The organism is Pseudomonas sp. FP2254, assembly GCF_030687695.1.
In the GTDB taxonomy this organism is placed as follows: Bacteria; Pseudomonadota; Gammaproteobacteria; order Pseudomonadales; family Pseudomonadaceae; genus Aquipseudomonas; species Aquipseudomonas quebecensis.
The window spans coordinates 2153722-2384407 of sequence record NZ_CP117444.1; the positions used below are offsets into that span (position 1 = coordinate 2153722).

General features: G+C 62.3%; 193 protein-coding genes, 1 tRNA gene and 3 pseudogenes (1 of these 197 cut by a window edge). 106 read left to right on the top strand and 91 right to left on the bottom strand.

The features are described from left to right. Window positions 1–27: 27 nt before the first annotated feature. From PSH94_RS10010 to PSH94_RS10020, 3 genes are all read left to right on the top strand, one after another. The gene (locus tag PSH94_RS10010; protein ID WP_181080758.1) at window positions 28–657 is read left to right on the top strand and encodes a response regulator transcription factor; all 630 of its coding nucleotides are present in this window, start codon (window positions 28–30) and stop codon (window positions 655–657) included. 1 nt (window position 658) lies between these two features. Continuing rightward, window positions 659–4273 (top strand): transporter substrate-binding domain-containing protein, encoded by a 3615-nt coding sequence (locus PSH94_RS10015; protein WP_305437308.1) that lies wholly within the window; start codon window positions 659–661, stop codon window positions 4271–4273. 135 nt (window positions 4274–4408) lie between these two features. Then, window positions 4409–4831 carry a chemotaxis protein CheY gene (locus PSH94_RS10020; RefSeq protein WP_253511816.1) on the top strand — a complete coding sequence of 141 codons (423 nt, stop codon included), beginning with the start codon at window positions 4409–4411 and terminating at the stop codon, window positions 4829–4831. An 87-nt stretch (window positions 4832–4918) separates the two neighbouring features. On the opposite strand, the gene PSH94_RS10025 is transcribed toward PSH94_RS10020, so the two are convergent. Further along, window positions 4919–5989, bottom strand: coding sequence for a 3-deoxy-7-phosphoheptulonate synthase (locus tag PSH94_RS10025; RefSeq protein ID WP_305437310.1), 1071 nt, complete (start codon window positions 5987–5989; stop codon window positions 4919–4921). A 46-nt stretch (window positions 5990–6035) separates the two neighbouring features. Continuing rightward, complete coding sequence (locus tag PSH94_RS10030; RefSeq protein ID WP_253506521.1) at window positions 6036–6188, bottom strand: hypothetical protein; 153 nt, start codon at window positions 6186–6188, stop codon at window positions 6036–6038. A 419-nt stretch (window positions 6189–6607) separates the two neighbouring features. On the opposite strand from PSH94_RS10030, the gene PSH94_RS10035 reads away from it, so the two are divergent. The 7 genes from PSH94_RS10035 (at window position 6608) to PSH94_RS10065 (ending at window position 11570) form a co-directional block, all read left to right on the top strand. Then, complete coding sequence (locus tag PSH94_RS10035; protein WP_305437312.1) at window positions 6608–7357, top strand: carbon-nitrogen hydrolase family protein; 750 nt, start codon at window positions 6608–6610, stop codon at window positions 7355–7357. Continuing rightward, window positions 7357–7788 (top strand): GNAT family N-acetyltransferase, encoded by a 432-nt coding sequence (locus PSH94_RS10040; protein WP_253506529.1) that lies wholly within the window; start codon window positions 7357–7359, stop codon window positions 7786–7788. Before PSH94_RS10035 ends, PSH94_RS10040 begins: the two co-directional genes overlap by 1 nt. Window positions 7789–7854: 66 nt before the next feature. After that, the gene (locus PSH94_RS10045) at window positions 7855–8220 is read left to right on the top strand and encodes a helix-turn-helix domain-containing protein (RefSeq protein WP_305437314.1); all 366 of its coding nucleotides are present in this window, start codon (window positions 7855–7857) and stop codon (window positions 8218–8220) included. A gap of 151 nt (window positions 8221–8371) precedes the next feature. Further along, window positions 8372–9013 (top strand): UvrY/SirA/GacA family response regulator transcription factor, encoded by a 642-nt coding sequence (uvrY, locus tag PSH94_RS10050; protein WP_010566015.1) that lies wholly within the window; start codon window positions 8372–8374, stop codon window positions 9011–9013. A 1-nt stretch (window position 9014) separates the two neighbouring features. Further along, window positions 9015–10838: an excinuclease ABC subunit UvrC gene (gene uvrC, locus PSH94_RS10055; RefSeq protein WP_181080765.1), complete on the top strand. Its 1824-nt coding sequence runs from the start codon at window positions 9015–9017 to the stop codon at window positions 10836–10838. Window positions 10839–10870: 32 nt separating this feature from the next. Beyond that, window positions 10871–11431: a CDP-diacylglycerol--glycerol-3-phosphate 3-phosphatidyltransferase gene (gene pgsA, locus PSH94_RS10060; protein ID WP_181080766.1), complete on the top strand. Its 561-nt coding sequence runs from the start codon at window positions 10871–10873 to the stop codon at window positions 11429–11431. Window positions 11432–11494: 63 nt separating this feature from the next. After that, window positions 11495–11570: transfer RNA gene (locus tag PSH94_RS10065), tRNA-Gly, on the top strand. A 161-nt stretch (window positions 11571–11731) separates the two neighbouring features. Here the strand turns inward: PSH94_RS10065 and PSH94_RS10070 are convergent. Together PSH94_RS10070 and PSH94_RS10075 are read right to left on the bottom strand one after the other, a co-directional pair. Further along, complete coding sequence (locus tag PSH94_RS10070; RefSeq protein ID WP_305437316.1) at window positions 11732–12208, bottom strand: thiol-disulfide oxidoreductase DCC family protein; 477 nt, start codon at window positions 12206–12208, stop codon at window positions 11732–11734. Window positions 12209–12285: 77 nt separating this feature from the next. Continuing rightward, window positions 12286–12426, bottom strand: a complete 141-nt coding sequence (locus PSH94_RS10075; protein WP_305437728.1) for a DUF2256 domain-containing protein — start codon at window positions 12424–12426, stop codon at window positions 12286–12288. 309 nt (window positions 12427–12735) lie between these two features. On the opposite strand from PSH94_RS10075, the gene PSH94_RS10080 reads away from it, so the two are divergent. Both PSH94_RS10080 and PSH94_RS10085 read left to right on the top strand, forming a co-directional pair. Continuing rightward, entirely contained in the window at window positions 12736–13245 is a 510-nt protein-coding gene (locus tag PSH94_RS10080) for a ferritin-like domain-containing protein (protein ID WP_253506544.1), read from the top strand. Window positions 13246–13374: 129 nt separating this feature from the next. Next, window positions 13375–14706, top strand: a complete 1332-nt coding sequence (locus tag PSH94_RS10085; protein WP_305437319.1) for an APC family permease — start codon at window positions 13375–13377, stop codon at window positions 14704–14706. 28 nt (window positions 14707–14734) lie between these two features. Here the strand turns inward: PSH94_RS10085 and PSH94_RS10090 are convergent, their stop codons facing one another. The 3 genes from PSH94_RS10090 to PSH94_RS10100 are packed head-to-tail and all read right to left on the bottom strand — an operon-like array spanning window position 14735 to window position 16673. Continuing rightward, complete coding sequence (locus PSH94_RS10090; RefSeq protein ID WP_305437321.1) at window positions 14735–15094, bottom strand: hypothetical protein; 360 nt, start codon at window positions 15092–15094, stop codon at window positions 14735–14737. After that, window positions 15087–15884: an exodeoxyribonuclease III gene (gene xth, locus PSH94_RS10095; RefSeq protein ID WP_285428926.1), complete on the bottom strand. Its 798-nt coding sequence runs from the start codon at window positions 15882–15884 to the stop codon at window positions 15087–15089. The genes PSH94_RS10090 and xth overlap by 8 nt, the downstream gene beginning before the upstream one ends. Window positions 15885–15908: 24 nt before the next feature. Continuing rightward, window positions 15909–16673: an OBAP family protein gene (locus tag PSH94_RS10100; RefSeq protein WP_305437322.1), complete on the bottom strand. Its 765-nt coding sequence runs from the start codon at window positions 16671–16673 to the stop codon at window positions 15909–15911. Window positions 16674–16888: 215 nt separating this feature from the next. Here PSH94_RS10100 and PSH94_RS10105 point away from each other — a divergent pair, with 215 nt between their 5' ends. After that, the gene (locus PSH94_RS10105) at window positions 16889–17821 is read left to right on the top strand and encodes a ZIP family metal transporter (protein WP_285428927.1); all 933 of its coding nucleotides are present in this window, start codon (window positions 16889–16891) and stop codon (window positions 17819–17821) included. Between the two features lie 46 nt (window positions 17822–17867). Further along, window positions 17868–18113: a hypothetical protein gene (locus tag PSH94_RS10110; protein ID WP_253506557.1), complete on the top strand. Its 246-nt coding sequence runs from the start codon at window positions 17868–17870 to the stop codon at window positions 18111–18113. A gap of 10 nt (window positions 18114–18123) precedes the next feature. Here PSH94_RS10110 and PSH94_RS10115 read toward each other — a convergent pair whose 3' ends face one another. Both PSH94_RS10115 and PSH94_RS10120 read right to left on the bottom strand, forming a co-directional pair. Then, on the bottom strand, window positions 18124–18360 hold the full coding sequence (locus PSH94_RS10115) for a hypothetical protein (RefSeq protein ID WP_181080775.1): 237 nt from the start codon (window positions 18358–18360) through the stop codon (window positions 18124–18126). Window positions 18361–18417: 57 nt separating this feature from the next. Next, window positions 18418–18573, bottom strand: a complete 156-nt coding sequence (locus PSH94_RS10120; RefSeq protein WP_253506560.1) for a hypothetical protein — start codon at window positions 18571–18573, stop codon at window positions 18418–18420. On the opposite strand from PSH94_RS10120, the gene PSH94_RS10125 reads away from it, so the two are divergent. Beyond that, window positions 18572–18721 carry a hypothetical protein gene (locus tag PSH94_RS10125; protein WP_181080777.1) on the top strand — a complete coding sequence of 50 codons (150 nt, stop codon included), beginning with the start codon at window positions 18572–18574 and terminating at the stop codon, window positions 18719–18721. The two genes, PSH94_RS10120 and PSH94_RS10125, sit on opposite strands and share 2 nt — an antisense overlap. A 44-nt stretch (window positions 18722–18765) precedes the next feature. Continuing rightward, on the top strand, window positions 18766–19047 hold the full coding sequence (locus PSH94_RS10130) for a hypothetical protein (RefSeq protein WP_181080778.1): 282 nt from the start codon (window positions 18766–18768) through the stop codon (window positions 19045–19047). Window positions 19048–19068: 21 nt separating this feature from the next. Here PSH94_RS10130 and PSH94_RS10135 read toward each other — a convergent pair whose 3' ends face one another. Further along, the gene (locus PSH94_RS10135; protein ID WP_285428928.1) at window positions 19069–19857 is read right to left on the bottom strand and encodes an SDR family oxidoreductase; all 789 of its coding nucleotides are present in this window, start codon (window positions 19855–19857) and stop codon (window positions 19069–19071) included. A 136-nt stretch (window positions 19858–19993) separates the two neighbouring features. Between PSH94_RS10135 and PSH94_RS10140 the strand changes: the two genes are divergently transcribed. Continuing rightward, on the top strand, window positions 19994–20569 hold the full coding sequence (locus PSH94_RS10140) for a TetR family transcriptional regulator (protein ID WP_285428929.1): 576 nt from the start codon (window positions 19994–19996) through the stop codon (window positions 20567–20569). Window positions 20570–20590: 21 nt separating this feature from the next. Here PSH94_RS10140 and PSH94_RS10145 read toward each other — a convergent pair whose 3' ends face one another. From PSH94_RS10145 to PSH94_RS10155, 3 genes and pseudogenes are all read right to left on the bottom strand, one after another. Continuing rightward, window positions 20591–21463: a manganese catalase family protein gene (locus PSH94_RS10145; protein WP_305437325.1), complete on the bottom strand. Its 873-nt coding sequence runs from the start codon at window positions 21461–21463 to the stop codon at window positions 20591–20593. Between the two features lie 133 nt (window positions 21464–21596). After that, on the bottom strand, window positions 21597–21947 hold the full coding sequence (locus PSH94_RS10150) for a general stress protein (protein WP_305437326.1): 351 nt from the start codon (window positions 21945–21947) through the stop codon (window positions 21597–21599). Between the two features lie 165 nt (window positions 21948–22112). Further along, window positions 22113–22265 (bottom strand): annotated as a pseudogene (locus PSH94_RS10155) (general stress protein); the annotation flags it as partial. Between the two features lie 342 nt (window positions 22266–22607). On the opposite strand from PSH94_RS10155, the gene PSH94_RS10160 reads away from it, so the two are divergent. Next, a complete protein-coding gene (locus tag PSH94_RS10160; protein ID WP_305437328.1) occupies window positions 22608–22829 on the top strand; it encodes a PLDc N-terminal domain-containing protein in 222 nt (73 codons plus the stop codon). 91 nt (window positions 22830–22920) lie between these two features. Beyond that, a complete protein-coding gene (locus tag PSH94_RS10165) occupies window positions 22921–23412 on the top strand; it encodes a CinA family protein (protein ID WP_253506585.1) in 492 nt (163 codons plus the stop codon). A 77-nt stretch (window positions 23413–23489) separates the two neighbouring features. On the opposite strand, the gene PSH94_RS10170 is transcribed toward PSH94_RS10165, so the two are convergent. From PSH94_RS10170 to PSH94_RS10185, 4 genes are all read right to left on the bottom strand, one after another. After that, a complete protein-coding gene (locus PSH94_RS10170) occupies window positions 23490–24833 on the bottom strand; it encodes a cytochrome c (RefSeq protein ID WP_305437329.1) in 1344 nt (447 codons plus the stop codon). 16 nt (window positions 24834–24849) lie between these two features. Beyond that, a complete protein-coding gene (locus PSH94_RS10175; protein WP_305437331.1) occupies window positions 24850–27087 on the bottom strand; it encodes a molybdopterin cofactor-binding domain-containing protein in 2238 nt (745 codons plus the stop codon). Then, complete coding sequence (locus PSH94_RS10180; protein WP_181080788.1) at window positions 27087–27545, bottom strand: (2Fe-2S)-binding protein; 459 nt, start codon at window positions 27543–27545, stop codon at window positions 27087–27089. Before PSH94_RS10180 ends, PSH94_RS10175 begins: the two co-directional genes overlap by 1 nt. A gap of 197 nt (window positions 27546–27742) precedes the next feature. Continuing rightward, on the bottom strand, window positions 27743–28642 hold the full coding sequence (locus tag PSH94_RS10185) for a LysR family transcriptional regulator (RefSeq protein WP_305437333.1): 900 nt from the start codon (window positions 28640–28642) through the stop codon (window positions 27743–27745). Between the two features lie 106 nt (window positions 28643–28748). On the opposite strand from PSH94_RS10185, the gene PSH94_RS10190 reads away from it, so the two are divergent. After that, a complete protein-coding gene (locus PSH94_RS10190; protein WP_305437335.1) occupies window positions 28749–30140 on the top strand; it encodes an MFS transporter in 1392 nt (463 codons plus the stop codon). Continuing rightward, on the top strand, window positions 30137–31411 hold the full coding sequence (locus PSH94_RS10195) for a glucarate dehydratase family protein (protein WP_305437336.1): 1275 nt from the start codon (window positions 30137–30139) through the stop codon (window positions 31409–31411). Before PSH94_RS10190 ends, PSH94_RS10195 begins: the two co-directional genes overlap by 4 nt. 31 nt (window positions 31412–31442) lie before the next feature. Here the strand turns inward: PSH94_RS10195 and PSH94_RS10200 are convergent, their stop codons facing one another. Next, window positions 31443–31733, bottom strand: coding sequence for a hypothetical protein (locus PSH94_RS10200; RefSeq protein ID WP_305437337.1), 291 nt, complete (start codon window positions 31731–31733; stop codon window positions 31443–31445). A gap of 199 nt (window positions 31734–31932) precedes the next feature. Here PSH94_RS10200 and PSH94_RS10205 point away from each other — a divergent pair, with 199 nt between their 5' ends. Further along, complete coding sequence (locus PSH94_RS10205; protein ID WP_305437338.1) at window positions 31933–32709, top strand: ABC transporter substrate-binding protein; 777 nt, start codon at window positions 31933–31935, stop codon at window positions 32707–32709. Between the two features lie 145 nt (window positions 32710–32854). Here the strand turns inward: PSH94_RS10205 and PSH94_RS10210 are convergent, their stop codons facing one another. From PSH94_RS10210 to PSH94_RS10225, 4 genes are all read right to left on the bottom strand, one after another. Next, on the bottom strand, window positions 32855–33481 hold the full coding sequence (locus PSH94_RS10210) for a transcriptional regulator (RefSeq protein WP_181080794.1): 627 nt from the start codon (window positions 33479–33481) through the stop codon (window positions 32855–32857). Beyond that, window positions 33481–34614 carry an FAD-binding oxidoreductase gene (locus tag PSH94_RS10215; protein WP_305437340.1) on the bottom strand — a complete coding sequence of 378 codons (1134 nt, stop codon included), beginning with the start codon at window positions 34612–34614 and terminating at the stop codon, window positions 33481–33483. The genes PSH94_RS10210 and PSH94_RS10215 overlap by 1 nt, the downstream gene beginning before the upstream one ends. Beyond that, a complete protein-coding gene (locus tag PSH94_RS10220) occupies window positions 34611–35546 on the bottom strand; it encodes an ornithine cyclodeaminase family protein (RefSeq protein WP_181080796.1) in 936 nt (311 codons plus the stop codon). The genes PSH94_RS10215 and PSH94_RS10220 overlap by 4 nt, the downstream gene beginning before the upstream one ends. Before the next feature lie 67 nt (window positions 35547–35613). Further along, on the bottom strand, window positions 35614–36552 hold the full coding sequence (locus tag PSH94_RS10225; protein ID WP_305437341.1) for a LysR family transcriptional regulator: 939 nt from the start codon (window positions 36550–36552) through the stop codon (window positions 35614–35616). Between the two features lie 108 nt (window positions 36553–36660). Between PSH94_RS10225 and PSH94_RS10230 the strand changes: the two genes are divergently transcribed. Then, the gene (locus tag PSH94_RS10230; RefSeq protein ID WP_305437342.1) at window positions 36661–38160 is read left to right on the top strand and encodes a CoA-acylating methylmalonate-semialdehyde dehydrogenase; all 1500 of its coding nucleotides are present in this window, start codon (window positions 36661–36663) and stop codon (window positions 38158–38160) included. Between the two features lie 388 nt (window positions 38161–38548). Here PSH94_RS10230 and PSH94_RS10235 read toward each other — a convergent pair whose 3' ends face one another. Genes PSH94_RS10235 through PSH94_RS10250 form a run of 4 tightly spaced genes read right to left on the bottom strand, consistent with a single transcriptional unit; the run spans window position 38549 to window position 41795 of the window. Beyond that, on the bottom strand, window positions 38549–39343 hold the full coding sequence (locus PSH94_RS10235) for an HEXXH motif-containing putative peptide modification protein (protein WP_305437344.1): 795 nt from the start codon (window positions 39341–39343) through the stop codon (window positions 38549–38551). A 17-nt stretch (window positions 39344–39360) separates the two neighbouring features. After that, window positions 39361–40269 carry an acetamidase/formamidase family protein gene (locus PSH94_RS10240; RefSeq protein WP_305437346.1) on the bottom strand — a complete coding sequence of 303 codons (909 nt, stop codon included), beginning with the start codon at window positions 40267–40269 and terminating at the stop codon, window positions 39361–39363. Continuing rightward, entirely contained in the window at window positions 40256–40864 is a 609-nt protein-coding gene (locus tag PSH94_RS10245; RefSeq protein ID WP_181080800.1) for an ATP-dependent Clp protease proteolytic subunit, read from the bottom strand. The genes PSH94_RS10240 and PSH94_RS10245 overlap by 14 nt, the downstream gene beginning before the upstream one ends. A gap of 22 nt (window positions 40865–40886) precedes the next feature. Next, window positions 40887–41795, bottom strand: a complete 909-nt coding sequence (locus PSH94_RS10250) for an FkbM family methyltransferase (RefSeq protein ID WP_253506628.1) — start codon at window positions 41793–41795, stop codon at window positions 40887–40889. A gap of 802 nt (window positions 41796–42597) precedes the next feature. Here PSH94_RS10250 and PSH94_RS10255 point away from each other — a divergent pair. Then, window positions 42598–43848 carry a glycoside hydrolase family 68 protein gene (locus tag PSH94_RS10255; RefSeq protein ID WP_253506631.1) on the top strand — a complete coding sequence of 417 codons (1251 nt, stop codon included), beginning with the start codon at window positions 42598–42600 and terminating at the stop codon, window positions 43846–43848. Between the two features lie 141 nt (window positions 43849–43989). Here the strand turns inward: PSH94_RS10255 and PSH94_RS10260 are convergent, their stop codons facing one another. From PSH94_RS10260 to xylA, 5 genes are all read right to left on the bottom strand, one after another. Continuing rightward, a complete protein-coding gene (locus PSH94_RS10260) occupies window positions 43990–44286 on the bottom strand; it encodes a hypothetical protein (RefSeq protein WP_034137793.1) in 297 nt (98 codons plus the stop codon). Window positions 44287–44655: 369 nt separating this feature from the next. Continuing rightward, the gene (locus tag PSH94_RS10265; protein WP_181080804.1) at window positions 44656–45792 is read right to left on the bottom strand and encodes a sugar ABC transporter permease; all 1137 of its coding nucleotides are present in this window, start codon (window positions 45790–45792) and stop codon (window positions 44656–44658) included. After that, on the bottom strand, window positions 45793–47349 hold the full coding sequence (xylG, locus tag PSH94_RS10270) for a D-xylose ABC transporter ATP-binding protein (protein ID WP_305437347.1): 1557 nt from the start codon (window positions 47347–47349) through the stop codon (window positions 45793–45795). Then, the gene (gene xylF / locus PSH94_RS10275; protein ID WP_181080808.1) at window positions 47346–48347 is read right to left on the bottom strand and encodes a D-xylose ABC transporter substrate-binding protein; all 1002 of its coding nucleotides are present in this window, start codon (window positions 48345–48347) and stop codon (window positions 47346–47348) included. The genes xylG and xylF overlap by 4 nt, the downstream gene beginning before the upstream one ends. Window positions 48348–48448: 101 nt before the next feature. Next, on the bottom strand, window positions 48449–49765 hold the full coding sequence (gene xylA / locus PSH94_RS10280; RefSeq protein ID WP_305437349.1) for a xylose isomerase: 1317 nt from the start codon (window positions 49763–49765) through the stop codon (window positions 48449–48451). A 139-nt stretch (window positions 49766–49904) separates the two neighbouring features. On the opposite strand from xylA, the gene PSH94_RS10285 reads away from it, so the two are divergent. Then, entirely contained in the window at window positions 49905–51101 is a 1197-nt protein-coding gene (locus tag PSH94_RS10285) for a DNA-binding transcriptional regulator (protein ID WP_305437351.1), read from the top strand. Between the two features lie 77 nt (window positions 51102–51178). On the opposite strand, the gene PSH94_RS10290 is transcribed toward PSH94_RS10285, so the two are convergent. From PSH94_RS10290 to PSH94_RS10300, 4 genes and pseudogenes are all read right to left on the bottom strand, one after another. Next, on the bottom strand, window positions 51179–53587 hold the full coding sequence (locus PSH94_RS10290; protein ID WP_305437352.1) for a glucose/quinate/shikimate family membrane-bound PQQ-dependent dehydrogenase: 2409 nt from the start codon (window positions 53585–53587) through the stop codon (window positions 51179–51181). A 175-nt stretch (window positions 53588–53762) separates the two neighbouring features. Next, window positions 53763–54617 carry a methyl-accepting chemotaxis protein gene (locus PSH94_RS26070; protein WP_370694769.1) on the bottom strand — a complete coding sequence of 285 codons (855 nt, stop codon included), beginning with the start codon at window positions 54615–54617 and terminating at the stop codon, window positions 53763–53765. 54 nt (window positions 54618–54671) lie between these two features. Continuing rightward, window positions 54672–55706 (bottom strand): annotated as a pseudogene (locus PSH94_RS26075) (cache domain-containing protein); the annotation flags it as partial. 145 nt (window positions 55707–55851) lie between these two features. Beyond that, the gene (locus PSH94_RS10300; RefSeq protein WP_181080813.1) at window positions 55852–56742 is read right to left on the bottom strand and encodes a bestrophin family protein; all 891 of its coding nucleotides are present in this window, start codon (window positions 56740–56742) and stop codon (window positions 55852–55854) included. Between the two features lie 240 nt (window positions 56743–56982). On the opposite strand from PSH94_RS10300, the gene PSH94_RS10305 reads away from it, so the two are divergent. Then, window positions 56983–57441 carry a metallophosphoesterase family protein gene (locus PSH94_RS10305; RefSeq protein ID WP_305437357.1) on the top strand — a complete coding sequence of 153 codons (459 nt, stop codon included), beginning with the start codon at window positions 56983–56985 and terminating at the stop codon, window positions 57439–57441. 6 nt (window positions 57442–57447) lie between these two features. On the opposite strand, the gene PSH94_RS10310 is transcribed toward PSH94_RS10305, so the two are convergent. Continuing rightward, window positions 57448–57747, bottom strand: a complete 300-nt coding sequence (locus PSH94_RS10310) for a helix-turn-helix transcriptional regulator (protein WP_181080816.1) — start codon at window positions 57745–57747, stop codon at window positions 57448–57450. 90 nt (window positions 57748–57837) lie between these two features. On the opposite strand from PSH94_RS10310, the gene PSH94_RS10315 reads away from it, so the two are divergent. The 3 genes from PSH94_RS10315 to PSH94_RS10325 all read left to right on the top strand — a co-directional run bounded on the left by PSH94_RS10315 (window position 57838) and on the right by PSH94_RS10325 (window position 62825). Further along, window positions 57838–58929, top strand: coding sequence for an NADH:flavin oxidoreductase/NADH oxidase (locus PSH94_RS10315; RefSeq protein WP_305437358.1), 1092 nt, complete (start codon window positions 57838–57840; stop codon window positions 58927–58929). 194 nt (window positions 58930–59123) lie between these two features. Next, on the top strand, window positions 59124–61259 hold the full coding sequence (locus PSH94_RS10320) for a TonB-dependent siderophore receptor (RefSeq protein WP_305437360.1): 2136 nt from the start codon (window positions 59124–59126) through the stop codon (window positions 61257–61259). 147 nt (window positions 61260–61406) lie between these two features. Further along, entirely contained in the window at window positions 61407–62825 is a 1419-nt protein-coding gene (locus PSH94_RS10325) for a hypothetical protein (protein WP_305437361.1), read from the top strand. Between the two features lie 47 nt (window positions 62826–62872). On the opposite strand, the gene PSH94_RS10330 is transcribed toward PSH94_RS10325, so the two are convergent. Both PSH94_RS10330 and PSH94_RS10335 read right to left on the bottom strand, forming a co-directional pair. Continuing rightward, on the bottom strand, window positions 62873–63595 hold the full coding sequence (locus PSH94_RS10330; RefSeq protein WP_181080821.1) for a FadR/GntR family transcriptional regulator: 723 nt from the start codon (window positions 63593–63595) through the stop codon (window positions 62873–62875). A gap of 48 nt (window positions 63596–63643) precedes the next feature. Then, a complete protein-coding gene (locus tag PSH94_RS10335) occupies window positions 63644–65380 on the bottom strand; it encodes an IlvD/Edd family dehydratase (protein WP_181080822.1) in 1737 nt (578 codons plus the stop codon). 191 nt (window positions 65381–65571) lie between these two features. Between PSH94_RS10335 and PSH94_RS10340 the strand changes: the two genes are divergently transcribed. From PSH94_RS10340 to araH, 7 genes are all read left to right on the top strand, one after another. Beyond that, complete coding sequence (locus PSH94_RS10340) at window positions 65572–66894, top strand: MFS transporter (RefSeq protein WP_253506662.1); 1323 nt, start codon at window positions 65572–65574, stop codon at window positions 66892–66894. Window positions 66895–66910: 16 nt separating this feature from the next. Beyond that, complete coding sequence (gene araD1, locus PSH94_RS10345) at window positions 66911–67903, top strand: AraD1 family protein (protein ID WP_305437364.1); 993 nt, start codon at window positions 66911–66913, stop codon at window positions 67901–67903. A gap of 10 nt (window positions 67904–67913) precedes the next feature. Next, the gene (locus PSH94_RS10350; RefSeq protein ID WP_285428949.1) at window positions 67914–69494 is read left to right on the top strand and encodes an aldehyde dehydrogenase (NADP(+)); all 1581 of its coding nucleotides are present in this window, start codon (window positions 67914–67916) and stop codon (window positions 69492–69494) included. Between the two features lie 27 nt (window positions 69495–69521). After that, window positions 69522–70385 (top strand): SMP-30/gluconolactonase/LRE family protein, encoded by an 864-nt coding sequence (locus tag PSH94_RS10355; protein ID WP_285428950.1) that lies wholly within the window; start codon window positions 69522–69524, stop codon window positions 70383–70385. 36 nt (window positions 70386–70421) lie between these two features. After that, window positions 70422–71426, top strand: a complete 1005-nt coding sequence (locus PSH94_RS10360; protein ID WP_253506674.1) for a substrate-binding domain-containing protein — start codon at window positions 70422–70424, stop codon at window positions 71424–71426. Between the two features lie 63 nt (window positions 71427–71489). Beyond that, window positions 71490–73019 (top strand): L-arabinose ABC transporter ATP-binding protein AraG, encoded by a 1530-nt coding sequence (araG, locus tag PSH94_RS10365; RefSeq protein WP_305437366.1) that lies wholly within the window; start codon window positions 71490–71492, stop codon window positions 73017–73019. 9 nt (window positions 73020–73028) lie between these two features. Beyond that, window positions 73029–73997, top strand: a complete 969-nt coding sequence (gene araH / locus PSH94_RS10370) for an L-arabinose ABC transporter permease AraH (protein WP_305437368.1) — start codon at window positions 73029–73031, stop codon at window positions 73995–73997. Between the two features lie 195 nt (window positions 73998–74192). Here araH and PSH94_RS10375 read toward each other — a convergent pair whose 3' ends face one another. After that, complete coding sequence (locus tag PSH94_RS10375; RefSeq protein ID WP_253506685.1) at window positions 74193–75341, bottom strand: aldose epimerase family protein; 1149 nt, start codon at window positions 75339–75341, stop codon at window positions 74193–74195. A 136-nt stretch (window positions 75342–75477) separates the two neighbouring features. On the opposite strand from PSH94_RS10375, the gene PSH94_RS10380 reads away from it, so the two are divergent. Next, window positions 75478–76245 carry an SDR family NAD(P)-dependent oxidoreductase gene (locus PSH94_RS10380; RefSeq protein WP_181076972.1) on the top strand — a complete coding sequence of 256 codons (768 nt, stop codon included), beginning with the start codon at window positions 75478–75480 and terminating at the stop codon, window positions 76243–76245. A gap of 77 nt (window positions 76246–76322) precedes the next feature. On the opposite strand, the gene PSH94_RS10385 is transcribed toward PSH94_RS10380, so the two are convergent. Together PSH94_RS10385 and PSH94_RS10390 are read right to left on the bottom strand one after the other, a co-directional pair. After that, the gene (locus tag PSH94_RS10385; RefSeq protein WP_253506688.1) at window positions 76323–76919 is read right to left on the bottom strand and encodes a glutathione S-transferase family protein; all 597 of its coding nucleotides are present in this window, start codon (window positions 76917–76919) and stop codon (window positions 76323–76325) included. Window positions 76920–77032: 113 nt separating this feature from the next. Further along, window positions 77033–77995, bottom strand: coding sequence for an AraC family transcriptional regulator (locus PSH94_RS10390; protein WP_305437371.1), 963 nt, complete (start codon window positions 77993–77995; stop codon window positions 77033–77035). A gap of 100 nt (window positions 77996–78095) precedes the next feature. Between PSH94_RS10390 and PSH94_RS10395 the strand changes: the two genes are divergently transcribed. From PSH94_RS10395 to PSH94_RS10405, 3 genes are all read left to right on the top strand, one after another. Beyond that, window positions 78096–79331 carry an MFS transporter gene (locus PSH94_RS10395; protein ID WP_305437372.1) on the top strand — a complete coding sequence of 412 codons (1236 nt, stop codon included), beginning with the start codon at window positions 78096–78098 and terminating at the stop codon, window positions 79329–79331. 44 nt (window positions 79332–79375) lie between these two features. After that, window positions 79376–80209 carry a glutathione-dependent disulfide-bond oxidoreductase gene (gene yghU, locus PSH94_RS10400; protein WP_305437374.1) on the top strand — a complete coding sequence of 278 codons (834 nt, stop codon included), beginning with the start codon at window positions 79376–79378 and terminating at the stop codon, window positions 80207–80209. 324 nt (window positions 80210–80533) lie between these two features. Further along, window positions 80534–81906 (top strand): IS3 family transposase gene (locus PSH94_RS10405; protein WP_305437376.1). Its coding sequence is split into 2 segments (ribosomal slippage): window positions 80534–81005 and window positions 81005–81906, totalling 1374 coding nucleotides; the frame shifts between segments, so codons are not numbered across the junction. A gap of 261 nt (window positions 81907–82167) precedes the next feature. Here PSH94_RS10405 and PSH94_RS10410 read toward each other — a convergent pair. Further along, window positions 82168–83040, bottom strand: coding sequence for an undecaprenyl-diphosphate phosphatase (locus PSH94_RS10410; protein WP_305437378.1), 873 nt, complete (start codon window positions 83038–83040; stop codon window positions 82168–82170). A 177-nt stretch (window positions 83041–83217) separates the two neighbouring features. Between PSH94_RS10410 and PSH94_RS10415 the strand changes: the two are divergent. After that, window positions 83218–83723 (top strand): annotated as a pseudogene (locus PSH94_RS10415) (GNAT family N-acetyltransferase). Here PSH94_RS10415 and PSH94_RS10420 read toward each other — a convergent pair. Next, complete coding sequence (locus PSH94_RS10420) at window positions 83701–84645, bottom strand: GlxA family transcriptional regulator (protein WP_253506701.1); 945 nt, start codon at window positions 84643–84645, stop codon at window positions 83701–83703. The pseudogene PSH94_RS10415 and the gene PSH94_RS10420 sit on opposite strands and share 23 nt — an antisense overlap. 173 nt (window positions 84646–84818) lie before the next feature. On the opposite strand from PSH94_RS10420, the gene PSH94_RS10425 reads away from it, so the two are divergent. The 3 genes from PSH94_RS10425 (at window position 84819) to PSH94_RS10435 (ending at window position 87330) form a co-directional block, all read left to right on the top strand. Next, window positions 84819–85448, top strand: coding sequence for a TetR/AcrR family transcriptional regulator (locus PSH94_RS10425; protein WP_181076986.1), 630 nt, complete (start codon window positions 84819–84821; stop codon window positions 85446–85448). After that, a complete protein-coding gene (locus PSH94_RS10430) occupies window positions 85445–86122 on the top strand; it encodes a type 1 glutamine amidotransferase domain-containing protein (protein ID WP_181076988.1) in 678 nt (225 codons plus the stop codon). Before PSH94_RS10425 ends, PSH94_RS10430 begins: the two co-directional genes overlap by 4 nt. 83 nt (window positions 86123–86205) lie before the next feature. After that, entirely contained in the window at window positions 86206–87330 is a 1125-nt protein-coding gene (locus tag PSH94_RS10435) for an alkene reductase (RefSeq protein WP_305437380.1), read from the top strand. Window positions 87331–87391: 61 nt separating this feature from the next. Here PSH94_RS10435 and PSH94_RS10440 read toward each other — a convergent pair whose 3' ends face one another. Both PSH94_RS10440 and PSH94_RS10445 read right to left on the bottom strand, forming a co-directional pair. Further along, entirely contained in the window at window positions 87392–88390 is a 999-nt protein-coding gene (locus PSH94_RS10440) for an NAD(P)H-quinone oxidoreductase (RefSeq protein ID WP_305437382.1), read from the bottom strand. Beyond that, on the bottom strand, window positions 88387–89619 hold the full coding sequence (locus PSH94_RS10445) for a YbfB/YjiJ family MFS transporter (protein WP_305437384.1): 1233 nt from the start codon (window positions 89617–89619) through the stop codon (window positions 88387–88389). The genes PSH94_RS10440 and PSH94_RS10445 overlap by 4 nt, the downstream gene beginning before the upstream one ends. Window positions 89620–89729: 110 nt before the next feature. Between PSH94_RS10445 and PSH94_RS10450 the strand changes: the two genes are divergently transcribed. Both PSH94_RS10450 and PSH94_RS10455 read left to right on the top strand, forming a co-directional pair. After that, on the top strand, window positions 89730–90605 hold the full coding sequence (locus tag PSH94_RS10450; protein WP_253506713.1) for a LysR family transcriptional regulator: 876 nt from the start codon (window positions 89730–89732) through the stop codon (window positions 90603–90605). Between the two features lie 79 nt (window positions 90606–90684). Further along, complete coding sequence (locus PSH94_RS10455) at window positions 90685–91071, top strand: DoxX family protein (RefSeq protein ID WP_305437385.1); 387 nt, start codon at window positions 90685–90687, stop codon at window positions 91069–91071. Between the two features lie 105 nt (window positions 91072–91176). On the opposite strand, the gene PSH94_RS10460 is transcribed toward PSH94_RS10455, so the two are convergent. The 3 genes from PSH94_RS10460 to PSH94_RS10470 all read right to left on the bottom strand — a co-directional run bounded on the left by PSH94_RS10460 (window position 91177) and on the right by PSH94_RS10470 (window position 94369). Further along, entirely contained in the window at window positions 91177–91995 is an 819-nt protein-coding gene (locus PSH94_RS10460) for an alpha/beta fold hydrolase (protein ID WP_181076998.1), read from the bottom strand. 89 nt (window positions 91996–92084) lie between these two features. Next, window positions 92085–93476, bottom strand: coding sequence for an alginate export family protein (locus PSH94_RS10465; RefSeq protein WP_305437387.1), 1392 nt, complete (start codon window positions 93474–93476; stop codon window positions 92085–92087). Then, on the bottom strand, window positions 93473–94369 hold the full coding sequence (locus PSH94_RS10470) for a glyoxalase (RefSeq protein WP_305437389.1): 897 nt from the start codon (window positions 94367–94369) through the stop codon (window positions 93473–93475). Before PSH94_RS10470 ends, PSH94_RS10465 begins: the two co-directional genes overlap by 4 nt. Before the next feature lie 144 nt (window positions 94370–94513). On the opposite strand from PSH94_RS10470, the gene PSH94_RS10475 reads away from it, so the two are divergent. The 4 genes from PSH94_RS10475 (at window position 94514) to PSH94_RS10490 (ending at window position 97765) form a co-directional block, all read left to right on the top strand. Next, a complete protein-coding gene (locus tag PSH94_RS10475; RefSeq protein ID WP_181077004.1) occupies window positions 94514–95581 on the top strand; it encodes an NAD(P)-dependent alcohol dehydrogenase in 1068 nt (355 codons plus the stop codon). 97 nt (window positions 95582–95678) lie between these two features. Further along, complete coding sequence (locus PSH94_RS10480) at window positions 95679–96233, top strand: histidine phosphatase family protein (RefSeq protein ID WP_305437390.1); 555 nt, start codon at window positions 95679–95681, stop codon at window positions 96231–96233. 45 nt (window positions 96234–96278) lie between these two features. Further along, on the top strand, window positions 96279–97034 hold the full coding sequence (gene cobF, locus PSH94_RS10485; protein ID WP_253506724.1) for a precorrin-6A synthase (deacetylating): 756 nt from the start codon (window positions 96279–96281) through the stop codon (window positions 97032–97034). Window positions 97035–97045: 11 nt separating this feature from the next. Continuing rightward, window positions 97046–97765, top strand: a complete 720-nt coding sequence (locus PSH94_RS10490) for an alpha/beta hydrolase (protein ID WP_181077010.1) — start codon at window positions 97046–97048, stop codon at window positions 97763–97765. Window positions 97766–97900: 135 nt separating this feature from the next. Here PSH94_RS10490 and PSH94_RS10495 read toward each other — a convergent pair whose 3' ends face one another. Together PSH94_RS10495 and PSH94_RS10500 are read right to left on the bottom strand one after the other, a co-directional pair. Beyond that, window positions 97901–98455 (bottom strand): hypothetical protein, encoded by a 555-nt coding sequence (locus tag PSH94_RS10495; protein ID WP_305437391.1) that lies wholly within the window; start codon window positions 98453–98455, stop codon window positions 97901–97903. 72 nt (window positions 98456–98527) lie between these two features. After that, window positions 98528–100336 carry a monovalent cation:proton antiporter-2 (CPA2) family protein gene (locus PSH94_RS10500; protein WP_305437392.1) on the bottom strand — a complete coding sequence of 603 codons (1809 nt, stop codon included), beginning with the start codon at window positions 100334–100336 and terminating at the stop codon, window positions 98528–98530. A gap of 291 nt (window positions 100337–100627) precedes the next feature. On the opposite strand from PSH94_RS10500, the gene PSH94_RS10505 reads away from it, so the two are divergent. Together PSH94_RS10505 and PSH94_RS10510 are read left to right on the top strand one after the other, a co-directional pair. Next, on the top strand, window positions 100628–102181 hold the full coding sequence (locus PSH94_RS10505) for a DUF726 domain-containing protein (RefSeq protein ID WP_305437394.1): 1554 nt from the start codon (window positions 100628–100630) through the stop codon (window positions 102179–102181). Between the two features lie 41 nt (window positions 102182–102222). Next, the gene (locus PSH94_RS10510) at window positions 102223–103542 is read left to right on the top strand and encodes an Nramp family divalent metal transporter (protein ID WP_181077018.1); all 1320 of its coding nucleotides are present in this window, start codon (window positions 102223–102225) and stop codon (window positions 103540–103542) included. 1 nt (window position 103543) lies between these two features. On the opposite strand, the gene PSH94_RS10515 is transcribed toward PSH94_RS10510, so the two are convergent. Beyond that, the gene (locus PSH94_RS10515; RefSeq protein WP_253506739.1) at window positions 103544–104476 is read right to left on the bottom strand and encodes a LysR family transcriptional regulator; all 933 of its coding nucleotides are present in this window, start codon (window positions 104474–104476) and stop codon (window positions 103544–103546) included. A 117-nt stretch (window positions 104477–104593) separates the two neighbouring features. Between PSH94_RS10515 and PSH94_RS10520 the strand changes: the two genes are divergently transcribed. The 3 genes from PSH94_RS10520 (at window position 104594) to PSH94_RS10530 (ending at window position 105799) form a co-directional block, all read left to right on the top strand. Next, window positions 104594–105082 (top strand): DMT family transporter, encoded by a 489-nt coding sequence (locus PSH94_RS10520; protein ID WP_181077022.1) that lies wholly within the window; start codon window positions 104594–104596, stop codon window positions 105080–105082. Window positions 105083–105086: 4 nt separating this feature from the next. Next, a complete protein-coding gene (locus PSH94_RS10525; RefSeq protein ID WP_181077024.1) occupies window positions 105087–105539 on the top strand; it encodes a DMT family transporter in 453 nt (150 codons plus the stop codon). Between the two features lie 89 nt (window positions 105540–105628). After that, complete coding sequence (locus tag PSH94_RS10530) at window positions 105629–105799, top strand: metallothionein (protein ID WP_181077026.1); 171 nt, start codon at window positions 105629–105631, stop codon at window positions 105797–105799. 63 nt (window positions 105800–105862) lie between these two features. Here PSH94_RS10530 and PSH94_RS10535 read toward each other — a convergent pair whose 3' ends face one another. After that, complete coding sequence (locus PSH94_RS10535; protein WP_253506742.1) at window positions 105863–106135, bottom strand: hypothetical protein; 273 nt, start codon at window positions 106133–106135, stop codon at window positions 105863–105865. A gap of 16 nt (window positions 106136–106151) precedes the next feature. Further along, complete coding sequence (locus tag PSH94_RS10540; protein ID WP_181077030.1) at window positions 106152–106394, bottom strand: DUF6555 family protein; 243 nt, start codon at window positions 106392–106394, stop codon at window positions 106152–106154. Between the two features lie 115 nt (window positions 106395–106509). Here PSH94_RS10540 and PSH94_RS10545 point away from each other — a divergent pair, with 115 nt between their 5' ends. From PSH94_RS10545 to PSH94_RS10555, 3 genes are all read left to right on the top strand, one after another. Then, on the top strand, window positions 106510–107274 hold the full coding sequence (locus tag PSH94_RS10545) for a helix-turn-helix transcriptional regulator (protein WP_305437396.1): 765 nt from the start codon (window positions 106510–106512) through the stop codon (window positions 107272–107274). A gap of 89 nt (window positions 107275–107363) precedes the next feature. Next, window positions 107364–107537, top strand: coding sequence for a DUF1427 family protein (locus tag PSH94_RS10550; protein ID WP_181077033.1), 174 nt, complete (start codon window positions 107364–107366; stop codon window positions 107535–107537). 27 nt (window positions 107538–107564) lie between these two features. Beyond that, window positions 107565–108524 carry a zinc-binding alcohol dehydrogenase family protein gene (locus PSH94_RS10555; RefSeq protein WP_253506748.1) on the top strand — a complete coding sequence of 320 codons (960 nt, stop codon included), beginning with the start codon at window positions 107565–107567 and terminating at the stop codon, window positions 108522–108524. Window positions 108525–108582: 58 nt separating this feature from the next. On the opposite strand, the gene PSH94_RS10560 is transcribed toward PSH94_RS10555, so the two are convergent. The 3 genes from PSH94_RS10560 to PSH94_RS10570 all read right to left on the bottom strand — a co-directional run bounded on the left by PSH94_RS10560 (window position 108583) and on the right by PSH94_RS10570 (window position 111660). Next, complete coding sequence (locus tag PSH94_RS10560) at window positions 108583–109605, bottom strand: purine nucleoside permease (protein ID WP_305437399.1); 1023 nt, start codon at window positions 109603–109605, stop codon at window positions 108583–108585. A 14-nt stretch (window positions 109606–109619) separates the two neighbouring features. Beyond that, entirely contained in the window at window positions 109620–110567 is a 948-nt protein-coding gene (locus PSH94_RS10565; RefSeq protein WP_181077039.1) for a nucleoside-specific channel-forming protein Tsx, read from the bottom strand. Between the two features lie 172 nt (window positions 110568–110739). Then, on the bottom strand, window positions 110740–111660 hold the full coding sequence (locus tag PSH94_RS10570; protein WP_305437401.1) for an AraC family transcriptional regulator: 921 nt from the start codon (window positions 111658–111660) through the stop codon (window positions 110740–110742). A gap of 209 nt (window positions 111661–111869) precedes the next feature. Between PSH94_RS10570 and PSH94_RS10575 the strand changes: the two genes are divergently transcribed. Continuing rightward, complete coding sequence (locus PSH94_RS10575; protein ID WP_305437403.1) at window positions 111870–113195, top strand: sugar ABC transporter substrate-binding protein; 1326 nt, start codon at window positions 111870–111872, stop codon at window positions 113193–113195. Window positions 113196–113211: 16 nt separating this feature from the next. Further along, entirely contained in the window at window positions 113212–113985 is a 774-nt protein-coding gene (locus tag PSH94_RS10580; protein ID WP_181077044.1) for an L-iditol 2-dehydrogenase, read from the top strand. 19 nt (window positions 113986–114004) lie between these two features. Here the strand turns inward: PSH94_RS10580 and PSH94_RS10585 are convergent, their stop codons facing one another. Next, window positions 114005–114697, bottom strand: a complete 693-nt coding sequence (locus PSH94_RS10585; protein WP_266248910.1) for an NUDIX hydrolase — start codon at window positions 114695–114697, stop codon at window positions 114005–114007. 145 nt (window positions 114698–114842) lie between these two features. On the opposite strand from PSH94_RS10585, the gene PSH94_RS10590 reads away from it, so the two are divergent. Genes PSH94_RS10590 through nadE form a run of 3 tightly spaced genes read left to right on the top strand, consistent with a single transcriptional unit; the run spans window position 114843 to window position 117536 of the window. Then, on the top strand, window positions 114843–115490 hold the full coding sequence (locus PSH94_RS10590) for a nicotinamidase (protein WP_181077047.1): 648 nt from the start codon (window positions 114843–114845) through the stop codon (window positions 115488–115490). Window positions 115491–115501: 11 nt separating this feature from the next. Next, a complete protein-coding gene (gene pncB / locus PSH94_RS10595) occupies window positions 115502–116719 on the top strand; it encodes a nicotinate phosphoribosyltransferase (protein WP_266248914.1) in 1218 nt (405 codons plus the stop codon). A 1-nt stretch (window position 116720) separates the two neighbouring features. Next, complete coding sequence (nadE, locus tag PSH94_RS10600; RefSeq protein ID WP_266248915.1) at window positions 116721–117536, top strand: ammonia-dependent NAD(+) synthetase; 816 nt, start codon at window positions 116721–116723, stop codon at window positions 117534–117536. 1304 nt (window positions 117537–118840) lie between these two features. Here the strand turns inward: nadE and PSH94_RS10605 are convergent. From PSH94_RS10605 to PSH94_RS10635, 7 genes are read right to left on the bottom strand one after another with little or no spacing between them, the layout of a single operon-like run. Continuing rightward, entirely contained in the window at window positions 118841–119872 is a 1032-nt protein-coding gene (locus tag PSH94_RS10605) for an ABC transporter substrate-binding protein (RefSeq protein WP_305437408.1), read from the bottom strand. An 11-nt stretch (window positions 119873–119883) separates the two neighbouring features. Further along, window positions 119884–120981 carry an FAD-binding oxidoreductase gene (locus tag PSH94_RS10610; RefSeq protein WP_305437410.1) on the bottom strand — a complete coding sequence of 366 codons (1098 nt, stop codon included), beginning with the start codon at window positions 120979–120981 and terminating at the stop codon, window positions 119884–119886. Continuing rightward, window positions 120978–122321 carry an NAD(P)/FAD-dependent oxidoreductase gene (locus PSH94_RS10615; protein ID WP_305437411.1) on the bottom strand — a complete coding sequence of 448 codons (1344 nt, stop codon included), beginning with the start codon at window positions 122319–122321 and terminating at the stop codon, window positions 120978–120980. The genes PSH94_RS10610 and PSH94_RS10615 overlap by 4 nt, the downstream gene beginning before the upstream one ends. Continuing rightward, on the bottom strand, window positions 122318–122608 hold the full coding sequence (locus PSH94_RS10620; RefSeq protein WP_305437412.1) for a (2Fe-2S)-binding protein: 291 nt from the start codon (window positions 122606–122608) through the stop codon (window positions 122318–122320). The genes PSH94_RS10615 and PSH94_RS10620 overlap by 4 nt, the downstream gene beginning before the upstream one ends. Then, on the bottom strand, window positions 122608–123402 hold the full coding sequence (locus tag PSH94_RS10625) for an ABC transporter permease (RefSeq protein ID WP_266248922.1): 795 nt from the start codon (window positions 123400–123402) through the stop codon (window positions 122608–122610). The genes PSH94_RS10620 and PSH94_RS10625 overlap by 1 nt, the downstream gene beginning before the upstream one ends. A gap of 4 nt (window positions 123403–123406) precedes the next feature. Then, on the bottom strand, window positions 123407–124252 hold the full coding sequence (locus PSH94_RS10630) for an ABC transporter permease (protein ID WP_181077063.1): 846 nt from the start codon (window positions 124250–124252) through the stop codon (window positions 123407–123409). Further along, a complete protein-coding gene (locus PSH94_RS10635; RefSeq protein WP_305437414.1) occupies window positions 124249–125277 on the bottom strand; it encodes an ABC transporter ATP-binding protein in 1029 nt (342 codons plus the stop codon). The genes PSH94_RS10630 and PSH94_RS10635 overlap by 4 nt, the downstream gene beginning before the upstream one ends. A gap of 243 nt (window positions 125278–125520) precedes the next feature. Here PSH94_RS10635 and PSH94_RS10640 point away from each other — a divergent pair, with 243 nt between their 5' ends. The 3 genes from PSH94_RS10640 to PSH94_RS10650 all read left to right on the top strand — a co-directional run bounded on the left by PSH94_RS10640 (window position 125521) and on the right by PSH94_RS10650 (window position 129280). Beyond that, window positions 125521–126351 carry an IclR family transcriptional regulator gene (locus tag PSH94_RS10640; protein ID WP_253506786.1) on the top strand — a complete coding sequence of 277 codons (831 nt, stop codon included), beginning with the start codon at window positions 125521–125523 and terminating at the stop codon, window positions 126349–126351. Window positions 126352–126574: 223 nt separating this feature from the next. Continuing rightward, entirely contained in the window at window positions 126575–127774 is a 1200-nt protein-coding gene (locus PSH94_RS10645; RefSeq protein ID WP_305437417.1) for a hypothetical protein, read from the top strand. Window positions 127775–127924: 150 nt separating this feature from the next. Beyond that, on the top strand, window positions 127925–129280 hold the full coding sequence (locus PSH94_RS10650) for an MATE family efflux transporter (RefSeq protein WP_253506792.1): 1356 nt from the start codon (window positions 127925–127927) through the stop codon (window positions 129278–129280). Window positions 129281–129428: 148 nt separating this feature from the next. On the opposite strand, the gene PSH94_RS10655 is transcribed toward PSH94_RS10650, so the two are convergent. Beyond that, the gene (locus PSH94_RS10655; protein WP_305437419.1) at window positions 129429–129791 is read right to left on the bottom strand and encodes a type II toxin-antitoxin system HicB family antitoxin; all 363 of its coding nucleotides are present in this window, start codon (window positions 129789–129791) and stop codon (window positions 129429–129431) included. Further along, a complete protein-coding gene (locus PSH94_RS10660; protein WP_034096965.1) occupies window positions 129788–130039 on the bottom strand; it encodes a type II toxin-antitoxin system HicA family toxin in 252 nt (83 codons plus the stop codon). Before PSH94_RS10660 ends, PSH94_RS10655 begins: the two co-directional genes overlap by 4 nt. Window positions 130040–130248: 209 nt before the next feature. Between PSH94_RS10660 and PSH94_RS10665 the strand changes: the two genes are divergently transcribed. Then, the gene (locus PSH94_RS10665) at window positions 130249–144276 is read left to right on the top strand and encodes a non-ribosomal peptide synthase/polyketide synthase (protein ID WP_305437420.1); all 14028 of its coding nucleotides are present in this window, start codon (window positions 130249–130251) and stop codon (window positions 144274–144276) included. A 3-nt stretch (window positions 144277–144279) separates the two neighbouring features. Then, window positions 144280–156132, top strand: a complete 11853-nt coding sequence (locus tag PSH94_RS10670; RefSeq protein WP_305437422.1) for a non-ribosomal peptide synthase/polyketide synthase — start codon at window positions 144280–144282, stop codon at window positions 156130–156132. 144 nt (window positions 156133–156276) lie between these two features. Here PSH94_RS10670 and PSH94_RS10675 read toward each other — a convergent pair whose 3' ends face one another. Together PSH94_RS10675 and PSH94_RS10680 are read right to left on the bottom strand one after the other, a co-directional pair. Beyond that, window positions 156277–158718, bottom strand: coding sequence for a TonB-dependent siderophore receptor (locus tag PSH94_RS10675; protein WP_305437423.1), 2442 nt, complete (start codon window positions 158716–158718; stop codon window positions 156277–156279). Window positions 158719–158830: 112 nt separating this feature from the next. Then, the gene (locus PSH94_RS10680; protein ID WP_181077079.1) at window positions 158831–160483 is read right to left on the bottom strand and encodes a cyclic peptide export ABC transporter; all 1653 of its coding nucleotides are present in this window, start codon (window positions 160481–160483) and stop codon (window positions 158831–158833) included. Between the two features lie 198 nt (window positions 160484–160681). Here PSH94_RS10680 and PSH94_RS10685 point away from each other — a divergent pair, with 198 nt between their 5' ends. Then, window positions 160682–161509 carry a formyltransferase family protein gene (locus tag PSH94_RS10685; RefSeq protein WP_181077081.1) on the top strand — a complete coding sequence of 276 codons (828 nt, stop codon included), beginning with the start codon at window positions 160682–160684 and terminating at the stop codon, window positions 161507–161509. Window positions 161510–161561: 52 nt separating this feature from the next. Here the strand turns inward: PSH94_RS10685 and PSH94_RS10690 are convergent, their stop codons facing one another. The 3 genes from PSH94_RS10690 to pvdM are packed head-to-tail and all read right to left on the bottom strand — an operon-like array spanning window position 161562 to window position 165109. Next, the gene (locus PSH94_RS10690) at window positions 161562–162434 is read right to left on the bottom strand and encodes a formylglycine-generating enzyme family protein (RefSeq protein ID WP_305437426.1); all 873 of its coding nucleotides are present in this window, start codon (window positions 162432–162434) and stop codon (window positions 161562–161564) included. Between the two features lie 34 nt (window positions 162435–162468). Continuing rightward, on the bottom strand, window positions 162469–163740 hold the full coding sequence (locus PSH94_RS10695; RefSeq protein WP_305437427.1) for an aminotransferase class V-fold PLP-dependent enzyme: 1272 nt from the start codon (window positions 163738–163740) through the stop codon (window positions 162469–162471). Window positions 163741–163759: 19 nt separating this feature from the next. Beyond that, window positions 163760–165109 (bottom strand): pyoverdine-tailoring dipeptidase-like protein PvdM, encoded by a 1350-nt coding sequence (gene pvdM / locus PSH94_RS10700; RefSeq protein ID WP_305437428.1) that lies wholly within the window; start codon window positions 165107–165109, stop codon window positions 163760–163762. Between the two features lie 141 nt (window positions 165110–165250). Between pvdM and PSH94_RS10705 the strand changes: the two genes are divergently transcribed. Next, complete coding sequence (locus PSH94_RS10705) at window positions 165251–166882, top strand: PvdJ/PvdD/PvdP-like protein (protein ID WP_305437429.1); 1632 nt, start codon at window positions 165251–165253, stop codon at window positions 166880–166882. A 24-nt stretch (window positions 166883–166906) separates the two neighbouring features. On the opposite strand, the gene PSH94_RS10710 is transcribed toward PSH94_RS10705, so the two are convergent. Both PSH94_RS10710 and PSH94_RS10715 read right to left on the bottom strand, forming a co-directional pair. Beyond that, window positions 166907–167578, bottom strand: a complete 672-nt coding sequence (locus tag PSH94_RS10710; protein WP_253506811.1) for a response regulator transcription factor — start codon at window positions 167576–167578, stop codon at window positions 166907–166909. 168 nt (window positions 167579–167746) lie between these two features. Further along, a complete protein-coding gene (locus PSH94_RS10715) occupies window positions 167747–168991 on the bottom strand; it encodes a methionine gamma-lyase (protein WP_266248938.1) in 1245 nt (414 codons plus the stop codon). Window positions 168992–169114: 123 nt separating this feature from the next. Between PSH94_RS10715 and PSH94_RS10720 the strand changes: the two genes are divergently transcribed. From PSH94_RS10720 to PSH94_RS10755, 8 genes are all read left to right on the top strand, one after another. Continuing rightward, a complete protein-coding gene (locus PSH94_RS10720) occupies window positions 169115–169585 on the top strand; it encodes an Lrp/AsnC family transcriptional regulator (protein ID WP_181077093.1) in 471 nt (156 codons plus the stop codon). A gap of 67 nt (window positions 169586–169652) precedes the next feature. Next, the gene (gene lexA, locus PSH94_RS10725; RefSeq protein WP_181077095.1) at window positions 169653–170270 is read left to right on the top strand and encodes a transcriptional repressor LexA; all 618 of its coding nucleotides are present in this window, start codon (window positions 169653–169655) and stop codon (window positions 170268–170270) included. Next, a complete protein-coding gene (gene imuA / locus PSH94_RS10730) occupies window positions 170270–170884 on the top strand; it encodes a translesion DNA synthesis-associated protein ImuA (RefSeq protein WP_181077096.1) in 615 nt (204 codons plus the stop codon). The genes lexA and imuA overlap by 1 nt, the downstream gene beginning before the upstream one ends. A gap of 7 nt (window positions 170885–170891) precedes the next feature. Next, complete coding sequence (locus tag PSH94_RS10735) at window positions 170892–172307, top strand: DNA polymerase Y family protein (RefSeq protein WP_305437430.1); 1416 nt, start codon at window positions 170892–170894, stop codon at window positions 172305–172307. Further along, window positions 172283–175375 (top strand): error-prone DNA polymerase, encoded by a 3093-nt coding sequence (locus tag PSH94_RS10740; protein ID WP_266248941.1) that lies wholly within the window; start codon window positions 172283–172285, stop codon window positions 175373–175375. Before PSH94_RS10735 ends, PSH94_RS10740 begins: the two co-directional genes overlap by 25 nt. Before the next feature lie 108 nt (window positions 175376–175483). Then, window positions 175484–177184: an ATP-binding protein gene (locus PSH94_RS10745; protein ID WP_181077102.1), complete on the top strand. Its 1701-nt coding sequence runs from the start codon at window positions 175484–175486 to the stop codon at window positions 177182–177184. Between the two features lie 8 nt (window positions 177185–177192). Then, window positions 177193–179712: an excinuclease ABC subunit UvrA gene (uvrA, locus tag PSH94_RS10750; protein WP_305437431.1), complete on the top strand. Its 2520-nt coding sequence runs from the start codon at window positions 177193–177195 to the stop codon at window positions 179710–179712. Window positions 179713–179852: 140 nt separating this feature from the next. Beyond that, window positions 179853–180290 (top strand): carboxymuconolactone decarboxylase family protein, encoded by a 438-nt coding sequence (locus PSH94_RS10755; protein ID WP_181077106.1) that lies wholly within the window; start codon window positions 179853–179855, stop codon window positions 180288–180290. Between the two features lie 4 nt (window positions 180291–180294). Here the strand turns inward: PSH94_RS10755 and PSH94_RS10760 are convergent, their stop codons facing one another. Next, window positions 180295–182445: a TonB-dependent siderophore receptor gene (locus tag PSH94_RS10760; RefSeq protein ID WP_305437433.1), complete on the bottom strand. Its 2151-nt coding sequence runs from the start codon at window positions 182443–182445 to the stop codon at window positions 180295–180297. A gap of 169 nt (window positions 182446–182614) precedes the next feature. Here PSH94_RS10760 and PSH94_RS10765 point away from each other — a divergent pair, with 169 nt between their 5' ends. Next, complete coding sequence (locus tag PSH94_RS10765) at window positions 182615–183394, top strand: acetoin reductase (RefSeq protein ID WP_253506860.1); 780 nt, start codon at window positions 182615–182617, stop codon at window positions 183392–183394. Between the two features lie 181 nt (window positions 183395–183575). On the opposite strand, the gene PSH94_RS10770 is transcribed toward PSH94_RS10765, so the two are convergent. Next, a complete protein-coding gene (locus PSH94_RS10770) occupies window positions 183576–185450 on the bottom strand; it encodes a sigma-54-dependent Fis family transcriptional regulator (protein WP_305437434.1) in 1875 nt (624 codons plus the stop codon). A gap of 309 nt (window positions 185451–185759) precedes the next feature. On the opposite strand from PSH94_RS10770, the gene PSH94_RS10775 reads away from it, so the two are divergent. The 4 genes from PSH94_RS10775 to PSH94_RS10790 all read left to right on the top strand — a co-directional run bounded on the left by PSH94_RS10775 (window position 185760) and on the right by PSH94_RS10790 (window position 189490). After that, window positions 185760–186737 (top strand): thiamine pyrophosphate-dependent dehydrogenase E1 component subunit alpha, encoded by a 978-nt coding sequence (locus PSH94_RS10775; RefSeq protein WP_266248952.1) that lies wholly within the window; start codon window positions 185760–185762, stop codon window positions 186735–186737. Window positions 186738–186763: 26 nt separating this feature from the next. Further along, window positions 186764–187783, top strand: coding sequence for an alpha-ketoacid dehydrogenase subunit beta (locus PSH94_RS10780; RefSeq protein WP_181077116.1), 1020 nt, complete (start codon window positions 186764–186766; stop codon window positions 187781–187783). Further along, window positions 187780–188880, top strand: a complete 1101-nt coding sequence (locus PSH94_RS10785) for an acetoin dehydrogenase dihydrolipoyllysine-residue acetyltransferase subunit (protein ID WP_305437437.1) — start codon at window positions 187780–187782, stop codon at window positions 188878–188880. Before PSH94_RS10780 ends, PSH94_RS10785 begins: the two co-directional genes overlap by 4 nt. Window positions 188881–189073: 193 nt before the next feature. After that, entirely contained in the window at window positions 189074–189490 is a 417-nt protein-coding gene (locus PSH94_RS10790; protein WP_253506868.1) for an SRPBCC family protein, read from the top strand. A gap of 21 nt (window positions 189491–189511) precedes the next feature. Here the strand turns inward: PSH94_RS10790 and PSH94_RS10795 are convergent, their stop codons facing one another. Continuing rightward, entirely contained in the window at window positions 189512–190903 is a 1392-nt protein-coding gene (locus PSH94_RS10795) for a HAMP domain-containing sensor histidine kinase (RefSeq protein ID WP_181077122.1), read from the bottom strand. After that, window positions 190881–191564 (bottom strand): response regulator transcription factor, encoded by a 684-nt coding sequence (locus PSH94_RS10800; RefSeq protein ID WP_181077123.1) that lies wholly within the window; start codon window positions 191562–191564, stop codon window positions 190881–190883. The genes PSH94_RS10795 and PSH94_RS10800 overlap by 23 nt, the downstream gene beginning before the upstream one ends. 292 nt (window positions 191565–191856) lie before the next feature. Between PSH94_RS10800 and PSH94_RS10805 the strand changes: the two genes are divergently transcribed. Next, entirely contained in the window at window positions 191857–192750 is an 894-nt protein-coding gene (locus tag PSH94_RS10805) for a hypothetical protein (protein ID WP_305437440.1), read from the top strand. Window positions 192751–192836: 86 nt separating this feature from the next. Here PSH94_RS10805 and PSH94_RS10810 read toward each other — a convergent pair whose 3' ends face one another. Then, entirely contained in the window at window positions 192837–194072 is a 1236-nt protein-coding gene (locus tag PSH94_RS10810; protein WP_305437441.1) for a multidrug effflux MFS transporter, read from the bottom strand. Between the two features lie 92 nt (window positions 194073–194164). Between PSH94_RS10810 and PSH94_RS10815 the strand changes: the two genes are divergently transcribed. Next, window positions 194165–195580 (top strand): PLP-dependent aminotransferase family protein, encoded by a 1416-nt coding sequence (locus PSH94_RS10815; protein ID WP_305437443.1) that lies wholly within the window; start codon window positions 194165–194167, stop codon window positions 195578–195580. A 19-nt stretch (window positions 195581–195599) separates the two neighbouring features. On the opposite strand, the gene PSH94_RS10820 is transcribed toward PSH94_RS10815, so the two are convergent. Further along, window positions 195600–196508, bottom strand: coding sequence for a MurR/RpiR family transcriptional regulator (locus PSH94_RS10820; RefSeq protein WP_034096994.1), 909 nt, complete (start codon window positions 196506–196508; stop codon window positions 195600–195602). Window positions 196509–196791: 283 nt separating this feature from the next. Between PSH94_RS10820 and iolC the strand changes: the two genes are divergently transcribed. The 12 genes from iolC to PSH94_RS10880 all read left to right on the top strand — a co-directional run bounded on the left by iolC (window position 196792) and on the right by PSH94_RS10880 (window position 211114). Then, window positions 196792–198729: a 5-dehydro-2-deoxygluconokinase gene (iolC, locus tag PSH94_RS10825; RefSeq protein ID WP_305437445.1), complete on the top strand. Its 1938-nt coding sequence runs from the start codon at window positions 196792–196794 to the stop codon at window positions 198727–198729. A 102-nt stretch (window positions 198730–198831) separates the two neighbouring features. Further along, the gene (gene iolE, locus PSH94_RS10830; RefSeq protein ID WP_181077132.1) at window positions 198832–199719 is read left to right on the top strand and encodes a myo-inosose-2 dehydratase; all 888 of its coding nucleotides are present in this window, start codon (window positions 198832–198834) and stop codon (window positions 199717–199719) included. A gap of 3 nt (window positions 199720–199722) precedes the next feature. Then, on the top strand, window positions 199723–200511 hold the full coding sequence (gene iolB, locus PSH94_RS10835; RefSeq protein WP_305437447.1) for a 5-deoxy-glucuronate isomerase: 789 nt from the start codon (window positions 199723–199725) through the stop codon (window positions 200509–200511). Between the two features lie 69 nt (window positions 200512–200580). Beyond that, the gene (gene iolD, locus PSH94_RS10840) at window positions 200581–202512 is read left to right on the top strand and encodes a 3D-(3,5/4)-trihydroxycyclohexane-1,2-dione acylhydrolase (decyclizing) (RefSeq protein WP_305437448.1); all 1932 of its coding nucleotides are present in this window, start codon (window positions 200581–200583) and stop codon (window positions 202510–202512) included. A gap of 19 nt (window positions 202513–202531) precedes the next feature. Further along, window positions 202532–203542 carry a Gfo/Idh/MocA family protein gene (locus tag PSH94_RS10845; protein WP_253506886.1) on the top strand — a complete coding sequence of 337 codons (1011 nt, stop codon included), beginning with the start codon at window positions 202532–202534 and terminating at the stop codon, window positions 203540–203542. Window positions 203543–203603: 61 nt separating this feature from the next. Beyond that, complete coding sequence (locus tag PSH94_RS10850) at window positions 203604–204632, top strand: Gfo/Idh/MocA family oxidoreductase (RefSeq protein ID WP_305437451.1); 1029 nt, start codon at window positions 203604–203606, stop codon at window positions 204630–204632. Between the two features lie 128 nt (window positions 204633–204760). Continuing rightward, complete coding sequence (locus tag PSH94_RS10855) at window positions 204761–204925, top strand: hypothetical protein (protein ID WP_181077142.1); 165 nt, start codon at window positions 204761–204763, stop codon at window positions 204923–204925. Window positions 204926–204969: 44 nt separating this feature from the next. Then, window positions 204970–205902 (top strand): sugar ABC transporter substrate-binding protein, encoded by a 933-nt coding sequence (locus tag PSH94_RS10860; RefSeq protein ID WP_181077144.1) that lies wholly within the window; start codon window positions 204970–204972, stop codon window positions 205900–205902. A 65-nt stretch (window positions 205903–205967) separates the two neighbouring features. Then, window positions 205968–207521: a sugar ABC transporter ATP-binding protein gene (locus tag PSH94_RS10865; protein WP_181077146.1), complete on the top strand. Its 1554-nt coding sequence runs from the start codon at window positions 205968–205970 to the stop codon at window positions 207519–207521. Window positions 207522–207579: 58 nt separating this feature from the next. Then, window positions 207580–208602, top strand: a complete 1023-nt coding sequence (locus PSH94_RS10870; RefSeq protein WP_181077147.1) for an ABC transporter permease — start codon at window positions 207580–207582, stop codon at window positions 208600–208602. A 332-nt stretch (window positions 208603–208934) separates the two neighbouring features. Next, window positions 208935–209339 carry a TraR/DksA C4-type zinc finger protein gene (locus tag PSH94_RS10875; RefSeq protein ID WP_003191666.1) on the top strand — a complete coding sequence of 135 codons (405 nt, stop codon included), beginning with the start codon at window positions 208935–208937 and terminating at the stop codon, window positions 209337–209339. Window positions 209340–209887: 548 nt separating this feature from the next. Then, window positions 209888–211114 (top strand): methyl-accepting chemotaxis protein, encoded by a 1227-nt coding sequence (locus PSH94_RS10880; protein WP_370694770.1) that lies wholly within the window; start codon window positions 209888–209890, stop codon window positions 211112–211114. Between the two features lie 24 nt (window positions 211115–211138). Here PSH94_RS10880 and PSH94_RS10885 read toward each other — a convergent pair whose 3' ends face one another. Both PSH94_RS10885 and PSH94_RS10890 read right to left on the bottom strand, forming a co-directional pair. Continuing rightward, the gene (locus PSH94_RS10885) at window positions 211139–211381 is read right to left on the bottom strand and encodes a DUF2789 domain-containing protein (protein ID WP_181077149.1); all 243 of its coding nucleotides are present in this window, start codon (window positions 211379–211381) and stop codon (window positions 211139–211141) included. Window positions 211382–211454: 73 nt separating this feature from the next. After that, window positions 211455–211685 carry a hypothetical protein gene (locus PSH94_RS10890; protein ID WP_181077150.1) on the bottom strand — a complete coding sequence of 77 codons (231 nt, stop codon included), beginning with the start codon at window positions 211683–211685 and terminating at the stop codon, window positions 211455–211457. A 797-nt stretch (window positions 211686–212482) separates the two neighbouring features. Here PSH94_RS10890 and PSH94_RS10895 point away from each other — a divergent pair. The 5 genes from PSH94_RS10895 (at window position 212483) to PSH94_RS10915 (ending at window position 215482) form a co-directional block, all read left to right on the top strand. Continuing rightward, a complete protein-coding gene (locus PSH94_RS10895; RefSeq protein WP_253511822.1) occupies window positions 212483–212932 on the top strand; it encodes a hypothetical protein in 450 nt (149 codons plus the stop codon). Window positions 212933–213061: 129 nt separating this feature from the next. Then, entirely contained in the window at window positions 213062–214078 is a 1017-nt protein-coding gene (locus PSH94_RS10900) for an ABC transporter substrate-binding protein (RefSeq protein ID WP_285428336.1), read from the top strand. Window positions 214079–214162: 84 nt separating this feature from the next. Further along, entirely contained in the window at window positions 214163–214600 is a 438-nt protein-coding gene (locus PSH94_RS10905) for a DUF3995 domain-containing protein (RefSeq protein ID WP_266248975.1), read from the top strand. 185 nt (window positions 214601–214785) lie between these two features. Further along, complete coding sequence (locus tag PSH94_RS10910; protein ID WP_305437455.1) at window positions 214786–215115, top strand: hypothetical protein; 330 nt, start codon at window positions 214786–214788, stop codon at window positions 215113–215115. Between the two features lie 106 nt (window positions 215116–215221). Beyond that, window positions 215222–215482 carry a hypothetical protein gene (locus PSH94_RS10915; protein WP_181077160.1) on the top strand — a complete coding sequence of 87 codons (261 nt, stop codon included), beginning with the start codon at window positions 215222–215224 and terminating at the stop codon, window positions 215480–215482. A gap of 264 nt (window positions 215483–215746) precedes the next feature. Here PSH94_RS10915 and PSH94_RS10920 read toward each other — a convergent pair whose 3' ends face one another. Both PSH94_RS10920 and PSH94_RS10925 read right to left on the bottom strand, forming a co-directional pair. Then, window positions 215747–216691, bottom strand: a complete 945-nt coding sequence (locus tag PSH94_RS10920; RefSeq protein WP_181077162.1) for a diguanylate cyclase — start codon at window positions 216689–216691, stop codon at window positions 215747–215749. A gap of 132 nt (window positions 216692–216823) precedes the next feature. Continuing rightward, window positions 216824–217186 carry an NUDIX hydrolase gene (locus PSH94_RS10925; RefSeq protein WP_181077164.1) on the bottom strand — a complete coding sequence of 121 codons (363 nt, stop codon included), beginning with the start codon at window positions 217184–217186 and terminating at the stop codon, window positions 216824–216826. A 125-nt stretch (window positions 217187–217311) separates the two neighbouring features. Between PSH94_RS10925 and PSH94_RS10930 the strand changes: the two genes are divergently transcribed. Both PSH94_RS10930 and PSH94_RS10935 read left to right on the top strand, forming a co-directional pair. Continuing rightward, on the top strand, window positions 217312–218292 hold the full coding sequence (locus PSH94_RS10930; RefSeq protein ID WP_305437458.1) for a Gfo/Idh/MocA family protein: 981 nt from the start codon (window positions 217312–217314) through the stop codon (window positions 218290–218292). A gap of 36 nt (window positions 218293–218328) precedes the next feature. Then, window positions 218329–218958: a ribonuclease T2 gene (locus tag PSH94_RS10935; RefSeq protein ID WP_305437460.1), complete on the top strand. Its 630-nt coding sequence runs from the start codon at window positions 218329–218331 to the stop codon at window positions 218956–218958. Here PSH94_RS10935 and PSH94_RS10940 read toward each other — a convergent pair. Beyond that, on the bottom strand, window positions 218955–219392 hold the full coding sequence (locus PSH94_RS10940; protein WP_181077170.1) for an Rrf2 family transcriptional regulator: 438 nt from the start codon (window positions 219390–219392) through the stop codon (window positions 218955–218957). The two genes, PSH94_RS10935 and PSH94_RS10940, sit on opposite strands and share 4 nt — an antisense overlap. A gap of 145 nt (window positions 219393–219537) precedes the next feature. Here PSH94_RS10940 and PSH94_RS10945 point away from each other — a divergent pair, with 145 nt between their 5' ends. Together PSH94_RS10945 and PSH94_RS10950 are read left to right on the top strand one after the other, a co-directional pair. Beyond that, entirely contained in the window at window positions 219538–220422 is an 885-nt protein-coding gene (locus PSH94_RS10945) for an NAD(P)/FAD-dependent oxidoreductase (RefSeq protein ID WP_305437461.1), read from the top strand. A 96-nt stretch (window positions 220423–220518) separates the two neighbouring features. Beyond that, window positions 220519–221106, top strand: coding sequence for a LysE family translocator (locus PSH94_RS10950; protein WP_181077174.1), 588 nt, complete (start codon window positions 220519–220521; stop codon window positions 221104–221106). On the opposite strand, the gene PSH94_RS10955 is transcribed toward PSH94_RS10950, so the two are convergent. The 7 genes from PSH94_RS10955 to PSH94_RS10985 form a co-directional block, all read right to left on the bottom strand. Next, the gene (locus tag PSH94_RS10955; RefSeq protein ID WP_253506914.1) at window positions 221048–221923 is read right to left on the bottom strand and encodes an AraC family transcriptional regulator; all 876 of its coding nucleotides are present in this window, start codon (window positions 221921–221923) and stop codon (window positions 221048–221050) included. The genes PSH94_RS10950 and PSH94_RS10955 overlap by 59 nt on opposite strands. Before the next feature lie 48 nt (window positions 221924–221971). After that, a complete protein-coding gene (locus tag PSH94_RS10960; protein WP_305437465.1) occupies window positions 221972–223573 on the bottom strand; it encodes an ABC transporter ATP-binding protein in 1602 nt (533 codons plus the stop codon). A gap of 1 nt (window position 223574) precedes the next feature. Next, complete coding sequence (locus PSH94_RS10965) at window positions 223575–224594, bottom strand: ABC transporter permease (protein WP_181077179.1); 1020 nt, start codon at window positions 224592–224594, stop codon at window positions 223575–223577. Window position 224595: 1 nt separating this feature from the next. Further along, a complete protein-coding gene (locus tag PSH94_RS10970) occupies window positions 224596–225669 on the bottom strand; it encodes a microcin C ABC transporter permease YejB (protein WP_181077181.1) in 1074 nt (357 codons plus the stop codon). Then, complete coding sequence (locus tag PSH94_RS10975; RefSeq protein WP_305437467.1) at window positions 225670–227505, bottom strand: extracellular solute-binding protein; 1836 nt, start codon at window positions 227503–227505, stop codon at window positions 225670–225672. It abuts the gene before it with no gap. After that, window positions 227502–229331, bottom strand: coding sequence for an extracellular solute-binding protein (locus tag PSH94_RS10980; protein ID WP_181077184.1), 1830 nt, complete (start codon window positions 229329–229331; stop codon window positions 227502–227504). Before PSH94_RS10980 ends, PSH94_RS10975 begins: the two co-directional genes overlap by 4 nt. Before the next feature lie 210 nt (window positions 229332–229541). Then, window positions 229542–230686 carry the 3' portion of a lytic transglycosylase domain-containing protein gene (locus PSH94_RS10985; protein ID WP_253506923.1) on the bottom strand. Its footprint extends 268 nt past the window's final position, so 1145 of the gene's 1413 nt are visible here — the last part of the coding sequence; the start codon falls outside the window, past its right edge — the gene reads right to left on this strand; its stop codon occupies window positions 229542–229544.

Genomic DNA, 230686 nt, shown 5'->3' on the forward strand with positions numbered 1-230686 from the left:
AGCGTACTGATCTCCCAGGGGAGTCTTATGAGCAACAAAGCTTTAATTGTGGACGATCATCCTTTTATACGTGCCACCGTCAAATATCTGTTGAGGCAGGAAGGCTTCGACAAGATCTATCAGGCGGGCAATGGCGCCGATGCCATGCAGATCGCGCGCGAGGAACGCCCGGACTTGATTATTCTCGATCTTGCGATGCCCAAGCTTGGTGGGTTGGAGGTGATCAGTCGGATCAAGGCCCTGGAGCTGCCCTGCAAGATCCTGGTGCTGACCTCATACCTGGCAGTGTTCTTCTCAACGCGCTGCATGCGCGCCGGTGCAATGGGGTTCGTCTCCAAGACGGGTGAGCTTGATGAACTGCAAAAAGCCATCAGGGCGATCCGCTCCGGCTACAGTTGCTTTCCCAGCCTGCCTACCAGTTCGGTACGTCGCGACGATCTGCAGTCTTCCGAGCAGGAGCTGGTGGACTCGTTGTCGGACCGCGAGCTGGCCGTGCTGCAAAAGCTGGCGTTGGGTCTGGGCAATAAGGAGATCGCCGAGGACATGCTGCTGAGCCACAAGACCATCAGCACTTACAAGACCCGCCTCAAGGAGAAACTGCGCATGTCTTCGGTGGTGCATTTGTCCAAGTTCGCCCAGCGCAACCACCTGATCTGAGATGAACACGTCCCGGCTGGTCACATTCACGGCCATCCTGCTGACAGGGCTGTTGCCTCTGACGACGATGGCCCTGGACGAGCCGCACCACCTGCGGCTGCTGGGTCACTCCACCCTCGAAAACCCTTCCGTGCCCCTGGACGAATCTGACTGGCGCTGGTTGCGCGAGCGGCGCACGTTGGTCATGGGAGTGTCCGGGCCGGATTACGCGCCGTTTGACCTGAGCAACAACAAGCACGAGCTGGAAGGCATCACGGCGGACTATGCCTCGCTGATCGCCATGGCACTGAACGTCAGTGTCGAGGTGCGTCGCTACGATACCCGCGATGAAGTGATTGAAGCCCTCAAGACCGGCGCCGTGGACTTCGTCGGATCGGCCAACGGCTACGAGGCGGCCGACCCGCAATTGGTGCTGTCGCGGTCCTATGCCAATGATCAGCCGGCCCTGGTTACGCGCGCCGGCGACAGCCACGCGCTCAGTGCCGACCTGGCGGGCAAGCGCGTGGCGATGCTCTACCACTATATGCAACCCGCCGCGGTCCAGGCTTTTTACCCGCATGCGCAGTTAATGCTGTTTGCCTCGACCTTCGAAGCCATCGGCGCGGTCGCGTTCGGCCAGGCGGATGTTTACCTCGGCGACGCTATCAGCGCGCGCTACCTGATCAACAAGAACCATCTGAATAACGTACGCCTGGCGGACTTTTCCGCGCTGGAGGTCAACCCGTTCGGGTTTGCCTTCGCCAAGGGCGACGCGCGGCTGCTCAATATCGTCAACACCGCCCTGGCCGCCGTGCCCGCCAACCAGCAGATGGAAATCCTGCGGCGCTGGAGCGCGGGCGGCAGCGGCTTCCTGGAAGCCGACCGGCTGCGCTTGAGCGAAAGCGAGCAGCGCTGGCTGGAAAAACACCCACGGGTCAAAGTGGCGGTCCTGGACAAATTCGTACCGCTGTCGTTTTTCAACGAGCAGGGGCAATTCGAAGGCTTGAGCGCCGAGGTGCTGACGCGCATCAGCCTGCGCACCGGCTTGAAGTTCGATATGGAGCGGGGCAGCTCGCTGCCGCGGCAGATCGACGAGGCCGGTACCGGGCGTGTGGACATGCTGGCGGTCGTCACACCGAGCGTGGAGCGGTCCGAGAAGATTCGCTTTACGCGACCCTATTTGTCCAACCCCTATGTGCTGGTGGTGGCCTCGGGCAATGAACCCTTGGTTACCCTGGAAGACATGCCGGACAAGCGTCTGGCGCTGATCGCCGGCGACGGCCTGGCTGCGCAGATCAGCCGCAACTACCCGCGGATCGGCTTTGTCGACGTGGAGAACCCCGAGCAGGCCCTGGCGCTGGTGGCCAACGGCAGCGTGGACGCTGCGGCGGTATCGCTGATCAGCGCGCGCTATATGATTGCGCGCCATTACCGTGACCGTCTGCGTATCACCAGCACTGTCGGCACCGAGCCTGCGTGCATTACGTTCGGCGTCAATCGTGGCCAGCTGGAACTGTATTCGATTCTCGACAAGGCGCTGTTGAGTATTACCCCGGAAGAGATGGATGAGCTGACCAACCATTGGCGCAACGAAATCATCCTCGAAGACAGTTACTGGAGCCGTCATCGCAGTGTGATTATCCAAGGCTTCGGCCTGGCCGCTTTGCTGCTGCTGGTGACGCTGGGCTGGGTGTTCTACCTGCGTAACCTGATCCGCAAGCGCGCCCAGGCCGAACGGGCCTTGAGCGACCAGATGCGGTTCATGAGCGTGCTGATCGACGGCACGCCGCATCCAATTTACGTGCGTGATCGCCAGGGACGGCTGATGGCCTGCAACAATGCCTACCTGGATGTGTTCGGTTTTAAACTGGAGGACGTGATCGGCAAGACCGTGGTGGAAACCGACACCGGCAACCCTCCGCAGGCTCAGTCGTTCCACGCCGATTACCTGCATTTGATGGAGCGCGGCGAGCCGCAGGTCCACGACCGGGTGCTCAAGGTGCCCAGCGGCGAAGTGTTGACTATTTATCAGTGGATGCTGCCGTACCGTGACGGTGACGAAAAAGTCGTGGGCATGATCGCCGGCTGGGTCGACGTGAGCGAGCGCCAGCGCTTGCTGGGTCAGTTGCAGGAGGCCAAGGAGGACGCCGACGCCGCCAACCGTGCCAAGACCACGTTCCTGGCAACCATGAGTCATGAAATCCGCACGCCCATGAACGCCGTGATCGGCATGATCGAACTGGCCTTGAAGAACGCCGAGCAGGGCCGGGCCGACCTCGATGCGCTGCAGGTGGCGTCGGTGGCGTCGCGCAGCATGCTGGAGCTGATCGGCGATATTCTCGATATTGCGCGCATTGAATCCGGCCATTTATCCCTGGCCCTTGGCCCGGCCAACCTGCACGAATTGCTGACCTCGGTGGCACGGGTGTTCGAGGGGCTGGCGCGTGACAAAGGTCTGCTGCTGCACGTTGAGCTCGACCCCTTGATCGATTGCGCGGTGCTGATTGATCCGCTGCGTTTCAAGCAGGTGGTGTCGAACCTGCTGGGCAATGCGATCAAGTTCACCCCCCGTGGCGAGGTGCGCCTGGGGGCGCAGGGTACCGCGGCCGCCGACGGCCACTTGAACCTGCGGTTGTGGGTGGAAGACACAGGCATCGGCATCAGCGCCGAGGACCAGCAGCGTTTGTTCAATCCGTTCATCCAGGGCGGCAATCACGAGCAGTCGGCGCGCAGCGGCTCGGGCCTGGGCCTGGTGATCAGTCGCAACCTGTGCGAGATGATGGGCGGTCAGTTGCACCTGAGCAGCATGTTGGGCAAAGGCACACGGGTGGATGTGACGGTGACCGTGGCACTCACCACTGCCGCACCGGTTTCTTCACCCGTGGCGCACATCCCACCGGCCCGTGCGCTGAGCATCCTGGTGGTGGACGACTACCCGGCCAACCGCTTGTTGCTGGCGCGGCAGTTGAGCTTTCTGGGGCATCGTATTGTGACGGCCGATAACGGCGTCCAGGGGCTTGCGGTGTGGCAGGCCGGGCATTTCGATGGGGTGATTACTGATTGCAACATGCCGCTTAAGGATGGCTATGCGCTGGCGCGCGATATCCGCGCGCAGGAGCGCCAGCGCGGCCTGGTGCCGTGCCTGGTGCTGGGCTTCACTGCCAATGCCCAGCCCGACGAGGTCGAGCGTTGCCGCCAGGCCGGCATGGACGGCTGCCTGTTCAAGCCGACCGGCCTGGAGGACCTGCGCGCGGCCTTGGCGTCCCGGACGGCCTGTGCCACGGGGGGCGACCTCGACGCGCTGTACGACTTAAGTGCACTGACCGCACTTACGGGCGGTGACATCGATGAGCTGCGGGAATTGCTCGGGCCATTGCTCGACAGCCTCAAAGAGGATCGCGCCGAGCTGCCAAGCCTTTGCCAGCAGGCGAATTTTTCCAAGCTGCATGACCTTGCCCATCGGGTCAAAGGGGGCGCGCGCATGGTCAAGGCCCAGGCCCTCATCGCCTGTGCCGAGGCGCTGGAGAACGCCTGCGAATGCCAGGCGCGCGATGCCCTGGGCACGGCGGTCGACGCATTGGGCGCAGCCATCGATGCTTTGCAGCACAGCCTCGAGCGTTACTGCAATCAGGTATGACTGCGAGTCAGCGCCATTCGGTGGATTTGGGACAACTCCTACGCGAACCGGGAACATGCCTGATTTTGTCGTCGGAATATGTCTGGAGAATGGGCCATGCTCAACGACGAGCGCTGCCTGCCCATGGGGGTCGCCATGCCGAACAAAGCACTGACTATCCTGATTGCCGATGAACAGCACCTGCAACGACTGTACATCGAGAAAATGCTCAATCAGTTGGGGTACCACCGGATTGTCCCGGTACAAACCTTTGACGAGGTCCAGATACTCACGGCCATCCCGGCCGAGCCGTTTGATGTGCTGATCATCAATGCGGGGCTGCTGGTGCAGGCGTGCGAGCCGCAACCGCAGGTGCGTCATGTACTGGTGTACGACCACCTGGACCCATGCGCGCCTGCCGGTGCCGCGCCCACGGTACTGGTGCGCCTGCCGGGCGTGCCGGACAACGTCAACCTCGAACACTTCATGGATATCATCGACCCACCCGCGGCCGCCACCGGCCTGCGAGTGTTGCCGTGGCTGCGCGAGCTATCCCGCCAGCCGGTGGCCGGCATCTAGTTCCCACTGCGCAGCGCTGCACGGCGCACGATACGGCTGCAATGCGCACTTGCCCGCGAGTTATGCCCGCGAGCAAGTTCGGTTGAGTCAGCGGGTCTGGCGCAAGCGTTGTGCTGCGCTGCGCAACAGATGCTCGGTAGTGTCCCAGCCCAGGCAACCGTCGGTGACCGACACGCCGTAGCGCATCGATGCGCCCAAGGGTTGGCAGCCTTCGAACAGGTGGCTTTCGAGCATCATGCCGATCAGCGACGTATCGCCCTGTAAACGTTGCTCCAGTACATCGTTGAACACCGCCGGCTGACGCAGTGGGTCCTTACCACTGTTGGCATGGCTGCAATCGACCATCACCCGTGCCGCTACCTTGGATTTGGCCAGGTCGTGTTTGACCTGTGCCACGCTTTGCGCATCGTAGTTGGGGCCACGGTGGCCGCCGCGCAGTACCAGGTGGGTGTCGGGGTTGCCTGGCGTCTGGATGATCGCCGGGTGCCCCTGGCCGTCGACGCCGAAGTGACGATGGGGGTGGGCCGCCGAACGCATGGCGTCACAGGCAATCGCGACACCGCCATCGGTGCCGTTCTTGAAGCCCACGGGCATGTCCAGGCCGCTGGCCATCTCGCGGTGAATCTGCGATTCGGTGGTGCGCGCGCCAATCGCTACCCAACTGAGCAGGTCATCGAAGTAGCCGGCGGCCATGGGCTGCAGCAGCTCGGTGGCGACCGGCAGGCCCAGGCGCAGCATTTCCCGCATCAACTGGCGCGACAGCGTGAGGCCTGCGGCCATGTCATCGCTGCCATCCAGATGAGGGTCATACGCCAGGCCTTTCCAGCCGATGGTGGTGCGCGGTTTCTCGACATAGGCACGGATCACCAGCAGCATTTGATCGCTGACTTCAAGGGCGAGTTTCTTCAACTTGCGTGCGTATTCCATGGCCGACTCGGGATCGTGGATCGAGCACGGGCCGACGATCACCAGCAGACGCGAATCGTCGCCATTAAGGATGGATCGCACGGCCTGGCGATGGGCGTGGACCTGTTCGACAAGGAATGGGCTGAGCGGCAACTGGTGCTTGAGCTCAAGGGCACTGGGCAGGCGCAGGGTAAGGGCTTCATTGGCGCTGATCAGGCTGGAAACGGGCAGGGCGGTGACGGAGGAGTTCATATTCAAGGCTTCCTGGGCAAGCGGCGGGCGATTCCCGCGCTCAGCCCTACTGGGGTGTTCGACAATTGGCCGTATCGGCGATGTGTGTAGGTTTGCCACCCATGGGCGACCGATCGGAGGCGGCAGGCTGTCCCGAGCGGAGCTGGCTAAATCGCCATGCAGTGAAGGTGTCGTAGCGGTAATAGGTGGCGTCGTTCATGGTGTGATTCCTGTTAAGTGTTGGTGATCAAGCAAAAAATGTAGGCCTGGAAAAACAAAACCCCCGGTCGGGGAGCCGACCGGGGGTTAGATTTCTCTGGCAGGCGACCCCTTGAGTAGTGGCCGCCGATTTCAGGTATCAGGCGCGCCAGTGGCTAAACCAATACCCAAAATAAAAGCTGACAGCTGCGCTCGAACCGCTCACACAGGTAGCCGACAGCGAGCGCTGGGCGCTTGCGGCAGGGCAAATCTGATTGTGGGAAAGGCGCAGCATGTTGTGTCTCCAAAAGATGGAGCGAGCTTACTCGAGGCGCGCGGTTGGATTCAATCGGTAATTTCTATTGCGTAAAGGGACTTACGACTATGGGGCGAGTGCCGATATGCTGTTTACATGTTGATACGCGATGCCCGGACATCCTCATGACCGCCTTGACCCTTGCTGCCGCTCAAACGATTTCCATCCCCGGCGATGTGCCTGCCAATATTCAGCGACACTTGGCGTTCATGCAGGCGGCAGCGCAGCAGGGCGTGCAGCTGTTGGTGTTTCCGGAGCTGTCGCTGACCGGCTATGAACCGACACTCGCGGAGCGCCTGGCGATCACGCCAGACGCCGTGCAGTTGAGGCCATTGCGTGAGAAGGCCAGGGATCTGCGCTTGACTGCCGTGGTGGGGATGCCGATCCGACCGAGCCCCGACGCCGACGTGATGATTGGCGCGCTGGTGCTGGGGGCGGACGGTTCGCTGGCGGTCTATGCAAAGCAGCATCTGCACCCTGGCGAAGAGGTGGCATTCGTCGCGGGGCCGGGCGGCGAAGCCTTGAAGCTCGGCGGCGAGCAGATTGCGTTAGCGGTGTGCGCAGATTTTACCCATGCCAGCCATCCGCGCGCCGCCGTTCACGCAGGCGCGAGTGTGTATGCCGCCGCAGTGCTGATCAGCGAGGGCGGGTATGCCAAAGACTGCGCGCAGCTTCAAGGCTACGCCGCCGAGCATGGCTTGCTGGTGTTGATGGCCAATCACGGAGGCCCGTCGGGCGGCTGGGCCAGCGCCGGGCGCAGCGCGGTATGGGCCGCCGACGGTCAACTGCTCGCCGCTGTGCCCGGTGTGGGTGAGGCGTTATTAGTGGCGCGTCGTGACAACGGCGTATGGGCCGGTCAAGTGGTCGTGTTTTGATGACGTTCAGCCTGCGCGCGGCCACCGACCTCGACCGAGCCTTCGCCCGAACCCTGACGTATGAGGCAATGCGCCATTACTACGTGCAGTACGGGTTACTGTGGTCCAGCGATGGCTTCGACGTGGCGTGGGGCGGACGAGAGAACTGGCTGATTTGCCAGGACGCGGCGGTGCTCGGCTTTATCAGCCTGAGTCGCGACAGCAAGGCGCTCTATATTCGCGAATTGCATATGCTCGAGACGTTTCGCGGGCTTGGCGCTGGCAGTTGGGTGTTGCAGCAGATGGCCGTCAAAGCGCAATCGCGCGGGCTTTTGCGATTGACTGTGTTCAAGACCAACCCGGCGCGCAGGCTCTACGAGCGTATGGGTTTTAACATCGTCGGTGAGGAGGACTGCTTCTGGCGCATGGAGCGGGTTTGCCGCCCAAGCTAAATCATGCGCAACAGTCTAATAAGCGCATACTGGTCTCAGGAGACAACTTCCTGATCATACATCCAAATGAGTGGAATCGGTTCGCGTTTGAGGCAAGAAAGAGAGCGACTTGGCCTGTCGCAGAAAGTTTTCGGTGAAATAGGAGGCGTCGAAGCCAACGCGCAGGGTAAATACGAAAACGGCGGGCGGGCGCCTAAGGCCGACTATTTGTCACGCGTCGCCGCACGGGGCGTGGATGTGCTTTATGTGTTGACCGGCACGGCCACGCCGATTCAGCTCGACAATCTGAGCCAGATTGAAGAGAAAGTATTGGGTGACTATCGGGCGATGTTCAAGGAGGATCAGGATGCAATTCGTCGCCTCACCTCCACCCTGGCCGAACATTGCGCTTCAGTGAACGGAAAACTCAAGGTTCAGCCTTCGGAATCCTGACCTTTCGCCCAGCAAATCCGGCCATCCGCTCCTAGGCGGATGGCGTCTGCTTATTCAAACTCCATATATATGACGCGTGCAGCTAGGTCTGCGCCTTGGTTTTTTGCTAAGGTGTTCAGCAACCTATAAGACCATATCGCGAGGTGTCTGCTTGATTAGGGTGCTAGTAGTCGATGACCATGATCTCGTTCGTACAGGCATTACACGAATGCTGGCTGACATCGACGGCCTGCAAGTAGTCGGTCAGGCCGAGTCAGGGGAAGAGTCCCTGATCAAGGCCCGGGAGTTGAAGCCCGATGTGGTTTTGATGGACGTCAAGATGCCCGGCATCGGCGGCCTGGGCGCGACCACCAAATTATTACGCAGCCATCCTGATATCAAGGTCGTGGTGGTTACGGTGTGCGAGGAAGATCCCTTCCCCACGCGTTTGCTGCAGGCGGGGGCGGCCGGTTACCTGACCAAGGGGGCCGGCCTTGCCGAGATGGTGCAGGCCATTCGCCTGGTGTTTGCCGGCCAGCGTTATATCAGCCCGCAGATTGCCCAGCAGTTGGCGATCAAATCGTTCCAGCCCACCAGCGACTCGCCCTTCGATGCCTTGTCCGAGCGGGAAATCCAGATCGCCCTGATGATCGTCGGTTGCCAGAAAGTGCAGGCGATTTCCGACAAGCTGTGCCTGTCGCCCAAGACCGTGAACACCTACCGCTATCGCATTTTCGAGAAGCTCGCCATCAGCAGTGATGTTGAATTGACCCTGCTCGCGGTGCGCCACGGCATGGTGGACGCCAGCGCCTGACATGACCACGCCGTTTGATCCCAGTGCCTTTCTCTCGACCTGCAGCGGCCGCCCCGGCGTATACCGCATGTTCGACAGCGAGGCGCGCCTGCTTTATGTAGGTAAAGCCAAGAACCTGAAGAACCGCCTGGCGAGCTACTTTCGCAAGAGCGGCCTCGCGCCGAAAACTGCTGCCCTGGTAGCCCGTATCGCCCAGGTCGAAACCACCATCACCGCTAATGAAACCGAGGCGCTGCTGCTTGAGCAGACACTGATCAAAGAGTGGCGGCCGCCCTATAACATCCTGCTTCGTGACGATAAATCCTATCCGTACGTATTTCTTTCCGACGGCAACTTCCCACGCCTGAGTATTCATCGTGGAGCAAAGAAGCAGAAGGGCAAGTACTTCGGGCCTTATCCCAGCGCGGGCGCGATTCGTGAAAGTTTGAGCCTGCTGCAAAAGACCTTCTTTGTGCGTCAGTGCGAAGACAGCTTTTTCAAGAATCGCACACGGCCCTGCCTGCAATACCAGATCAAACGTTGCAAAGCGCCCTGCGTGGGACTCGTTGATCCTGCGGAGTATGCCGAAGATGTACGCCATTCGGTAATGTTCCTCGAAGGTCGCAGCAATGCGCTGACCGATGAGTTGTCCGGCGCCATGGAGCAGGCTGCCAGCACCCTGGATTTCGAGCGCGCGGCTGAACTGCGCGACCAGATCTCGCTGCTGCGTCGCGTGCAGGACCAGCAGAGCATGGAAGGCGGCAGCGGTGATGTCGATGTGATCGCCGCGTTCGTCAATCCGGGCGGCGCCTGCGTGCACCTGATCAGCGTGCGCGGCGGGCGCGTATTGGGCAGTAAGAACTTCTTCCCGCAGACGGGTATCGACGAGGAGGTGGCCGAAGTCATGGCGGCGTTCCTTGGCCAGTACTATGTCAGCAGTCCGGAGCGCGACCTGCCTTCGGAGTTGATCGTCAACGTAGTGCATGAAGACTTCCCGGCCTTGATTGAGGCGATTCACGAACTGCGCGGCCGCGAATTGGACATCAGCCACCGCGTGCGTGGCACCCGTGCGCGCTGGCAACAACTGGCCGTGACCAATGCCGAGCAGGCCCTGAGCGCGCGCCTGGCCAATCGACAGCACGTCGCCGCGCGCTTCGACGCCCTGGCTGAAGTGCTCAACCTGGACGAGCCGCCGCAACGTCTTGAATGCTATGACATCAGTCACTCCAGCGGTGAGGCCACGGTGGCTTCCTGCGTGGTATTCGGTCCGGAAGGGCCGATCAAATCCGATTACCGGCGTTACAACATCGAAGGCGTCACCGCAGGCGACGACTACGCCGCCATGCACCAGGCGCTTACCCGGCGCTTCAGCAAATTGAAGGACGGCGAGGGCAAGCTCCCGGACATCCTGCTGGTGGACGGTGGTAAGGGGCAGCTATCGATGGCCCGTGACGTACTCAACGAACTGGCGGTGCCCGACCTGATCCTGCTGGGCGTGGCGAAGGGCACCACGCGCAAAGCAGGCTTCGAAACGTTGTACTTGAATGATGCCGCCCATGAGTTCACCTTGAAGGGCGACTCGCCTGCCTTGCATTTGATTCAACAGATCCGCGATGAAGCCCACCGTTTCGCCATTACCGGCCATCGCGCCCGTCGTGGTAAAACCCGGCGAACCTCAACCCTGGAAGGGGTAGCGGGGGTGGGGCCGACGCGACGCCGCGACTTGCTCAAACATTTTGGTGGCTTGCAGGAGCTGTCCCGTGCCAGCATTGACGAGATAGCCAAAGCACCCGGTATCAGTAAAAAGCTCGCTGAGTTGATTTATGCGAATCTGCACAGCGAATAGAATGCCTTTCCACCTCGTAGCCAGTTGTGCCGATGAATATCCCTAATCTGATCACCGTTCTACGCGTCCTGCTCATCCCGATTTTCATTTTGTTGTTTTATTTGCCGTACCAGTGGAGCTATGTGGCCTCAAGTTCGGTGTTCGCGTTCGCGGCCGCGACCGACTGGCTTGACGGTTACCTGGCACGCCGCCTGGAGCAGAGCACGCCGTTTGGCGCATTCCTAGACCCCGTGGCCGATAAGCTCATGGTGGCCGTCGCCCTGGTCCTGCTGGTGCAGGAACATGGCAACCTCTGGCTTACGCTGCCAGCCGCCGTAATCATCGGTCGCGAGATCGTGGTGTCGGCACTGCGCGAATGGATGGCCGAAATCGGCGCCCGCGCCCATGTTGCTGTATCGAACATGGGCAAGTGGAAAACCGCCGCACAGATGCTCGCCCTGGTGATCCTGCTGGCGAACCCGTCGGACTTCACGTTCTGGGTCCTGCTGGGCTACGCATTATTGCTCATCGCCGCCGGCCTGACGCTGTGGTCAATGCTCCAGTACCTACGCGCCGCCTGGCCTCATCTGCGCACCACCGTTGAAAAGAAATAAAACTTTTTTGAATCAAGGGGTTGACGGGTGCGGGAGAATCTATAGAATGCGCACCACCAAGACGCGGGAATAGCTCAGTTGGTAGAGCACGACCTTGCCAAGGTCGGGGTCGCGAGTTCGAGTCTCGTTTCCCGCTCCAAACACAAAGAAAAAGCCACTCAATGAGTGGCTTTTTTTTGCCTGGAATTTAGGCTCACCACCCGACCTCACCGGCAATACATCACCACCATCACCTCGCCCGTCCTGCTGCCACCGACGGCCCATCAGTAAAGAAACTGCCGTCGCGAGGGCGGTGGGTGGCTATTTATTTCCTGGCTTGATGGATTCAGAGGGTGCCACCGAGTGTGCGCCCGTGCCTGGCGCAGGCGGCACCGCGCAGCGGCCGTCATGGCAGCGGCGGCTGCCATCCGGGTGAGGCAGCCGCGCCAAATATGGGCGCGAGCGGGCGAACATACGATAGCCGAGGTTGAACAACGGCCGAAGCGGACGCCATGACAGCGGTGCGGCCCAGATTCCCATACCGGCCGCGCGCCAGCTCCAGAGTGTCGCGTCCAGGCCGGTGACCCAGGTGCCATCGCTGAACCGGGCGTGCAGGGCGGCGCCCATTGCGTCCAGGCTCACGCCCAGCGATTGCCCGTCAAAGGCAGGGTCACTGATATCTACGAACAACAGCCGCGCACAAGAGGCTCGGCGGCGTAGCAGCTTGATTTCTCGCGCGCAGAGTGGGCAATCGCCATCAAAATAAAGGGTCAGCGGCCATTGCTCATTCTTGTACATATGGTAGTTGCCTGTATAAGTTTTTAACACCCTAGGCGTGAAACCGTCCGATGACAAGAGGCTTCGCGCCTTTCATGTCATGGGCGGACTCGGCTCTTGCCACGGCAGCGCTCCGAGCAGTAACGCACCTGTTCCCAGCACCGCGCCCATTTCTTTCTCCAAGTGAACGGCAGGCCACACGTCACGCAGGTCTTGACTGGCAGTTCACTCTTTTTCACAAGCATGCCCTCGGTGCAAACGCTCAAAGCGTGATGGGATCGCTGGCCGGAAACGTTCTTCCAGTGCTTCGTCGAGTCGGCCTTCATTGGCGGCGCAATCCTCATTGTCCAGAGCAGGCTCAGGTTCCGTTTCGCTTGGCGGCAAGGGCATGACCACTGGTCGCCATACGCGCGTTGGTTTTGAAATTTTACAGTGCATTTTCGCTTCACATGCAGGGGAGGCGAGCATCAGTACAAGGGGCCCGTTCCGATGAGTTCCGGCTTGGCCAACTCGCCTGCTTTTTTCTCATATTCAGGAGGATTAACACCATGGCGACACCACAAGAAAACGTACTTGACTGGTTGCGCGATGCCCACGCGATGGAGCAACAGGCCGAAAAGATGCTCAAGGCACAATCCGAACGCCTGGAGCATTACCCGCAGCTCAAGGCACGAATAGACCAACATATCCAGGAAACCCTCGGCCAGCAGGCACTCATTGACCAGTGCCTGACCCGCCTGGGTGGTTCAGCTTCGACGCTCAAAGACATGGGAGGCAAGCTGATGGCCTTCGGGCAGGCCGTTGGTGGCTCTTTAATGAGCGACGAGGTGATCAAGGGGGCGATGGCCGGCTATGTCTTCGAGAACATGGAGATCGCCTCCTATACCGTGCTGATTGCGGCAGCGCGAGAGGCCGGAGACGCCGAGACTCAGGCGGCGTGCGAGCAGATTCTGCCCCAGGAGATCGCCATGGCTCAGTGGTTGCTGGAGCATTTGCCGCAACTGACCCAGGCATTTCTGGAACGCTCCGCAGACCCGGATAAAGAAGCCAAGAAGTAACCCTGTTCCAGGTGCTCGGCGCGTAAAGCAGGGCACCTGCTCACCAAACGGTTGGCCAGGTGTGAGTTAAATGAACTTTGTCCGCGCTGGTCGCTTCCATTGTTAGACAACTTGCCTGCAGAGCCGCCCATGACCGAATCCAGTTTCAGCCCCGCTTCATCCGCCAAACCGTCGCTGCGCCGCGCCGTGACCGGGCCAATGCTGTTTTTGTTCATCCTTGGCGATGTCCTCGGTGCCGGCGTGTATGCGCTGGCCGGCACTATCGCAGGTCAGGTAGGCGGTGCGATTTGGGTGCCATTGCTGGTGGCATTGTTCTTCGCCATGCTCACGGCCGGCTCGTATGCGGAACTGGTAACCAAGTACCCGCATGCCGGCGCAGCGTCGGTGTTTGCCGAGAAGGCGTTCAAGTCGCCGCTGGTTTCGTTCCTGGTGGGCTTCAGCATGCTGGCGGCTGCGGTCACCAGTGCGGCGGGGCTTTCCCTGGCATTTACCGGCGACTACCTGGCGGCGTTTCTCAAGGTTCCACCGACCCTGGCTGCTCTGGTGTTCCTGACGGTCATTGCCCTGCTCAATGCACGCGGGATCAAGGAGTCATTGGGCGCGAATATGGTGATGACCTGCATCGAGCTCTCCGGATTGTTACTGGTGGTGGTCGCTGCGGTTTGGTGTTTCCACGCGGGTGAGGCGAACCTTGGGCGTGCCGTGGAATTCAAAGCCGGCGTCAACCCGATGCTCGCGGTGCTGGGCGCCGCGTTATTGGCGTTCTATTCGTTCGTTGGCTTTGAGACATCGGCCAACCTGGCGGAAGAAATCCGTGGCGTACGCACGGTCTACCCGCGTGCGCTGTTCGGCGCGCTGATCACCGCCGGTGTTGTGTATATGGCGGTCGGTGTGGCCGCCTCCGTGGTGCTGCCGATGGATCAACTGATGGCGACCTCGGCGCCGTTGCTGGAAGTGGTACGGGCCTCGGGCCTGAATATTCCGCCGCAGTTGTTCGCCTTTATTGCCCTGGTGGCGGTGGCCAACGGCGCACTGTTGACCATGATCATGGCCAGTCGCCTGGCCTATGGCATGGCGCGCATGGGGCTGTTGCCGACTCCGCTGTCGCGGGTGCTGTCCAAACGCCGGACGCCGCTGTTTGCAATCATCGCCACCACCGGGGTGGCCATGGCGCTGACCCTTACCGGTACCCTCGCAGCCCTGGCCGAAACCGTGGTGCTGTTGCTGCTGTTCGTGTTCCTCAGCACCAACCTGGCGGTGCTGGTGCTGCGCCGCGACCCTGTCGACAAGGATCACTTCCGCGTCCCGACCTGGGTGCCGGTGCTGGCCATCGTGTCGTGCCTGATTCTGCTCAGCCAGCAGAGCCTCGACACTTGGCTGCGCGGTGGCGCGCTGATGCTGCTGGGTGTCGTGCTGTATGGCTGTAACCGCCTGGCGACCCCCGTGGCGGCGCCGAGTTAAAGGCCGCCGCCACGGTCTTGCGCATGCGCTAGACCGTGGCGGTGGTTAATGCGGCGTGCCACGCGGCGTAGGGCGTATTCGCGACCTTATGCCGGTTAAAGTCACCAGCCCCGTCATCCCACCACACCGGGCCGCGCTCACCCAAGCCAACCTTGGCCTGCTGCACCTTGGAGCGCGCGTCTTTTAGCGCGTCGTCATCGCCGCTCGCCTTGGCGGCTTTTACCTCGCGACGCGCAGTCATCAGTTGCTTGACCAGATCCTGGCGGACCGTTTCCGGCAACTGCGGATTGCTGCAGCGCCACAGAATGCCTCTGATTACGAAATAGCGGCCATCGGGCGTGGTCGGGTAGCGGGAGGAGGCCTGGAGCGGGACGGTACGCTTACCCATGGCGCGTTTCAGGCGCGATCTCGACCCACACGGGCGCATGGTCGCTGGCATGTTCTTCGTTGCGTACCCATGCATCCACGCCCGCATTGCGCAGGCGCGGCGTGAGTATCGGGTTCAGCAATAGGTGGTCGATACGCAGCCCGGAATTTTTCTGCCAATGCTGGCGGAAATAGTCCCAGAACGTGTACACGCGTTCGTCCGGATACAGATGCCGTATCGAGTCGATCCAGCCTTGCTCCAGCAGCTTTTGGTAACACGCACGGCTTTCCGGCTGCAGGAGGGCGTCCTTGAGCCAGGAGCGTGTACTGTAAATGTCCAGGTCGGTGGGCACCACGTTGTAGTCACCCGCCAGCACCACCGGGTGTTCGCTGGCCTGTAGGCGCTGCGCGTGCTGGATCAGCCGTTCGAACCATTGCAGTTTGTAGTCGAATTTCGGCCCGGGCTGCGGATTTCCGTTAGGCAGGTACAGGCAGCCGACCACCACCCCCAATACCGCCGCTTCCAGATAGCGCGACTGGGTGTCGTCCTCGGCGCCCGGCAGGCCTCGATGAATCAGCAGCGGTTCGGCGTCGCGGGCCAGAATGGCGACACCGTTCCAGGAGGCCTGACCGTGGTGCACAGACCCATAGCCCGCCGTTTCCAGAGCCTTGGCGGGGAACGCTTTGTCCGCCGCTTTCAGTTCCTGCAGGCAGACAATGTCCGGGCGTTCTTTCTCCAGCCAGCGCAACAGGTTCGGCAGGCGCGCGCCGATGCCGTTGACATTGAATGTGGCGATCTTGAGCGAGGGCATGGGGCGGTTCCTCAATCGGTAAATTCAGTGCTGATGGGGCGTGTTGGTCGGGTCCGCAATCTGGAACACGTTGCCATGGCGCCACGCATCCGCGCCCGGCGCCACAGTGGGGGTCGGTATGTCGGCACGGGCCTTGCGCTTCTGCGCGCTGTCGATGCCGAACCGACGATCGCGCTCGGCTACCTGTTGCGGGTTGACCTGGCCATCGGCCGTGAAGCCCATCATCAATTGGGGCACGCCCAGAGGCAGGTCTTTATTGAGGTCGGTGTGCCAGGTGTGCCAGGTCTTGCCGTAGGTGTGTACGAGCTTTTCCATCAAGGCATGCTCGGCCACCTCGGGAATTCCAGGCGCGATCAACTGGCCGGATTTCACCTCGTGCACATGGCTGTGCCACAGCGCCTGTTCGGCCTTGGGCAGGCCGCTGAACAGGCGCTCGCTGATGATGTATTCCACGCCCATCAACTTGGCATCCTTGCGATTGCCGTCGTAAATCACGCACTGAATCACTTCTTCATTAAGAATCGCGCAGTAGTGGTGCGCCTCCATTTGGGCGTCCATGTGGCCGTTGTAGAAATGGAAACCGTCGAGGTACGCGTTCAACGCTTCAACCGGCGGGCGTGATTGCAACAGCGCCGCACCGGCCTCTAAAGAGCGCGTGGTGGGCGAGGGCGCATCGCCCGGTGCAACCACGTTGGAGGCTGAATTGTCGGCGGCGCAGGCGCCGAGCAGCAACGCCACTGCCGTAGCGCAGGCCGCTCTGACGCCAGGGATTGTATGAATTGCACCCATGCTGGAGTCCCTTCTGTTGGTGATCGAATGCCTCCTATGGATAGCTTGCGTGCCGGGAAAGTTTGTTTTTATCGCTCGATGGGCCGACGACAGGTGCCATACCCGTGCTTGCCGAGCACGTAGGTCAAAACGTTGGAACTTCAACGCAAACACTCAAATCCTAAGACAGTTGATTCAATCGCCCGGTCTGCAAGAGCACCCCCATGGAGTCACTGATGCCCGACCCCTCTACGTCATCCGCTCCAGCACCGTCGCGTCGCTGGCTGCACCGGGCCTCAAGCCTAGGATGGACCGGCGCATTGTTCTGGTCCTGCACAGTCGCGGTGACGCTGTGGTTGCTGGCCAGCGGCTACAACGCCGTCGTCGAGGGCGACACGACCCATTTGCACTACGCCCTGCTGGGCGGGTTCAGCGGTTTCGCTGCCACGGCCCTGGGCGCCATTGCGGCCATCGTGCTGCGTCAGATCAGCGCGCGGACCCAGGATGTCATGCTGGGTTTCGCGGCCGGCATGATGCTCGCGGCCAGCTCGTTTTCACTGATTCTGCCCGGTATAGAGGCCGCACAATCGATTACCGGCCATCAGTTGTCGGCTGCTTGCACCGTGGTGTTGGGGCTGGCGTTGGGCGTGGCGCTGATGGTCGGCCTGGATCGCTTCGTGCCCCACGAGCATTCGAAAAGTGGGCGTAAAGGCCCGCAGACTGAACGTTTCAATCGTGTCTGGCTGTTCGTGCTCGCCATCACCCTGCACAACCTGCCGGAAGGCATGGCCATCGGTGTCAGCTTTGCCGATGGCGACTTGCACGTCGGCATGCCACTGACCACCGCCATCGCCATCCAGGACATTCCCGAGGGCCTGGCGGTCGCTCTGGCGCTACGGGTCACCGGCGTCTCGGCGCTGCGTGCGATGCTGATCGCGGTGGGTTCGGGGCTGATGGAACCGCTGGGCGCCGTGGTGGGGCTGGGGATTTCCAGCGGCTTTGCCCTGGGTTATCCGATTGCCTTGGGGCTGGCGGCAGGCGCGATGATCTTCGTCGTCTCCCACGAAGTGATTCCGGAAACCCACCGCAACGGCCACGAAACTCCGGCCACCCTCGGGTTGATGCTGGGTTTCGCGGTCATGATGTTTCTCGATACAGCCTTGGGCTGAGCCCCGTTTTATTCACCGACGAGCAGGTTTACCAAAGGAGGTTTGTTTGGATTTGATGGATTGGGTGCAGTGGCCTGCCATGGTGGTGACGGTGATTTCGGCCTGGTTTATCGGCTCGCAACGACCGCGTCGCCGCATGCTTGCATTCTGGGGGTTCATCCTCAGTAATGCCTTGTGGATCGTGTGGGGCTGGCACACCCAGGCGTTCGCGCTGATCCTGCTGGAGGGCATTCTTTTGGGCATGAACGCGCGAGGATTTCGAAAAAACCAGCGCAGCCGGAACGCGGGGTGAAGCGTGCTTGCTAGCGATTCAGAAAGTTCTTTCTGAACCCGCGCAGGTTCATCAGGCACAGGCAGATTTGCAGCACGATCAGCGCGTAGGCCTGCGCGTACGCGCCCCAGATTACCCACAGCACGTTACTCGCGATAAAGCAGCAGAAACCCGTCATTCGTCGCGCCGGTCGTTGCGATCCAATCAGCCAGGCCGCGATTACCGTCACCACCATGGCAGGCCATTGGACCCAATTCAGCTCACTCAAGACCCCTCCTTCAACTACCTGCGGTTTGAAAAACAGAGGGCGCATCGGGCAAATAATTCAGATTTTCAACGCCGTGTTGCCGTCACCGCTCGTCAGGCCTGTGCCGAATTTGTTGAACGTATCGCCGGTGCTCCCGGCCAGACTAAACAAGGGCTGGCGCAGGCAACGCGCTGGCGTCGGGGCCATTTGTTTCATTACCTGGTGAACGATCATGAAAAAGTTATCGATGTGCCTGGGCTTGTGCAGCCTGTTCCTGCTGCACGGCTGCTTCGACAATTCGGACAACGCCACAAAAGGCAATAGCAGCTCCACCAAGTCCTCCGTGCAGATGCAGGAAGGCAAGGCGGATGAGCATAAGTGATGTGCGAGGCACGGTGCTGGCTGGCATGAAGGGGGCCTGTGACGATGGAGAAAACCGACAAGGCAATGGCAATTCGAGGCTGGCACTTGCTGCTCGAGGACGACAGCTATCGCCTGGATCATCCCGATGACTTCCACCAGACCTTGATCAGCCGAGCCGATGAACTAGTGCTGCGCGACGTCATCAGCCTTGAAGAGTGGCAACGACTCAAGGACGCCGCGGACGCCGTCCACGCAAAAACGTTGCAGAGTCTGGCGACCCTGCAACGTGACCGTCTAGATACCGTGGCGATTGATCTGTGCATCGACGCCGAGGCTCAAGCATAGGCCCCGGCCAGGCTATAGGACTCAGGCCTGCGCCTGATAACGCTCGGCGGCGTGCGCCTGGCGGATATCCGCGAGCAGCCCCTGGCGCGCCTGGTCCAGTTGGTCCCAACGGCCTTCGACGTGCAATGGCGGGATGGTCACCGGCTCGCGACGGTCGAAACCCAGCAGGGCCGCGTCCACCAGCTCATCCACGTCCATCACTTCCGGCAGCGCATTGATATCGATGCCGGCGCGTTCCCAGATTTCGGTGCGAGTGGCGGCGGGCAGGACGGCCTGGATGTACACGCCCTTGGCCGCCAATTCCACGCTCAGTCCCTGGGACAGGAACAGCACGAATGCCTTTGTCGCGCCGTACACCGACATGCCGAACTCGGGCGCAAAACCCACCACCGAGCCCAGGTTGATGATCGAACCGCTGCCGGCCTGCGCAAAGCGCGGCGCCACGGCGGCAGCCAGGCGTGTCAGCGCCACGACGTTGAGGGCGATCAGTTGATCGACGGCTTCGGCGCTCTGTTGAACAAAGCCTCCGGACTGCGCCATGCCCGCGTTATTGATCAGGATGCCGATGCGTGCATCGTCGCGCAGGCGGGTTTCCACCGACGCGAGGTCGGCGGCCAGGGTCAGGTCGGCCTGGAACACCTCCACGGCCACGTCGTTTTCCTCGCGTAACTGTACGGCCAATGCCTCCAGGCGCGCGTTGTCTCGAGCGACCAGCACCAAGTCATGGCCACGACGGGCGAAGCGCCTGGCATAGGTGGCGCCGATGCCGGAGGAGGCGCCAGTGATCAGAACAGTGGGGAGCGTGGTCATGGTGAGTTTCCTGAAGAGTGTCGCGGGTGATGGAGAGGGCTTAATGATTACGACCGAAATCTAAAATGTCAATGTTTTGATGTTGGTCGACATCAATGTATGCTTGCGGCACGTATGTAAAAGATTCAGGTGAACCATGAAAGTCTCTAAACAACAGGCTCAGGCCAATCGCGCGCACATCGTGGAAACGGCCTCGGCGCTGTTTCGCGAGCGTGGGTATGACGGTGTGGGCATCGCTGACCTGATGGCGGCGGCAGGTTTTACCCAGGGCGGGTTCTACAAACACTTCGAGTCCAAGGCCGACCTCATGGCACAAGCATCAGCCTGTGGCCTGGCGCAGTCGGCTGCGCGCACGGCGGGGGCTTCGACCGAGGCGTTCGTAAACGTGTACCTGTCGCGCGAGCACCGCGATCAGCGCGCCACAGGTTGCACGCTGGCGGCGTTGTGCGGTGATGCCGCACGTAAGGAAGACGAGGTTCGCGTTGCATTTGCCGCCGGCATCGAAGCCCAACTGGGTGTGTTGCATGCGGCCAAAGCAGAGGCAGAAGCGCAGGACCCGACCGCTTCGCGTGCCGGCACGCTTGCATTGATGGCACAGGTGCTGGGTGGGTTGATCATGTCCCGTGCATGCCCGGACGACTCGGCGTTGGCCGATGAAATCCTGGCCGCGTGTCGCGCCGCGATCCTGGGAGGCGAGGACAGGCCGCAGTGAGGCCTGCCCCCGTAGCTGTTGTTACGGCTGCTTCGAGGCACCCAAATCTGCGCCCGTTACCGGGTCGCTGAGCGGGTCGGACAGGGTGCGGGCTTTCATTTGATCCAGCCGGGCTTCGTCTTCGGCGCTCAGGTGCACGCTGGCAAGGCCGTCGCCGCCGTCCACGGCCGGGAGCGGGTTTTCCACAAACTCCCACGCGTCCCCTTCGTTCCATGGGCCGCGTTTATCCTCCGTGCCTTGCGACATATTGAAGTAGACGTGACTGAACTCAGGCATGCCCGGCAGCTTGCCCTGGGGAAAGTTGGGTTGAATCGCATGCAAGGCTTTTTCGAAGGACAGTTGATGGGCGATTTCCCGCGTCATCAGAAAACCCAGTGCTTCTTTCACGCCAGGGTCGTCCGTGACGTTCATCAACCGCTCATACACAATCTTGGCCCGCGCTTCGGCGGCAATATTGGAACGCATGTCGGCCGTGGGTTCGCCGATGGTGTCGATATAAGCCGCCGTCCACGGTACGCCCGCCGAGTTGGTCAAGGGTGAACCGGCGCCGTACAACAGGCTGGTGATATGAGAGTCATTGCCCGCGCCATTGAGTGAGCGGTACAGCTCACCTTCTTCTTCGACGCCTTCGGCGATGCGACCCTTGGCGCCTTTGTTGAGCATGACGATGATCGAACCGATGACCTCCAGATGGCTGAGCTCCTCGGTGGCAATGTCCATCAGCAGGTCTTTGCGACCTGGATCGTCCTCGGCCAGCGCCTGGGTGAAGTAGCGCGAAGCCGCTGCCAACTCTCCCTGGGCACCGCCGAATTGTTCCAGCAGCAGGTTCGCCAGGCCCGGGTTGGGTTCGGCGACACGGACGGTGTATTGAAGTCGCTTGTTATGTAAAAACATCACACATCTCCTCAGGCAATGAACGGCAACGCGTACATCCAGGCCGCGTATGGGCAGGTCTGGCGCTGTGGGCGTGAGCCATCAGCAGCGTTAAAAAAACAGGGGAGCGGTGCCGCTCCCCTGCATCGGCGCCTCAACTGTTGCGCCCGCCACCATGGCTGTGCTCGCCGCCTTTGCGCCCGGCTTCCGAGGCTTTTTCGCGGTCGTTGGCAAAGTTTCCTCCACTGCTTTGCCCACCTTTGCTGCCCGCCTCGGCGGCGCGTCCGGGATCGTTCTTGAAGTTTCCACCACTGTTCTGGCCGCCTTTGCTGCCGGCTTCGGCGGCGCGCTCAGGATCATTCTTAAAGTTGCCGCCACTGTTCTGGCCGCCTTTACTGCCAATCTCTTGATAAAACTCCTTATCGTGGCTGGCGGAAGTTGCCTCGCCACCTTTTTTGCCCGCTTCGCTGACGCTCATTTCGCCTTGTTTATCTTGAGTGCTCATTGTCGCTTACCTCATGTTTATAAGGGTGACGCAACTTTCACTGAAGCGCTTAAGTTATCTGCGCTGCACGGCCTCACGCACAACCTGCGTCGAGCTGAGATGCGCGAACATTGCTTAAAAGTGTCACGAAAGTTGCGATTACATAGCGCTTTGATCCTGGCGCATTTACGACTTGCGGCCGCCGCCGTGGCTGTGCTGGCCGCCTTTACGCCCAGCCTCCGAGGCTTTCTCGCGGTCGTTGGCAAAATTGCCGCCAGACGCCTGGCCGCCTTTGCGGCCTGCTTCGGATGCGCGTTCGTGGTCGTTGGCGAAGTTGCCGGGGTTTTTATTACTGGTAGGCATGATGCATCTCCACATTAATCAAGTTAGGTATGTGAATGCCCATTGCAACAACGGACACTTATTCCGATAACGCCAGTGGCAGAAATGCTTGAAGAAATTTTTAAAATAGCGATAAACGGTAATGAGTGGGAAAAACTTATACAAAATGCCGGTTGTTAACACCGCTTCGTATAAGTTTTGGCGCGCTGAAGTGCAGTGCTTGATATTAACTTGCTAGCTGTTTGCCGCTTCGCTTAGTTGCCGCTTCGCTTATCAGCAAAGTGAACCTCTGGACTTGGCGTGCAGCCTAACAGTGCATCACTCACTAGGAGGTGTCGTATGCAAGCTACTTACTTCTGGGCAGGGCTGGCCGTGATCCTGGTGTTGCTCGACCTGTGGATCATCAACAGCGTCTGGCGCAGCAGCAAAACCTCGCGCACCAAGCTGGGATGGACCGCATTGGTGATCCTGCTGCCGTTTGGCGGCGCGGTGATCTGGAGCGTCGCCGGACCGCGTGGCATAACCAAAGGGCCATCGTCACCCGAACACAGCAAGGGCTGAGTCCGATAGGGAGCGGTCCGGTACCGAATTTTTACCCGGCGCTCGCTTTCCAAGGAGTAGCGCACGCTGTCTATCCAGAGGAGGGAAGTTCATGTCAATCGCCGCAGCTACTGTTGATTGCCTGAAACAACATCGCCTGCTGCTCACCACCGCCGAGTCGTGCACGGCCGGCAAGATCATTTCGCTGCTGTCGCAGGTGGAGGGCAGTGGTGCGTGTATCGAGTGCGGGTACGTGGTGTATTCCGAAGAAGCCAAGCAACGCTTGTTGGGTGTCAGTGCCTACACCATCGCGACGTTCAACCTCACCAGCTGCGAAGTGGCCCGCGAAATGGCCCAGGGCGCCTTGCGCGATAGCCCTGCGCAGGTGGCCGTCGCCACCACTGGGCTGCTGGGACCTGACAGCATCGATGGCATCCCGCCGGGCACCGTGTGTTTTGCCTGGGCGTATCACCTCAATGGCGCAGTCAAGGTATTCAGCCGCAAGGAACGCTTCATCGGTTCGCGCGAACAGGTGCAGGTACTCGCCGCTGAATATGCGTTGAAAGGCGTGATGCGTTTTCTGGATGAGGCGGCAGGCCGTTAGGCGCGGCCGTGCTGCTTCCCTGGCGGGCAAGCTCTGCGTCTGCAGAGCTTGCCCGCTCGTTGGTTTGACGCCGCAGGTCAGCGCATCTGCAGGATGATCGGCGTGCTGCTCGCCGGGTCAGTGTGCTCGCGCAGTTTGCCGACGGCCTTGGCCTCGACCGCGCCGCCGTGGTTACCCCAGGAGCTGCGTACGTAGGTCAGCACTTCGGCGATGTCCTGGTCGGACAGTTGCTCGCGCAAGGCCGGCATGCGATAGGCGTCCGGAACGCCGGCGGCTACTACGCGCTGGGCGCCGTTGAGGGTGATGTTAATGGCCGAGGCGGTTTCTGTGGCCAAGGCTGAGGTGGCCCCCGCCAGCGGCGGCATCCAGTCGGGCTGGCCTTTGCCGTCCAGGCCATGGCACGAGGCGCAGCGGGTAGCGTAGGTGTGGGCTCCGGGAGCATCCGGGCGGCCGTTGGCGGCAACGGCCTGGTAAGCCCAGGGTGCACCGTCGCGCTGTGGGTCACCAGGCAAGGACTTGAGGTAGCGGGCGATGGCGGCCAGGTCATCGTCGTTCATGAACTGAGTCGAGTTGTTGAACGCTTCCGTCATCGAACCGTACACCACCGCGTGCTGGTTGCGACCGGTCTTGAGGAACTGCACGATCTGCGCCTCGCTCCAGCGGCCCAGGCCGGTATTGGGGTCCTGGCGCAGGCTGGGAGCGTACCAGCCGTCGAGCAGCGCGCCGGCGAGGAACGGCGTACCGGCTTCGTCCAGGGCCTTTTCGTTGAAGGCCAGGCCGCGCGGCGTGTGGCAGCTGCCGCAATGGCCGGGACCCTGGACGATGTAGGCACCCCGGTTCCACAGCGCGTCCTGCGCGGGCTTGGGCGCATACGTGGCGTTCGGCGCGAACAGCCCGTTCCACAGCGCAATCGGCCAGCGCATGTTCAGCGGCCAGGGGATGTCGCTGGGGATGTTGGCCTGGTTCGCCGGTTGTATGCCCTTCATAAAGAATGCGTAGAGCGCCCGCACATCATCGTCACTGAGCTTGGCATAGGAGGGGTAGGGCATGGCCGGGTACAGACGCCGCCCGCCGGGCGCTACGCCGTGGCGTACCGCGCGGTCGAAGTCGGCGAGGCTGTAGCGGCCGATGCCGTGGGTGGGGTCCGGCGTCACGTTGGTGGCGTGGATATTGCCCAGTGGCGTGGCCATTTCCAGGCCGCCGGCGAACGGCGCCTTGCCGGGCAGGCTGTGACAGGCCACGCAGTCGCTCAGGCGCGCGACGTACTCGCCACGACTGACCAGCGCAGGGTCGAACTCGGCAGCTTGCGGCTGCTCGAACGCGGTAACAGGCTGACGGGTGACGTACCACGCCAGCGCGCCGGCGGCGACCAGGCAGGGCACGGCCAACCAGCCGAGGGTTCTTGCGAATCGGTTGTTCATGGGCGGTCTCGGTCGGTCAGCTGAAAGTGTGTCGGCTCAATGGCAGGCTGCGCACGCGCTGGCCGGTCAGTTGCGCCACGGCGTTGACTACCGCCGGCGCCACGGCCGGCAGGGGTGGTTCGCCGATGCCGCCCATTTTTTCGCCGCTCTCGACGATCTTCACATGCACCTGGGCCATCCGCGAAGGTGGCAGGATCGGGTAAAGGTCGTAGTTGCGCGCCCGTGGCTTGCCGTCCACGTACACCGCTTCTTCCAGCAAGGTTTGCGACAGGCCCAGGGCCACGGCGCCGTTGACCTGCGCCTCTACGATGGCCGGATTGACGATGCTGCCGGGGTCAATGGCTTCCCAGATGTGATGCACCTTGACCTGGCCTTTATCGATCGACACCTCGGCGATCACTGCCGCATGCGAGCCAAACGGCGAGGCCATGGCCACGCCCCGCGCGCGGCGGGTGCCGTCTTCGGCGGTATAAGGGCCGCGCTTCCAGCCGCCGGACAACTCAGCCGCCGCCTTGAGCAGCGTGGTCAGCCGCGGGTTGTCGCGCAGCAGGTGCAGGCGCAGGTCGTACGGGTCGCGACCGCCTTTGTCGGCCAGCTCATCAAGGAACGCTTCATAGAAAAAGTCGTTGAGCGAATTGCCCACCGACCGCCAGTAGCCAAGCATGGCCGGGCCTTTGACGTAGATCTGTGCGATGCGCTTGTTGGGGATCGCGTAGCTCTTGCCCGACAGCCCTTCAAGGGCGGTGGGGTCGAGTTTGTCGCCCTGTTTGCCGGCGATGGCTTCGGTGGGGCCTTCGGTGGCGCTCACCGCTTCGATGGCCACGGGCAGGCCGTCGGCGTCCAGCGCGGCGCGGAACTTGACCACCGCCACCGGGCGCAAGACATCGCGCAGGAATTCTTCTTCACGACTCCAGATCAGCTTGATCGGGCGACCCACCGCCTTGGCCAGGGCAATGGCCTGCGGGTAAGGGCTGGCTGAGTCGTACAGGAAGTGCCGACCGAAAAAACCGCCCAACAGCGGTGAATGCAGGTTGATGCGCTCGGGCGCCAGGCCGGTGCGTTTGGCGATGTCGGCGCGGAACATGTCCGGCGCCTGGTTGGGCAGCCAGATGTCCAGCGAACCGTCCGGGTTGAAGCGCGCCAGTGCCGATGGCGGCTCCAGTTGCGCGTGGTTGACGTATTGGTTGTGGTACGTCGCTTCGACCTTGGTTTTGGCGCTCGACAGCGCACCGGCCACATCGCCTTCGTTTTCATCGTCACGGGCCGGGCCTTGCTGGGCCGCGAGGAAATCACGGTAAGCGTCGCTGGAAAAATCCGCCGGCATCGCCCGCACGGTGGAATCGGCGGTCGGTTCCTGCCAGTCCACCTGGATCGCTTCCACCGCGCGTTTGGCATGCCACCAGCGCTCGGCCACCACCGCCACCGCGCCGGGCAATTGATGCACGGAATGCACGCCCTTCATGGTCTCGACCTGAGCCTGGTTGCGCAGGCTGCCGACGGTCATACCCAGGCGCGGCGCATGCTGCACGGCGGCATGGAGCATGCCGTCGACTTTCAGGTCGATGCTGTACAGGGCCTTGCCGGTGGACTTGTCGTAGGCGTCGACGCGCTTGACCGGTTTGCCGATCCAGCGGAACTGGCTCGGGTCGCGCAGGGTGACGCTGGCCGGATCGGGCACCGGCATGTCCAGAGCGCGGCTGGCCAGCTCGCCGTACCCCAACGAGCGGCCGGACGCGGCATGCACCACACGGCCCGGTTGGGTGGTCAACTGCGCCACCGGCACGCCGAGCTGTTGCGCGCCGGCCTGCAGCAGCATGGCGCGGGCAAGGGCGCCGAGGCGGCGCATGGTCGGGTAGCTCATGCGCACCGACATACTGCCGCCGGTGATGCGCATGCCGTTTTCCATCACCACATAGGCGTCGCCGGGTGGCGCCGCTTCAACGATGAAAGTGGCGGGGTCGGCGTCCAGCTCCTCGCCGACGATCTGCGCCATGGCGGTGTGCGTGCCTTGGCCGCCTTCCATGAAGGGGCTGAGCAGGCGCACGCTGCCGTCGGGACGAATTTCCAGGAATGCCGGCACCTGGGTGCCGCGTTCGGCGGTCGCACCGGTAGCGGCCTGTACCCTGGACGCGCCCAGCGGCAGGCCGAAGCCGATGACCAGCGCGCCCACGGCGGTGCTGGCCAGAAAACGCCGGCGGGACAGGTTGATCGGTTCGCCCAGGGGCAGGCCGGGAATCAGTTCAGGCTTGTTCATCAAGCGTGCTCCTTCCCGGTCGCCAGGTCCTGCACGGCGGCATGAATGGCGTTGTAGGTGCCGCAACGGCACAGGTTGACCATCGCCGCGTCGATCTGCTCCACCGTCGGCGCCGGGGTGTGCTTGAGCAGCGCAGTGGCCGCCATCACCTGCCCGGACTGGCAGTAACCGCACTGCGCCACCTGATGCTCGACCCAGGCGCTGACCACGCGTTTGCCGATTTCATCGGCTTCGATCGCTTCGATCGTGGTGACCTCACGGCCCACCACACCGGCCACCGGCGTCACGCACGAACGCACCACGTTGCCGTCAACCAGCACCGAGCAGGCGCCGCATTGAGCCAGTCCGCAGCCGTACTTGGTGCCGGTCAGCCCCAAGTCATCGCGGATCACCCACAGCAACGGCGTGTCGGCGTCGGCATCGACCTGATAGGTCTTCTGGTTGATTCGTAGCTCCATGACTGGCTCACCTGCTGATCTTCGGTTAGGGATACTGTTTTCTTATAGGGAGGGCGATAGGTCGCCCATCGTCGAACTCTAGTCGACTGCGCAAGGGCTATCTATGCGATTACCTGCAAGTTCGGAGGATCAGGCAAGTATTCGAGAGAATCGGATGACTGCGCGGCGGTCACCCTGATCGTTCAGGCGGGCCGCGCTCAAGCCCAGCCGTCCCGCACGGCGTTGCGAATACCCTCCAGCAGCATGGCGAAGGCTGGGTTGTCGTTGCCTTCACGCCAGATCAGGTGCAGTTCGCTCTGCGCTCCTTCGCCCAGGTCAATGTCGCGGAACACCACGTTTTTGAACACCACGCTGCTGGCGCAGCGCGGCACCAGGGCCAGGCCCATGCCGGCGTTGACCAGCGCCAGAATGGTCAGGGACGAGCCCAGCCACTGCACGTAGTCCGGCGCCACGCGCGCCGAGCGCAGCAGACCGGTAAGCAGCTCGTTGAACGGCGGGTACGCGGCATGGGCGTACATCAGGAAGGGTTGCGCGTCCAGGTCCTGCACGCTGACCGCCTCGGCATCGGCCAGGCGGTGCGCACTCGGCACCGCCAGCACAAAGGGCTCGCGCACCAGGCATTCGGTGGCATAGCCCGGTTCCAGCAACGGCGCGCGCACGATGCCCAGGTCGATGCGCCGCGCGCGCAGGGCTTCGTATTGCTGGTAGGTGTTCATCTCCGACAGGTCGATCTTGACCTGAGGCTGCTTGAGCCGCGCTTCGGCAATGACCTTGGGCAGAAACTCATACACCGCGCTGCCGACGAAGCTGATATTGACCGTGCCGATATCGCCCTCGGCGAAGCGGCGCGCGGTGATGGCCGCCTGCTGGGCGCGTTCGAGCAGGTTCTGCGCTTCGATAAAAAACGCCCGGCCGGCGGCGGTGAGTGCGACGCTGCGGGTAGTGCGCGCAAACAGTTCCACGCCCAGGTGATGTTCGAGCAACTGGATCTGTCGGCTGAGGGGCGGCTGGGTCATGTTCAGCCGCTCGGCGGCACGGCGAAAATTCAGCTCGGTGGCCACGGTGGTAAAGCAGCGCAGCTGGGTCAGCTCAAACATTGATCTAATCCTGGTATCAATCGAATGCCAAGTTAGATTAGACGGGATCAATGCCAGGCGTCCATGATCGAGGCGTCCCTACAAAAATAATGATCGGGAGTCGCCCTTGGATACCTTCCACAACCCGCCGGACCCCACCGTGCTCGCGCGTGCGGCCGCCAAGGTCAAACGTCACGTGCTGCCGCTGTTCGTGGTGATGTTCATCGTTAACTATATCGACCGGGTCAATATCGGTTTTGTGCGCAGCCACATGGAAACCGACCTGGGCATTGGCGCGGCGGCCTACGGCCTGGGCGCCGGGCTGTTTTTTATCGGATACGCGATTTTCGAAGTGCCCTCCAACCTGTTACTGCAACGCTACGGCGCACGGGCCTGGCTGACGCGCATCATGTTCACCTGGGGCGCGGCCGCGATGGCCATGGCCTTTGTACAAGGCGAAACCAGTTTCTACGTGCTGCGCTTTGTTCTCGGCGCCGCCGAAGCGGGGTTTTTTCCCGGCATCATTTATTACTTCACCCAGTGGCTGCCGGCCGCCGAGCGTGGCAAGGCCATGGCGATTTTTTTGAGCGGCTCGGCCATCGCCTCGGTGATTTCCGGGCCGGTGTCGGGCGCGCTGCTGGGCGTGAGCGGCCTGAGCCTGCACGGCTGGCAATGGATGTTCCTGATCGAAGGGTTTGCCTCCATCGTGCTCTGCGGGTTCGTGTGGTGTTGGCTGCAGTCCCATCCCCGCGAGGCGAGCTGGCTCAGCGCGCAGGAAAAGCATGCATTGGTCAGCGCCATCGACCATGAGCAGCAGGCCCGTGAAGCCGCCCAGATCAGTCGTCCATCCCTGTTCAAGCTGCTGGCCGACAAACAGATCGCGCTGTTTTGTTTCATCTACTTCTCGATCGCCCTGACCATCTACGGTGCCACGTTCTGGCTGCCGAGCATGATCAAAAAAATGGGCGACCTGGGGGACTTCCAGGTGGGCTTGTTCAATTCGATTCCGTGGTTGATTTCCATCGTCGCCATGTACGGTTTCGCCTCCCTGGCCAGCAAGTGGAAGCACCAGCAGGCCTGGGTTGCGCTGATGCTGGTGATCGCGGCGGTCGGCATGTTCATGTCCACCATCGGCGGGCCGGTGTTTGCCTTTGTCGCCATCTGTTTTGCCGCGATTGGTTTTAAAGCCGCCTCGGCGCTGTTCTGGCCGATCCCCCAGGGTTACCTGGACGCACGGATCGCGGCGGCGGTGATTGCCTTGATCAATTCGGTGGGCAACCTCGGTGGCTTCGTCGCGCCCACCACGTTCGGATTGCTCGAGCAGACCACCGGCTCCATCGAGGGCGGCTTGTATGGCCTGGCCGCGACTTCGCTGGTGGCGGCGGTGCTGGTGTTTTTTGCACGCACCGCGCCGCGTTCCGGTGCGCCTGTTAACGCGGTGAGCGCCAAGCCTGCCGTTGCCGAACCTTCCACCGATCATCACGCCATGCGCTCAGGCCTGCAGGGAGCCGTCTCTTGAAAATTGTCCGCGTTACCGTCACCCCGATTGCTTTTCGCGACCCGCCGTTGCTCAACGCCAGCGGTATCCATGAACCGTTCGCACTGCGCTCGATCATCGAGGTGGAGAGTGACACCGGCTACATCGGCCTTGGCGAAAGTTACGGCGATGCGCCGGCACTGGCGATCCAGCAACGGATGCAGCCGCAGCTGATCGGCCTCGACCCGTTCAATCTCAACGGCTTGCGCGCTATCGTCCAGGCTACCGTCGCGGCCCATACGCCGGCGAGTCTGCCCGGAGCGGAATTGGCGCCGGGCTCCCATGCCAGCAAAGCAGTCAGCAATGCGTATTCGGCGTTCGAGGTGGCCTTGCTCGACCTCCAGGCCCACGCCTTGAACGTGCCGTTGGTGGACCTGCTGGGCGGGGCGATCCGCGAGCGCATCCCGTTCAGTGCCTACCTGTTTTTCAAATATGCCGAGCACGTTGGTGCACCCTACGCACCCGACCCCTGGGGCGAGGCGCTCAATGAGCAGCAGATCGTCGCGCAGGCGCGGCGCATGATCGACACCTATGGTTTCAAGAGCATCAAACTCAAGGCCGGGGCGCTGGACCCCGAGCATGAAGTGGCGTGTATCAAGGCGCTGAAAAAAGCCTTCCCGGGCGTGCCGCTGCGCATCGATCCGAACGGCAACTGGTCCCTCGACACGGCAATACGCATGGCCGAGTTACTGGGCGACGACCTGCAGTATTACGAAGATCCGACCCCCGGCCTCGACGGTATGGCCGACCTGCACAAACGCACCGGGTTAGCGCTGGCGACCAACATGGTGGTCACCGACTTCGATGAGTTCCGCCGCAGCGTGGCGCTGAACAGCGTGCAGATTGTGCTCGCCGACCACCACTATTGGGGCGGCCTGCGTGACACTCAGGTGCTTTCGAAGATGTGCCAGACCTTCGGCCTGGGCGTGTCGATGCATTCCAACTCGCACCTGGGCATCAGCCTGATGGCCATGGCCCATGTGGCGGCCGCGGTGCCCAATCTGGACTACGCGTGCGACACCCATTACCCCTGGCAGGCGCCGGACGAAGAGGTGATCAAGGGCGGCAAAGTGCCGATTGTCGATGGTTGTGTGCAGATCACCCGCGCTCCGGGGCTGGGCCTGGAACTGGACCATGACCAATTGGGCAAGCTGCATGATCAATATCTGAGCTGCGGTATTCGTCAGCGCGACGATGTGAAACAGATGCAGCGTTATCAACCGGATTGGAAGGCCGTCAAACCGCGTTACTGAAGCTGGTCGCTTCGTTTGCCCGACGACGCAGTCATGCGCCGGCGGGTTTTTTTTGCTCTGCGGATTTTGGCGCCGGCGAACGCTCCTGCTCCATGGCGCGCCGGATGCGCATCAAGTCCTGATACGCCTCGGTGCGCTTGGCGTCGGCGACCTGCTTGGCTTCGGTAAAGCGCAGCCACGCGGCGGCATCCGCCAGGCTGGTGCCGATGATGTCGTAGGCCGCCTGTTCCAGGCGGTCGGCTTCGAAGAACAATTCGGTGTTTCTAGCCAATTGCGCATCCAAATCGGATGGTTGCGACGCTTCACGCTTGTTTGCTGCCATGGCGCTTGCCTCCAGGTCGTCCTTCAGTATTGAGGGAGCGGGGCATGCGAACGTTCAAAATAGTGCATGGGGAAACGTCGCAGCGGTGTGTAATTGACGTGATATACATAAAAGTCCAGTATGGATTTATAAGTACAAAAAACTGCGTTGCATTTTTCTTCACTCTTGCCAAACCAACAACAACCTGCGAGACACCCCCATGAAGAAACGCTTGCTGATCCCCGCCCTGGCCTTGAGCATGCTTGCCGCCAACCATTTGCTGGCCGCTGAGAAAACCCTGCGCATCGGCATCGAGGCGGCTTATCCGCCGTTCGCCTCCAAGACCGAAGAGGGCAAGATCGTCGGCTTCGACTACGACATCGGCAATGCGTTGTGCGCGCAGATGAAGGTCAAGTGTGTGTGGGTCGAAGGTGAGTTCGATGGCCTGATTCCTTCCCTCAAAGTGAAGAAAATCGACATGGCCCTGTCGTCCATGACCATCAATGAAGACCGCAAGAGGTCGGTGGACTTCACCCACAAATACTATTTCACCTCCTCGCGTCTGGTGATGAAGGAAGGCGCGGTGGTGGATGACCAGTACGCCAGCCTCAAGGGCAAGACCGTCGGCGTACAGCGCGCCACCACCACCGACCGTTACGCCACCGAGGTGTTCGAGCCCAAGGGCATCAACGTCAAGCGCTACGGCAATAACGAAGAAATCTACATGGACCTGGCGGCCGGGCGCCTGGATGCGATCTTTGCCGACACCATCCCGTTGAACGATTTCCTGCAGATGCCACGCGGCAAGGGCTACGCCTTCGTCGGTCCGGAACTCAAAGACCCGAAATACGTGGGCGAAGGCGCGGGAATCGCGGTGCGCAAGGGCAATAGCGCGTTGGTCAGCGAACTCAACAGCGCCATCGACGGCATTCGCGCCAGTGGGGAGTATCAGAAAATCTCACAGCGGTACTTCAAGTCGGATATTTACGGCGACTGAAAGGGCGCCATCGGGGGCAAGCCCCCTCCCACAGGTAAGCCACCTTCCACGGGGTATGGCTGATGCCCGTTGCTCCAAGTGTGGGAGGGGCTTGCCCCCGATAAATGTCAGTCACTACTGCAATCAGGCCCGTGACCCCATTCGATCAGCCCTTGAGTTCCTTCAAGTGCTTGTAGACCGTCGCCCGCCCCATGCCCAGCACATTGGCCACGTAGTTCGAGGCACTCTTGCCCTTGAACGCGCCTTCGGCATGCAGCGCCAGTACCAGTTCGCGTTTGTGGTCACGGGTCAGCAGGTTCAGGCTCAGTTGGCGTTCGCGCATCCAGGCGTGGAGGAAGGTGTTGATACGCTCCTGCCAGTCATCGCGAAACAGCGCATCCGGCTGTGGAATCAGTTTGCTCGGCGACAGGAACAGGTCCAGCGCGGCCTTGGCGTTTTCGAACAGCGAGATGTTCAGGTTGATGCACAGCACCGCCAGCGGACGATCCTGGGTGTCACGCAGCACGGTACTCAGGCTGCGGATTTTCTGACCGTCCCAGTTGAGCTTTTCGTACGGGCCGATATTTACTTCGCTGACGTCATCGCTGAGCAGGTCCTCCAGCGCCGAATCATCGCCGATGGCGCGCTTGGACAGGTTGTTGGCGATGTAATCGACGGTCTGCGTGCGCAAGTCATGCAGCACCACTTCGGCATGTGGGAAAAACAACGTGGCGATGGCATCGGCAATCGCGCGGAAATTCTGCAGGGCCTTGTCGTGTTCGGCGGTATTCATCAATGGGGCTCCAGGCGGGCGGGGGAGAGCATACCAGCGTCCAGCCCGAAGCTGGTCAGTGCCTGCGGCAGCGGTGCTCCGCGCACCAGTGCCGCGCTGGCCTGGCCCATCGCCGGTGAGGTCTGAATGCCGTAACCGCCTTGTGCCGCGACCCAGAACAGCCCCGGCACCTGGGGATCGAAGCCGCTGAGCAGATCGCCATCGTGCACAAAACTGCGCAGCCCGGCCCAGGTGCGGTTGGGGCGGCGGATGCTCAAGGTGGTGGCTTCTTCGATCTGGTAGATGCCCATGGCGATATCCAACTCTTCAGGCTGCACATCTTGAGCCTGCACCGGGTCGGCATTGGCTGGCGAGCCGAGGAACATACCGGCGTCGGGTTTCATGTAAAAGGCTTCGTCCAGCGCTACGAGCATCGGCCAGGCATGGCTGTCCACGCCTTCGGGGCCGGCGAAGATAAATGCCGAGCGGCGCTTGGGTTGCAGGCCGATAGACGCGGCGCCGGCCAGTCCGCCGATATGGTCGGCCCAGGCGCCAGCGGCGTTGATGATGATTGGCGCGGTGAAGGTGGCGTCCTGGGTGCTGACCTGCCAGAGCCCGGCACTGTCGCGACTCAAGCCTAGCACCTCGCTGTCGGTGCGCACGTCGCCGCCGTTGCGCCGGATACCGCGCAGATAGCCTTGGTGCAGGGCGTCGGTGTCGATGTCGCTGGCGGTCGGGTCGTAGAGTGCGCCGTGGACTTTTTCCCGCCGCAGGATCGGTAACATCTCACAGGCTTCATCGACGCTCAGTTGCACGACCTGGGGCACGGTGGCCTTGGCGCTGAGGTATTGCGCGTTCAATTCGGCCGTGTCGCCGGTGAAGTCCACGGTCATTTCGCCCCGTGGCGTGAGCAACGGGTGTTCACAGAAACCGGCGGGCGGGTGGTCGAAAAAGTCGCGGCTGGCCAGGGTCAGCGCGCGCACCTGCGGGGTGCCGTAGGCGGCGGTATAGAGCGCCGCCGAACGCCCGGTGGAGTGATAGGCCGGGTGGCTTTCACGTTCCAGCACGATCACCTTGCCGTGCGGCGACAGCCAGAACCCCGTGGACGCTCCGGCAATGCCGCCGCCGATGATGATGTAGTCCGCGTGGTTCATAGCTGTCTCCAGAGGGCATTGGCCAGGGCAATGTCTTCCAGGCCCAGGCCGATGGAGCGGAAGAAGACGTGGCGATCATAGGTCGGGCGTGGCGCCAGGTCGCTGAGCAGCTCGGGCAGGTCGCCGAGCACCATGCGGGGGTGCCAGCCGTGCTGTTCGGCGGCGATCAACATTTCACCGGCCGCGGCGGGGGTGGTCTGGCGATAGTCGCAGAACACCTGCATGTTCGTGAGGCTGTGGGGCGGCACTTCATGGGCGCGCGGTGCGTTGGTGCTGATGGAGGTGATCAGCGCCGGCTTACTCAGGCGCGCCGGGTCGAGTACGGGGCCTGCCGAGGAAGTGCACAGCAGGATCACGTCGGCGTCGTCCACCGCCGCCTCGCAGCTGGCGGCGACGCTCAGGCGCGGGTCAAGGCAGTGGAGGGTGTCGTGATTGGCCGTGACCGCGCTCGGCGAAAACACACGAATGCTCTGCCAGTCCCGCAGGTTCTTCACATACTGCACATGGGCCTGGGCTACTTTGCCGCTGCCGATAATCGCCAAGCGTTGGGCCTGCGGAGCGGCCAGTGCGTCCACCGCCAGCGCCGTGGTGGCGGCCGTGCGTGCGGTGGTCAGTTCGGCGGCGTCGCACAGCAGCAACGGCTGGCCGGTGTGCATCGACATCAGCAGCGTCCACGCCGTCACCAGTGGCCCTTGTTCGCGCACGATGTAGGGCGAAGTCTTGACCCCATACACCCCCTCATTGGCCAGCACACCGAGGTAGTTAATGAAGTCACCGGCGCCGTGGGGGAATGCTACGAGCTGTTGCGCCGGCTGCACCGCGTGCCCGGCGGCCAGGTCGCGGAACAGCGCCCGCAGGATCTGCGGTACGTCGAGGCGGTCCAGGTGTTGGCGGGCCTGGGTCTGGTCGATCACAAAAGGAGGGGTGAGCATGGATGTCTCCGGCGCAAACTAATTTGTCCATTATGGACTTTTAGTTCCGGCTGGCAATGGGTAGATGTCAGTCTTTGAAGACAAACCCGCCGGATAACGTGTCTTTCAGGTACCCCACCAACGCACTTACCGACTTGGGCACATGGGGTGAGTACGGGCGGATCAAATAGATCTCATCGGCAAACGCGCCCTTGAGCGTCCAGCCTTTAAGCACCTGTACCAGTTTGCCGCTGGCCAGCGCGGCGTGGGCGCTGAAATCGGGGAGCAGGGCGATGCCCAGGTGGTGCAGGGCCGCATCGCGCAAGGCTTCGCTATTGTTGGTGGCGAAGCTGCCGGCGATGGGCACGGTGATGCGTTCGACGTTTTTGTGGTTGCGTTCGAAGGTCCAGGCCGGTTGGTCGCTGCCGCGCGGGTAGAACAGGCAGTTGTGCGCCGACAGCTCGCCGGGCTCGCGCGGTTCGCCGTGGCGTTGCAGGTAATCCTGGGTGGCGACCAGCACCGATCCGGTGTCGCACAGTTTCCAGGCCACATGGGTTTCCGGCACCTGAAAACCATGACGTACCGCCAGGTCATAGCCCTCGGCGGCGAGTGAACTGAGGGCATCGGACACGTCCAGTTGGATTCGCACCTGCGGGTATTGCTGCAGGAACCCCGACAGGTGCGGCACCAATTGCTGGCGGGCAAACGCCACCGGCGCGGTGAGGCGCACCAGGCCGCGGATTTCCCCGGCGGCGTCGCGCACCGACGAAAAGCTGCGAGCGATCTGCTCATAGGCACTGCGCACGTCGCGGGTCAATGATCGCCCGGCCTCGGTCAGCCGCACGCTGCGGGTGGTGCGCGTCACCAGGCGGGTGCCGGTGGCTTTTTCCAGGTCGGAAATCCGCTGGCTGACGGCGGACTTACTCACCCCCAGACGCGCGGCGGCGGCGGTGTAGGTGCCGTGTTCTTCCAGCACGGAGAGCCAGTGTATGTGGGTCCACAAGCCTTCGATCTCGGATTTTTCCATGCCTGGATTGTTCATCTGTAAGGACAATAAGTTCTGGATTCTGCTCTGGTTCGAAACAAAGCGAAAGCCTAAGGTGTGTCCCAACGCTACCCACCGGGATCGACTGCCATGACCAGCACCATCGAGCACTACATTAACGACCAGCGCGTTTCCCGCGATGATCGCTATCAGGATGTCTACAACCCGGCCACCGGCGAGAAAACCGCTCGCGTTGCGCTGGCCAGCCAACAGACTGTGTCCGAAGCCGTCGCCGCCGCCCAGGCCGCTTTCGCCGGCTGGGCCGACACCCCGCCGATCCGCCGCGCCCGCGTGCTGTTCCAGTACCTGCACCTGCTGCGTGAACGCAAAGACGACCTGGCGCGCATCATCGTCGCCGAACACGGCAAGGTGTTCACCGACGCCCAGGGCGAGGTCGACCGTGGCATCGATATCCTCGAATTCGCCTGCGGCATTCCCAACCTGCTCAAAGGCGAGCATTCCGACCAGGTTTCCCGGGGCATGGACAACTGGACCATGCGCCAACCCCTGGGCGTTGTGGCCGGCGTCACGCCGTTCAACTTCCCGGTGATGGTGCCGATGTGGATGTACCCCATCGCCATCGCGGCGGGCAACACCTTCATCCTCAAACCCAGCCCGACCGACCCGAGTGCGTCGTTGTTCATGGCCGAGCTGCTGCGTGAAGCCGGCCTGCCCAAGGGTGTGTTCAACGTGGTACAGGGCGACAAGGAAGCGGTGGACGCGCTGATCGAACACCCCGACGTCAAGGCCGTGAGCTTCGTCGGCTCCACGCCGATTGCGCAGTACATCTACGAAACCGGCGCGCGCCACGGCAAGCGCGTGCAGGGCCTGGGCGGTGCGAAAAACCACATGGTGGTAATGCCCGACGCCGACATCGAAAAAACCGTCGACGCCTTAATGGGCGCCGCCTATGGCAGCGCCGGCGAACGCTGCATGGCGATTTCCGTGGCGGTGCTGGTGGGCGATGTGGGTGACAAAGTCATCGCCGCCCTGACCGAACGCGCCAAGCACCTGCGCATCACTGATGGCCGCGACCTTAAAGCCGAGATGGGCCCCATCGTCTCTCGCGCCGCCCTGGAACGCATCAGCGGCTACATCGAACAAGGCGTGCAGGCCGGCGCACAGTTGCTGCTGGACGGGCGTGACTACGTGCCCAGCGAACCGGGCCTGGAAAACGGCTTCTGGCTCGGCGCGACACTGTTCGATCACGTGACCAAAGAGATGAGCATCTACCGCGAAGAAATCTTCGGCCCGGTACTGGCCTGCGTGCGCGTGAATGACTTCGCCGAAGCGGTAAAGCTGATCAACGACCACGAGTTCGGCAACGGCGTCAGCTGCTTCACCCGCGACGGCCACATCGCTCGCGAATTTGCGCGACGCATCGAAGTGGGCATGGTCGGCATCAACGTACCGATCCCAGTGCCGATGGCCTGGCACGGCTTCGGTGGCTGGAAGAAGAGCCTGTTCGGCGACATGCATGCTTACGGCACTGAGGGCGTGCGCTTTTACACCAAGCAGAAGTCGATCATGCAGCGCTGGTCGGAGAGCATCGAACAGGGCGCGGAGTTTGCGATGCCGGTTTCCAAATAACGGTTGGAAGAGTTTTGCAGAACCAATGTGGGAGGGGCCTCCCACATCGCCAATACAAGAAAACGGTCATTCACTTGGAAAGGGTGGAGAGGAACTATTTATATAAAAGTAAAAGGAAGCCTAAAAACTCTGGTTTCGCGGGTTAAAATATAACTACCAACAGTTAGGTATCGATTGGTTTTCTCATATTTCTAACTCACAATCTTCAACCATTTGCAGGCAGCCATTATAAATTTCTTGGCCGTAGATCGTGAGTTTTGCATTTTTCGAAATAATGCTGGCGGTCTGTAAGAATTTAGTTCTGAATGAAGCGGGGTTTCCACGTTCATTATAGTTTGTTTTAATGTTTTTGAAGTTTAGGCTGTGCGGTGAGCTACGATGAATTTGATCAAAGATGTATACCGTTCTCGCGAGGACAAACATAGCGTGAAATATTGCGCTTAAAAGGCCGTTTGTCATTCCTGAAAGGGGTGTAATAGAGCTGTTCTGAATGATTGTTGAAAATTGGATCGATTGTCCAGTGTGCGTACAATAAGTTATGAGCTGATTCGTGAGTGACATGTTCAATATACCTCGACACATCATCTGTTTCTTCTTGCTGGCTGATGTAGATGAGGCCTAGTGTATTAAAGTTTGACCCGGCTCTAATGTTTCCAGAGCTGAATATTCTTATTTCCTCAATGATAAATTCAATTTCATCATAAAGTGAGGGTGCGGCGGTTTTTATGATGTCGATGGCTGACTCAATCATGAGCTTTGTAGGATAGGACTGCTCGGGACTGTCAAACGCAATAGGCAAGAAGTCATCATTTCCATAAGTATGTCTAATGTCGGAAAATATCGCGTTAAGGCAGATTGACTCTTGAGAGCTAGTTGATTTCAAGAATGGGTTTATGGACAGTTTTTTGTAATTGGTGTGAGCATTAATTTTAAGTAATTCAGATGCTGCAGAGTTGTAGATGGGATTTCTGTTTGTACAATGATTTAAAATAATATGGTGAGCGGCAAAGAAAAATGGAGGTGCTTTTTTTGAGTCTCGAAATTGATTTATTAATGCCGCAAAAGGCGTATCGTTTAGACTGTTTTTCTTTAGTAAATAGTCAAAGCTTTTCCACAAACGTTCTGAGATGTTTAAAAATAGTTCTTTGGCGATATTTATATTTGGAGTTGTGATGGCGTTCATGGATTGCTCCCCAATGCCTATGAAAAGTATTTTAACTCTATACCTATCGCTACAATATTTGGATATCCGATTTTTATAAGCTGTAATGTGCTTCCATGGGCCAGTAGTAGTCTAGTTAGGTTGTCATTAATTCCTTTGTGAGTTAATGCTTCGTAACCTTGTGAAAAAGCCTTGGCTATCCCGTCGTTTATGGTCGATCCGACGCCCATAAAATACACGAGGTTATCTACAGTGACGTGTAGGCCCTTGTGTATGGGGGCACTGCAGACCTCTGCTGAAAATGTTATTTCAGCTGTAACTTCTATGCCCGTTCCGCCGACTTCGCCATCGGATTGGCAATAATGAACGTCTCCTATATAAAACTCAGCATTGTCATTTCTAATGGGTAGAAAAATTAATGCGTCCTGTTTAAAAAGCTTGCAATCAAAGTTGCCGCCATATTGGTCCGCATCCAACGAGCTTAAGGAGGCTTCACCAAGATTTTCAGCACTTCTTAAACAACCGATCATTAGAGACTTTCTCAAAGCGATTGAGCGATCAATTTGGCTGCCTTTAATGGGATAGCAAAATTCATCTTCAATTTTCCAAAAAATGACTGGCTCACCGAGAACATCTTTTTTTAGTGTTTCATCTAAATGGGTAGGTAGAAGTCCACAAGATGAAAGTCCAATATCACGAGTATGTATAATGCCTTCTATATTTAGCGCAATGGTTTCACCAAATTTTGCTCCTTTCAAGCTGAACGGACCAGAAAGGGGGTTCAGAAAATCACTGCATTTATTTAGGTTTTCGTCATAGCCTAAGTTGTCTATGGTTTTTATCGTATAAGATTTTTTCTGTTCTAAAATTATCGCATTCTTTGAGTTTTCGCCGAAGGATGAGAAATGAGATTTTTGTTTAAGCCGGCAAGTTTTAGAATATTTCATGTTCAGAGGTCACTATTTTGTGGACCAGTCCATATTTTACTGACTCTTCGGCGCTTAACCAAAAGTCGCGCTCTGTATTTTGTCTGATTATTTCTATGGGTTGCCCAGTGGCGTCTGAGAATATTTTGTTTAGTCGCTCTTTCATAAAGCTAATTTCTTTTGAGTAGGCGCCGAAATCTTCTGCTCTACCGTGAAAGCCACCAGATGGTTGATGGAGAAGAAAGCGAGTGTTGGGTAGGGAGTATCTATTTTCCTTATCAGCCGCTACATATATCAGTGCGCCAGCGCTAGCGACCCACCCGGATCCTATTGTAAAAACTTTTGGTTTTATGAATTTTATAGTGTCATAGATCATATCCCCTGACTCAACGTGTCCGCCTGGAGAACTGATAAAAATAAATATTGGATCGTCGCTAATATGAGATAACGCATGAAGTTCTCTAGCTGTATTGTAGGCTAGGTTGTGGTTTATTTCTCCCGTTATAAATATTTTTCTTGATGCAACTAGGCTATCTGTAATTTTAATTGATTCTTTTATTTTTAAAATTGATTCATTTTCAGGTTTTTCTTGCTCTGAGTTAAATGGGTCTTTCATTTTCTGAGTTTCCGTTCAGGTTTTAGTTGTAATTTATTTTTTGCGCTATTTTGGCTAAATATGTATTTTCGTCACTGCTTGATTTGATGCATGTATTTGTGAGATTGGATATAAGTGACGCATATTCCGAGAGATAATTTGAGCCAAATTGATGGTCGTGAATTTTTAAACAATGAGCTGAGAAGTCGTAGGATTTATACAGGTTATGAAAGATACAGGCGAGTTTTATTAGTTTTCCAGGTTCTTTCCAAAAGTCTATATCATATAAATTGTGAAAATAGAAAGCGTCTGCCCAAAGCCACTGGTTTATTCCATTTATGGGAGAGTTATCTATTTCAATTCCCCGTGGGGACCTCGTGCCGTATCCTGTAAAGCAATGGAAGGAAAAATCATTGCCGGCTAAAAAAGTATCGACGTCACGAAATAAGGGTTGTCCTTTATATTTTTCAATAAACGACACCTCAATATGAATCCCCAGAAGGTTGGATAAGTTTCTCCTTCCATTTTCCAGGACATTTAACTCGGCTCCTTGGACGTCTATGCTGAGGAAATCAAAGATTTCATCCTGGAAAATGTCGTCCATTTCATCTACATGTAGGCTGACGCGGTCTATGACGTTGTAAAAGTATTCCATGCCTGAGTATTTGGATAGTGTTTCTGTATCTGGCTCTAGGAGCGATGAACACGAAGGTAGTTGGCAGATGTTCAGATAAGAAAGCCCTTTTGTACCTAGCGCTAAATTATAAATTTTTGCATTTGATAGTTTGACTAGTAGCTCATTCGTGCTGGTGTCTGGCTCTACTGCAGTAATCGTACATAGATTATTTTTGATCAGGTTTTGATATATCGGTGCTTCCCCTGGCGTCATCCGAGCTCCGATATCAATGATGTTTATTTTTTCTCCGCATAACCAGTTTGTAAAATCGATCATGTCGCACTCCTGGTAAGGAAGAGCGGCACCTTCCTTAAGCATGCCGCTCTTGTTATAGGCGATGCAGATTAGTTGACCACCGCCAATACTACTTTTCCATTTTCGCCGTTCAGGCTAAATACTTTCGCCAGATCGACTTTGGTAACAGTTTTTTCATTACTCATACGTTGTCTCCTTTGCTTAAGTACAGGGAGTGCGCTGCGCCATTAATCTATAATCCCAAAACAGAAATCGGTCAAAGATTTTTAAAAAAATCCGAAATTTCCTAGGAATATTTTTTATTGAAGGAAGCATCCTACTTTTCGAGGATTTTTCTTACATTCCTTTAGGCGCGAGAGTTCAGAATTTTCGTTAGTAAGGCTAACGTTTGTAAGGCCAGTAATCGGAAAAATACATTCTGGTATTAGAGCGTGGAAGTGTGTGGGTAGTTTTTAAATTCTTCAACGACGACAAAGCGCTGACATCGGGCAGGCGTAAGTAAGCTCGCGCCTAACCTGGGCTTGGCTGTTTAAGTCCAGGGCTTCACTGCACCGAAATATCCAATTAACGATTCACCGTGGTCTTCGTTACTGGTTGGCACGCTGCTATCGGAGCAAAGCCCTCCCACCTCTGGATATTTTCACTCAAGGGTTGACGCCCAGGCGAACGCCGAATACTGTATATAAACACAGTGTTTAAGCACTGATTGTCCAGGAAGGACGCTTCAGCCCCGCTGGGCACTGTGTGTAGGTCAATGGATCAACTCAATACGCTGGCTCGCCACGACGGGCCGTATCCAAGCGTCAATGAAAAGGACTTCATCATGAAACACGCCACTATTATCCCCACTCGCTGGACACGCGCAGATGCGCTCAAAGTGAATGAAAATGACCCCACCACGACTCAACCGCTGGTGCCTGCCGACTTCCCGGTGATGAGCGACACGGTGTTTATCTGGGACACCATGCCCTTGCGCACGCTGGACGGCACGGTGGTTTCGGTTAACGGCTGGTCCGTGATCTTCACCCTGACGGCCGACCGTCGCCCCCATGATCCGCAATTTATCAATGCCGATGGTCGCTACGACATCAAGCGCGATTGGGAAGATCGCCATGGTCATGCGCGCATCTGCTACTGGTACTCGCGCACCGGCAAAGACTGGATCTTCGGCGGCCGCGTGATGGCCGAAGGCGTATCGCCGACCACGCGTGAATGGGCAGGTACACCGATCCTGCTCAATAACAACGGCGACATCGACCTGTATTACACCTGCGTCACTCCGGGCGCGACGATTGCCAAGGTCCGAGGCCAGGTGGTCACGTCCCAAAGCGGTGTCGAGTTGCGCGGTTTCACTCAGGTCAAGGCCCTGTTCGAAGCCGATGGCACCTATTACCAGACCGAAGCGCAGAACGCGACCTGGAACTTCCGCGACCCCAGCCCGTTTATCGATCCCAAGGACGGCAAGCTGTACATGGTGTTCGAAGGCAACGTAGCAGGTGAGCGCGGCACTCACGAAGTGGGCGCGAACGAACTGGGCCTGGTGCCGCCAGGGCATGAACATGTGGGCGGTGCGCGTTACCAGGTGGGTTGCATCGGCCTTGCGGTGGCCAAGGACCTCAATGGCGATGAATGGGAACTCCTGCCGCCCCTGGTCACCGCCGTCGGGGTGAATGATCAGACCGAGCGGCCGCACTACGTGTTTCAGGACAACAAGTACTACCTGTTTACCATCAGTCACAAGTTCACCTATGCCGATGGCATAACGGGCCCGGATGGGGTCTACGGGTTTGTCGGCGATCATCTGTTCGGCCCCTACACACCGATGAACGCTTCGGGCCTGGTACTGGGTAACCCGCCGTCGCAGCCGTTCCAGACCTATTCGCACTGCGTGATGCCCAATGGCCTGGTCACATCGTTTATCGACAGCGTGCCCACCGCCGGCGGCGACTACCGCATCGGCGGCACCGAAGCGCCGACGGTCAGGATTGTGCTCAAGGGGGATCGTTCGTTCGTGCAGGAGGCGTATGACTACGGTTACATCCCGCCGATGCGCGATGTGGTGTTGAGCCAATGACAGCAGCGCAACGGTCAGCCTGATTCATCAGGTGTAAACCAACCCGACTGTAGGAGGGGGCTTGCCCCCGATGGCGGTGGATCAGTCAGCTTCTGTGTAGCTGACCCACTGCTATCGGGGGCAAGCCCCCTCTCACATTTTCTAACCGTGTTTCAGGCAGTTGATTGAGCGATCTACCGTGGTTTTGGCAATTTCAAGCAAGTGCCACACTGCCAGGATTTTCGCTCGCTCTGGGCTCGTCAGTTGCTCGCCACAATCCAACGCCGTCGCCGATGCGCTATCGAGCAAACTGGCGGTGTAGAGCAGGGCGTCTTCGAAGCTCAGGTCTTCGTTGATGGAGTGAAAGCCTTGGGTCGGTAGGTAATGGTCGATGGCGCGGTTGAAGGCGGCGCGGTCTTTGGCGGGATCGAAGGGTGGATCGGGGACGACTTTGTTCATGGTGTAGTTCCTGTCTGATCAAGGAGCCGACACGCTTTGCGACTAAACGAAGGTGGCGGCTGTACGCAGGTTAGTCGACCGGTCAGAACAGGAACCCGGCGCACCCGAAGGCGCCCTGCGCACAGCCACCATAAAGCTTCATGGGAGACATGCGCCTGTTCTGAATCCGGGCGACTAAACCCGATCACTGATGAGCAGTGACGGACCGCAGACTAGCCATCGATTCCAACAGGCACAAGGCGGCGAGGATTGTCTAGGAAACGTCCTGCAATTAAAAGGGATGTGGCTTGCTGGCCCTTTACAAACCATGACCAAACGCCACCAAGCCTCCAATGGAATGCGGTCAATGTGGGGCCGGTGAGAACGGGTTCAGCGCCGACCCGCCCGCGTACTCACATCCACCCAAACCGCCAACACCAAAATGCTGCCCTTCACAATCATCTGCCAGTAACTGTCCACGTCCAGCATCGACATGCCGTTATCCAGGCTGGTAATCACCAGCGCCCCCAGCAATGCGCCATACACCGTGCCGGACCCGCCGCGCATCGATGTGCCGCCGATAAAGCAGGCGGCGATGGCGTCCAGTTCGCCCATATTGCCCGCCGACGGTGAACCCGCCGCCAAACGTGCGGTGTTGACCAGGCCGGCGAGGGCGCACATGACGCCCATGATGCCGAAGATCCACAGTTTGACCGCCTGCACGTCGATGCCCGACAGCCGCGTGGCTTCCATATTGCTGCCCACCGCATACACGCGGCGGCCGAATACGGTCTGGCTGGTGACATAGCTGAATACGCCGAGCAGCGCCAGTAACAGCAACACCGGCACGGGGATGCCATCGTAGCTGTTGAGGGTGCTGACGAAACCGGCCAGCACTGCGCCGATCACCACCACGCGCAGCACGTCGCGCATCAATGAGTGCGCGGCCAGCCCGTGCAGCGCGCGGTTGCGTCGTTGTTTCCAGGTCAAGAACAGTGTGAGGGCAAACAGCAAAAGCCCAAGCCCAATCCCCACCGAATGCGGCAGATACCCCTGGCCCACATACACCAGCGATGGCGACACTGGCGCGATGGTGGTGCCGCCGGTGATCCCCAGCAGAACCCCGCGAAACGCCAGCATGCCGCCCAAGCCGACAATGAACGACGGGATGCGCAGGTACGCCGTCATGTAACCGTTGGCCAGGCCGATCATCAGGCCGCACAGCGCCACCAGGCTCAAATTAGCCAGCAGCGGAATGTGGTAGACCACGTCCAGGATCGCCGCCAGCCCTCCCAGCAACCCCAGCAATGAGCCCACCGACAAGTCGATTTCGCCGCTGATGATCACCAGCACCATGCCGCAGGCCAGGATGCCGGTGATGGACATCTGCCGCAGCAGGTTGGACAAGTTGCGCGGGGTGAGGAAACCGCCCTCGGTCTGCCAGCTGAAGAACAGCCAGATCACCGCCACGGCAATCACCAGAGCGAGCATTTTGTAGCGGGTAAACAGCTGTTTGACCTGATTCATCTACGCGGTCTTCCGATTATTATTGTTTTGGCTGAGCGCGGCGGCGAGTACCTGTTCCTGGGTGAGCCCCTCGTTGACGAAGTCGCCGCGCAACTGGCCGTCGCCGATCACCAGCACGCGGTCGGACACCCCCAGCACTTCGGCCAGTTCCGAGGAGACCATGATGATTGCCACGCCTTCGGCGGCCAGGGCGCCCATCAGCTTGTAGATTTCATACTTGGCCCCCACGTCCACCCCGCGCGTGGGCTCGTCGAGGATCAGCACTTTGGGCTTGGCCATCAGCATTTTCGCCAGCACGGCTTTTTGCTGATTGCCGCCGGACAGGCTGGTGATCGGCAAGAACGGGCTGGCGGTCTTGAGGTGCATGCGCGTGATCTGCCGGTCGATACTGCCCAGCTCGGCCTCGGCGTCGATGCGGGTCAGGTGCGCATAGGTGTCGAGTACCGCCAGGGTGATGTTCTGGCCCACGCCAAGATCCGGGATGATGCCTTGACGCTTGCGGTCCTCGGGCACCATGCACAGTCCGGCGCGGATCGACTTGAGCGGCGTGCGCGTATCGATCACCTCGCCGTCCAGCCACACCTCGGCGCTGCAGCGGCCGGGGTAGGCGCCGAACAGGGCCGACACCAGTTCCGTGCGCCCGGCGCCCACCAGCCCGGCGATGCCGAGGATTTCGCCGCGCTTGAGCGCAAAGGAAATATCGTCGACGCGTTTGCGCTTGGGGTTGTCCACGTCGTAACAGGTGACATGGCGCGCTTCGAACATCACCTCGCCGATGTCATGGGGCTCAGTGGGGTAGAGGTTGCTCATCTCGCGACCGACCATTTGGGTGATGATGCGCGGGATGTCCATATCGGCCATGGCCGTGGTCGCGATGTGCTTGCCATCGCGAATCACCGTGATGGTATCGCACACCGCCGCCACTTCATCGAGCTTGTGGGAGATGTACACGCAGGCCACGCCTTTGGCCTTGAGGTCGCGGATGATGTCCAGCAGCACCTCGATTTCCGAGCGGGTCAGGGCCGAGGAGGGCTCGTCGAGAATCAGCAGGCGCGCTTTTTTATTCAGGGCCTTGGCGATCTCCACCAGTTGCTGGTAGCCGCCGCCGTACTGCGACACCGGCAGCGCCACGTTGATGTCCGGCACCTTGAGTTCACGCATCAGCGCTTCGGCGCGGTGCAGCATCGCCGGGTAGTTCATGCGGCCGCCGGGCAGGATCAGTTCGTGGCCCATAAAAATGTTCTCGGCCACCGAGAGGTCAGGCACCAGGGTCAGCTCCTGGTGGATGATCACGATGCCGGCGGCCTCGGTTTCGCTGATGGACTGCGCCCTGAGCGGCTGCCCGTCCCAGAGGATTTCTCCCTCCCAGGTGCCGTGGGGATAGACCGCCGACAGCACCTTCATCAAGGTGGATTTACCGGCACCGTTCTCGCCGCACAGGCCGACGCATTCCCCCGGCCGCACCGTGATGTCGATGCCGTTCAGCGCGTGGACACCGCCAAAGGTTTTGACGATGCCGTTCATTTGCAGCAGGTAGTCGGCAGCCATGACGGTCATTGCCCGCCGATCTGCTCTTTGGTGTAGAAACCGTCCTTTTCCAACAGGTCGATATTGGCCTTGGTCAATGGCGTCGGGGTGAGCAGGATGGTGTCGACCTGCTTGCTGCCATTGTCGTACTGCGAGCTGTAGGTGGGTTTCTCGTTACGCGCCAGTTGCACCGAAAGTTTGGCGGCTTCGGTGGCGATCAGCTTGAGCGGCTTGTACACGGTCATGGTCTGGGTGCCGTCGATCACGCGCTTGACGGCGGCGAGGTCGGCGTCCTGGCCGGAGATCGGCACCTTGCCCGCCAGCTTCTGCGCGGCCAGGGCCTGGATCGCACCGCCGGCGGTGGCGTCGTTGGAGGCGACGATGGCATCGATTTTGTTGTTGTTCCGGGTCAGGGCGTTTTCGACGATGCTCAGGGCTTCGGTAGGGTTCCATTCCTTGACCCACTGCTGGCCGACCACCTTGATATCGCCCTTGTCGATGGCCGGTTGCAGCACCTTCATCTGGCCTTCGCGCAGCACCTTGGCGTTGTTATCGGTAGGCGCGCCGCCGAGCAGGAAATAATTGCCCTTGGGCGCCGCCTGCAGCACGCCGCTGGCCTGCATCTCGCCGACTTTTTCGTTATCGAAGGAGATGTAGGCATCGATGTCGGCATTGAGAATCAGGCGGTCATAGGACACCACCTTGATTCCGGCCTTCTTCGCTTCGGCGACCGCGTTGGTCAGCACCGTGGCGTTGAACGGCACGATCACAATCACATCGACGCCGCGCGAGATCAGGTTTTCGATCTGGGAAATCTGCTTCTGCTCGTTGGCATCGGCCGATTGCACAAAAACCTTGGCATCGAGTTTTTCCGCCGCCGCCACGAAGTAATCGCGATCGCGGGACCAGCGCTCCAGGCGCAGGTCGTCGATGGAAAAACCGATTTTCGGATGGGCGGAATCGGCCATGACCGGCAGGGCGAACAGGGCCAGGGCGGTGGCGAGCAGGGTGCGTTTGAATGATTTCATGGTGGTGCGTCCTTTTATTGTTGTTGGAAAGACACAGCGTGATGCGGGTAAAACTGTAGAGCGTCCTTCGACGCTCCGTGCAGGGATTTGTCGTGCAAATGTCACCGATAAATAAACCGGTTGACCACCCCCTCCAGCATCTCCTGCCGACCGCTCACGGCCTGGGGGTTCAGTTCATGGGCAAACGCATGTTCGGCCAGGGATTCCAGGCTGAACTCGCCGCTCAGTACCGACTGGCCCAAGGGTTGCTGCCAACCGGCGTAGCGTTGGTCCTTGAACTGTTGCAACCGGTCGTTCCGCACCATGGCCGCCGCGCGTTCCAGCGCCAGGGCGAGCACGTCCATGGCGCCGACGTGGCCGTGAAACAGGTCGATTTCGTCGAGGCTTTGGCGGCGCACCTTGGAGTCAAAGTTATAGCCGCCATTCTTGAAGCCGCCAGCCTTGAGGATTTCATAGGTGGCCAGGGTCATTTCCTCGACGCTGTTGGGGAATTGGTCGGTGTCCCAGCCGTTCTGCGGGTCGCCGCGGTTGGCGTCGATACTGCCGAAGATGCCGAGGGACACGGCGGTGGCGATTTCGTGGTGAAAGCTATGCCCGGCCAGGGTCGCGTGGTTGGCTTCGATGTTGACCTTGATCTCATGTTCCAAACCATATTCGTGCAGGAAGCCGAACACCGTGGCGCTGTCGTAATCGTACTGGTGCTTGGTCGGTTCCTGGGGCTTGGGTTCGATCAGCAGGTCGCCCTTGAAGCCGATCTTGTGCTTGTGCTCCACCACCATGCGCATAAAGCGCCCGAGCTGTTCGCGCTCGCGCTTGAGGTCGGTGTTGAGCAGGGTTTCATACCCTTCGCGACCGCCCCACAGCACATAGTTGGCGCCTTTGAGCCGCAGCGTAGCGTTCATCGCGCTGAACACCTGAGCCGCGGCGTAGGCAAATACCTCCGGGTCCGGGTTGGTGGCGGCGCCGGCCGCAAAGCGCGGATTGCTGAAGCAATTGGCGGTGCCCCACAACAGCTTGATGCCGGTCTGTTCCTGATGGCGCTCCAGGTGGTCGACCATCTGCGCAAAGTGGTTGCGGTACTCCTTGAGCGAACTGCCTTCGGGCGCCACATCGGTATCGTGAAAACTGTAATAGTCGATGCCCAGCTTGGAGAAAAACTCAAAGGCCGCCTCGGCCTTGCCGATGGCCACATCCATCGGCTCACCGCTGCGCTGCCAAGGGCGCTTGAAGGTGCCCATCCCGAACATATCGGCGCCCGGCCACACGAAGGTGTGCCAATAACACGCAGCCATGCGCAAGTGCTCGCGCATCGGTTTGCCGAGGATCAGCTTGTTGGCGTCGTAATGGCGAAAGGCGAGGGGAGCATCGCTGTCGGGGCCTTCGAAGCGAACCTTCTCGACACCGGGGAAGTACGTCATGGCGTTTTCCTTATTGTTCTTGGCGGTGTCTGGATACTAGCAACGGCACCGCGCCCGCCGATTATGAAAATCACCAAGGCAGGGTGCGATTTTGAGTGGTGAGGGCTACTCTGTGCCGACTGGCCCCAGGACAACAACAATGAAAACCCTACCGCCCGTGCACCGCATCGCCTTGCTGTTCAACGGCAGCAAAATCTACGACCGTGGCATCATCGCCGGCATCGGCAATTACCTGAGCAGCACCCGTGCGTCCTGGGACTTGTTCCTGGAGGAGGACTTTCTGTGTCGGCTCAAAGGCATCGAGCGTTGGCAGGGCGACGGCATCATCGCCGACTTCGATGACCCGCTGATCGGCGAAGCGTTGGCCCACAGCAAGGTGCCGGTGGTGGCGGTGGGCGGTTCTTATGAGGATGCACGCGCCTATCCCAAGGGCATTCCCTACGTGGCCACCGACAACCATGGGTTGATGAAGCTGGCTTACGAGCACCTGATCGAGGCCGGGCTGACCCGGTTTGCCTGTTTCAGCCTGCCCGAGGCCCAGGCCAACCGCTGGGCCCAGGAGCGCGAAAAAGCCTTTCGTCGCCTGATGCAGCGCGATGGTCTGCACGTGGAGGTGTATCGCGGCCTGGGCACCAGCGCGCCATTGTGGGACAGCGCGGTGGAGCAGCAGATCGCCTGGCTGCACAGCCTGCCCAAGCCCATCGGCATCATCGCCGTCACCGACGCCCGCGCCCGGCAATTGCTGCAAGCCTGCCTCACCGCTGGTATCGCGGTGCCGGAGCAAGTGGCGCTGATCGGCATCGACAACGACCCGCTGACCCGCACCCTCACGCGGGTGCCGCTCAGTTCCGTGATCCAGGGCACCGAAACCATGGGCCGCACCGCCGCCGCGCTGTTGCACCAGATGCTGCACGGCAAACCCGCCAGTGGCACGCAGATCCTGGTGCCCCCGGAGGCGATCAACGTGCAGGCCTCCAGCCTGCATCAGCCTTTGGGCAACCCGTACGTGATGCAGGCGCTGCTGTTTATCCGCCAGTACGCCTGCCAGGGCATCAAGACCGCGCAGGTGGCGGCCTATGTCGGCGTGTCGCGTTCATCCCTGGAGTCACACTTTCGCAAGGTGCGTGGTTGCAGCGTGCATGACGAGATCCTGCGCTTTAAACTCGCCGCCGCCGCCAAGGGCCTGGCAAACCACGAACGGCCGATTGCCGACGTGGCGACACAGTGCGGCTTCAAGTCGGCGCAGTACCTGCACACCGTGTTTCGCCGTGAATTCGGCTGCACGCCGCGTGAGTACCAGCAAGGTGAGGAGTGTGCGTTGCCCGTGCCTGATTAGGGCCTTACATGCGCTGCTGTGTGGGAGGGGCTTGTTCCCTCCCACATGTTCAAGCAGTGCCGGAGCGCACGCTGGGGTTACGGCAAGGCGTAGGCGATTACATAGTCGCCCCGGTCGGTGGACTGGCGTGCACCGCCGGCAGTGATCACGATGTATTGCTTGCCGGTTTTCGGCGACACGTAGGTCATCGGGCCGCCCTGGCTGCCGACCGGCAGGCGGGCTTTCCAGATTTCTTCGCCGTTGCCGCTGTTGAAGGCGCGCAGGTAGAAGTCCTGGGTGCCGGCGATAAAGATCAGGCCGCCCTGGGTCGATAGCGTTCCGCCAAGGGTCGGCAGGCCGATCTTGATCGGCAGGTGCATGCGAACACCCAACGGCCCGGTGTCCTCGACGGTGCCGACCGGCACTTGCCACGCGACTTTCCGGGTCTTCATGTCGATGGCGGTGAGGGTGCCGAACGGCGGCGCCTGGCATGGGATGCCGGCCACCGACAGGAAGCGGTTTTTGTTCACCGCATACGGCGTGCCCTTGAGCGGGACCGCGCCCATGCCGGTGTTCAACGCCTCGCCACCGGACGCGGCCAGCGCCTTGTTCTGCGATGGGATCATCTGGATCCACAGGCCCAGGCGCATGTCGTTGACGAAGATAAACCCGTGCACCGGGTCAGTGGAGATGCTGCCCCAGTTCATGCCGCCCAGAGAGCCTGGGAAGCTCAAGGATTTGTCCGTGCCCGGCGCGGTGTACAGGCCGTCGTAGCGCATGCCCTTGAAGTCGATGCGGCACAGCAATTGGTCGTACGGGGTGGCGCCCCACATGTCCGACTCGCTCAGGGTTTGCGCGCCAATCTGCGGCATGCCCACCGATTCAGGCTGGGTCGGCGAGTAGGGTTCGTTGGGGATATTCGCGGCCTTGACCGGTACTTCCTTGACCTCGGTCAGCGGCCGGCCGGTCGCGCGATCAAGCACATAGATCTGCCCGGCCTTGGTGCCGATCACCACTGCCGGTACAGCGGTGTCGCTGCCCGGTGGGGTGAAGTCGATCAGGCTCGGTTGCATCGGCAGGTCGAAGTCCCACAGGTCATTGTGAACGGTCTGGTACACCCACTTCTCGGCACCGGTTGAGGCGTCCAGCGCCAATACGGACGCGCCATAGGTGTGATCGAGCTGGGTGCGCTCCACCCCGTAGATGTCGGTGGACGAGCTGCCCATCGGCAGGAAGACCGTATTCATCTGCGGGTCGTAGGACATCGGCGCCCAGCTGTTGGGCGTGCTGCGCACGTAGGTGTTGCCATCGGCCGGCGCGTGTTTGTCCTCAGGGTTGCCCGGGTCGAAGGCCCAGCGCATTTGCCCACTGATCACATCGAAGCCACGGATGACGCCGCCTGGCATATCGGCCTGCACGTTATCGGCGACGCGGCCGCCGACCACCACGGTAGTCCCGGCGATCAGCGGGGCGGAGGACAGTTGGTAGTAACTGTCCGGCACATTGCCCAGGCCAGCTTTGAGATCCACCTGGCCATGGGTGCCGAAGTCTTCGCAGAATTGGCCGCTGTCGGCGTCCACCGCAATCAGGCGCGCATCGATGGTGTTGGTCAGCAACCGACGCTGACACTGTGCGCCGGGGGCAACGCTGGCGGCGATGATCGGCGAGCTGCCGGGCTGGGTCGGCTGGACGATCGGCGCGCCGGCGTCGAAATACGCCAGGCCCCGGCAACGTTGCCATACCGCCGACTGGGCGTTGACTTGGTTCTTCCACAGCTCTTTGCCGGTGTCGGCGTCCAGGGCGATCAGGTTGTTGTGCGGCGTGCAGATAAACACTTTGTTGCCGATCTGCAGGGGTGTGAGTTGGTCTTCGGCACCGTTGCCGTCGCTGATGGCCACGTCACCGGTGCGATAGGTCCAGGCCACTTTGAGCTTGCCGATGTTGTCGCGGTTTATCTGATCCAGGGCGGCAAAGCGGCTGCCGCCTTCGGTGTTGCCGTAGTGCGCCCAGTCTTTCTGCGCCTCGGCCGCCACCACCGGCGTAACGCCCGGGCCTGCACCGGTAGGCGCCACGCTCGGATGCGCGACAAACATGTTGCCTGCGGCAATCGCCACGCCCGCTGCCAGCACGGCGGCCACGCCATACGCGCCGCGGGCGGGCTTGCCCGCCAGCAGCGGGTACACCAGCGCCACCACCAGGCCGATCACCGCGAACATGAACAGCCGCGAGAACAGCGGCCAGAACACCAGGCCAACGTCCGCCACGGCCCACACCGCCGTGCCCAGCAGAAACCCCGCGAACAGCCACGCGCCGGCCGGTTTTCGACGGGCAATCAACAGCCCGGCAACCGCCATGGCCACGCCGCCCACCAGGAAGTACCAGGAACCGCCGAGACTGACCAGTTTGGCGCCGCCGACGGCCAGCGCGAGGCCGAGCAGGGCGATGATCACACCCAGGCCCAGCAGGATAAATCTAGAGACGCCAGTGGCGCGCGATGCTCGTTTCATATCGAAAGGACTCGAGTGAGAGAGGGCAAAGGCGCAATGTTAGCAAGACAAGTAACTAGTTAGTACATTTTTGCCGGGCGGCCGACTTCAACGGCCGTGGTGAGTGCGGGCGCATGAAAAAGCCGCTTGTTCCGTCAGAAACAAGCGGCTTTATTGATCGCCTTCGGTTGTTTGGCTAGAACTTGAAGCGCCCCACCAACCCCTTGAGCTGAGCGGAAATATCAGTCAGACGACCCGAGCCGGTCTGCGCCGAGTGGGCAAAGCCTTCGACCAGTTGCGCATCGGCATGGATCTGCGCGATGTGCCGGTTGATCTCCTCGGCGACCTGGTGCTGCTCTTCGGCGGCGGTGGCGATCTGGGTGTTCTGGTCGCGGATCGAGTCTACCGAGCTGCGGATCTTGTCGAAGCTGTCACGGGCCTGCTGGATGCGTTCCACGCTGGTGTGGGACACCAGCAGGCTGCCCTGCATTTGCTGCGTGACTTCCTGGGTGCGGCGGGCAAGGTTGCCCAGCAGGCTGTCGATCTCGCCGGTGGAGTCGGCGGTGCGGCGGGCGAGGGCGCGCACTTCATCGGCAACCACCGCAAAGCCACGGCCCTGGTCACCGGCCCGCGCGGCTTCGATGGCGGCGTTGAGCGCCAGCAGGTTGGTCTGTTCGGCAATCGAGCGGATGGTATCCAGGATGGTGTTGATGTTTTTACTGTCCTGCTCCAACTGCTGCATGGTTTGGGTCGACTTCTGCAAGTCTTCGCTGAGCCGCAGTACGCTGCCGGTGGCTTCGCCGATATGTTGCTGGCCGTCGTGCACGTCACGGTAGCCTTCGTCGGCGCTAGAAGCGGCGGCGCTGCAGGAGCGCGCGACTTCGTTGGCGGTGGCCACCATTTCGTTGAAGGCGGTGCTCACCAGTTCCACCGCTTCACGCTGGCGTCCGGCGGCCTGGTTCATGTTGTTGGCCACTTCGCTGGTGTCGGCGGCGGCGCTCTGCAGGTCGGAGGATGCGCTGCCGATGCGCTGCACCAGTTGCGCGATCATGCCCAGGAACTGGTTGAACCAGCCGGCCAGGGTGGCGGTTTCGTCTTTGCCCTGGACCTTGAGTTGCCGAGTGAGGTCACCTTCGCCCTCGGCGATTTCCTGCAGGCCATCGGCCACGCCGCGAATCGGCCGCACGATAACGCTGGCAAAGCTGGCACCGACAATCGCGAACACCACGGCCAGCGCCGCGGCGATGGCGGCGATCAACCAGGTCAGGCGGGTGGCGCCGGCCATCACTTCGTCGCGCTTGATCAGGCCGATAAAGCGCCAGCCCAGGTCTTTGGAGCTGACCACGTTGGCCATGTAGGCCACGCCGTCGATGTCGATCTGGGTTACGCCGTCGCCGCGCTTGGCCAGTTCGGCGTAGTTGGGGCCCAGGTCGGCGAGGGGTTTGAAATTGTGCTTGGCATCGCTGGGGTCGACCAACACGTTGCCGTTGCCTTCCACCAGCATCAGGTAACCGCTGTCACCGAGCTTAATGTTCTTGACCAGTTCGGTCAGTTGCTTGAGCGACACATCCAGGCCGATCACGCCCAGCACATTGCCGCTGGGGTCGGCCACGGTGTGCACGGTGCCGATCAGCACCACGTCGTCCGGTGCCCAGTAATAAGCACCGGTGCGCACGGTGGTACCGGGCGCGGCAATCGCCGCTTTGTACCAAGGGCGCACGCGCGGGTCGTAGTTGGTCAGCTTGGCGTCGTCGGGCCAGCTGGCGTAGCCGCCGTCGGCCAGGCCGAGAGACAGGTAGGCGGTGGTGGGGTGGCTTTTGGCGAACTGATCGAAAATCGCCAGCAGCTCTTTATTGGTCGGCGTGAGCGGGATCTGCGCGGCGTCGGCGCTGGCGTAGCTCTTGAGCTCCTTGGCCGCGACCACGCGCGGGTCCTTGGCCACGTACTCGACGTTCTGGCTGATGCCGTCGAAGAACTGCTTCATGCCGTTGTCGATCTGGCGGATTTCACGCCCGCTGCTGTCGAGGAAATTAGCCTGGGCCCCCTCGCGCAGGTTCAACACTACCAGTACCGCTACCAGGATGACCGGCACGCACGCGATAGCCGCGAACGCCCAGGTCAGCTTCTGCTTGATATTCATGACTTTCACCCGCGGGTATTTATAGTTTTGGCAAGGCAAACGGTAGTGCTGAGCGTCGCAGGGGTTGTTATGAAGGGTAGGGTCCTTGCGTACGTACCCTCGTTATCGACCGAGAGGGCACGCACTTTAGGACGTGGGGGCGGTTTCAGCCGATCACGGTCTCGGCCAGGGTGTCGCGGCGCATCGATTGCAGGTTTTTCTCGATGGTTTCGCAGATGGCTTCCATCTGGATCTGATGTTCGCTGGAGCGGAACGGGCTTTGCAGGTCGGTGCCGATGCGTTCGATGGCCAGCAGCATAAAGCCCACCACCGTGGAGGCCAGCGGGGTGAACCAGCCCAGGGATTCCACCAGGCCCACCGGTACGATCAGGCAGAACAGCGTGATAAACAGGCGCGGGAAATACACGTACGGGTAGGGCAGCGGCGTGTTGGCGATGCGCTCCATGCCACCCTGGGCGTTGGACAGGTCTACCAGGGTCGACTCCAGCCGCGCCAGGCGAATGCTGTCCAGGTGGCCGGCCTTGTATTCGCGCGCCAGTAACGCCGCCGAGCCGGTGAGGAGGTCGTTGGCGAAATTATTGGTCGCGCCATTGCGCGCAAACTCCTCGGCGGGGATGAACGCGCGCACTTCGTCAGGGCATGGTTGGCCCCTGAGGTGGGCGGCCAGGCAGTTCACATACGCCACATGCCGGCGCAACAGCGTGGATTTGACCGGGTTGACCTCACTGCCAGGGTCGTCCAGCAGGGTCAGCACCTGGCGCGCAAAACTGCGCGAATTGTTGACCATCGCTCCCCACAGCGTGCGGGCCTCCCACCAGCGGTTGTACGCGCTGCTGTTGCGAAAACTGATCAGCACCACCAGAGCCGAGCCGAGCAGGGTCAGGGGCATCAGCGGCAGGTTGATCTTGGTGGTGAGAAACAGCATGAAGTCCACCGTGACGGCCACGTCCCACAGCAACAGCCAGAACAACGACCAGCCGACGTAGCCCATGGTCTTGATGACCAGGCGGTACTTTTTGATGATGGCGGCTTTCAAATGACAACCTCGCGACGAGCGTTAAGCGACAGTGCCTTAGCTCGGACGCCGACGAACCCGTTAGGTTCGCCGCAACCTGAAACGTTTAAGCCGTCGGGCGGAACAATTTTGGCAGCGATGGCAGCAGGTTTGAGAATCGTGGCCTGGCTGAATGTATGGCGGCCTCAGAGTTATGTGTCAGCCTTTAAGACTTGTGCAGATACCTATGCATCCAGAATCAAACCCTAGAGAGTGAACCCTATGAAGATCGGCGTGATTTCCGATACCCACGGCCTTCTTCGGCCCGAAGCCGTGGCGGCCCTGCAAGGTTGCGAGCAGATCGTCCATGCGGGCGACATTGGCAGTGCCGACATTATCGAGCAACTGACCGGCATTGCGCCGCTGCACGTGGTGCGCGGCAACAATGATCAGGATGCGGCATGGGCACGCCAGGTGCCGGACCACCTGCACGTTACGCTCAACGGCCGCCAGGCGTTGCTGGTGCATGACATCGCCGATGTCCCGGCGTTGCTCACTCCTCACACGCGCCTGGTCATTACCGGGCATTCGCATAAGCCGTTGATCGAGTGGCGCGGTGACATTCTGTATGTAAACCCCGGCAGCGCGGGGCGCCGACGTTTCAAGTTGCCGGTGACGCTGGCGCTGCTGGAGATGGGCGAGGGCACTATCGACGCTCGCTTGGTGTCACTGCTGGAGTGAATAGACTTATTGCTGGGCAAGAATGGACGCGAGTAATCCCGGAAAGCGGCTTTCAAGTTCATCGCTGCGCAACGAATTCATGTGGGTGGTGCCTACGCTGCGGCTGTGCACCAGGCCGGCGTCGCGCAGTACGCGGAAGTGGTGGGACATGCTCGACTTGGGCCGTCCGCCATCCAATTCGCCGCAGGTGGCTTCCGGCACGGCGGCCAGGCACCGGACGATCTCCAGGCGCACCGGATCACTCAGGGCGTAGAGCACGCGTTCGAGTGTGAGGTCTTGCAGGGTAGGGTGTTTGAAGGCTCGCATGAAATGAATGATAACAGGGGGGTATCGCTCAATACTATTGTTCGATTACCATCGAACTATCGAATCAGTCACCTGCTTCTGGAGTTCACGATGTCCGCTTTGTTCGAACCCTTCACCCTCAAAGACGTCACCCTGCGCAATCGCATCGCCATCCCGCCGATGTGCCAATACATGGCCGAAGACGGCGTGGTCAACGATTGGCACCACGTCCACCTGGCCGGCATGGCGCGTGGCGGTGCCGGTCTGCTGGTGGTGGAAGCCACCGCCGTTGCCCCGGAAGGCCGTATCACCCCAGGCTGCGCCGGTATCTGGAGCGATGCCCACGCCGAAGCTTTTGTGCCGATGGTGCAGGCTATCAAGGCGGCGGGTTCGGTGCCGGGTATCCAGATCGCCCATGCCGGGCGTAAGGCCAGCGCCAATCGCCCGTGGGAAGGCGATGACCATATCCCTGCCTCCGATGCCCGCAGTTGGGAAACCATCGCGCCGTCTGCGATTGCGTTCGGTGCCAACCTGCCCAACGTACCGCGCGCCATGACCCTGGAAGACATCGCCCGCGTACAACAGGATTTCGTCGATGCCGCCCGCCGGGCCCGCGACGCCGGTTTCGAATGGATCGAACTGCACTTCGCCCACGGCTACCTGGGCCAGAGTTTCTTCTCTGAACACTCCAACAAGCGCACCGATGCCTACGGCGGCAGCTTCGACAATCGCAGCCGTTTCCTTTTGGAAACCCTGGCCGCCGTGCGTGAGGTCTGGCCGGAAAACCTGCCGCTGACCGCGCGTTTCGGCGTGATCGAGTACGACGGCCGTGACGAACAGACGCTCACCGAATCCATCGAACTGGCGCGCCGCTTCAAAGCTGGCGGCCTGGACTTGCTGAGCGTCAGCGTCGGTTTCACCATTCCTGACACTAACATTCCGTGGGGCCCGGCTTTTATGGGCCCGATTGCCGAACGCGTACGCCGTGAGGCCGGTATTCCGGTGACCTCGGCCTGGGGCTTTGGCACCCCGCAATTGGCTGAGGGCGCGTTGCAGGCCGGTCAGCTGGACCTGGTGTCGGTGGGGCGCGCGCACCTGGCCGATCCGCACTGGGCGTATTTCGCCGCCAAGGAGCTGGGTGTGGAGAAGTCCGCCTGGACCTTGCCGGCCCCATACGCGCACTGGCTTGAGCGCTATCGCTGAGCCCATGCCGAGGTAACGAAAGCCACTCCATCGAGTGGCTTTTTTACGGCTGGCGTTTGAGGTGGATACACACGGGATACATAAAAGATAACGAATGAGAACAGATATCAAACACGAATGACTTGATATACCATTCGCGGCGAATTCTTGGCAGGTTTGCCGTCCCATCTGGCTCATTCACTAGGTCAACAACCATGCGTCGTACGCTGATTTCCCTGTGTGTCCTTCAGGCGTTTTCCCCTCTTGGCTGGGCAGAGGAGGTTTCCACAGCGCCCGCGAGCCTTGAATTGCAAGCGACCACTGTCACTGGCGATGGCGATTACGAGACGGCGCAAGGTCCCGTCAAGGGCTACCATGCCACGCGTTCGGCGAGTGCGACGCGCACCGACACCTCTATCCACGAAACCCCGCAATCCATCAGCGTGGTGTCCAAGGACGTGGTCGAAGACCTCGGCGCGACCCGTCTGCAGGATGCCCTCGACTACGCTGGCGGCGTAGGCCGTGCCAACAACTTCGGCGGGCAGGGCCTCACCACGTTTACCGTGCGCGGCTTTACTACCGGCGAGTTCTACCGCAACGGCTTTCCGATCAACCGTGGTTACCCGAACATGCCGGACGCCAACACCATCGAACGTCTGGAAGTGCTGCGCGGCCCGGCCACCATGCTCTACGGCCGTGGCGATCCGGGCGGCACCTTCAATGTGGTGTCCAAGCAGCCGCTGGCCGAACCGACGGTGACCCTCGGCAGCCAGTTGAACGACCAGGGCATGCAGCGCGGCACCCTTGACGCCTCCGGCCCGCTGGACGACGAGGGGCGCCTGGCCTATCGCCTGAACGTCGTGGGTGAGGGCGGCGACACCTTCCGCGACCATGTGTCGACCGAGCGCTACGGCGTGACGCCGGTCATCACCTGGCAGGCCAGCGATGACACCAAGGTGATCTTCGAAGGCGATTTCATGCGCAATAACCATCCGCTGGACCGTGGCCTGACGCGTTTCGCCAACCAGGCCGGCACGCCGTCGCGCGATACCTTCTGGGGCGACAAGGACGTAGGCAAGCTGCACAACGATAACAACATGGCCCAGCTGCGTTTCGAGCATATGCTCAACGACAACTGGACGTTGGGCGGCGGGTTCCAGTGGCTGGATGGGACGTTGCAGGGGAATGCCATCGAGGCCAACGGCCCAGGCAGCCTGGGCGCCGACGGCCGCACGCTGCAACGCAACTTCAACTACCGCAAGCTGGAATGGACCGACAAGGACTACCAACTCAATCTGACCGGGCACTTCTCCACCGGCGGCCTCGATCACACCTTGCTGACCGGCGTCGAGTACGAGGACTACGACTATCAGTCGATCATCCAGCGCTCCAGCGCCGCCGCCGGCACCTACCCCATCGATATCTTCAATCCGGTCTACGGCCAGGCGCGTCCACCGCTGACACGCACGCCGACCCACGATAAAGAAAATCTCAAGACCTACGCGGCTTTCGTGCAGGACCAGGTGGCGCTGACCGAACGCTTGAAAGTCCTGGCCGGTGCGCGTTTCGAGCGGTTCGAGCATAACTACGAAAGTTATGTGGCGGGTGTGAAACCCTGGCAGGCCGCGGACAACGCCGTGACGCCACGGCTGGGCGTGATCTACGACCTGACCGACACCGTCGCCGTCTACGCCGACGCTGCGCGTTCGTTCAAGCCCAACACTGGCGCCAGCCGTGAAGGGGGAGGTTTTGCGCCGGAGAAGGGCAAATCCTATGAAATGGGCATCAAGTGGGAAGCCTTGGACCGCCAACTCAGCGTCGACGCGGCGATCTACCAGATCGACAAAAAGAACGTGCTGACCACCGACCCGGTGGACTCCACCTTCAGCGTCGCCGCCGGCCAGGTCCGCAGTCGCGGTTTCGACCTCAACGTTGCCGGCAACATTACCCCCGAATGGCGCGTGATCGGCGGCTATGCCTACGTGGATGCCGAAGTCACCCGCGACAACACCCTGCGCAGTGGCACGCGCTTGCTGAATATCCCGCGCAACAGCTTCAGCCTGCTCAACGTCTACGAATTCCAGGACGGCGCACTCAAGGGCCTGGGCCTCGGCGCCGGCGGCAAATACGTCGATGAACGCGCCGGCCAGACCGCCAACACCGCGTTTTCCATGGGCGCCTACACCGTCATCGACCTGCTCGGCTATTACAAGGTCAACGACAAAATGCGCCTGAACCTGGACGTTAAGAACCTGTTCAACCGTGAGTACGAAGAGGGCGCGTTCGGCAATATCTACGCCTACCCAGGCGCGCCGCGTACGGTGCAGGTGGGCATCGCCTACACCCTGTAACGCGCCTTATCGGCTTGCAATGGCCTCGCTGCGATTGCAAGCCACGTCACAGCCGCGACGGAAAACCGCGCGTCCCCGCAAATAAGCGTTTACGCGCCCATCGATAGATGAGAAAAGCTTGCCCATTTCCCCGCAGATGGACATCCCATGCCTCGTTCAACCCTTATCGCTCGCCTGGTCGTCGCGCTGCTGATCGGCGCGGCGCTGTGGTACATCTGGATCATCACCAGCGCCAAGCTGGGTATCGGCGGTGCCAGCCCGGATCAGCAGCAGATAGGCGTGCTGCCGGGGCTCAGCCCGCGTCACGTCAGCGAGTCCTGCACAGGTGTTGTCGTGACCAGGCAAGGTACCTGGCTGCTGGGGCGGGTCGAGGACGAATATCACACGTTTACGCCGTCCCCCGGGCAGGTCAACCTGAACGAGCAGCTTTACGGCAAGACGCCGAAGGCGCAGGAAGAGGAGGGTGGCTATTCCGGTTTCTTCCCGCGCGATACACCCGAGACCACCTTCGTGTCGCGGCTGGATGCCGACGGCGCGTTCAAGCCCGTGGCGCAGGTCAGTGGCACCGCATGCCTGGTGTCCAGCGCCGATGGCGAGCGCGTGTTCCTGCTCACCGACCTCAAGCGACCCAAGGAAGCCGAGGGCCAGGAGGTGGTGTTTCGCAGCGATGACCAGGGTAAGACCTGGACCTGGTTGGCCGAAGGATTCTTCCCCGAGCTGGGCGGGGTGCTGACCCAACTCGCGCCGTACTTTTACAGCCAGAACGAGGTCTGGGCCTGGCGCAGCCCCGACGAAATCGAGGAGGAAGGCCGTAGCGTGCAGACAGGGGTGTCGTACTCACTGGATGGCGGGCAGCACAGCACGCCGATCGCCACGCCACACTCTCTGGTGGTGGGGTCCGAATTCGTGAGCAGCCAGCACCCGCAGATCAAGGAGTGGCACGATTCCAACGATCAGGTGACCCATGTGCTGCAACTGGATGCCAGGCGCGCTTATATCTGGGTGTCCCAGCGCTTCTGGGCCAGCAACCCCGACGGCAAGGGCGACAACCTGGCGTTCAGCGTCACCACCCGCGTCGAGCTGTCGCGCGCGGCCGGAGCGTGGCAGGTGGGGGCGGTGCAGCGTGAAGAAGGCCTGTACATCAACGACCTGGCGAACAACGGCGACGGCCGTGTACTGGGCCTGATCGACCAGGGCCCCCATGGCCACGCCGTCGTCGCTGAAATGAACACCACCACGCTGGCCTGGCAACCCCTGGGCGAGGTGCCCAGCGTGTTCTCGCCACTGGCCTCCAGCACCCAGGCCCAGCAGTTATGGGTGGGACGTAACAGTTTGATGATCAACACCTACAGCGAGCACCGCCCACCGCGCTGGCTGTACTGGTGGGGCGACGCCAACATCTCGGCGGGAGCGGTATTTTATTCCAAGGACTGGGGCCAGTCCTGGAAACGTCTGGCCGTGGACGGCTACCGAGGCGTGATCGGCTTCGACGGCGCCGGCGACCGGGTGTTCTGGGCCAAGGAAAGTCACCTGTACGATGTGGGTATTCAGGCCTACGGCTTATAGATAGGTAGGAGGGGCTTGCGCCCTTCCACCTTTTCTTTCACTCGGTTTTAGAGCGGGGTGAGCACGTTCATCACCGTATCCAGCGCCACCCGCGTGTCATCCAGCTGCACCAGCGACGCATGCCGCGCGCCCAGCGCGTCGCGGTTCTGGATCGCGGTGAGGATGGCTTTATGCCGAGGCAGGCTCAGGCCCTGGATGTCCGGGCGGCGGTTGGTGATGTTGATCGATTCGCGCAACGGCAGCGATAGCATGTTGCACATATACGCCAGCAGGTCGTTGCGCGTGGCGTCGGCGATGGCACGGTGGAAGTCCAGGTCGGCCTGCAGCAGCTGTTCGTGAGTCTTGGCGGTTTCCATGCCGCAGTAAGCCTTTTCGATGATAGCGATGTCTTCATCGGTGGCGGTGGTCGCGGCCATGGCGGCGATTTCCGGTTCGAGGATGCGCCGCACACCGGCCAGAGTGTTGAAAAACTCGCTATGGGGCGTGGACTGCATCAACCAGGACAGCACGTCCGGGTCGAGCAGGTGCCATTTGAGCCGTGGCCGCACCACCGCGCCCACCCGTGGCTTGGAATACACCAGGCCCTTGGCGCTGAGCACGCGGGTCGCCTCGCGCAATACCGAACGGCTGACCTTGTACTCCTCGCAGAGCGTGGCCTCCATCGGCAGGCGTTCTTCTGGCTTGAAGCGACCGGAAACGATGTGCATGCCCAAGTCCTGGACGATCTGGGCATGCATGCTCTTGCGCGGTTTGGACGGCTGTTGATCCATAACGACAGGGATGCTCTGGCTTAAATTCGCGGCATCATAGCATCCCAATTAGTGGGAATGCCGTGGGACTTCCGCCCCACGGCACCCCACCAGGAAGTCGAAGTCACAGCCCTGGTCGGCCTGCAGCACATGGTCGATGTACAGCTGGCGATAACCGCCGACGATCAAGTTCTGCGGTGGCTTGAGGTCGGCCATGCGCGCCGCCAGCTCGGCGTCGGAAATGTCCAGGTGCAAGCGGCCGTTGGCGCAGTCCAGCTCGATCCAGTCACCTTCCTGCACCGTGGCCAGCGGCCCGCCGGCGGCGGCTTCCGGTGCCACATGCAGCACCACCGTGCCGTAGGCCGTGCCGCTCATGCGCGCATCGGAAATCCGCACCATATCGGTCACGCCTTGGGCCAGCAGCTTGGCCGGCAGACCCATGTTGCCGACTTCGGCCATGCCTGGGTAACCCTTGGGTCCGCAGTTTTTCATGACCAGGATCGAGTTGGCGTCCACATCCAGCTCCGGATCATTGATGCGCGCCTTGTACATGTCGAAGTTCTCGAACACCACCGCACGGCCGCGATGCTGCATCAGTTCGGCGCTGGCCGCCGATGGCTTGAGCACCGCACCGAGTGGCGCCAGGTTGCCGCGCAGCACGCAGATGCCGCCGTCGGCGCGGATCGGGTTGTCCAGGGTGCGGATCACTTCGTCCTGGCCGTAGATCGGCGAATCCTGAGTGTTTTCCCCCAGGGTCTTGCCGTTGACGGTCAGCGCGTTCGGGTGCGGGATCAGGTTGGCTTCACCCAGGCGACGCAGCACTGCAGGCAGGCCGCCGGCATAGTAGAACTCTTCCATCAGAAAGCGCCCCGACGGTTGCAGGTCGACGATGGTCGGCATGCCGCGACCGATGCGGGTCCAGTCATCCAGGTCCAATTCCACGCCGATACGCCCGGCGATGGCTTTAAGGTGAATCACGGCGTTGGTCGACCCACCGATGGCGGCGTTGACGCGGATCGCGTTTTCAAATGCCTCTTTGGTGAGGATCTTCGACAGCTTCAAGTCCTCGCGCACCATCTCCACCGCGCGCATGCCCGACATATGCGCCAGCACGTAACGACGCGCGTCCACCGCCGGGATCGCCGCGTTGTGCGGCAGGGACGTGCCGAGGGCCTCAGCCATGCAGGCCATGGTCGACGCGGTGCCCATGGTGTTGCAGGTGCCCGCCGAACGGGACATGCCGCCCTCGGCCGCGAGGAAATCGTCCAGGGTGATGGTGCCGGCCTTGACCTGCTCGCTCAGTTGCCACACCACCGTGCCCGAACCGATGTCCTGGCCCTTGTGCTTACCGTTAAGCATTGGCCCGCCGGTGACCACGATTGCCGGCACGTCGCAACTGGCGGCGCCCATCAGCAGGGCCGGGGTGGTTTTGTCGCAGCCGGTCAGCAGCACCACGCCGTCGATCGGGTTGCCGCGAATGGCTTCCTCCACATCCATGCTCGCCAGGTTACGGGTGAGCATGGCGGTAGGGCGCAGGTTCGATTCGCCGTTGGAGAACACCGGGAATTCCACCGGGAAACCGCCGGCCTCGATCACACCGCGCTTGACGTGCTCGGCGATCTGGCGGAAATGCGCGTTGCACGGGGTCAGCTCCGACCAGGTGTTGCAGATGCCGATGATCGGCTTGCCATGGAACTGGTGGTCGGCAATGCCCTGGTTCTTCATCCAGCTGCGGTACATGAAGCCGTTCTTGTCAGCGGTACCGAACCACTGGGCGGAGCGTAGGCCGGGCTTTTTATCAGACATGATGGTTTCTCTTATTGTATGACTATATGTTCTCTCTGCGGCTAAACATAAGCGCAAAATCTTCCATTTGGAAGTGTTGTTTCGTAAATAGTACTACTATATAGTCGATCTCACCTGAGGTATGACCCTGCGAATTTTCGCGAGAGGCGTCCCCCGAGCTTCTATAAAAACAACAATCGGAGATCGACCCCATGAGCCAGGAACTGCGGCTTGTTCGGCGCATCACGCTGAAACTGATTCCCTTCCTGATCCTGCTGTACCTGATCGCCTACGTGGACCGTTCCGCCGTGGGTTTCGCCAAGCTGCACATGGGCGCCGACGTCGGCATCGGTGACGCCGCCTATGGCCTGGGCGCGGGCCTGTTCTTTATCGGCTACTTCCTGTTCGAGATTCCCAGCAACCTGATGCTCGACCGCTTCGGCGCGCGGCGCTGGTTCGCGCGCATCATGATCACCTGGGGCACCATCACCATCGGCATGGCCTTTGTGCAGGGGCCGCACAGCTTCTATGTGATGCGGTTCCTGCTCGGCGCGGCGGAAGCCGGGTTCTTCCCCGGCGTGCTGTACTACATCACCCAATGGTTCCCGGTGCGCCATCGCGGCAAGATCCTCGGTCTGTTCATCCTTTCCCAACCCATTGCCATGATGATCACCGGCCCGGTGTCCGGCGGCCTGCTGGGCATGGACGGCATCCTCGGCCTGCACGGTTGGCAGTGGCTGTTCATCGTGATCGGCACCCCGGCGCTGCTGCTCACCTGGCCGGTGCTGCGCTTCCTGCCGGACGGCCCCAAACAGGTCAACTGGATGAGCGAGGACGAAAAAACCTGGCTGACCGGCGAGCTGGCCAAAGACCTGCAAACCTACGGCCAGACCCGTCACGGCAACCCGTTGCATGCACTCAAGGACAAACGTGTGTTGCTGCTGGCGCTGTTCTACCTGCCAGTGACTCTGAGCATCTACGGCCTGGGCCTATGGCTGCCGACCCTGATCAAACAGTTCGGCGGCACTGACCTGGTCACCGGCTTTATCTCTGCCGTGCCGTATATCTTCGGGATCATCGGCCTGCTGATCATTCCGCGCAGTTCCGACCGTTTGAACGACCGCTACGGCCACCTTGCCGTGCTCTATGTGCTGGGCGCCACCGGCCTGTTCTTCAGCGCCTGGCTCGGCGCGCCGGTGCTGCAGATGGCCGCGTTGTGCCTGGCGGCGTTCGCAATGTTTTCCTGCACCGCGGTGTTCTGGACCTTGCCGGGGCGTTTCTTCGCCGGCGCCAGTGCGGCGGCGGGCATTGCATTGATCAACTCGGTGGGCAACCTGGGCGGTTATATCGGTCCGTTCGTGATCGGCGCGCTCAAGGAATACACCGGCAACCTGGCCTCGGGCCTGTACTTCCTGTGCGGCGTGATGCTGTTCGGCCTGGTGTTGACCGGCGTGGTCTACCGCGTGCTGGAGCGCAAACATGTGCTGCCGGCCGACCAGTTCGCCGCCAGCGCCCGTGGCGCCACCCGTACTTAATTCAAGGAGAAACCTGATGCGTCTAGTGCAGTTCGAACTCAATAACGGCGAGCGCCGGGTCGGCGTTGTCGATGGCACCCGGTTGCGTGAAGTGCAGGGCGCCCATAGCGTGCGCGAACTGGCCCTGGCCGCCATCCAGGCCGGCACCTCGTTGCAGCGGCAGGTCGACAGCCTGGGCCTGGGCGACAGCCATGACTACGCCGCGTTGCTTGCTGAACAGAAGATCCTGCCGCCCCTGGACCACCCGGACCCGGCCCACATGCTGATCAGTGGCACCGGCCTGACCCACCTGGGCAGCGCCGCCGCCCGCGACAAGATGCACCAGCAGGCCGGCGACGAAGCCACGTTGACCGACACCATGCGCATCTTCAAATGGGGCGTGGAGGGCGGCAAGCCCGCAGCGGGCCAGGCGGGCGTGCAACCGGAATGGTTCTACAAAGGCGACGGCAGCATCGTGGTGCGCCCTGGCCAGGCGTTCCCGGTGCCACCGTTTGCCGAAGATGCCGGGGAAGAGCCGGAGATCGGCGGCCTGTATGTCATCGGTCACGACCGCAAACCCTATCGCCTGGGTTTCGCGGTGGGCAATGAGTTCTCCGACCATGTCATGGAACGCAAGAATTACCTGTACCTGGCCCACTCCAAACTTCGCAGTTGCAGCTACGGCCCGGAACTGCGCGTGGGTGAGTTGCCCCAGCACCTGGCCGGCACCAGCCGCCTGCTGCGCGACGGCCAGGTGATCTGGGAAAACGAATTTCTCAGTGGCGAGGCCAACATGTGCCACAGCCTGGAAAACCTTGAGTATCACCATTTCAAGTACAGTCAGTTCCTCACGCCGGGCGATGTGCACATTCATTTCTTCGGCACCGCCACGCTGTCATTCGCCGACGGTATACGTACCCAACCGGGGGATGTGTTCGAGATCAGCCAGGCCGAATTCGGCGCGCCGCTGATCAACAGCGTCAGCCAGGCCGATGGGGTGTTCGAACCCGGTCACGTCATCACTCTTTAAGGAGCTCCTCATGAGTCAGTTTCTCGGCCACAACTACATCGGCGGCCAGCGCAGCGCCAAGGGCAGCATCAAGCTGCACAGCGTCGACGCCGCCAGCGGTGAAACCTTGCCCCAGGACTTCTTCCAGGCCACCCCGGAAGAAGTCGACGCCGCCGCCCAGGCCGCCGCCACCGCCTACCCGGCGTACCGCGCCCTGAGCGCCGCGCGCCGTGCGCAGTTCCTCGACGCGATTGCCGACGAACTGGATGCCCTGAGTGATAACTTTGTCGAGCTGGTGTGCCGCGAAACCGCGTTGCCGGCCGCCCGCATCAAAGGCGAACGCGGCCGCACCAGCGGCCAGATGCGCCTGTTCGCCACGGTGCTGCGTCGCGGTGATTTCTACGGCGCGCGCATCGACAAAGCCTTGCCGGACCGCCAGCCGCTGCCGCGTCCTGACCTGCGTCAATACCGCATCGGCCTCGGCCCGGTGGCGGTGTTCGGTGCGAGCAACTTCCCGCTGGCGTTCTCCACCGCCGGCGGCGACACCGCAGCCGCGCTGGCGGCCGGGTGCCCGGTGGTGTTCAAGGCGCACAGCGGGCACATGGCGACGGCCGAATGCGTGGCCGATGCGATCATCCGTGCGGCCGAGGCCACCGAGATGCCCGCCGGCGTGTTCAATATGATCTTCGGCGGCGGCGTCGGTGAGGCGCTGGTCAAGCACCCGGCGATCCAGGCGGTGGGCTTTACCGGCTCGCTCAAAGGCGGCCGTGCCCTGTGCGACATGGCGGCGGCGCGTCCGCAGCCGATCCCGGTGTTTGCCGAGATGTCGAGCATCAACCCGGTGATCGTGCTGCCCCAGGCCCTACAGGCACGGGCAGACACCGTGGCGCGCGACCTGACCGCCTCGGTGGTGCAAGGCTGCGGCCAGTTCTGCACCAATCCGGGCCTGGTGATCGGTATCGCCTCGCCCGAATTCAGCGCATTCACCCGGCAAGTGGCGCAGTTGATCGGCGAGCAGCCGGCGCAAACCATGCTCAACGCCGGCACCTTGAGCAGCTATGGCAAGGGCCTGGAAAAACTCCTGGCGCACCCCGGCATCCAGCACCTGGCGGGCAATGCCCAATCCGGCAATCAGGCGCAACCCCAGCTGTTCAAGGCCGACGCCAGCTTGCTGATCAATGGCGATGAGGCACTGCAGGAAGAAGTCTTCGGGCCCACCACGGTATTTGTCGAAGTGGCCGACCAGGCCCAGCTCAGCGCGGCCTTGCACGGCCTGCATGGGCAGCTCACGGCAACCCTTATCGGCGAGCCGGGCGACTTGCAGCAGTTCGCCGAACTCACGCCGCTGCTGGAGCAGAAGGTCGGGCGCATCCTGCTCAACGGCTACCCGACCGGCGTGGAAGTCTGCGATTCGATGGTGCATGGCGGTCCGTACCCGGCGACGTCCGATGCCCGTGGCACCTCGGTCGGCACCCTGGCCATCGACCGCTTCCTGCGTCCGGTGTGCTTCCAGAACTACCCGGACAGCCTGCTGCCCGACGCGCTGAAAAATGCCAACCCGTTGCGTATCCAGCGTCTGGTGGATGGCACGCCGTCGCGCGATCCGCTGTAACCACATAACCGGCGTCCAGGAGGTTTCATGTCGTTGAGCGCAGTGACCGCACACCGTGCGCAGTTGGGGGAGGGCCCGTTCTGGGACGGCCCGACCCAGGCGTTGTATTGGGTGGATATTGCCGGCAAGCAGGCGCTGCGCCTCAAGGACGGGGAGTTGCGTACATGGCGGATGCCCGAGCATGTCTCGGCGTTTATCCCCTGTGAACGCGGCGATGCGCTGGTGACGTTGAGCAGTGGCGTCTACCGCCTGGACCTGGCCACCGACGCCCTGACCCTGCTGTGCCAGGCCGATCCGCACCCTGGCAACCGTGGCAATGAAGCGCGTTGTGATGCCCAGGGCCGGCTGTGGTTGGGCACCATGCAGAACAACATCGGCGAGCACGGCGAGGACCTGCCGATCACGCGGCGTTCCGGCGGCCTGTTTCGCGTGGACGCCGACGCCACGGTCACGCCGTTGCTGCAAGGGTTGGGGATTCCCAATACGTTGCTGTGGAGCGACGACGGCAGCCAGGTGCACTTCGGCGACAGCCTCGACGGCACGCTTTATCAGCACGGTATCCAGGCCGACGGCGGTCTGGCATCGCCCACGGTGTGGTTTGGTCCGCATCCGCGTGGCGGGCCGGACGGCTCGGCCATGGACGCCGATGGCTATATCTGGAACGCCCGTTGGGACGGCAGTTGCCTGCTGCGCCTGACGCCCACGGGCGAGGTGGATCGAGTCATCGAGCTGCCGGTCAGCCGCCCCACCAGTTGCGTGTTCGGCGGGCCCAGGCTCACCACCTTGTTTATCACCAGCGCGGCCAGCCCTTTGGATCACCCCTTGGACGGTGCCGTGCTGGCTATCGATGTCGATGTACCTGGCAAGCCTTGCCATCGCTTTGCCGGTTAACCCAAGCCCTAAAAACAATAACAAGGAGTCACCCGTATGAATCGTCGTCGTGGTATCCGTTCCCTGTGCTGCGCCGCTGTAGCGGTATCGGCCATGAGCTTGAGCGGGCTGGTGCTGGCCGCTGATGCAGTCAAAATCGGCTTTCTGGTCAAGCAGGCTGAAGAGCCGTGGTTCCAGACCGAGTGGGCTTTCGCTGAAAAGGCCGCCAAGGACAAGGGTTTTGAATTGATCAAGATCGCCGTGCCCGACGGCGAGAAAACCCTGTCGGCCATCGACAGCCTGGCCGCCAACGGCGCCAAGGGTTTTGTGATCTGCCCGCCGGATGTGTCTCTGGGCCCGGCGATTGTGGCCAAGGCCAAGCTCAACGACATGAAGGTCATGGCGGTGGACGACCGTTTCGTCGACGCCAAGGGCAAGTTTATGGAAGACGTGCCGTACCTGGGTATGGCCGCCTTTGAAGTGGGTCAGAAGCAGGGCGCCGCCATGGCCGCCGAAGCGAAGAAGCGCGGTTGGGACTGGAAGGATACCTACGCGGTGGTCAACACCTTCAATGAACTCGATACCGGTAAAAAACGCACCGACGGTTCGATTGATTCGCTGAAAAAAGCCGGTTTCCCTGCAGACCACATCCTTACCGCTGCGCTGAAAACCCTGGATGTACCGGGCAGCATGGACGCCACCAACTCGGCCCTGGTCAAACTCCCAAGCGGCGTGAAAAACCTGATCATCGGCGGTATGAACGACAACACCGTGCTCGGCGGTGTACGCGCCACCGAAGCGGCCGGTTTCAAGGCGGCCAATGTGATTGGCATCGGCATCAATGGCACCGACGCCATCGGCGAGCTGAAAAAACCCGACAGCGGTTTCTTCGGCTCGATGCTGCCTAGCCCGCATATCGAAGGCTACAAAACCGCAGAGATGATGTACGAGTGGGTAACCAAAGGCACCGAACCGCCTAAATACACGGCCATGGACGAAGTGACGCTGATCACCCGTGAGAACTTCAAGCAGGAACTGGAAAAGATCGGCCTGTGGAAATAAGGCAGCTCGCTTTCCTCGGCGGTGCCGGTAACGGTGCCGCCTGATCGGTGTGATGAGGTGGTTATGCACGCGCAAGTCAATCAACAACATACGGCCGGAGTCAGTCTGCGCTTCGACGGCATCGGCAAAACCTTCCCCGGCGTCAAGGCGCTGGACGGTATCTGCTTCACCGCCCACCCGGGGCAGGTACACGCCTTGATGGGCGAAAACGGCGCGGGCAAGTCGACGCTGCTGAAGATCCTCGGCGGGGCCTATATCCCGAGCAGCGGCACGGTGCAGATCGGCGCGCAGACCATGGCCTTCAAATGCGCCGCCGACAGCATCGCCAGCGGCGTGGCGGTGATTCACCAGGAGCTGCATCTGGTGCCGGAAATGAGCGTGGCCGAGAATCTGTTCCTCGGCCATTTGCCCACGCGCTGGGGCGTGGTCAACCGTGGCCTGCTGCGCAAGCAGGCCCTGGCGTGCCTCAAGGGCCTGGCCGATGAGATCGACCCGGACCAGAAGCTGGGGCGCTTGTCCCTGGGCCAGCGCCAATTGGTGGAAATCGCCAAGGCGTTGTCCCGTGGCGCCCATGTGATCGCCTTCGACGAGCCGACCAGCAGCCTGTCGGCGCGGGAGATCGACCGCTTGATGGCGATCATCACGCGCCTGCGCGACGAGGGCAAAGTGGTGCTCTACGTGTCGCATCGCATGGAAGAAGTGTTCCGCATCTGCGACGCGGTCACGGTGTTCAAGGACGGCCGCTACGTGCGCACGTTCGAGGACATGAGCGCGCTGACCCACGACCAGTTGGTGACCTGCATGGTCGGTCGCGACATTCAGGACATCTACGACTACCGCCCGCGCGAGCAGGGCGAGGTGGCGCTCAAGGTCGACGGTCTGCTTGGGCCAGGCTTGCGCGAGCCGGTGAGTTTCCAGGTGCGCAAAGGCGAAATACTCGGCTTGTTCGGCCTGGTCGGGGCAGGGCGTACCGAGCTGTTCCGTCTACTCAGCGGCCTGGAGCGTGCCCGCGCCGGCAGCCTTGAGCTCTGTGGTGAGCCATTGCAACTGCGTTCGCCGCGCGACGCCATCGCCGCCGGGGTACTGCTGTGCCCCGAAGACCGCAAGAAGGAAGGCATCATCCCGCTGTCCAGCGTGGCCGAGAACATCAACATCAGTGCCCGTGGCGCCCACTCGCGCTTCGGCTGGCTGCTGCGCGAGGGCTGGGAGAAGGGCAACGCCGCGCAGCAGATCCAGGCGATGAAAGTCAAAACCCCGAACGCCGCGCAAAAGATCCTGTACCTCTCCGGCGGCAACCAGCAGAAGGCCATTTTGGGCCGCTGGCTGTCGATGCCGATGAAAGTGCTGCTGCTCGACGAGCCGACGCGGGGCATTGATATCGGCGCCAAGGCCGAGATCTACCAGATCATCCATAACCTCGCGGCCCAGGGCATTGCGGTGATTGTGGTGTCCAGCGACCTGATGGAAGTCATGGGCATTTCCGACCGCATCCTGGTGCTGTGCGAAGGCGCCCTGCGCGGCGAACAACTGCGCGAACACGCCACTGAATCCAACCTGCTGCAGCTGGCCTTGCCGCGCCGCGTGACGAACTGAGAGAAGACCATGACCATTCAAAACAACGCGCTGCCCCGCGCACGCAAACCCCTGGACATGCGCGCCTTGCTCGACAACTGGGCGATGCTGCTGGCGGCCATCGGCATCTTCGTGCTGTGCGCTTTGCTGATCGACAACTTCCTCTCGCCGCTGAACATGCGCGGCCTGGGCCTGGCGGTGTCGACCGTGGGCATCGCCGCGTGCACCATGCTGTTCTGCCTGGCGTCGGGGCATTTTGACCTGTCGGTGGGCTCGGTGATCGCCTGTGCCGGCGTGGTCGCGGCCATCGTCATGCGCGATACCGACAGCGTGATGTTGGGCATTGGCGCAGCATTGCTGATGGGCCTGGTCGTCGGGCTGATCAATGGCATCGTCATCGCCAAACTGCGGGTCAACGCGCTGATCACCACGTTGGCGACCATGCAGATCGTGCGCGGCCTGGCCTACATATTTGCCGACGGCAAGGCCGTGGGCGTGTCCCAGGAGCAGTTCTTCATCTTCGGCAACGGCCAGCTGTTCGGCGTGCCGGTGCCGATCCTGATCACCCTGGTGTGCTTCCTGTTTTTCGGCTGGCTGCTCAACTACACCACCTACGGGCGCAACACCATGGCCATCGGCGGCAACCCGGAAGCGGCGCTGCTGGCGGGCGTGAACGTGGACCGCACCAAAATCCTGATCTTCGCCGTGCACGGCCTGATCGGCGCACTGGCCGGCGTGATCCTCGCCTCACGCATGACCTCGGGCCAACCGATGATCGGCCAGGGTTTTGAACTGACGGTGATCTCCGCCTGCGTACTGGGCGGCGTGTCGCTGAGCGGCGGCATCGGCATGATCCGCCATGTGATCGCGGGCGTGCTGATCCTGGCGATCATCGAAAACGCGATGAACCTGAAGAACATCGACACCTTCTACCAATATGTGATTCGAGGTTCGATCCTGCTGCTGGCCGTGGTCATCGACCGCATGAAACAACGCTGACTCCAGGCCATGTGAGGACTGAGTGTGGGGGGCGCTTGCCCTAATGCCAGTCAGTTAAGAACTCAGTTGATCCAGCCCAGGCAATGACCATCAAAAGTGGGAGGGGGCTTGCCCCCGATAGCGGTGTATCAGAAGCAAAAATGCAGACTGACACTCCGTAATCGGGGGCAAGCCCCCTGCCACGGTAAGGCGGTTTTAATCAGCGCTGAACTTGAAGACAGTGTTCTGGGTATACGTCTGCCCCGGGTTCAGACGGGTCGAGGCAAACTTGGGCTGGTTAGGTGCGTCCGGAAAGTGCTGAGTCTCCAGGGTGAACCCACTCCAGTGCAGGTAGGTCTTGCCGGCCTTGCCCTTCACCGAACCGTCGAGGAAGTTGCTGGTGTAGAACTGCACGCCCGGTTCGCTGGTGTACAGCTGCAGGCGTCGGCCGGATTCGGGGTCGTGTACCTCGGCGGCCAGTTGTTTAACGTCACCCTTGTTGTCCAACGCCCAGTTGAAGTCAAAGCCGCCTTGTTTCGGCTCGGCGAATTTGAGTTGCGGATGGTCTTCCTTGATGTGCTCACCGATAGGTGTCGGTTTCAGGAAATCCATCGGCGTGCCTTTGACCGGTGCCAGTTCACCGGTAGGAATCAACGTGGCGTTCACTGGGGTGTAGTGGCTGGCGTGCAAGGTCGCGACCTGCTTGAGAATGTCGCCATTGCCCGCGCCGGCGAGGTTGAAGTAGCTGTGGTTGGTGAGGTTGAGCACCGTCGGTTTGTCGGTGCTGGCCTTGTAGTCGATGTGCAGTTCGTTCTTGTCGTTGAGGCGGTAAGTGACCTCGGTGGTCAGGTTACCGGGGAAGCCCATCTCACCGTCCTTGGACAGGTAGCTGAGCTTCACACCGACCGAGTCCTTGTCCTTGACCGATTCGGCTTTCCACACCTGCTTGTCGAAGCCCTGGGCGCCGCCATGCAGCGAGTTGGGGCCGTCGTTGAGGGGCACTTGGTAGCGCTTGCCGTCCAGTTCGAAAGCACCGCCGGCCAGGCGATTGCCGAAGCGTCCGATGGTGGCGCCGAAAAACGCGGTACCGCTCTGATAGCCTTGCACGTCGTCGAAGCCCAGCACCACGTCATCGACCTTGCCATGCTTGTCCGGCACTTTGAGCGATTGCAGCACGCCACCGTAGGTAATCACCGTGGCTTGCATACCGTGGCTGTTGCGCAGGATGTACTGTTCGACCGGCGTGCCGTCGTTGGTTTTACCGAAAGGTTTGTGCTCGCTGGACAAGCCGGTCGCCTGAGCGCCGCCACTGGCAATCAGCATCGACAGCGCCAGGCCGGAGAGCAGGTATCGAGGGTGCTTCATGATCGAACTTCCTTTTGTTGTTTTGAGTGGAATAGTTCTACTAATAGCGATATTTTGTCGTTGTGACAGCGAATTTATAGCCTTTAACCATCGTTTCGTAAAATAAAATAAGACTAATTAAGCGAGGCATCACTGTATGAGTACTGAGCACGCCGTTTACCCCGACCTCAAGGGCAAGACTGTACTGGTGTCTGGAGGTGCCTCGGGGATCGGCGAATTCATGGTGCGTGCGTTTGCCGCACAGGGCGCCAGGGTAGGTTTTGTGGACCGCGCGCAAAGCCAGGGCGAACGCCTGGCGGCGCTGTTGAGTTCACGCGGGCATGCGGTGGAGTTCGTCTGCTGTGACATTACCGACGAGATCGCCTACAAGGCCGCCATCGGTCGCTTTGAACAGTCCCTCGGCCCGATCACCGTGTTGGTCAACAACGCCGCCAACGATGTGCGCCACACCCTGGAAGAAGTCGACTCGGACACCTTCGACCGACTCATCGCGGTCAACCTCAAGCACGCGTTTTTCGCGGCCAAGGCCGTGGTGCCGATGATGAAAAGCGCAGGCGGCGGCTCGATCATCAACCTGGGTTCGGTGGGTTGGATGATGGCCTCCGCCGGTTACCCGGTATACGCCGCCAGCAAGGCCGCCGCCCACGGTATGACCCGCGCCCTGGCCCGCGAACTGGGCCCGAACCGCATCCGCGTCAACACGTTGGTGCCGGGCTGGGTGATGACCGAAAAGCAACTGGCCATGTGGGTCGATGACGCCGCCAAGGACCTGATCGCGCGCAGCCAGTGCCTGCCCGGCAGCGTACTGCCCGAACACATCGCCAATATGGCGTTGTTCCTGGCCTCCGACGCGTCGGCGATGTGTTCGGCGCAGAACTTTATTGTCGATGGCGGCTGGGTCTGAGCCGAACACCTTAAGTTCAGGCAGCCCAGATTAATGTGGGAGGGGGCTTGCCCCCTCTCACATTTGAACTGCGGCGCTTAGGCGATCGGGTAACGCTTGAACGCGGGATGCTGCTCCAAGCGCTCGGCATGCCGTTGCAGATGGGGAAACGCATCCGCCTTGACCACCGAGGCCACAGTGAACTGACTGAACGACCAGGCGACGGCGGCTGTGATCGACGCCTGGGTCAGCGCTTCGCTGTCGCCCAACTGTTTGTCCAGCAACCCATAGGCCGCGAGCAACTGCCCGCTGACGCGTTCAAGCCACGGCGCGTGCAGTTTCTCGGCCGGGCGCAAGTTGTGCTCATAAACGATCTGCACGCTTTTCTCACAAGCTGCCAGGGCCAAGCCAAGGATGTGCAGGTCGCGGGCAAGTGCGCCAGGCTTCTGGGGCAACAGCTTCCTGTCGGCAGGGGCCAGGGTTTCGAGGTATTCGAGGATCAGGCTGGAGTCCATCAACACCGTGCCATCGTCCAGCACCAGGGTCGGCGCCTTGACCACCGGGTTGATCTGCGCGAATTCATCGAAGGTGCGGAACACGGACAAGGGCTCGTGCACAAAATCCACCCCATATAACTCCAGGGAAATAGCCACGCGGCGCACGTAGGGCGAGTCCAGCATGCCGATCAGTTTCATGAAGCCTCCATTGCTGTCAGGGTGAGGGATTCAGAGATTAAGGTTCCTCGGCCGCGCCGCGCAATGGCTGATCGGCCTCCATCCACCGCTAAACAGCTCGACGGGTCGGGCCTTTATGCCGGGCTTCTGAATCCCTGGCGGCTGGCGCCCGGCGGTTGCCCGGTGATGCGTTTGTAGGCGCGGCTGAAAGCGGCCTGTGAGGTATAGCCGAGGCGGTACGCCACTTCCTCGATGGGCAGGCGCTCCAGGGTCAGCCACTGGCTGGCCAGGCGCATGCGCAGCTCGGTCACGTAACGCAGCGGTGGCACCCCCAGGGTAGCCTGGAAACGATCGGCGAACACCGAGCGCGAGGTATGACAGTGCGCCGCCAGTTCGGCCACGCTCCAGTCGCGGCCCGGTTGCTGGTGCAGGGCGAGCAGGGCGCCCGCCAGGCGGTTGTCGCGCAAGGCGGCCGCCAGGCCCGACGCGTTGGCGCAAGCGCATTCGACCCAGCCGCGCACGATCATCGCCGCCACCACATCGGCCAGACGCGCCAGGATGCCGGCATACCCGACGCGCGCGCTGGAGACTTCGCGTTCCATCACCGCCAGGATCGGCATCAGGCCGGGGTAACGCTGGCCTCCCGCATCGATCAGCATCAAGGCCGGCATCAGGTTGCCCAGGCCCTGGATACTGTCGAGTTCGAACTCCATGCAGGCGCTGAACAGCAGGGTATTGGCAGGCTCGTCGGGCGAGGCGTTCACGGCACACACGGTATCGCCCAGCGGGGCGGCGTCGAAGCTGGCGATGTCCTGCACGGGGTCAGCCGGGTTGGATAACAGCGCATGCGCGCCACCGTGGGCGATAAACACCGCGTTTCCCGCCGATAGCTCAAAGAGGCTGCCGTCTTCCATTCGCAAGGTCGCGCAGCCGGCAGCCAGGAAATGGAAATACGCATGGCCCGGCTTGGCCGCAAAGCCGATGCCGAACACCGGCCCGGCCTGGATGCGCCGGTACTGCACGCCGCGCAGGCGCATGCTGCGCAGCAGTTCGTTGATCAGTTCGGAAGACAGCGTGAATGCAGTGTCGGTTGGCATGCTCGGGGTTTCAGTCAAAAACTCAAGGGTTTGAATCATAGATCATCCAGGTAGTGAAACCTAGACTGGCCGTCACGCTAATACCTGAGGATGGTTTGTGATGAATGATTGTGTGTGCCATGCCCCTGCCCATGACAGGGTCGAGCCGACCACCCCGGCCTGGATGGCGGTGTTTTCCCTGGCGATGGGCGTGTTCGGCCTGCTCACGGCCGAATACCTGCCGGCCAGCCTGCTGACACCGATGGCCCTGGACCTGGGCGTATCGGAAGCGCTGGCCGGCCAAGCGGTCACGGTCACGGCGGTGGTGGCCTTGTTCGCCGGGTTGCTGGTGCCCGGCCTGACGCGCGGCATCGACCGGCGCCTGGTGCTGTTGGGGTTCTCCACGCTGATGATTGCGTCCAACCTGCTGGTGGCGTTCTCGTCCAGCCTCGTGGTGCTGTTGTTGATGCGCATCCTGCTGGGCATTGCCCTTGGCGGTTTCTGGAGCATGGCGGCGGCCGTTGCCATGCGCCTGGTGCCGGCGGCGTCGCTGCCACGGGCGCTGTCGATTATCTTCAGCGGCATTGCAGTGGGTACCGTCGTCGCGGTGCCGCTGGGCAGCTACCTCGGCGGCCTGTATGGCTGGCGCAGCGCCTTCGTGGCTGCGGCCGCCGTCGGCGTGGTGACTCTGGCGTTCCAGCTGTTCACGCTGCCGCGCCTGGCACCCAGCGGCACCGCGCGGCTGCGCACCGTGCTGGACGTACTGCTGCGCCCCGGCATTGCCATTGGCATGTTCGGCTGCGTGCTGGTGCACACCGGGCACTTCGCGCTGTTTACCTACATTCGTCCGTTTCTGGAAAGCACCACCGGGGTCGGTACTGAATGCCTGGCCCTGATGCTGCTGGGGTTCGGCGCGGCGAATTTTGTCGGCACGCTGTTGGCCGGCTGGTGGCTGGTGCGCAACCCGCGCGGCACGTTGGTGTTGATGCCGGCATTGGTGGGGGCGGCGGCGTTGGCCCTGGTGTTGCTGCCCGCGTCGCTGCCGGGCCAGGCATTACTCCTGGCGTTGTGGGGCATGGCGTTTGGCGGCGTGCCGGTGGCGTGGTCGAACTGGGTGGCTCGTGCAGTGCCCGATCAGGCGGAAAGTGCCGGTGGCATGGTGGTGGCGTCGGTGCAATCGGCCATCGCGGCGGGTGCGGCCGGCGGGGGCGCGATGTTCAGTGCCACGGGCATCGACGGAGTGTTCCTGGGCGCAGGCTGCCTGATGCTGCTGGCGGCACTGTTGATCGCGCTGCGTGTGCAGGTGCCTCGGCATACGTCGGCAGGGAGTGTGACGCACGCCCGGTCTTTGGTTTAGTCTGAAGCGCTCAGCTGTTCGCAAACGCCTCTGGAGTAGTAAGCATGACCGATTACGTACCCCCTAAAGTCTGGACCTGGGACACCGAAAGCGGCGGCACCTTCGCCAGCATCAACCGGCCGATTGCCGGCCCCACACACGACAAGGCGCTGCCGGTTGGCAAGCATCCGTTGCAGCTGTACTCCCTGGCCACGCCCAATGGGCAGAAGGTCACGATCCTGCTCGAAGAACTGCTGGCCCTGGGGCACACCGGTGCGGAATACGATGCCTGGTTGATCAAGATCGGCGACGGCGACCAGTTCGGCAGTGGCTTTGTTGACGTCAACCCGAACTCGAAAATCCCGGCCCTGATGGACCACAGCGGCGCCACGCCGATTCGGGTGTTCGAGTCCGGCGCGATCCTGCAGTACCTGGCCGAGAAATTCGGCGCGTTCTTCCCCACCGAACCGGCGGCCCGCGCAGAGTGTTTGTCATGGTTGTTCTGGCAGATGGGCAGCGCGCCGTACCTGGGCGGTGGTTTCGGGCATTTCTATGCGTATGCGCCAAGCAAGATGGAATACCCGATCAATCGCTTTGCCATGGAGACCAAGCGCCAGCTGGATGTGCTGGATAAGCGCCTGGCCGTGAGCGAGTACATTGCCGGGGACGAATACACCATCGCCGACATCGCCATCTGGCCCTGGTACGGTGGGTTGGTCAAAGGCCGCTTGTATGGGGCGGCCGAGTTTCTGGCGGTGCACGAGTACCCGCACGTACAGCGCTGGGCCGAGGCGATTGAAGCACGCCCGGCAGTGCAGCGTGGGCGGCGGGTGAACCGGATCTCGGGCGAGCCCCATGAGCAGTTGGCTGAGCGGCATGACGCAAGTGATCTGGATTGAACCGCCGATGATCGTTCCCACGCTCTGCGTGGAAACGCCTCCTGGGACGCTCTGCGTCCCGCCGGCCGCTGCAAGTCTTGGCGGCTGCGCACAGGTGACGCGGAGCGTCACGGGCTGCATTCCCACGCGGGAGCGTGGGAACGATCTTTGATAGCGGTGGATCAGTCACAGATGTATCAACTGACCCACCCTTATCGGGGGCAAGCCTCCTCCAACATTGTCTAACCGTGCTTCAGGCAGTTGATAGAGCGATCCACCGTGGTCTTGATCGTTCCCACGCTCTGAACTGACCCCCAAAGGTTGGACACAACCTTTGGGGGCGTCATGGGTAAGTACACAGAGCAAGCAAAACTCGCAGCCGTGCAGGACTATTGTTCCGGTAGCGCGGGTTTGAGGGATGTTGCACACCGTCACAATGTGGACTTTTCATCCCTTCGTCAGTGGGTCTCGGCCTATCAAGTGCATGGCGTTGCTGGACTTAAAGAGAAAAAGCTGCAGCGCTATAGCAACGACTTCAAACTGTCTGTTTTGAACCGTATGCGTGAGGAACAGCTGTCCTATCGGCAGACGGCGGCCTTGTTCGACATCCGTAAGTTCGACATCATCGGCCTCTGGGAACGCCGCTTTGATGAGGGCGGTTTTGATGCCCTTACCAAGCAGCCTAATAGAGCCGGACGTCCGAAAAAAATGCCGACCACCATTTCTCCTGTTCAACCCAGCTCAACCGATGACGAATCGCGCTCACGCGATGATTTGCTTGCCGAGGTGAAGCAGTTGCGGATGGAAAACGACTACCTAAAAAAGCTCGATGCCTTGGTTCAGGAGAAGAAACGAATAGCGCAGCAGAAAAAGCGCAAATCGTAATAGGACTGAGGCCGCTGCACTCTCTCGAAAGCCTGCTGAAATTTGCCGGTTTGGCACGCAGCACCTTTTACTATCAGCAAAAGGCGCTGCAAGCGGCTGATAAGTACGCAGAGCTGAAAGACAAGATTCGCTCGACGTTCGACGAGCACAAGGGCCGGTATGGCTATCGCCGCATAACGGCTGCTGTACGGAGCGCTGGTCATCTCGTCAATCACAAGACTGTTCAGCGACTGATGGCGCAGCTTCAGCTCAAGAGCTTGGTGCGGGTGAAGAAATACCGGGCCTACAAGGGAGAGGTAGGCAAGGCAGCGCCTAATCTTTTGAAGCGTGAGTTCGAAGCTCCGTCACCCAATCAAAAGTGGGTAACCGACGTTACAGAGTTCAAAGTTGGAGGTCAGAAGCTTTATCTGTCTCCCGTTTTGGATCTGTACAACGGCGAAATCATTTCCTACGAGGTTGCCAGAAGACCGTTGTTCGATATGGTCGGGAAGATGCTCAAAGGTGCATTCAAGCGGCTTCAGCCGCATGAAAAACCGGTTTTGCACTCAGACCAGGGCTGGCAGTATCGAATGCCCATTTACCTGCGGGCTCTCAAAAAATGCTCCGTTACGCCGAGCATGTCGCGCAAGGGTAACTGCTATGACAACGCGGCCATGGAGAGTTTCTTCGGCACACTGAAGTCCGAATTTTTTTATCTGAAAAAATTTAACGACCTGGATGAGCTTCACGCAGGCATCGACGAGTACATCCAGTATTACAATCACTCGCGTATCAGACTGAAGCTAAACGGCCTGAGTCCTGTTGAATACAGAATTCAGGCCGCTCAGGCATAGATAGAAAATCGTCCAACTTTGTGGGGTCAGTTCACTCTGCGTGGAAACGCCTCCTGGGACGCTCTGCGTCCCGCCGGCCGCTGCAAGTCTTGGCGGCTGCGCACAGGTGACGCAGAGCGTCACGGGCTGCATTCCCACGCGGGAGCGTGGGAACGATCTTTGATAGCGGTGGATCAGTCACAGATGTATCAACTGACCCACCCTCATCGGGGGCAAGCCTCCTCCCACAGGAGATTTATGCAGGTTTTAGAACGAGTTATATCAACTCAGCAGCCCGGTGCTGACCGCCACGATCAGGAACACCCCCAGCAGCGCGCGGTAGATCACGAAGGGCCAGGTGGAGAACCGCTCCAGGAATTTCATCAGGCCCCAGATGGCAAAGAACGCCGAGATGCTGGCAACCACCAGGCCGAACAGCAGATGTGGCCAGGCGTGGGCGGGCAGGTCGGCGTGCAACAACACCCACAGCTCCTTCAAGCCGGCAAGGGCGATGGCGGGTAACCCCAGCAGGAAGGAAAAGCGTGCGGCTTCTTCGCGTTTGAAGTTGAGGAACAGCGCGGCGGTCAAGGTAGAACCGGAACGTGATACGCCTGGAATCAAAGCGCCAATCTGTGCGACGCCCACGATCAACGCATCACGCAGGCGCATCTGGCTGACCTCGCGGGTATGCCGCGCACGCAACTCGGCCACCGCCAGCAACACCGCCATGACGACGCAGGAAATACCAATCACCATCAACCCGCGCAATGGTGAGTTGCAGGTATTCAGTGTCGACGACAAGGCCAGGCCGGCAATCCCTATCGGGATGGTCGCCAATACAATCGCCACGGCCAGCTTGAACCATTGATCGTTATAGTCACCCCGGCGCACCGCATTGATGCTGCCCGTGGTCACCTGGCGTACATCGCGCCAGAAATAACTCACCACCGCTGCCAGCGCCGCGAGCTGCATGGCTGCCGAAAATGCCGAGCCGGGGTCCTGCCAGCCGAGCAGGGCGGGTATTACGCGCATATGGGCGGTGGAGGAGACCGGCAACAGTTCAGTAATGCCCTGGATCACGCCCAGGATGAAGATCTGCAGGTAATCCAGGGAGGCGAAGCCCACATCCAGGCCGGCGGTACAGACGTTGCTCAAAGTGCGTGTCCTTGAAAAAGTGGCGAACCGGCGAAGTTTATTCGAAATGTTTCAAGAATTCGGCCGAGGCCATGGCTAACTGCAATCCGTTCAGCCAGTAGAAAGGTTCGCCGCGCTCTTGGCCGCTGCCGGTGTTTTGTGAACAATGGCGCCCTGTTTTTTCTGATCGAGCGCCCCATGCCTGAAACCACCGTGGAATGATCCAGACCGGCCCCGAAGAAGCCGAGCTGATCCGCAATCTCTACCAGTACTACGCCTATGAGTCCTCGGACTGGGAACAGGAAGATGTCGAGGCCGACGGCCGCTTCTACATCCACGACGAACACCTGGCCCGCTACTGGCAAGACCCGCAATGGAGCGCCAACCTGCTGCTGGTCGACGGCTATATCGCCGGCTTCCTGCTGATCGAAGGGTGTGAGTTACCGGGCATCGAGGCCCTGGAACTGGCCGACCTGTTTATCCTCAAGCGCTACCGCCGCAAAGGCATCGGGCGCGCCATTGCCACCCAGGTGCTGTGCAGCGGCGAGGCGGATTGGCTGGTGCGGTTTTATGATCAGGACGAAGTGTCCCAGGCGTTCTGGCGCGTGGTGCTGGATAACCTGCCGCGTCCGGTGCAAGCCCTGGAGCTGGCGGATGATCCGCAGTTGATGAGTTACCGGGTTACGCGGGCGGTGCTGCATTAAACGTTTGTTGCATCGCCTGCGGCGGCTGTCCGAACGCCCTTAGAAATGCCTGGCGCATGCGCTCGCGATCACCGAAGCCGGTCTCGCGCGCCACCACTTCCACCGGGTGCCGGCTGGTTTCCATCATTGCCCGGGCGGCTTCCACCCGCAGAGCTTCGATGGCCTTGGCCGGGGTTTGCCCGGTTTCCTCGCGGAATACCCGACTGAACTGACGCGGGCTCAACCGTGCAACCTCGGCCAACGCCTCCACGGACAGGTCGTGGGTCAGGTTCTCGCGGGCGTAGGCCAGGGCCAGTTGCACGCGGTCGGATTTGGGGTCCAGTTCCAGCAGCGCCGACAATTGCGACTGCTCGCTGCCACGGCGCTGGGCGATCACCAGCTTGCGTGCGATGCGCCGGGCGAGGTCGACGCCCAGGTCGTTCTCCACCATGGCCAGGGCCATGTCGACGCCGGCGCTCATGCCGGCGCCGGTCCAGACCTGGCCGTCCACTACAAACAGTTTGTCGTCTTCCAGGCGGATGTCCGGGTAGCGTTTGCGAAAGGCCGGCGCGTGAATCCAGTGCGTGGTGGTGCGCTTGCCCGCCAGCAGGCCGGCCTCGGCCAGCACGAAGATGCCCATGCACAGCGAGGCCACGCGCCGCGATTGCGCGGACGCGGCCTTGACCATGTCCAGCAGATTGGCCTCCGGCAGACGGAATTCCAGGTAACCGCTGACGATCAGCGTGTCGTAGCCCTGTGCCCGAATCGGCGAGGTATTTACCGAAAACCCCTGGGAGGTCATCACCGCGCCGCCGCTTTCCGATACCAGATGAAACTCATAGGCCGGCTCGCCGCGCAGCAGGTTCGCGCACTCGAACACCGAGCCCAGGCTGAGGCTCAGGGACTGGAAGTTCGGGTAAACCATCAGCGCAACGCTGTGCATCGTTATTTCTCCAAGGGGCGCGGGAGGTGGGATTGTCGGCGTGTGCCGGGTAAACGGCAACTGGCGCAGCGCTATGTCCGAAATCCTTGCGGATCTGACATTGTGAGCCGCCGGCCCGCCTCCTACCATGGCTCCACGCACTAGACGACTGGTCTAATCGCAAGGAGCCAAGCATGCACAACCCAAGTAAAAGCGCGCGCCGCACGATTCTGGAGACCGCGCAAGCGATCGTTGGCCGTAAGGGTTTTTCCGCGGTTGGGCTCAATGAAATCCTGCAGAGCGCCGACGTGCCCAAAGGCTCGTTCTACCACTACTTCGGTTCCAAGGACGCGTTCGGCGTGGTGTTGCTCGACACCTACTTCGACCACTACGTGCACGGCATGCAGCAGTTATTCGACCAGCCGGGGCTTAGCCAGCACGCCAAATTGATGCGCTATTGGCAAGCCTGGATCGACAACCAGACCGGCTGCACCGATGCGGGCAAATGCCTTGCGGTCAAACTCGGCGCCGAGGTGTCAGACCTGTCAGAACCGATGCGCCTGGCGTTGCAACGTGGCACGTCACGCACCATCGCGTTGCTGGCGGTGGCGCTGCAACGCGGGATTGACGACGGCTCCCTGAGTTTCACACAGCCCCCGCAGCACCTGGCCCAGCGTCTTTATGCGCTGTGGTTGGGCAGCAGCGTCATGAGCAAGATCACCCGTACACCGGCGCCGTTCGACGAGGCGCTCTGGCTGACCCAACAGCTGTTGGGCGGCCCCGAACACACCGATAACCACACCGATCGAGGCACTGGAAAATGAAAGTATTAATGGTACTGACCTCCCACGACCAGCTCGGCGATACCGGGCGCAAGACCGGCTTCTGGCTCGAAGAGTTTGCCGCGCCGTATTACGTGTTCAAGGACGCCGGCGCCGAGCTGGTGCTCGCATCCCCAGCCGGTGGCCAGCCGCCGCTGGACCCGGTCAGCGATGCGCCGGATGCACAAACCGAGCAGACCCGCCGCTTCGCCGCCGACCCCGCCGCCCAACAGGCGCTGGCCAACACGGTCAAGCTGGACTCGGTCAATGCCGCCGACTTCGACACGGTGTTCTACCCAGGCGGCCACGGCCCGCTGTGGGACCTGGCGGAGTCGCCGACCTCCATCGCGCTGATCGAGGCCTTCGAGCGCGCCGGCAAGCCCATCGGGTTCGTCTGCCATGCGCCGGGTGCGTTGCGCCACGTCAAGGCAGTCAATGGCGAGCCGCTGGTCAAGGGGCGTCGCGTCACCGGTTTCTCCAACTCCGAAGAAGCTGCCGTGGGCTTGACCGAGGTGGTGCCGTTCCTGATTGAAGATGATTTCAAGAAGCTCGGCGGCCGTTACGAGAAGGGGGCCGACTGGTCATCCTTCGTGCTTGAAGACGGCCTGTTGATCACCGGCCAGAACCCGGCCAGCTCCGCCGATGTGGCCAAGGCCCTGCTGAAACTCACCGCTTAAGTTAACCCCCCCTCACGCTGTATTCATTGGCGACTCCAACGAGTCGCCAATGCTTGTGTTCGCCTTGAATTTGGAATATCGCAATGACTGACAGTCTCTTGAACACCCCGGTAAAGCTCGGGCATCACACGTTGAACAACCGCGTCGTGCTGCCGCCCCTGACCCGCCAGCGCAGCGCGCAACCCGGCGACATTCCCACCGCGCTGATGGCCGAATATTACCGCCAGCGTGCCGGCGCCGGATTCATGGTCAGCGAAGGCACCCAGATCGAACCACGCGGCCAGGGCTATGCGTGGACGCCGGGTATCTACTCACCGGCCCAGATCGATGGTTGGCGCAAGGTGACCGATGCGGTGCATGCCGACGGCGGGGTGATCTTCGCCCAACTGTGGCATGTGGGGCGTGTGTCCCATAACGCCTTGCAGCCGGACGGTGCGGCTCCGGTGGCCCCGTCCGCGCTGCCGGCCTTGCAGGCCAAAGCCTTTATCGAAACCGCGCCGGGCGTCGGCGAGCTGAAGCAACCGCCGGTGCCGCGCGCCTTGAGCGTGCTGGAAATCGAAGCGTTGGTCGGCCAGTACGCCCAGGCTGCGCGCAACGCGCTGGATGCCGGTTTTGATGGGGTGGAGATCCACTCGGCCAACGGTTACCTGGTCAACCAGTTCATCTCGGCCCATTCCAACACCCGTGACGACGAATACGGCGGTTCGCTGCACAACCGCCTGCGCTTCCTGCGCGAGATCGTCGAAGCAGTGTGCAAAGTCGTCGGCCCGCAACGCCTGGGCGTGCGTTTTTCGCCACTGTTCAGCGGCACCGATCAAGACCGTGTGTACATCGGCCTGGTGGAAGAAGATCCGCATCACACCTACATCGAAGCGATCAAGGTGCTGGAAGAGTCGGGGATTGCCTACGTGTCCATCGCCGAAGCCGACTGGGACAACGCGCCGGACCTGCCTGACACGTTTCGTGAGGCGGTGCGCAGCACCTTCAGCGGCCGCATCATCTACGCCGGGCGCTACACCGCCGAACGCGGCGAGCGCCTGGTGCAGGCGGGGCTGGTGGATTTGATTGCGTTCGGGCGGCCATTCATTGCCAACCCGGACCTGCCCCAGCGCCTGTTCAATGGCTGGCCGCTGAACCCGTTGCGGGAGGAGGGGATGTACGGTGGCGGTGAGGCGGGCTATATCGACTATCCCACCTATTGCGAATAATCACGCAATCAATGTGGGAGGGGGCAAGCCCCCTCGCACATTGATTTGTAGTGTTTTTGAATCAGGCGACCTGCAACACGATCTTGCCGATATGATCGCCGCCTTCCATCCGCGCATGGGCCTGGGCGGCGTCGGTGTAGGGGTAGACCTTGTCGATGATCGGCAGGCAACGCCCGGCGCTCAGGACCGGCCAGATGTATTCACGCAGTTGGTCGGCAATGGCGGCTTTTTCGGCCCCGGTGCGCGCGCGCAGCAGCGAGCCGGTGATCACCGCGCGCTTGCTGAGGATGCTCAGCAGGTCGACATCATGGGCCTTGCCGCCGCCAAGGAAACCGAGCATCACCAGGTGCCCGTCCATGGCCAGTGACTTGAGGTTATTGTTCAGGTACGAGGCGCCCATGATGTCCAGGATCACATCCACGCCATGGCCGTCGGTCTGCTCGGCGATGACGTCGGCAAAGTCCTGTTCGCGATAGTTGATCGGTTCGCCGCCGAGTGTGGCGATGGCCGCGCATTTATCGGCGCTGCCGGCGGTGGCGAAGGCGTGGATGCCGAACTCGCGGCACAGCATCAGCGCGGTGGTGCCGATGCCGCTGGTGCCGCCGTGGATCAGCACACGCTGGCCGGTGTGGGCGTCGCCCAGGCCGAACAGATTGGCCCAGACGGTAAAAAAGGTTTCCGGTACGGCGGCGGCCTGGATCCAGTCCATGCCTTCGGGGATCGGCAAGGCCTGGCCGGCCGGCACGGCGCAGAACTGCGCATAACCGCCGCCGTTGGTCAGGGCACAGACCCTGTCGCCCAAGGCGTATTCGGTCACGCCGTCACCCAGGGCGGCCACTTCACCGGCCACTTCCAGGCCTGGGAGCGGATTCATGCCGGGTTTCATCGGGTACTTGCCGGCGCGTTGCAGGGCATCGGGGCGGTTGACCCCGGCCGCGTGCACGCGAATCAGGATCTCGCCGGGGCCAGCCACCGGCACCGCCGCCTGGCGTGGTTGCAGCACCTCGGGGCCTCCGGGGGTGGTGATTTCGATAAGGGTCATTTCGGTGGGAAGCGTCATTTGAAGTTACCTGCAACGATGAGCGTATGGGTTGGGACCGCATCAGACGGTTTGCGGTTCAGCAGGAGCATGCCTAGTTCCAGCAGCAACGCGATCACAATGGCGCCGGCGGCGATCGTGAACAGCACTGCATGTTGACCGCCGCTGGCGTTGAACAGCGCGGAATAGGCAAACCCTGCGACCGCCTGGAACGTCGCGAAGGACACCGTAGCACGGCTCCACGCTACCTGTTGTTGGTGATGAGTGGGGACCAGTTCGTGAACCCGCGCCAGCGCCAGCGGCACGATACCCGGCGGGAATGAGCCGAGGATCACGGCCAGTACGGCCAGCGCCGTGAACGAACTGGAGACGGCCAGCAAGCCGACGGCAATCGCCTGCACTGCCAGCACCAGGCGGATACTCACCCGAGCACCGAGCTTGTCGGCCAGGAAACCGTACGTGACCGGTCCCACAATCGAGCCCAGGCCGTACATCACCCAGATCATCGCACCTATATGGGCCCCGGCGCCCAGCCCTCGGGCGACGTAATCCACCAGAAAGACCATGGCCGGTACCAGGCCCGCGGCCATAAAAGCGTATTGAGCAAACAACAGGTACACCCCCGGCGGCGTTGGCACCGCCGTGGCCGATTGCGCCGGGGCTTCGTACAGCGTGCCTGTGGGCCAGGCAAACCAGCTGGCGGCGGTCAGCCCCAGCGCCAGCAGACCCAGGCCGAACCAGGTCTGTTGCAGGCCCAGGCTCAACAGGGGCGGCACCAGGGTGCCGGAACCGGCGATGCCCAGCCCGATACCGAGGAAAATCGCACCACTGGCCACGCCTCGACGCGCGGCCGGAACATGGGGCAACACGGTCGCCGCCACCAGCACCATGATTGCGCCACCGGCGATCCCCGACAGCAGGCGCCAGATGAAGAACCACACCACCGACAGCGGGAAGCCGCAGGCAAAAAACGCCAGGGTCACCGCCACCATCATGCCGCGCAGCGCCGTCGTGTTCGAGGTGTGCCGGGCGAGGGGCCGCCCGATCAGCGCGCCGACCAGGTAACCCACAAGATTGGCCGCACCGAGGTACACCACGTCATTGGCGCTGAACCAGTGCGCCTGGATCAGCGACGGAATCAGCGGCGTGTAGGCAAACCGCGCGAGGCCGATACTGACCAGGCTGGCACACAGGCCGGAGAAAATCGCCAGCCATGAAGGGCTGTGGGAGGGAAGGTGAGTGTCGAGCATGATGACAATCCTGGGTATTTTGTCCGGCGCCCAGCATATCCAGATTTATCGATGCAATAATGCAGCGATTACACGTCATAATGATGCATATATGCAGCATGGGAGCGCACATGAATTGGGATGATGCACGCGTGTTCCTCGCGGTCTGCCGTGAGTCGACCCTTCGCGCAGCCGCGCGGGTACTGGGTGTCGACCAGGCCACGGTGGGGCGCCGGGTCAATGCCCTGGAAAAATCCCTGGGTGCAACCCTGTTCCTGCGCACCTCGCAAGGCTATGCCCTGACCGCCGTTGGCGAGGCCGCCTTGCACTCGGTGGAAAAAATGGAGCGCTCGGCCCTGGAGCTGGAGCGTCAGATCCAGGGCCTGGATGATCGCCTGACCGGCACCGTGCGGGTCAGCACCACCGACTCCCTGGCGATCGATTTCCTGATCCCGGCGATTGCGCGGCTGCACGACCGGCACCCGGATGTGCGCGTGCAGCTGGACGCGTCTACCCAGCTCCTGAGCCTGGCCAAACGTGAAACCGATATCGCCGTGCGCAACACGCGTCCGGACAACCCCGACCTGATCGCTCGTCGCATTGCACGCTGGCCGGTGGGGCTGTTTGCTTCCCAGGCTTATATCGATCGTCATGGCTCGCCGCAGCCGGGCGGCCTGTTTGAAGGGCATGACCTGGTGGTCTATCAACCGTACCTGCACAGCCAGAAAGACATGACCCTGGTCTGCGAACCCCTGGGCCGTGGGCGCATCGTCGCGTCCCTGAGTTCCAGCCTGCTGGTACGTCGCTCCATCGCCGCCGGGATCGGCATCGGCGAGATCCCCATCCTCACCGGCGAGCGCGACGGGCTGGTGCGGTTGTGGCCGGAGCGCACCCGGCCGCTGCCCTACGATGTCTGGCTGGTGACCCACGCCGACCTGCGTCACACCGCGCGCGTGCGGGCGGTGATCGATGAAATTGTCGTGGGGTTTGCGGGAACGGGAGACTAGTCAGCACAGGCTTGCAAGCGTGCGTGCAGCGCTGCCCGGACAATGGATGGCGCTAGAGGCCATCCAACAGGGAGCACGCATGAACGAATCAAAATGTCAGGATTTGGGGCTGTTGTTTTTGCGCGGCAGCGGGGCGCTGTTCCTGCTGTGGGTGCATGGTTTGCCCAAACTGCTCGACTACAGCGGGCAATTGAAGCTGATCGAAGACCCGTTTCACCTGGGGGGGCAGGTCACTTTGCTGCTGGCGATTTTTGCCGAGGTGCTGTGCCCGCTGCTGATCATTGCCGGCGTGCTGGTGCGCCTGGCGTGCCTGCCGATCCTGGCGGTGCTGTTGATCGCCATGGTGGTGGTGCATCCGGAGTGGACGTTGTTTGAGGGGCAGTTCGGTTGGCTGCTGCTGGTCATTTTTTCCAGCGTGCTGATCGCAGGGCCTGGGCGCTTGGTGCTGAGCCGGCGTTTTCCCTGAGCAAAAAAACGGCCGGGCAAGCCCGGCCAAAATAAGGAGAGGGTGATTCACGGGTGATGATCGCTTGCACGCAGAACGTGCAAGCGATCATCAGGTGCGGGTGTTTCAGCGATTCAGGAAGGCCAACAGGTCTTCGTTCAACTGCTGGGTATGGGTGGCCGCGAAGCCGTGAGGTGCATCCTTGTACACCTTCAATTCAGCGCCCTTGATCATCTCGGCCGCCACCTTGCCGGTGGTTTCGAACGGCACGATCTGGTCGCCGTCGCCGTGGATCACCAGGGTCGGTACATCGATCTTGGCCATGTCCGGGCGGAAGTCGGTTTCGGAGAACGCGGTGACGCAGTCGACCGTTGCCTTGAGGGAGGCCAGCAGGGCGATTTGCAAGGTCTGGGTCTGCACGCCTGCGGATACGCTCTGGCCCTTGTTGAGGCCATAAAACGGCGTATTGAAATCGCTGATGAATTGCGCGCGATCCTTGAGCAGTTCGGCTTTGAAACCGGCGAACACGTCGAGCGGTACGCCCTGCGGGTAATCGGATTGCTGGCCGAAGATCGGCGTCACGGCGCCCAGCAACACCAGGCCGGCCACCCGTGCGCTGCCGTGGCGTGCGATGTAGCGCGCGACGTCTCCGCCACCCATGGAGAAACCCACCAGGGTCACGTCCTTGAGGTCCAGGTGCTCGATCAACTGCGCGATGTCGTCGGCAAAGGTGTCGTAGTCGTTGCCGGTCCACGGCTGGTCCGAACGGCCAAACCCGCGACGATCGAAGGCGATGGTGCGAAAGCCGCGGCTGCTGAGGTACTCCATCTGGTATTCCCACATGTCGGCGTCCAGCGGCCAGCCGTGGCTGAACAGCACGGGCTTGCCGCTGCCCCAATCCTTGAAGTAGATCTGGGTACCGTCTTTGGCAACGAATGTGCTCATTGAAAACTCCTTGATTGAGGGACTGAAAAACCCGCCTCACTATTGCCCGAAACCGGGCCTGGGGCTTGTACGGGTGTGCTTGCCTGGGTTCACCAGCTGAACTTGAGTTCCACCCCCAGGTAATTGCTGTCATCGCCGCCGGCGTCGCGCAAGGTACGGCCCACGGCGTAATGCACTGCCTCAACGGCGCCGGTGAGGTTCGGTGTAAACCCATAGTCGGTACGTAGCTGACCATAGGCACCGGTCCAGCGTTCACCCTGGCCTGCGGTGCCGGCGACCGGCAGATTCGGTTGCGTGTACACCGCGTCGCTGGTGGTCTGGCGCCACAGCAGACCGACGGCGGTCTGCACGCTGAGCTTGTCGATGGGCTTGACGGTGATCGACGGTTTGACGTGAATCAGGTTGCTGTAGCCCGTATAGCCGGCCAGGGAAAAGTAGTAGCCGTTGGGGAACAGCGGATTGAACGTGCCGACTGTGCCGTCCCCGGTTTTGCGGTCGCCCGAGGCGATGTCCAGTTGCAGGCCGATGCGCGGTTTCCAGGCCAGGCTGTCGAAGGTGTAGCCGGTGCGACTGCCGCCGGCCCAGGCGCGAATGTCCTTGCTGCCCACCGAGCCGCTTTGCAGCATCGCTTCGATGTCCCAGTCAAAACCCATGGCCGCGCCGCCCAGGCGTGCGTCGAACAGGTGGCGGGTCTCGTCGCCGTCTGCATCCAGATAGTGCGCGGCGCTGCGTTCATACACGCCGTAGTAGGCCGACAACTCGTTCTTGCCGCCCACCAGGCGCTCGACCCTCAGCATATGGAAGCGCGCGTCACTGTTGGACTTGTCGTCGAAATGCCGGCCGTCCTGATACTGCACCGGTTGGCTGGCGATTCCGATAAAGCGCCAGTCAGACGTCTCCCAGTCGGCCCACAACGCATCGAATGACTGACGCACATTCGGCCCGTCGCGCGATGAGATGAAGCGCTGCAGGTCGAAGGCGAAATCCTGGCGCCCCGCGCGGGCCTTGAGCGTGCCGCTGTCGAAGGTGTTGACGTACTCGGCGAACGCCAGACGCAGATCGACACGGTTCTGGTCGGCGCCGCCGACCGTGGTCTTGTCGTAGGCGCGCACGTCCTCAAGCTGGGTGAACACCCGCCAGTGCTCGTTCAGGTGCAGGTCGGCGTGGACCTGCAAGCGCTGGATCAGGTAACGATCACGGTCCACGTTCTTCACACCGAAGCCACTGGCATCGTTCATCTCGAAGCGCTCGCGCAAGGTCGCTCCCAACGACAGATAGGTGAACGGGTTGGCGCTGGACAACGGCAGGTACTTGAGATTGTCCAGCGGCTGCGTGCGCAGCGCCGGGTCCTTGAGTACCGACCAGTCTTCCTGCCAGCGATTGGCCTTGATGGTCGGGCGCATCGGCTGCTCGTCGGCGTGGACGCCGCCTACGAGCAGCGGCCACAGCACGGCCAGGCTCCAGCCTGTGCGACGAATCATTGGGCCGCGTTGAGTTGGTGGATCTCGGCGACGTAACCGCCGGGGAATTCAACCAATGCACTGCGACGGCCCTTGCTGTCGAACGTCGGCACCAGCACTTTGGCCCCTGAACCGGTGGCATTGCCCAGGGTGGCGTTCAGGTCGGCGACCTGGTAGCCGGTGGTTTCATGGCCGAAGGGGTAGGGCAGTTGACCGTTGGTAACCAGCACGGCCATGCGGCCGAACGAAGACTCGATGTCCACGCGACGGTAGGTGCCATTGCCTTGCCCTACGTCCACGCCGGGTGCCTGTTGGTTGTCGGCCAGGATTTTGCCGTGGGAAAACCCCAGGAAGGCCTTGATAAACGCATCGGCGCGGTCGGCTGACAGGTACACGCGGTTTTCCGGCACGGTCTGGAACGCCGCGTAGTCCGGAGTCTTGGTGTGCCAGTAGAGCTGCATGTTCACACCGCCCGGCCATTGCACCACCGCATCGCGCCCGATGGGGTCGGGGAAGTCGCTGACGATCACCGCCGCGCCATTTTCGCGGGCGGCCTTGAGCGCCACGTCCATATCCTTGACCAGATAGCCGTTACGTTCCTGGCCGAACGGATGCGGGATCGGCGTGGTAAAGCCGAACAGCGACACGGTGCCGGCCGGCGTCTGCAGCAATTGCGAGGTGGTGCTGCTCGGCACCGGCAACACGTTGACCACCACCTGGGGTGTACTTTTGCCGCCAAAGGTAGCGAGGAAACTCTGGGCAAACCGGTCGACATCCGCCGGAGCGACATACACGTGGCTGGTGTCGTACTGCGGGGCCACCGCTACGCTCGGTGTCGCCGCGACTGCAGTGCCCATCACCGCGCCGGCCAGCAGCGTCACTGCCAGGCTTACCCTGATTGCTCTGTTAACCATGCCTGCTCTCCGTGTTCCAGATGATCGAAAGTCGTGAGGTTAGGCGGCGTGGCGCGAGGGGAATTGTACGGGCGTGCTCGGTTGAACGTTTCAGCGTCTATGCTGGTCCACTGACCTCAACGTCAGATCACACAGGTGAACGAAATGGCCAAGACTTACAGCTACGCCGCTCGGGACTCCAAGGACTCGCTCAAGCCCTTTACCTTCGAGCGCCGCACCCCAGGGGCGGATGACGTACAAATCGACATTCTGTATTGCGGCGTCTGCCACTCCGATTTGCATACCGCGCGCAACGAGTGGAACAACACCCTTTATCCATCGGTGCCGGGGCATGAAATCGTCGGCCGCGTAACGGCGGTGGGCGCCAATGTGAAGAAATTCAAGGTCGGCGACCTGGCCGGCGTCGGTTGCATGGTCGACAGTTGCCAGCACTGCGCGTCATGTGCCGAGGGCGAAGAGCAGTACTGCGAGAACGGCTTTACCGGCACCTACAACGGCCCGGTGTTCGGCGGTGAAAACACCTACGGCGGGTATTCGGACAACATCGTAGTCAAGGAAAAGTTCGTGCTGCGCATCTCCCACGATGACAGCAACCTGGCCGCGGTGGCGCCGCTGCTGTGCGCCGGCATCACCACCTATTCGCCGCTGCATCACTGGAAGGTCGGGCCGGGCAAGAAAGTCGGCGTAGTCGGCCTTGGCGGCCTGGGCCATATGGCGGTGAAAATCGCCCATGCCATGGGCGCCCATGTGACCTTGTTCACCACCTCGCCCAACAAGCGCGAAGACGGCCTGCGCCTGGGCGCCGACCAGGTCGTGGTGTCAAAGAACCCGGATGAAATGGCCAAGGTTGCCAACAGCCTGGATTTCATCCTCAACACGGTCGCCGCGCCCCACGACCTGGATGCCTTTCTCAACCTGCTCAAGCGCGACGGCACCATGACCCTGGTCGGTGCCCCCGACAGTCCGCACCCATCGCCCACGGTATTCAACCTGATCTTCAAGCGCCGCAGCCTGGCTGGTTCGCTGATCGGCGGCATCCAGGAGACCCAGGATATGCTGGACTTCTGCGCCAGACACGGGATCGTCTCGGACGTGGAAATGATCGACATCCAGGGCATCAATGAAGCCTACGAGCGCATGCTCAAGGGCGACGTGAAGTACCGCTTCGTGATCGATATGGACAGCTTGAAGAAAGAAAGCCACGCGGCCTGACGCCGGGCGGTGTGAGGGTGGCTTTGTCAGGCGTTGCATCGTTGCGCCAACTGCGCCAGGCTTGCGGGCCTCGACTGCTGCGTTGGAGCGACCTGCGATGCGGGCCACCCGTTTGACCCTGATCTGCCATGCCGTCACGCCCCTGCAAAAGCAGGGGCGCTTTGCCGATGACGAATCGGTAGCGATGGACTGGCAGGGCGCCGCGCTGTCACTGGCCGCTCGTTACCAGCCAGGCGCGCGGCTGCTGAGCGGGCCGGAGGCGCGGACCCGGCAAACGGCGCGGTTGTTCGGCGCCCATGCCGAGATCGACGAGGCGCTGCGCGACATTGACCTGGGCCAATGGCGGGGGCGCGATATCCGCACACTTGACGCTGCCGCGCTGGACCGCTGGCGCGCCGACAGCGCCAGTTCGCCCCACGGTGGCGAGTCGGTCGATCAGCTCTGCGCCCGTGTCGCGTTGTGGGTGAAGTCTCTTGAGTGCCAGCCGGGCCATAGCGTGGCGATCACTCATCCTTTTGTGATCCGTGCGGCGATGCTGTGCGTCATGCAGTTTCCGGCGGCGATGTTCTACCGCATAGACGTGGAGCCGCTGTCCGCCGTCGAGTTGCGCTTCAACCAGGTGTGGCGCCTGCGCCTGGAAACTCACGCTTGAGTGGGTGAACATGGCAAAATCCACGCCCCGCACTGAGAGCACCCCATGAAACGCATCCTGATCATCGGCATTGGCGCCGGCAACCCTGACTACATCACGATGCAGGCCGTAAAGGCGCTGAACCGCACCGACGTGTTTTTCCTGATGGATAAGGGCCAAAGCAAAGACAAGTTGATCGACCTGCGCCGCGAGATCTGCCAGACCTACATCACCAAGCCCGGCTACCGCTTTGTCGAGGCCGATTGCCCCGAGCGCGTGCGCGGCGATATCGACTACACCACCGCCGTGCAAGACCTCAACCGCGACAAGCAAGCCACCTTCGAACGCATGATCAACGAGGAAATGGCTGACGGCGAAGTCGGTGCGTTCCTGGCCTGGGGCGACCCGGCGTTGTACGACAGCACCATTCGCATCCTGCAGGCGATCCTGGCCAGTGGCCGTTGCGTGTTTGAATTCGAAGTGATCCCCGGCATCACCAGCGTGCAGGCCCTGGCGGCCCAGCATAAGGTCGCGTTGAATCGCATCGGCAAGTCTGTCGAGATCACCACCGGGCGCCGTCTGGCGGCAGGGCAGGCCAGCGACGCCGATACCCTGGTGGTGATGCTGGATGCTGAAGATTCCTACCGCAGCGTGGCCGATCAAGACCTGGAGATCTACTGGGGCGCTTATTTGGGCACGCCGGATGAAATACTGATCAGCGGCAAGGTCGCCGAAGTCGCGGACGATATCCAGCGCGTACGCAAGGCGGCGCGCCAGGCCAATGGCTGGATCATGGATACTTATTTGCTGCGCAAACCCTGAGGTAACGCCTGATGTTCAAATGGTTCGCTCTGACGCTGACACTGGTGGCGGGTGCCGCGCATGCCGATACTGCGTTGCACACTGATTTGCCGCTGGCCTACCTGGAGCAGGCCCGGAGCGAGTCGCGTAACCAGCCGCTGGTGATCTTCCTGCATGGGTTCGGCAGCGACGAGCAAGACTTGTTCGGCATCAAGGACGCGCTGCCGTCGACCTGGACCTACCTGTCCGCACGCGCCCCGATGCCGGTGGCGCCCAGCGGTTACCGCTGGTTCACCAAGACCCCGGGGGATGGCGAATACGACGGCGAGCCCGCCGACCTGCAGCGCAGCGCCGGGTTGATCAAAGACTTTGTGAGTCAGGCCACCACCAAATACCACACCCGCAGTGACCGGGTGTTCCTGGTCGGGTTCAGCCAGGGCGCGATCATGACGTACGAAGTAGCGTTGCGTGACCCGCAACTCGTACGGGGCATCGCGGCGTTGAGCGGCAGTGTTTTGCCGGCGCTCAAGGCCGAGCTGAAACCGGATCCGCGCTTGAATCAGCTGGCGATCTTTATCGGCCACGGCACCCTGGATCAGGCGCTGCCGTACGCATCGGCGACGCGGGCGAACGAGGTGTTGAGTGGGTTGGGGCTTGAACCGACGTTTCATGGCTATCCGGGGATGCCGCATACCATCAGCGAAGCAGAAGTGCAGGACATTAAGGTTTGGTTGGAAGACAGCCTGAAGTAATGCCTGATCCAACTTTTGGGGCGCAATTCACACCGCCATCGGGAGCAAGCCCACTCCCACGGTAGACCGGAAATGTGGGAGGGGGCTTGCCCCCGATGGGTCGATACTCATCTTCTGCACAACTAGCGAGTCGGGTTATTTGCCGCCGGTAATCTGCTTGACCAGCGCCGCGTGACCCTTGACATCGTCCGCCCGCGAGATGGCCTGGATCACCAGCAAGTGATTGCCTGAACCGCCAAGGAACGTGGAGTTAAGCGTCTTGCCGCCGCCCTGGGTGGCGGTGCTGTCGACCTGGCGCAGGCCGAGGCCCTTGAAGGTGAGTTTTTTCTCGCTCAGTTTCTTGAAGTCGGGCAGGGCGGCGCTCTGATCCTTGACGAAACCGGCCACGGCGCCATCAAGGAACTGCGGGTCGTTGTCCTGGACGTCGATGCCATCGTTGCGCACGGTTTCGGCGACGATCACCACACTTTTGCTGGTCTGGTTGGCGTACATCGTGCCTTGGGTGACACCGGTGCCGTCCTGGGCCTTGTCGACCGGCAGGGTGTCGGCGACGTAGGCCTTGGGCAGCGTGAAGTTGAATTTGCCGCCCAGGGTGGAGATGGTTTGCGTGGTCGGCTTGGCGGCGGCGAATACGCTGCCGGCGGTAAGCGCAAGGGCCAGCAGGATGGCGGTCTTGGTGAAGGTGGCCATGAAGCGCTCCAGGGATAAACGAAATTGCGCCGTATTCTGTCAGAAATTTCGCAATATCGTTCATCCCTTACCTCACACCTTGTCGGACTCTTCCTCAAGTCGGTCCATCTCAAACAACCGCGCCAGCTCCGCCCGAGCTTCCTGGGCGGTCTGCATCACTTTGGCGGCGTCGTCGTACACCGCGTGTTGGGCGGCGAGCACTTGCTGGTCGTGGTTCTTGAAGCGCGTGATGCGTGCATCGGCCTGAGCCTGGCTGAGCCCCAGGCCGACCAGGGCGCGGCGGCTCATTTCCAGGCTGGAGTAGAAGGTCTCGCGCACCGGCGAGGCGTCCAGGTCCACCAGGCGATGGACGTGCTGACGGTTTCGGGCGCGGGCGATGATCTTCATGTGCGGGTAGAGGTTGCGTACCAGCTCGGCGGTCTTGATGTTGATCTCCGGGTCATCCATGGCGATCACGAAGAATTCGGCCTGATCCACCTTGGCCGCGTGCAGGATTTCCGGGCGCTGCGGGTCGCCGTAAAACACCGGCATGCCGCCGAAGCTGCGGGTCAGCTCGATGGTTTCCACCGAAGTATCGAGGGCAATGAAGGAGATGTTCTGCGCACGCAGGATACGGGCCACGATCTGGCCCATGCGGCCCATGCCGGCGATCACCACGCGCGGCGCGTCGCTTTCGATGGCGCGGTACTCTTCGGGCACTTCCACCGGTTTGACCTTGGGCCTGAACAGCTTCGGGCACACCAGTAACAAGAGCGGCGTGACAGCCATGGACAAGGTGATGGTCAGCACCAGCACATCGTAGAGGTGCGGCTCGAACAGGCCTTGGTCGCGGCCGATCTTGAACACCACGAACGCGAACTCACCGCCGGCCGCCAGCACCACGCCCAGGCGCAGGGCGCTTTCGCGATTGAGATCGCCCACCAGCCGACCGACTGCGTAAAGCAGCGGCAATTTCAGACCGATCAACAGCAGGGTCAGCCCGATCACGATCAACGGCGAACTGAGCAGCAGGCCGAGGTTGGCGCCCATGCCCACGCTGATAAAGAACAGCCCCAGCAGCAGGCCCTTGAACGGTTCGATCTGCGCTTCCAGTTCGTGGCGGTATTCCGAGTCCGCCAGCAGCAGGCCGGCGAGGAACGCGCCGAGGGCCATCGACACGCCCGCCAGCTCCATCAGCCACGCGGTGCCGATCACCACCAGCAGCGCGGTGGCGGTGGACACTTCGCGCAAGCCGGTCTTGGCGACGATGCGAAACACCGGCCGCAGCAGATAGCGTCCGCCGATGATTACCACGGCGATGCTGCCCAGGATCTGCAACACATGCTGCAGGCCCTGAGCTTCGGTAGTGGGGTGATCGCTGCCGGCCAGCAGCGGCACCATGGCGATCAGAGGGATCGCGGCGATGTCCTGGAACAGCAGGATCGCGAAAGCCAGGCGACCGTGGGGCTGGTTCAGCTCCTTGCGTTCGGCCAGGCTCTGCAGGCCGAACGCCGTGGACGACAGCGCCAGGCCCAGGCCCAGCACGATTGCGCTGTTCCATGGCTGGCCAAATAGCCACAGTGCCACCACGCCCATCACCAGGCCGGTCAACAGCACCTGAGCCAGGCCTACGCCGAACACCGCCTTGCGCATCACCCATAACCGCTTGGGCGACAGTTCCAGGCCGATGATAAACAGCAGCAGCACCACCCCCAGTTCCGAAAACTGCGCCACGCTTTGCGGATTGCCGATCAGGCCCAGTACCGACGGGCCGATGATCACCCCGGCGAACAGATAGCCCAACACCGCGCCCAACTGCAGGCGCTTGGCCAGGGGCACGGTGAGCACGGCCGCCAGCAGAAACACCACGGCCGCTTGTAACAGGTTGCCTTCATGGGGCATTGCGAACTCCAAAATCTTCAAAGCCAATCAACAGGCGGGTATTAGAGCGCTTTTTACAGGATGAGAATTGTGTTTTTGCTGCGTGGCAGGTCGCGATCTTCCCCGATGGGCAGGTGAAAATCGATAACTTCGCCGGTTGAGCGTTTTGCCATCGCCCGCCTGTCTCGGGCTTATGCGTTGAGGCCGAGCATCATGCCTTTACCTGGAGACTGCCACGCCGGTCAGGATTCACCTTGCCGTCGCTCACAGTTTGTTACTATCGGCGTCCCTCGTTACCCGGAGTCCTTGCCCATGCAGCACCAGTGGGATGATATGCACCGCACCCGCAAGCCCACGTTTCTGCTGTGCGGCGAACCCCAGGGCGAGGTGCTCAATCTCTACGTGCATGGGTATTCGGCATTCTTCAACCGGCAGCAATTGGGCAATTTCAAGCAGCAGTTGGCCGGTATCGAAGGCTCGACCAACCTGATGCTGTTCTGGCCGGCGGGGCATTTTCTGGAAAACCTGTTCGCGCCATTCAAGGACGTGATCGCGGCCATGCTCGGCGGCGGCAGCCTGGGCGCGGCGACGGTTGGGGTGGGTAAGGCAATCGCCTATTTCCTCGACCACTACAAAAGTGTCGAAGCGCGGGTCGATGAAGTGGCCAAGACCTTGCTGCCCGAATTGACCCGCTACCTGCGGCAGGAGTCGCTGCCGGTGCGACGTATCAACCTGATCGGCCATTCCCTGGGTGCACGGATTCTGGTCAAGAGCCTGCTGGCCAACCCCGGCACCGCCCGCCAATTGCCGCTGGACAACCTGCTGCTGATGGGCGGGGCGATCTGCACGTCGAGCCCGTGGGAAGAGGTGTCGGCCCTGCTGAGCGGCCGGGTGATCAACTGTCATTCCAGCAAGGACTGGGCCCTGGCGATAAAACCGGACACCGAGCGATGCATCGGCCGCTATCCGATCCCGGTCACGCCGGCGCTCAAGGCCAAGGTCTGTAATGTGCACCTGGCCACCTTCGATCACGCGGCCTATTGGCCGCAATTGCAGACGGTGGTGCAGTACACCGACCTGCTGCACGAGCGGCGCGGCATGATCCGCGCCGACCAGCGCAGCAGCGAGGTGCGGTTTGCCGAGGAGGACGTGGATCTGTTTGCGGCCCTGGTGCAGGCGCGGCCGGAGGAATTGAAGTTTCTGGCCGAGCTGATGGCGCAAAAACGCAGTGCCTCGATCGACCCCACCGTGCGTGAACCGCTCAAGCTGACCATCGCGTTGCAACGCATGGGCGGTGACAGCTTGATGAACCTCGCCCGTGGTCACGGCGTCACCTACCGGCAGATCGCCGAAGATGTGGCGCGGCGATTGGGCCTCACATTTGACGCGCCGCTCGAAAACCTGGCGTTGATAGACCTTGAGGCTCTGATCGCGGAAAAACTGATCGAGCAGTACAAGGGCAAACTCAGCAACGCCGACCGGCTGGTGTTCGATGCGGAACTCCAGGTGGCCGCGCAGAAAGAGCAGGGCGTCTTCCGTCGTTTCGACAAGGGGCGTTCGGCCACCGCAGCGTTGAGCGGCACTGCGCTGGCCGGGTTGACCGGTTTTATCCTGCGCCGTGGCGCCGCCTCGGCGATCCCGGTGGTGGGCCAGGCGTTGGCTGCCGCGATGTTGCTGGTGACCGGAGTGCGGGCGTTTTCCGGCCCGGCGTATTCAGTCACCACCCTGGCGGTGCTGGTGATCGGCGCGATTCGCCAGCGTATGGAGCGTGAGGCGCTGAACCAGGAAATGGACTTGGTGGTGCAGGTGGTGGAAGCCTTTGACCTGCCACGGGAGACGGTGATGCGCACGGTTGCATCCGACTGATAAGCTGCGTGCCTGTCGAGTGTGTTTGCCTGGGATATCGCGTGAAATTCAGCCTGCCAAAAATCGCTACCGCCCCGTTCTGCCCGCCGGAAGTGGCCGGCTCCGTCATCGTTGACCCCAAGGCCTCGTTCTTCAAGCGCGCCCTGATGTTCGCCGGTCCCGGCCTGTTGATTTCCATCGGCTATATGGACCCGGGCAACTGGGCCACGGCCATCGAAGCCGGTTCGCGTTACGGCTACAGCCTGTTGTTCGTGGTGTTGCTGGCCAGCCTGGCGGGCATGGCGGTGCAGTGCCTATGTTCGCGGTTGGGCATCGCCACCGGCAAGGATCTTGCGCAACTGTGCCGCGAACGCTACAGCCGACGCTCGGCGCGCACCCAGTGGGTGCTGGCGGAAATTTCCATCATCGCCACCGACCTCGCCGAAGTGCTGGGCTGCGCCCTGGCGTTTCATTTGCTGCTGGGGGTGTCGCTGACCACCGGCATTGTGATCACCGCGTTCGACACCTTACTGGTCCTGGCCCTGCAAAATCGTGGTTTCCGTCGCCTGGAAGCGATCATGCTGGCGTTGGTGGCGACCATTGGTGTGTGTTTCTTTGTCGAGCTGGTGCTGATCAAGCCCCATTGGCCCGAGGTGTTCAGCGGCTTTGCGCCGTCACTGTCGGCCATCAGCGATGCGGCGCCGCTGTACTTGGCCATCGGCATCCTGGGCGCCACAGTGATGCCCCATAACCTCTATCTGCACAGTTCCGTGGTGCAAACCCGCCTGATCGGTAAGGACCTCGCCAGCAAACAGGACGCGGTGAAACTGGCGCGCATCGACACCATCGGCTCCCTGGCCCTGGCCCTGCTGGTGAACGCCGCGATTCTGGTACTGGCTGCCGCTGCGTTTCACCAGACCGGCCATACCGATGTGGTGGAAATCCAGGACGCCTATCACCTGCTTGACCCTCTGGTCGGCGGCGCCTTCGCCAGCGTTCTGTTTGGCATCGCCCTGCTGGCGTCGGGCCAAAGTTCAACCTTTACCGGCACCATCGCCGGGCAGGTGATCATGGAGGGCTACCTCAACCTGCGGATTCCCTGCTGGCAACGTCGCCTGATCACTCGCGGGCTGGCGCTGATCCCGGCGTTTGTCGGCGTGTGGCTGATGGGCGATGAGGCGATCGGCAAGCTGCTGGTGCTCAGCCAGGTGGTGCTCAGCCTGCAATTGCCGTTTGCGCTGTATCCGTTGATTCGTATGACCGGTGATAAACAACTGATGGGGCCGTTTGTGAACCGGCTGCCGACGCGTTTGCTGGCGTGGATGTTGTTCGCCCTGATCAGTGGCGCCAACGCGTGGTTGATTGGACAGTGGTTGTTTTGAGTCAGCGATCCCAATACGGCACTGTGCCAAAACACTCCACAAAGTAATCGATCACCGTACGCACCTTCAGCGACAAACGCCGGCTGCCCGGCCACAACGCCGCGATCTGCTGGGGCTCCAGTGTGGTCGCTACGTCGTAGTCGGTCAGCACCGCCTGCAAGGTGCCGGCGCGCAGGCTGTCGCCAATCAGCCAGGAGGGAAACACCACCAGCCCCAGGCCTTGTTCGGCGGCGTGGGTCAGGGTGTCGGCGTGGTTGCCGGTGATGGGGCCTTTGACACTGTAGGGCGTCCAATCGCCCTGGGCGCGGCGGAAGAACCAGCGTTGCTGGCCGGTGACGCCTTTATAGGCCAGGCACTGGTGTGCGGCCAGTTCGTCCGGGTGACGGGGTGTGCCATGTCGGGCCAGATAAGCGGGGCTGGCGGCGATGCGAAAGCGTTGCGGCGCGAAAATGCGCGCCTGCATGCTGGAATCGTTGAGCACGCCGATGCGAAACAGCAGGTCGGTACCGTCCTGTAATGGGTCGACGTAGGTGTCGGTTTGCTGGATATCCAGTTGCAGCTTCGGGTAGCGCCGACATAACTCGCCAAGCCACGGCGACAAGTGGCGCTGGCCGAACACCATCGGCGCGTTAATGCGCACCAGGCCGCTGGGTTCGCTGTCCTGCTCCTGCAGGGCCTGGCCAGCGGCTTCCAATTGCTCCAGCATCAGGCGCGCGTGCCGTCCGAGCAGGCGCCCGGCCTCGGTGGGGCTGACCGCGCGAGTGTGGCGATACAGCAACTGTTGCCCGAGGGCGTGCTCCATCAACTGGATCTGGCGCGAAATCGAAGAGGGCGCCAAACCTTCGCGGCGCGCTACTTCGGAAAAGCTGCCGTAGTCCAGCACCGCCACAAACAGGCGCAACGCCTTGAAACTCAATTCATTCAAACCCTGCATTACGGCTCCATGCTGTGCGCATTGCGCAAAGGTGTTGTCCGCATGCTGCCATTTATCGCACAGCACAGCTACCGGATAATGCGCGCCATTCTTCCAACGTTGAAACGCAGGTGATGTATGCAGGCAAGTTCCATTGAGGGCGTGGCGCAGGCCAGGCCGAAAAGAAATCTGTTGCGCTTGCTGCTGTTGCCGCTGGTGATCCTGGCCGGCATGGGTTTATCGGTGGAAGCCGGTCTGCTTGGGCCGCTGGGGGTTCAGGTGGGGCATTTGTGGGCGACCTTGAGCATTTTCGGCGTGGGTTCGGCGATTCTGTTCCTGTTGCTGTTATTCAGCGGTCCGCAAAAGGGTCCGGCGCTCACCGATTTGCCGCGCTGGCAGTTGATCGGCGGGTTCCTGGGGCCGATGTATGTGGTGGTGCTGACCCTTGCCACGCCGCACATCGGCATTGCGATGACGATGATCGCGATCCTGTCCGGGCAAGTGGGCAAGAGCGTGCTGATTGACCATTTCGGCTGGTTCGGCACGGCGCGCAAGCGGGTTAATGGCGAGCGCTGGATCGCGCTGGCGTTGATTGTGGCGGCACTTGTTCTGATTGCACGAGGGTAAGGCGATGAATCTGATTTTTTTACTGATAGTGGTGATTGCCGCCGGCGCGGTTCTCAGCGTGCAGGCGGCGATCAATGGCCGCCTGGGGCAGACAGTCGGCGTGCTGCGCAGCAGCCTGTTGACCTTCGCGGTCGGTGCATTGACCACCGCGCTGTTGATTTTCTTCTTTGAGCCGGCCCAAGCCGTAAGCCTGCTGGACGTGCCCAAGTGGCAACTGACCGGGGCGTTGTTCGGGGTGGTGTACATGATGGTGATGGTGGGCGCGGTGCCGGTGGTCGGCACGGCGGTGGCCACCGTGGCGGTGATCGTCGGGCAGTTGGGCATGGGCATGCTGATCGATAATTTCGGCTGGTTGGGCAACCCGGCCATCGAATTGTCGGGCAGTCGCCTGGTGGCCATGGTGTGCCTGGCCCTGGCGCTGGTATTCATGTACCGCAGCAATACGCGCAGCGACTGAAGGTTTGAACGATCGGCGCGGGCTCGCAGTCAGTGCTAAAGGTGCCGGCGCTCGCCGCACCTTGACGACCATGAACGAGGAGTCTGACCATGCCAGATCAAACCTGTGCCTGCCCGCACTGCAAATGTGTACTGGGCGTCGATGCGGTAATGAAGGACGGTAAGGGTTATTGCTGCCCGGGCTGTGCCGAGCACCACGCTCATGGCGAGCCGTGTGCTTCAGCCACGGGATGCGAGTGCGCCAAGTCGGCTAAAAGCTGAGGTAGGGCAAGCGCGGGCGTTGTGGCGGGCAGGCCGGCCCGCCACACGCTTCTTCAGTACGGGTTACTGCGCTTCAAGCTGCAGTTGCAGGCTCTGGTCGGCCAGGCGCCGGCTGTCTCTGACGACCGCACTGGTACGTCGGCCTTGCAGCGCAAACACTACGGTCTGTGCATCCTGCAAATCTTCCGGCAGCGGTTGGAACACCTTGAGCACCAGCCGCTCGGACGTGTGCTCCAGGCTCACTTGACATTCGGCCTGCTTGGCCAACGGCCCGAACAAGGTGTTCTGGGTATAGTCGATGTGTGCCTTGCCAGTGACGTGTTCGGGTAAAGCCATGCTGTTTTCTCCTCTTTCATGCCTGCGCGCGTGCGTCCGAGCGGCGCCATTGCACGTTCTGGATGCCGTACTTTTCGGCCTGGGCCGGGCTGGTCTTTTTCACCTGCTCGCGTGCGAAGCGCCCAATACGGCCGACGCCCGCGTCGCAACTGGCCCAATGCCAGGCTTCCAGAGTGTCGAGTTTTTCCAGACGAATAATGAATGACTTGGCTTCGCCATGAAGGGTGTAGTCGATTACAAACAGTTTTGCGTTAGTCATGGGGCCATCGTCCCTGGTGGTATAAGCAAGTGATCCCCGGCGGCGCTGAAAATTCACTCGGATTGTCGAGCGGTGCTCATTACCATGGCCGCTCATCCACCCAAGACGACCGCCCATGGCCCTGGCAGCGCCCCCCGACCTGACCGATCCCGCCGTCCCCGTGCAGCCCCTGGCGCGCACGTATCCGCGCGGGCTTTACATCGAGCCCCATCGCCATGACTGGGGCCAGTTGCTCTACGCCATGAGCGGCGTGATGTGGGTTGAAACCCCGCGCGAGGCCCTGGTGGTACCGCCCCAGCGCGCGGTCTGGCTGCCGCCGGGGGTGGAACACGGGATTCGCGTGGTGTCGGATTTGCAGATGCGCAACATCTACCTGCGCCCGGCACTGGCGGCCACGCTGGATGCCGAGGTGCAGGTGATCGATGTCGGTGGGCTGCTGCGCGAGCTGATCGTCACGCTGGTGGAGCAGGGCGACAGCGGCGATGGCGCCTACTACGACGCGGTGGTCGGCCTGGCCCTGCTGGAGTTGCACCGTGCGCGCCGCTCGTCGATCCGCATCGCCATGCCGGTGGGCGCCGACCGCCGGCTGATGAACGCGTGTCAGGCGGTGATGGCGGCGCCGTCCCTGGCGATCCCGTTCGAGCAGCATGCCGAAGCGGCCGGTGCCAGCGTGCGCACCCTGGCGCGGCTGTTCCAGGGTCACCTGGGCATGGGTTTCGCCGAATGGCGGCGCCAGGTGCAATTGGCCACGGCGGTGGCGGCGCTGATCCAGGGCCAGTCGGTCAGTGGCATTGCCCGCGCACTGGGTTATTCGCCGAGCAGTTTCAGCGACATGTTCCGCCGCGAGCTGGGGGTAGCACCGTCGCAGTACGTGGGTTGAAGGGTTGGCCGATATCCTGAAGCTCTTGGCCGATGTCGGCGCGGCGCGCTGCCTAGACTGGCGCTCTCAACTGACACGGCGTAACCCCCATGGATTATCTGATTTCCCTGGCCATTGGCCTGCTGGTCGGCGTGCTCTACGGCGCCCTGGATTTTCGCTCGCCCGCACCGCCGGCCATCGCCCTGGTGGGCCTGATGGGCATGCTGCTCGGCGAAAAACTCTGGCCCATGGGCCGGCAACTGGTCAGCGGCTGGCTGTCCTGAACCCTTTTTTTCTGCGGGAGAGCACGCATGAACGCATTGCAATTTTCCACCACCGGCGACCTCGCCGCGCTGCGCCTGGTTGACGTCCCCACGCCGGTTCCGGCCTTGGGTGAAGTGCTGGTGCAGATCAAAGCCGCCGGCCTTAACCCCAGCGACGTCAAGAACGTGCTCGGGCGTTTCCCCTACACCACGTTGCCGCGTATTCCCGGCCGCGACTTTGCCGGCGTGGTGGTGCAGGGCCCCCAGGCACTGCTCGGCCAGGAAGTGTGGGGCACCGGTCGGGACCTGGGCTTCTTCGCCGACGGCTCCCATGCGCAGTACCTGACCGTCTCGGCCAAGGGCGTGGCGCGCAAACCCGCGCAATTGAGCTTTGCCCAGGCGGCCAGCCTCGGGGTGCCGTACACCACTGCATGGGATGCCTTGGAGCGCAGCGGTGTGGGCAGCGGCACGCGGTTGCTGGTGATCGGTGCCAATGGCGCGGTGGGCAGCGCGGCCCTGGCTCTCGCGAAAATCCGCGGTGCCCAGGTGCTGGCGGCGGTACGCCGCGCTGAGCAGGTCGAGTCGTTACAGGCCGAGGGTTTCGCCGCGATTGCCCTGGGCCAGCCTGAAACGCTGGGCGCGCAGGTGCATGAGGTGTTCGCCGGCGGTGCGGATGTGATCTTCGACACCACCGGCTTCTGGTTGCCGGCGGCCGTGGCGGGGCTGGCGGCGTTCGGGCGCATCGCGATCATCGCCGCACCGGTGGACGGGCACGTGCAATTGCCGGCCCTGGCGCTGTATCGCAAGGGCGGCTCGGTGGTGGGCATCAACTCATTGCTCTATGACTGCGAACAATGCGCGGCGATGCTGGAGCAGTTCGGGCGTTTCTTCGATGAAGGTTCGCTGCCGCTGCCGACTGGCCTGCGCGAGGTGGCGCTGGCCGAAGGGGTCGGGTGTTATGAAACGGTGAACCAGGGCAGCGCGGATAAAATCATTCTGGTGCCCTGATAGGTGCAGAGGGGCGCCTGCTCAGCACGGCAAGCGCCCCGTCGCAAGCCTAATGGTCTCAGGCGTCCGGCACCCCGTTCTCCCACGCCGACCAGTTGTTCAGGATCGCCAGCACCAACGGGTTGCCCGTGCGATACAGGTTCTCCAGCGCCGGTACGAAGCCGCCCTGATCGGCGTACTTGAGCAGGTTATCCACTTCGCTGTAGCCAGGGTAAGGACGGTCGAAGTCCGAGCCGGCGCGCACCACCGCCAGGCGCTGGATATCCACCAGACCTTCGCGGCTGGCGCGCAGCAGGGCTTCGTAGGTGGAATTGTCTTCCTGTTGAGTGGTGCAGTACTCGCCTTTATTGTCGGTCAGCAGCTTGGTCCATACCTCGGCGCGCTCGCTCAGCCGCGTGCCGGAGAACCAGGTATTGCCGGCCAGCGTGTCACAGCGAGTGACCCGCGGCGGCTGGTTGGCGGGCGCGGCGGGGTAGTGTTTGCGCCAGGCGGCCGACTCCTTGCTTTCGCTGAGTTCGACCTGGTGCGACAAAGCGAAGGCCTTGGCCTGCAATTTGGGGTTGAGCTCGAACACCTCGGTTTTGTAGTCCAGCGGCGGTTTCTCGTTGGGCCCCTTGGTGTTGATGCCCAGGTAACCGGTCGGCCATTGCTTGGGCACATCCCGCGAATCCAACTCCCACTGCGTGCCGAACTCCACCAGATAGTGAGCCCACGCAGCGGTGCCGAGGGTGCCGTGCTTGGGGCTGATACCGGCGATGCCCGCGACCAGAAAGTAGCTCTGGCGCAGATCGAACTGCGGTGACAACGCCAGGGCCAGGGTGGATGCGGCGGCATTAGTCTGGCCCATGCCGGTGACCAGCAGGCACACGTCCTGGGTGTTGCAGCGGATTACCGGGTACTCGGCGGACAGGCCCGGCACGCGCACTTCCTGCTTGAGCGCCAGGCGGTCTATCCAGGTTTGCGCCTCGGGGGCGAACATGGTGACCAGCATTACCTTGGGCTTGATCGGCGCCTGTGCCAGCGCCACGTGGGGCAGCAGGGCGAGGCTGATGGCAATCGAAAGACGGTTGAATGCGTTCATCTGTTGCTCCTTGATCAGAATTGGTAGCCCACGCCGGCGTAGTAACCCCAGCCGTCGGAGCGCGCGCGGAAGTTGCCGTCGCCGAAATTCAACTCGCTGCCGTCTTCCCAGTTGCCGCCGTTGTGAAAGTAACGGCCAACCAGAGTGAAGCGCAGGTGCGTGAACGAATACAGCAGCACGTTGGTCGCGACCAGGGCGTTGGCGGTACGCGCCGGGTTGTCCTTGTGCAGGTCCGAGCCAAAATCGTAGTTGGTGAAGCCGATGTAGGTCAGCGAGGCACCGTTGTCGAACTTGCCGATAGGCACGATGTACTTCATCTGTGCACGGTAGCCATCCCAGGAATACTCGTTGCTCGCCCCGTAGTTTTCCCACTGGTAGCGTCCATAGAAGTTGGCCGACAGGTTGACCCGCGAGTGGGTCTCGATGTCGGTGCCCAGGCCGCTGTACAGCGTATTGGCGCGGTTTTCCTTGTTGCTGCCGTGATCGTAGATCCAGTCGAACGCCACGTACCATTCCTTGAATGGCCCGATGGCCAGGCTGCGTCCGGCCAGGTAGTCGATGGAAATGCGCGGTTCATGCTCCATGAACACCGGCGAGCCATGGTCCCACACGCCTTTGTCATTGCTGTTACCGATGGTGAGGATCTTCGGCACATCGATATAGCCGTACAGCTCGAACGGGCCCTTGCGACCGAAATACTCGTATTCCAGGTAGACATCGTCCTGTGGCTTGGGGCCGAAACTGATGTCTTTGCTGCCGATCAGCGTCAGGTCCTGGTTGAACCACTCCGACAGGTACGCGCCTTTCTTCGGCGGGCTGGCTTCGGGGGCGAGGGTTTCGCCCTGTGCTGAGTCATCGGATGGCGTGGTCTGCGCCAAAATGGGTGCGCTGAGTAGTCCCGTAACGGCGGCCAGTAGCACGGAAACAGCAAAGGGGGCGGGGAGCCTGGAGGTGGGTTGCATTGAAAATCCCTGTTCTTACGCGGTTTAAACCCGATTGCTCGGGCAGCGAGGAGCTTGGCTGGCAAGTTCGTATCGCAAACGTTTGCACAGGATGTACCAACTTCGTTTACAGGACTGAAATGGCTGGAAAATTCAGCCAATAGTCGACCCATTGATCAACATTGGCTGGGTGTCATTTTGTGCTGCGGTTGAACAGGTGAATCGCCGTCTCGCGTCGATATTCGCTCGGCGTCTGCTGCATCTCGATGCGAAAGTGTCGGTTGAAATTCGACAGGTTGGCGTAGCCCACTTCAAAGCAGATATCCGCCACCGACATCTGGCTGTGCAGCAGCAAGCGGCAAGCGCGCTGCACCCGGAATTTGCGCATCAAGTCGATAAACCCATGGCCGGTGTTGCGCTTGAAGAAACGTGAAAACCCCGGCTCGCTCATGTCCAGCTGGCGGGCGATCTCCGACAGGCGCACATCGCCGGTCAGTTCGCGCATCAGGTAGTCGAACGCCTTGTTGATGCGCTCGGCACTGCGCGCATCCAGGGTGGGGGCGTAGCACGGGCTGGCCAGGGCCTGGGCCTGCGAGGGCGGGGCGTTCTTGAGGGTGTCGAGCAGCTGCAGGAACAGGATCAGCCGCTGCAGGCCCTGGGCGCGACCAATGTCTTCCAGCAGGCTCGCGGCCCGCACGGCGGTGTCGCCGCTGAAAGCCAGGCCGCGCCGCGCCTGTTCGAACAAGCGCTGCACGTCGCCGAGTTCCGGCAGGGTATTGCGCAGAGCGAGCAGGGCGGCGCCGTCGAATTGCAGCACCACGTCACGGCCGGCCAGGTACTCGCCGGGGGCGAGGTCGCCGATCCAGTCGTGGGGCAGGTCGGGGCCGATCAGTGCGACGTGCCCGGCGCTGAACGCGCCAATGTAGTCGCCCGCCACCAGCTTGCCGCTGCCCTGGCGGATCAGGTGGATCTCAAACTCGGGATGGTGGTTCCAGCGTGCCAGGTCATAGGGATAGTCGTGTTCAAACCAGCGAAAGCAGTGGTCGGGCTCGGGCAGGATTACTTCGCGCTCGGCAGGGCGGTGTTCGAACAGAGCGGCGCGGCTGACGGGCATGGCGATGCCTCTTGTCGTTGTGGGAACGCCTAAAAATACGCCGCTGAGCACCCGCGCGCTACCCGCGCTTGCGCCCGCCGCCGATACTTTTTTGCAGCGTTGCCAAGGGTTAAAAAAGTACCAGCGGCGCATCCGCCACGGGTTTGTGAGGGCGTAACCAAGCTGCTGTAATCGGCGCTCAACAACAAAAACAACAGGTGGAAACCGTCATGCTCCTAACCTGCAAAACCACGCTTGCACACGTGCTGTTCGGGCTTACCGGTCTGGCCTTGGCTTTGCCCAGCCAGGCCGCCGACACCGTGACCATCGCCACGGTCAATAACAGCGACATGATCCGCATGCAACGCCTGTCCAAGGTGTTCGAGCAACAGCACCCGGACATCAAGCTCAACTGGGTGGTCCTCGAAGAAAACGTCCTGCGCCAGCGCCTCACCACCGACATCGCCACCCAGGGCGGGCAGTTCGATGTGCTGACCATCGGCACTTACGAGACGCCGCTGTGGGGCGCCAAGCAGTGGCTGGAGCCGCTGACGCAACTGCCGGCCGATTACGACGCCGACGATATCTTCCCGTCGGTGCGCCAGGGCCTGTCGGTCAACAACACCCTGTACGCCTTGCCGTTCTACGGCGAAAGCACCGTAACCTACTACCGCACCGACCTGTTCCAGCAGGCCGGCCTGAGCATGCCCGCGCACCCGACCTGGAGCCAGCTTGGCGAATTCGCCGCCAAACTCACCGTCAAGGACAAGGGCCAATACGGTATGTGTTTGCGCGGCAAGGCCGGTTGGGGCGAAAACGTCGCGTTGCTCAGCACCCTGGCCAACGCATTCGGGGCGCGCTGGTTCGACGAACAGTGGAAGCCTGAGCTGACCAGCCCCGAGTGGACGGCGGCGGCCAACTTCTACGTCAACACCCTCAAGCAATACGGCCCGCCGGGGGTGTCCAGCAACGGCTTCAACGAAACCCTGGCGCTGTTCAACAGCGGCAAGTGCGCGATCTGGGTCGATGCCAGCGTGGCCGGCTCGTTCACGACCGATAAGAGCCAGAGTAAAGTCGCTGACAGCGTCGGCTTTGCCGCGGCCCCGACCGAAGTCACCGACAAAGGCTCCTCCTGGTTGTACGCCTGGTCGCTGGCAATCCCGGCCACCTCCAGGCACAAGGATGCCGCCAAGGCCTTTATCGCCTGGGCCACGTCCAAGGACTACATCCAACTGGTCGCCGACAAAGAAGGCATCACCAACGTACCGCCGGGCACACGCCAGTCCACCTATAGCGCGGCATACCTCAAGGCTGCACCGTTTGCCCAGGTGACGCTGGAGATGATGCGCCATGCCGACCCTGCGCACCCATCGCTCAAACCGGTGCCGTATGTGGGCATCCAGTACGTGACCATCCCCGAGTTCCAGGCCATCGGCACCTCGGTCGGCAAGTTGTTCTCGGCCGCGCTCACGGGCGGCATGTCGGTCGATCAGGCCCTGCAGCAGGCGCAGACCAGCACCGAGCGCGAGATGAAGCGCGCCGGCTATCCCAAATAATCCTCAGGACATCACCATGAAACGACTCGACGGTAAGAGCGCGCTGATCACCGGATCGGCGCGAGGCATCGGCCGTGCCTTTGCCCAGGCGTACATCGCAGAAGGCGCCACGGTGGCCATCGCCGATATCAACCTGCAAAAGGCTCGTGAAACCGCCGCCGAACTGGGGCCCCAGGCCTACGCGGTAGCGATGGATGTGACCGACCAAGGCTCCATCGACGCCGCGATCGATGCGGTGGTGGCCCATGCCGGCAAATTGGACATCCTGGTCAACAACGCGGCGTTGTTCGACCTGGCGCCCATCGTCGACATCACCCGCGAAAGCTTCGAACGGCTGTTCTCGATCAACGTCGGCGGCACGCTGTTCACCTTGCAGGCCGCTGCGCGGCAGATGATCCGCCAGGGCCACGGCGGCAAGATCATCAACATGGCCAGCCAGGCCGGTCGACGCGGCGAGCCGCTGGTGGCGGTGTACTGCGCGACCAAGGCGGCGGTGATCAGCCTGACCCAATCAGCGGGATTGAACTTGATCAAACAGGGCATCAACGTCAACGCCATCGCCCCCGGCGTGGTGGACGGCGAGCACTGGGACGGCGTGGACGCGCTGTTCGCCCGGCATGAAGGCCTGGCGCCGGGCGAGAAGAAAAAACGCGTAGGGGCCGAGGTGCCGTTCGGGCGCATGGGCACCGCGCAGGACCTCACCGGCATGGCGATCTTCCTGGCGTCCAAGGAAGCTGACTACGTGGTGGCCCAGACCTACAACGTCGACGGCGGTAACTGGATGAACTGAGCCCTGCCGGGCAGCAAGGCTACTCGGCAAAACTGCGATCGAAAAAATACACCGACCCAGGCTTCAGCTGTTCCAGCGTGGCCTGGGGCCGGCCGCCTTCACCCGGCTTCTTACGCCCGGTCTCGCGCAGGTATCCCGCCTCGGTCAGCTTCAGTAGACGCTGACGAATACTGGTCTTGAGCACCGGCCTGCCCAACACCAGGGAAAAGATCGACGTCGCTTGCGGCGCGCTGAATTCATGCCCGAGGAACATCAACGGCAAGCTGCTGTATAACGACTTGGACAAGAGCCGCTCGAGCACGGCTGCAACGATCAGGTTGTGATCGAACGGCAGCCTGATCCTGCCATCCGCCACGGCATTCAACGAGAACCAGCCCTGACGCTCGCCCAGGCTCACTTCCTGCGCCACGATTGCCAGGTAATACGTCGACGACGACCAGCAGCGCGGGTCGCGGAAGGCATCGCCCACCGTGCCGACCTGTTCGCACCAGGCCAGCTCCAGGCCGACCTTGTCACTGGCGCGCAATCGCTCCACCGCATCCTTGAGGCTCAGATCTTGCACGCCGCCATTGACCACCACCCCCGGCAATGCCCAGTGACCGGCGAACGGTTGCGCATCGCGCTGGTTGAGCAGCAGTTTGAGTTCTCCCGAGGCGCGGCAGTAAAACAGCACGCACAGATCGACGGTGTGCAGGTACGGGCTCAGTGACATGGGACATCCTTCCTAACAACGATGGGTACAGTCTAACGGATCGAAGCGATATGTCATGTACTCGCGTTGGCACATATAAATAAATGTTTCTTGCTTTGAAAGTACATGACGTGTACTTTTGTTTCCAGGCCACAGGAGAAACGCCATGACCCTTTCGAAAACTGCCATTGCTTCATTCGACGTCGATGCCCAGAAGAGCTTTACGCCGCTGTGCCCCAACGAGTTGCCTGTGGCAGGCGGTGACCGGATCGGCGCCGAACTCAACTACATGGCCAGCCTGGCCGGGCACCGCATCGGCAGTAAAGACGCGCACACCCCCAACGCTCCGTGGGTGGTCCGGGAGCAGGCCGAGATGATGCAGGCCACCGGCCTGGTCCACGCCGATCTCACCTGGGTCAGCCACTGCGTGCCGGGCACCGAAGGGTTTACGTTGCTCGACGAATTGCCCACTCCCTATGACTACGATTACTTCGTCTGGAAAGGCGTCGAGCCTGACCTGCACCCCTACGGCGCCTGCTACCACGATCTGCACGACAAACTGTCCACCGGCGTCATCGAGTATTTGAAAGCCCACGGTGTGCTGCGAGTCATCGTCGGTGGCCTGGCCCTGGACTTCTGCGTCAAGACCACTGCCTTGCAACTGCTCAGGGCCGGCCTGGAGGTGGTCCTGCACCTGCCGGCGTGCCGCGGGATCAGCGAGGAGGGCGGCGAGCAGGCCGTCAATGAGTTACTCAAGGCCGGTGCCGCTGTCAGCCGCACCCGCGAAGAACTGGCCGCGATGGCCACGCGTTAAGGAGAGACACCATGGAAAGTGCATACGACTACCAAGCCCCGGTGATCCAGGGCCTGCTCGACACCGATTACTACACCTTCACCATGATGCAGGCGGTGTTGCACCAGCACCCCAACGTCGATGTCGAGTACAACTTCATCGTGCGGTCCAAGGAAAAACTCGGCCACCTGATCCCTGAACTGCGCGCCGAGCTTGAGAAACTCGCCGACCTGCAGATGCGCGAGGGCGAGCTGCGCTTTCTGTTCAACCCGCGCTTTCGCGAGTACCTCTCCCCGGATTACGAGCGCTTCCTCGGGCTGTTCCGCTTCAACCTGCGTTATATCCACGTCAGCGAAGTGGACGGCCAGCTCAACGTCCGCGTGATCGGCCCGATGCTGCACTGCATCATGTTCGAACAACCGGTGCTGGCGCTGGTCAGCGAACTGCGCAATCGCGATAAATACCCCGACGTGACCCTCGAAGACGTCACCCGCAAGCTCTATCAGAAATTCGACTGGCTGGAGAAAAACCTCAGTCGCGACGAACTTGCCGATTTGCGCGTCTCGGACTTTTCGACCCGCCGGCGCCTGTCGTTCAAGGCCCAGCGCGAAGTGGTCGACATCATGCGCCGCGATTTCCCCGGCCAGTTCATCGGTACCAGCAACGCACACCTGGCCTATGAGTTCGACTTGCCGCTGATCGGCACCATGGCTCACCAGTGGCTGATGGTGCACCAGCAACTGGGGCGCCTGCGCGAGAGCCAGAACGCCGCCCTGGAAAACTGGGTGCGTGAATACCGGGGACGCCTCGGTGTCGCCCTGACCGATTGCATCAGTACCGATTTCTTCCTCAAGGATTTCGACCTGTACTTCGCCAAACTCTACGACGGGCTGCGCCAGGACTCCGGTGACCCCATTGTGTGGGCCGACAAAGTGCTGGCCAGATACAAGGAACTCGGCATCGACCCGATGACCAAAGACCTTATGTTTTCCGATGGGCTGAACTTCGAAAAATGCGTGCCGATCCTGCGCCACATTCGTGGCAAGGCACGGTTCGGTTTCGGCATGGGCACCAGCCTGGCGTGCGATGTGGACGGCGTGGAGCCGCTGAGCATCGTGATGAAACTGGTGCGGGTCCATGGCGAACCGGTGGTGAAGTTCTCCGATGACCCGGTGAAAAACGTCTGCGAAGACGCCTCGTTTTTGCAGTACGCCGCGCAAGTCTTCAACGTTGGCAAAGTGGAGGTGTGACATGCAAACCCAGGACCGCATCGCTCAGGAACTGAACATCAACCGCGCGCTGGGCCAGGGCGGCGAGCCCCAGGAAATCCAGCGGCGCATCGATTTCATCAAACACACGCTGCGCCAGTCCGGCTGCACAGCGCTGGTGCTGGGCATCAGCGGCGGTGTCGACTCGCTGGTCGCCGGCCGCTTGTGTCAGCTGGCCGCCGAGCAACTGCGTGACGATGGCTATGCCGCGCGTTTTATCGCCATGCGCCTGCCTTACAAGAGCCAAGCCGATGAACACGATGCCCAGGCCTCCCTGGACTTTATCCAGCCGGACCAGATCGACACGCTGAACATCGCCGCCAGTGTCGACGGCTTGATGGCCAGCCTGGAGGCCAGCGAAGCCAGCGCCGCTCAGGTGGATTTCATCAAAGGCAACGTCAAGGCCCGCGCCCGCATGATCGCGCAGTACGCCGTGGCTAACCTGCACAACGGGCTGGTGGTGGGCACCGACCATGGCGCCGAAGCGCTGATGGGGTTCTTTACCAAATTCGGCGACGGCGCCTGCGACCTGGCGCCGCTGTCCGGTCTGACCAAGACCCAGGTACGCCTGCTCGGCACCGCGCTGGGCGCGCCGGCCAACCTGGTCAAAAAAGCCCCCACCGCCGACCTCGAAGAACTGGCGCCGGGCAAACTCGACGAAGTGGCTTACGGCTGCACCTACGACGATATCGATGCCTACCTGATGGGCGAACCCGTCAGCGAGCAGGTACGCACGATAGTGGAGAACGCCTACCACAAGACCGCACACAAACGCGCGCTGCCCATCGTTCCCGTCTAACCTCGCACCCTGTCCGGGACGAGTGGGCTTGCTTATGGTGAACAGGCTCGCAGGTGGTGAGCGAGCCCGCTCACCACGAGAACCTCATCTTCTCAGGCTATGTTTCACCGAAGATGTGCAGCCACCAACCCTGACCACGATGCGAAGCGAGCCGCACTTGCTCTCGCTTTTGCTTTTGATCTCAGGCGCCCCGTTAACCACGCTGGCCGGAATTCGGCATTGATTTGGGGGGTAAACCGGCAGGGATGCCGGTTTAGCCGCCCCGCGCCATGGATGGCGCGGGGCGGCGGCCCTCCAAATCAATGTCGGATTACGGGTACACCGAGCCTAGGCGAGGTGCCGAGTGGTGGGGCAAAGCGTTTTTGGTTACTTTTGGCGCTCTTCCAAAAGTGACCCGCCGTAAGGGCGGAACCCATAGCCGCCGTAACCGCAGCAACGGATATGTACTCGGTTTAATCCAACATTCTGGTCGGCTGTCAGGCCGCCATCGGGGGCAAGCCCCCTCCCACAGTTAAATTCCTCTGGGCCACCGCCCGGCAACTCGGTGCATCTGGCTCCGGTAGCCATAGATCTCTACACACGTTTCAAAGGCTGAAATAACTCTGTGGTGAGCGGGCTGGCCCCGCGCTGGGCTGCGAAGCGGACCCATTCCAGGCGATGGGGTTTAGCTGACACACCGAGGTGCCTGGGTTTGGGGCTGCTTCGCAGCCCAGCGCGGGGCCAGCCCGCTCACCACAGCAAGCCCGCTCACCACGAGAACCTCATTTTCTCAGGCTATGTCACCGAAGATATGCAGCCACCAACCCTAACCACGATGCGAAGCGAGCCGCTCTTGCTCTCGCTTTTGCTTTTGATCTCAGGCGCCCCGTTAACCACGCTGGCCGGAATTCGGCATTGATTTGGAGGGTAAACCGGCAGGGATGCCGGTTTAGCCGCCCCGCGCCATGGATGGCGCGTGGCGGCGGCCCTCCAAATCAATGTCGGATTACGGGTACACCGAGCCTAGGCGAGGTGCCGAGTGGTGGGGCAAAGCGTTTTTGGTTACTTTTGGCGCTCTTCCAAAAGTGACCCGCCGTAAGGGCGGAACCCATAGCCGCCGTAACCGCAGCAACGGATATGTACTCGGTTTAATCCAACATTCTGGTCGGCTGTCAGGCCGCCATCGGGGGCAAGCCCCCTCCCACATTTAAAATCCTCTGGGCCACCCCACGGCAACTCGGTGAATCTGGCCCCGATAGCCATAGATATCTACACACGTTTCAAAGGCTGAAATAACTCCGTGGTGAGCGGGCTGGCCCCGCGCTCTACCGCTCAATCGACCGGCTCCACAGCGCATTCCACTCCGGCCGCGCCTGGTTCACCTGGTCCCAGTCAATTGAAATCGCCGTTTGCAAATACCCCTGCATCGCTTCCACCCGCGCGCGGGTCTTGTCGGTGGTCGGCGTGGTCGGGTTCGAGGGGATCTGGTCACCTTCCTCCAGCGCCGGTGCCTGGGCTTCGGCGGTCAGCAGGTAGGCCGCGAGTTTCTGCGCCAGCTCCGGCTGGTCGTTGCGGGCGATTACGCATTCGGCGACGTTCAGCACCACCGCGCCTTCCTTCGGTTGCGCATATTCCATCGGTACGCCGAGCAGTTTCTGCGTGGCGACCTGGGTTGGAGTGAGGGGAAAGATCGCGGCTTCGTCGGTCTGCACCATCTCGGAGATTTTCGCCGAGCTGGCGATGTATTCCAGCACGTTGGGCCCGATGGTTTTCGGCCAGGCCTTGAAGCCGGGGTCGACGTTGGTCTCGTCGCCGCCCTGCAAACGGTTGAACATCAAGAAACCGTGCAGGCCGAAGGTGGAGGAGGCCAGGGACTGGAACACCACTTTGTCCTTGAAACGCGGGTCGGCCAGGTCCATCCATGAAGTGGGCGCGGCCCAGCCTTTTTCCTTGAACAGCCTGGCGTTGTAGCCAAGGCCGGTGACGCCCAGAGTCACGGCCACCGCTTCGTCCTTGATTTTCGCCTTGGGCGGAATCTGCTCCAGGGTCGGGCTGGGGGCCAATTTGTCGCACAGGCCCATGGAAATGGCGCGGTACATGATGCCGTCGTCCAGAAACATCACGTGCATCTGCGGGTTGTCTTTGTTGGCCTGGACCTTGGCGAGAATGTCCGACGAGGTGCCGGGCACGATCACCACCTTGACGTTGTTGGCCTTCTCGAACGCAGGCAGCACTTTGTCGGCATACACCCGTTCCATGGTGCCGCCGTTCATGCCCAGGTACAGCGTCGGCGCGGCATGGGCGCCGGCGGCGAACAGGGCGAGGGTCAAGCAGGACAGCGCATTGCGTGGGTTCATGGTTGTTCCTCTCAGGCTTGGAAACGACGGATGGAAAACGCTTCGATGGGCTGGCGGCTGCGGCCGGAGCAGACGAGCTCTGCCAGGGCTTCGCCGACGGCGGGACCGAGCTGGAACCCGGCGCCGGCAAAGCCGAAGCCGTGGAGCAAACCCGGTGTGCTGCTGCTGGGGCCGATCACCGGTTCGTGGTCGGGCAGGTAACCTTCGGTGCCGCTCCAGGTGCGGATCGCCTGGGCGCCCTGGAGAAACGGGTACAGCTCGGCGGCATTGCGCAGAATCTCCAGCACCGCCGCCTGTCCGGGGCGAGCCTGGCGCGGGCCCAGGGCAAAGCCGCGCCCGCCACCGAGGATGCAATTGCCGCGCGCGACCTGGCGCGCGTAGATTCCGCCGCCTTCAACGCCGGTGCTGACGTTCATCACCACCGGCAGCGGCTCGGTGACCAGCATCGCCGGGTGCGCCGAGGTGATCGGCACCGGCTCGCCGAACTGGGCGGCCACGCTGCCGGCCCAGGCTCCGGCGCAGTTAAGCAACCAGGGTGCGCGTAGCTGCAGGCCGTTGGCGCAGTGCACCTGGAACGCCTGCCCGTCATGCTCGATGTGCACCACCTCAGCCTGCTCGTGCACCACCGCGCCGTGCCGTTGCGCGGCGCGGGCAAAGGCCGGTGACACCAGGCGCGGGTTGGCATGCCCGTCTTCCGGGCAGAGCGAGGCGCCGACCGCCACGTCGCCCACCCACGGGAAACGCGCGCGCAGTTCGACGCGGTCCAGCAGTTGCAGGCCCAGATCAAACTCGCGGGTGCGCTCGGCGTAGGCGTGCAGCGCGTCGAAATCGGCGGCGCTGCGGGCCAGCTTCAAATGCCCGCAGCGCACGTATTCGCCGTCGATGCCGATCAGCCCCGGCAGCTCGCCCCACAATTGATGGGCGCGTTGCGACAGCGGCAATTGATGCAAGGGCCGACCCTGGCGGCGCACGCCGCCGTAATTGACGCCGCTGGAATGCGAGCCGCAAAAGTCGCGCTCCAGCAGCGCCACGCGCTGGCCTTTATGGGCGAGCATCATTGCCGCCGAAGCGCCGACAATGCCGCCGCCCAGTACGATCACATCGGTCATGGCTGCACCTGCACGCCGAACGGCAGCGGCTTGATGGGGGCCTGGCCACGCAGGCGGCCCACGTCTTCAACGTTGCGGCCACTGCGCTCGGCGACAATCTCCGCTGCCGCCAACCCGCACATTCGGCCCTGGCAACGGCCCATGCCGACCCGGCAGTGGGCTTTGACCCGGTTGATCTCCCAGTGCCCCTCATCCACCACCGCGCGAATATCGCCGGCGCTGACTTCTTCGCAGCGGCACACCATCAAGCGGTCCGGCGCCTGCGCCGCCCAGTGTTCAGGAAAGGGGAATGCGCTTTCCAGGCCCTGGCGAAAGCGCTGGATGCGCGCCAATTGGCGTTCCAGAACGGCGGGGCGTTGTTGATCGATGGCAATACCGGCGTCCTCCAGCAACGCCAGCGCCGCGCGTTCGCCGGCCATTTGGGCAGCATCCGCGCCCATGATCCCGGCACCGTCGCCCGCCAGGTAGACGCTTTCCACGCTGCTGCGCCCGGCGCTGTCGCGGGTGGGCAGCCAGGCACGGTTCAAGGGGTTCCAGGCGAAAGCGCAACCGAGCAGGTCCGCCAGTTGGGTTTCGCTGCGCAGGGCATGGGCGAAAGCGACCGCGTCGCAGGCGAGGGTGTGCGTGCCCCAGCGAATGCCGCTGACGCGTTGTTCACCGTCGATCTGCGCGAGCGTCGCGCCTTGGTGTACGGGCACTCCGTGAGCCGTCAGCCAAGCGCGGTAGTACAAGCCCTTGGCCAGGGTCGCCGGTTGCCCGAGCAGCGCCGGCAACGCCCGGCATTGAGCACTGAACGGCGCGCTGTCGAGCACCGCCACCACCGTTGCGCCGGCCTTGGCGTATTGATACGCCACCAGATACAGCAACGGCCCGCTGCCACAGAGCGCCACCCGCTCACCGATGGCGCAGCTCTGGTACTTCAAGGCGATCTGCGCCGCGCCCAGGCTGTACACGCCGGGCAAGGTCCAGCCACGCACCGGCAGGATACGGTCGGTGGCGCCGGTGGCGACGATCAGCCGTGAGTACTCGAGGCTGTCGGCGTGGTCATCCCTGAGCAAGTCCAGGCGCTGGTCCTCGGCATTCCACACCAGGGTACGTGGCCGATAGTCGATCAACGGCGCCAGTTCATCCAAGGTGCGATGCACGGCTTCGGCCTTGCTCGCTTCGAAGCCATAGAGTTGCCGGGCGGTGCGCTGGAAGCCCTCGGGTTGGCGCCGATAAATCTGCCCGCCACCGCGCAGGCCTTCGTCCACCAGGCAGGCTCGGATGCCATGGTCGAGCAGGGTGCGCGCCGCGCTGATCCCCGCCGGGCCTGCGCCCACAATCACTACCGGCTTCATGCTGTGCGCCCCGGATCGCGGCGGATCGCCTGGCCCGCTTCCAGCAGCGTCGAACAGGCGCGTACGCGCCGACCGTCTTCCAGCCACACCCAGCAATCCTGACAGGCGCCCATCAGGCAGAACCCTGCACGGCGTTCGGCACTGAAGTCGCTGCCGCGCAGATGTTCGCCGCAGGTCAGCACGGCGGTCAGCAGCGTGTCGCCGAGCAGGGCGCTGGCCGGTCGACCGTCAAGCGTAAACGCGATGGCAGGGCGTGCGGTGTCGGCCAAGCGTTTGAACAGGGCCATCAATGTTTCCCCACCAGCACGCGGTCCAGGCCGTAGACCCGGTCGAGCAGAATCATGGTCGCCGCCGTCAGCGCGATCACCAGCGCCGACACCGCCGCCATCATCGGGTCGATGGATTCGGTGGCGTACACGTACATGCGCACCGGCAGGGTTTGCGTGGCCGGCGAGCTGACAAAAATCGACAAGGTCACTTCATCGAAGCTGTTGATGAACGCCAGCAGCCAGCCACCGGCCACGCCGGGCAGGATCATCGGCAGGGTGATCAGGCGGAACAGCGTAAAGCGACCGGCCCCCAGGGACTCGGCCGCCTGTTCGGCGCTGCGGTCGATACCGATGGCCGCCGCCAGCACCAGCCGCAGCACGTACGGGGTGATGATCACCACATGGGCCAGCATTAACCAGGTGAAGCTGCCGTTCACCCCCATCAGGGCGAACAGGCGCAGCATCGCCACCCCCAGTACCAGGTGCGGGATGATGATCGGCGACAGGAACAAGGCACTGAAAAAGTTGCGCCCCACAAACGAGTAGCGACTGATCGCCAGCGCCGCCGGCACCGCGATCAGCGTGGCCAGGGTCGCAGCGCTGAACGCCAGGATCAGGCTGTTGTAGAACGCCTGGATAAAGTCGGCGCGCTCGAACACCGCGCGGAACCAGCGCAGGGAGAACCCCTGGGTAGGCAGGCTCAAGGTGTTCTCCGGGGTGAACGCCACCAGGCATACCACCACCAGCGGCGCCATCATGAACAGCACCACCAGGCCATGGAAACCGAGCGCCAAAGGACCGTTTCTGGACATGTGTCTAAACCCCCAGGGACTTTTTGTAGCGACTTTCGAGCAGGCGGTTCCAGCTCAACATGATCAGCAGGTTGACCAGCAGCAACACCACCGCGATGGTCGCGCCCATGGGCCAGTTGAGTTCCGAGAGGTACTGGTCGTACACCACGGTGGCGACCATTTTCAGACGCCGCCCGCCGAGCAGGCCGGGGATCGCAAACGAACTGGCGGCCAGGCCGAACACAATCAGGGTGCCGGACAGCACCCCGGGCATCACTTGGGGCAACACGATCCTGCGCATCACCGTGGCCTGGCTGGCGCCGAGGGACAGCGCCGCCTGTTCGGCCGACGGGTCGAGTTTTTGCAACGAGGTCCACACCGGAATGATCATGAACGGCAGCATCACATGCACCAGCGCGATGATCACCGCGAACGGCGTGTACAACAGCTTCACCGGGCGCCCGCCGAGCACTTGGATCAACTGATTGATCAGGCCGTCGGCGCCGAGCAGCAGGCTCCAGCCAAACGCGCGCACCACCACTGAAATCAGCAGCGGGGTGAGGATCAGGATCAGAAAGATCGAGCGCCACGGCGTGCCCATGCGGCTGAGGATGTAGGCCTCCGGTACGCCGATCACCACGCACAGCAGGGTGACCAGCGCGCTGATCCAGAAGGTGCGCCAGAAGATTTCGTAAAAGTACGCGTCGCTGAAAAGCGCCAGGTAATGGGCCAAGGTCCACTCGCCGGCTTTCACCCCTACCTGATAATCGAACACGTTGAACGACAGCACCAGGGTCAGCCCCAGCGGCAGGATCAGCAGCCCGCTGAACAGCAGCAGCGCCGGCAGCGACAGCAGGTAGCCCCGACTCATGGGCGCACCTCGTCGGTGGCCAGCACGCGCAGCAGCTCAGCCGGCCATTCCAGGCCGACCACCGCGCCGTTGGCCAGCGGCGCGCTGCCGTCGTTGGCGCGCACCACGGTGATTTCACCCAACGAAGTGTGGATGCGGTAAAGCCATTGGCTGCCAAAGAAGAAGCGGTCGAGCACCTGGCCTTGCAGGCGCCCGCTGCCGGCGTCCACCAGTTGGATTTTTTCCGGGCGCAGACTGAGGGTCAGTTCGCCGTCGCCGCTTTCATGCCGCACTTGCGGCATGCCGAGGGTGTCGTAATCGCCGGGCAACAGGTTGGCTTTGCCCACGAAGTCAGAAATAAAGCGTGTGCGTGGGTGTTCGTAGAGGGTGTAGGGCGCGTCGATCTGGGTCACGCGGCCGGCCTGCATCACCACCACGCGGTCGCTGATGGACAGCGCTTCGGCCTGGTCGTGGGTGACCATCAGCGTGGTGATGCCCACGGCGCACTGGATGCGGCGGATCTCGAACTGCATCTCTTCGCGCAGGTTGGCGTCGAGGTTGGACAGCGGTTCGTCCAGCAGCAACACCGGCGGTTCGATCACCAGGGCGCGCGCCAGGGCCACGCGTTGGCGCTGGCCGCCGGACAGCTCACGCGGGTAGCGCTCGGCGTGGGGGGCCAGGCGCACCAGATCGAGCACGGTCTTGACCTTGCCGGCGATCTCGGCGGCGGGCACGTTGCGCATCTTCAGGCCGAAGGCGACGTTGTCGCGCACGCTCATGTGCGGGAACAGCGCGTAGCTCTGGAACACCACGCCCAGGCCACGGCTGGCGGGCTTGGCATGGGTAATGTCGCGCCCATCCAGCAGGATCTGGCCGCTGGTCACCTCGACGAAGCCGGCGATCATTTGCAGGGTGGTGGTCTTGCCGCAGCCCGATGGGCCGAGCAGGGAAACGAACTCGCCTTTTTCCACGGCCAGGTCGGTGGCAACCACTGCGTCGACGGCGCCGTAGCGTTTGCTCAAGGCGATGAGTTGGAGAAATGCCATGTCTGCGTTCCACCTTTTTCAGTCGCGTCGAAACGCGCTTTTTTTGTTTTGGGCAGATGCGAAAAGAATGTTGCGGGTGCGTTGGCGCTCGATCTCAAGTCGGCTGCCGTGTGTTGTTCGTTTTCGCCCCTGTGGACGCAGATTAGGACGAAGACTAGGATGCGTGGAAGATGGAATTTCACTGAACGGACTACTTTTTTCAGTTTTATTCACTCACCAAAATTAAAAGAGAGGACAGGCGATATGGATTCCACTGAGCGGAATGAAAACCTCAAGGAAGTCGGTGCTGGCGGCGTATCACGGTTGTTTGCGCTGCTGCGTACGTTGGGCGAGGTTTCGCAAGACGGCGAACGTGTGACCCAGCTTGCGCAACAGGTCGGCCTGTCCCAACCCACCACCCACCGCCTGCTGCGCAGCCTGATGGAGGAGGGGATGGTGGAGCAGGACGCGCGCAGCAAGCGCTATCGCCTGAGCCTGGAGTTCTTCGCCCTGGCGGCCAATGCGGGCAAGACCGGTAACCTGCGCGATCTGGTGCGCCCCAGTCTGTTGCGCCTGAGCGCGTCCCTGGGCGATTCGCTGTTTCTACTGGCGCGCAGCGGCTTCGATGCGATCTGCCTGGACCGCAGCGAAGGCCCGTACCCGATCCGCACCTTCACCGGTGACATCGGTGGGCGCGTCGCGCTGGGCGTGGGGCAGGGCAGCCTGGCGATCCTCGCGTTCCTGCCGGAGGAAGAGCGCGAAACCGTCATCCGCTACAACCTGCCCCGGCTCAAGGACTTTCACCTGTACGACGAAGTGCTGCTGCGTTCGGAAGTGGAGAATGTGCGCAACCTGGGCTACGCGGCGCGTAACACCGGGGTGCTGGAAGGCATGGCGGGCCTGGCGGTGCCGATCCTCGATCGCGATGGGCACGCGGTGGCCGCATTGAGTGTGGCGACCATCAGTGACCGGTTGGGGCCGAGCCGCCTGCCGATGGTGGTGGAATTGCTCAAGCGCGAGGCCGTGGCCATCGGGCCGAGGATCAATCCGTTTGATCCGACGTTGCGCAGGCCGTCGAAGACGTTTGGCGATTGACCTGGGGGCTGAATCGGAGGGCAAGGCCTACTTTGGCGGGGATACTTTTCTCACTGCGTTCGGGCCGTGGTCCGAGCATGCAAATGTCATGTTCTTTCAGGGGGTTGTACTGTTACTGCGGGGTGCTGGAACCGTTAAGTCGTAGGCCGCCACACAGGGAAAGTGATCCAGTGCAGGGTTTGCCTGGGTTGACAGTGTAGGACTCCATTAACGAGGAATGATGATGAGCATGTTTTATCCGCCTGCGCCAAATTGCATGAGAAACGAGGCTTCCTATAACGCGATGCCAGTCAGCCAAGGTCAGTGGCGTGGTGCAGGTCAACCTGCACTGAGCGGTGGAGCGCTTCCTCCTGTGCGTATTTTGGGAGAGTTTGCAAACAACTTCGACTATTTCAGAACCCCAGGTTCTCCTTTCGTTTCGCGTGACACGCTTGAGCATGTGGCCGAACGTCCCATGACCGGCGACCCTTACCATGACCGGATGACCATGCTCGCCAGGGAGATTTCCCGCAATCCTGAAATGGCTGACATGCTGGATGGCATCACCAATGGTGGTCAGCAGGATGGTCTTATCAGTCCGGACGATGTGCTCGAGAGTATGGCGGTGTACGGCGCCCCAAATACGTCCTCTCTTATGAACGCAGACGATCAGCTCGCGAATACGGTTCTGTCCAGCGCGCGAAACGCGTCCACCGCCTTCTCGTCAGCCATGCGGGAGGTCGGTCCTGCAGGCATGCCCGGAGGAATGCGGCAACAACGAATGAACCAGGTTTTTGCGCCGTGGCCTTCCTCTACAGGCGACACCTTGGGCGGTAAGGCTTCGGGATATGACGCCAAGCCTTATGCCAACGACAGCAACGAAGCCCTTTCCAATAAAGTACTGGCCCGTTTCAGCGCGCTGGAAGATCCGGATGCCCCAGGGTTTATCACGGATAAATCACTGAGTTCCATCGCCGGCGGCTTTCACTTGGATGGGCGGCCAGCGACCCGGGATGAAGTGGACATCGCCAGGGAGGTGCAGAATCGGGGTGACTTGTTCAAGTCGCTCGACCGTGGTCAAAGCGGTTCGGTGGATGGCCGCTTCTCCCGAGACGACCTTGTTTACCTCTCCGATAACGATAAGGGAATGAGCGATTACGACCTGCTTAAAGGTATCAAGGATAACTTCAGGCAATATACGGCGGGCGCCAACGACAGGTTCATCAACGTCACCGAACTGGAAGAGGCAGCAGGTAAGAGGCCGTCAACTCGAACGTTCACTCCAGAGGCGCGCCAACTGGCGGCTGAACTGCTGAGACGCCCAGGCTTGTTGCGTGAAACGGATATCGGCATTGGCGACAACGGTCCGGGCGCTGAAGACCGCCGATTCGATATGATCAACATCGACTACATGATGGGAAAACGAAAGCCGGACGCCAACTGAGATCGCGTGGTCTGGTCAGCTCGAGCCGCTATGGCGGTTAGCAAGGCAGCTCGGCTGATCATCATCTCGATAAAGGACAAACCTCGGGAAGGTCGGATCCAATTACGGTATAACCCTCGAACGCTTTTGTGATCCGAGGCCCCGTTTTTCATGCAAAGCCCTTTGCAACGCCCGCTGTGGCAGGTCTACCTGATCTTTCTCGCACCCATGGTGCTGTCCAACTTCCTGCAGAGCTTTTCCGGCACCCTCAATGGCATCTATGTCGGGCAGATGCTCGGTACCCAGGCTTTGGCAGCGGTCTCGGGGATGTTTCCCATCGTGTTCTTTTTCATTGCCCTGGTGATCGGCCTGGGCGCTGGCGCGTCGGTATTGATCGGCCAGGCCTGGGGTGCCCAGGAAACGGGCATGGTCAAGTCGATTACCGGCGCCACGTTGACCCTGGGCGCACTGGTGGGGTTGATTGCGGCGGTGCTTGGCAGCCTGTTCGCGCGCTCGGCGTTGCAGGCACTGGGGACACCGCTGGATGTGCTCGACGATGCGGTCGGCTATGCGCGGATGATGATGCTGATCATGCCGTTGCTGCTGGTGTTTATCCTCTACACCCAACTGTTGCGCGGGGTCAGCGACACGATTTCACCCTTGCTGGCGCTGATGGTCTCGACCCTGGTCGGCTTGCTGCTGACTCCGGCATTGATACGCGGCTGGCTCGGCCTGCCACCGCTGGGCATCCAGAGCGCGGTGTACGCCGGCCTGGTGGGTAACGCTGCGGCGATGCTGTTTTTGATCCTGCGCCTGCGCGGTAAAAATCATGTAATGGCACCGGACCGCGAGTTGTTTGCAGCGTTACGCCTGGACCGCGCGATTCTCGGCAAAGTCCTGCGTATCGGCTTGCCCACCGGCCTGCAGATGGTGGTGTTGTCGTTGTCGGAATTGGTCATCCTGGCCCTGGTCAACGGCCACGGCTCCCAGGCCACGGCGGCTTATGGCGCGGTGACGCAGATCGTCAACTACGTGCAGTTCCCGGCCTTGTCCATTGCCATCACCGCCTCGATCCTCGGCGCCCAGGCCATCGGCGCCGGGCGCCTGGAGCGCATCGGGCCGATCCTGCGCACCGGGCTGCTGATCAATACCTGCCTGACCGGCGGGTTGATTGTGCTGGGTTATGCACTGTCGCACTGGCTGCTCGGTCTGTTCATCACCGACGCGGCGGCACGGGTCAACGCCGAACACCTGCTGCACATCATGTTGTGGAGCATCCTGGTGTTCGGCTTTCAGGCGGTGGTGGGCGGCATCATGCGCGCCAGCGGCGTGGTGCTGATGCCGGTGGCGATTTCGATTTTCTGCGTGCTGTGCGTCGAGTTGCCGATGGCCTACCTGTTCAATGCCCATTTCGGTCTGGAAGGGGTGTGGATGGCGTTCCCGGTCACCTACTTGGCGATGCTCGGGCTGCAGACCGCGTATTACCGGTTGGTATGGCGGCATAAGCAGATCAAACGGTTGGTGTGATAGAAAAAATGCGCACATTCGGCACCGGCGGCGTCTGAGTCATGGCAAACCCTTACGCGGATTTATTTCAGGTTCCCGGCGCCCGCGCCTTTGTGCTGGCGGGCATGTTTGCGCGCATGACTGGGGTGTCGGCGGTTGGGGTAGTTTGCTATGCGCTGGGGTGAAGTTCTGCGAAGTGATGTTGCAGGAACTCATTCAGCGCCTGACGCGTCAGGTCATTGAGCGTGACTTTCCTGCGGGTCGCCGCCAGCGCCGCAGCTAAATGCAGGTCATGTCCGACCCGCACATTGAAAGATCCCTTGCAGGGTTTTTCCGGGGTTTGACCAAGGTGCTGGCACGTCACGAGATAGTCGTCCACGGCCTCCTGAAAAGCGGCATCCAAATCAGCCACGGTTTTTCCTTCGTAGCTGATCAGCGCCTTGATGAATAGGATCTTGCCGAACAGGCAGTTGTCTTCAAGGCTGGCCTCGATAGAGCCGATGTAGCCTTTGTGTTTGAGTTGGTTGTTCACTGAATCAGTTCTCCTGATTTCAATTGTTCGATGATCTGGCGTCGAATGTAGTGCTTCAGTTCGTTGCCAGGGTGAGGCTTGTGCAGCGTGATCATTGCAGTGGGGTCGCCACTGTCGAACTTGACGCGGCTTCCAGCCCCTTCGATCTGTGTGTAGCCCAGGCGACGCAGCAGCGTGACGAGTTCGGGCCATGTAAATGCCATTTGCTCATTGAGCAGTTTGGCCAGCAGCTTTTCATTTTTGGACACGGCGTTCCTTGCGTGTAACTAAATGTAGTTGCATAAAGTGGTTTCCGTCAATGCTAGCTCGGTTACGTGCATCTTTCCCGTCACAGGTGTAACCCTTGATGACGCTCGGTTTCGCGCCTGCATCCCCTCGCTAATTTTTCCTTTCGCGATTCGTTTTATAGGGACGACGTGCCTTTGTGCTTCCTGCCTATTGCTCCGGATCCCAAGAAATGAATGCTGAAGACTCCTTGAAACTTGCTCGCCGGTTTATCGGGTTGCCCCTGGAAAAACGCCAGAGGTTCCTGCAGGCCTTACAGACAGAAGGCGTGGAGTTTTCGCGGTTTCCGATTCCGGCCGGGGTGCAGGCGGAAGATCGCCAGGCGTTGTCCTACGCGCAGCAGCGCATGTGGTTTCTTTGGCAATTGGACCCGACCAGTGGCGCGTACAACCTGCCGGGCGCGGTGCGGCTCACGGGGGCCTTGAGCCTGCGGGCCATGGAACAGGCGTTCGCCAGTCTGGTCGAGCGCCACGAAACCCTGCGCACAGTGTTTCAGCGCCAGGCTGATGAACGCTTGTCGCAGGTGGGCATCGAGCCCTCGGTGGCGGTGGAGCAGCTCGACCTGAGCGACCTGCCGCTGGCCGAGCGGGAGCAGGCGGTGAGCGACGCGGCGGTGCGCCAGTCGCTGTTACCGTTCGATCTGGAACACGGTCCGCTGCTGCGCGTGCAACTGCTGAAGCTCGCCGAGCGGGAGCATGTGCTGCTGCTCACCCTGCACCATATCGTCTCCGACGGTTGGTCGATGAACGTGCTGATCGACGAATTCATCCGCAGCTACGACGCCTACGAACGCAACGAAACACCCCGACTGCCGCCGCTGCCGATCCAATACAGCGACTACGCCCTGTGGCAGCGCCGCTGGCTGGAAGCGGGGGAGCAGGCGCGGCAACTGGATTACTGGCAGGCGCGCCTGGGGGATGAGCACCCGGTGCTGGAACTGCCCACCGACCGTCCGCGCCCGGCCATGCCCAGCTATCAGGGCACTCGCCATCACTTCGCGATTGATGCGGACCTTGCCGCGCAATTGCGTCGCTGCGCTCAACAGCACAACGTGACCCTGTTCATGCTGCTGCTCGGTGCGTTCAACGTGCTGTTGCATCGCTACAGCGGCCAGGGCGATATCCGCGTCGGCGTGCCGATCGCCAACCGCAACCGCACGGAAGTCGAAGGGCTGATCGGCTTCTTCGTCAACACCCAGGTACTGCGCACCGAATTGACCGGGCAAACCCGCGTCGCCGAACTGCTGCAAGCCATCAAGGAACATGCCCTCGGCGCCCAGGCCCACCAGGAATTGCCCTTCGAACGCCTGGTGGAAGCGCTGCACGTCGAACGCAGCCTGAGCCATACGCCGCTGTTCCAGGTGATGTACAACCACCAACCGGTGGTGGCCGACATCGCTTCGGTCAGCACTGCCTCGGGCCTGGAGCTGGCCCTGGTGGAATGGCAAGGCCGTACCACCCAGTTCGACCTGACCCTGGACACCTATGAAAAATCCGGCACCCTGCACGCCGCGCTGACCTACGCCAACGACCTGTTCGACGCGCCGTCCATCGAGCGCATGGCCCGCCACTGGATCAGCCTGCTGCACGCCATGGTGGGCGATGGCGAGCAGCGTATCGGCGAGTTGCCGATGCTGGACGCCGACGAACTCCAACGCGTGACTCACACCTGGAACCAGACCGCGCAAACCTATCCCACCGAGCGCGGCATCCACCACCTGATCGAAGATCAAGTACGCGCCACCCCTGATGCGCCGGCCTTGCAGTTCGGCGATACCACCCTGAGCTATGCCCAGCTCGATGGCCGCGCCAACCAGTTGGCCCACGCGCTGGTCGAGCAGGGCGTCGGTCCCGATGTGCTGGTGGGGATCTGCGTCGAGCGCTCGATGGAAATGGTCATCGGCCTGCTGGCGATTCTCAAGGCGGGCGGCGCCTATGTGCCGCTCGACCCCGAATACCCCCAGGAGCGCCTGGCCTACATGCTTGAAGACAGCGGCGTCCAACTGCTGCTTACCCAGCAGAGCCTGCTGCCGTCGTTGCCCACTGCGGGTATCCGAGCGATTGCCCTCGATCAGCCTGCCGAGTGGCTGGAGGGCTACAGCAGCGCATCGCCCGAAGTGAGCGTGCACGCGCTGAACCTGGCCTACGTGATCTACACCTCCGGCTCCACCGGCAAACCCAAGGGGGCCGGTAACAGCCATCGCGCGTTGGTCAACCGTCTGTGCTGGATGCAGCAAGCCTACGGGCTGGATGGGAGTGACGCGGTCCTGCAGAAAACCCCGTTCAGTTTTGACGTGTCGGTGTGGGAGTTCTTCTGGCCGCTGATGACCGGCGCGCGCCTGGTGGTCGCGGCTCCTGGCGAGCACCGCGAACCGGCGCGCTTGATCGAAACCATCGGCCGTCACGCCATCACCACGGTGCACTTCGTGCCGTCGATGCTGCAGGCGTTTATCCACGAGCCGGGCGTGCAGGCCTGCGCGAGCCTCAAGCGCATCGTGTGCAGCGGCGAAGCCTTGCCGCTGGAGGCGCAGCAACAGGTGTTCGCCAAGCTGCCGGCGGCCAATCTGTACAACCTCTACGGCCCGACCGAAGCCGCCATCGACGTGACCCATTGGACCTGCGTCGATGAAGGCGCCGACTGCGTGCCCATCGGCCGTCCCATCGCCAATCTCGGCACCTATGTGCTCGACGCCCAACTCAACCCGGTGCCCGCCGGCGTGCCCGGCGAGCTGTACCTGGGCGGCACCGGCCTGGCCCGCAGTTACCATCGCCGTGCGGCGCTGACCGCCGAGCGCTTTGTGCCCAGCCCGTTCGGCGACGGCACGCGTCTGTACCGCACCGGCGACCGCGTGCGCCAGCGTGCCACCGGGGTGATCGAATACCTGGGGCGTCTCGACCATCAGGTCAAGCTGCGCGGCCTGCGGATCGAACTGGGGGAAATCGAAACGCGCCTGTTGCAGCACCCATCGGTGCGTGAAGCCGTGGTGCTGGTGCAGGGCGGCAAGCAATTGGTGGCCTATCTGGTTCTCCAAGGCGACGCGCCGGACGATCTTAAGGACTGGTTGCTCAACAGCCTGCCGGAGTACATGGTGCCGACCCACTGGGTACACCTGGACAAGCTGCCGGTGACCGCGAACGGCAAGCTCGACCGCAAAGCCTTGCCGCAGCCGGACGCTGCGCCGCAGCAGGCCTACAGCGCGCCGGAAAACCCTCTGCAACAGGCGCTGGCGGCAATCTGGAGCGACGTGCTCGGCGTGCCCCAGGTCGGCCTGGACGATAACTTTTTCGAACTGGGCGGCGATTCGATCATCTCCATTCAGGTGGTCAGCCGCGCCCGTCAGGCCGGCATCCGCCTCAGCCCGCGCGACCTGTTCCAATACCAGAGCGTGCGCAGTCTCGCGCGCGTGGCGAGCTTTGAGCAATTGGCGCTGATCGACCAAGGGCCTGTCAGCGGCGACGTGATCGTTACCCCAGTGCAGGCCGGCTTCTTCGAGCAGGCGATCCCGGCGCGTCATCACTGGAACCAATCGCTGCTGCTGACCCCACGGGAAGCCTTGGCACCGGCACGCCTGGAAGCGGCCCTGACCCAGTTGATCAATCACCACGATGCCTTGCGCCTGCGCTTCGTCGAGCGGGACGGCCAGTGGCTGCAATGGCATGCCGCGCCGGTCACTGATGCGGCGCTATGGCAAACCCAGGTCGCCGACGACAGCGAACTGGCCGCCGTGTGCGATGAAGCCCAGCGCAGCCTGGAGCTGGAACACGGCCCTTTGCTGCGCGCCACCTTGGCGACGCTGGCCGATGGTACGCAGCGGCTGTTGCTGGTGGTCCATCACCTGGTGGTCGATGGCGTGTCCTGGCGCGTGCTGCTGGAAGATCTGCAACAGGCTTATCGCCACGCCGCACTGCCGGCCAAGACCAGCGCCTACCAACGCTGGGCGCAGCAATTGCAGGCCCATGCACTGACCCTCGACGCGCAACTGCCGTACTGGCGGGCGCAGACCATGGCGGCGGATCTGCCCTGCGACAACCCTCATGGCGGCCTGCAGAACCGCCTGGGCCGCACCCTCGAAATCCGTCTCGACGCCGAGCACACCCGGCGACTCCTGCAGGATGCCCCGGCGGCCTATCGCACCCAGGTCAACGACCTGTTGCTGACCGCTCTGGCGCGGGTCATCAGCCGCTGGAGCCAGCAGCCTGCGGCGCTGATCCAATTGGAAGGTCATGGCCGCGAAGACCTGTTCGACGATCTCGACCTGAGCCGCACCGTCGGTTGGTTCACCAGTCTGTTCCCACTGCGCCTGCAGGCCGGCGGCGAGTTGTCGAGCGCCATCAAGGCAGTCAAGGAGCAACTGCGCGCCGTGCCGCACAAAGGCATCGGCTACGGCCTGCTGCGCTACCTCGGCGCCCCGGATGCCCGTGCAAGCCTGGCGAGCCAGGTTGCGCCGCGCATCACGTTCAACTACCTGGGCCAATTCGACCGCCAGTTCGATGCGTCGGCGCTGTTCGTCCCTTCGACGCAGGGCGGCGGTCAGGCCCAGGACCCCGAGGCCCCGCTGGCCAACTGGCTGACCGTGGAAGGGCAGGTGTACGGCGGTGAGTTGGCGTTGCGCTGGGGCTTCAGCAGCGACATGTACGACGTGGCGACCATCCAGCGTCTGGCGAACGAGTATGCCGTCGAACTCAAGGCCGTGATCGAACAATGCTGTGCCACGCCGGCCGGGCAGGTCACGCCGTCCGACTTCCCACTGGCGCGCCTGAGCCAGGCGCAACTGGAGGCGTTGCCCGTGGCGGGGCCGCAGATTGCCGATCTCTACCCGCTGTCGCCGATGCAGCAGGGCATGCTGTTCCATACCTTGTACGAGCCCCAGGCCCAGGCCTACATCAACCAATTGCGCCTGGATATCCAAGGCCTGGACCTGCTGGCCTTCGGGCGCGCCTGGCAGGCCGCTCTGGACCGCCATGACATCCTGCGCAGCAGCTTTCACTGGCTGGGCCTGGACAGTGCTCATCAACTGATCCAGCGTCAGGTCGACCTGCAGTTGCAGGTGATCGAAGACACGGGCGCCGACCTGGATGCATTGGCCGATGCTGAACGCGACAGGGGCTTTGCCCTCGACGCGGCGCCGCTGTTTCGCCTGATGCTGGTGCGCGGCGCCGGCAATGCGTGGCACCTGATTTTCACCAGTCACCACATCCTGATGGATGGCTGGAGTAACGCCCAATTGCTCGCCGAAGTGATCGCTCACTATGCCGGCCATGCAGTGCCTGCGCCGATGGGGCAGTTCCGCGCTTACCTCGGCTGGCTGCAGCAACAACCCAGCGGCGAAGCGTTCTGGAAAGCGGCCTTGGCACCTCTTGAGGCGCCGACTCTGCTGGCCGATGCGCTGCGTGTGCCCGTCAACGGCAGCGGCATGGCCGATTACCCCATGGTGCTGGACGCCGACTTCACCCGCGCCCTCGGCGAGTTCGCCCGCACTCATAAAATCACCCTCAATACCCTGCTGCAGGGGGCTTGGGCCTTGCTGTTGCAGCGCTATACCGGCCAGGCCTGCGTCGCCTTCGGCGCCACGGTCGCCGGGCGCTCGGCGCCGTTGCCGGGGATCGAGCAGCAGTTGGGCCTGTTTATCAATACGTTGCCGATGGTCAGCGCGGCGTCGCCGGCACAGTCGGCCGCCGATTGGCTCAGCGAGTTGCAAACCCTCAACTTGAGCCTGCGCGATCACGAACACGTACCGCTCTATGACATTCAAGGCTGGGCCGGCCAGCAGGGCGCGCTGTTCGACACGCTGCTGGTGTTCGAAAACTTCCCGGTAGCCGACGCCCTCAAGCAAGGTGCGCCCGCCGGGCTGACTTTCGGCCCGTTGCATAACCACGAGCGGACCCATTACCCGCTGACCCTGGGCATCGAGCTGGGCGCGAGCCTGCGTCTGGAGTTCAGCTACGACCGCGCGCGTTTCAGTGCCGAGCAAGTCAGCCGACTCGGCGCCAACCTGCGGCACCTGCTGGTGCAACTGCTCGCCGATGCCCGGGCACCGTTGGGCAGCCTGCACCTGCTGGCGCCCGACACCCGGCGCGAACTGCTCGCCTGCAGCCGATCGCCTGCCGCCGCGCAGTGCAGCGCGCGCGTGCACGAACGCATCGCCGTCCAGGCCGCCAGCACCCCTGACGCACTGGCCGTGCAGGCGGGCGATGTGCGGTTGAGCTACGCACAACTCAACGCGCGGGCCAACCGCCTGGCCCATCGTCTGCTGGCGCTTGGCGTCGGCCCTGGCCAGCGCGTGGGCCTGGCGTGCCGCCGGGGTCCGCAGCTGATCGTCAGCCTGCTGGCTGTGCTCAAGAGCGGCGCGGCCTACGTGCCGCTGGACCCCAAATACCCCGCCGAACGCCTGGCCTATATGCTGGCCGACAGTCGCTTGAACCTGCTGCTCAGCGAAACCGGGCTGCTGGCCGACCTGCCGCTGCCCCAGGGCCTGACCCGCCTGGACTTCAGCGCCGAAGGGGCGGAGCTGGCGGGTTACCCGGCGGTCAATCCGCCCAACCATGCCGCTGCCGCCGACCTGGCCTATGTGATCTACACCTCCGGTTCCACCGGCCAACCCAAGGGCGTGGCCATCGATCATGCCGCCCTCGGCCAGTTCTGCGACAGCGCCTCGGTCTACAGCCAGTTGCGTCGCGATGATCGTGTGCTGCAGTTCGCCACGTTCAGCTTCGACGGGTTTGTCGAGCAGTGCTACCCGCCGCTGTGCAGGGGCGCGGCGCTGATCATGCGTGGTGATGAGTTGTGGGATGCCGGACAACTGGCGCGGGAAATCGTCGAGCAGGACGTGACCCTGGCCGACCTGCCCGCAGCATACTGGTACCTGTTGGCCAAGGAGTGCGCCATGGATGGCCGCACGCTGGGCAAGCTGCGCCAGGTGCATGTGGGCGGCGAGGCGATGTCGGTGGAAGGGCTGCGCGCCTGGCACGCCGCCGGGCTGGGGCAGGTGCGCCTGGTTAATACCTACGGGCCGACCGAGGCCACGGTGGTGTCCAGCGTGCACACCTGCCACCTTGCGGATGCCAACGAAGCGTACGGCGTGCCGATTGGCCGCGCCACCGAAGGGCGCGCACTGTATGTGCTCGACAGTGCCTTCGACCTGCTCGGCGGTGAAGGCGTCGGCGAGCTGTGCATCGGCGCCGAAGCCGGCCTGGCCCAGGGCTACTTCGACCGCCCGGCGCTGACCGCCGAGCGCTTCCTTCCGGACCCGTTTTCCAGCACGCCGGGCGCGCGGCTCTACCGCAGCGCAGACCTGGCCCGCCGCAACGCAGCGGGTGACCTGGAGTATGTGGGGCGTATCGACCATCAAGTCAAAGTGCGCGGTTTCCGGATCGAAATGGGCGAGATCGAAGCTCACCTGCAGGCCCTGCCGCAGGTGCGCGAGGCCGCCGTGATCGCCCGGCCGAGCGCGACCGGTGCGCAGTTGGTCGCCTATGTGGTGCCCGCCCTGGCGCAGGCGCTGGATACCCAGGCCCTGGCGACGATCCTGCAACGGTCGCTGCCGGACTACATGGTGCCGGCGCATTGGGTAGTGCTCGACGCGCTGCCCCTGAACCCCAGCGGCAAACTCGATCGCCGCGCGTTGCCGGCCCCGGACCTGAGCCCATCGCGCCAGGCCTATCGCGCCGCGCAGACCGCGCTGCAGATGCAACTGGCCGCGATCTGGCAGGCAGTGCTGCAGGTCGAGGCGGTGGGGTTGGATGACCATTTCTTCGAGCGCGGCGGGCACTCCTTGCTGGCCACCCAGGTGATTTCCCGGGTGCGCCATGACCTTAAGCTGGAAGTACCGCTGCGCGTGCTGTTCGAACAGCCGACGCTGGAAGCGTTTGCCGTGGCGTGCGCGGGCGTGCAGGCCGATACCGCGCCGCCGATGGTTGCGGTGTCGCGTGAGCGGCCGCTGGCGCTGTCCTATGCCCAGGAGCGGCAATGGTTCCTGTGGCAACTGGACCCGACCAGCGCGGCCTACCATGTGCCGATGGCCCTGCACCTGCGTGGCCAGCTGGATACTCCGGCGCTGGAGCGCGCGTGCCTGGCCCTGGTGCAGCGGCATGAACCGTTGCGCACGACGTTTCGGGAGGCGGGCGAGCAGGTGTGGCAAGTCATCCACCCGCAGGCTGGGGTTGCAGTCGAACACCAGCGCGTTGCGCCGGCGTCGCTCGCACACAGCGTCGCGCAGGAAATTCAACGGCCCTTTGACCTGGTCGATGGTCCGTTGATGCGCGTCAAGCTGCTGCAAGTCGACCTCGATCATCACGTGCTGGTAATCACCCAACACCACATCATTTCCGATGGCTGGTCGATGCAGGTGATGGTCGACGAACTGCTCGCGTTGTATCAGGGTCAGGCCCCATTACCGGCGCTGCCGCTTCAGTATGCCGACTACGCCGCGTGGCAACGCGACTGGATGGCGGCCGGCGAAAAGCAACGTCAACTCGATTACTGGTGCCGCCGCCTGGGCAGCGAACACGCGCTGCTGGAACTGCCGCTGGACCATCCGCGCCCGGCGGTGCAGAGCCATCGCGGCGCTCGGCGCCAGGTGCCGCTCGACCGCGCGCTGGTGGCCGATCTCAAGGCCCTCGCACAGCGTCAGGACGTTACCCTGTTTGTGCTGTTGCTGGCCGCGTTCCAGGCGTTGCTGCACCGCTACAGCGGCCAATCCGAGATTCGCGTAGGCGTGCCGATCGCCAACCGCAATCGCCTGGAAACCGAGCGTCTGATCGGCTTCTTCGTCAACACCCAGGTGTTGCAGGCCCAGGTGCAGGGGCAGATGGGGTTCGACCGGTTGCTGGTCCAGGTCAAGCAGCGCGCGCTGGAAGCCCAGGCCCATCAGGATCTGCCGTTCGAGCAACTGGTGGAGGCCCTGCAACCGCAGCGCAGCCTGAGCCACAACCCGCTGTTCCAGGTGATGTTCAATCATCAGGACAGCCTGCGCGCCGGCCCGCCGCAGTTGCCCGGCCTGGAACTGCAGCCGTTGGACTGGGCCGGTCACACGACCCAGTTCGACCTGAACCTGGAAACCGAGGAGTCGGCTGCCGGGCTCTGGGCGTCGCTCACGTACGCCACCGATCTGTTCGACGCGGCCACCATCGAGCGCCTGGCCGAACATTGGCAGAACCTGCTGCGCGCGGTCGTGCGCGATGTCTCCCAGGCCGTGGACGACCTGGCGATACTCAGCGCGCCTCAATGGCAGCAGAGCATCGAGGACTGGAATCACAGCGCGGTCGACTACCCACGGACGCAGTGTGTGCATCAGTTGTTCGAAGCCAAGGCCCAGGCACAGCCGGCGGCCATCGCGCTGCAGTTCAATGACGAGACGCTGAGCTACGGTGAGCTCAATCGTCGCGCCAACCGCCTGGCCCATCGCCTGATCGCCGCCGGCGTCGGCCCGGACGTGCTGGTGGCGGTGCATGTGGAGCGCTGCGCGGAGATGGTGGTCAGCCTGCTGGCGACCCTCAAGGCCGGTGGCGCCTATGTGCCGCTGGACCCGCAATTTCCGGCGCAACGCCTGGCCTTTATGCTGCAAGACAGCCACGCCCGGGTGTTGTTGACCCAGGCGCACTTGCACGATCGCCTGGCGCAATCCCAGGGCCTGCAGGTGGTGCTGGTCGACGACGCCGGCGGTGCCGAACACAACCCGACGGTCCACGTCACACCGCAACACCTGGCCTACGTGATCTACACCTCGGGCTCCACCGGCAAGCCCAAGGGCGTGATGGTGCGACACGAGGCCCTGTGCAGTTTTACCTGCGGCATGGCCGGCACGCTGGAGATTGCGGCCGACGCGCGAATGCTGTCGCTGACCACGTTCTCGTTCGACATTTTTGCCCTGGAGCTGTACGTGCCGTTGAGCGTCGGCGCCACGCTGCTGTTGGGCGAACAGGCCCTGGCGCTCGATCCAGAGGCGATCCTCGACCTGGCGCACACCCAGCGCGCCAACGTGCTGCAAGCCACGCCATCGACGTGGCGCATGTTGCTGGAAAGCCCGCGCGCGCCTCTGCTGCGCGGCATCAAGAGCCTGTGCGGCGGTGAAGCGTTGTCGGCCGATCTGGCCCAGCGCCTGCTCGACCTGCAGGGCCCGGTGTGGAACCTGTATGGCCCCACCGAAACCACCATCTGGTCGGCGGCGCATCGCCTGCTGCAGGCGCAGCCGTTTATTGGACGGCCCATCGCCAACACCCAGCTGTTCATCCTCAATGCCGGGCTGTCGCCCAACCCGGTCGGTGCCCCTGGCGAACTGCTGATCGGCGGGGCGGGCCTGGCACGCGGTTACCATGCGCGGCCGGCGCTGACGGCCGAACGCTTTGTGCCCAACCCCTATGGTGCGCCGGGCGAACGCCTGTATCGCACCGGCGATCTGGCGCGCTATCGCGCCGACGGCGTGGTGGCGTATATCGGCCGGGTCGATCATCAGGTCAAGGTGCGGGGCTTCCGTATCGAACTCGGTGAAATCGAAGCGTGCCTGCGCGATTTCGAGGCCGTGCGCGAGGCCGTGGTGCTGGCCGATAACGACCGTCTGATCGCTTATCTGGTGACGGCGACGCCACAGCCGGCCGAGGTTTATAAGGCAGCGTTGCGCACGCGTTTGCCGGACTACATGGTGCCCGCGCACCTGGTCTTCCTCGACAGCCTGCCTCTGACCCCCAACGGCAAGCTCGACCGCAAAGCGCTGCCCAAGGCTGACGCCGGTCTGTCGGGCGGTGCCTACGTCGCACCGGTGACCGCACGCCAGCAGACAATCGCGGCGATCTGGGCTGAGGTGCTGGAACTGCCTCGGGTGAGCCTGGACGATCACTTCTTCGAATCGGGTGGGCACTCATTACTGGCCACTCGCGTGGTCTCGCGGGTGCGTCAGGCGCTGGGGGTGGAAGTGGCGCTCAAGCGGCTGTTCGAACAGCCCGTGCTGAGTGACTTCGTAAATGCACTGGGCGAGGAGGGCGTACGCGCTCCGGCGTTGCTGCCCGCCGACCGCCAGCAGCCATTACCGCTGTCCTACGCCCAGGAACGCCAGTGGTTCCTTTGGCAACTGGATCCGCAAAGCGCGGCGTACCACATCCCCAGTGCCTTGCGTTTGAAAGGCGCGCTGGACCTGGCTGCGCTGCAACGCAGTTTCGACGCCTTGCTGGCGCGGCATGAAAGCCTGCGCACCCATATACGCCAGGACGCCGCCGGCACCGTGCAGGTAATCGAGGCGCGGGTGCGGATTGAAATCGAGCGGGTCGATATCGATGAAGCCGCGCTCACGGCACGGGTCGCCGAGACCGTCGCACGGCCGTTCGACCTGCTGCGTGGGCCGCTGCTGCGCGTGCAATTGCTGCGCCTGGCGGCGCAGGAGCATGTGCTGGTGCTGGTGCAGCACCATATCGTCTCCGATGGCTGGTCGATGCAACTGCTGGTCGAGGAGCTCGTTCAGCTGTATGCCGCCTTCAGCCAGGGCCATACCGCGCAGTTGCCGGCATTGCCGATCCAGTACGCAGATTACGCCGTGTGGCAGCGCGGCTGGATGGACGCAGGCGAGAAAGACCGCCAACTGGCGTACTGGCGCGAGCAGTTGGGCGGCGTGCAGCCGGTGCTGGAGTTGCCGTTTGACTATCAGCGCCCGGCGCTGCCAAGCCATCGCGGCGCGCGCCTGAGCGTTGCGCTGTCGGGCCCGCTGCTGGCGGGCCTGCGCAACCTCGCGCAACGCAGTGCAGCGACCTTGCCGATGGTGTTGCTGGCGTCCTACCAAGCCTTGCTGCACCGTTACAGTGGCCAGGAAGATGTGCGCATCGGCGTGCCGATTGCCAACCGCAATCGCCTGGAAACCGAAGGGCTGATCGGCTTTTTCGTCAATACCCAGGTGCTCAAGGCCGATGTCCATGGGCAAATGAGCGTGGCGCAGCTGTTGCAACAGACTCGTCAGCGTTCCCTGGAAGCTCAGGCCCATCAGGACCTGCCGTTCGAGCAACTGGTGGAAGCCTTGCAGCCTGAACGCAGCATGAGCCTCAGCCCGCTGTTCCAAGTGATGTTCAACCACCGCATGAGCGCTGCCGAGCGCCATCTGCAGCGCCTCACCGAATTGGAGGTCGACGTACTGAGCTGGGACGAACACGTGGCCCAGTTCGACCTGGCGCTGGACGTGGAAGAAAGTTCGACCCTGCTGCGTGCTTCCCTGAGCTACGCGACTGACCTGTTTGCCCCTGCAACCATTGAGCGCATGGCCAGCCACTGGCTGAATCTGTTGCAAGCGATGGTGGCCGACCCGCAGCAAAGCCTGAGCCAATTGAACCTGCTGGACGCCCACGAGCGGCAGCAGATCCTGGCGTTGTGGGACCGCACCGATTCCGGCTTCTCGTCCCGGCGCCTGGTGCACGAGTTGTTCGCCGATCGTGCGCGGGAAAATCCCGGCGCCGTGGCGGTGAAATTCGCTACGCAGACCCTCACCTATGGCGAGCTGGACAGCCAGGCCAATCGCCTGGCCCACGCCCTGATCGCTCGTGGCGTCGGCGCGGAAGTGCGCGTAGCCATCGCCATGCCGCGCAGTGCCGAGAGCATGGTGGCGTTCCTGGCAGTCATGAAAGCCGGTGGTGTGTATGTGCCGCTGGATATCGAATACCCGCGCGACCGCCTGCTGTACATGCTCCAGGATAGCCGTGCGCAGTTGCTGCTGACTCACAGCAGCGCGTTGCCGCAGTTGCCGATGGTCGAGGGTTTGCAAACACTGGCTATCGACCATACCGACGCCTGGGCCGATCACCGCGCCACCGCGCCAGACGTCGCACTGGACGGCGACAACCTGGCCTACGTGATCTACACCTCCGGCTCCACCGGCCTGCCCAAAGGCGTGGCGGTGGCGCACGGCCCGTTGGTGGCGCATATCATCGCCACCGGCGAGCGCTACGAAACCGGCCCCAACGACTGCGAGCTGCACTTTATGTCGTTCGCCTTCGACGGCTCCCACGAAGGCTGGATGCACCCGCTGATCAACGGCGCCAGCGTGCTGATCCGCGACGACAGCCTATGGTTGCCGGAGTACACCTACGAGCAGATGCACCGCCACCACGTGACCATGGCGGTGTTCCCGCCGGTGTACCTGCAACAGTTGGCCGAGCATGCCGAGCGCGACGGCAACCCGCCGAATGTGCGCGTGTACTGCTTTGGCGGCGATGCGGTGGCCCAGGCCAGCTATGACCTGGCCTGGCGCGCGCTCAAACCGACCTACCTGTTCAACGGCTACGGCCCGACCGAAACCGTGGTCACGCCGTTGCTATGGAAGGCCCGCCGAGGCGACCCCTGCGGCGCGGTGTATGCGCCGATCGGCACGTTGCTGGGCAACCGCAGCGGCTACGTCCTGGACGCGCAACTCAACCTGCAACCGATCGGCGTGGCCGGCGAGCTGTACCTGGGCGGCGAGGGCGTGGCGCGGGGTTATCTGGACCGCCCGGCGCTGACCGCCGAACGCTTTGTGCCGGACCCGTTCGGCAAGCCCGGCAGCCGCGTATACCGCAGCGGCGACCTGACCCGTGGCCGCCCGGATGGGGTGGTGGATTATCTGGGCCGCGTTGACCATCAGGTGAAAATCCGAGGCTTCCGTATCGAGCTGGGCGAGATCGAAGCACGCCTGCGCGAACAGGACAGTGTCGGCGAAACCGTGGTGGTGGCCCACGACGGCCCGTCCGGTAAACAACTGGTGGCCTATGTGGTGCCGACCCGTGCCACCGACGACAGCGCATTGCGCGACACCCTGCGCCGCGCCCTGAAAGCGCGCCTGCCGGATTACATGGTGCCCACGCACTTTATGTTCCTGGAGCACATGCCCCTGACCCCCAACGGCAAGCTCGACCGCAAGGGCCTGCCGGAGCCGGACGTGAGCCTGATGCAACAGGCCTACGTAGCCCCCGAAACCGAACTGGAGCAGCAGATCGCCGCGATCTGGGCCCAGGTGCTGCACCTGCCCCAGGTGGGACTCAACGACAACTTCTTCGAGGTGGGCGGGCATTCGCTGCTGGCAATCCAGATCACCTCGCGGGTGCAGGCCGAGCTGGGCCTGGACGTGCCGCTGGTGGAAGTGTTCCAGACCGAAACCCTGCGTGCCTATGTCCAGGCCGCAGCCACCCTCCGTGCCGGCAGCGCGGAAGATTTTGACGACCTTCGTGACTTCTTGAGCGAACTAGAGGCGATTTGACCCATGCTTTCCAACCCTAATATCGATCTGGTCTCGCGCTTTCTTCGCCTGCCGCTGGAACAGCGCCAGCAGTTTTATCAGCGCCTGCAAAGTCGCGGCATGAGCTTTGCCCAACTGCCGATAGCCGCGGTTCGCGAGGCCGGCCAATACCTGCCGCTGTCTTATGCCCAGGAACGTCAGTGGTTCCTGTGGCAACTGGACCCGCACAACAGCACTTATCACATCCCAGGTGCCCTGCGCTTGCAGGGGCACCTAGACCTGCCAGCCCTGCAACGCAGTTTCGATACGCTGCTGGCCCGACATGAAAGCCTGCGCACGCATCTGGTTCAGGACGGCGAGCACCTGCTGCAGACCGCAGCGCCCGAGGCGCGCATTCACGTCCAGTGCGACAGTGTCAGCGAACAAACCCTGATGGCAAGGGTTGCCGAGGACGTCGCGCGGCCCTTCGATCTGCAGCAGGGCCCGCTGCTACGCGTCAGCCTGCTGCAACTGGCGGCGGATGAGCATGTGCTGGTGCTGGTGCAGCACCATATCGTTTCCGACGGCTGGTCGATGCAGGTGATGGTCGAGGAACTGGTGCAGCTATATGCCGCTTACAGCCAGGGCCAGGACCTGGCATTGCCTGAGCTGCCGATCCAGTACGCCGATTACGCACTGTGGCAGCGGCGGTGGATGGAGGCGGGTGAAAAAGCCCGGCAACTGGCGTACTGGCAGGAGCTGCTGGGGGGCGAGCAACCCGTACTGGAACTGCCTCTGGATCATCCTCGTCCGGCACGGCAAAGCCATCGAGGCGCGAGCCTGCAGGTCCACCTCAGTGCGCAGCGGGTGACAGCGCTCAAGCGCCTGGCGCAACAAGAAGGCGTGACGTTGTTCATGCTGTTGCTGGCGTCGTTCCAGACCCTGCTGTTTCGCTACAGCGGCCAGGCGGATATTCGCATCGGCGTGCCGACCGCCAACCGCAATCGGGTCGAAACCGAGCGGTTGATCGGCTTTTTCGTCAATACCCAGGTGCTCAAGGCCGACCTCGACGGGCAGATGACGTTTACGCAACTGCTGCAGCAGACCAAGCAACGCGCCCTGCAAGCCCAGGCGCACCAGGATCTGCCGTTCGAACAGTTGGTGGTGGCGTTGCAGCCTGAGCGCAGCTTGAGTCACAACCCGCTGTTCCAAGTGATGTTCAACCACCAGACCGATGCCCAGGGCGGGCGCGGCGGCCAACAGTTACCCGGCCTGCGTGTGACTGAGCTGGAGTGGGACAGCCCCACCACCCATTTCGACCTGAGCCTGGACACCCATGAGTCCGCCGAAGGCATCTGGGCCGCGCTGACCTATGCCACTGACCTGTTCGACGCAACCACTATCGAGCGCCTGGCGCAGCACTGGCAACACCTGCTCGAGGCACTGGTGAACGAGCCCGGCAACCGTCTGAGTGCGTTGCCGATGCTGGGCACAGCCGAGCACCAGGTGCTGCTGCGGGACTGGAACGCCCCGGCCACCGTCGGCAGCTTGCAGGCCGTGCATCATCTGTTCGAGGCCCAGGCCTTCCGGCAGCCTGAACGCCAGGCTCTGGTCCTCGACGAGCAGGCTCTCAGCTATGGCGAGCTGAACCGCCAGGCCAACCGATTGGCGCACTATCTGATCGCCCAGGGCGTGGGCCCGGAAGTGTTGGTGGGGATCGCGGTCGAGCGCTCGTTGGCCATGGTGGTCAGCCTGTTGGCGGTGCTCAAGGCCGGCGGCGCCTACGTGCCGCTCGACCCCGATTATCCCCGCGAGCGCCTGGTGCATATGCTCCAGGACAGTGGCGTACAGCGGGTGCTGACTCACTCGCACCTGCGTCAGCGTCTGCCGCTGCCGCACGGGGTGACGGCCCTGGATATCGACCAGTCCGAGGCGCAATTGGCGCACTTTGGCGAGCACAACCCCGCAGTTACGTTCGAACCCCACAGCCTCGCGTACGTGATCTACACCTCGGGCTCCACCGGCAAGCCCAAGGGCGTGGCCATCAGTCATGCGGCACTCAGTGAGTTCGCCGGTATCGCGGCCGAGTATTCGCGCCTGGTGCCGCAGGACCGAGTGTTGCAGTTCGCCACCCTGAACTTCGACGGTTTTGTCGAGCAGCTGTACCCGGCCCTGACCATCGGCGCCACCGTGGTGCTGCGCGGCCCGCAACTGTGGGACGGTGCGCAGCTGTATCGCCAGATCATCGACCAGGGCATTACCCTGGCCGACTTGCCGACAGCTTATTGGAAGTTATTCCTGCACGATTGCCTGGCGGCCGGGCCACGTTCTTACGGTGCCTTGCGCCAGGTCCATATCGGCGGCGAAGCCATGCCGCTGGACGGCCCGGCCCTGTGGCGCCAGGCCGGGCTGGGGGCCGTACGCCTGCTCAATACCTATGGGCCGACCGAGGCCACGGTGGTCTCAAGCACCCTCGACTGCAGCGCCGACAACGTTGTGATTGGCAACAGCGCCAGCCCTATTGGCCGGGCGTTGCGCGGTCGTGGCCTGTATGTGCTCGACGGCAACCTCAATCTGTTGCCGATCGGCGCGGTAGGCGAGTTGTATATCGCCAGTGCCAGCGGCTTGGCCCGCGCTTACCTGCAACGGCCGGACCTGACCGCCGAGCGCTTTGTCGCCGACCCGTTCAGCCGCCTGGGCGAGCGCCTGTACCGCACCGGCGACCTGGCGCGTTACCGCGCCGATGGCGTGATCGAGTATGTCGGGCGGGCCGATCATCAAGTCAAAATCCGCGGCTTCCGCATTGAGCTGGGTGAAATCGAAGCGTTGCTGCTGGCGCAGGACCCGGTGCGCGAAGCGTTGCTGCTGGCAGCCGATAACCAACTGGTGGCGTACCTGGTGCCGACGCAGCCCTTATCTGCCGCGCAGCAGGTTGAAGTCGCCGAGCAGCTCAAGGCCAGCCTGCGCGATCAGTTGCCGGATTACATGGTGCCGGCCCATCTGATCTTCCTCGAACGCATGCCGTTGAACCCCAACGGCAAGCTCGACCGCCAGGCGCTGCCCAAGGCTGATGCGACGTCCATGCAGCCGGCGTGGCAGGCGCCGGTGACGCCCCTGCAGCAGCAGGTAGCAGCCATCTGGGCGTCTATCCTGGGCATGGAGCGCGTTGGCCTGAACCAGCACTTCTTCGAATCCGGTGGGCATTCGTTGCTGGCGATGCAGGTGGTCTCGCGCGTTCGCAGCGAGCTGAACCTGGAGGTGCCGCTCAAGACGCTGTTCGAGCAGCCGCGCCTGGAGGGGTTTGTCGCCGCGCTCGACGCGCAGGCCCCTGCTGTATCTACAGCACCGCCGCTGGTCGCGGCCCCACGCGACCAACCGTTGCCGCTGTCCTATGCTCAGGAGCGCCAGTGGTTTCTCTGGCAGTTGGAGCCGCAGAGTGCGGCGTACCACATCCCCAGCGCCCTGCGTTTGAAAGGCACGTTGGATGTGCCGGCGCTGCAACGCAGCTTCGACGCCCTGCTGGCGCGCCATGAAAGCCTGCGCACCCATTTGCGCCAGGAGCACGCGCGTACGGTTCAAGTGATTGAACCGCGCAGGGCGCTGCAGATTGCCCGTGCCGATGTCGATGAGGACGCGCTCAAGGCCTGGATCGAGGCCGAGATCGCGCAGCCCTTCGATCTGCAACAAGGGCCGTTGATGCGCGTGTCGTTGCTGCGCTTGGCCGAGGATGAGCATGTGCTGGTGCTGGTGCAGCACCATATCGTTTCCGATGGCTGGTCAATGCAAGTGCTGGTCGAGGAACTGGTGCAATTGTATGCCGCCTGCAGCCAGGGCCAGACCCCGCAACTGCCGGCGTTGCCGATCCAGTACGCCGACTACGCCGTGTGGCAGCGTCACTGGATGGACGCGGGCGAGAAAGACCGCCAACTGGCGTACTGGCGCGACAGGCTCGGCGGCGAGCAGAGCGTGCTGGAGTTGCCGTTCGACCACCCACGCCCGGCGGTGCAGAGCCACCGTGGTGCGCGCCTGGCCTTCGAACTGGCGCCGACGCTGACCCGCGACCTCAAGGCCCTGGCCCAGCAGCAAGGCGTGACCGTGTTCATGCTGTTGCTGGCATCGTTCCAGACCTTGCTGCACCGCTACAGCGGCCAGGCGCAAATCCGCGTCGGCGTGCCGATTGCCAACCGCAATCGCAGCGAGACCGAGCGACTGATCGGCTTCTTCGTCAACACCCAGGTGCTCACGGCGGACATTGATGGCCAGATGAGCGTCACACAATTGCTGCAGCAGACCCGGCAACGGGCACTTGAAGCCCAGGCCCATCAGGACTTGCCCTTTGAACAACTGGTAGAAGCACTGCAGCCCGAGCGCAGCCTGAGCCATAACCCGCTGTTCCAGGTCATGTTCAACCACCAGACCGATGTGGGTCAGGCTCAAGCGCAGCACCAGTTGCCGCACCTGCGCGTCGAAGGGCTTGAATGGGCAAGCAAGACTGCGCATTTCGACCTGGACCTGGATATTCAGGAGTCCACCGAAGGCATTTGGGCCACTTTGGGGTATGCCCTGGACCTGTTTGAAGTCGGCACCGTGCAACGCATGGCGCGTCACTGGCAGCATCTGTTGCAGGCGATGGTGGCCGACCCGCAGCAAAGCCTGAGCCAATTGAACCTGCTGGACGCCAGCGAGCGGCAGCAGATCCTGGCGTTGTGGGACCGCACCGATTCCGGTTTCTCGTCCCGGCGCCTGGTGCATGAGTTGTTCGCCGATCGTGCGCGGGAAAATCCCGGCGCCGTGGCGGTGAAATTCGCTACGCAGACCCTCACCTATGGCGAGCTGGACAGCCAGGCCAATCGCCTGGCCCACGCCCTGATCGCTCGTGGCGTCGGCGCGGAAGTGCGCGTAGCCATCGCCATGCCGCGCAGTGCCGAGAGCATGGTGGCGTTCCTGGCAGTCATGAAAGCCGGTGGTGTGTATGTGCCGCTGGATATCGAATACCCGCGCGACCGTCTGCTGTACATGCTGCAGGATAGCCATGCGCAGTTGCTGCTGACTCATTCGTCTGTGCAACAACGCTTGCCGATCCCGGACGGCTTGCATGTTCTTGCAATCGATCAGACACAGGTCTGGTCCGACAACCGCGCCACCGCGCCAGACATCGCACTGGACGGCGACAACCTGGCCTACGTGATCTACACCTCCGGCTCCACCGGCCTGCCCAAAGGCGTGGCGGTGGCGCACGGCCCGTTGGTGGCGCATATCATCGCCACCGGCGAGCGCTACGAAACCGGCCCCGACGACTGCGAGCTGCACTTTATGTCGTTCGCCTTCGACGGCTCCCACGAAGGCTGGATGCACCCGCTGATCAACGGCGCGAGCGTGCTGATCCGCGACGACAGCCTATGGTTGCCGGAGTACACCTACGAGCAGATGCACCGCCACCACGTGACCATGGCGGTGTTCCCGCCGGTGTACCTGCAACAGCTGGCCGAGCATGCCGAGCGCGACGGCAACCCGCCGAATGTGCGCGTGTACTGCTTTGGCGGCGATGCGGTGGCCCAGGCCAGTTATGACCTGGCCTGGCGCGCGCTCAAACCGACCTACCTGTTCAACGGCTACGGGCCGACCGAAACCGTGGTCACGCCGTTGCTATGGAAGGCCCGCCGGGGCGACCCCTGCGGCGCGGTGTATGCGCCGATCGGCACGTTGCTGGGCAACCGCAGCGGCTACGTCCTGGACGCGCAACTCAACCTGCAACCGATCGGCGTGGCCGGCGAGCTGTACCTGGGCGGCGAGGGCGTGGCGCGCGGTTATCTGGACCGCCCGGCGCTGACCGCCGAACGCTTTGTGCCGGACCCGTTCGGCAAGCCCGGCAGCCGCGTATACCGCAGCGGCGACCTGACCCGTGGCCGCCCGGATGGGGTGGTGGATTATCTGGGCCGCGTTGATCATCAGGTGAAAATCCGGGGCTTCCGTATCGAGCTGGGCGAGATCGAAGCGCGCCTGCGCGAACAGGACAGCGTCGGCGAAACCGTGGTGGTGGCCCAGGAAGGACCGCACGGCAAGCAGCTGGTCGCCTATGTGGTGCCGCTGGATGCGCATTTGCTGAGCGACGCCGTGGCCCAAGCCACCTGCCGCGAGAACCTGCGCCGGGCCCTGAAAGCGCGCCTGCCGGACTACATGGTGCCCACGCACCTGATGTTCCTGGAGCACATGCCGCTGACCCCCAACGGCAAGCTCGACCGCAAGGGCCTGCCGGAGCCGGACGTGAGCCAGATGCAGCAGGTGTATGTGGCGCCGCAGAGTGAGTTGGAGCAGCAGATTGCAGCGATCTGGGCGGACGTGCTGCGCCTGCCCCAGGTTGGGTTGCACGATAACTTCTTCGAACTGGGTGGGGATTCGATCATTTCGATCCAGGTGGTCAGTCGCGCGCGCCAGGCCGGTGTGCGGTTTACGCCTAAAGACCTGTTTCAGCACCAGACCGTGCAAAGCCTGGCTTCGGTAGCCCGGCAAGGCGAAGGCGTGACCCTGCTGGACCAGTCGCCACTGAGCGGCGAGTTGTTGCTGTTACCGGTGCAACAGGCGTTTTTTGCCGATGATATTCCTGAGCGCCAGCACTGGAACCAGTCGGTGGTGCTGCACGCGCATCAGCCGTTACAGGCTCCGCTGCTGGTGGCTGCGCTGCAGGCGTTGATCGTGCACCACGATGCATTGCGCTGCAGCTTTACCCAGGGACCGGTCGGCTGGACCGCTGCCTATCGCGAACCGCAGCAGCACCAGGCTGAACAGGTGCTGTGGCAGACCGCGTTGGACAGCGCCGATGAGCTGGATGCATTGGGCGAAGAGGCCCAGCGCAGCCTGAACCTGAGCAACGGCCCGCTGCTGCGTGCGGTGCTGGTTGATCTGGCCGATGGCACCCAGCGTTTATTGCTGGTGATCCACCATCTGGTGGTCGATGGCGTGTCCTGGCGCATCCTGCTGGAGGATTTGCAGACGGCGTATCGCCAGATCGCCGAAGGGCGCACGCCGGTACTGCCGGCCAAGACCAGCGCTACAAGGGCTTGGGCCGAACGCCTGCAAACTTACGCAGCCAGCGCCGCACTGGCGCAACAGCTGGCTTGGTGGCAGGCACAGTTGGACGGCAGCCCGGTCGGCTTACCGGGTGCCGACCCGCAGGCCAGCTTGAGCAATCGTCATGCACTGAGCGTGACCACGCACCTGGATCAGGCATTCACCCGCCGCTTGCTGCAGGACGCGCCCAGTGCTTACCGCACCCAGATCAACGACCTGCTGCTGACCGCCCTGGCGCGCGTCATCGTGCGGTGGAGTGGTGAGTCGTCAATGTTATTGCGCCTGGAAGGGCATGGCCGCGAAGACTTGTTCGACGACATCGACCTGACCCGCACCGTCGGTTGGTTCACCAGCCTCTATCCGCTGCAACTGGTGCCGAGTGATTCGTTGGCGGATTCGCTCAAGCACATCAAGGAGCAACTGCGCGCGGTGCCCGACAAAGGCTTGGGCTTCGGTGCGCTGCGTTATCTGGGCACGCCCCAGGCTCGCCAAACACTGAGCGAACTGCCGCAACCACGCATCACCTTCAATTACCTGGGGCAGTTCGACGGCAATTTTGATGCGGGCCAAGAGACCGGTTTATTCGCGCCGTGCGCAGACGCCAGCGGTGCGGAGCAAAGCGCCGACGCGCCGCTGGGCAACTGGCTGGAAATCAATGGCCAGGTGTACGGCGGTGAACTGAAGCTGAATTGGAGTTTCAGTCGGCAAATGTTTGCTGAGGCGACCGTGCAACGCTTGGCGGATGACTACACCGAGGAACTCAAGGCGGTAATAGCGCACTGCTGCGAACCGGCCAACCGCGGCGTAACACCGTCGGATTTCCCATTGGCACAGTTGTCCCAGGCGCAGTTGGACGCGTTGCCGCTGGCTGCGTCCGAAGTCGAAGACCTTTACCCACTGTCGCCGATGCAACAGGGCATGCTGTTCCAATCGCTTTACATACAAGGCGGCGGTGACTACATCAACCAGATGCGGATCGATGTTCAAGGGCTGGACGTAGCGCGCTTCCGCCAGGCCTGGCAGGCGGCGGTGGACAACCACGAGATCCTGCGCAGCGGTTTCCTCTGGCAGACCGAGCTGGAGCAGCCGTTGCAAGTGGTCTACAAGCAGGTACGCCTGCCGTTCGCCGAGCTGGATTGGCAAGGCCGCAGCGACTGTGGCGATGCCCTCGATCATCTCGCCGAATCGGCCAGAGCGCGGGGTTTCGTATTGGAGCAGGCGCCGCTGTTGAACCTGACGGTGGTGCGAACCGGCACGTCTGACTACCACCTGATCTACACCAATCATCACATCCTGATGGACGGCTGGAGCGGTTCGCAGCTGTTCGGTGAGGTGTTGCAGCATTATGCGGGTGAGCCGCTGCGTGCACCGCTGGGACGTTATCGCGATTACATTGCCTGGCTGCAGGCGCAGGACAAGTCGGTCAGCGAGGCCTTCTGGAAGGCGCAACTGCAAGACCTGCAAGAGCCCACACGCCTGGCCCGCGCGGTCCTGGCCAGCGACCCGGCCTTGACGGTGAACGGTGAGCATCGGCTGCAGCTCGATGCCGCGCGCACCGCGCATCTCAAGGCGTTCGCCCAAAGCAACAAGGTGACCCTCAATACCTTGGTGCAAGCGGCCTGGCTGTTGCTGTTGCGGCATCACACCGGGCAGGCCACCGTGGCGTTCGGCGCCACGGTGGCCGGCCGCCCAGCGGAGCTGCGAGGGATCGAGCAACAGGTCGGGTTGTTCATCAACACGCTACCGGTGGTGGCGACGCCCGATGCACGCATGACGGTGAGCCAATGGTTGCACCACATCCAGGCCCAGAATGTGCGCTTGCGCGAGCAGGAACACACCCCCCTGTTCGAGATCCAGCGTTGGGCCGGGCTGGGCGGCGAGGCGCTGTTTGACAGCATCCTGGTGTTTGAAAACTACCCGGTGTCCGAAGCGCTGGAACAGGGTGCGCCGTCGGGGTTGCGCTTTGGTGCGGTGCACAGCCTGGAGCAGACCCATTACCCGTTGACCGTGCTGCTGGGCATCGGTGACACCTTGGGGCTTGAGTTCAATTACAGTCGGCACTCTTTTCGTGCGGCGCAGATCCAGCGTCTGGCCGAGCACTTTGAGCAATTACTGCAAGCGCTGGCGCAAGACGCGTCCCGGTGTCTGGGCGCGCTGCCGTCGCTGGCCCAGGATGAACGCCAGCGCGTGGTGCAGGCCTGGAACGCCACGCACGAGACATATCCGTTGCACCACAGTGTGCATCGGCTTATCGAAGCACAAGTTGAACGTACACCCGATGCCCAGGCCCTGGTGTTCGCCGAGCAGTCTCTGACTTATACCCAGCTCAACCAGCGGGCAAACCGCCTGGCCCATCGTTTGATAGCTGCCGGGGTAGGGCCGGACGTCCTGGTCGGGCTGGCGGTGGAACGTTCCGTCGAGATGGTCGTTGGCCTGCTGGCGGTGCTCAAGGCCGGCGGCGCTTACGTGCCGCTGGACCCGGAATATCCGCGCGAGCGGCTGGCGTACATGCTGCAGGACAGCGGCGTCAAGCTATTGCTGACCCAGGCGCACCTGCTTGAGGACCTGCCGATTCCCCACGGCGTGCAGTACTGGGTGCTGGAGCCAGGCGATGCCTGGTTGCAAGACAGCCAGGCGCACAACCCGCAGGTCGTGGTCGACGGCGAAAACCTTGCCTATGTGATCTACACCTCGGGCTCCACCGGCCAGCCCAAGGGCGCCGGCAATCGGCATTCGGCGCTCACCAACCGGCTGTGCTGGATGCAGCAGGCCTATGGCCTGAACGCCGGCGACAGTGTGTTGCAGAAAACTCCGTTCAGCTTCGACGTGTCGGTATGGGAGTTCTTCTGGCCTTTGCTCACCGGTGCGCGCCTGGTCGTGGCGGCGCCTGGGGATCATCGCGATCCGGCCAGGCTGGTCAACCTGATCAATGCCCGGGGCATCACCACGCTGCACTTCGTGCCGTCCATGCTGCAAGCATTTCTGCAGGACCCCACGGCGGTGACGTGCCACAGCCTGCAACGCATCGTGTGCAGCGGTGAGGCACTGCCGGCAGACACACAACAACAGGTGTTCGCTAAGCTGCCCCAGGCCGGGTTGTTCAACCTGTATGGACCGACCGAAGCCGCTATCGACGTGACCCACTGGACCTGTGTTGATGACGGCGCGGATGCGGTGCCGATTGGCCGGCCGATTGCCAACCTGACGTGCTACGTGCTGGACGACAATCTGGAACCGACCCCGATAGGCGTACTGGGTGAGCTGTACCTGGGCGGTGCCGGCTTGGCGCGGGGGTATCAGCGTCGTGCCGGGTTGACGGCCGAACGTTTCGTGACCGACCCGTTCGGCAGCGGCGAACGCCTCTACCGGACCGGCGATCTGGCGCGTTATCGCGACAACGGCGTCATCGAGTACGCCGGGCGCATTGATCATCAAGTCAAGCTGCGGGGGCTGCGTATCGAATTGGGCGAAATCGAGGCACGCCTGCTGGAGCACGACAGGGTGCGCGAAGCCGCCGTGCTGGCGGTGGACGGCACGCACCTGGTGGGGTACCTGGTGCTGCATCAGCCGCCGCAAGACTGGAAAGCCTTGATCGGCGCGCATCTGGCGGCGCACTTGCCGAACTACATGGTTCCCACGCAGTGGGTGCTGCTGACACACATGCCGTTGAGCCCCAACGGCAAGTTGGATCGCAAGGCGTTGCCCAAGCCTGAGGTCCACGCGGCACAGGCGTTCGAGGCCCCCCACAGTGAGATCGAATGCCAGGTGGCGGCGATCTGGCGTGACGTGCTGGGGGTTGAGCAAGTAGGGCTTAACGACAATTTCTTCGAGCTGGGTGGCCATTCGCTGCTGGTGCTGATGCTTAAGGAGCGCCTGCGCAAGATCAGCGGCGTCGGTTTGTCGGTCAGCCAGTTGATGCTTAACCCGACCGTGCGTGGACAGGTCAATTGCCTGCACGGGGAGGCGCGGCGCTCCACGATCGTCAAACTCAACAGCCAGGCCCAAGGCACGCCGCTGTTTATGTTCCACCCCAGCTTCGGCGCGGTGCACTGCTACACCGCGATTGCCCTGGCCCTGCGTGAGCAGCGTCCGGTGTACGGCGTGATGTGCCGTGCCCTGGCCGAAGAGGGCACTGCGGTGCCCGAATGGCAAGCAATGGTCGAGGACTACACCGCGCAGCTGTTGATAGCCCAGCCCCAAGGGCCGTTCCGCCTGGCAGGCTGGTCCCTGGGCGGTAATCTGGCGATGGAAGTGGCTTATGGGCTGGAGCAGGCGGGGCGCGCGGTCGAGTTCGTCGGCTGGATCGACGCCGCGCCGCCGCAATGGCTCAAGGCCTACTGGGAGGCTGTAGTAGCCGAGGAGGAACGCCCGGTATCGACCCATGAACGCCGCGCCGCCCTGCTCGGTGTGATGTTCCCGGCGTATGCCGAGCAGATCCACGATGCCTGGCTGCGATGCCAGCGGCTTACCGACGATGAACACGCGCAATTGCACGCGTTCGTGGGCTGGGCCGAGCAGACATTGGGCGAGGCCTTTACTGCGATCAAGCAAGAGCTGTTACGCGGCAATGAGGCGCAGATTTCCTGGGAAGTGGACCGCGCCCTGAGTGAACGCATGCTGGCCGCCGACTTCAAGCCGATCAACGCGCCGCTCAGTTGCTGGTGGGCCTCGTTAAGCCGGGCCGGTCGTTGCAAGGACTTGATCGAGCAACATATGGCGAGCATCCACGGCCAGGGGCGCGTCGAGCGTTCAGTGATGATCGAGACCGATCATGACGGGATCGTCGACAGCGCTGAGTTCATCGCCAGCCTGGTGGCCGCCATGACGTAACGTTGCGACTGAGCCAGACACCCGGGTCCTTGGATCCGGGTTTTTTTCGTCTGGTTTGGACGAGCGCAAGGCATGAAAAAGCCCGATGAAAGCAAGGCTCTCATCGGGCTTGGTTTGACCACTGGGGGCGATCAAGGCATTACATCAGAAGTCCCAACGGGTGCTGAACATCACGTTGCGTGGCTCGCCGTAGGCGGCCGAATTATAGAAACCCACGTTGGTGTAGTAGGACTTGTCGAAAATGTTGTTGACGTTGACGGTCGCCGACAGGCTCTTGGTTACCTGGTAACGGGTCATCAGGTCCACCAGCCAGTAGGCTTTCTGGGTGATGTCCTGGTTTCGGTCCAGCGGCGAGTTGTAGATCTCATACCAGCCCTTGCTCTGCCAGCGCAGGCCACCGCCGATGGTGAATTTGTCCAGGTCGCCCTTGAGCTTGTAGGTGGTATTCAGGTTGACCTGATGTTCCGGCTCGAATGTGGAGATTTTCTTGTCGTCTTCATCGCGCACGATCTTGTGGGTGTAGCCCCCCTGGACCTGCCAGCCAGGGGCCAGCTCACCGGAGATCTCCGCCTCATAACCCTTGGTGACGGCCTTGGAGCTTTTGAATGCGTAATTCTGCGGTGACGGCGTCTGGTTGTTATAGGCGTCGTCCGGGATGGCGCGGTTGTCTTCATGCACCTCGAAGTAGGCGATGCTGGTGTTCAAGCGGCCGTCGAAGAAATCGCCCTTGAGGCCCAGCTCGTAGTTTTGCCCTTCGTCAGGTTCCAGCAGCCTCTGGTTGCGATCCTTGTAGGTGCTTTCCTGTGGCTGGAAGATATCGGTATAGCTGGTGTACACCGAGAAATTGTCATTGAGGTCGTAGATAACCCCAGCGTAAGGCACGAAACGGCCGCTTTCCTTGTAGGAAGGGTTGTTGCCGGTCACATGGTAGTTGGCCACGCGCCCACCGAGGATCACGTTCAGGTCGTCCATCACGTTGAAGCGGGCGGTCATATAGGTGCCGGACTGGCGGATAGTGTCATCGATGTACTGTTGCACCGGGCCGTAGATCGGCTTGGCGATATGGCCATTCCAGTTATAGAAATCGACTTTGTTGCCTTGTGGCCACTCCGGCGACCAGTACCCCTTGCCTTGCCAGCGCGAGGTGCCGATCGAGCCGCCCACGACCAGTTCATGTTCGCGGCCAAACAGGCTGAAGGGGCCGGTGGCATAGAGGTCGGCGGAGGTGCTCTTGGTCTCGCCGGTGTATTTCTGTCCATTGATCTCGGCGGTGCCGTCGGCTGCCGGCTGCACGAACTGAATGGAGCCGAGGTCGGCATGGTAACTGTTGATCTTGTGGTCCAGCTGGAATTTGGTTACCCAGCCGTCTCCCAGATCATGTTCGAGCATGGCAAAAGCTGTACGAGTGTTCTGTTCCCACGAACTCCAGGTGGTGCCGTTGTTGTAGGAACGGGGCATCTTGTTGATGCTGCCGTTGGAGTTGACCAACGGGAACGAACCGGACCAGCTGGAGCCTTTGGGCGTATTGTCCTGGTAGTCGAAACCGACGGTCAGCATGGTGTCGGGAGACAGGTCGAATTCAGTGATGCCGTAGTAGGTCTCGGTCTTGCGCGAGTAGTGGTCCATGAACGAGTTCTTGTCCTGGTACGCCGCGACCGCCCGGCCCCGCACGTTGCCGCTGTCGGTCAGCGGGCCGCTCACGTCCACTTCGCTGCGGTAGTTGTCCCAGGAACCGGCGCCCAGTTGCAGGTGACCCTTGAACTCCGAGGTCGGTTTCTTGCGGATCAGGTTGATGGTCGCGCCGAGGGAGCCGGCGCCGTTGAGCAGCCCGGTAGCGCCCTTGAGAACCTCGACACGGTCGTAGATCGCCATGTCGCTCAGGGTATTGCCCGCCGAATAACCGACGTTGCGCACCGTGGAGGGAATGCCGTCGTACTGGAAGCTGTTGACCGAAAAACCGCGGGAATAGTAGTTGGTTCGGTCCGAGTCATAGGCCGACACGGTGATGCCGGGTGTGTGCCGCATCACGTCATCGACGTTATTGAGACCGAAGTCCTCAATATGCTGACGGGTGATCACCGTGATCGACTGCGGCGTTTCCCGCGGCGTCAGGGTCAGCCGGGTGGCGGTGGCGATGGTGCCGGGCGTGTAGGAGCCGGACTCTTCGGTGATGTTACCCAGCACGTTACCGGTCACCTGGGTCGGGCTCAGCTCCAGCCCGGTGGTGGCGCCGGCGGCGGTCACGGTCAGGGAGTTGCCGTTGAGGCTGTGGGTGGTCGAGGTGCCGGCGAGCAGGGTATTGATCGCTTGTTGCGGGTCCAGCTTGCCCTTGACTGGCGTACTGGTCTTGCCTTGCACATCGCCCGGGCTATAGAGCACCTGCACGTTGGCCTGGCGACCGAAGGTCTGCAGCGCGCTCCCCAGCGACTGCGCGGGAATATCCAACTCGATCTCTTGTGCCTGCACATAGCCGGCGACCGGCAGCGACACTGCCAGGGCCAGGGCGCTCGGCAGGAGGTTGATGTTCAGGGCCCGACGCATGGAGAGCGCTTTGCTCAGTGGGCTGAGACCGAGTCGTGCTGGCATGGATGTCTTCTCTTCTGGAATGTTAAGTGGGCAAATTATAAGTATTTATTGAGGCTGGTTCTCATTACCACTAGTGAGACGTTCCTACCCGCGGAAACCGGAAAAACAAAATTCACGCCGGCGCCATCTCGTGCACCACCTGGCCGGCGCGCAGGCGCACCAATTGGTCGGCGATGTCGAAATAGCGGTCGTCGTGGCTGATCACGATGATCGTCTTGCCCAAGCGTTTGAGGTCCGGCAGCAGTTCGGTATAGAAGATGCGGCGGAAGGCCGGGTCCTGGTCGGCGGCCCATTCGTCGAACACCAGCACCGGGCGTTCTTCCAGCCAGGCGTTGACCAGCGCCAGTCGCTTGCGTTGGCCGGTGGAAAGGTCGGTGGTGCTGAATACGCCGTCCTTGACGCTGACCTTGTGCGCGATTTCCAAGCGCTCCAGGTACTTGGCGGCACTGTCCAGCGATTGCGCGGCGCTGCCCTGCACCAAATCATCGAACAGGTAGTAATCGGCGAAGACCGTAGTAAACAGCTGGCGGTAGTCGTCGCGCTCGGGGTCGGTCACGGTCTTGCCGTTGAGCAGGATTTCCCCTGACTGGGGCGGGTAAAGGCCCAGCAGCAGTTTGATCAGGGTGGTCTTGCCGCTGCCGTTTTCGCCGACGATGAACACGATATCGCCCTGGGCGATGCTCAGGTCGATTGGCCCCAGGTGGAACGGCTCGCTGCCTTCCACCGCCGGTGGGCTGTAGGTTACGCCGCGCAGTTCGAGGCGGTTGACCAGCGGTTGCGGCGCTTCGCTGTCATCCATCAGCAGGTGAGGTTCGGGCGAGGAGAAACGCTCTGACAATTCGCTGATTCGGCCAAAGGCAATCTTGGCCTTGCCGACCACCGGCAGATAACCCAGCAGATGTTCCAGCGGGCCTTTCATATACAGCAGCACAAGGACGAAACCGGTGATTACGGTCGGGTCAGGGTTCGGATGGTAGGCCTGCATCGTCAGCGCCAGGCCGATGACCACAAAGAACAGCATCGAGCCGAAGGTCTTGGCGAGGATGTAGATGTTCACCGAGCGCACCTGGATATCACTGATAAGGTCTGCGGTTTCCTTGATTCGGTGGGTGTTCATGCGAAACCGCCGTGGACGGTGCATGCGCAGTTCCTTGGCGCCGGAGGCAATGGCGTTGTAGTAACGCTGCAGGTCGTCTTCGTGGCTACGGGCCAGGTCGAAGCCCTGGATGCCCTTGCCGCCGGCGATGAACTGCACCGCGCTGCCAATCACCACCGCGACTACCATCATCAGGAACATCGGCACCGACAGGTAGGCCAGATAGCCCAGGCAGCCCAGGGTAACGGTGGCGGCAATGGCCAGCGGGGTGAAGGCGAAGGAAAAATCGCTGATGGTGTCGACATCGTGGGTCAGCACCGGGATCAGCCGATGGGAGCGGTAGCGCTCGATCTGACCGATTGGCGCCGACAGCACTTTCTCGCCCAGGTCCTTGCGCAGTGCGGCGATGATGCGTTGGCCGACGTAATTGGTGCCGATGTCGGAAATGATCGAACTGACCAGCGCCAGCACGCACAGCGCCGCAAACGTCAGGATCACCCCTTGGGTCATGCCTTGGGGCGAGTGCAGGGCGTTATTGATCGTTGCCAGCAGCAACGTGATAGCCAGGCCGCCGGCCATGCCCAGGGCCACGGAGATCGTGACGAGGGTGCGAAAGGGCCTGAGCAATGCGAGCAGACCGTTGAAGGCGCCGCGCTTGGGGTCGGTCATAAGTACTTCCCGGAAAGTGAAAAGAGGGCTGGGCACACAGACCCTTACCCATGACAAACGAAGCACCGGCGCGACGATTTAGCTCGTCGCGCCCGGCGGTGACGACGGCGGATAAATTGCCCGGAAGCTGGTTCGTTCTTGTTCTGTAGGCGCACGCGTAGCCGCGTCGTGCGTGAACCCTTCAGCGAGAGCGAAACAATGACGAAGAAGAACCTGGTGTATGTGTGGTCCCTGAGAAATGCCGCCGCCGACAAGGCCGGGCAGCCGGTGGCCTACAAGGACCACGAGCGCTATATGAAATCGGTGCTGGAGTTTCTGGTGGGTTCGCTCAACGACACGCCGCTGGGCGCGGCCTACAACTTGGTGGGCGTGGTGTATGACGATGACGAGCACAACCCGCGCGACCAGCAATTGATGGCCGACTATGGCTTTGCCTGCCAACCCGGTCGCCAGTGGCTGTACCCGACCGACCTGCGGGTGCAGGGCAATCGGGTCAACGACCTGCTGCTGAGCGTGCCGTCCACCTATCGCCGCCTGCCAAGGGGCAGTGCCGAGCACATCGCCGGTAAGCAGGACTTCGAACGTCGCCTGCATGACACCCTGGTGGAATTGAAGGCGGATATCGTGGTGCTTGACGGCCTGTTGGTGATTCTCGATGAACTGGTGCGGCCGGGCGCGCCGTTTGCGCGGCGGATCATGAACATTCACCCCGGTATTACCCGTATCGAATCGCCCTATGAGCGCCGGGGTGCCTACGCCACCTGGAATGCCTTGTACGGTGCCCGTGGACAAGCCGTGGTGGATTGGGCAACCCGGGAGACGCAGCCGTGTGAACCGTTGTATCTGACCGGCGCGTCGTTCCACTACGTGGACAACGGCATCGACTCCGGCGAAGTGTTCCACGACGTACTCAAGACCGAGATCTCACCGGACGACACCATCCTTGAGCTGCGCTGGAACAACTTCAACAACAGCCTGTTCCCGGCCTTGCATGAAGGCCTGGAGCGCCTGGCCAAGCAAAGCTAGACCATGATGTTTATTGGTAGTGAGCAGGCTTGCCCTGCTCACCACAACACAATCAGAGGTCGCGCATGACCCTGAAGCCGATCCAGTCCCCGCGCGTCTTCGGGTAGATGTTGTTGCGGTTGCCCGAGCGCGAGAACACCGGTGCTTCGCCCCAGTCATTGCCACGGATCTGGTAAGCCTCGCAGTTCGGCTCCATCCACGCGCTGCCGTCGGTAGGTGCGCCGACGTAATTGGAGTGTTCGCAATCGGCCACGCGCTCGTAGACGTTGCCGTGCATGTCGTACAGGCCAAACGCGTTCGGCGGGTAGCTGCCCACCGGCGAGGAGTAGCTGTAACCGTCCGCCGGACCGTAGGTGTTGGCGTGTTCGGCGATGCTGTAGCCCTTGCCCGCATCGAACGGGAAGGGGAAGGGCCCGGTGGTGCCGGCGCGGGCCGCGTACTCGCGCTGGGCCTCGCTGACCATGTGGTACTGCTGGCCGGTCTTTTTCGACAGCCAGGCCACGTAGTTTTTTATATCGTCCATGTCCATGCACACCGCCGGCTGACGTGGGCCCTGGGGGTAGCGCGGTTTACTGGCGATGCATTCGCGGCCGGGGCGGGTGTCGCCGTCGGCGATTTTGACGCCGGTCTGGCGGATATAGCTGTCCCATTCGCCGGCGGTGATCTGGAAGCGGCTCATGGCGAACGGCTTGGCGAAGGTCACTTCATGCATCGGCCCTTCGTCCGGCTCGCGGCCGACTTCATCCTCCGGCGTGCCCATGGTGAAAGTGCCGGCGGGCAGCACCACCATTTCCGGGCAATCCTTGCAGTCCTTGAACACTTTGCCGGCGGGTGGTGCGGCGGCGTGGGCCAGGCCCGGCAGGCAGGCGCCGCACGCGGCGGCCAGGGCCAGGGCGGTCAAGGGGTTGAATCGGGATGCACGCATAGGGGGCCTCGGGTTCAAAAAGTAAAAATAGGCATCACGCCCGTGCGGTGAGCAGGGTCATGAAACGTTGGATCTCTTCGCTGGAATTGAGCAGGCCGGGGGCGGTACGGATCACCGGCCCGACATCGCGGTCCACCGCATCGATGACCACGCGCTGGCGCATCATGTGTGCCGCCACGGCCTCGCAGTCCTGGCCCAGGAGCCGGAAAAACGTGAAGCCCGCCGACAGCTCCTCGCGGCGCGGCGTGACCAGTTCGATGCGCGGATGAGCCTGCAACTGCTCCTTGAGTTCGCTGTTGAGCGCATGGATGCGCGCCTGCACCGGCGCCTTGCCCAATTGCAGGTGCAGCTTGAACGCCTCGTCCGCCGCCCAGCGATGTTCGAAGGCGTGGAAGCCGCCAGGGGTCATGATGGTGGCGAAGTCTTTGTCTTCGGAAAACGTCGGCACCATGGGCGTGACGTATTTGTTCTCGGGGTCGCGGGCGCAGACCAGGCCGGTGCCGCGCGGGCCGAACATCCATTTATGGGTGCCGGCGATGAGAAAGTCGCAGTGCATGTCCGGGAAGTCGAGGTTTTCCACGCCCAGACCGTGCACGCCGTCCACTACATACAGGATGCGGTCACGCTCGTCGCGGTGGCGGTTGACGTCGGCCACCAGCGTGCCGATCTCGCCGATCGGCAGCTTCACGCCGCTGCCGGACTGCACCCAGGTCATGCCCAGCACGCGGGTATGGGGGCGGATGGCTCGCTGGATATTGCCCAGGATTTCGTCGACTGAGACCTGGCTGGGGTTCTCGAACAGGCTGATCCGCCGCACCTGGGTGCCTTGCTGGCGCGCGCGAAAATCCAGCACGTTCTGGGTTGCGTAGTGCTCGTGGACCGTGGTCAGGATCTCCTGGTCGGCGCGCACCTGAAGGCCGCCGTAAATCATCGCCAGGCCTTCGGAGGTGCTGCCGGTCAGGGCGATCTGCGGCGGCGTGGCCTTGAGGTAGCGCCCGGCCCATTCGCGCACCTGGCCTTCGCGTTTCCAGGTTTCCTGCAGGTCCCAGTCCATGGCAAGGCCCGGGTTGCGGTCGATCTGGGCACGGTAGCGTTCGATGGCCTCGCGCACCGGCCTTGGGTGCGACGCCACCAGAAAATTGGAAAAGTGCAGGTAGTCCGGGTCCTGGTTGAACAGTTGCTTGAAACCCGTCCATGGGTTGTCCGCCGGGGGGCTGGCCACGGCCTGGGGCAGAAGGGCGGCACCCAGCGGCAGGCTGGCGGCAAACACCCCAGCCTGTTTGAGAAACGTACGACGGTCGGTCATGGACTTACTTCGTGGCTGATTAACGTTGGGCCATTGGCTTGGCGGCTTGTTGTACCTGGTCCCACACCCGCAGGAAGTTGCCGCCCCACAGCTTGGCGATATCCGCCTCGGAGTAGCCGCGCTGGATCAACTCGGCGGTGACGTTGCGGATCTCGCCGACGTTGTTCCAGCCATCGATGCCGCCACCGTCATTGAAGTCCGACGACAGCCCGACGTGGTCGATACCGATCTTGCGCACGGTGTAGTCGATGGCATCGCCCAGGTCCTTGAGGCTGGCCTTCGGCTCTTCATCGAGGATGGCGTACAGCGCGCTGGCGTATTCGCCGAACTTCTGTTCGGGCCAGGCGGCAATGATCGCGTCGCCCGGCATCAGCGCCATGGCCAGGTTGGGCAGGGGCGGCAGGTCGAAGCGCGCGCGCAGTTGGTTGAGCTTGTCCTGGGTCGGCTGGCTGAGTGGGCGCAGGTAAGCCGAGAAACCGACGATCTGCACCACGCCGCCGCTCTGCTTGATCAGTTGCAGCTCCTTGTCGCTGAGGTTGCGCGGAATATCGACCGCCGCTCGCGGAGCCGAGTGCGAGGCCACCATCGGTGTGCGGCTCAGCTGTGCCACTTGCTCCAGGGCCTTGGTCGACATCTGCGACACATCGATGATCACCCCCAGGTCATTGAGGCGCCGCACGGCTTGCTTGCCGATGTCCGAGAGGCCGTCCAGCGCGTCCACCGAGTCATTGAAAAACGGCAGCGGGCGCGACGAATCCGACCAGGCGTTATTGCCCACGTAACTGAAACCGAACATGCGCATGCCGCGCGCTGCCCACAGGTCCAGCTGGTTCAGGTCGTTGCCCAGGGGGTAGGCGTTGAGCATGCTGATGAAAATCGCGAACTTGCCCTCGCCGTGCAGGCGCCGAAAGTCAGCCGGGGTGTAGGCGATCGCGACCTGGTTGGGGAAGTCGCGCACCATGCCGCTGATGATCTTGTAGCGCACTTCCTGTTCGTGTCGGGCGGCCTCGATAAATCCCTCGGTTGGCTTGTGCGGCGCGTTGGGACCGTTCCAGATTTCCGGCCAGCCAAATATCGTCAGCGCCGCGCCGGACAAGCGGCCGCGCGCCGCCTTGGCCAGGTCGAACTGGCCGCCGCCATCCTTGTCCGCCTCGTTGCCGGCGGTGCCGAAATCGATGGGCACGGTGATATGGCTGTCGAACGACAGCACGCGGTCCTGCAGCTCGTTGGCCTGCTTGATCACCGCCAGCGGGTAACCGGCGTTGCCCTTGAACCAATGATCCCAGGTCAGCCAGCCAGCCCCGGCACCGATGGCCAGCGCCAGGGGCAGGCCGATGTACAGCGCCTTGTTCGAACGTGGTTTTGTCATTGCCATCTCAGTCAGTTGAGGCCTTCGCTATCAGGGAGGAACGAGCCGTGGGCGGTGAAATTTAGGCCGGGGCCGCGTGCGTTAAATTTCCTTGGGCTGCGTACGTTCTAGCTCTGATAAAGGCGTTTCCTAAGGTAGACAATGACCCTCTCTCGACGTGGCTTCATCGCCGGCCTGGCGCTCACGGGCGCCGTGGTGCCGGCGGCTTACTATGCCCATCGCGAGTTGACGCGCGAAGATCCAGTGCCCATCACCCCCGGCGAAGCCACGGTGACCCTGGCCGACACCGCCGGGCAGCAGTTGGCCAATACCCTGCGCGGGGTGTGGGACCTGCGCCTGGACGGTCGCGATGCCGGGCTCAAGGGCCTGCCGCGGGAAGGCCTGCAACTGTTGCTGGACATCGCCCCGCGTGGCCGGGGCCTGCGCGGCTACCTGGATACCGCCGCCAACTTGCGCGCCGAGGGCGAGCCGCGCTACCGCGTGCTCGGCGACCTGGTGACGGGTGAGGGTGCCTTGCTCTACTGGCGCCTGATCGATCGCGACGCTGCCGACGGCGTGCCCGCCTACGAATTCAAAATGACCCTCGATGAAGTCTGGGCCGACTTCGCCAACGCCGGCAGCAGCACCCTCAGCGGGCAGATCCTCGACCTGAATCGCCCATTGGCGATGACCGAACGCGACAACCGTTTTATCGCCCACAAGCACACATTTCCCGAAGCCCGCCAGCGCATTGGCCTGAATCCGACCCTCCTGGCCTGGCTGATCGCCCCCGAACATCGCCTGTTCCACCAGTTATGGCACGCCACCCGTGACCAATGGCACAAACTCCCCGAAGACAAACGCGACGCCCTGCGCGGCATCGGCTGGCAACCCGGCCCGCGCGGTCAGGAGCGCGACGCGCGCGGTGACCACAAAGACCGCAACGGCTCGGGTATCGACTTCTTTTTTATGCACCGACACATGCTGGCCAAGGCGCGTTCCCTGCAGGACTTGCCTTCATGGCCGCAATTCCCCGCCCCGCAACCGCCTCTGGAACGCGACCGCCTGGGCTTTGTGCGTTATTTCGACAACCACGACGGTTTCGCACTGCCACCGACCTGGTCGGCTCCGGATGACGGCGACTACACCCAGTGGGTCAGCGACATCAAGGCCGCCGAGACCTACCACAGCAATTTCCAGGTGTGGGAATCCCAATACCGCGACCCGCGCTACCTGGCCAGACTGACCTTGGGGCAACTGGGTTCCGAAATGGAGTTGGGCCTGCACGACTGGCTGCACATGCGCTGGGCTTCGGTACCACGCGACCCGTCCAACGGCGCGCCGGTACCGTTCGCCCGCGACCCGGCGGACTTCGCGCCACGCTGGTACGCCGCGGAAAATGACTTCCTCGGCGACCCGTTTTCTTCCCACGTCAATCCCGTGTTCTGGCACTTCCACGGCTGGATCGACGACCGCATCGAAGACTGGTACCGCGCCCACGAGCGCTTCCACCCCGGCGAAGTCAGCCGATTGGACGTCAACGGCATCGCCTGGTTCGCCCAGGGGCGCTGGGTCGAGGTCGGCGACCCCTGGCTCGGCCCGGACACCCATGGTTGCAGCACCACGCCGGGGCTGCAGATGGGCAAGTCGATGGAGATGGACCCGGAAACCATGAAACTGGCGCTGCGCATCACGTTCGGCGCGGATGAAGAGGTGTTGAAAGGCTTGTTCAAACGGGTGCCGAGGCGCCCCTGGTATGCGCGGCATTTGAAGGTCCGCACGCGCGAAGTGTGACCGGCTGCAACGGCTCGCTGCCCATTAAGAACTGGCTGTCCCCTGTGTCGAGTACATCCACCGCAACAGTGAATGCCGCCCGCTGATGCCCAGTTTGGTCGATGCGCGTTTGAGGTAGCTTTCGATGGTGTTGACCTTCAACGCCAGTTGTTCGGCCAGTTCCGGTGCGGTGCGCCCGGCCAACAGGCCTACGCATACTTCCAGCTCGCGCCGGGACAAGGTCAGGCCCGATTCCACCAGGCGTTCTTCGATGCACCGGCGCAGGGTTTCGATGCCTTGATGCGCCGGCACCCTCGGCTCGTTATCGGGGCGGCAGGGGTGGAGCGCGGTGATGTGCTTTTCCACCATCGGCAGCAGCAGGCTGGAAAAGTCCTGCAGCATGCTCAGTTCCTGTGCCGAGAAAGTGTCCCGCGGATGCGCGCGATACATTGACAGCACGTAGCGCACATCATCCTTGCGCCGGGTAAGGTGCAGTTGGGCGGCGGGTTGTTCCGGTCCCAGGGCGCTGATCGAGTCGGTGTATACCGGGCTGATCCTGCGACGCGTGTGGCCTTGGGCGCTCAAGCGCAATTGAGTGATGTGCGTGGCGTCCACGGCCAGTTGGGTCAGGATCAGGTCATGCAACATGCGTGGGAAATGGCGACTGCCGGTGCTGGCAATGACTTTGCCTATCTGTGGGAACAGCTGTGAGTTCATCATTTCGTCCATGAAGAATGCAGATAATGGCCTGTAGCGACGGGATGCAGCATGCATAGCCGTTCCTGTCGCGGCCTATGCTAGTACAGCCCGGCGGCGCGATGGGGATCCAATCCGCAAAAAGCCGACCGGGCCGGTGCCGCGACAGGGTTGCGGGCGCCCCCGGCGTTATCTCATTGCAGGCATTGCCATCGCTTTGGAACGCGATGCCAGGCGGGTGCATTTGGCCAGCGCCTGCTGCACATCCGCCAGCAGGTCGGCCACGTCCTCAAGGCCGACCGACAACCGCACCAGCCCTTCGCTGATACCGTGCTGCGCGCGTTCCTGCGGCGTGTAGGTGGAATGGGTCATGCTCGCCGGGTGCTGGGCCAGCGACTCGGTATCGCCCAGGCTGACCGCGCGGGTGAATAGTTGCAGTGCGTTCATGAAGCGGCGGCCACTGTCGATGCCGCCCTTGAGTTCGAAGGCGATCATGCCGCCGGCCTGGCTCATCTGCCGTGCGGCCAACGCGTGTTGTGGGAAAGAGGCCAGCCCTGGGTAAGCCACCTGCGCCACGGCCGGGTGCGCCTGCAGGGCTTCGGCCACTGCCTGGGCGTTACTGCAATGGCGGTCCATGCGCAGGGCCAGGGTCTTGAGGCCGCGCATCAGCAACGCCGCGTCCTGGGGCGACATCACGGCGCCGGTCAGGTCCTTGAGGCCTTGCAGGCGAATGCGCCGGGCCAGGGCCTGGTTGCTCACGGCGATGCCGGCGGTGATATCGCCGTGGCCGCTGAGGTACTTGGTGGCCGAATGCACCACCACATCGGCACCGAGCTCGAGGGGGCGTTGCAGGTAAGGGGTGCAGTAGGTGTTGTCGACCACCACGGTCACATTCGGTTGTTGGTGGGCGAGGGCGGCCACGGCGGCAATGTCCACCAGTTGCAGGGTGGGGTTGGCCGGGGTTTCGCAATAGATCATGCGCGTGGCGGGGCTGATCGCGGCCTGCAGCGCGGCCAGATCGGTGAGGTCGACATGGCGCACCTTGACGCCGAACTCGCCGATGCCGTGGTGCAACAGAGCGAAGGTGCAGCCGTAGAGGGTGTGGCTGACGATCACCTCATCGCCGGGCCGCAACAGGGTCCAGAACGTCGCGGCAATCGCGCCCATGCCCGAGCTGAACGCCACTGCTGCTTCACCGTTTTCCAGGCTGGCCATGCGTGATTCGAGTAACGCCAGGGTGGGGTTGGATATGCGCGTATAGAAATGCCCGTCGGCGTCGCCGGCAAAACAGGCCGCGCCGTATTCGGCGGTGGGAAAGGCAAAGGTCGCCGACAGATAGATCGGTGGCACCAGTGCCCCATGGTGGTCCTTGGGGTCATAACCGTGATGGATGGCACGGGTGGAAAAGCCGAATGTCTTGTGTTTATTGTGCATGTCGGGCGCTCCTTGTTTCCTACAATGCTATGCTCAAAACCACGGCCGAACTTTGCAAAGTTTGCTGCCAAATCCCGTCTATGGGGATGAAATGCCGATAAAAATAACGTTCAGAGGCAAGTTATGCCCATTCCACTCGATCGTGCCGATAAAGCCCTGTTAAACGCTTTGCAAAGCAACGCCCGGCTCACCGTGGCCGAACTGGCCGAGCGCGTGTCCCTGACCACTTCGCCGTGCTGGCGCCGGGTGCGAAACCTGGAGGAGAGCGGGGTGATCAGTGGTTATCAGGCGATCCTGTCGCCCAAGGCGCTGGGGTATGGAGTCACGGCGTTCGTCAGCATCATGATGGAAAGTCACACCCAGGAAATTGCCCGCGCTTTCGAACAGCGGTTGCTCGAAATTCCCGAGATCGTGGCGTGCCATAACGTGTCGGGGCGCTATGACTTTTTGCTGGAAGTGGTGGCCAGGGACTTGGAATCGTTTGGCGAATTTGCCCGCGAGGTGCTGCAGACGTTGCCGTGTGTCAAAGAGATCTACTCGAGTTTTTCCTACAAGTCTGTGCGACCACTACGGGTAATTCCCTTACCGGACTGATCGACTTTTCGTCAGGTGAATGCGCCCGACTGACGGCTATTGTAAGAAATTTCCCACAGGAGTACAAATGTACTCCATGACAGACCTGACCCCCCGCCGTACCGCCATCCTGACCTTTATCCGCGACCGTATCGCGCAGCAAGGCCAGCCCCCCAGCCTCGCCGAGATCGCCGAGGCGTTCGGTTTTGCCTCGCGCAGTGTGGCGCGCAAGCATGTGCTGGCGCTGACCGACGCCGGCTTTATCGAGGTCAACCCCAACCAGGCTCGTGGCATTCGCCTGCTCAATCAGCCGGCGCGGCCCGAATGGCTGGATGTGCCCGTGCTTGGGCGTGTCGCCGCCGGCCTGCCGATCGGCGCCGACGCCGAGGTGCACAGCCGCCTGCAGCTGGACCCGGCCACTTTTGCGAAGATCCCGGATTACCTGCTGCGGGTGCAGGGCGACTCGATGATTGAAGACGGCATTCTCGACGGCGACCTGGTGGGCGTGCGGCGCAGTGCCGAGGCCTTGAACGGGCAGATCGTGGTGGCGCGCCTGGACGGCGAAGTCACCATCAAGCGGTTCGAACGCAACGCTGACAGCGTGCGTCTGTTGCCGCGCAACCCCGCATACCAACCCATCGTGGTGGGGCCCGACCAGGACCTGGCCATCGAAGGCGTATTCTGCGGCCTGGTGAGGCAAGGCTGATGGGCGCCGTGGTTGCCCTGGACGCGCTGTTCAATGGCGGCCGCGTCTGGAAAGGCCGGCCCGCCGCGCCGCCGGCCAGCCTGCACCCCACTGGGCTGGCGGCGCTGGATGCGGTGCTGCCCAGCGGCGGCTGGCCGGCGTCGGCCTTGAGTGAAATCCTGATGGCCAAGGACGGCGTGGGCGAACTGCAACTGGTGCTGCCGACCCTGGCGCGCTTATCGGCGGCAGGCGAGCGCATTGTGCTGGTGGCACCGCCCTATACGCCGTATCCCCATGCCTGGCAGAACGCCGGGGTGGATGTGCGTCAGCTCTCAGTGGTGCAGGCCGAGGAACGCGACGTGCTGTGGGCTGTGGAACAGTGCCTGCGTTCCGGCAGTTGCGGCGCCGTGTTGTGCTGGCCGCATCAGGCCGATGACCGTGCCTTGCGCCGTTTGCAGGTGGCGGCCGAAACCGGGCAGACCCTGGCCTTTGCCTGGCGCGCCCTGGGCGAAGCCATCAACCCATCGCCTGCCGCGTTACGCCTGGCCGTCGAGGCCCGGCCCGCCCAGGTGCGCGTGCTCAAGTGCCGCGGCGGGCTGGCCCATCCGGCGCCGATTGCGTTGGCCGGGCACTGAGCTTGCCATGCGCTGGGTGTGTATTGTCTTCCCGCAATTGGCGCTGGACGGGGTGCAGCGCCTGCACCCCGAGCCGGATGCGCCCCTGGCCTTGCTCGCCGGTACGCCGCAGCGGCGCGTGCTGCAAACCGTCAATGCCGCCGCGCGTGCGTTGGGCTTGCGGCCCGGTCAGTCCCTGACGGCGGCCCATGCGTTGGTCAAAGCCTTTGCCAGCGCCGAATACGACCCCGTACAGATTGAGCGTTGGCAGCAATTTCTGGCGGCCTGGGCCTACCGTTTCAGTTCCCAGGTCAGCGTGTATTACCCCCGCGCCTTGCTGTTTGAAATCGAATCGAGCCTGGGGCTGTTCGGGCCCTGGCCGCTGTTCGAAGCGCGCCTGCGCAAGGAGTTGACCGAGCTGGGCTTTCGCCACCGCATCGTCGCCGCGCCCAACCCGGCGGCGGCGCGGGTGCTGGCCAATCTCTACGATGGCCTGGCCGTGGCCGATGACGCCGCCTTGCTGCAGGCCCTGGCCCCGGTGCCCATCGACCGCGTGGGCCTGGAGCCACAGGCAGCCACCGCATTGTCGCGCATGGGCCTGCGCACCCTGGCCCACGTGCAGGCGTTGCCTCGGCACACCCTGGCGCGTCGGTTTGAGGCAGGGCTGCTTCAGCACCTGGATGCCTTGAGCGGCAGGCGCCCGTTGGCACTGGACTTTTACCAGCCGCCGGACCAGTTCGATGTGCGCATCGAACTGAATTTCGACGTGCATTCCCACCAGGCGCTGCTGTTCCCGCTGCGACGCTTGACCGCCGACTTGTCCGCCTTCCTCTGTGGTCGCGACAGTGGCGTGCAACGTTTCGACCTGCACCTGGAGCACGCCCAGGCCGCCGACAGCGTGATCAAGGTCGGCCTGCTCAGCGCCGAGCGCGAACCGGGCATGTTGTTCGAATTGGCCCGTGGGCGCCTGGAGCAAGTGCAGGTCAGTGCACCGGTGCGCGGCCTTCGCCTGCTGGCCGAAGACCTGCCGGTGTTTGTGCCGCAACGCCAGGACCTGTTCGACGAGCGCCCGCAACAAACCCTGCCCTGGGAGCAATTGCGTGAACGCCTGCGCGCGCGCCTGGGGGATGACGCCGTGCAGGGCCTGCGCTTTCATGCCGACCATCGTCCGGAGTGTGCCTGGCAAGCGGCGGCCGACCCGCGTGCCTGCCAGGGCTTGAACAAGGTGCAGCGCCCCGGCTGGCTGCTGCCGCAACCGAGCCCGCTGGCCGAGCAGGGCGTGCATATCCTGATGGGCCCGGAGCGCATCGAGTCCGGTTGGTGGGACGGCGCCGACATCCGCCGCGATTATTACCTGGTGCAGACCCGCACCGGCCAGCGCGGCTGGGCTTTTCGCAACGTGGGGCAGAGCGATGGCTTGTGGCTGCAAGGCTGGTTTGCATGAGCTACGCCGAGCTGCATTGCCTGTCCAATTTCAGTTTCCAGCGCGGTGCATCCAGCGCGCTGGAGTTGTTCGAGCGGGCCAAGGCCCAAGGCTACAGTGCGCTGGCAATCACCGATGAGTGCAGCCTGGCGGGCATCGTGCGCGCCTGGCAGGCGGCCAAGGCGGTGGACTTGCCGCTGATTATCGGCAGCGAGGTACGCCTGGAAAACGGCCCGAAACTGGTGCTGCTGGTGCAAGACCTCAGCGGCTACCAGCACCTGTGCCGGCTGATCACCGTGGCGCGCCGCCGCGTGGAAAAAGGCAGTTATCGCCTGCTGCAAGAGGATTTCGATCAACCGATGCCCGGCCTGCTGGCGTTGTGGGTGGCGGCTGACGACGACACCCAGGCGTCGATCCAATGGCTGCGCCGCACGTTCGCCGAGCGCCTGTGGCTGGCGGTGCATCTGCATTGCGGCCAGGACGATGCGCGCCACTTGCAGCAACGCCTGAACCTGGCCGCCAGCCTGCAAATACCGGCGGTAGCCTGTGGCGATGTGCATATGCATGTGCGTGGGCGCCGCGCGCTGCAAGACACCATGACTGCCATCCGCCATCACGTCAGCGTGGCCGAGGCCGGCACGCGCCTGCACCCCAATGGCGAGCGGCACCTGCGCAGCCTGGATGCCCTCGGCGCGCTGTACCCGCAGGCGCTGCTCGACGAAAGCCTGGCTATCGCGCGCCGCTGCACCTTCGACCTTGGCCAGTTGCGCTACCACTACCCGCGTGAATTGGTGCCCGAGGGGTATACCGCTAAAACCTGGCTGCGGGCCGTCACCGAAGAAGGCATGGCGCGGCGCTGGCCCCACGGCGTCGAGGCCAAGACGTTAAAGCAGATCGACCACGAACTGGAGCTGATCAGCGATCTGGGCTACGAAAGCTATTTCCTCACGGTACATGACATCGTGCGCTTCGCCCGCAGCCGTTCGATCCTGTGCCAGGGGCGCGGTTCGGCGGCCAATTCGGCGGTGTGTTTTGCCCTCGGCATCACCGAGATCGACCCGAGCCTGACCAGCCTGCTGTTCGAGCGCTTCCTGTCCAAGGAACGCAATGAACCGCCGGATATCGACGTGGACTTCGAACACGAACGCCGCGAAGAAGTGCTGCAGTACGTGTTCCAGCGCTACGGCCGTCACCGCGCGGCATTGACGGCGGTGGTCAGCACGTATCACGCCGCCGGCGCGGTACGTGACGTGGCCAAAGCCTTGGGGCTGCCGCCGGACCAGATCAACGCCCTGGCCGATTGCTGCGGACGCTGGAGTGACGATGCGCCGCCCCTGGAGCGCCTGCGTGAAGCAGGCTTCGACCCGCACACGCCGATCCTGCATCGCGTGTTGACCCTCACCCAGCAACTGATCGGCTTCCCTCGGCACCTGTCCCAGCATCCCGGCGGTTTCGTGATTTCCGAATACCCGCTGGACACCCTGGTGCCGGTGGAAAACGCCGCCATGGCCGAGCGCACCATCATCCAGTGGGACAAGGACGACCTCGACGCGGTGGGCCTGCTCAAGGTCGATATTCTTGCCCTGGGTATGCTCAGCGCGATCCGTCGCTGCTTCGATTTGCTGCGCCAGCATCGCGGTCGCGACCTGTCGCTGGCTGGCATCCCCAAGGATGACCCAGCCACCTACGCCATGATCAGCAAGGCCGACACCATTGGCGTGTTCCAGATCGAATCGCGGGCGCAGATGGCCATGCTGCCACGGCTCCGGCCCAAGGCCTTTTATGACCTGGTGATCGAGGTCGCCATTGTGCGGCCCGGGCCGATTCAGGGCGGCATGGTGCATCCGTACCTGCGGCGGCGTAACAATGAAGAACCGACGACTTATCCATCCCCGCAATTGAAAACCGTGTTGGAACGCACCCTGGGCATCCCGCTGTTCCAGGAGCAGGTGATGCAGATCGCCATGGTGGCCGCCGACTACAGCCCCGGCGAGGCTGACCAGCTGCGCCGCTCCATGGCCGCCTGGAAACGCCACGGTGGTCTTGAACCGCACCGCGAACGGTTGCGCGATGGGATGCTCAAAAACGGCTACACCGAGGCCTTCGCCGCGCAGATTTTCGAGCAGATCAAGGGCTTCGGCAGCTACGGTTTCCCGGAATCCCACGCGGCCAGTTTCGCCTTGCTGACCTATGCCAGTTGCTGGCTCAAATGCCATGAACCGGCGGCGTTTGCCTGCGCGCTGATCAACAGTTGGCCCATGGGGTTCTACAGCCCGGACCAGATCCTGCAGGATGCGCGGCGTCACCGCTTGCAGGTCCGCCCGGTGGATGTGCAGGCCAGCGACTGGGATTGCAGCCTGGAGCCCATCGACGGTGCGCAACCGGCGATTCGCATGGGCCTGCGCTTGATCTCGGGGTTTCGCGAAGAGGATGCCCGACGCATCGTAGCGGCGCGCCGGCAGCAGCCATTCAGCGATATCGCCGACCTGGACCGGCGTGCCGAGCTGGACTCGCGTGCCCAGGCGTTGCTCGCCGATGCCGGTGCCCTGCGCGCCCTGGCCGGCAATCGCCACCGCGCACGCTGGGAGGTGGCGGGGGTGCATAAACAACTGGGGCTGTTTGCCGGCCTGCCCAGCCCTGACGAAGCCGCGGTGGCATTGCCGGCGCCCACGGTCAGCGAAGACCTGCACGCCGACTACGCCACCCTCGGCACCACCCTCGGCCCGCATCCGCTGGCGTTGCTGCGCGCCGAGCTGCGCCAGCGTCGCTGCCGCAGCTCCCGCGAGCTGATGGCCGTGGAGCATGGGCGCAACGTCAGCGTCGCCGGGCTGGTCACCGGGCGGCAACGGCCCGGCACCGCCAGCGGGGTGACATTCGTGACCCTGGAGGATGAATTCGGCAACCTGAACGTGGTGGTCTGGCGCGACCTCGCCGAACGCCAGCGCCTGGCCCTGGTGGGATCGCGCCTGCTCAAGGTCGATGGGCGCTGGGAAGCGGTGGGCGAGGTGCGGCATCTGATCGCCGGGCGGCTGACCGATCTGTCCGCTCTGCTCGATGGCATGGATGTACGCAGCCGGGATTTTCACTGAGCCAAGTAGCGTGTGCGGCGAATTGCCCCTAACGTATGCAAATGAAACGATCCGCCCCTGGCGCGCTCCAACCGTTGCGACCGTCCTTTCTCTGCGCAGAGCCGAACGATGCAATTTTTATCCAACCCACACGGCTGTGAAGGTTGGGCCGGTGAAATGGCCCAGCGTATTCGCGCATTTGACTGGTCAACCACCGACCTTGGGCCGATCGATCGATGGTCCACCAGCCTGGCCTGCACCGTGCAAATGATGCTGGCGTCCCCCGTGCCGATGGTGATGCTGTGGGGGCGGGCGGGGTACATGATCTACAACGACAGTTACTCGGCCTTTGCCGGTGGCCGTCACCCTTATCTGTTGGGCACGCCGGTTGAGCTGGGCTGGCCGGAAGTGGCGGATTTCAACCGCCATGTGGTGGACACCTGCCTGGCCGGCGGCACCTTGTCGTTCAACAACAAAGACCTGGTGCTGTTGCGCAACGGCCAGCCGGAGACCGTGTGGCTGGACTTGTATTACAGCCCCGTGGCCGGCGATAACCAGCAACCGGCCGGGGTGCTGGCGATCGTGGTGGAAACCACTGAGCTGGTCAAATCCGAACAGGTGCGCCAGGAGCTCACGCACAACCTGGAGCAACGGGTGGCCGCTGAAGTGCAGGCGCGATCCGCCGCCGAGGACCAGTTGCGTCAATCGCAGAAACTGGAGGCCATTGGCGGCCTCACCGGCGGCGTGGCCCACGACTTCAATAACCTGCTGCAAGTGATCTCCGGCAACCTGCATTTGCTGGCCCGCCATGAACCGGACAATGTGCATGTGCAACGCCGTGTCAGCGCCGCGATTGCCGCAGTGGACCGTGGTGCCAAGCTGTCGGCGCAATTGCTCGCGTTTGCCCGGCGCCAGCCGCTGTCGCCGGCGGTGTACAACCCGCTGCGCATCTACGAAACCCTGGGCGAGCTGCTGCAGCGCGCCCTCGGTGAAACCATTCATATCGACGTACAACTGCCCCGCGACCCCTGGTGCATCCATGTCGACCGCCATCAGCTGGAAAACGCCTTGCTCAACCTGGCGATCAACGCCCGGGATGCGATGAAAGGCGAGGGCGTGATTCGCATCAGCGGCGAAAACATCATCCTCAATCCCGACGATTGCGTGGGCAAAAGCGTGAATCCCGGTGAATACGTGCGTCTGTCCGTAGCCGATACCGGGGTAGGTATGTCGCCGGCAATTCAGGCCAAAGTGTTCGAGCCTTTCTTCACCACCAAGCGCGACGGTCACGGCACGGGCCTGGGCTTGAGCATGGTGTTCGGCTTTGTGCGCCAGAGCGGCGGTCACGTGGACGTGTGCAGCGAAGAGGGCAAGGGCACCGTGGTGCAGTTGTATTTTCCGCGCAGCCTGGGCGAGGAATGCGCCGAAGTGCCGGCCGAGCCGCTCGTCACCGAATATGGGCAGGAAACCATTCTGGTCGTCGAGGACAACGAAGGCGTGCGCTTGACCGTGGTGGAAGTGCTCGAACAATCGGGCTACACCGTGCTCACCGCCGAAGACGGCGACCAGGCCATGCGCAAGCTGCAAGCGGGCCTGCAGCCGGAGCTGATTTTTACCGATGTGGTGATGCCGGGCCGGGTCAAAAGCACCGACCTGGCCGAGTGGGCCCGCGAACAGAGCCCGCCGGTGCCGGTGTTGTTCACCTCCGGCCACACCCGCGACATTCTCTCCAGCAACCATCTGCTGACTCCCGACATTCATCTACTGAGCAAGCCCTACAGCCCCGAAGCCCTGACGCAACGGGTGCGCAGCGTGCTCACCGCTCGATAAGGTTGACCATGACCTCACAACGCAACCTCCCGCCGACCACGTCCCCGCCCGCCGGCTTTGTGCGCGTGCGCGGCGCCCGTGAACACAACCTGCGCAACGTCGATGTGGACATTCCGCGCGATGCCCTGGTGGTGTTCACCGGCGTGTCCGGCTCGGGCAAGTCGTCCCTGGCGTTTTCCACCGTGTATGCCGAGGCTCAGCGTCGCTATTTCGAATCGGTGGCGCCGTATGCGCGGCGCCTGATCGATCAGGTCGGCGTGCCGGATGTGGACAGCATCGAAGGCCTGCCGCCGGCCGTGGCCCTGCAACAGCAACGCGGCACGCCAAGTGCGCGCTCGTCGGTGGGCAGTGTGACCACCCTGTCGAGCCTGATTCGTATGCTGTACTCCCGCGCCGGTCAGTACCCGGCGGGGCAGGCCATGCTGTATGCCGAGGATTTTTCGCCGAACCTGCCCCAGGGCGCATGCCCGCAATGCCATGGCCTGGGTCGCGTGTATGAGGTGACCGAGGCGCTGATGGTGCCCGATCCGTCGTTGAGCATCCGGCAGCGCGCGGTGGCGTCCTGGCCGCTGGCATGGCAGGGCCAGAACCTGCGCGACATCCTGGTGACCCTGGGGTACGACGTGGATATTCCTTGGCGCGACCTGCCGAAAAAGCAGCGCGACTGGATTCTCTTCACCGAGGAAACGCCCACCGTGCCGGTGTACGCCGGCTTCACCCCTGAGCAGACTCGCGAGGCGCTCAAGCGCAAGCTGGAGCCCAGCTATCAAGGTACGTTCAGCGGCGCGCGGCGCTATATCCTGCACACCTTCAGCCACACTCAGAGCGCGCTGATGAAAAAGCGTGTCTCGCAGTTTATGCAGGGCAGCCCTTGCCCGCTGTGCGAGGGCAAACGCCTGACCCGCGCGGCGTTGTCGGTGAAGTTCGCCGGGGTGGACATCGGTGAGTTGTCGCAGCTGTCGTTGAGCCAATTGGCCGACTTGCTGCGGCCGGTGGCGGCGGGGCAGGACCGTATGAAATTGTCGGTGGAAAAACGCCTGGCGGCCCAGCGTATCGCTGAGGATTTGCTTGAGCGCGTCGGCACGCTGATCGAACTGGGCCTGGGCTACCTGTCCCTGGAGCGCAGCACGCCGAGCTTGTCGTCCGGCGAATTGCAGCGTTTGCGCCTGGCCACTCAACTGGGCTCGCAATTGTTCGGCGTGATCTATGTGCTGGACGAGCCTTCGGCCGGGCTGCATCCGGCGGATGGAGAAGCGCTGTTTACCGCATTGGAGCGTTTGAAGGCGGCGGGCAATTCATTGTTTGTGGTCGAGCATGACCTGGAAACCATGCGCCGCGCCGACTGGCTGATCGATGTCGGCCCGGCTGCCGGCGAGCAGGGCGGGCAAGTGCTGTACAGCGGCCCGCCCGCCGGCCTGGCCGAGGTGCAGGCGTCGCAGACCCGTGAGTACCTGTTTGCCGCTCCGCGCCCGGCCGCCGCCGCGCGTCGTGAGCCCAGCGCCTGGCTGGCGCTGGAGGGCGTAACGCGCAATAACCTCAAGGACCTGAACGTCGATTTCCCGTTGGGCTGTTTTACCGCCGTTACCGGCGTGTCCGGTTCGGGCAAGTCCAGCCTGGTCAGCCAGGCATTGCTGGAACTGGTGGGTAGCGGTCTGGGGCGCGTGGTGGAAGCCGATGAAGAACCGAGCCTGGAAGACGACGCGCCGCAAACCAGCGGCGGGCGTATCGGCGCCGGGCTGGAACATATCCGGCGCCTGGTGCAGGTGGATCAGAAGCCCATCGGCCGCACGCCGCGCTCCAACCTGGCGACCTACACCGGGCTGTTCGACAACGTGCGCAAACTGTTTGCCGCCACGCCGGCGGCGAAGAAGCGCGGTTACGATGCCGGGCAGTTCTCCTTCAACGTCGCCAAGGGCCGCTGCCCGAACTGCGAGGGCGAAGGCTTTGTCAGCGTCGAATTGCTTTTTATGCCGAGCGTTTACGCACCGTGCCCGACCTGCCATGGCGCGCGCTACAACCCCCAGACCCTGGCGGTCAAGTGGCAAGGCCTGAACATCGCTCAGGTACTGGGGCTGACGGTGGACCAGGCGGTGGAGGTGTTTGCCGACCAACCGGGTGTGCTGCGCTCGTTGCAGGTGCTGCGGGATATCGGTCTGGGTTACCTGCGCCTGGGCCAACCGGCCACCGAACTGTCCGGTGGCGAAGCGCAGCGCATCAAACTGGCCACCGAACTGCAACGCAATGCTCGCGGTGCCACGTTGTATGTGCTGGATGAGCCCACCACCGGATTGCATCCACGGGATGTCGATCGCCTGCTCAGCCAGCTTAACCAACTGGTGGATGCCGGGCATACGGTGATCGTGGTGGAGCACGAAATGCGCGTAGTGGCGCAGAGTGACTGGGTGATCGATATCGGGCCGGGCGCAGGGGACCTGGGTGGGCAGGTGGTGGCCAGTGGCACACCGCACACGGTGGCCAAGAACAAGAAGAGTCGGACGGCACCGTTTTTGCGGCGCGAGCTGGTTTAGCCGGTAGCCTCGCGGGAAGGGCTGGCCCTTGATGGCTTCGGTGCACGGCCATTGGCCTCCCGTTCTTCCCCGGAATTGGCTATTCCACGGCTCACACGTCCTGACTAACCTGAGCGCCAACCCATTCTCGGAAGAACCCCATGCAAACCCGTACCGATTTCTACACCGCGTCCCCCGATGCCATGAAGGCCATGCTCGCCCTGGAGACCGCCGTCGGCAGACTCTCCATCGAACTGCCGCTGCTGGAACTGATTCGCCTGCGGGTCTCGCAGATCAACGGCTGTGCTTTCTGCCTGGACATGCACACCGCCGACGCCCGCAAGGGCGGTGAGACCGAGCGGCGTCTGTACACGCTGTCGGCCTGGCGCGAGACGCCGTTCTTCACGCCGCGTGAGCGCGCCGCACTGGCCTGGGCCGAAAGCCTGACCCTGCTCAGCCAGACGCACGCGCCGGATGCGGACTACACCGCGCTGGCGGCCGAATTCAGCGCCCAGGAACAGGTCGATTTGAGCCTGGCCATTGCTGCCATCAACAGCTGGAACCGCCTTGCCGTGGGTTTTCGCAAAATGCCCAAGTAATGCCTTAGAAATTGACCGTTGCGCTCAGGCGCGCCGTCAGTGGTGCGCCCTGGAACAGGTAGTCGTCGCCCAGGTACTCGCCGGCATCGCGCCAGTAACGTTTGTCGAACAGGTTGTCGACGCTCAGGCGCAATACGGTTTCGTAGCCGTCGAGGTGGGTGGTGTAGCGGCTGCCGACGTTGACCACCGCGTAATCGCCCACCTGCACATTGCCGCTGCGGTTGGCGTACTTCTTGGCGCTGTATTGCACGCCACCCAGCACCGCCAGGCCATTGACCCACGGCAGCGCATAGTCGGCGTATAGGCTGGCGCGCAGCTTGGGCACGTTGATCGCCTGGTGCCCTTCATAGGCCGCCGTGCCGCTGCCGCTCACCCGTGCACGAATCGCCGCCACGCTGGTGGCGATCTGCAAACGGTCGGTGGCCCAGCCATTGGCCGACACTTCCAGCCCGGTGTTTTTCTGCTCGCCCTGCTGCACATAGGTGAAGCTGCCGGCGCCGTCGGGTCGGGCGTATTGGTAGCCCTGTCGGGTCTGGAACAGCGCGGCGGCGAAGCTGATGCGGCGCCAGTCGTATTTGACGCCGGCCTCGATCTGTCGCGAGGTGGTCGGTGCCAGGGTCTCACTGGCATTGGTCGCGAACCATGGCGCGGTGCCTCCCAGAGACAAGCCTTTGCCGTAGCGGGTGTATAGCGAAACGCTGTCCACCGGCTTATAGATCAGCGCCGCCTGGGGTAGAAACACGTATTGCTGCGTGTGGCGGGACGGGTTGCCGTCGCTGTCGAACGCCTGTTCATCGAGGCGCACTTCACGCCCGCCGAGGACCGTTTGCCACTGCTCGTTGAAGCGCAGGCGATCCGTGACGAACAGGCCGTACTGGCGGCTGTCGAGGGTGCGATGGCTGTCGTTGAGCGGCACGTCGGTCGGCGCGAAGGTCGCGGCGTCCTGGTGGATGTTGCCGCTGCCGATCCACTCGTTGACGGGTTTGCGCTGGTCGATCACTCGACGAAACGCGCTGGTGCCGAAAGTCAATTCGTGGCCCAGGCCCGCGGTGTCGAACCGGCCGGTCATGGCGACCTGCACCTCGTCGTCGCGGCGCGTGTCGTCGGGGCTGCGGTAGTCGTAGATGTCGTAGTCGCCTTCGGGGCTGAAGGTGTTGGCATTGCAGCTGCCGATGTAATAGCAACCCCAGGCAAATGAGCTGTAGTCATCGATCACCACTTTGCTGCGCGCGGCGCTGATCTGGGATGTCCATTGATCGTTGAAGCGATAGTCGAACGTGCCGTTGAGGTTCAGCGAATCGATGTCCACCGGTTTGGCGCCGCTCTGGTGCCCCAGCAGTTTCTTCGGCGAGGCCCCGTGGGGCACTGCGCTGCCGCCCAGCAACTGATAACCCGGCACCGAGCGCTGTTGTTTGTTCTGGTATTCGGCGTCCAGTTGCAGCACGGCGTCGGGGCTGATGTTCCAGTCGAACGCCAGGGCCAGGAAATCGCGCTGGCCGTTGGCGTGTTCCACGTAGGAATGCAGGTCTTCATGAGCGACGTTGGCCCTCAGGCCGAACTGCTGCTCGCTGCCGAACCAGCCACCGACATCGGTGGCCAGGTAACCGCTGCCGCGATCGTCGGTGGACACGGTCACCGAGCGCACCTCTTCCGGGCGCTTGGTGACATAGTTAATCGCGCCGCTGGGTTCGGAAATACCGCTCTGCAAGCCCGCCAGGCCCTTGAGCACTTCCACCTGCTGCTTGTTTTCCAGGGCGACGTTCTGTTCGCCGGTGATGGTGCGCCCATTGATCTTGTAGCTGCTGGCCGCGTTCAGCGAAAAACCGCGCACCACGAAGTTTTCGTAGTAGCCGATGGGCGCATAGCTGTCGCCCACCGACGCATCGTTGCGCAGCACTTCACTGAGCAGGCGCGCTTGCTGGTCCTTGATCAGCGCGGCGTTGAACACGCTGACCGAGGCCGCGGTGTCGAGCAGCGGTGTTTCATGGAAGCCGCCGACCGAGGCGGTTTCGGCGCGATAGCCGGACGTATCTTCGCCCTGTACCTGCAGCGCCGGCAGTTCCAGCGCGGCCGCCAGGCTGTTGCCGATGCCGCCGCTGAGCAGCAGGCCGAGGGCAACACGTGAAGTGACGACGGGGCGAAAACGCAAAACCATGGGCTGGGCCTTAGAGCGCGGGGCAGGGGGCGCATAAGCTAGGCATTACGGCGCGGTTTTACAAGCGAGACGTCCCGTCTCAGCTCCCACGCCGAAGCCTTGCCGGCTCGACAGCCCGCGCCTGCACCTGCGATAGACACGGCTTCTTTCATCATTGCAGGAGATCGTCATGGGTATCGCTGGAAAAGTTGCGCTGGTCACCGGCGCCGGGCAGGGCATCGGCCGGGCCATTGCCTTGCGCCTGGCTCAGGAGGGCGCCGATATCGCCCTGGTGGACATCAATGGTGCCAAACTCGCCGCCGTGGCCACCGAAATCACGGCCATCGGACGCAAGGCGTCGGTGTTTATCGCCGATGTGTCCAAGCGCGAACAGGTTGTGGCGGCGGTGGAGCATGCGCACCAGACCCTGGGCGGCTTCGACATCATCGTCAACAACGCCGGGGTGGCGCAGATCGATGCACTGCTGGAGGTGACCCCGGAACAGGTCGAACGCACCTTGGGTATCAATGTGCAGGGCGTGTTGTGGGGCATCCAGGCCGCCGGCAAGAAATTCAAGGCGCTGGGGTGCAAGGGCAAGATTATCAACGCCTGCTCCATCGCCGGCCATGAAGGGTTTGCGCTGCTGGGCGTGTACTCGGCCACCAAGTTCGCCGTGCGTGCGCTGACCCAGGCGGCGGCCAAGGAGCTGGCCAGCGCGGGGATCACCGTCAATGCCTACTGCCCGGGCGTCGTGGGCACCGATATGTGGGTGGAGATCGACAAGCGAATGGCTGAGATCACTGGGGCCGAGGTGGGCGCGACCTACAAGCAATACGTGGACGGCATCGCCCTGGGCCGCGCCGAAACCCCGGAAGACGTGGCGGGGCTGGTAGCGTTCCTGGCCGGTCCGGATGCGGACTACATGACCGGGCAGGCGCCCCTGATCGATGGTGGTTTGGTCTACCGCTGATCTCGCAAAGCGTGCGTTGGTGGTGGTTCAGTTAGTATTTTTTCGCTGACCCACCGCCATCGGGGGCAAGCCCCCTCCCACATTACCTGCGACAGCGAGGTCCCACTGTGGGAGGGGGCTTGCCCCCGATAGCTTTCGCTCAGGCAACATGTGTGTCACTGACACGCCGCTATGAGCGACCTCACTGTGTCAGGGAAGCCTTGCCGGGCATATCGATGCCCAGTTGGTTGACTCGGCGGTACAGGGTGGCTCTGGAAATGCCCAGCGCCTGGGCGGTCGGTGTTGGTTTCCAGCGATGCCGGATCAGCGCATCCAGTACCACTTGCCGTTCCGGGCTGGCGCTCTGTTCGGTCGGCGCCGCGACCTGTTCGCCGCGCACTTCCACCGGCAGATCCGCCAGTTGCAGGGTTTGGCCGTCGCACACCGCGCAGGCATACGCCAGCACATGCCGCAGTTGCCTCACATTACCGGGCCAGCCATGGCTCAACAACACTTCAAGCGCCGCCTGGCTGATGCCCAGTGCGACCGCGCCGCGCTGTGATTCCTGCTCCAGCAGGCGGTGGATCAGGGCCAGTTTGTCGGTGCGATCGCGCAACGGCGGCAGGCTGACCCGGGCGCAGCCGAGGCGAAAGTACAAGTCTTCGCGAAAGCGCCCCTCGCTCACCAGCGCCGCCAGGTCGCGGTGGCTGGCGCAGATCACCTGGATATCCACCGTGCGGGTTCTGGCCGCGCCCAGGGGCGCCACTTCACCCTCGGCCATGACCCGCAACAGGCGGGTCTGCAACGCCAGCGGCATGTCGCCGATCTCATCGAGGAACAGCGTGCCGCCGTCGGCCTGCACCAACAGGCCGGGCATGCCTTTGCTGGAGGCACCGGTAAACGCCCCTGCCACATAGCCGAACAGCTCGCTTTCAATCAGGTTCTCCGGGATCGCCGCGCAGTTCACCGCCACGAATGGGCCCTGGCGGCGCGCACTGCGTTCATGCAACTGGCGCGCGAAGACTTCCTTGCCGGCACCGGTTTCGCCTTGCACCAGCACCGGCAGGTTGCGGTCCTTGACCCGTACGGCCAGGCGCAGGTGTTCTTCCACACGGGGGTCGACCTGATGGCTCGGCGCCGCGCGCGTGCGCGAACAACGTTGGGGCGTGTTGACCCGCACATGCAGCGCGCCGGGCTCGCCCAGCCAGTGCAACTGTTGGGCACGCTGGTCGGTCACCGCACGCAAGGCATCCAGGTCGAATACTTCACCGATATGCGCCGGCACCTGGCCGAAGCGTCGACGCAGGGCCTGGCGTGCCTTGCTGTTGAGGGCCTGCAGGCGCCCGTCCTGGTCCCAGGCCAGCAGCAGGTCGGGCTGGCTGTCCACATAGCCCGGTGTGCTGTGCGCCTGCAGCACCCAATGCTGGCGGGCGCTGTGCATGAAGAACGCATTCTCGATGGCCTGGGCGCTCTGGGCCACCATCTGGCGCACCAGGTGCTGGCTGCGCCGGTCATCCGGCGACTTGAGCGCCGAGGCGTCCATCACCCCCAGCAGATTGCCCTGCGGATCGAAGATCGGCGCGGCGGAGCAGGTCAGGCCGATGAACGCCGCGCGAAAGTGATCGCGTTTGTGCACGGTCACCGCTGCCTTGCTGGTCAATACCGTGGCCACGCCGCAGGTGCCTTCTTCGGCTTCCGACCAGCAGGTGCCCAGGTACAGACCGGCCTTGCGACAGTCGCTGCGAATGCTGCTGTCTACGCGGTGGTCGAGGGTCTGGCCCTGGGCGTCGGTAAGCATCACGCAGTAATCGGCATGACGCACGCGATGGTGCAGTTGCCCGACTTCTTCGCTGGCGATGCGCATGAACAGCTCGGCGCGTTCGCGGCATTCCTTGAGCAAGGGTTCGCTGAGGATACGGGGGCCCTGCAGGGAGCCTGGGTCCAGGTGGTGTTGTTCCATGGAGCGGCGCCAGGAATCGAAAATCAATGCGGGCACCGGTGCCTGGGGCAGGCGATCGGCATTGCGGACCACGCGACTGACGCAGTCGACGTGCTCCCTGGAGTTCGCGGCGAGCATAGGGCCTCCGGTTCTCGAGCTTTGTTGTTATGCCCGCCATTAAGCGCCTGCGCGCGCGGGTGGACAAGGGCGGGCTGACCAACTGCCGACGCTGAGACGCAGCGTCTCATTTGCCTTGAGACGCCATCGGCAAGCTGCGCTGCAACGTCTCATTCCGAGTGTATTGAGTGCGCACGTACAAGGGGGCGGCACTGCTCTGGATCAACGCTTTGCCAGGTTCCTGGCGGTTATGGCACAGGCTGTGCTGAGTGGCCTGTAGCTGGTCGACGCCAGCCTTTTGTGTGTCGAGACAACCTGGAGAACAACAAGATGTCCACCCACCTGTCCACTGATCAATTGCTGCATGCCTACACCGTGATGCGCACCATCCGTGATTTCGAAGAACGCCTGCATGTGGAATTCGCCACCGGCGAGATTCCCGGCTTCGTGCATTTGTATGCCGGCCAGGAAGCCAGTGCCGCCGGGGTCATGGCCCATCTTAACGATGACGATTGCATCGCCTCCAACCACCGTGGCCACGGTCATTGCATCGCCAAGGGGGTGGATGTGTTCGGCATGATGGCCGAGATCTACGGCAAGAAAACCGGCGTCTGCGGCGGTAAGGGCGGCTCCATGCACATCGCCGATCAGGAGAAAGGCATGCTCGGCGCCAATGGCATCGTCGGTGCCGGCGCACCGTTGGCGGCCGGTGCGGCGTTGGCCGCCAGGCTCAAGGGCAGCCAGGGCGTGGCCGTGGCATTTTTTGGCGATGGCGGCTCCAACGAGGGCGCGGTGTTCGAGGCGATGAACCTGGCCTCGATCATGAAATTGCCCTGTCTGTTCGTCGCCGAAAACAACGGCTATGCAGAAGCCACCGGTTCCGGCTGGTCGGTGGCGTGCAAGGACATCGCCGAGCGCGCCGTGGGGTTCGGCATGCCGGGGGTGATCGTCGATGGCAACGATTTCTTCGCCGTGCACGCGGCGCTGGGCGTGGCCGTAGAGCGTGCACGCAACGGCGAAGGGCCGACGCTGGTGGAGGTCAAGTTGAGCCGTTTCTACGGCCACTTCGAAGGCGATGCCCAAACCTATCGCGGTGTGGATGAAGTGAAGAACCTGCGCGAAACCCAGGATTGCCTGGTGCTGTTCCGCCAGCGTTGCCAGGCCGAAGGCTGGTTGGACGCCGCGCAATTCGAGCGTATCGACGGCGAGGTCGCACAGTTGATCGAAGATGCCGTGCGCCTGGCCAAGTCCGATCCCAAGCCCCAGGCAGCCGATCTGCTCAGCGATGTCTACGTCGCCTACCGCTAATAACAACAAGACCCGGAGAGAATTTCATGGCTCGCAAAATCAGCTATCAGCAGGCAATCAACGAAGCCCTGGCCCAGGAGATGCGCCGCGACCAGAGCGTGTTCATCATCGGCCAGGATGTGTCCGGCGGCACCGGGTCGCCCGGCGAACAGGACGCCTGGGGCGGCGTGCTCGGCGTCACCAAAGGCCTGTACCCGGAGTTCCCCGAGCGCGTGCTGGATGCACCGTTGTCCGAGGTCGGCTACGTGGGCATGGCCGTGGGCGCCGCCACCCGGGGCATGCGCCCGGTGTGCGAACTGATGTTCGTCGACTTTATCGGCTGTTGCCTTGACCAGTTGCTCAACCAGGCCGCCAAGTTTCGCTATATGTTCGGTGGCAAGACCACCACACCGCTGGTGATCCGCGCCATGTACGGCGCCGGCCTGCGCGCCGCCGCCCAGCACTCGCAGATGCTCACCTCGATGTGGACCCACATTCCCGGCCTGAAAGTGGTGTGCCCGGCCACGCCCTATGATGCCAAGGGCATGCTGATCCAGGCGATCCGCGATAACGACCCGGTGATCTTCCTCGAACACAAAATGCTCTACAGCCTGCAAGGCGACGTGCCCGAAGAGCTGTATACCGTGCCGTTCGGCGAGGCCAACTTTGTGCGCGAAGGCCGCGACGTGACCCTGGTAACTTACGGGCGCATGGTGCATATCGCCCTCGACGCCGCCGCCAACCTGGCACGCCAAGGCATCGACTGCGAAGTGTTGGACCTGCGCACCACCAGCCCACTGGATGAGGACAGCATCCTGGAAAGCGTGGAGAAAACCGGGCGCCTGGTGGTGATCGATGAGTCCAACCCGCGCTGCTCGATTGCCACCGACATCAGCGCCCTGGTGGCGCAGCGCGCATTCGCCGCACTGCGCGCGCCCATCGAAATGGTCACCGCGCCCCATACGCCGGTGCCGTTTTCCGATGCGCTGGAAGACCTGTACATCCCCGACGCCGCCAGGATCGAAGCCGCCGTGCTGAAGATCGCCGACAAGAGGAACGCCGCATGATCCATACCTTGACCATGCCCAAGTGGGGGCTATCGATGACTGAGGGCCGTATCGACACCTGGCTCAAGCAGCCGGGCGAGCGGGTGGAGAAGGGCGAAGAAGTGCTGGATGTGGAGACCGACAAAATTTCCAGCAGCGTCGAGGCGCCGTTCAGTGGCGTGTTGCGCCGAGTGCTGGCGCAGAGCGATGAAACCCTGCCGGTCGGCGCCTTGCTGGGGATTGTGGTGGAAGGTGAGGCCAGCGACGCCGAGATCGACGCGGTAATCGAACGCTTCCAGGCCGGGTTCGTGTCCAGTGCCGCCGAGGCCGAAACGGCGGGGCCGAGTGCGCAGAAAGTCGAGGTGGGCGGGGGCTTGCTGCGTTACCTGGACCTCGGCGAAGGCGGCACGCCGCTGGTGCTGGTGCATGGCTTTGGCGGCGACTTGAACAACTGGCTGTTCAACCAACCGGCCCTGGCCGCCGACCGCCGTGTGATCGCGCTCGACCTGCCGGGGCATGGCGAGTCGGGCAAGACGCTGCGCAGCGGCGACGCCTCGGAGTTGGCACAGGCGGTACTGGGCCTGCTCGATCATCTGCACGTGCAGCGCGTGCACCTGGCCGGCCATTCCATGGGCGGGCTGGTCGCGCTGACCGTTGCGGACCAGGCGCCTGCGCGCATTGCTTCGCTGACCCTGATCGCCAGCGCCGGGCTGGGCGCCGATATCAATGGCGACTATCTGCAAGGGTTTGCCGAGGCCGGCAATCGCAACGCACTCAAGCCGCAGTTGACCCAGCTGTTCAGCGATCCGGGCCTGGTGACACGGCAAATGCTGGAAGACATGCTTAAGTTCAAGCGCCTGGAAGGCGTCGACCAGGCGTTGCGTCAACTCAATGCTGCGTTGTTTGAAGGAGGACGGCAGAAGCTGGATATGCGCCATGTTGTCGGTCGACAGCCGAGCCTGGTGATCTGGGGCAGCGACGACGCCATTATCCCGGTCGCTCATGCCCAAGGGCTGGAGGCCCAGGTGGAAATCCTGCCGGGGCAGGGGCATATGGTGCAGCTGGAGGCGGCGGAGCAGGTTAACCCGTTGATGCTGGCGTTCCTCAAGCGCCATTGAGCTGAGATCCGTGGGGCCTGACCCACTGCAATCGGGGGCAAACCCCCTCCCACAGTACTGACTGTGTGGGAGGGGGCTTGCCCCCGATTGCGAGGCGTCAGTCACCCCCTTATCCGAGCATTCAGAAGGGATGCAATGACGCGCCAGGCGTGGCAGTCTGGGCGACGTTTTCCATGACTTCTGGAGATTGACCGTGCCAACCGCATCCGCAGTAATAGAAATCCCGGTATCGGCCGATCAGGTCTGGCAATTGGTCGGCGGCTTCAACAGCCTGCCGGACTGGTTGCCGCTGATTGCCAAGAGCGAGCCCGGCGAAGGTGGCCGCCTGCGCCATCTGACAACCGCCGACGGTGGCGTGATCGTCGAGCGGTTGCAGACGTTCGATAACGTTTCGCGTACCTACAGCTACACCATCGAGCAATCGCCGTTTCCGGTGAGCGCTTACCTGGCGACGTTGCAGGTGGAAGCCTTGACTGACGCGTCGACGAAGGTGACGTGGTCGGGCGTGTTCACACCGGCGGCGGGCACCACGGACGAGGCGGTGGAGGAGCTGTTCGCCGGTGTCTACAAGGGTGGGGTCGAAGCGCTGCGCGCCAACTTCAAGGCCTGAGTCGCAGCAGGCCCCACTCGCTCATTCGGGCATCAGTTGCTGGCGACACTCCAGGATCAGCCGCGCGCCGCCCCGGGCGCTGCTGCCTACCTCCAGCTTGAAGCCATGCAGGTTGATGATCGCCGCGACAATCGACAACCCCAGCCCGAACCCACCGGGCTGGTCGCTTTCGTCCACGCGGTAAAAACGCTGGAACACAGCGGCACGCTCGGCCGCCGGTATGCCTGGCCCCGAGTCGTGCACTTCGATACGGGTGCTGCCCGCGTCGTTGAGCCCGCGCAAAATGACTTCGCCGCCCGGCGGGGTGAACTTGATCGAATTGCTCAATAAGTTCGCCACGGCTTCAAACAGCAGCGCGCGGTCGCCGGTGATCCACGGCAGGGAGGGTGGCATGTCGAGCACCAGTTGCAGTTCGCCTTCCTCGGCCAGCGGCAGATAGAAATCGTGCAATTCCCTCAGCAGCGGCAGCGGGTCCATCACCAGGAAGCCTGAACGGCGCTGGTGGTCTTCCAGTTCCGAAATACGCAACAGCCCGCGAAAACGCGCCATCAGGGTGTCGGTTTCGGCAATCGCATCATCCAGTTTTACCGCGTAGCCCGAGTCCTGCTCGGCCTCCTGCCGGATGCGATACAACTGCGCGCGCAGGCGCGTCAGTGGGGTGCGCAGATCATGGGCAATGTTGTCGCACACGCCCTTGACCTCGTTCATCAACTTTTCGATGCGGTCGAGCATGGCGTTGACGATGGCCGCGAGCATGTCCAATTCGTCGCGTCGGTTGGACAGCGGCAGGCGATGGGTGAGGTCGCCGGCGACGATAGCTTCGGCGCTGGCCTGGATCCCGCGAATACGTCGCAGCGGACGACGGCGCAGCAAATGCCAGCCCGCGACACCGGGAATGATAGTCAGCGAGAGTGCCCAGAGCAGCGCATGCCAGATGATTCGCGTCACGCCGAACAGCGAACCGTTGGCGCGCACCAGTACCAGCCAGCGGCCATCGCCGGTGTGGGTGGCGACGGCATCGCAGCTGTCCTTGGGCAATTTGGGATCGTCGGAGTCCACGCAATTGGTCAGGGCGTGGATCTTGCCGTCCAGAGGCAGGTCCGGCGGAATTGCGCGGATCGGTCCGTTCAACGGGCGGAACTGTTCGTCGAACAGGCCGTAGGCGTCAACGCCCTTCATATCGAAGGTCATGCTGGTGGTCAGCGCCTCCACCAGTTCCTCACCGTCGAAACGTTGAAAGAGGTGCTGGCGCTGCAACAGCGAGTGGCGCGACAAATCCCCCAGGTAACCCGACACTTCGAAGTACAGCACCCCCATCAGGATGCAGCTCCAGGCCACGAACAGCGAGCTGTACAGTGCCAGCAGGCGGCTGCTGGATGAGCGCCAGCCCTTAGAGGGGTTCAGCAATGACATAACCGGAACCTCGTACCGTGCGGATCAGCGGTGTGAGGCCCGGTGGGTCGATTTTCTTGCGCAGGCGTCCGATGTGCACATCGATCAGGTTGGTGCCGGGGTCGAAGTGATAGCCCCAGACTTCCTCGAAGATCATCATCCGCGACAGGATCTGCCCGGTGTTGCGCATCAAAAATTCCAGCAGTTTGTATTCGGTGGGCAGCAGGGTGAGCGGCTGATCGGCGCGAGTGGCTTCGCGGCTGATCAGGTTCAACTCCAGGTCGGCCACGCGCAAGGCGGTCTCGAATTCCTTGACCGTACTTTTGCGGCGCAGCAGCACTTCTACACGTGCGGCCATTTCATCGGAAGCGAACGGCTTGGTCAGGTAGTCATCGCCACCGGCGCGCAGGCCGCGCACGCGTTCATCGACGTCGGAGAGGGCGCTGATCATCAGGATCGGCGTCGATACTCCAATGGTGCGCAGGGTGGTGACGATGGCCAGGCCATCCAGTTCCGGCAGCATGCGGTCCAGGGTGATCAGGTCGTAGTCACCACTCACGGCGCGGACCAGGCCTTCGCGGCCGTTGTCCACCCAATCAACCTCCAGTCCATGGCTACTCAGCTCGGCGACAATCTCGCGGGCCGTTACGGCGTCATCCTCGATGGTCAAAATGCGGGTCATAGGCATACCTGGCGAGCGATTCACACTAGAAGAGGAGCATTTTGCCAACAATTGGCTGAACGCTTCCTAAATAAAACTTCATGGAGGCAAATCCGACACCCCCCTCCCATATTGGAATGCAATACGCCCGCTCTGATTGCCAGGTTCTTGCAAGTTGCATGGTCTTAGGAAGTTCAACTTATCTAACATATTGAAAATAAAGGATTTTTATTTTTATGCCGACTGGCACGCTGCCTGCACTGTCCCTTTTGAGACTTGTAACACTATTTTTCCTGCCGGGAGCAAAACAACAATGATCACACCTTCAACCACGCTGCAAGAATCGAGCGCGCGCTCCGGGGTTTCCTGGGGGGCGATTTTTGCCGGGGCCGCTGCGGCGGCCGCACTCTCGCTGATCCTGGTGCTGCTGGGCTTTGGCCTGGGCTTTTCGGCCGTGTCGCCGTGGGCCAACAGTGGTGTGAGCGCCAAAGGGCTGGGTATATCCACGATTGTCTGGCTGGCATTTACCCAGATCGTCGCCGCCGGCTTGGGCGGTTACATTGCCGGCCGTCTGCGCGTGAAGTGGGCCAATATGCATGGCGATGAAGTGTATTTCCGCGACACCGCCCATGGCTTCCTGGCCTGGGCCGTGGCCACGTTGATCACCGCGACCCTGGTGGTCAGTTCGGTCAGCAGCGTGGTCGGTGGCGGCGTGCAGGCCAGCGCCAGTGTCGCCTCGGGTGCGGTGCAAGCCGCCGGCGGCGCAGCACAGGGCGTCAAGGGTGATGACTTCGGTTATTACGTCGACAGCCTGTTCCGCGATGACCGCCCAGCCGCAGTCAGCGATGACGCCGCCCATGCCGTGGTTGCGCGCATTTTTGCCCGCACCCTGAGCAATGACGGTCAACTGGCTGCTGAAGACCGTACCTACCTGGCCCAGTTGATCAGCCAGCGCACCAACCTCAGCCAGGCCGACGCCGAAGCGCGCATCGACAAGGTCTACGGCGACGCCCGTAAAGCCGTCGAAGACGCCAAGCTCAAAGCCAAGCAAGCCGCTGACACCGCCGCCAAAGTCGCTGCCTGGACCGCGCTGTGGATGTTTGTCGCGCTGCTGATCGGCGCCTTCTTTGCCAGCTTCGCTGCGACCTTCGGCGGTCGTCGTCGGGATGCCGTGGTGTATGTCGAAACCGAACATTACGTCCGTTAATTCAAGGAGAAAACAATGCGCTCATTACTGCTGTGGTTCCTCGGCGTGCCTATCCCGGTCATCATTTTGATCGCGATCTTCATGCACTAAACCCGAGTACTGCTCGGAACCTCGTGGGAGGGCGCTTGCGCCCTCCCCCTTTGCTTTGGGTGGAGCGTCAGCCAGGTCGCTACCAGCAAGGTGCTGGCCACACCCGTCATGATCAGCAACGGCTGCGATGTGCCGTCCGATAACACACCGGTGACCCAACTGCTCACCGCAGTGAGGAACATCTGGATGAAGAAGAACAGCCCCGAGGCCGTGCCGGCAATTGCGCCATACGGTTGCAACACCGACAACTGGCACGCCGGAATCACCATCCCCACCGACACCATGATCATCACCATCGGCAGTACGATCGCCAGCCATTGCTGCGCCCAGGCGGCCGTGCCCGCAGCGAGCAGAAGGCTGCCGACCACGTTCAGTGCGATGGCTGCGCTGATCAATCGATCCGCTTCAAAGCGCAGCACCAGCCGACGAAAAAGATTCGCCCCCAGCATATAGCCGCTGATGGTTGCCGCGAACACCAGCGCATAAGCCGTGGCGGACAAGCCAAAGCCCCGTTGCAGCAGCGCCGATGACTCACTGATAAAGGGAAAATAGGTGCTGTATACGCAGCCGATGGCCAGCGCGTAGCGCAGGAAGTAGCGGTCGCCCAGCAACCGCCCATACAGGTGCAACAGATTGCCCGGCGCTGTCGCCGCCACTTGCGTCGGGCGGGTTTCCGGCAGGCGCCGATGGACCACCCCATACAACACCACGCCAATCGCGCCCAACAGCAGAAACAAGCCCCGCCATCCAATCATTGGCAGCAACAGGCTGCCCAAGACTGGCGCGGCCATGGGCGATACCGCCATCGCCATGGAGATTAATCCCAGCAGGCGTGCCTGTTCGTCGCGCTCGAAGTGATCGCGCACGATCACCCGCCCGATCACCGTGGTGCAGCAGCCGCCCAGGGCTTGGAACAGTCGCGCGATAATCAGCACGCCGAGGCTGTCGGCCAAGGCGCAGGCCAAGGTGGCCAGCCCATACAGCGCCAATCCCGCCAGTAACACCGGGCGACGGCCGAAGCGGTCAGTCAGCGGGCCGCTGATCAGCAGCGAAATCGCCGAGCCGAGGGTATACAGCGTGAGGGTCAATTGCAGCTGACTGTCGCTGGCCTGGAAGTAGTCGGCCATGGCCGGCAGTGCCGGCAGGTGCATGTCCAGTGCGACGCGCGGCAGTCCGATCAATACGGTCAGCAGCACCAGCCAGGATCCCAGGGAAAGGGCGCGTTGAGTCATGGGCAAGCTCTTGGCAAGAAGTGGAGCCGGCACTCTAGCGGCTTTGTGGTTTAATCCTGTGAGCCACTTATGCCGAAAACGAATGGACCACTATGAGCCGAGGTAAAACTGCATCCGCCCTTGACCTGCCGCGCCCCGACACGCTGGATGCGGGCAAACAGCAGGGCGCGTACGAGGCATTGCGCGGCGCGATTCTCAACCGGCAATTGCCGGGAGGCAGCCGTTTGCCGTCCACGCGCAGCCTGGCCGAACGTTGGCAGGTGTCGCGCGGCACGTTGGAAACGGCTTACGAGCGCTTGCAGGAAGAGGGGTATGTGCAACGCATTGCGGGCTCCGGCACGCGCGTCTGCGCGGTCATCCCCGAACACTTTATCGCGGCGCCGAACGCACGCCAGACGCCGCGTCGCCCGGTCGAGCCGGACCGCCCGTACGCGGGTGTGCAAAGCCATGTGCCTTTTGTCGCACGGCGCCCGGACGCCGGTCTGTTCGACCTCAAGACCTGGGCCCGCTGCCTGTCCCGTGGGCTGCTCGCGGCAGGGCCGGGCGCGCTGGAGGCATCCCATCCGGCGGGCGTGCCGGAACTGCGCGCCCGGATCGCCGACTACCTGCGCCGATATCGCGGCCTGCAGTGCGAGGCGGATGAAGTGGTTGTTACCACCGGCATTCGGCATGCCCTCGATTTGATTGCGCGCACCCTGCTCAAGCCCGGCGACACGGCCTGTGTCGAAGACCCTGGCTACCCACCGGCACGACGCTTGTTCGAACTGTGCGGCGCTCAAGTGCAGGCGGTACCGGTCGGCGCGGACGGGCTCGACACCTCCCGGCTCCCCGATGCGGCCCGCCTGGTCTACGTGACCCCGGCGCACCAGGCACCGCTGGGCATGACCCTGTCGGTATCGCGCCGCCTGGCTTTGCTGGACTGGGCCGCACGCGCGCAGGCATGGGTGGTGGAGGATGACTACGACAGCGAATATAACTACCAGAGCGCGCCGCTGGCCGCCCTGAAAGCCCTGGACGCCGATGACCGGGTGATCTACTGCGGCAGCTTCAACAAGAACCTGTTTCCCGGTCTGCGAGTGGGCTTTATGGTGGTGCCCAAGACGCTGCGCCGGGCGTTGCTGCGCACCCTGCACCTCACCGGGCATTCGGTCGGCGCCAGTGATCAATTGGGCTTGGTGGAGTTACTTGGCAGCGGGGCGTTTGTGCGTCATTTACGCGCTTCACGCCAGGCGTATCTGGCCCGTCGCGATGCGCTGCTCGAATGCCTCGGCGGGCATGCCGTCGTGAGTGGCCAGCAGGCCGGGCTGCATTTTGTGCTGTGGCTGCCGGCAGGGGTTAAAGAAGCGGACTTCTGCGCCCGGGCGGCATCTGCCGGGCTGACGTTGCAGCCGCTGGGCGCGTTCTGCCATGAGGCGAGGTTGCCGCCGGCGGTGATCATTGGCTACACCGCGCTGACCTTGGCGCAGATTCGCTATCACGGCCGAGCATTGGCGGCGTTGTGCCTATGAGCAGGGGCGGGCCGCGAGGTCAGTCTTCGAACCCGACCTGCTCGTGAATCTCATCCACTTTCAATTCCAGGCGATACGCCACCGCAATAAACAATGCCTGGCACAGGCACAGCGTGGCGCTCAATGAGCGGAACGCAAACGAAGACCCCTCGTTCACCAGCAGCACCGCGTTGGCCCGCTTGGCCAGGGGCGACAGGTTGCTGTCGGTGATGATCAGGGTCTTGGCCTGATGGTGCTGGGCGATGCGCAGGCAGTGCTGGGTCTCTTTGCCGTAGGGCGTAAAGCTGATGGCGATCACCAGGTCATTGGCGCGCACGCTGCGCATCTGCTCGCGGTAGCTGCCGCCCAGGCCGGAGATCAGGTGGATGCGCTTGTTGGTGTGCTGCAGGTTGTAGACCAGGTAGTCGGCCACGGCAAAGGAGCGGCGCACGCCGACCACGTAGATGTTGTCGGCATTGACCACCAGGTCCACGGCTTTTTCGAACATGGCGTCATCGAGCTCCAGCCCCAGGCGCTCGATGCCGGAGAGGGTGGCGTTGACGCACTCACGTGCCAGGTCGCCACCACTGGCCTTCTGCGATTTGTTCGCGATCATGCTACGGATGCGCTGTTGGTAGTTCTGCACCGGGGTGGTCTTGTGGGTGTAGGCCTCGCGGAACAGCGCCTGCATCTCACTGAACCCGCTGAACCCGAAACGCTGGGAGAAACGCACGATGGCCGAGGGGTGCACTTCGCATTCGCGGGCGATGTCGCTGATGCGGTCGACCATGATGCGGTCGCTCTGCTGGCTCATGTAGCTGGCGATGCGTTTGAGTTGGCGCGGCAGGCTTTCGTATTCGTCGGTAATCAGCTGCAGCAGGCGTTCGGCATTGATCGGAGGGCTGGCGATCGTGTCTTCCAGGGTGGTCTCGGGATCGGTGCGGGACATGGGCAATCCTTCTGGCGTGTTCGTCTGGTGCGCTGATGGGTGGCGCCAGTCTACAGGGTAGGCGCAAAAAAATACCCCGGCATCACGGCCGGCGGGGCTGGCTGAAACGATGCACGGCGGCTGGCGTGCCATTATGCCGGCTTATTGGAAAAAATATTCCACTAAAAATAATTATGGAATAAATATTGATTGGTGCCGCCGAACGTTCTAGTCTGCTCCACCAAGAGCGTTTGCCGTCGCCACGGCGGCACAACGCAGGCTGATAAAAATAATAGGAGCCAGCATGGGCCAGACTCGTTTTGCCAGTGGGCGTCAATTGGATCTGATTTGCCTCGGGCGCCTGGGCGTCGACCTCTATGCACAGCAAGTCGGTGCTCGGCTTGAGGACGTGTCCAGCTTCGCCAAGTACCTCGGCGGTTCCTCCGCCAATATCGCTTTCGGCACCGCGCGGCTGGGGCTCAAGTCGGCAATGCTCAGCCGCGTGGGCGACGACCATATGGGGCGTTTTCTGGTGGAGTCCCTGGCCCGTGAGGGCTGTGACGTCAGTGCGATCAAGGTCGACCCGGAACGCCTCACCGCGCTGGTGCTGCTCGGCCTCAAGGACCGCGAAACCTTCCCGTTGGTGTTCTACCGCGAGAACTGTGCCGACATGGCCCTGCGCGCCGAAGACATCAGCGAAGCGTTTATCGCTTCCAGCAAGGCGCTGTTGATCACCGGCACGCATTTCTCCACCGACGGCGTGTACAAGGCCAGCATCCAGGCCTTGGACTACGCGGCCAAACATAACGTCCAGCGCGTACTCGACATCGACTACCGGCCGGTGCTGTGGGGGCTGGCGGGCAAGGCCGATGGCGAAACCCGGTTTGTCGCCGACCAGAAGGTGAGCCAGCACGTGCAGAGCATCCTGCCGCGCTTCGATCTGATCGTCGGCACCGAAGAAGAATTTCTGATCGCCGGTGGTAGCGAGGATTTGCTCACGGCATTGCGCACGGTGCGCGAGCTGACGCCGGCGACGCTGGTGGTCAAGCTCGGCCCGCAAGGGTGCACGGTGATCCACGGCGCGATCCCGGCACGCTTGGAAGACGGTGCGATCTACCCCGGCGTACGGGTAGAAGTGCTCAACGTACTGGGGGCCGGCGATGCTTTTATGTCGGGCTTTCTCAGCGGTTGGCTGAATGACGCCAGCGACGAGCGTTGCAGCCAGTTGGCCAATGCCTGCGGCGGTCTGGTGGTGTCGCGCCATGCCTGTGCGCCGGCCATGCCCACGCCTGCCGAGTTGGATTACCTGTTCAGCAGCTCGGTGCCGATCACCCGGCCCGATCAGGACATGACCCTGCAGCGCCTGCACCGCGTGACCGTGCCGGGTAAGGCGTGGAAGCAGCTGTTTATCTTCGCCTTCGATCACCGCTGGCAATTGGTGGACCTGGCTCAACGCGGTGGCCAGGCCCCGGCGCGCATCAGCGACATCAAGCAGCTGTTTATCCAGGCCGTCGAGCGCGTGGAACGCAAGCTCGCCGAGCAAGGCGTGGAGGCCGATGTGGGCCTGCTCGCCGACCAGCGCTTCGGCCAGGACGCACTCAATGCGGCCAGCGGGCGCGGCTGGTGGATCGCGCGCCCGGTGGAAGTGCAGAACTCGCGGCCGCTGACCTTCGAGCATGGACGGTCCATCGGCAGCAACCTGATCGCCTGGCCCCAGGAGCAGATCATCAAGTGCCTGGTGCAATACCATCCCGACGATGAACCCATGCTGCGCCTGGAGCAGGAAGCCCAACTCAAGGCGGTGTACGACGCGTCCCTGGTCAGCGGCCACGAGCTGCTGCTGGAAGTCATCCCGCCCAAGGAACACCCATCGACCTACCCGGATGTGCTCTACCGCAGCCTTAAGCGCCTGTACAACCTGGGCATCTACCCGGCGTGGTGGAAGATCGAGGCACAGTCGGCCGAAGACTGGAAGAAACTCGATGAGCTGATCCAGGAACGCGACCCGTACTGCCGTGGCGTGGTGCTGCTGGGCTTGAATGCCTCGGCGGAATGTTTGGCCAGCGGGTTCCAGCAGGCTAGTCAGAGCACGACGTGCCGCGGATTTGCAGTGGGCCGCACGATCTTCCAGGAACCGAGCCGGTTGTGGATGGCGGGGGAGATCGATGATGAGACCCTGATTCAGCAAGTGCAGGCGACCTTCGAACAACTGATCAACGCCTGGCGCAGCGCGCGAACCTGACCACAGCTTTGAATGTGCGCTGCAATTCCAATGTGGGAGGGGCCAGCTCCCTCCCACAAAAAGCAGAACTCAGTGATACCCGAAAATAATAAAGGTGCAGCCATGCCCGCAATCCGAATTGGCATCAACCCGATCTCCTGGAGCAACGACGACCTGCCGGCCCTGGGCGGTGAAACGCCGCTGAGCACCGCGCTGAGCGAAGGCAAGGACATCGGCTACGAAGGCTTCGAACTCAACGGCAAGTTCCCCAAGGACGCCAAAGGCGTCGGCGATGTGCTGCGGCCCTATGACCTGGCGCTGGTGTCGGGTTGGTATTCCAGCCGCCTGGCCCGGCGCTCGGTGGCCGAGGAAATCGAGGCCATCGCCGGCCATGTCGAGCTGCTCAAACAAAACGGCGCCAAGGTGCTGGTGTACGGCGAGGTGGCCGATTCAATCCAGGGCTCGCGCATTCGTCTGATCGAACGCCCGCGATTCCACAGCGAGCAGGCGTGGCAGGAGTACGCCGACAAACTTACCGAACTGGCGCGCTTCACCCTGTCCCAGGGCGTGCGCCTGGCGTACCACCACCATATGGGCGCTTATGTCGAATCCCCTGAAGACATCGATCAACTGATGCAGCGCACCGGCCCGGAGGTCGGTCTGCTGTTCGACTCCGGCCACTGCTATATGGGCGGTGGCGAACCTATCGAAGTGCTGCGCAAACACATCGCGCGGATTTGCCATGTGCATTTCAAAGATGTGCGCAAGCCGGTGGTGCAGCTGGCGCGCAACCAGATGTGGAGCTTCCCCGACTGCATCGTCAACGGCACGTTCACCGTGCCCGGTGACGGCGATATCGATTTTGCCGAGTTGCTGGATGCATTGATGGCCGCGAAATATGAGGGCTGGCTGGTGGTTGAGGCCGAGCAGGACCCAGCCGTGGCGCCCAGCTATATCTATGCGAAAAAGGGCTACGACACCTTGCGTGCGCTGCTCGACGAGAGGACTTGAGTGATGAGCTTGTTGGTCAAAAGCAGCAAACGCGGACACACCATGGTTGCCCTGGAAGCAGGGCGGCTGGAGTACGTAGGCTTCTCTGCCTACCGCCTGAGCCTGGGCGAAACACTGCCGGTCAGCGCCGCTGATAAAGAGCTGTGCCTGGTGCTGCTCAGTGGCCGGGTGAATATTGAAGGCGAAGGCTTCAACTGGCAGAACCTCGGTGATCGCCAGTCGGTGTTCGAGGACAAGTCGCCGTTCGCCGCGTACCTTCCACCGCGCACCGACGCCCAGGTCACGGCCTTGAGCGATGTGCAGATCGCCGTGTGCGCCGCACCCGGCGCGCCAGGCTATGAACCGCGCCTGATCCGTCCCGAAGACTGCAAGCGCAGCGTGCGCGGTAAAGGCGCCAACACCCGTTATGTGTGCGACATCCTGCCCGACAGCGCACCGGCCCATTCGCTGCTGGTGGTGGAAGTGCGCACGCCGTCGGGGCATTCGTCGAGCTACCCGCCGCACAAGCACGACACCGACGACCTGCCGCACCAGAGCTTCCTGGAAGAAACCTATTACCACCAGATCAACCCGCCCCAAGGCTTTGTGTTCCAGCGGGTGTACACCGACGATCGCAGCATCGACCAGGCCATGGCCGTGGAACACAGCGACCTGGTGGTGGTGCCCAAGGGGTATCACCCGGTCAGCGTGCCCTATGGCTACGAGTCGTATTACCTGAACGTAATGGCGGGCCCCAAGCGCGCCTGGCATTTCCATAACGACCCGCAGCACAGCTGGCTGCTGGATCTTTAGACGGGTTGGCGCGAGCGAGCGCGTGCCACATTGGATACCGACGGATTTGCATTCCTACAAGGTGCGAACATGACCACAACAAGATTGACCATGGCCCAGGCCCTGGTGAAGTTTTTGGACAACCAGTACATCGAAGTCGACGGCGTGCAGAGCAAGTTCGTCGCCGGCGTGTTCACGATTTTCGGCCACGGCAATGTGCTCGGCCTGGGGCAGGCGCTGGAGCAGGACAGCGGTGATTTGGTGGTGCATCAGGGCCGTAACGAGCAGGGCATGGCCCATGCCGCCATCGGTTTTGCCAAGCAGCACCTGCGCCGCAAAATCTACGCGTGCACCGCATCGGTCGGGCCCGGCGCGGCGAACATGCTCACCGCTGCGGCGACTGCCACGGCCAACCGTATTCCGTTGCTGCTGTTGCCGGGCGATGTGTACGCCAGTCGCCAGCCCGACCCGGTGCTGCAACAGATCGAGCAGTTCCACGACCTGAGCATCAGCACCAACGATGCGTTCCGCTCCGTGAGCAAGTACTGGGATCGCATCAACCGCCCCGAGCAATTGATGACGGCGGCAATTCATGCCATGCGCGTGCTCACCGACCCCGCCGAAACCGGCGCGGTGACCCTGGCGCTGCCCCAGGATGTGCAGGCCGAGGCCTGGGACTATCCGGACTACTTCCTGCAAAAGCGCGTGCACCGTATCGACCGCCGTCCGGCCACCGCCGCGATGATCGGCGATGCGTTGGAGGTTATGCGGGGCAAGCGCAAACCGCTGATCATCTGCGGCGGCGGGGTCAAGTACGCCGGCGCGAATGCGGCGCTGCAAGCCTTTGCCGAGCGCTTCGACATTCCCTTCGCAGAGACCCAGGCGGGCAAGAGCGCAATCGTGTCCGGGCACCGGCTTAACGTCGGTGGCATCGGCGAAACCGGTTGCCTGGCGGCCAACCTGCTGGCGCCTGAAGCGGACCTGATCATCGGTATCGGCACCCGCTACACTGATTTCACCACCTCGTCCAAATCGCTGTTCAAGCATGCCGAGGTGCAATTTCTGAACCTGAATATCAGCCCCTGCGATGCGTTGAAACTCGACGGCGTGCAAGTTGTGGCCGACGCCAAGGTCGCCCTCGAGGCGCTGGCCGATGCCCTCGGTGACTACCGCGCAGGTTGGGGCGAACAGATTGCCGCCGCCAAGGCGCAACTGGACGCCGAAGTCGAGCGCGTGCATCAGGTGGAGTACCACGGCGATGGCTTTGTGCCCGAGGTCGATGACCGTCTGGACCGCGCCGTACTGCGCGAATTTATCGAGCTGACCGGCTCGTGCCTGACCCAGAGCCGTGTGCTCGGCGTGCTCAATGCAAGCCTGGCCGACGACGCGATCATCGTCGCCGCCGCCGGCAGCCTGCCCGGCGATCTGCAGCGCGCCTGGCGCAGCAAGGGCGTGAATACCTACCACGTTGAATACGGCTACTCATGTATGGGCTATGAGATCAACGCCGCCCTCGGGGTGAAGCTCGCCGAGCCGAACAAGGAGGTCTACGCATTGGTCGGCGATGGCTCCTACATGATGCTGCATTCCGAGCTGGCCACCTCGATTCAGGAGCGGCGCAAGATCAACGTGGTGTTGCTGGACAACATGGCCTTCGGTTGCATCAACAACCTGCAGATCGGCAACGGCATGGACAGCTTCGGCACCGAGTTCCGCTACCGCAACCCCGAGAGCGGCAAGCTTGACGGCAGCCTGGTACCGGTGGATTTCGCCATGAGCGCGGCGGCCTATGGCTGCAAGACCTACAAGGTCAGCACTGTGGAGCAGCTTGAAGCGGCCCTGACCGATGCGCGCACGCAAGCCGTCTCGACCCTGATCGATATCAAGGTACTGCCCAAGACCATGGTCCACGGTTACCTGTCCTGGTGGCGGGTGGGGGTGGCGCAGGTGTCCACCAGCGAACGCACGAACGCGGCAGCGAAGAAACTCAACGAGCACCTGGCCAAGGCCCGGCAGTACTAATAACAAGAGGAGTGTGTGTATGTCTTTGAAGCTAGGTGTTATCGGGACCGGCGCCATCGGCCGCGACCATATCCGTCGTTGCAGCCAGACCTTGCTCAATAGCCAGGTGGTGGCGGTGACCGACATCAATCTGGACCAGGCCGCCAAGGTAGTTGCCGACTTGCAGTTGGCCGCCGAGGTGTACCCCGACGGCCATGCGCTGATCAACTCGGCCGAGGTTGAAGCGATCCTGGTGACCTCCTGGGGGCCGAGTCACGAAGAATTCGTGCTCGCGGCGATTGCCGCCGGCAAACCGGTGTTCTGCGAAAAGCCGCTGGCGGTGACCGCCGAAGGCTGCCGCAAGATCGTCGAAGCCGAAGTGGCCCATGGCAAGCGCCTGGTGCAGGTGGGCTTTATGCGCCCGTACGATGAGGGCTATCGCGCCCTTAAAGCCGTGATCGACAGCGGCCGGATCGGCGAACCCCTGATGCTGCACTGTGCACACCGCAATCCCAGGGTGGGTGAAAACTACAAGACCGACATGGCGATCACCGACACCTTGATCCACGAGCTGGATGTACTGCGCTGGTTGCTCGACGACGACTACGTGTCGGTGCAGGTGGTGTTTCCACGCAAGACCAGCAAGGCCCTGGCTCACCTGCGTGACCCGCAGATCGTGCTGCTGGAAACCGCCAAGGGCACGCGTATCGACGTGGAAGTGTTCGTGAACTGCCAGTACGGCTACGACATCCAGTGCGAGGTGGTGGGGGAGACCGGTATCGCCAAATTGCCGGAGCCGTCCCAGGTGCAGCTGCGCAGTGAGGCCAAGCTGTCGAATGCGATCCTGATGGATTGGAAGGATCGCTTTATCGGCGCCTATGACGTGGAGTTGCAAGCGTTCATCGATAGCGTGCGCGCCGGCAAGGTGGGCGGGCCGTCGGCGTGGGATGGCTTTGCCGCAGCGGTGGCGGCGGATGCGTGCATCGAGGCCCAGGGCAGTGGGCAGATCGTCAAGGTCAGCCTGCCGGAACGCCCACGCTTCTACGGCTGAACTTCTGGAGGCACGCTGAAAAAAATGGATTGGGTTTTCACTTCACGTAAGGAGTGTCGATATGCGAATCGGACTAGTCGGCTATGGCCATGGAGGGCGCTTCTTTCATGCGCCGCTGATTGCCACCCTGCCGGGTGCCACGTTTGTCGGCGTGGTGACCCGTTCGGCCGAACGCCGCCAGCAATTGAGCATGGATCTTCCAGGGGTGAAGGCCTTTGACAGCATCGGCCAGATCGTCGAAGCCGGTGTCGATGCGCTGGTGATTTCCACCACGCTGAAAGGTCGCCCGGCACTGGTGCTGGAAGCCATCGAACACGGGGTGGCGGTGGTCAGCGACAAACCCTTTGCGGCCAACGCCGAACAGGCCCAGGCGTTGATTACGGCGGCTGAACGCCAGGGCACGTTGCTCAGCGTCTACCAGAACCGACGCTGGGACTCGGACTATCTGACCCTGCGCAAACTGATCGACGCCGGCGCCCTGGGCCGCATCACCCGGTTTGAATCCCGTGTGGAACGCTACAGCCCGCAGGCGCTAGGCAATGCCAGTGGAGGCGGCTGGCTGCGTGACCTCGGCAGCCACCTGGTGGACCAGGCCCTGCAACTGTTCGGCGCGGTGGACCGGGTATTTGCGCAACTGCATTACAGCGCCGAACATCCTACGGTCGATCATGGCTTCTTCGTTTCCCTGACTCACGCCAACGGCGTGATTTCCCATCTGTGGGGCAACGCCCTGCAGAACAGCCCGGCGCCGCGGTTTCGGGTGAGCGGCACGTTGGGTTGCTACACCGTCGAGGGGCTGGACGGTCAGGAAGAAGCGCTGATGGCCGGCAAAACGCCGAAAACCGAAGGCGAGCATTGGGGCGCCGAGGAACACCGGCGCTGGGGCTGGTTCGAGCAAGGGCCGGAACGTGAGCGCGTGCCGTCGGAGAAAGGCTGTTGGACTCAGTTCTATCGCCAGTTTCAAGCGGCGGTACAAGGGCAGGGGCCGCTGCCCGTGGACGTTTATGACGCGCTGGAAACCACCCGCATATTGGACGCTGCACGCCTGAGCGCCGAGCGCCAGCAAGTGGTTTCAACAAAAATAGAATAAAATTCTAAAACAGGTTGATATGGAAATTATTTTCCAATAAAGTCTTTTCCAGGTTGCAAAAAGTACGTCGCGGGCTCGATCCGCACGGCTCAACAAAAACAAGATCAAAAACAACCAGGTACCGTCAGATGAAAATCTTCAACGCTGTACTGCGAGTTTTACGCCCCCTCTCTGCGCCACGCGCCCGGCCGTTCTACTTCTCCTTCCTTAATGTGCTGTGCGTCGAAAACAACGACGCGCTGGTGTGCTGCATCCCCGGCGCGCCGATCGTGCGATTGCCCGCCACGCTCTGAGAACGTCCAAACAAAACCAACAAGAAAGTGGAGACAGACCGTTCATGAAGACCCCGATCCGTTTTACCGCGCTGGCGTTGTCCTTGTTGCTGAGTAGTGTTGCCATGGCCGCCGATCTGAAGATTGGCGTGAGCATGTCCTCATTCGATGACAACTACCTGACCAATGTGCGCAAGTACATGGACCAACAAGCCAAGTCCTACCCCAAGGGAGATGGCGTACAACTGCAGTTCGAAGACGCCCGTGCCGATGTGGTCAAGCAACTGAGCCAGGTCGAGAATTTTATCGGCCAGAAAGTTGATGCGATCATCGTGAACCCGGTGGATACCGCCTCCACGGCGCGAATCAGCAAGGCCGCCATTGAGGCCGGAATTCCCTTGGTCTACGTCAACCGTCGCCCCGACCAGAAAGACTTGCCCAAAGGCGTCGCTGCCGTGACTTCCGACGATGAAGAAGCCGGCAAGCTGCAAATGCAGTACATCGCCGACAAACTGGGCGGCAAGGGCAAGATCGTCATTCTGTTGGGCGACCTGGCGAACAACTCCACTCAAAACCGCACAAAGGGCGTGAAAGAGATTCTGGCTAAATACCCAGGCATCGAAATCGAGCAGGAGCAGACGGGGACGTGGCTGCGCCAGACCGGCATGGATCTGGTGAACAACTGGCTGACCCAAGGTCGCGATTTCCAGGCGGTACTGGCCAATAACGATGAGATGGCAATCGGCGCAGCCATGGCGCTCAAGTCGGCCGGCAAGGAAAAGGGCAGTGTATTGATCGCGGGCGTCGACGGCACGCCGGACGGTTTGAATGCGATTACCAAGGGCGAAATGGCCGTGTCGGTGTTCCAGGACGCCAAGGGCCAGGCTGTCGGTTCAGTGGAAGCGGCGCGCAAGCTGGCCAGGAACGAGACGATCGAGCAGAACATTGTCATCCCGTTCAAGCTGATCACCCCGGATAACGTCAAAGACTTCAAGTAGCCCTGACACCACAATAATAAGCCGGCGGGGCGGTTATGCCCGCTCCGCCGATGGAGTACCTGCCTATGCTCGCTCAAGCCACCGTCCCGCAGCACCCGGGTATCCAGCCGCTTACGCTGGAGGAGCCCTACCTGCTGGAAATCGTCAACATCAGCAAAGGCTTCCCCGGTGTCGTGGCCCTGGATGATGTGCAGCTGCGCGTGCGCCCTGGCTCCGTGTTGGCGCTGATGGGCGAGAACGGAGCGGGCAAATCGACGCTGATGAAAATCATCGCCGGAATCTACCAGCCCGACAGCGGCGAAATTCGCCTGCGCGGCAAGCCGATCGTGTTCGACACGCCCCTGGCCGCCCAGAAAGCCGGGATCGCGATGATCCATCAGGAACTCAACCTGATGCCGCACATGACCATCGCCGAGAACATCTGGATCGGCCGCGAGCAGCTCAACGGCCTGCATATGGTCAATCACCGTGAAATGCACCGCTGCACCGCCGAGTTGCTGGCGCGCCTGCGTATCAACCTGGACCCTGAGGAGCAGGTAGGCAACCTGAGCATCGCCGAGCGACAGATGGTCGAGATTGCCAAGGCGGTGTCCTATGACTCCGACATCCTGATCATGGATGAACCGACATCGGCCATTACCGAGAAGGAAGTGGCCCACCTGTTTTCGATCATTGCCGACCTCAAGTCACAAGGCAAAGGCATCGTCTACATCACGCATAAAATGAACGAAGTGTTCGCCATCGCCGACGAGGTGGCGGTATTTCGCGACGGCCGCTACATCGGCCTGCAGCGCGCTGACAGCATGGACAGCGACAGCCTGATTTCGATGATGGTGGGCCGCGAACTGAGCCAACTGTTCCCGGTGCGCGAAACCCCGATCGGCGAGCGGCTGATGTCGGTGCGCGACCTGCGCCTGGACGGGGTGTTCAAGGGGGTGTCGTTCGACCTGCACGCCGGCGAGATCCTCGGGATCGCCGGGCTGATGGGCTCGGGCCGTACCAATGTGGCCGAAACCCTGTTCGGCATTACCCCGGCGGACGGCGGCCGGATCACCCTCGATGGCGAGCCGGTGCGCATCAGCGACCCGCACATGGCCATCGACAAAGGCTTTGCGCTGCTGACCGAGGATCGCAAGCTCAGTGGGCTGTTCCCCTGTCTGTCGGTATTGGAAAACATGGAGATGGCCGTGCTGCCGCACTATTCAGGTAACGGTTTTATCCAGCAAAAAGCCCTGCGTGCGCTGTGCGAAGACATGTGCAGGAAGCTGCGGGTGAAAACGCCGTCGCTGGAGCAGTGCATCGATACGTTGTCCGGCGGCAACCAGCAGAAGGCGTTGCTGGCGCGCTGGCTGATGACCAACCCACGCCTGCTGATCCTCGACGAGCCGACACGGGGCATCGACGTCGGTGCCAAGGCCGAGATCTACCGGTTGATTGCTTTCCTTGCCAGCGAAGGCATGGCGGTGATCATGATTTCTTCGGAACTGCCCGAAGTGCTGGGCATGAGCGACCGGGTGATGGTGATGCACGAAGGCGAACTCATGGGCACCCTCGACCGCAGTGAGGCGACCCAGGAAAAAGTCATGCAGCTGGCCTCCGGTATGACCGCGGTCCACTGACAAACAGCTGCACGGGCCGGTGTCTGGCCCGCGCCCAAGAATAAGAAGGTGAAGGGTTATGAACGCAATAACAGACAACAAGCCTGCCATGGCCCCGGTCAAGCACCGGCGGCGAATACCCACCGAGCTGAGCATCTTCCTGGTGCTGATCGGCATCGGCCTGGTGTTTGAGGTGTTCGGCTGGATCGTGCGTGACCAGAGCTTCCTGATGAACTCCCAGCGCCTGGTGTTGATGATCCTGCAGGTGTCGATCATCGGTCTGCTGGCCATCGGCGTGACCCAGGTGATTATTACCACGGGGATCGACTTGTCCTCGGGCTCGGTGCTGGCATTGTCGGCGATGATTGCCGCCAGCCTGGCGCAGACCTCGGACTTCTCGCGGGCGGTGTTTCCCAGCCTGACCGACCTGCCGGTGTGGATCCCGGTAGCCATGGGCCTGGGAGTAGGGCTGCTGGCGGGGGCGATCAACGGCAGTATCATCGCCGTCACCGGTATTCCGCCGTTTATCGCCACACTGGGCATGATGGTTTCGGCGCGTGGCCTGGCGCGTTATTACACCGAAGGGCAGCCGGTGAGCATGCTGTCCGATTCCTACACCGCGATCGGCCACGGCGCGATGCCGGTGATCATCTTTCTGGTGGTGGCGGTCATCTTCCACATCGCCCTGCGCTACACCAAATACGGCAAGTACACCTACGCCATCGGCGGCAATATGCAGGCGGCGCGTACGTCGGGGATCAACGTCAAGCGCCACCTGATCATTGTCTACAGCATCGCCGGTCTGCTGGCGGGCCTGGCGGGTGTGGTGGCGTCGGCGCGCGCGGCGACAGGCCAGGCCGGCATGGGCATGTCTTACGAGCTGGATGCGATTGCCGCCGCCGTGATCGGCGGCACCAGCCTGGCGGGCGGGGTAGGGCGCATTACCGGCACGGTGATTGGCGCACTGATCCTGGGCGTGATGGCCAGCGGGTTTACGTTTGTGGGGGTGGATGCGTATATCCAGGACATCATCAAGGGCCTGATCATCGTGGTGGCGGTGGTGATCGATCAATATCGCAATAAGCGCAAGCTTAAACGCTGAGCTGTAAGGCACAAGGCACAAGCTGCAAGTCCGATTGGCTCTACAGCTTGTCGCTTGCAGCTTGCGGCTTATAGCTGCTCTACGAACTTTCCTGCTATAAACGCACTCCGATAACCATTCGCCAAGCCCGTCCTGGTGTCTTTGGGGGTTATATCGGTAAAAATGCCTGTCTTTTCAGTTGCTGCGCCCTCAAGTCGGCCTTAGACTGCCGCCCCTCGTAAATTGAGTGCCGGGTGGCGCTTGGAATGGACGGCGCCCTTCCGAGACCTGCACAGGTCGGCCGGAACGCTCCCTTATTCGCCTTAATGCACGTATTTTTTATAGAGAAATCAATGACAAAGGAAAAGTTGCTGGCCATGCCGGCGGATGACTACATGAATGCCGAACAGCACGCTTTTTTCGAGAAGTTGCTGCAAGACATGAAAGTGGAACACCACGAGCGCATTGAACAGAACCGTATCGCCATTGAAAGCCTGGACACCCCGGCTGACCCGGCCGACGCTGCTTCCGTGGAAGAAGAGCGCACCTGGCTGGTCAACGCCATCGACCGCGACCAGCGCATGCTGCCGCAGCTTGAGCGTGCCCTGGAACGCATCAAGGAAGATTCCTTCGGCTGGTGCGATGACAGCGGCGAGCCTATCGGCCTCAAGCGCCTGCTGATCAGCCCGACCACCAAGTACTGCATCGAAGCGCAAGAGCGCCACGAGCAGATCGACAAGCATCAGCGCCAAGCCTGATGCGGTGAAGCCGGGGAACCGTTCCTACGGTTCCCTGGAGGAAGACCCGCTACACCCCGTCTACTATTGATCTACTGCACGGCACCCCACTAAAGGCCCATGGATAATGGCCCGATAGTGGCGTTTAATGCCGTGACAATAAAGACAAACAGTGGGGTGACGAAATGGCTGGGGACGGATCTCTGATGGGCGCAGCAGTGCCGCCACACGCGGTGGCGCGCCGCTTGCCCGGCTGGTTGACGCCGCTGTTGCAGAGCACCGCTCTGGTGCTGGTGCTGCTGGGCCTGGCGTTTGCCAATCTGCCGATCTACCTGTGCCTGACGCTGGCGCTGCTGGTGGTCTGGCTGCCCCGTTTGAAGGCGCGGGCGCCGGCCACTGTCGCTGCCTCTACCGCCGATGCGATTGGCGAACTCACCCGCGACCTGTCCTATACCACCAGCCATAACGCGCTGTCCGCGGCCGGCGTGGCCTATTCGGTCAAGCAACTGGCGGCGCGCCTGCAATCCCAATTGACGGCGGCCAAGCAGATTGTCGGCAATGCTGAAGTCATGATCAGCACCGAGCAGGTCACGTCCCAACTCAGCCGGCAGGCCCTGGGTGCCGCCAGCCAGGCCCATCAACGCAGTACCGAAGGCCGGGAAGTGCTGGTGCAATCGATCACCCGCATGCGTCAGCTCAGCCAGCGCGCCAATGCCAGCCGCGAGCTGATCGAAGCCTTGAGCCAGCGCAGTGAGGAAATCCAACGGGTGACCCTGGTGATTCAGTCCATCGCCAGCCAGACCAACCTGTTGGCGCTCAATGCCGCCATCGAGGCGGCGCGGGCCGGCGAACATGGGCGCGGGTTTGCGGTGGTGGCCGACGAAGTGCGCGGCCTGGCCGGGCGTACAGCCACGGCCACCGATGAGGTCGGGGTGATGGTGGCGGATATCCAGCAGCGCACGGCCCAGGTGGTGGAGCAGATCCGCCAATTGTCGGCAGATCTGCACACCGGTGTCGAGCAGGTGGAACACGCGGGCGAACAATTGGACAACATTGCCAGCCTGGCGGCGGATGTGGAAGGCCAGGTCAACCAGATCGCCCAGGGCACCGACACCAACCAGGCCCAGCTTGACAGCCTGTTCCATGCCGTCGAACAGATGCGCAGCGATTTAAGCGTCAGCGATGCGCAGACCCGCCAGTTGGCCGAAGCCGCCGTGCAGATGGAGGGGCAGGCCGAAATCATCAGCGAACGTCTCGCGGCGGTGGGGCTTGATGATTATCACCAGCGGGTCTATGACCTGGCGCGTGAAGGCGCGAGCCGCATAGGCGCGCAGTTCGAAGCGGACGTGCAGCAGAACCGTATCAGCCTGGATGACCTGTTCGACCGTACTTACACCCCGATTCCCAACACCAGCCCGAGCAAGTACCACACCCGCTTCGACGGTTATACCGACAAAGTGCTGCCACCGATCCAGGAGGCACTGTTGCCGCGTCACGAAGGGTTGGTGTTTGCCATTGCCTGCACGCCGCAGGGCTATGTGCCCACCCATAACGCGGCGTTTTCCCAGCCGTTGACCGGGGATGCGCAAGTGGATGCGGTACAGAACCGCACCAAGCGCAAATTCGACGACCGCACGGGGATTCGCTGCGGCAGTCATCAGCAGGCGGTGTTACTGCAGACCTACACCCGCGATACCGGCGAGCTGATGCATGATCTGTCGGTACCGATCATGGTCAACGGCCGGCATTGGGGCGGTTTGCGCCTGGGTTATAAACCGGAAAGTGCCAAGCGCTGAGGTTAGACGCGACTGTCGCTCGCATCACGCCTTGGCGGGCTCATGCAACAGAGCGTTCAGGTCATCCACCGCCGGCGCCCATTCGGCGTCGACGTGTAATTGCTCCTTGAGAAAGCTCGCTTGTTGCTCGCTCCAGAACGGCGCATCGATCAATTTCACGTCGTCCGGCAGACGGTGAGCGGCGGTGAACTGCTCGATCGCTTCCTGGGACGAGTCCAGGCCGAGTTGATCGAACAGGGTTTCCAGGGTTGGGGTCGTGGTGTCCATCGAATATCTCCATGCGGGCTGAGGGGCGTTATGCATGGGAGACTTCTGGCAATGCAGAGTTCGAATTAGTTTGTCAGGAGGTCAGCGCGCCTGCATCCACGGCGGTCTTGAGGGCCTGGGCCGACTCTCTGGCAGCATGGGCGGCCGCTTCCTCGGTCTTGAACCAGCGGTCTTTTTCTACCTGGTGGGTGCTCATCGCACTTGAAGGTGGTTTGGCGCGCATCACGATCACTGCTTGAAATTCCCCGTCTACTTCCCTGGCTTCGCCGCGAATAAAAAATTCGCCGATATCAAATTCCGTCACGTATAGCCTTCCCTTCGAGGTATTCAACTGCACTGATGAAACCTGACCCGCACAGGGGGGCAAACTTCAATGGACGGGCCAGTATGGCAGTAGTTGGAGGGCAACGGCGCGGTAAAGTCAGCCAGGTGACGAAACGATCCCGTCATACAGCATGGCTTCCAGTTGCTTGGCCAGTTCGCAGGCCTTGCCGTGGCCGCTGCGAAAGCCTCGAATCCGGCCACTGGTGACTTCCATGATATGAAAGAAATCTCTTCCGGCCGGCACCACTTGGTAAAGAACGGAATTGGAGTACCCATTCAGGCTCTGCACACAGTAATATTGGCGCGCGTCGGTACATGCTGAACGCGTATTGAAAGACGTAGCGGGGTCATGACTGCGTTGCATGGTCAGCTCCTTTCGATCAGTCTTATGAATTGAACGGCAGCGTTGCAGAGTGGTTTGGCCCTATGTGGCTGCTTTAGTATGATTGTTGTTGTCGGTCGACACTCGGTTCCATGCCGAGGTATTTTGTTAAGTGTTGAGTGTCGGAAAACGACGTTTTCCATCGGGTTTTTCTCTGAAGAGGCGCGACCGGTATTCTCCGGTCACTGAACCTGTGATTTCCTGTGAACGCCGTTGACCTGGCATCAGGTCGATCGATGTGCGCCTGCACCGACGGCGCGGCAGGATGTTTCTTCGGGTTTTCAACGAATAGGTTGTGTCATCGAGCCGTTACGGCCGTTTTGTGTGCTGCCCGTTTTTGCGGACAGCACTTTTTTTGATGTGGGGGCTTTTCCTTGGCAGTCAGTAATCTGGATATGCACGCACTGTTCGTGCTGGGTGATTTACGCGCAAAGTTGGTCAAACAGTTCCAGTCCCGTTTTGTTTACGTCACCGAGCAGACGCCTGAAGGTATCTACATCGCCGAAATCGATACTGAAACGGCGATGGTGGTGGATGACAAGCAGCATCTGGAACTTAAGGTAGGCGACCATTTTCGAGCGGCTGTATTGCCCAGTCGTGAAGGTGGCAAGTTTGAATTGAAGTTTCGCGATATCAAGTTAACGGTATATGGCCTGGGCGATTACGCCTTTGTTTCTTCGGCCGAAGGCGAGGGCATCCTATTCAAGGAAGGCCATAGCGTCATGCTGGTGTTCGCCGCCCATGAACAATTGCAGGAAGGCCTGACCAAGACCCTCAAGGCCGTGACCGCCAAGGCCGCCAAGTGGCGCAAGGGTGAGCTGGTGACGTTCAAGGCCAGTGAGTAACGCATTTATAACACCCCCTTGCGGTGTCTTTCGGAACCTCTACTACAGTTGAGTTGACTTAACTATTCAGGGGCTTCGCGCGTTCGCAGCAAAGCCATCCGCTATGGCTGCAGTAACGCGAGGTAAGGCATGAAAGGTTTGAGAACCCTGTTGGCGGCGTCACTGACGAGCCTGAGTCTGTCGATGGCCTCCTTGCCGGTTTGCGCCGCGCAGGCCCCGGTGCATTTTGCCGACCTGAATTGGGAAAGCGGCAGCCTGATTACCGAAGTGCTGCGGTTTATCGTCGAGAAGGGCTACGACTTGCCCACCGACACCCTGCCAGGCACGACCATTACCCTGGAAACCGCACTGGCGAAGAATGACATCCAGGTGATCGGCGAAGAGTGGGCCGGCCGCAGCCCCGTGTGGGTCAAAGCCGAGGCCGAAGGCAAGGTGGCGGGGCTGGGCGATACCGTCAAGGGCGCGACCGAAGGCTGGTGGGTGCCGGAGTACGTGGTCAAGGGCGACCCCGCCAAAGGCATCAAGCCGCTGGCGCCGGACCTCAAGAGCGTCAATGACCTGGCGCGCTACAAAGACGTGTTCAAAGACCCGGAATCGCCCGGCAAGGGGCGCTTTCTCAACAGCCCCATCGGCTGGACCTCGGAAGTGGTCAACAAGCAGAAACTCAAAGCTTATGGCCTGGACGACAGCTATGTGAACTTCCGCAGCGGCTCGGGCGCGGCGCTGGATGCGGAAATTGCTTCATCGATCCGCCGCGGCAAGCCAGTGCTGTTCTACTACTGGTCGCCGACGCCCTTGATGGGGCGCTACAAACTGATTCAGCTGGAAGAACCACCGTTCGATGCCGAGGCCTGGAAGACGCTGACGGATGCGGATAACCCCAATCCGAAACCGACCCGCTCGCTGGCGTCGAAGTTGAGCATCGGCGTGTCCACGCCGTTCCAGAAAGACCACCCGCAGATCGCCGATTTTTTCCAGAAGGTCGAATTTCCCATTGAACCGCTGAACAAAGCCTTGGCGACCATGAGCGAAAATCACACCCCGCCAAGGGAGGTTGCCCAGGCGTTTCTCAAGGACCATCCCGAGGTATGGAAAGCCTGGCTGACCGAGGATGTGGCGCAGAAGGTCGAGGCCAGCCTGAAGTAGGCAACGGGTTGCTGTGCGACGAAATACCGGCAAAAAAAGCCAGGGCGGCTATTCTCTTGCGCATCTTTTCATGGAGAGCCCGTCATGAGCTTTGTGATTGCACGGTGGATCGTCGGCATATTCACCGGTATCAGCGTGGTGCATTTGTATTGGGCCGCCGGCGGCAAGCTTGGCAGCCTCGCCGCCATCCCCCAGCTGCCCGGCGAATTCGCCAGCGGTCCGCGCCCGGCATTCAAGCCTTCGGCCCTGGGCACCTTTCTGGTCGCAATGGGGCTGGTGGCGATTGCCTTGCTCGTCTGCCTGCGCGCCGGCCTGTACTTTCCCCCGGTTTCCCACCGTGCGCTGCAATGGGGTATCAGTGTCATTGCCGTACTGATGTTTGCCAGGGCGATTGGCGATTCGGAACTGGTGGGTTTTTTCAAGAAAGTCAGTGGATCGACGTTTGCTCGATGGGATACATACCTTTACTCGCCGCTGTGCCTGGCGCTGGGGGTAGGGTTGCTGGTGGTGGCGTGGGTGTGAAGCACACAGACGTCTATACAGCGCTGGTACGGCGCCGAGGCCGTGATCAGAGCGCTTGCTCCCTTGTAATTCGATGTGAATTGAGGCCGTGACCGCATAACCCAATAAGGCATTTTAATGGCCCCTTTGTAACAAAATCCTCGCCAGAATCGCGTTTATTTTCAGGTGGTTAGGCGGGGATGCAAATGCGCAATGTTGGAATCATGCTGATTGCTTGCTCCCTGGCGGGCGGTGCGGCTGCGGTGCAGGCGCGGGAGTTGCGCGAAGGGGAGAAGTACATGTGCAGCTGGGGGGCGGGCACGGCCGCCAGGGCTCAAGAGTTGAAGCTGTCGGGTGTGTCGTTGTATGCCGCCCGGCAGAAGATCCAGACCATCAAGTTCAGCAAGTCCTGGATGCGCATGATGGCCATGGGGATTACCGAACAGACGTATGACAGCCGGTCACGGCTCAAACCTGAGGCCATTCGCCAGAGTTTTTATCAGGACTGTGTGCGTTATAAGGTGGCGCGCAAGTAACCGAGCGGCGCTGCGCGCGCGGGTTTACAAATCCCCCACAAACCCTGTGTTTGCATTTGCATACAATTGCGCCCGTAATTGCCAATTGAGCAGGGCGCCAGCGGTCATGCAGCAGCCACATCACCCTTCATCCAACAGCCTGCGCTACCTGATAGCCGCCGTGGTCGGCATTGCACTGATGCTTGGCGCCTATTTCATGCATATCAACGCCCGGGCTGATCGCGAGCGAGCGATGGCTGCCGAGCGTCTGGCGCTGTGCCAGCAAGTAGCGCGCGTCGCCAGTGTGACTGCGAACGGCAGCCTGGATGTGCGCGATACATGTGAGCAATTAAGCGAACAATCGCAGAAAAGTACGCCGCAGTTATAAGTAATAACCCTTGGTTATTTAAGGACTAATACTGTTAGTTGCACCAAAAAGTGGCACCTGAATGTCCTGTTGCCCTAAAAAAGATGTGGTTATTGAAGGACTTACAGCGCTTTTATTCCGACGAAAGGACTCCAGTAATCTTGTTACAGCTTTTTACTGCGGTTAAAATAGCCTCGCGTTCACCTCCCACGGTTTATGCATTTTTAAATCCCAAGTTTCCATCAGCTACTTGGGATTTTTTTTGCCTGGGATTTAACCTTGGCGTCAAACTTGATCTTCGGCAAACTCCGCGCGCATCCGTCCATTGTGTTTGGCCTGGTAGAGCAACTTGTCGACGTCTTCGACAAAACCCAACATTGAGCTGCCGGGTTTGACGATTCGGGTCCCCACGCCCAGGCTCAAGGTCAGCAGGTTCGATACCGTGGAGAACCCATGTTCGATCTGCTGCTGGCGGATCAGGTGCAGGCAGCGTTGCGCCACCTGCCGCGCTGATCCCGCGTCGGTTTCCGGCAGCAGCCACACGAACTCTTCGCCGCCGACCCGCGCGATGAAGTCCCTGGGCCGGTTCGCCGCCAGCGACAGGGTATGCGCCACCTGGCGCAGGCATTCATCGCCCTTGATATGGCCATAATGGTCGTTGTACTGCTTGAAGAAATCGATATCCAGGATGATCAGCGACAGCGGCAGTTGGCTGCGCAGAGCGCTGGCCCATTCGCGGTCCAGCACGGTGTCGAACATGCGTCGGTTGGCAATGCCGGTGAGGCCGTCCTGGTAGGAATACTCCTCAAGCTGCTTTTGCAGGCGAATCAGGTGTTCTTCGGTCTGCTTGCGCTCGCTGATGTCGAACATAAAGCCTATCAAGGCTTCCACCTCGCCATCTTTGCGCACGACATGCACCACGTCGCGAATCCATACGTAGTCGCCGTTGACCGTCAGGGCCCGATAATCCGCTTCATGGTCCACTCCCGCGCGGGATTGCGACACGCAGAAATTCACCACGTATTCACGATCGTCCGGGTGCATGCGCTGTACCCAGTCATCCACGCTGACCCAGCTCTGCGGCGTCCAGCCAAGCAACGCTTCGATCTGCGGGCCGATGTAACTGAAGGTCATGCTTTGCCAGTCGATGCGCCATGGAATGGCCTTGGTGGATTCCAGCAACGTCTTGTACACATCGGTGTCGGGTTGGCTGGAAGGGGCGATGCTCATGGCGGAGGGCTCTAAATGATGGCTAAGTGCCAAGAGCCTCTGGTGATCGAGGGGCAGAGTCAAGCGCGGGGCAAGGCAACAGACGAGAGGTCGTCGGCGCTTCCCAGGCGCCAGCGAGAAGTCATTGCCGATTTACAGGCGGCGCACAAAGGATTTGACGATGTGGCGAGTGGCGTCGGTGGTGTCCAGCTGATCCATGGCGGTATAGGCATGCCAATGGCAATCGACGATCTCATTGCGTGGACGGGCCTCTTCGATGTTCACCACGGAGGCTTCGAACACGTGATGCACGGTGTCGCGGGCCTTGAGTTCCTGCAGGTACAGCAAACCGTCCACGCTCAATCCGGTTTCTTCTTCCAGCTCACGTGCAGCCGCGCCCACTGGACGTTCGTCGCGTTCGACCTTGCCACCGGGCAACGCCCATTTCGATCGGGCCTTGCGCACAAAGAGGATATGCCCCTCATGTTCGCAAATGACCGTAGCCCTGATTTTCATCGTCTGTGCCCTTCAGGTGATGACTGTCACAAAAGTGTAATGCAATTGTCATGCTAAGTGGTTATGGCGCGTGGCCGCGGGTATGTGGATACTGCCCGATTGATCCAAAAGCACGAGGTAAACAGATGAGTACCGTACGCTGGGGCATGATCGGCTGTGGCAGTGTCACTGAAGTAAAGAGTGGACCCGCATTCTATAAAGCGCCAGGTTCGGCCCTGGTGGCGGTGATGGGGCGTCGCGAGGAGGCGGTGCGCGATTATGCGGCACGCCACGGCATCGCCCGTTTCTATACCGACGCCCAGGCACTGATCGACGACCCTGAAGTGGACGCGGTGTACATCGCCACACCGCCCGACAGCCATCTCGAATACAGCCTGATGGTGGCCGCGGCCGGCAAGCATTGCTGCGTCGAAAAGCCCATGGCGCTGAACGCCGAACAGAGTGCGCTGATGCAGCGCACGTTCGAGCGTGCCGGCCTGCACCTGTTCGTCTCCTACTACCGGCGTTCGCTGCCGCGTTTCCAGCAAGTACGCGAGTGGCTGCGCGAGGGGCGCATTGGGGAACTGCGCCACTTGACCTGGACCCTGTGCAAACCGCCGGGCGCCGAGGATGGCAGTGCCGCCAACTGGCGTACCGATCCGGCGATTGCCGGCGGTGGCTACTTCGCCGACCTGGCCAGCCATGGCTTCGATTTATTTCAGTACCTGGCCGGGGACATCGTCGAAGTGTCGGGCTTCACTGCGCGCCAGGCCGGGCGCTACGCGGCCGAAGATGCAGTGACGGCCTGCTGGACCTTCAGTTCGGGCGCCCTGGGCATGGGCTGCTGGAACTTTGTCGCCGACCGTCGCGAAGACAGCGTCGAGCTCATCGGCAGCCGCGGGCGCATTCAGTTTTCGGTGTTCGAAGACCAGCCGCTGCGCCTGCAAGGGGAGTGCGATCAAGTGCTGGAGGTGCCGTGCCATGCGCATATCCAATGGCATCACGTGCTGGCCATGAACGCGCATATTCGCGGCGAAGCCGAGCATCCGTCCTTGGGCATCGAGGCGCTGAAGACCGATCGGATTCTGGACAAGGTGTTGCAACGTAACCCCAATCATCCTGGCTAACTGCGGTACACCGGTTTTTTCCAAAGGAATACACGCATGAAATACTGGATGGTGATGTGGCTGGCGCTGACCACCGGCGCCCTGGCGGCGCCGCGTGACCCAGGGACGCCGGGGCAATTTGATTTCTATGTGCTGTCGTTGTCGTGGTCGCCGACGTTTTGCCTCACGGACCCTGACAACGAACAGTGCTCCGGCAAGGGCTATGGCTTCGTGCTGCACGGCCTGTGGCCGCAATTTGCCCGGGGCGGTTGGCCGGCCTCCTGTGCACCGCAACAACCACTGAGCCGTAAAGCCCTGGCCAAGGGCGCCGCGCTGTTCCCCACGGCGGCGCTGCTCAAGCATGAATGGGCCCGGCACGGCACCTGCAGCGGCCTTGAACCACTGGCGTATCTGGAAAAAACCGACACGGCCCTGGGCGTGGTGTCCATTCCCGCGCAACTTCAGCCGTTCCACACGCCGGCATCGCTGTCGGCCCGCGAGATCGAGACGCTGTTTCGCCAGAGCAACCCACGCATGGGCGACCATGGGCTGGCAGTGATCTGCAAAGGCAAGGTGCTGTCGGAAGTGCGGGTATGCCTGACCAAGGACCTGGCTTTTGCCGGTTGCCCCCGCAGCGTCAAGACCCAATGCCGCCAGGGCGAGATTCGCATCCCTGCGCAGCGTTAGGGCTGCATCGCCACACGAAAGCGCTCATCGAAGTCTTCGGCCAATTGCGCCAGGCTCACCTGGCCCAGGCGCTGCAGCAGCAGCGCCTGGGCCTGTTCGAAGGCATCCGTCAGTGCCGCGTTCACCGCTTGTTCCACCAGGCATTCAGGGTGGTCGGTAGACAGCCCGATGGCAAATATCGACGGCGTGCCGAGGGCGTTATGAATGTCCAGCAAGGTGATCTCATTTAAAGGCCTGCCCAGGGTCCAGCCGCCCTGATGGCCCTTCTCGGAACGCACATAGCCCTTGTCCTTGAGCAGCCCCAACGTGCGACGCACCACCACCGGATTGGTGCCGAGCATCTTTGCGATGGTCTCCGAGGTGGCGCGCTCGTCGTGGCGACCCATGTGGATCAGCACATGCAGCATGCGCGATAGCCGCGTGTCGTTTCTCATTGATCAGCCCCAAGGTGGAATGGGTCGAAAGTATCCTTCGTAACCTGAAAAGTTGCGAGATGCTTGACGCTCTATTTTCATGTAACTTATGGTGTGTCATGAAAGCGCCCGGATACCCGAGTGCATCTGACACGAGGCCATACTCATGATCTACGACGTCATTATCGTTGGCGGCAGCTATGCCGGCTTGTCCGCAGGCCTGCAACTGGCGCGGGCGCGGCGCACTGTACTGGTGATTGATGCGGGTCAGCGGCGCAACCGATTTGCCGCCACTTCTCACGGTTTTCTGGGGCAGGACGGCCAGGCGCCCGACGTTATCGCCAATGCCGGCCGCAGCCAGTTAATGGCGTATCCGACCGTCAGCTGGGTGCAGGACAGTGTGATCCAGGCCGACGCTCACGCGGGCGGTTTGCGCTTGCGCACTCAGTCGAACGGCGAGTTCAGCGCGCTGCGGGTGATCCTCGCCACCGGCGTGGTCGACGAATTGCCCGCCATCGACGGCCTGGCGCAGCGTTGGGGCAAGCGGGTGTTCCATTGCCCGTACTGTCACGGGTATGAGCTGGACCAAGGCCGCATCGGCGTATTGGCAACGTCTGCCCTGGCGATGCACCACGCGTTGATGCTGCCGGATTGGGGCACCACCACCCTGTTTACCAATGGGGTGTTCACACCCGATGCCGAGCAGCAGGCGCAGTTGGAGCGCCGTGGCGTGCGTGTGGAACCCACTAGGGTGACTCGCATCAGCGGTGAACACGCGGACCTTGAGTTGGTTGACGGTCGGGTGATCCAGATGGACGGCATCTTTACCCAGTCCCGCACCCGGATCAGCCAGCTGGCCGAGCAGTTGGGGTGTGAACGTATCGACGGTCCCTCCGGTCCTTATCTGTTGACCGGTGAAACCCGCCAGACCTCCGTGACTGGGGTGTTCGCCTGTGGTGACCTGTCCCTGGCCGCCGGTTCGGTGGCGTTGGCGGTGGGCGAGGGCGTGCGCGCCGGGGTGGGCGCGCATGTTTCGTTGATCAACGGTTGAAGCCAGGGCGCCAAGGGTGATTTTGTTCAATACTGCCGCGCGCGCACCTTTTATCGTGATGCCCTGTTTATGTACCTTCATGAAAAGGGAACCACCATGAGCCTGATCATTTCCATGGCCGCCTTCGCGCTCGCCACCTCCATCACGCCTGGCCCGGTCAATGTGGTGGCGCTCAGTTCCGGCGCACGGTTCGGGTTTGTCGCCAGCCAGAAGCACGTGTTCGGCGCCGCGGTCGGGTTCACGTTGCTGCTGGTGCTGATCGGCCTGGGCCTGCACGAAGTGCTGCAGCGCTGGCCGGTCCTGACCCAGCTGATCCAGTGGGGCGGCGTAGTGTTCCTGCTGTACATGGCCTGGAAACTGGCGGTGGACGACGGGCGCCTGGATGCCCAGGGCAGTGCGACGGCGCCATCGATGCTCTATGGCGCGATCATGCAATGGCTCAACCCCAAGGCCTGGCTGGCGTGTGTGGCGGGCATGGGCTTGTTCGTAGCAGACGGCGATGCGGCCCAGGTCTGGATATTCGCCGCGCTTTACCTGGTGATCTGCTATCTGTCGGTGGCGTGCTGGGCTTATGCCGGCACTTTTCTGCGCCGTTACCTGGGCAACCCCCGCGGCGTGCGGGTGTTTAACCGTTCAATGGCCGCGTTGCTGGTGGCCAGTGTGGGTTATTTGCTGATGGCATGAGCCGGTCGCGGTATTGGCCTGGCGTGGCGGCGAAATGTTGTTTGAAGGCGCGCTGGAAGTGGGCCTGGTCGGCGAAGCCGGCGGCAAGCGCCACGTCGGCGATCAGCTCGCCCTGGCGCAGTTGGTTGCGCGCAAACTGGATACGTTGGTTGACCAGGAACGCGTGAGGCGTCAGCCCGTAATACTGCTTGAATGCGCGGATCAGGTACGACGGCGACAGCTGCGCCGCCAGGCAGATGTCTTCCAGTTTCAACGCCTGGGTGCAGTGCGCGCGAATGTACTCGGCCGCACGCTCCAGCTTGTGGTTGACCTCGCGCATCGGCGTCGGCGAAGGGTTCAGGCGTTGCTGCACATCGCTGAAGTAGCTCACCAGCGCACTCTGCTTTTGCAGGTGTTCGGCCTGTTCATCCACCAGGGTGCGGTACAGCGCCAGCAGGCCACGATACAGCAGCGGGTCGCGGGTATAAGGCGTATTGAACGGCCGATAACCCTGGTCGGTGCTGAAACCCAATTGGTATTGCAGGTCGGTGAGCCAGGGCGTGTCGATGTACAGCATCCGGTAGGACCACGGCTCGTTGGCGATAGGATTGCAGGCGTGCACATCGCCTGGGTTCATTAACACCACGGTGCCGGCGCTGATCTCAAAGGTCTCGGCGCCGTAATGGTAATAGCTGCGCCCGGCGGTGATCGCGCCGATGGAAAAATGCTCGTGGGCGTGCCGCGCGTAGGTGACTTTGCGCCCGTCGGCAATGGCACGAGCCTCGATGAACGCCAGTGCGGGGTCTCGCCAGAAAAATGGAGCGGTTGCAGCTGTCATAAGCAGTACTCCTGCGGGCGCACATCGAAAACAGTGGACCGCATTCCGTCAGGCCGGGACCAGGAACGCGGCTTCCAGCAATTGCCGGGTATAGGCATGCTGCGGAGCGGCAAAAATGGCCTGCGCGTCGCCCTGTTCCACCACTTGCCCCTGCTTGACCACCATCAACTGATGGCTCAGCGCTTTCACCACCGCCAGGTCGTGGCTGATGAACAGGTAGGTGAGGTTGTACTTGGCCTGCAGGTTGCGCAGCAATTCCACCACTTGCCGTTGCACGGTGCGATCCAGCGCCGAGGTCGGTTCGTCCAGCAGGATCAGGCGCGGCTTGAGCACCAGGGCGCGGGCGATGGCGATGCGCTGGCGCTGGCCACCGGAGAATTCGTGTGGGTAGCGATGGCGGGACTCAGGGTCCAGTCCGACTTCCTTGAGCGCGGCGATAATCGCGGTTTCCTGTTCGGCCGGGGTGCCCATCTTGTGGATGCGCAAGCCTTCGCCGACGATCTCGCTGACGCACATGCGCGGGCTCAGGCTGCCGAACGGGTCCTGAAACACCACCTGCATTTCCCGGCGCAGCGGTCGCACCTGCTGCTGGCTGAGGGCGTCGAGTTGCTGGCCCTCGAAACGAATGCCGCCCTTGCTGGCGATCAAACGCAATATCGCCAGGCCCAGGGTGGATTTGCCCGAGCCGCTTTCGCCGACGATACCCAGGGTCTGGCCCTGGGGCAGGCTGAAATTGATGCCGTCCACCGCCTTGACGTAATCGACGGTGTTGCGCAAAAAGCCCTTCTTGATCGGAAACCAGACTTTCAGGTCATCGACCTCCAGCACCGGCGGCCCGACCGCATTATCGGCCGGGCCGCCGCTGGGCTCGGCCGCCAACAGTTCCTGGGTGTAAGGGTGCTGCGGCGTCTGAAACAAGGTCTCGCAGACGGCCTGCTCAACGATGCAGCCCTGTTGCATCACGCACACTCGATGGGCAATCCGCCGCACCAGGTTCAGGTCATGGCTGATCAATAACAACGCCATGCCCAGCCGTGCCTGCAGCTCCTTGAGCAGTTCCAGAATCTTCAGCTGTACGGTGACGTCCAGGGCGGTGGTCGGTTCGTCGGCGATCAACAGCTCCGGCTCGTTGGCCAACGCCATGGCGATCATCACCCGCTGGCGCTGGCCCCCCGAAAGCTCATGGGGCAGGGCCTTGAGGCGTTTGTGCGGCTCTGGGATGCCCACCAGTTCCAAGAGTTCCAGGGTGCGCCGGGTGGCGACCTTGCCGGTGAGCCCCTTGTGCAGGCCGAGCACTTCGTTGATCTGCTTCTCAATGGAGTGCAGCGGATTCAACGAGGTCATCGGTTCCTGAAAGATCATCGCGATGCGGTTACCGCGAATATGCCGCAGGGTTTTTTCCTTGAGCGTCAGCAGGTCCTGCCCGGCGTACTCGATGGTGCCGGACGGATGCCGCGCCAACGGGTAGGGCAGCAGGCGCAGGATCGAGTGGGCCGTCACCGATTTGCCCGATCCGCTTTCGCCCACGAGGGCCAGGGTTTCGCCGCGCCTGATATCGAAACTGACGTTGTTCACCACGCGGTGATGATGTTCGCCGGTGACAAACTCGACGCTGAGGTCGCGGATTTCGATCAGATTGTCCTGATTCATCTCATTTCCTCGGGTCGAAGGCATCGCGAGCGGACTCGCCGATAAACACCAGCAGACTCAACATGATCGCCAGCACGGCAAAGGCGCTCATGCCCAGCCACGGCGCCTGCAGGTTGGATTTGCCCTGGGCTACCAATTCGCCCAGCGACGGTGAGCCGGCGGGCAGGCCAAAGCCGAGGAAGTCCAGGGCGGTGAGGGTGCCGATGGCGCCGGTAAGAATGAACGGCATAAAGGTCATGGTCGAAACCATGGCATTGGGCAGGATGTGGCGGAACATGATCGCGCCGTTCTGCATGCCAAGCGCCCTTGCCGCGCGCACGTATTCCAGATTGCGCCCGCGCAGGAACTCGGCGCGCACCACGTCCACCAGGCTCATCCACGAAAACAGCAGCATGATCCCCAGCAGCCACCAGAAGTTAGGTTGCACGAAACTGGCGAGGATGATCAGCAGGTACAGCACCGGCAACCCGGACCAGATCTCCAGGAAGCGCTGCCCGGCCAGATCGACCCAGCCGCCGTAGAAACCCTGCAACGCCCCTGCGATCACGCCGATAATCGAGCTGAGCACGGTCAAGGTGAGGGCAAACAGCACCGACACCCGAAAGCCGTAGATGACCCGCGCCAGCACGTCGCGGCCCTGGTCATCGGTGCCCAGCAGGTTGACCGACGACGGCGGCGCGGGAGCAGGCACCTTGAGATCGTAGTTGATGCTCTGGTAGCTGAACGGAATCGGCGCCCACAGGGTCCAGGCGTCCTTGGCCTTGAGCAGTTCCTGGATATACGGGCTCTTGTAGTTGGCCTCCAGCGGGAATTCGCCGCCGAACGTGGTCTCGGGGTAGCGCTTGAGCGCGGGGAAATACCAGCCGCCGTCGTAGTGCACCGCCAGCGGTTTGTCGTTGGCGATCAGCTCCGCGCCCAGGCTGAGCACGAACAGCGTCAGGAACAGCCACAGCGACCACCAGCCACGCTTGTTGGCCTTGAACCGCTCGAACCGGCGGCGATTGAGGGGGGACAGGTTCATCTCAATGCTCCCGGCTGGCAAAGTCGATGCGCGGATCGACCAGGGTGTAGGTGAGGTCACCGATCAGTTTCACGATCAGCCCCAGCAGGGTGAAAATAAACAGCGTGCCGAATACCACCGGGTAATCGCGGTTGATCGCCGCTTCGAAACTCATCAGGCCCAGGCCGTCCAGGGAGAAAATCACTTCCACCAGCAACGAGCCGGTGAAGAAAATCCCGATGAACGCCGAGGGGAAACCGGCGATCACCAGCAGCATCGCGTTACGAAACACATGGCCATACAGCACGCGGTGGTTGGTCAGGCCCTTGGCCTTGGCGGTGATCACGTACTGCTTGTTGATCTCGTCGAGAAAGCTGTTTTTGGTGAGCAGGGTCATGGTGGCAAAGTTACCGATCACCAGCGCCGTGATCGGCAATGCCAGGTGCCAGAAATAATCGAGGATCTTGCCGCCCCAGCTCAACTCGTCGAAGTTGTTGGAGGTAAGGCCACGCAGCGGGAACCAGTCGAAATAGCTGCCGCCGGCGAACACCACGATCAGCAGGATCGCAAACAGGAACGCCGGGATCGCATAGCCGACGATGATCGCCGAGCTGGTCCACACGTCGAAATGGCTGCCGTGCCGCGTGGCCTTGGCGATCCCCAGTGGGATCGATACCAGGTACATGATCAGCGTGCTCCATAGCCCGAGGGAGATCGACACCGGCATTTTTTCCTTGATCAGGTCGATGACCTTGGCGTCCCGGAAGAAGCTGTCGCCGAAATCCAGGCGCGCGTAGTTCTTGATCATGATCCACAAGCGTTCCGGCGCCGACTTGTCGAAGCCGTACATCTTCTCGATTTCCTTGATCAGCGCCGGGTCCAGACCCTGGGCGCCACGGTAACTGGAGCCGGCTACCGCGACCTCGGCGCCGCCGCCGGCGATCCGGCTGGTGGCGCCCTCAAAGCCTTCGAGCTTGGCGATCATCTGCTCCACCGGGCCTCCGGGGGCGGCCTGGATAATGACGAAGTTGATCAGCAGGATCCCGAACAGCGTCGGGATAATCAACAGCAGGCGGCGAATGATATAGGCCAGCATTCAATTGCCTCCGCTCGCCGCTTCGGCGCTCGTCTGGGGGGCCGATGGCACGGCGGGGGGTACGTTGGGCTTGCTCCACCAGGTGGACACGCCAACATCGTACAGCGGCGACACTTTGGGATGACCGAGGTGGTTCCAATAGGCCACGCGGAACGTCTTGATGTGCCAGTTTGGAATCACGTAGTAGCCAAATTGCAGCACTCGGTCCAGTGCCCTGGCGTGAGCGATCAGGCTGTCGCGGGAGTCGGAATCGATCAGCGCCTCCACCAATTCGTCGACCGCCGGGTCTTTGAGGCCCATGTAATTGCGGCTGCCCGGCTTGTCGGCACTGGTGGATTTCCAGAACTCGCGCTGCTCGTTACCTGGCGACGAGGATTGCGGAAAACTGCCCACCAGCATGTCGAAGTCCCGCGAACGCAGGCGGGTGACGAACTGCGACACGTCCACTCGGCGAATCACCAGGTCGATACCCAGGTCGGCCAGGTTGCGCTTGAACGGCAGCAGGATGCGTTCGAACTCGGTCTGGGCCAACAGGAATTCGATGGTCACCGGTTTGCCGGTGGTGTCGACCATCTTGTCGTCGACGATTTTCCAGCCGGCCTCCTGCAAGAGTTGGTAGGCCTCGCGCTGCTGGGCGCGAATCATCCCGCTGCCGTCGGTTCTGGCCGGTTCAAACGCTTCGGTAAACACCTGCGGCGGGATTTTATCGCGCAGCGGTTCGAGAATTTTCAATTCGTCGGGGCCGGGCAGGCCGGTGGCAGCCATGTCGGAGTTTTCGAAATAGCTGCGGGTGCGCGTGTAGGCGCCGTTGAACAGCTGCTTGTTGCTCCATTCAAAGTCCAGCAGCAGGCTGATGGCCTTGCGCACTCGCACATCCTGGAACATCGGCTTGCGCGTGTTGAACACGAAGCCCTGCATGCCGGTGGGGTTGCCGTTGGGGATTTCTTCCTTGATCAGGCGGCCTTGCGCCACGGCGGGCACGTTGTAGGCGTTGGCCCAGTTCTTCGCGCTGAACTCCGACCAATAGTCGAATTGCCCGGCCTTGAGCGCCTCCAGGGCCACCGTCGCATCGCGGTAATAGTCAGTGACGCGTTGGTCGAAGTTGTACAGGCCCTTGTTGATCGGCAGGTCTTTACCCCAGTAGTCCTTGACGCGCTCATAGCGTACCGAGCGTCCGGCGTTCACCTCCGCCACTTTGTAGGGGCCGCTGCCGAGGGGGAACTCCAGGTTGCCTTTGTTGAAGTCCCGCGTGGCCCACCAGTGCTTGGGCAGTACCGGCAACTGGCCGAGGATCAGTGGCAGTTCGCGGTTATTGGTGCGCTTGAACTTGAACAGTACCCGCAGCGGGTCCTCGGCGATCACTTCGTCGACATCGGCATAGTAAGTGCGGTAGAGCGGGGTGCCGTCCTTGATCAAGGTCTGGAAACTGAACACCACGTCGTCGGCGCGCATGGGGTGGCCGTCGTGGAAACGTGCCTCGGGGCGCAGGTAGAAGCGCACCCAGCTGTTGTCCGGGGCCTTTTCGATTTTGCCGGCCACCAGGCCGTACTCAGTGAAGGGCTCGTCCAGGCTCTGGGTAGCCAGGGTGTCGTAGATCAGCCCGATATTGTCGGCGGGCACGCCTTTGCTGATAAACGGGTTGAAACTGTCAAAACCGGACAGGCTCGATTCGCGGAACGTGCCGCCCTTGGGGGCGTCGGGGTTGACGTAATCGGTGTGCTTGAAGTCCGCCGGGTATTTCGGCGGCTCGTTGTACAGAGTCAGCGCATGTTGCGGCGCGGCATGGGCTGCGGTGCACAGCAACAGGCTGGCGAGTGCAGTACGCAAGTACATCATTGGGCTTTCTCCGAAGCTTTCAGCCACCACGCGCTCAGGCCCAGGCTGTAGGGCGGCGTGGTGACAAAGGCGAACCGGTTGCGGTAGGCCAGGCGATGATAGTTGAGGTACCAGTTGGGAATGCTGTAGTGCTGCCACAGCAGCACCCGGTCCAGGGCGCGGCCGGCGGCCAATTGTTCGTCGCGGGTTTGCGCCGCCAGCAGTTGTTCCAGCAGGTGGTCGACCACAGGGTTGGCGATGCCGGCGTAGTTCTTGCTGCCCTTGATCGCGGCCTGGCTGGAGTGGAAGTACTGCCACTGTTCCAGGCCGGGGCTCAAGGTCTGGTTGAGGGTGATGAGGATCATGTCGAAGTCGAACTGATCCAGGCGCTGCTTATACTGGGCGCGGTCGACGGTACGCAGGTGCGCATCGACGCCGATGCTGATCAGGTTCTCGATATAAGGTTGCAGAATCCGTTCCAGGTTCGGGTTGACCAGCAGAATCTCGAAACGCAGCGGCTGCCCCTCCTTGTTGAGCAGGCGTTGGCCGGACAGTTTCCAGCCGGCCTCGCCCAGCAACGCCAGGGCACGCCGCAAGGTCTCGCGGGGGATGCCGCGCCCATCGGTCTGGGGCAGGCTGAAGGGCTGAGTAAACAGACTGGCTGGCAACTGTTCGCGGTAGGGCGAGAGCATCAGCCATTCATGACCCACCGGCACGCCAGTCGCTGCGAACTCGCTGTTGGGGTAGTAGCTCAAGGTGCGTTTGTAGGCGCCGCTGAACAGGGTGCGGTTGGTCCACTCGAAGTCGAACATCATCCCCAGGGCTTCACGTACCTTGACCTGGCTGAAGGTCGGGCGTCGTGTGTTCATGAACAGACCCTGGCTCTGGGTCGGGATCTGGTGGGCGATCTGCGCCTTGATCACATCGCCGCGGTTGACCGCCGGGAAGGTGTAGCCATTGGACCAGTTCTTGGCCTGGTGCTCGATATAGATGTCGAACTCGCCGGCCTTGAACGCTTCGAAGGCGACATCGCTGTCGCGGTAGAACTCCACGTCGACCTTGTCATAATTGTAGAAGCCCCGGTTAACCGGCAGGTCCTTGCCCCAGTAATCCTTGACCCGTTCGAACACCAGTTGCCGGCCCGGCGTAACCTTGCTGATACGGTACGGCCCGCTGCCCAGCGGGGGTTCGAAGGTGGTGGCCTTGAAGTCGCGGTTCTTCCAGTAATGCTGCGGCAACACCGGCAGCTCGCCCAGGCGCAGGATCAGCAGCGGGTTGCCCGCGCGCTTGAACACAAAGCGGATTCGGTGAGGGTTGAGCACATCCACCCGCGCAACTTCCTGCAGATTGGTGCGGTATTGCGGATGGCCCTCGGTGAGCAGGGTGCGATAGGAAAACGCCACGTCATCGGCGGTGATCGGCTTGCCGTCATGGAAACGTGCTTCCGGGCGCAGATTGAACACCACCCAGCTGCGGTCCTCGCTGTACTCCACCGATTGCGCAATCAGGCCATAGCTGGAGGTGGGTTCATCGCCGGACGGCGCGTATTGGCCGGTGCCGACCATCAACGGCTCGTTGAGCTCGTTGATACCGTATTGCGAGAAATTGGGCGTGGAAACCGGGCTTGAGCCCTTGAACGTGTAGGGATTGAGCGTATCGAAGGTGCCAAACCCCATCACCCGCAGGGTGCCGCCTTTGGGCGCCGCAGGGTTTACCCAGTCGAAGTGGGTGAATTTGGCCGGGTACTTGAGCGTGCCGAACTGCGCGTAACCGTGGCTTTCGGTAATCGTCGCGTTGGCAGCAAAGCTCAAGGCCAGACTTATTAGTAGAAGGAGGGGACGCTTCAAGTCAGAGATCCGATCCAGGCGGCTTGGGCTTTATGATCGGTACAGTAACAGCTTGTTCCGGTTGGAAAAAGACAGTCGCAAACACTGGAGATCAATGTGGGAGGGGGCTTGCCCCCGATGTTGGTGTGTCAGCCAGTGAATCCGGTGACTGGCACACTGCCATCGGGGGCAAGCCCCCTCCCACATGGGTTCTGCGGCGTTCTTCAGGCGTTAGCGGGGCCCGGAAACGACCAGCATCTGGCCTGGCTTCAGCGCCTGGCCGGTGCGTGGGTTCCAGCGCTTGAGATGTTGCATCTCGACGTTGAAGCGCTTGGCGACGATGTACAGAGAGTCGCCTTTCTTGACCTTGTACTGCACCGGCTTTTTGCTGTCGGCCTTGGCCACCACCTTGCGCGTGTCCTGCATCACCAGGGTCTGGCCGACTTTGAGCGCCTGACCGTTGAGCTGGTTCCAGCGCTGCAGGTCATGCACGTCGACCTTGTTGGCCTTGGCGATCAGCGTCAGGTTGTCGCCGCTGCGCACCCTGTAGCTGCGGGTACGCCCGGCCACACGTGCGGTTTCAACTTCGTCGAATACCTGCTTTTTCGGGCGCATCGCCAGCAATTCTTCAGGCTTCATCGTCGACAGGGTGCTGGTGAGCAGTTGTGCCTTGGAACTTGGCACCAACAGATGCTGCGGGCCGTCGAGGGTGGTGCGTTGCTTGAGTGCCGGGTTGAGCTGGAACAGTTCGTCTTCGTCGATTTCAGCCAGGGCGGCGACCCGGGACAGGTCCATGCTCTGCTTGACTTCCACCACTTCGAAATACGGTGTGTTGGCAATCGGGTTCAGGTTGACGCCATACGCCTCGGGCGCCAGTACCACTTGGGACAGTGCCAGGAACTTGGGCACGTAGTCCTTGGTTTCCTGGGGCAGGGGCAGGTTCCAGTAGTCCGTGGGCAGGCCGAGCTTCTCGTTGCGCTCGATGGCCCGACTGACGGTGCCTTCGCCGGCGTTGTAGGCGGCCAGGGCCAGCAGCCAGTCGCCGTTGAACATGTCGTGCAGGCGGGTCAGGTAGTCCAGGGCGGCGGTGGTGGAGGCGGTGATGTCCCGGCGTCCATCGTAGGCGCGGGTCTGGCGCAGGTTGAAGTAGCGCCCGGTGGAGGGGATGAACTGCCACAGGCCGACCGCATCGCTGCGCGAGTAGGCCATCGGGTTGTAGGCACTTTCGATCACCGGCAGCAGCGCCAGCTCCAGCGGCATGTTGCGTTCTTCAAGACGTTCGACGATGTAATGAATGTAGAGGCTGCCGCGTTCGCCGGCGTTTTCGAGAAAGGAGGGGTTGCTGGCGAACCACAGGCGCTGTTGCTCGATGCGCG

What these genes read in the sequence shown, in the direction of transcription:
- PSH94_RS10010 (WP_181080758.1), top strand. Translation starts at nt 28, where the DNA reads ATGAGCAACAAAGCTTTAATTGTGGACGATCATCCTTTTATACGTGCC.
- PSH94_RS10015 (WP_305437308.1), top strand. Translation starts at nt 659, where the DNA reads ATGAACACGTCCCGGCTGGTCACATTCACGGCCATCCTGCTGACAGGG.
- PSH94_RS10020 (WP_253511816.1), top strand. Translation starts at nt 4,409, where the DNA reads ATGCCGAACAAAGCACTGACTATCCTGATTGCCGATGAACAGCACCTG.
- PSH94_RS10025 (WP_305437310.1), bottom strand. Translation starts at nt 5,989, where the DNA reads ATGAACTCCTCCGTCACCGCCCTGCCCGTTTCCAGCCTGATCAGCGCC.
- PSH94_RS10030 (WP_253506521.1), bottom strand. Translation starts at nt 6,188, where the DNA reads ATGAACGACGCCACCTATTACCGCTACGACACCTTCACTGCATGGCGA.
- PSH94_RS10035 (WP_305437312.1), top strand. Translation starts at nt 6,608, where the DNA reads ATGACCGCCTTGACCCTTGCTGCCGCTCAAACGATTTCCATCCCCGGC.
- PSH94_RS10040 (WP_253506529.1), top strand. Translation starts at nt 7,357, where the DNA reads ATGACGTTCAGCCTGCGCGCGGCCACCGACCTCGACCGAGCCTTCGCC.
- PSH94_RS10045 (WP_305437314.1), top strand. Translation starts at nt 7,855, where the DNA reads ATGAGTGGAATCGGTTCGCGTTTGAGGCAAGAAAGAGAGCGACTTGGC.
- uvrC (WP_181080765.1), top strand. Translation starts at nt 9,015, where the DNA reads ATGACCACGCCGTTTGATCCCAGTGCCTTTCTCTCGACCTGCAGCGGC.
- pgsA (WP_181080766.1), top strand. Translation starts at nt 10,871, where the DNA reads ATGAATATCCCTAATCTGATCACCGTTCTACGCGTCCTGCTCATCCCG.
- PSH94_RS10070 (WP_305437316.1), bottom strand. Translation starts at nt 12,208, where the DNA reads ATGTACAAGAATGAGCAATGGCCGCTGACCCTTTATTTTGATGGCGAT.
- PSH94_RS10080 (WP_253506544.1), top strand. Translation starts at nt 12,736, where the DNA reads ATGGCGACACCACAAGAAAACGTACTTGACTGGTTGCGCGATGCCCAC.
- PSH94_RS10085 (WP_305437319.1), top strand. Translation starts at nt 13,375, where the DNA reads ATGACCGAATCCAGTTTCAGCCCCGCTTCATCCGCCAAACCGTCGCTG.
- PSH94_RS10090 (WP_305437321.1), bottom strand. Translation starts at nt 15,094, where the DNA reads ATGGGTAAGCGTACCGTCCCGCTCCAGGCCTCCTCCCGCTACCCGACC.
- xth (WP_285428926.1), bottom strand. Translation starts at nt 15,884, where the DNA reads ATGCCCTCGCTCAAGATCGCCACATTCAATGTCAACGGCATCGGCGCG.
- PSH94_RS10100 (WP_305437322.1), bottom strand. Translation starts at nt 16,673, where the DNA reads ATGGGTGCAATTCATACAATCCCTGGCGTCAGAGCGGCCTGCGCTACG.
- PSH94_RS10105 (WP_285428927.1), top strand. Translation starts at nt 16,889, where the DNA reads ATGCCCGACCCCTCTACGTCATCCGCTCCAGCACCGTCGCGTCGCTGG.
- PSH94_RS10125 (WP_181080777.1), top strand. Translation starts at nt 18,572, where the DNA reads ATGAAAAAGTTATCGATGTGCCTGGGCTTGTGCAGCCTGTTCCTGCTG.
- PSH94_RS10120 (WP_253506560.1), bottom strand. Translation starts at nt 18,573, where the DNA reads ATGATCGTTCACCAGGTAATGAAACAAATGGCCCCGACGCCAGCGCGT.
- PSH94_RS10130 (WP_181080778.1), top strand. Translation starts at nt 18,766, where the DNA reads ATGGAGAAAACCGACAAGGCAATGGCAATTCGAGGCTGGCACTTGCTG.
- PSH94_RS10135 (WP_285428928.1), bottom strand. Translation starts at nt 19,857, where the DNA reads ATGACCACGCTCCCCACTGTTCTGATCACTGGCGCCTCCTCCGGCATC.
- PSH94_RS10140 (WP_285428929.1), top strand. Translation starts at nt 19,994, where the DNA reads ATGAAAGTCTCTAAACAACAGGCTCAGGCCAATCGCGCGCACATCGTG.
- PSH94_RS10145 (WP_305437325.1), bottom strand. Translation starts at nt 21,463, where the DNA reads ATGTTTTTACATAACAAGCGACTTCAATACACCGTCCGTGTCGCCGAA.
- PSH94_RS10150 (WP_305437326.1), bottom strand. Translation starts at nt 21,947, where the DNA reads ATGAGCACTCAAGATAAACAAGGCGAAATGAGCGTCAGCGAAGCGGGC.
- PSH94_RS10160 (WP_305437328.1), top strand. Translation starts at nt 22,608, where the DNA reads ATGCAAGCTACTTACTTCTGGGCAGGGCTGGCCGTGATCCTGGTGTTG.
- PSH94_RS10165 (WP_253506585.1), top strand. Translation starts at nt 22,921, where the DNA reads ATGTCAATCGCCGCAGCTACTGTTGATTGCCTGAAACAACATCGCCTG.
- PSH94_RS10170 (WP_305437329.1), bottom strand. Translation starts at nt 24,833, where the DNA reads ATGAACAACCGATTCGCAAGAACCCTCGGCTGGTTGGCCGTGCCCTGC.
- PSH94_RS10175 (WP_305437331.1), bottom strand. Translation starts at nt 27,087, where the DNA reads ATGAACAAGCCTGAACTGATTCCCGGCCTGCCCCTGGGCGAACCGATC.
- PSH94_RS10180 (WP_181080788.1), bottom strand. Translation starts at nt 27,545, where the DNA reads ATGGAGCTACGAATCAACCAGAAGACCTATCAGGTCGATGCCGACGCC.
- PSH94_RS10185 (WP_305437333.1), bottom strand. Translation starts at nt 28,642, where the DNA reads ATGTTTGAGCTGACCCAGCTGCGCTGCTTTACCACCGTGGCCACCGAG.
- PSH94_RS10200 (WP_305437337.1), bottom strand. Translation starts at nt 31,733, where the DNA reads ATGGCAGCAAACAAGCGTGAAGCGTCGCAACCATCCGATTTGGATGCG.
- PSH94_RS10205 (WP_305437338.1), top strand. Translation starts at nt 31,933, where the DNA reads ATGAAGAAACGCTTGCTGATCCCCGCCCTGGCCTTGAGCATGCTTGCC.
- PSH94_RS10210 (WP_181080794.1), bottom strand. Translation starts at nt 33,481, where the DNA reads ATGAATACCGCCGAACACGACAAGGCCCTGCAGAATTTCCGCGCGATT.
- PSH94_RS10215 (WP_305437340.1), bottom strand. Translation starts at nt 34,614, where the DNA reads ATGAACCACGCGGACTACATCATCATCGGCGGCGGCATTGCCGGAGCG.
- PSH94_RS10220 (WP_181080796.1), bottom strand. Translation starts at nt 35,546, where the DNA reads ATGCTCACCCCTCCTTTTGTGATCGACCAGACCCAGGCCCGCCAACAC.
- PSH94_RS10225 (WP_305437341.1), bottom strand. Translation starts at nt 36,552, where the DNA reads ATGGAAAAATCCGAGATCGAAGGCTTGTGGACCCACATACACTGGCTC.
- PSH94_RS10230 (WP_305437342.1), top strand. Translation starts at nt 36,661, where the DNA reads ATGACCAGCACCATCGAGCACTACATTAACGACCAGCGCGTTTCCCGC.
- PSH94_RS10235 (WP_305437344.1), bottom strand. Translation starts at nt 39,343, where the DNA reads ATGAACGCCATCACAACTCCAAATATAAATATCGCCAAAGAACTATTT.
- PSH94_RS10240 (WP_305437346.1), bottom strand. Translation starts at nt 40,269, where the DNA reads ATGAAATATTCTAAAACTTGCCGGCTTAAACAAAAATCTCATTTCTCA.
- PSH94_RS10245 (WP_181080800.1), bottom strand. Translation starts at nt 40,864, where the DNA reads ATGAAAGACCCATTTAACTCAGAGCAAGAAAAACCTGAAAATGAATCA.
- PSH94_RS10250 (WP_253506628.1), bottom strand. Translation starts at nt 41,795, where the DNA reads ATGATCGATTTTACAAACTGGTTATGCGGAGAAAAAATAAACATCATT.
- PSH94_RS10255 (WP_253506631.1), top strand. Translation starts at nt 42,598, where the DNA reads ATGAAACACGCCACTATTATCCCCACTCGCTGGACACGCGCAGATGCG.
- PSH94_RS10260 (WP_034137793.1), bottom strand. Translation starts at nt 44,286, where the DNA reads ATGAACAAAGTCGTCCCCGATCCACCCTTCGATCCCGCCAAAGACCGC.
- PSH94_RS10265 (WP_181080804.1), bottom strand. Translation starts at nt 45,792, where the DNA reads ATGAATCAGGTCAAACAGCTGTTTACCCGCTACAAAATGCTCGCTCTG.
- xylG (WP_305437347.1), bottom strand. Translation starts at nt 47,349, where the DNA reads ATGACCGTCATGGCTGCCGACTACCTGCTGCAAATGAACGGCATCGTC.
- xylF (WP_181080808.1), bottom strand. Translation starts at nt 48,347, where the DNA reads ATGAAATCATTCAAACGCACCCTGCTCGCCACCGCCCTGGCCCTGTTC.
- xylA (WP_305437349.1), bottom strand. Translation starts at nt 49,765, where the DNA reads ATGACGTACTTCCCCGGTGTCGAGAAGGTTCGCTTCGAAGGCCCCGAC.
- PSH94_RS10285 (WP_305437351.1), top strand. Translation starts at nt 49,905, where the DNA reads ATGAAAACCCTACCGCCCGTGCACCGCATCGCCTTGCTGTTCAACGGC.
- PSH94_RS10290 (WP_305437352.1), bottom strand. Translation starts at nt 53,587, where the DNA reads ATGAAACGAGCATCGCGCGCCACTGGCGTCTCTAGATTTATCCTGCTG.
- PSH94_RS26070 (WP_370694769.1), bottom strand. Translation starts at nt 54,617, where the DNA reads ATGATCGCGCAACTGGTGCAGCGCATCGGCAGCGCATCCTCCGACCTG.
- PSH94_RS10305 (WP_305437357.1), top strand. Translation starts at nt 56,983, where the DNA reads ATGAAGATCGGCGTGATTTCCGATACCCACGGCCTTCTTCGGCCCGAA.
- PSH94_RS10310 (WP_181080816.1), bottom strand. Translation starts at nt 57,747, where the DNA reads ATGCGAGCCTTCAAACACCCTACCCTGCAAGACCTCACACTCGAACGC.
- PSH94_RS10315 (WP_305437358.1), top strand. Translation starts at nt 57,838, where the DNA reads ATGTCCGCTTTGTTCGAACCCTTCACCCTCAAAGACGTCACCCTGCGC.
- PSH94_RS10320 (WP_305437360.1), top strand. Translation starts at nt 59,124, where the DNA reads ATGCGTCGTACGCTGATTTCCCTGTGTGTCCTTCAGGCGTTTTCCCCT.
- PSH94_RS10325 (WP_305437361.1), top strand. Translation starts at nt 61,407, where the DNA reads ATGCCTCGTTCAACCCTTATCGCTCGCCTGGTCGTCGCGCTGCTGATC.
- PSH94_RS10330 (WP_181080821.1), bottom strand. Translation starts at nt 63,595, where the DNA reads ATGGATCAACAGCCGTCCAAACCGCGCAAGAGCATGCATGCCCAGATC.
- PSH94_RS10335 (WP_181080822.1), bottom strand. Translation starts at nt 65,380, where the DNA reads ATGTCTGATAAAAAGCCCGGCCTACGCTCCGCCCAGTGGTTCGGTACC.
- PSH94_RS10340 (WP_253506662.1), top strand. Translation starts at nt 65,572, where the DNA reads ATGAGCCAGGAACTGCGGCTTGTTCGGCGCATCACGCTGAAACTGATT.
- araD1 (WP_305437364.1), top strand. Translation starts at nt 66,911, where the DNA reads ATGCGTCTAGTGCAGTTCGAACTCAATAACGGCGAGCGCCGGGTCGGC.
- PSH94_RS10350 (WP_285428949.1), top strand. Translation starts at nt 67,914, where the DNA reads ATGAGTCAGTTTCTCGGCCACAACTACATCGGCGGCCAGCGCAGCGCC.
- PSH94_RS10355 (WP_285428950.1), top strand. Translation starts at nt 69,522, where the DNA reads ATGTCGTTGAGCGCAGTGACCGCACACCGTGCGCAGTTGGGGGAGGGC.
- PSH94_RS10360 (WP_253506674.1), top strand. Translation starts at nt 70,422, where the DNA reads ATGAATCGTCGTCGTGGTATCCGTTCCCTGTGCTGCGCCGCTGTAGCG.
- araG (WP_305437366.1), top strand. Translation starts at nt 71,490, where the DNA reads ATGCACGCGCAAGTCAATCAACAACATACGGCCGGAGTCAGTCTGCGC.
- araH (WP_305437368.1), top strand. Translation starts at nt 73,029, where the DNA reads ATGACCATTCAAAACAACGCGCTGCCCCGCGCACGCAAACCCCTGGAC.
- PSH94_RS10375 (WP_253506685.1), bottom strand. Translation starts at nt 75,341, where the DNA reads ATGAAGCACCCTCGATACCTGCTCTCCGGCCTGGCGCTGTCGATGCTG.
- PSH94_RS10380 (WP_181076972.1), top strand. Translation starts at nt 75,478, where the DNA reads ATGAGTACTGAGCACGCCGTTTACCCCGACCTCAAGGGCAAGACTGTA.
- PSH94_RS10385 (WP_253506688.1), bottom strand. Translation starts at nt 76,919, where the DNA reads ATGAAACTGATCGGCATGCTGGACTCGCCCTACGTGCGCCGCGTGGCT.
- PSH94_RS10390 (WP_305437371.1), bottom strand. Translation starts at nt 77,995, where the DNA reads ATGCCAACCGACACTGCATTCACGCTGTCTTCCGAACTGATCAACGAA.
- PSH94_RS10395 (WP_305437372.1), top strand. Translation starts at nt 78,096, where the DNA reads ATGAATGATTGTGTGTGCCATGCCCCTGCCCATGACAGGGTCGAGCCG.
- yghU (WP_305437374.1), top strand. Translation starts at nt 79,376, where the DNA reads ATGACCGATTACGTACCCCCTAAAGTCTGGACCTGGGACACCGAAAGC.
- PSH94_RS10420 (WP_253506701.1), bottom strand. Translation starts at nt 84,645, where the DNA reads ATGCACAGCGTTGCGCTGATGGTTTACCCGAACTTCCAGTCCCTGAGC.
- PSH94_RS10425 (WP_181076986.1), top strand. Translation starts at nt 84,819, where the DNA reads ATGCACAACCCAAGTAAAAGCGCGCGCCGCACGATTCTGGAGACCGCG.
- PSH94_RS10430 (WP_181076988.1), top strand. Translation starts at nt 85,445, where the DNA reads ATGAAAGTATTAATGGTACTGACCTCCCACGACCAGCTCGGCGATACC.
- PSH94_RS10435 (WP_305437380.1), top strand. Translation starts at nt 86,206, where the DNA reads ATGACTGACAGTCTCTTGAACACCCCGGTAAAGCTCGGGCATCACACG.
- PSH94_RS10440 (WP_305437382.1), bottom strand. Translation starts at nt 88,390, where the DNA reads ATGACGCTTCCCACCGAAATGACCCTTATCGAAATCACCACCCCCGGA.
- PSH94_RS10445 (WP_305437384.1), bottom strand. Translation starts at nt 89,619, where the DNA reads ATGCTCGACACTCACCTTCCCTCCCACAGCCCTTCATGGCTGGCGATT.
- PSH94_RS10450 (WP_253506713.1), top strand. Translation starts at nt 89,730, where the DNA reads ATGAATTGGGATGATGCACGCGTGTTCCTCGCGGTCTGCCGTGAGTCG.
- PSH94_RS10455 (WP_305437385.1), top strand. Translation starts at nt 90,685, where the DNA reads ATGAACGAATCAAAATGTCAGGATTTGGGGCTGTTGTTTTTGCGCGGC.
- PSH94_RS10460 (WP_181076998.1), bottom strand. Translation starts at nt 91,995, where the DNA reads ATGAGCACATTCGTTGCCAAAGACGGTACCCAGATCTACTTCAAGGAT.
- PSH94_RS10465 (WP_305437387.1), bottom strand. Translation starts at nt 93,476, where the DNA reads ATGATTCGTCGCACAGGCTGGAGCCTGGCCGTGCTGTGGCCGCTGCTC.
- PSH94_RS10470 (WP_305437389.1), bottom strand. Translation starts at nt 94,369, where the DNA reads ATGGTTAACAGAGCAATCAGGGTAAGCCTGGCAGTGACGCTGCTGGCC.
- PSH94_RS10475 (WP_181077004.1), top strand. Translation starts at nt 94,514, where the DNA reads ATGGCCAAGACTTACAGCTACGCCGCTCGGGACTCCAAGGACTCGCTC.
- PSH94_RS10480 (WP_305437390.1), top strand. Translation starts at nt 95,679, where the DNA reads ATGCGGGCCACCCGTTTGACCCTGATCTGCCATGCCGTCACGCCCCTG.
- cobF (WP_253506724.1), top strand. Translation starts at nt 96,279, where the DNA reads ATGAAACGCATCCTGATCATCGGCATTGGCGCCGGCAACCCTGACTAC.
- PSH94_RS10490 (WP_181077010.1), top strand. Translation starts at nt 97,046, where the DNA reads ATGTTCAAATGGTTCGCTCTGACGCTGACACTGGTGGCGGGTGCCGCG.
- PSH94_RS10495 (WP_305437391.1), bottom strand. Translation starts at nt 98,455, where the DNA reads ATGGCCACCTTCACCAAGACCGCCATCCTGCTGGCCCTTGCGCTTACC.
- PSH94_RS10500 (WP_305437392.1), bottom strand. Translation starts at nt 100,336, where the DNA reads ATGCCCCATGAAGGCAACCTGTTACAAGCGGCCGTGGTGTTTCTGCTG.
- PSH94_RS10505 (WP_305437394.1), top strand. Translation starts at nt 100,628, where the DNA reads ATGCAGCACCAGTGGGATGATATGCACCGCACCCGCAAGCCCACGTTT.
- PSH94_RS10515 (WP_253506739.1), bottom strand. Translation starts at nt 104,476, where the DNA reads ATGCAGGGTTTGAATGAATTGAGTTTCAAGGCGTTGCGCCTGTTTGTG.
- PSH94_RS10520 (WP_181077022.1), top strand. Translation starts at nt 104,594, where the DNA reads ATGCAGGCAAGTTCCATTGAGGGCGTGGCGCAGGCCAGGCCGAAAAGA.
- PSH94_RS10525 (WP_181077024.1), top strand. Translation starts at nt 105,087, where the DNA reads ATGAATCTGATTTTTTTACTGATAGTGGTGATTGCCGCCGGCGCGGTT.
- PSH94_RS10530 (WP_181077026.1), top strand. Translation starts at nt 105,629, where the DNA reads ATGCCAGATCAAACCTGTGCCTGCCCGCACTGCAAATGTGTACTGGGC.
- PSH94_RS10535 (WP_253506742.1), bottom strand. Translation starts at nt 106,135, where the DNA reads ATGGCTTTACCCGAACACGTCACTGGCAAGGCACACATCGACTATACC.
- PSH94_RS10540 (WP_181077030.1), bottom strand. Translation starts at nt 106,394, where the DNA reads ATGACTAACGCAAAACTGTTTGTAATCGACTACACCCTTCATGGCGAA.
- PSH94_RS10545 (WP_305437396.1), top strand. Translation starts at nt 106,510, where the DNA reads ATGGCCCTGGCAGCGCCCCCCGACCTGACCGATCCCGCCGTCCCCGTG.
- PSH94_RS10550 (WP_181077033.1), top strand. Translation starts at nt 107,364, where the DNA reads ATGGATTATCTGATTTCCCTGGCCATTGGCCTGCTGGTCGGCGTGCTC.
- PSH94_RS10555 (WP_253506748.1), top strand. Translation starts at nt 107,565, where the DNA reads ATGAACGCATTGCAATTTTCCACCACCGGCGACCTCGCCGCGCTGCGC.
- PSH94_RS10560 (WP_305437399.1), bottom strand. Translation starts at nt 109,605, where the DNA reads ATGAACGCATTCAACCGTCTTTCGATTGCCATCAGCCTCGCCCTGCTG.
- PSH94_RS10565 (WP_181077039.1), bottom strand. Translation starts at nt 110,567, where the DNA reads ATGCAACCCACCTCCAGGCTCCCCGCCCCCTTTGCTGTTTCCGTGCTA.
- PSH94_RS10570 (WP_305437401.1), bottom strand. Translation starts at nt 111,660, where the DNA reads ATGCCCGTCAGCCGCGCCGCTCTGTTCGAACACCGCCCTGCCGAGCGC.
- PSH94_RS10575 (WP_305437403.1), top strand. Translation starts at nt 111,870, where the DNA reads ATGCTCCTAACCTGCAAAACCACGCTTGCACACGTGCTGTTCGGGCTT.
- PSH94_RS10580 (WP_181077044.1), top strand. Translation starts at nt 113,212, where the DNA reads ATGAAACGACTCGACGGTAAGAGCGCGCTGATCACCGGATCGGCGCGA.
- PSH94_RS10585 (WP_266248910.1), bottom strand. Translation starts at nt 114,697, where the DNA reads ATGTCACTGAGCCCGTACCTGCACACCGTCGATCTGTGCGTGCTGTTT.
- PSH94_RS10590 (WP_181077047.1), top strand. Translation starts at nt 114,843, where the DNA reads ATGACCCTTTCGAAAACTGCCATTGCTTCATTCGACGTCGATGCCCAG.
- pncB (WP_266248914.1), top strand. Translation starts at nt 115,502, where the DNA reads ATGGAAAGTGCATACGACTACCAAGCCCCGGTGATCCAGGGCCTGCTC.
- nadE (WP_266248915.1), top strand. Translation starts at nt 116,721, where the DNA reads ATGCAAACCCAGGACCGCATCGCTCAGGAACTGAACATCAACCGCGCG.
- PSH94_RS10605 (WP_305437408.1), bottom strand. Translation starts at nt 119,872, where the DNA reads ATGAACCCACGCAATGCGCTGTCCTGCTTGACCCTCGCCCTGTTCGCC.
- PSH94_RS10610 (WP_305437410.1), bottom strand. Translation starts at nt 120,981, where the DNA reads ATGACCGATGTGATCGTACTGGGCGGCGGCATTGTCGGCGCTTCGGCG.
- PSH94_RS10615 (WP_305437411.1), bottom strand. Translation starts at nt 122,321, where the DNA reads ATGAAGCCGGTAGTGATTGTGGGCGCAGGCCCGGCGGGGATCAGCGCG.
- PSH94_RS10620 (WP_305437412.1), bottom strand. Translation starts at nt 122,608, where the DNA reads ATGGCCCTGTTCAAACGCTTGGCCGACACCGCACGCCCTGCCATCGCG.
- PSH94_RS10625 (WP_266248922.1), bottom strand. Translation starts at nt 123,402, where the DNA reads ATGTCCAGAAACGGTCCTTTGGCGCTCGGTTTCCATGGCCTGGTGGTG.
- PSH94_RS10630 (WP_181077063.1), bottom strand. Translation starts at nt 124,252, where the DNA reads ATGAGTCGGGGCTACCTGCTGTCGCTGCCGGCGCTGCTGCTGTTCAGC.
- PSH94_RS10635 (WP_305437414.1), bottom strand. Translation starts at nt 125,277, where the DNA reads ATGGCATTTCTCCAACTCATCGCCTTGAGCAAACGCTACGGCGCCGTC.
- PSH94_RS10640 (WP_253506786.1), top strand. Translation starts at nt 125,521, where the DNA reads ATGGATTCCACTGAGCGGAATGAAAACCTCAAGGAAGTCGGTGCTGGC.
- PSH94_RS10645 (WP_305437417.1), top strand. Translation starts at nt 126,575, where the DNA reads ATGAGCATGTTTTATCCGCCTGCGCCAAATTGCATGAGAAACGAGGCT.
- PSH94_RS10650 (WP_253506792.1), top strand. Translation starts at nt 127,925, where the DNA reads ATGCAAAGCCCTTTGCAACGCCCGCTGTGGCAGGTCTACCTGATCTTT.
- PSH94_RS10665 (WP_305437420.1), top strand. Translation starts at nt 130,249, where the DNA reads ATGAATGCTGAAGACTCCTTGAAACTTGCTCGCCGGTTTATCGGGTTG.
- PSH94_RS10670 (WP_305437422.1), top strand. Translation starts at nt 144,280, where the DNA reads ATGCTTTCCAACCCTAATATCGATCTGGTCTCGCGCTTTCTTCGCCTG.
- PSH94_RS10675 (WP_305437423.1), bottom strand. Translation starts at nt 158,718, where the DNA reads ATGCCAGCACGACTCGGTCTCAGCCCACTGAGCAAAGCGCTCTCCATG.
- PSH94_RS10680 (WP_181077079.1), bottom strand. Translation starts at nt 160,483, where the DNA reads ATGACCGACCCCAAGCGCGGCGCCTTCAACGGTCTGCTCGCATTGCTC.
- PSH94_RS10685 (WP_181077081.1), top strand. Translation starts at nt 160,682, where the DNA reads ATGACGAAGAAGAACCTGGTGTATGTGTGGTCCCTGAGAAATGCCGCC.
- PSH94_RS10690 (WP_305437426.1), bottom strand. Translation starts at nt 162,434, where the DNA reads ATGCGTGCATCCCGATTCAACCCCTTGACCGCCCTGGCCCTGGCCGCC.
- PSH94_RS10695 (WP_305437427.1), bottom strand. Translation starts at nt 163,740, where the DNA reads ATGACCGACCGTCGTACGTTTCTCAAACAGGCTGGGGTGTTTGCCGCC.
- pvdM (WP_305437428.1), bottom strand. Translation starts at nt 165,109, where the DNA reads ATGACAAAACCACGTTCGAACAAGGCGCTGTACATCGGCCTGCCCCTG.
- PSH94_RS10705 (WP_305437429.1), top strand. Translation starts at nt 165,251, where the DNA reads ATGACCCTCTCTCGACGTGGCTTCATCGCCGGCCTGGCGCTCACGGGC.
- PSH94_RS10710 (WP_253506811.1), bottom strand. Translation starts at nt 167,578, where the DNA reads ATGAACTCACAGCTGTTCCCACAGATAGGCAAAGTCATTGCCAGCACC.
- PSH94_RS10715 (WP_266248938.1), bottom strand. Translation starts at nt 168,991, where the DNA reads ATGCACAATAAACACAAGACATTCGGCTTTTCCACCCGTGCCATCCAT.
- PSH94_RS10720 (WP_181077093.1), top strand. Translation starts at nt 169,115, where the DNA reads ATGCCCATTCCACTCGATCGTGCCGATAAAGCCCTGTTAAACGCTTTG.
- lexA (WP_181077095.1), top strand. Translation starts at nt 169,653, where the DNA reads ATGTACTCCATGACAGACCTGACCCCCCGCCGTACCGCCATCCTGACC.
- imuA (WP_181077096.1), top strand. Translation starts at nt 170,270, where the DNA reads ATGGGCGCCGTGGTTGCCCTGGACGCGCTGTTCAATGGCGGCCGCGTC.
- PSH94_RS10735 (WP_305437430.1), top strand. Translation starts at nt 170,892, where the DNA reads ATGCGCTGGGTGTGTATTGTCTTCCCGCAATTGGCGCTGGACGGGGTG.
- PSH94_RS10745 (WP_181077102.1), top strand. Translation starts at nt 175,484, where the DNA reads ATGCAATTTTTATCCAACCCACACGGCTGTGAAGGTTGGGCCGGTGAA.
- uvrA (WP_305437431.1), top strand. Translation starts at nt 177,193, where the DNA reads ATGACCTCACAACGCAACCTCCCGCCGACCACGTCCCCGCCCGCCGGC.
- PSH94_RS10755 (WP_181077106.1), top strand. Translation starts at nt 179,853, where the DNA reads ATGCAAACCCGTACCGATTTCTACACCGCGTCCCCCGATGCCATGAAG.
- PSH94_RS10760 (WP_305437433.1), bottom strand. Translation starts at nt 182,445, where the DNA reads ATGGTTTTGCGTTTTCGCCCCGTCGTCACTTCACGTGTTGCCCTCGGC.
- PSH94_RS10765 (WP_253506860.1), top strand. Translation starts at nt 182,615, where the DNA reads ATGGGTATCGCTGGAAAAGTTGCGCTGGTCACCGGCGCCGGGCAGGGC.
- PSH94_RS10770 (WP_305437434.1), bottom strand. Translation starts at nt 185,450, where the DNA reads ATGCTCGCCGCGAACTCCAGGGAGCACGTCGACTGCGTCAGTCGCGTG.
- PSH94_RS10775 (WP_266248952.1), top strand. Translation starts at nt 185,760, where the DNA reads ATGTCCACCCACCTGTCCACTGATCAATTGCTGCATGCCTACACCGTG.
- PSH94_RS10780 (WP_181077116.1), top strand. Translation starts at nt 186,764, where the DNA reads ATGGCTCGCAAAATCAGCTATCAGCAGGCAATCAACGAAGCCCTGGCC.
- PSH94_RS10785 (WP_305437437.1), top strand. Translation starts at nt 187,780, where the DNA reads ATGATCCATACCTTGACCATGCCCAAGTGGGGGCTATCGATGACTGAG.
- PSH94_RS10795 (WP_181077122.1), bottom strand. Translation starts at nt 190,903, where the DNA reads ATGTCATTGCTGAACCCCTCTAAGGGCTGGCGCTCATCCAGCAGCCGC.
- PSH94_RS10800 (WP_181077123.1), bottom strand. Translation starts at nt 191,564, where the DNA reads ATGACCCGCATTTTGACCATCGAGGATGACGCCGTAACGGCCCGCGAG.
- PSH94_RS10805 (WP_305437440.1), top strand. Translation starts at nt 191,857, where the DNA reads ATGATCACACCTTCAACCACGCTGCAAGAATCGAGCGCGCGCTCCGGG.
- PSH94_RS10810 (WP_305437441.1), bottom strand. Translation starts at nt 194,072, where the DNA reads ATGACTCAACGCGCCCTTTCCCTGGGATCCTGGCTGGTGCTGCTGACC.
- PSH94_RS10815 (WP_305437443.1), top strand. Translation starts at nt 194,165, where the DNA reads ATGAGCCGAGGTAAAACTGCATCCGCCCTTGACCTGCCGCGCCCCGAC.
- PSH94_RS10820 (WP_034096994.1), bottom strand. Translation starts at nt 196,508, where the DNA reads ATGTCCCGCACCGATCCCGAGACCACCCTGGAAGACACGATCGCCAGC.
- iolC (WP_305437445.1), top strand. Translation starts at nt 196,792, where the DNA reads ATGGGCCAGACTCGTTTTGCCAGTGGGCGTCAATTGGATCTGATTTGC.
- iolE (WP_181077132.1), top strand. Translation starts at nt 198,832, where the DNA reads ATGCCCGCAATCCGAATTGGCATCAACCCGATCTCCTGGAGCAACGAC.
- iolB (WP_305437447.1), top strand. Translation starts at nt 199,723, where the DNA reads ATGAGCTTGTTGGTCAAAAGCAGCAAACGCGGACACACCATGGTTGCC.
- iolD (WP_305437448.1), top strand. Translation starts at nt 200,581, where the DNA reads ATGACCACAACAAGATTGACCATGGCCCAGGCCCTGGTGAAGTTTTTG.
- PSH94_RS10845 (WP_253506886.1), top strand. Translation starts at nt 202,532, where the DNA reads ATGTCTTTGAAGCTAGGTGTTATCGGGACCGGCGCCATCGGCCGCGAC.
- PSH94_RS10850 (WP_305437451.1), top strand. Translation starts at nt 203,604, where the DNA reads ATGCGAATCGGACTAGTCGGCTATGGCCATGGAGGGCGCTTCTTTCAT.
- PSH94_RS10855 (WP_181077142.1), top strand. Translation starts at nt 204,761, where the DNA reads ATGAAAATCTTCAACGCTGTACTGCGAGTTTTACGCCCCCTCTCTGCG.
- PSH94_RS10860 (WP_181077144.1), top strand. Translation starts at nt 204,970, where the DNA reads ATGAAGACCCCGATCCGTTTTACCGCGCTGGCGTTGTCCTTGTTGCTG.
- PSH94_RS10865 (WP_181077146.1), top strand. Translation starts at nt 205,968, where the DNA reads ATGCTCGCTCAAGCCACCGTCCCGCAGCACCCGGGTATCCAGCCGCTT.
- PSH94_RS10870 (WP_181077147.1), top strand. Translation starts at nt 207,580, where the DNA reads ATGAACGCAATAACAGACAACAAGCCTGCCATGGCCCCGGTCAAGCAC.
- PSH94_RS10875 (WP_003191666.1), top strand. Translation starts at nt 208,935, where the DNA reads ATGACAAAGGAAAAGTTGCTGGCCATGCCGGCGGATGACTACATGAAT.
- PSH94_RS10880 (WP_370694770.1), top strand. Translation starts at nt 209,888, where the DNA reads ATGATCAGCACCGAGCAGGTCACGTCCCAACTCAGCCGGCAGGCCCTG.
- PSH94_RS10885 (WP_181077149.1), bottom strand. Translation starts at nt 211,381, where the DNA reads ATGGACACCACGACCCCAACCCTGGAAACCCTGTTCGATCAACTCGGC.
- PSH94_RS10895 (WP_253511822.1), top strand. Translation starts at nt 212,483, where the DNA reads ATGCACGCACTGTTCGTGCTGGGTGATTTACGCGCAAAGTTGGTCAAA.
- PSH94_RS10900 (WP_285428336.1), top strand. Translation starts at nt 213,062, where the DNA reads ATGAAAGGTTTGAGAACCCTGTTGGCGGCGTCACTGACGAGCCTGAGT.
- PSH94_RS10905 (WP_266248975.1), top strand. Translation starts at nt 214,163, where the DNA reads ATGAGCTTTGTGATTGCACGGTGGATCGTCGGCATATTCACCGGTATC.
- PSH94_RS10910 (WP_305437455.1), top strand. Translation starts at nt 214,786, where the DNA reads ATGCGCAATGTTGGAATCATGCTGATTGCTTGCTCCCTGGCGGGCGGT.
- PSH94_RS10915 (WP_181077160.1), top strand. Translation starts at nt 215,222, where the DNA reads ATGCAGCAGCCACATCACCCTTCATCCAACAGCCTGCGCTACCTGATA.
- PSH94_RS10920 (WP_181077162.1), bottom strand. Translation starts at nt 216,691, where the DNA reads ATGAGCATCGCCCCTTCCAGCCAACCCGACACCGATGTGTACAAGACG.
- PSH94_RS10925 (WP_181077164.1), bottom strand. Translation starts at nt 217,186, where the DNA reads ATGAAAATCAGGGCTACGGTCATTTGCGAACATGAGGGGCATATCCTC.
- PSH94_RS10930 (WP_305437458.1), top strand. Translation starts at nt 217,312, where the DNA reads ATGAGTACCGTACGCTGGGGCATGATCGGCTGTGGCAGTGTCACTGAA.
- PSH94_RS10935 (WP_305437460.1), top strand. Translation starts at nt 218,329, where the DNA reads ATGAAATACTGGATGGTGATGTGGCTGGCGCTGACCACCGGCGCCCTG.
- PSH94_RS10940 (WP_181077170.1), bottom strand. Translation starts at nt 219,392, where the DNA reads ATGAGAAACGACACGCGGCTATCGCGCATGCTGCATGTGCTGATCCAC.
- PSH94_RS10945 (WP_305437461.1), top strand. Translation starts at nt 219,538, where the DNA reads ATGATCTACGACGTCATTATCGTTGGCGGCAGCTATGCCGGCTTGTCC.
- PSH94_RS10950 (WP_181077174.1), top strand. Translation starts at nt 220,519, where the DNA reads ATGAGCCTGATCATTTCCATGGCCGCCTTCGCGCTCGCCACCTCCATC.
- PSH94_RS10955 (WP_253506914.1), bottom strand. Translation starts at nt 221,923, where the DNA reads ATGACAGCTGCAACCGCTCCATTTTTCTGGCGAGACCCCGCACTGGCG.
- PSH94_RS10960 (WP_305437465.1), bottom strand. Translation starts at nt 223,573, where the DNA reads ATGAATCAGGACAATCTGATCGAAATCCGCGACCTCAGCGTCGAGTTT.
- PSH94_RS10965 (WP_181077179.1), bottom strand. Translation starts at nt 224,594, where the DNA reads ATGAACCTGTCCCCCCTCAATCGCCGCCGGTTCGAGCGGTTCAAGGCC.
- PSH94_RS10970 (WP_181077181.1), bottom strand. Translation starts at nt 225,669, where the DNA reads ATGCTGGCCTATATCATTCGCCGCCTGCTGTTGATTATCCCGACGCTG.
- PSH94_RS10975 (WP_305437467.1), bottom strand. Translation starts at nt 227,505, where the DNA reads ATGATGTACTTGCGTACTGCACTCGCCAGCCTGTTGCTGTGCACCGCA.